The sequence below is a fragment of the Paenibacillus sp. BK720 genome (genome assembly GCF_011761545.1).
Lineage (GTDB): Bacteria > Bacillota > Bacilli > Paenibacillales > Paenibacillaceae > Pristimantibacillus.
Map to the genome: position 1 here is coordinate 1,405,284 of NZ_JAASRQ010000001.1, position 164,361 is coordinate 1,569,644.

Sequence of the window (164,361 nt, forward strand, 5' to 3'; positions counted from 1 at the left end):
CACGAGCTTTCGGGCGGCATGCGGCAGCGTGTCGCCTTGGCCCGCATGCTTGCGACGAATCCGGAAGTGATGCTGCTCGATGAACCTTTTTCCGCGCTCGATCTGCATATCAAGCTTCAGCTTGAGGATCTGGTAGACGAAACGCTGAAGCGTCTCGGCAAAACGGCCGTGCTCGTCACTCACGATCTGGCGGAAGCCGCTGCGATGAGCGACCGGGTTATCGTGCTGGCCGCGAATCCGGGCAGAATCGTGAAGGAGCTTGAGGTACCGGATGAAATCCGGCAGGCAACGCCGATGGAAGCGCGCAAGCTGCCGGGCTTCCAGGACGTATTCGATCAACTGTGGGCAGAGCTTAACCGGGCGGAAGGAGGCGGCGGGCATGCCTAAGGAAGAGAAGACGCGCGGGCAAGCATGGTTATCCGGCGTTGAGGAAGACCGCGAGAGCGGAATGAGAGAGCTGCACGCGTTATTCAAGCAAAAGGCGAGACGGGTAACCGCGGCAGTAGGAACCACTCAGATTGCTATCCTGCTGTTGTTTATCGCTCTGTGGGAAGCGGCAGGCAGGCAAAGATGGATCGACCCGCTGCTGTTCAGCTACCCGACCAAAATCATCAACCAGCTGTGGAGCTCGATGGCGGACGGCACGATCTGGCCGCACATCGGAATGACCGTGTCCGAGACGATTATCGGATTTCTGCTCGGTACCCTTGTCGGAACCGGCATTGCCGCGTTATTGTGGTGGTTTCCTTTTTTATCGAGGGTACTGGATCCTTATCTGGTCGTATTGAACAGTCTGCCGAAGGTTGCGCTAGGTCCGCTTTTTATCGTTACGCTTGGACCCGGCTTTACTTCGATTGTGGCGGTAACCTTGTCGGTAACGGTTATCATTACAACGATTAATATATACAACCGGTTCAGAGAGATCGAGGCGGGCTATATCAAGGTGGTCCGGCTATTTGGCGCGAGCAGGGCGCAGCTGTTCCGGCTTGTCATTCTTCCCGCCTCATTTCCGGTTATTATTTCGGCCCTCAAGGTCAATGTAGGTCTCGCCTGGATCGGGGTTATCGTCGGCGAATTCCTGGTCGCAAAGCTTGGACTCGGCTATCTGATGATCTACGGCTTCCAGGTGTTCAACTTCACCCTCGTGTTGTCCACGCTGATTGTCATCGCCGTTGTCGCAACCATTATGTATCAACTTGTGGCGATATTGGAACGGAAGTTGACGTCAGGCTGGCGAGAGCGTTAGGATAAGCGTATTAATCTATCCGAACGTGAGGGAAATTAGTGGGCATTCGCATCATCAAAACAGCATTAGCAGCCATTATCGCCATTTATTCGGCTGTATATCTGAACTTGGAGCCGCCGCTTGGCGCGGGTATTCTTGCTATTCTCGGTGTAGAAGTCAGCCGGATGAAAGGGCTGAAGAGCGCTATTCAGCGTTTCGTCGCTTCTTCGCTGGGACTTTTTTTTGCCTCTTTGGTCTTTACGATCTTTGGTTTTCATATTTGGGTAGTGGCTTTATTTATCTTGATGACGTTCCCCGTATTGGCGCGCTTCCAGCTGAAAGACGGGATTGTGACAAGCGCGGTTATCGTGTTCCAGCTGTTTAATCACGGGGAAGTCACCGTTGATGTATTGGAAAACGAAGTGCTGCTCATGATATGCGGCCTTGGCTGGGCAACCGTAATCAACTTCATCTATATGCCGAAGGATCAGCATCTGCTGGAAGGGCTCAAGGCGTCCGTCGAGAAGCTGCTCGGCGATATTTTCACCGAGATGGGCAGGACGCTCCGCGATCCCTCTCATATCTGGAACGGCAGCGAGCTGCTCGAGGTTCACCGGGTTATAGATGAAGGCGCGCGCCGGGCCGTGCTGAACAAGGAGAACCGGCTATTCGGGCAAGAGCATTATTGGTCCACTTACTTCGAAATGCGGCGTCTCCAGCTCGAATCGGTGCAGGCAATGCTGGAAGAGCTTGCGCTCGTCTACGAGAAGCTGCCGCAGAACGAACCGCTTGCGGAGCTGCTGGAGCTCCTGTCCGGGGAAGTGAAATCCGAAGTATACCGCGGGATAACGGAAAAACGCTTGTCCGAGCTGAGGCAGCTGTACAAGTCGATGGAGCTTCCGCGCACGCGGGATGAATTCGAGCTTCGGGCCGCGATTTTGAAGATGACGATGGAGCTTGAAAGGTATCTGGCAATCGCCAAGCGATTAAAGAAAAGAAATGTCATGTTAGACAAAGCGGAGCCATAAAATAAAGAGGGATAAAATTCGTGGCGGCGCGGGAAAGAATCAGTCACCCTAGACGAATGACCTGCATACACTTTAAATGAATGATTGTATGGAGGAGGTTAAATCGATGACATTTGCAGATAAACAGCTACAAGGTAGAGAGATTATAACGAAAGCTGTCTGCGGGAAAGGTCGTAAGTTTTCCACTGTCTCTCATACCGTAACACCGCCTCATCACCCGACCAGCATATTGGGTGCGTGGGTAATCAACCACCAATATGAAGCGGTTCGATCGGGCGACGGAATTGAGGTAATTGGTACTTACGATCTCAACATTTGGTATTCGTATAGCAAGAATTCGCAAACGGACGTAGCAAAAGAAACCGTGCATTACGTTGAGCATGTGCCTCTTTCTTATCTGGACCCTAAGCATCGGTCTTCCACGGAAGAAGTATCCGCCGATTGCATTCAGGAGCCGAATTGCATTGAGGCTAACATCTCGTCAAGCGGTTCCGGCGTTGTCGTTCGCGTTGAGCGCGAGTATGCGGTTGAAATGATCGCCGAGACAAAAGTTTGGGTAGCCTGCTTCCCGGGCGGCTACGACGACGGCAAAGAACTTGAGTTCGGTCTCGGCGACGGGGATTACGAGGATCTGGATCCAGACTTACTGGACGACGACCTGTAAGCCGGAAGCACTTATCCGCTTCTGTACTGTAAGATATGCCGCTATGTCGGCAAATTCGAGGGCGAAAGCCCTCTTTTTGTTGAATTCAATTAATTTGGGCATTCGCCGCATGCCTCTAAAATCATTATCGAATCCAATACAAAGTAGGTGGGCGGGTATGGCTGGCAACCGGCTGAACCGGCTTGGGAACGAACGGCAGGCCATAGCCTTGACGGAAGCCGAAATGCGGGAAAGATGGCTGAGGGCGGGACTTTACCGGAGTCCGCAGGAGGATGAACGCTTATACCGGATTCGGGTTTCCGAGCTTGCGCTGATTGAGATTAAGCGGATTAACCGGGCAGGCAGAACGTTAGGCGGCGGGGAACCGATTGCGGCCGCCGCTGCCGGCCGTCCGGCCGAATGGCCGGCGGATCCCGTGCTCCGCCGGGTAATACGAAGAGGGATTGCGGGACTTTATGCCGCGGGCATCGATGCCGGAGAAGCGGATGTTGCGCTGGGGACGGACGGCCGCGTGTCCATGAGGGCGGCCAGGTGCCGCAAAATAGCTCCGCTGCCGCTGAAAGAGGCGGAAGCGGAGCGCCGGGAACCGCCGCTTCTCATCGGGGCGGATCCGGAGTTTGTGCTTATCCGGCCGGACGGCAAGATCGCCCCGGCCTCCCGGTATTTGGGCGGCGTCTTCGGTGCAGCGGGCAGCGACGCCATGCTGATCGGGCGGCGGCTGATGTATCCCGTCGCCGAGCTGCGGCCCGAGCCTGCCGCAGACCCGGCAAGGCTCGCGGAGGGCATCCGGCGGCTGATGCTCCGAGCCGCCAAGCTTGTCCGCGACCCGAGTCTCCGCTGGGCCGCGGGTGCCATGCCCGTGCCGGGGCTTGCGCTCGGCGGGCATATCCATCTCAGCGGCGTGCGACTGACGCCGCGCCTGCTGCGCCTGCTCGACAGCTACGCCGCGTTCCCGCTGGCGCTGGTCGAGGATCCCGCCGGCCGCGGGCGGCGACCCCGCTACGGCGTTCTGGGCGATTATCGCCAGCAGCCGCATGGCGGCTTCGAATACCGGACGCTGCCGAGCTGGCTGGTGTCGCCGGCCGCGGCCAAAGCCGCCTTCGCGCTGGCGCTTCTCTGCGCGCGCGAGGCGGATGCCTTGCAGGACATACCGGCTCTTGACGAGCGGTATGTCGCAGCTTATTACGCTGGCGACCGCGCAGAGCTCGCCGGCTGTCTCGACGGCGTCGCCGCTTCTATGTCGGCGACAAACAGCTATGCCGCGCTGACGCCGTACATCGAGCCTCTGCTCGATGCGGCGAGGCGCGGCGCCACGTGGGATGAGCGGGCTGACATCCGCGTCAAATGGCGCATCCCGCGCCTATGATGGCTGCGCCGGTTGCCAACGTTCCTGGCGCCGGCTCGCTTGCGTCCGCTTTTTCGAATCCCTCGTCCAGTCTCGATTTCAAATCTGGTTGGCGGTCATTGCGTCCACCGCTAAGGGCGGGGTATCGTTTGGGCTGTCTCAGGCGATAACAGGCTTTTTTCTTCCGGCTGCCTGCCCGGCTTGGGCCATGCAGGTTGGCGCGCGGCAATAGGCTTGGTATAATAGCAGAATGATGTTTTTATTAAATATAAGAAAGTATAGGTTTTCACTATACCTCGCTTATATTTCACCCGCGAAACGCATGCTGCCCCTCCTGAGGACGGAGCAGCGGTTTACGCTTGAAATATAAGAAAGTATAGGTTTTCACTATACCGCTCTTATATTTCACTCGCGAAACGCATGCTTCTCCTTTTAAGGACGGAGCGCCGTTTACGCTTGAATGCTATGTACCTGGGAGGGGCAACGGTGGCCGGTTATACCCCGATGATTCAACAATATCTCGCAATTAAGGAGCAAGCGAAAGACGCGTTCCTTTTCTTCCGTCTCGGCGATTTCTACGAGATGTTTTTTGACGATGCTATCCATGCATCGCGCGAGCTTGAGATTACTTTAACAGGCAGAGAGGGCGGCGTCTCGGAGAAAATCCCGATGTGCGGGGTCCCTTATCACTCTGCGGAAAACTATATTGCAAGGCTGGTCGAAAAAGGCTTCAAGGTTGCGGTCTGCGAGCAGGTGGAGGACCCAAGCGCGGCCAAAGGCGTCGTGCGCCGGGAGATCGTTCGCGTCATTACGCCGGGAACGGTCATGGAATCGAAGTCTCTGGAGAGCAAATCAAATAACTTTATCGTTTCCGTCGGATCGGTCTCCACGGCGGCAATCGGAATGGCCGCCTGCGACCTGTCGACCGGCGAGCTTTATGCGACATCGCTGGCTTTCAATATCGATGCGTTAATTGATGAAATTAACGTCTATCAGCCTGCCGAGATCGTTGGCGACGAAAGCCTGCTGGCACAGCTCAAGGAGCAGGCGGTCTGGAACCGTCCCGTGCTGCTGACAAGCCGCGAGCCGATGGCCGAGGACAAGCTGCGCCAGCAGTTCGAAGCGTCGCAGCTGGAAGGACTTAACGATGCGCGTTACCGCGCGGTCAGCCTCTTGACCGGTTACCTCGAGGAGACGCAGAAGCGCTCCCTAGGCCATGTCCGTACAATCCGCTCTTACGAGCCGAATCAATACATGATTCTGGATCATTACACGCGCCGCAATCTCGAGTTGACCGAAACGGTGCGCGACCGGAGCAAAAAAGGCTCCCTTCTGTGGCTGCTCGACCGAACCCAGACGTCGATGGGGGCAAGGCTGCTCAGACGCTGGATCGACAAGCCGCTTCTCAACCGTTCGAAGATTGAAGAACGGTACGAAGCGGTGGATGCGCTCTACCGGAATTTGATTGCCCGCGACGAAATCCGTTCGGAGCTGAACCAGGTGTACGATCTCGAGCGGCTGGTTGGCCGGGTCGCTTTCGGCAGCGCGAACGGCAGGGACATGAACGCGCTGAAAAGCTCTATCCGCCGAACGCCGCAGCTCGTCGAGCTGGCGCGGCAAGCCGGCTCGGAGCGGCTTCGCCAGCTTGTGGACGGTCTGGACGACTGCTCCGATCTGGCCGATCTGATCGAGACGGTTATCGTGGACGAGCCTCCCGTATCGTTACGGGAAGGCGGGTTAATCCGCGCCGGTTACGACGATTACCTCGATCAGCTTCGGGAAGCCAGCACGAATGGCAAGAAATGGCTAGCCGAGCTGGAACGACGGGAACGCGAAGCGACCGGCATCAAAACGATAAAAATCGGTTTCAACAAAGTGTTCGGTTATTATCTCGAGGTATCCAAAGGCGCCTTGGGCATGCTGCCCGAAGGACGTTACGAGCGGAAGCAGACGCTGGCGAACGCGGAACGCTTCGTCACGCCGGAGCTGAAGGAGAAGGAACGGCTAATTCTCGAAGCCGAGGACAAAATGGTTGATCTGGAGTACGCCCGCTTCATCGAGCTGCGGGATCATCTTGCCCTGCAGCTTCATCGTCTGCAGAGGCTCGCCGAGGTCGTGGCGGAGCTTGACGTTTATCAGTCGCTCGCCACGGTCAGCGCGGAGAGAAGATTCGTCCGTCCGGTAATAACCGATCAATACGATCTCGTTATTGAAGAAGGACGCCATCCGGTTGTTGAGGCGGTAATGGACGGCGTGCCGTTTATTAACAACGCTACTGCGCTTCGCCAAGAGGAGCAGTCGATGCTGCTCATTACCGGTCCGAATATGGCGGGCAAGAGCACCTATATGCGCCAGGTAGCCCTGATTTGCATCATGGCGCAGATCGGCTGCTTTGTGCCGGCAAAGACGGCGGAAATCCCGATGATCGACCGCATCTTTACCCGGATTGGCGCGGCCGACGATCTTATCGGCGGTCAAAGCACGTTTATGGTCGAGATGAAGGATATTCAGCTCATGACGGAAAAGGCCACGGCAAGCAGCCTCGTTATCATTGACGAGCTTGGCCGCGGCACGTCGACAAGCGAAGGGATGTCTATCGCGCAGGCGGTCATCGAATTCGTCCATCACCATATCGGCTGCAAAGCGCTTGTCTCCACGCATTTCCATGAGCTGTCGCATCTGGAGGCTTCTCTTCCGAAGCTGGCGAACGCCTGCATGGCCGTACAAGAAAGCGGCGATCATGTGACCTTCCTGCGCAAGCTGATTCCCGGAGCGGCAAGCACAAGCTACGGGATTTATTGCGCAAGGCTGGCGGGGCTTCCGAATTCCATTATTGACCGGGCTTACGTCCTGCTTGAGCAATTGGAGGAAGGGGCTTCGGAGAAGCCGTCGGCAAGCCCTGCCATTACGGCCTCAAGCGTGGCGGCTGAAGCTCCGACAGCTTCGTCTTATACTGCGGTTCCCGATTCCGGGCTGGTATTCAAGGAAACGGCAGCCGCTGTCCAGCTCTCTATTTTTGACGAGCCGGAAGCGCCCGTTCAACCGCCGCAGGAGCAGGGACGCCGCAAAGCTTCGCCGAAGGCCGAGCAGCTCGCCGACCAGCTCCGGAAGCTGGACTTGTTCAATATGACGCCGATGCAAGCGATGCAATGGCTGAACGAAATGAAGCAGAAGCTGAACGATTAACCTGAAAGGCAGCATAAAAGGTTTAGAAGCGAGGAGGGGTTCGCATGGGGAAAATCCAGGTATTGGACGAGCAGCTTGCCAACCAGATTGCGGCGGGCGAGGTCGTGGAACGGCCTGCGTCCGTCATCAAGGAGCTGGTCGAGAACGCGATTGATGCCGGCAGCTCCGTTATCGATATCACGATCGAAGAAGGCGGATTGTCGTTTATTCGGGTTACCGATAACGGCGCGGGCATAGAGCCGGCGGATATGGAAACCGCGTTCCAACGGCACGCCACGAGCAAAATCTCGTCCAGCAGCGATTTGTTCAAGATCGCAAGCCTTGGCTTCCGCGGCGAGGCGCTGCCGAGTATCGCGGCCGTATCGCGGCTCGAATGCGTGTCGTCGACCGATTCGACGGGCCTAGCCCAGCGCCTTGTGATAGAAGGCGGAACGGTTACGGCGAGCGAGCCTGCCAACGCCCCTCAAGGCACCGATATGTCGGTGCGGGATTTATTTTACAATACGCCGGCAAGGCTGAAATATATGAAGGCCATCCAGACGGAGCTTGGACATATAACCGATTACGTCTACCGGATTGCCTTGGCGCATCCCGGTATCGCGATCACGCTGAAGCATAACGGTTCGGTGCTGCTTCGGACGCTTGGCACGGGGGACAGACTGCAAGTTATCGCGGCCGTGTATGGAACGAATACGGCTAAGGCGATGCTGAAGGTGGAAGGCGAGACGTCGGATTACGATTTGCGCGGTTACGTATCGAAGCCGGAGCTGACGCGGGCGAACCGCAACGGCATGACCGTGATCGTGAACGGCCGCTACATCCGCAGTCATGCGGTCAATCAGGCCATCCTGCAGGCTTATCATACGCTGCTGCCAATCAACCGCTTCCCGATCGTGGTATTGGAGATCGGCATGCATCCAAGCCTCCTTGACGTGAACGTGCATCCTTCCAAGATGGAAGTCCGTTTCAGCAAAGAAAATGAGCTGAGAACGCTGGTGGAGCAGGCGGTAAAAGGCGCCCTCGGACAGGTCAGGCATATTCCGGGACCGGCCGAAAAGCGAGAACGGGAAAAGCCGATGTTCGTACAGGATGCGATCTCCTTCCACCGGCCGGATCCGCTGTCGATGCCTTGGGGACAGGAACGGACGCCACCCAGTGCCGACGGTCCGTCGGGAGCTTCGGGCGGTTCCGCCCGTTCGTCAAGCGCCTATAATCCAAGCAGACCGGCCGGCTCATCATCGTTACCGTCAGCTGGGACGGGCTCAGCCTACAATCCGTCGTTCCCTCAGCTTCCGAAGCGCGATTACGTGCCAAAGGATGCGGCGGAGCGTTTGTACAAGCCCGCGGAGCAGCGCGACATATCCGTTCGCGAAGCAGCGGCTCCCTGGGAGCAAGCCGCGCCGGCGCTGCAGGCACCGGAAGAAACGGCAGCCCCATCCCAGGCCCCTGATTCGGAGCCGCCAGTCGGAGAGACGAAGGAGCGGCCGGACGGTACGCCGGCTTTCCCGGAGCTGTACTGGATCGGGCAGCTGCACGGCACGTATATCGTGGCGCAAGCTGAGGAAGGTCTGTATCTGATCGATCAGCATGCCGCGCATGAACGGATTAATTACGAATATTACTTCCGGAAATTCGGCAATCCGCAAGCGGCAAGCCAGCAGCTTCTCGTTCCGCTCACCTTGGAATTTACATCCGGCGAAGCGGAGCAGCTGCGAGGCATGACCGGTTTATTCCAGGAAGCCGGAGTTGAATTGGAGCCCTTTGGGGCGCAGACTTTTCTTATCCGCTCGTACCCGGAATGGTTCCCGCAGGGCGAGGAGCAGGCCATTATCGAGGAAATGGCAGAATTGCTGCTAAGCGAACGCAAGTCCATCAATATCGCGAAGCTCAGGGAAAAAGCGGCGATTATGTGCTCCTGCAAAGCGTCGATTAAAGCCAACGACCGGAAGACCCGTGAAGAGGGAGAAGCATTGCTGGCCCGACTCGCGGCCTGCAACCAGCCTTATACCTGTCCGCATGGCCGTCCGATTGTGGTTCATCTTTCGACTTATCAGCTTGAAAAAATGTTTAAACGGGTGATGTCATGATTGTAACTACCTCCGACAAGCCGTCTCAGCGGGCGTTATCGACAGCCAGAAGGCTTGCGGGAGAGCTGTCCGCTCAGTACGTACCGCGAGGCAAACAGACGCTTCGCCAGATGGCGGAAAGGATGGCTGTGATCCGGCTGATCGTCGTAACGGAGAAGGAAGTCCGCTATTACGACGGCCAGACGGAGTCGCCGCTCTATTTTCATCCCAGCATGGCATTCGTAAGGGTGAAGAGACTGCGGCGCGGAGAAAGCGATCCGCTGCTTGATCTGACGGGCTGTAAGCCGGGAGACATCGTCATAGATTGTACCGCCGGTCTTGCCGCGGATTCTCTCGTATTCTCGTACGCGGCAGGAGAGACGGGAGCGGTGACGGCCATAGAAAGCGAGCCGGTCTTGTGCGCGGTCGTGCGCGAAGGATTGGCCGGCTATCAGTCCGGCTTAACGGATGTGGATGCAGCCATGCGCAGAATCCGAATGATCAACGTTAATCATGCCGAATATTTGGCGGGACTTCCGGACAACAGCGTCGATATCGTATACTTCGATCCGATGTTCCGGCAGCCGATTCACGAATCCAGCGCCTTGGAGCCGCTGCGCAAGCTGGCCAACGGCAGTGCGCTGACGGTGGAAGCCGTGCGGGAGGCGATCAGGGTCGCGCGCAAGACCGTCGTCATGAAGGAGCACCGCGAGAGCGGGGAATTCGAACGGCTTGGATTCGAACGGCGGCATGTGAATACGTCGAAAATAGCTTATGGAGTGATAGAGGTTGCAGGAAGCAGCAAATAAGGAACGCAAGCAGCCGCTGCTTGTTCTGGTAGGACCGACGGCTGTAGGCAAGACACAGCTCAGCCTCGATCTCGCCAAAGCATGGAACGCCGAGATCATATCCGGCGATTCGATGCAGGTATACAAGGAAATGGATATCGGCACGGCCAAGCTGCCTCTAGCCGAGCGGCAAGGGATCGTCCATCATCTGATCGATATTTGCGAACCGGACGAGGCTTATTCGGTCGCGGACTTTCAGCAGCATTGCAGAGAAGCGATTGCCGATATTTCGGCAAGAGGAAAGCTTCCTTTTATCGTGGGAGGCACCGGACTTTACGTTGAATCCGTCTGCTACGGCTTTGAATTTAACGAAAACGGCTCGGATCCCGCATTCCGCGACGAGCAGCAGCGATATGCCGATGAGCACGGCGCGGAAGCGCTCCATGCCAGACTAGCCGCGGTAGACCCGAAATCCGCCGAACGGCTGCACCCGAATGATCAGCGCCGCATCATCCGCGCGCTTGAAATCTTTCATCTGTCCGGCGAGATGATGTCTGCGCAGCTGGAAAGACAGAAAAAAGAATCGCCCTACGAATTGTGTATACTAGGTCTCGCCATGGATAGAAAAGTGCTCTACTCGCGTATCGAACAGCGGGTTGATCAAATGCTGGAGGATGGACTCGTCGAGGAAGTAAGAGGACTGCTGGACCGCGGCGTGGCGGAGGACAGCCTTGCCATGCAAGGGCTTGGCTACAAGGAAATCGTCATGTACCTGCGCGGCGAATGCACGCTTGAGGCGGCGGTGGAGCTGCTGAAGCGGGATACGAGAAGGTTCGCCAAACGCCAGCTTTCCTGGTTCCGGCACATGAAGGATATCGAGTGGATCGACATGGGGGAAAATTTTCACAACAATTTGCGGCGGATTCATGGTATAATAGCAGGAAAGTTTCAAGTCAATCTTGAATATACTTCTAATCAATCTTTTTTAGACGGGGGTAACGTCCAATGAACAAATCGATCAATATTCAAGATACTTTCTTGAACCAACTGCGTAAAGACAACATTCCGGTTACGGTTTTCTTAATGAACGGCTTTCAGATCAGAGGCGTTATTAAAGCGTTCGATAACTTTACGATCATCATTGACAGCGAAGGCCGTCAGCAAATGGTGTACAAGCACGCGATCTCGACGTTTACTCCTCAGCGTAACGTATCCTTAATGCAAGACAACAGTGCTTCGGAAGCATAGAACGTAACGTTATTTGTGAAACCTTCTTCTTGCAGGTAACGTTTAACTTGATAGCGGAAGGCAAGAACAACCCGCTCCAGCAGGGTTGTTCTTTTCATTCCGGGGTATATTGAAGGGTAAAGAAACAGATTTTGGAACAACTGGAGGGAACCTTATGGCTGAACAACCAAGACGAAGCAAAGTGAAGGAGGCGAAGCGCGGGTCCGTTAAGAAAAAGAAGAAAATGACGCCCCGTAAATGGTTTTTCGCTCTTTTCTTCACCATCGTGTTTGCCATCGTCTGCGGAATCATCGGTTATTTGTTTATTACCTTGAACGGCGAACGGATCTTGACGGAAAATGCGGATAAGCTTGAGCTCGGCGAAGCGTCTATTATATATGATGCAAACGGCAACGAAGTGACCAAGCTGTACGACGCAAGCGCGAACAGGGAAATTGCCGAATATGACGAGATGCCGAAGCTGCTGCTGGACGCTTTCGTTGCAACGGAGGACCAAAGGTTCTACGAGCATTCCGGGATTGACTTCTTCTCCATCGGACGCGCCGTCGTGAAGGACGTTATCGCGAGAAGCAAAGTGGAGGGCGCGAGTACCATTACCCAGCAGCTCGCCAAAAATATATTTTTGACCGCGGACAAAACCTTCTTCCGCAAAGCGACGGAGGCTTCCATTGCGGTAGCGCTTGAGAATAAATATTCCAAGCAGGAGATTTTGACGATGTACCTGAACCGGATTCCGTTCGGCAAAGGGATCTACGGTATTAAGGGCGCGGCGGATTATTATTTCGATACGGATCTGAAGGATTTGAAGCTATGGCAGATTGCCACGCTTGCGGGAATGCCTAAAGCGCCAAACCGTTACAATCCGATTAATGACCCCGAATCCTCGATGACGCGGCGGGCTGTCATTTTAAAGCTGATGTACGATCAAAAATTGATTACGCAGCAGGAAATGGAGGAAGCGAAAGCGGTTGTTTACGAGCCGCCGGCTAACCTCGATCAAAAGAAAAGCGATCCTTACAAAGCTTATGTCGATTACGTCATCGAAGAAGCGGTTAAAGTCATGCCGGGAATGACCGAGGATGAGCTTCGTATCGGCGGCTACCGCATTTATACGTCTCTCAACCCGACGGCCCAGCAAGCCGTCGAGAAGGAATTCGCGGATGACAGCAACTTCGAGAAGAGTCCGGACGATCAGAAGGCGCAAGGCGCCATGATTATCATGGATCACCGGGACGGCACGATTCAGGCGATGGCCGGGGGACGGGATTACGTCCGCAAGGGCTTGAACCGCGTAGAAGTGAAGCGCCAGCCTGGTTCCGCCTTTAAGCCGATCGTCTCTTACGGCCCCGCGCTGGAAACCGGGGATTATTATCCTTGGACGGTCCTAAATCAGGATTCGCAAAAATGCTTCGGCAACTATTGTCCAAGGGATCCTCATGGAGCAAGTCCGGTAACCATGCAGGAAGCAATCAAGGAATCCCGCAACCTTGCGGCTGTATGGACCCTTAACCAGGTTGGAATAGGCAACGGTATTGCCTTTGCCAAGAAGCTGGGCATGGAGCTTGCTCCGGAGGACCGCAACCTTGCGATTGCGCTCGGGGGTCTGACGCAAGGGGTAACGCCGATGCAAATGGCGGAAGCTTACAGCGTATTCGCAAACGGCGGCAAATCGGTTGATCCGCATACGATCACGAAGATCGAGACCGCAGCGAACAAAAAAGTATTCACGTACCATGCGCCGGCGGCGAAGCAGCTGATGAAGCCGGAGACAGCCTGGTATATGACGCAAATGATGCAGACCGTTCTGGAGAAAGGCGGTACGGGTACGGGTGCCCGGATCGACCGTCCGGTTGCGGGCAAGACGGGCACGTCGCAGCACGGTATTCCTAACTTCAACTCCAGCGCCAACCGCGACGCCTGGTTCGTCGGTTACACACCGGAATGGACCGCTGCCGTCTGGATGGGTTACGATATTACAGACAAGCAGCACGTCATCAAGAAGAGCAGCTCGCAAGCCGCGGCGATGTTCGGCAAGGTTATGAAGCAAGCCATGAAAAATGTGCCGAAGTCCTCGTTCAAACAGCCTGAGGGCATCAAGCAGGAAGTGAAAGAACAAGCGCCGGTTACAAACTTCAACGCGGTGTTCCTGGAAGACCAGGCGAAGGTGCAGCTGTCCTGGACCGCGCCGGCGAACAGCGAAGGAGTTACTTACCGCGTATACCGCAAGGACTCGGAACAATCGGAGTACTCCGTATTCGTGGACGTAGCTAACAATACGGTAGACGATATGACCGTATTCCCGGGCATGAAGTATCAATACTATGTTGTGGCTTATAACGCGGAAGAAGATAAGGAAAGCAAACCTTCCGACACGATTACGATCGATGTGCCGGAGACCGAAGTGGATATTCCGGAGCAGCCTATGGAGCCGGATCAGCCGTCCGACGGCGAACTTCCGGGCGATGGAAACAACGGAGGGGAAGTATCGCCTCCGCCATCCGCGGATCCGAATCAGCCGGTGGAGTCGGAGACGCCCGGCGATGGCGGCACCGTCTCGCCAGGTCCAGGCAATAACGGGAACGGAAACGGCGGCGGGAATGGCAACGGAACTGTGAACCCTGACCAAGGTGCCGGGGGGCCGATCGAATCGGCCGATCCCGGATCCGGGAACGGAACGGTAACGGGGAAGGGAACCACTGACAAAAACGAAGCCGGAAGTGCAGGCGGCAAAGCGTAAGGAGCTGGACTTGGAATATGGGCAAGCTGGGGAAATTTACTTGGAGCATCATCATAATCGCAGCAGTAGCCGTATTATTAACCAGCTGCGGCTCATCCGGCGGCTCGCCCGGACTGAAATGGGATAAGATGCCGGAAATGTCGATCAGTTTGAATAAACAGTACACCGCCAAATTTTCGACCAGCAAAGGCGATTTCGCCGTAAAGCTCTATGCGGAGGAATCGCCGGTAACGGTCAACAATTTTGTGTTTCTCGCGCGTAACGGTTATTACGACGGCCTTACGTTTAACAGCATTATCGAATCGTTTATGATTCAAGGCGGGGATCCGAAGGGCGATGGAACAGGAAATCCGGGTTATTCGATACCGGATGAGTTTGATACCAGCCTGAAATTCGAGCCTGGAATAGTCGCTATGATGAACGGCGGGAAACCGAACTCGGGAGGCAGCCAGTTTTTTATCTGTACCGGTCCCGACTCCCTGAACTTGAACCAGACGCCGACTTATTCCATCTTCGGCAAGGTTGACAGCGGTATGGATACGGTGCTGGAGATTGCCAAAACACCGGTAAACGACAAACATGTACCACAGGATAAGGTCATTATTAATACGGTTACGATAGTGGAAACGTAAAGAATAAACCGGTGTTAAACGGGATAAAGCGGTTTGTCCGCTTTGTCCCGTTTTTTGTTTTTGGCCCGGCTGTCACCTAAATCCTGTGAAAAGCTTGGTTTATTTTTCATGCGTAGTGGAGATGAGCGTTAAGTTATGGTAAGCTTTTTACAACGCTATCCATCATCATCGAAAGCCAAGTATTACAGGCTTATCTCAAGCGGAAAGGTACGTTCCGTATGAAACGAAAATTTTCGGACCGGGCAAACTGGCGTCGCATTATACGCAAAAGCTATAATTGTCTGGCGCTCGACAATGATGAATTCAAAGGTCTTGTCACGTTTTACCGGATTCATGAGTTGCGTGAGCCGCTATGGAAGGAATATAACGGGCGGCGTTTATGTCTGGCGGACCGCGGTTATTTATGGATGCAGCATTTTCCTCGGGGCGAGCATTTTGTCGTGACAACGATGTTTGACGATAAAGGCCGAGTGGTGCAATGGTACATTGATATTTGCAAAACGCAAGGGCTGACGGATCAGCATGTGCCATGGTTTGACGACCTTTATCTGGATGTTGTCGTGCTGCCAAGCGGGGAAGTATTTCTTCTCGATGAGGATGAGCTGGAGGAAGCTCTCCGTGACGGAGAGGTAACGGGGAAAGAAGCGGCGCTTGCAAGAAAGACAGCAGGAAGATTGCTTTCCAGTATCCGGAACGGCCGGTTCCGGTATTTCACGCTCAGCTTGAAGCATCGTAAAAGCTTGACGGAGAGAGAGCTAAGAGAATCATGAAAAGTATCGTTCAGACGGGGAGCAAGTCACGCAAACGGCGCGGGCTGCTCCTGTTTCGTCTCTTTGTCGGATTATGTCTGCTCGGGGTATTGTGCTGCGGGTACCTGATATGGCTGATTAACAGCTACGACGAATCCAAGCCGGTCGAACAAGCGGATGCCGCTATCGTGCTGGGCGCTTCCCTGTGGTCGGACAAACCGAGTCCGGCTTTGAAAGAGCGTCTCGATTTTGCGGACAAGCTGTACAAGGACGGCAAGGTGAAAATGCTTATTTTGAGCGGAGGCCTTGACCGCAACGGATCAAAGCTGACCGAAGCGCAAGGGATGCGGGTCTATCTGCTTGCCAAGGGAATTCCGGAAGATAAGATGCTGCTTGATAATGCGGCGCGAAGTACATACGAGAATCTGCTGAACAGTAAAGTTATTGCCGCGGAGCATGGCTTGAATAAGCTATTGATCGTGACTCACGATTATCATGCGCCAAGAGCGATGGAAATGGCCCGTTATCTCGATTACGAGAATGTTCAGGCCGCAGCCTTTCATTCCGAAGTGCTGAGCCCGTTCAAGAACCAGTCGCGCGAAGTGCTGGCGTATGCCAAGTGGAAGGTGGATGCGGTCCTGCTGCATTTTGGTTACCGTTCTCCCGACTATCCTTAAATAAAATCTGTTAATATGACCGATTCCGATAGAATACACTTGTTAGAAGCGGGATATGCCGGGCTTATCTTACCGGCATGCCAAACGCTAGTGACGGTGCGAAGGATAGGTGATGCAATAGATGAGCGGACATGTCATGTCGGGATCGAATAACGGAGCAAGGCCGTCCCGTCAAATTAATGTGGTGTTAAGAAGCCAGGAACCGGTCCAGATGACGGCATCTGCGCCTGTAGTCGATAATGAACCGCTGCCAGCCGTCAAGCCGCTCCCGCCGGGAGACCATTTTGCCGATATTCAGAAAGAGCTTGAGCCGATGGTTGGCATGGACAATGTGAAAGCTCTTGTATATGAAGTCTACGCGCTTTTATATATAACCCGCATGCGTGCGGAAGCCGGCTTGTCAGGCGGATCCCATGTCTACCATATGATCTTTAAGGGGAATCCCGGAACAGGCAAGACTACCATAGCCAGAATCGTGGCGAAGCTGTTTCAGAAGATGGGAGTCCTATCGAAGGGGCATCTGATCGAAGTGGAGCGGGCTGACCTGGTTGGCGAATATATCGGGCATACGGCCCAGAAAACGCGGGATATGGTACGGAAAGCGATTGGCGGCGTTCTCTTCGTGGACGAAGCGTACAGCCTTGCGCGGGGCGGGGAGAAGGATTTCGGCAAAGAAGCCATCGATACGCTGGTAAAAGCAATGGAGGATCACCGCAATCAGTTTGTGTTAATCCTGGCGGGATATCCGGCGGAGATCGATCATTTTCTGCTGACGAATCCCGGTTTGCCTTCGCGGTTTCCGATCCAAATCGATTTTCCTGACTATTCGATTGACCAATTGATCCAAATTTCCGAGCTGATGGCGAAGGAAAGGGATTATAATTTGATGCCGCAGTCCATATTTAAGTTAAGGCAGCATTTGATTCAGGAGAAGATGAGCGACATATTCTCGTTTAGCAACGCCAGATACGTGCGGAATATTATCGAGAAATCAATCCGATATCAGGCTGTCAGGCTGCTGAATCAATATTCCAACAGCATTCCCCCAAAGCAGGAGCTGATGGCGATCAAGCCGGAGGACTTCAAATGGGAAACGAAATAACTCCACTCTAGAAGGAGCAATCATGCGAGAAAAAACATTCAATACGACGACTGCCATGCAGGAACGCGCTGTCTTGGTCAGTCTGGTTACCCCCGATATTAAACGGGGAATCAGCGATCCCGAGCATTCGCTCGAGGAGCTGGTGGCGCTTGCCGAGACGGCGGGAACCGAAGTGCTGACTACGATGGTGCAAAATAAAGAAGCTCCCGATACCAAGTGGTTCATCGGCAAGGGTAAGGTCGAAGAGCTAAGAGCGATCGCCGACGAATTGGGAGCAACAACGGCAATCTTTGACCAAGAGCTGTCGGGCGCGCAGGTTCGGAATCTGGAAGAAACGCTGGATCTGAAGATTGTGGACCGGACGCAGCTTATTTTGGATATTTTCGCCCAACGGGCGAAGACGCGCGAAGGGATCATTCAGGTAGAGCTGGCGCAGCTCAGCTACTTGCTTCCGCGTTTGTCTGGCCACGGCAAGAATCTGTCGCGGCTTGGAGGCGGGATCGGAACGAGAGGTCCCGGCGAATCCAAGCTTGAGACAGACAGGCGGCATATTAGAGGCAGGATTTCCGACTTGAAGGAACAGCTGGAGGAAGTGGTCCGCCACCGGAAGCTGCACCGGGAGAGAAGGAAGAAATCCGGCGTGATTCAGGTTGCGCTTGTAGGCTATACGAATGCCGGGAAATCCACGCTGCTCCGGGAATTGACGAGCGCTGACGTCTATGTGGAGAATCAGCTGTTCGCCACGCTTGATCCGACTTCCCGCACGCTGGAGCTGCCAAACGGCCGCGAAGTCGTTCTGACGGATACGGTTGGATTTATTCAGAACCTTCCCCATGACCTTGTGGCGGCATTCCGCGCGACGCTGGAGGAAGTACTGGAGGCTGATCTGGTACTGCATGTCGTGGACGGCAGCTCGCCGATGCGCGAGGAGCAGATGAGAGTCGTGGAACAAATCCTTGGCGATCTAGGAGCTGCGGGAACTGCCAGCTTGACGATCTTCAATAAAAAGGACCTGTGCGAAGAGAATCATGTGGAATTGCCGACGCCGGGCACGGATACGCTTGTTATCAGCGCTTATCAAAAAGATGATCTTGAGCTGGTTCGGAATAAAATTCAGGATAAACTGACCGGCGACACGGTTACTTTCGTCCTGCCGGCCGACCGCGGCGACTTGATTGCGCTTGCGTACCGGAGCGGGGAAGTCGTGGGCAATGAAGTGAGCGAGGATGGCGAAGCCTTGCGTCTCACCGTGCAGGTAAGCCGTCAGGCTTACGAGCAAAACGGCCACAAGCTTCAGCCCTATATTGAATAATAGAATTGGGTTACGTTAACTAAGGGAGAGACAGGCTTAAAATGAGTTACAACAATCAACAAGAAGACAATCCGTCCGTATGGGATGAACTTGAGAAATTAGCGGATGAAGCGGAGGAGCTGGCTGCCGGCCAGCTTCGCTCCATTGACCGCATCGCGGAAAAAAATCAGTGGAAGGTGATTCGCGCTTTTCAGCGGCATCAGGTCAGCGATTTTCATTTTACCGGCTCAACGGGGTATGGCTACAATGACCGGGGCCGCGAAGTGCTTGATCTGGTCTACGCGGATGTATTTGGGGCAGAGGCGGCGCTTGTGCGCCCGCATTTCGTATCCGGCACGCACACCATCGGGTGCGCGTTATTTGGCGTGCTCCGGCCAGGGGATGAACTGCTTTACATGACAGGCAAGCCGTATGATACGCTGCACAAGGTGATCGGCAAGCCGGCAGACGGGACAGGCTCCTTGCAGGATTGGGGCGTTCGTTATAACGAAGTGGCCCTGAACGAGGACGGAAGTCTGGATTGGGCTAATATTGAAGCCAGCATCAACGAGCGGACCAAGGTAATCGGCATACAACGTTCTAGAGGCTACAGCTGGAGAGCGTCATTTACCGTTGCCGAGATCGGAGATATGGTTCAGCGGGTGAAGCAGATCAAGCCGGATGTGCTCGTGTTCGTGGATAATTGCTACGGGGAATTTACCGAGCTTCTTGAACCAACCCAGGTTGGGGTTGATCTCATGGCAGGTTCGCTTATCAAAAACCCGGGAGGCGGACTTGCTTCCACAGGGGGATATATCGCGGGTACTGCCGCTGCGGTGGAGCAAGCCGCTTTTCGTCTTACTGCGCCCGGCATCGGTGGTGAAGTGGGCGCAATGCTGGACACGCTGCGAGGTATTTATCAGGGCTTGTTCCTGGCGCCGCATCTGGTTGGACAAGCGGTTAAAGGCAGCGTATTTGCTTCGGCGATGTTTGAGCAGCTTGGCTTCGAGACGAAACCTCATTGGTCCGAGCCGCGTACGGATCTCATACAGGCCGTCCGTTTTGGCGGTGCGGAGCAGCTGATCGCTTTTGTGCAAGGCATTCAGAAGGCTGCGGCGGTGGATTCGCACGTTGTGCCGGAGCCGTGGGACATGCCGGGATACGAGCATCCCGTCATTATGGCGGCAGGTACGTTTATTCAGGGCGGTAGTCTCGAATTGTCTGCGGATGCGCCAATCCGCGAGCCTTATATCGCTTATATGCAAGGCGGCTTGACGTTTGCCCATGCGAAGTTTGGTGTTCTTACAGCGTTACGTCGACTCATAAGCGACGGCCTTATCATAATTAAACGTAATTAAACCTAACACAACTTGACACGTTTTTGGTAGGGCGTTATGATAGGTGTATAAATGAGCGACTGGAAGGTTGATGCGACATGGGTGACGATATTCGTAGAAACATGGCCTTATTTCCGATCGGTATCGTAATGAAGCTGACGGATCTAACGGCGCGTCAAATTCGTTATTATGAGCAGCATGAATTGATTGTTCCCGCCAGAACGGCGGGCAACCAGCGACTGTTCTCTTTTAATGATGTAGAGCGGTTATTGGAGATTAAGGCATTGATCGAAAAAGGCGTTAACATCGCCGGCATTAAGCAAGTCATGAATCCGGTTTCAAAAGAATCGGACGATGCGACAATCGTAAGCGAGCAGTCCGAAGTGAAGCGCAAGGAGCTTTCCGACGCGCAGCTGCACCGCCTTCTCAAGCAGCAATTGCTGGAGAAACGCCCTGGCCAGGCTTCGCTTATTCAAGGGCAGCTGTCCCGTTTCTTGAACAAGCGGTAGCATGTCCTATTGTTAAACGAACAAGGTAAAGCGTATGCTTACGAAGCAAGAATTGCTTCACAATTCTTTTGAAGGAGATGAATGCTGTGAGCTACACAAAAGAGGATATTAAACGCATTGCGGAGGAACAGAACGTACGATTTATCCGCCTTCAATTTACCGATTTGCTTGGTACGATCAAAAACGTAGAAATTCCGGTCAGTCAGCTTGATAAAGCGTTGGACAATAAAATGATGTTCGACGGATCTTCCATCGAAGGTTACGTTCGTATCGAAGAATCTGACATGTACTTATACCCTGATCTGGATACTTGGGTCGTATTCCCATGGGTTGCGCAAGACCGAGTCGCCCGTCTGATCTGCGATATTTACATGCCTGACGGAACTCCGTTTGCAGGCGACCCGCGCGGCATTCTGAAGCGTGCGCTGCAGGAAGCGGAAGAAATGGGCTTTACGGCAATGAACGTTGGTCCTGAACCGGAATTCTTCCTGTTCAAGACGGATGAGCGCGGCGAGCCTACAACCGAGCTGAATGATCAAGGCGGATACTTCGACCTTGCTCCTATGGACATGGGCGAGAACTGCCGCCGCGAAATCGTGCTTACGCTGGAAGAAATGGGCTTCGAGATTGAAGCTTCCCACCATGAGGTGGCTCCCGGCCAGCACGAAATCGACTTCAAATATGCGGATGCGATTAAGGCAGCTGACCAAATTCAAACGTTTAAGCTTGTGGTTAAGACGATTGCAAGACAACACGGCCTTCATGCCACCTTCATGCCAAAACCGCTGTTTGGCGTAAACGGTTCCGGTATGCACTGCCACCAGTCGCTCTTCCAAGGCAGCACAAACGTATTCTATGACGAGAAGGATCGTCTGGGCCTTAGCCAAACGGCACGTTACTACATGGCGGGCATCCTGGAGCACGCTCGCGCAATGGCGGCTATTACGAACCCTACGATCAACTCGTACAAACGGATGGTTCCCGGTTATGAAGCGCCTTGCTACGTAGCTTGGTCGGCAAGCAACCGCTCGCCAATGATCCGTATCCCGGCGTCCCGCGGTCTTAGCACCCGTATCGAGGTTCGCAACCCGGATCCGGCGGCCAACCCTTATCTGGCTCTTGCCGTCATGCTGAAAGCCGGCCTAGACGGCATCAAGAACAAAACGGCGCTTCCGGCTCCCGTAGACCGCAACATCTACATCATGACGGAAGAAGAGCGCCTGGAATCCGGCGTGCCAAGCCTTCCTTCCGATCTGAAGGAAGCGCTCGACGAAATGCTGCGCAGCGACGTTATCTGCGATGCGCTTGGCGAACATGCTCTTGCCCATTTCTACGAACTGAAAGAAATCGAATGGGACATGTACAAAACGCAAGTCCATCAATGGGAACGCGATCAGTATCTGACGCTGTACTAGGAAGGAAATCCCTTGGCGCTCTAAGCGTCCGGGGATTTTTCTTTTGAGGGCATTTTTAATTTAATTCGTGGACAAAGGGGAGTGCCCACTATATGCCCACATTACCCCCCCTTATTTTCAACCTATCTCCTGTATAAAGTCGGGGAACTGGCGGGGATCACGTTAGCAAGAATGATGTAGACGATAAGATTGCAGGGGATAAAGAGGAGGAACAACAGTCTTACATATAAAGGGGAGAGGTTGCAGTATTCGGCAATTCCTCCGCAAACACCGGCTATGGATTTGTTGAGCAAAGACCTGGTTAATTTCTTCTTCACGCTTAACCCCCTCAATACCAAGCAGAATAAGTCATTTGATCATACCATAATCAGGAAAATAAAAAGAGGCTGTTCTCCCTAACCGAATGTGAATTCGGATTAGCGGGAACAGCCTCTTCTATATCAATAGGTCAGTGGAAGTCGCGGAACAAGCCAACCACTTTGCCGAGAATGGTGACGTTGTTCAGGCGAATCGGCTCCATGGTGGAGTTCTCCGGCTGGAGGCGGATATGATCCTTCTCTTTGTAGAAGGTCTTCACTGTCGCTTCGTCGTCTTCCGTCATGGCTACTACGATATCGCCGTTATTGGCGGTCTGCTGCTGGCGGACGATAACATAGTCGCCGTTATGTATACCGGCTTCAATCATGCTGTCGCCAATGACATTCAGGATGAATACTTCATCGTCGCCTACGAAGTGTGCAGACAATGGGAAGTATTCTTCAATATTCTCAGTGGCCGTAATCGGCACGCCTGCCGTTACCTTGCCGACAATCGGTACCTGAGCCACAGCGGGGAGGATAATGCCGTCAACACCGTCTTGATCCAAAATTTCGATCGCCCGAGGTTTCGTTGGATCTCGTCTGATCAGGCCTTTCTTCTCTAGCCGATCCAGATGGCCGTGAACGGTGGAGCTTGACGCCAGGCCAACCGCTTCGCCGATTTCGCGAACTGAAGGCGGGTATCCTTTGTCCCGAACCTCATTCTTAATAAATTCAAGAATCGACTGTTGGCGGTTCGAAATCTTAGACACGTGAATCACTCCAATATAATATTTGTAGAAAATTATAGCATAGAACCGGAGTTCGTACAAACATAAGTTCTCAAAAACAAAAGTTCGCATTTTTTATTGACTGCAAACATTTGTTCGTGTTATTCTAAGAACATAAGAAAACAGAACAAACGTTCGGGGAGCGATAATCATGATTATGAATCCGTCTTTTTATAAAAGTATCCATAAGGAAGAAACCGCTAAATCGTTCAAGTTACGGGCGCATCACGTTCAACGTCATGCATTTAAGATTATTGTGTGCGCTGCAGTGTTCGTCCTTCTTTTTACGAGCTTCCTCATGATGCGTACGAATGCATCATCCGATCACATTCAAGAGGCTGCAGCGAATGAGCAGACCGTTATCGTAACGGCGGGAGACACGTTGTGGGGGATTGCAGATCGTTTTTACGAGGGGTCCAAAGACATTAGACAATACATATACAAGATTAAGGAACGCAACCAATTAAGCTCGGTAGAGCTTCGGCCAGGACAGGTATTAATTATTCCTCGATAGGCGATATAGAAAAGGACAGGTAATTCGGACACAGGATGTTCGAAATTATCTGTCCTTTTCTCATTCTTCTATCATTGCCTTGACAATTACTCGGGATAAAAGTCAAAATAGGTAAGAAGGATGAGTAATAAGCAAATGAGGTGAAGGCAGTGGAAGAAGTCATCGCGCGTATTAACGAATTATCCCGTAAAAATAAAACGGTAGGTTTGACGGAAGAAGAAATTGCGGAACGTGCCGTGTTGCGTCAGAAATATTTGGAGAATTTCAAAAGGAATTTCCGCCAGCAGTTGGATTCCATCGAAATTGTAGACGGCGATCCTAACGATGTCGCGCATTAATTAGGACATATATCCATTTAGCTAGCGTTGGCGCCGTTCCATGAACGGCGCCTGCAATATACAATAGGAGGAATTGCTTTGTCACGCACGTGGGAGCGCAAAGTGCGCAAAAATACGAACCAAATTAACAAGGCGCGTAAAAAGCATGGCGCATCGCAAATCGGCACTTCGGCAGCACCCAAGGTAGACCGGTATACCGGCCGCAACTACATATTTCCGATTGTGCTTATTTTGTTGATCAGCATGTATACGGTATTCATTACGACGGATCCATCCTTTAAGCCTACAACCATGTTCTGGGTAACGATAGGCTGCTACATTTTCCTTGCGCTGATTTTCTTCTTGCGGCGTCCTTACGTTACAATCGGCAAAGACTATATTCAAACCCGCAAAATGACGGGGGACAAGCAGCTGCATGTATCCAACATTAAAGGGATCAGCGTGCAAAACGGTGCTGTCGTAATCATGCAGCAAAAAGGCGCGAACTGGGTATTCTCGCGGCTGCTCAACCGTTATCCGACGGATGAGATCGGCAGCAAACTGCAGGATTTCGCCAAAACACACCATTTGCCTTTCGAACAAAAATAGAAAAAGAGTAGGAGAGTTATGCGAATTATGGGGAAGCAAGCGGTACTATTTGATCTTGACGATACGCTGTTGTGGGATGATCGCAGCGTAAAAGAAGCATTTGAAGCAACATGCCAAGCCGGTGCGGAAGCTGCCGGCGTTGATCCGCAGCAGCTTGAGGAAGCCGTACGCAAAGAAGCGCGCGCTCTTTACGAGTCCTATGAGACGTTCCCGTTCACGAAGATGATCGGGATTAACCCGTTTGAAGGACTCTGGGCGAACTTCCGCGAAGGCGAGCAGGAGGAATTCCGCAAGCTGGAGCAGCTTGCGCCGGGCTACCGCAAGGAAGCTTGGACACGCGGCCTGCGCGCGTTAGGCGTTGACAACGAAGAGCTGGGCGCAAAGCTTGCGGACCAGTTCCCTGCGGAACGCCGCAAGCGTCCGCTGGTCTACGATGAAACGTTCCGCGTGCTTGATGCCCTGAAAGGAAAATACAAACTGCTTTTGCTCACAAACGGCTCGCCGGATCTGCAGCGCGAGAAGCTTGCCGGCGTTCCGGAGCTGATTCCATACTTTGACCATATCATTATTTCCGGTGAGTTCGGGGAAGGCAAGCCTGCCGCGTCGATCTTCCGTCATGCCCTGGAGCGTCTCGGAATCGAGCCGGATCATGGCATTATGGTTGGCGACAAGCTGACTACCGATATTCTTGGCGCCAATACGATTGGCATGACTTCAGTATGGGTGAACCGTCATGGCGCGGTACGCAATGACGAAATCATTCCTTCGCACGAGATTGCTCATTTGGAAGAGCTGCTGCTGCTTCTTGAGCAATAATGGACAAGACAAAGCCCCTCGCCATCGGAAGATGGAAAGAGGGGCTTTTTTTTGAAAACGTCTTATTTAACGAAAGCAGGGTCTTCGAACGGATGAGCAATCCAGCCTTCTGTCTCAATGAACAGACGTACGGCTACGATTTGGCGGTTATCCATCAATGTGAAGAAGTGAGGGATTCTCTCCGGAACGGAGATCACGTCGCCGGCTTCGAGTTCAACGTCGAAGTAACCAACTTCTTCGGTCCCTTTAATAACGAAGATGCCTTTGCCGGCCGTAATCGCGCGAACTTCATCTTCTGTATGTGTATGAACGGATTCGAATTTCTTCAGCAGTTCATCAAGGTTTGGAGTGGCATCGGATAATGTAATGATGTCCCAAGTTTTGTAACCGCGGCGAGCGGCAAGGTCCGTAATTTCAGCATTGAAAGTGGACAGAACTTCTGCCTTCTCTTCATCGGAGAGAACGAATTTCTCTTGAAGGTGCGCAGGCAATTTCGTTGCATCCCAATGTTCATAAAGAACTTCTTGCTTGTCTAAAAATTCACGAACGTTCTGTTCTCCAGAAATACGTTCATTAGTATTGCGAATGCGGATTTCAGCCATTCTCAATCCCTCTTTCCCTATAGAAATTAACTGATAAGTCCAATTATATAGCAAATGTAGTCAAATGTCGATGGACTGCCTTTTCAGAGTGCGGCTATTCTGTTACACTATTTGTTAATGATTTTCGGAGGAAGGGTGTACGAAATTTGTTGAAACCGACCATACAAGAATTGATGCAGCAACGGATACTCATCCTGGACGGAGCGATGGGAACGATGATTCAGCAGGCTAATCTGACTGCTGAGGATTTTGGCGGAGAAGAGCTTGACGGCTGTAACGAAATGCTCGTATTAACGCGTCCGGACGTTATTTCGACGATCCATGAGAAGTATCTGGAAGCCGGAGCCGATATTTTGGAAACCAACACGTTTGGCGCGACCAGCGTCGTATTGGCGGAATATGACATACCTGAAAAAGCCCGGGAAATTAACCTTGCTGCTGCCAAGCTGGCAAGAGACGCGGCGGATAAATTCTCGACACCTGACCGCCCCCGGTATGTAGTCGGCGCATTGGGGCCAACTACAAAAACGCTTTCCGTAACCGGCGGCGTTACGTTTGACGAGCTAGTAGACAGCTATTACGAACAAACCGTTGCTTTAATCGAAGGCAATGTTGACGCCATTCTCTTGGAGACGTCGCAGGATACCTTAAACGTAAAAGCGGGAAGCATCGGGATCCGCAAGGCGTTTGAGGCTACTAACCGCGAGCTTCCGATTATGATTTCGGGTACCATTGAGCCGATGGGCACTACGCTCGCCGGTCAATCCATTGAATCCTTCTATATTTCCTTGGAACATCTGAAACCGATTTCGATCGGACTGAACTGCGCAACCGGCCCCGAATTCATGCGCGACCATATCCGTTCGCTCAGCGAAATTGCCGATGCGGCTGTCAGCTGTTATCCAAACGCGGGCCTGCCGGACGAGAACGGACATTACCATGAGTCTCCTGAATCTCTTGCGCGAAAAATGTCGGCATTTGCCGAGCAGGGCTGGCTTAACATTGCGGGCGGCTGCTGCGGCACAACCCCGGCTCATATTAAAGCCTTGTACGAGACGATGGCGAATTATGCGCCGCGTACGCAGTACGGTACTCATCCGGCTGCCGTGTCCGGTATCGATACGGTATTTATCGAGGAAGACAACCGCCCGATTATGATCGGAGAACGGACCAACATTTCCGGTTCCCGAAAATTCAAACGCCTGATCAAAGAAGGCAAGTTCGACGAGGCTTCGGAGATCGCCCGTTCCCAGGTTAAGGGAGGCGCCCATATTATCGATATCAACCTGCAGGATACGGATATCGACGAGGCGTATGCGGTACATCAATTCCTGCCTCAGGTCGTGAAGAAAATCAAAGTGCCTTTAATGCTCGACTCGACGTACGATCATATCATCGAGCTGGGGCTGAAATATTCGCAAGGCAAGGCCATCATCAACTCGATTAACCTGGAGGACGGCGAATCGAAGTTCGAGAAGATCCTGCCGCTGATTCATCAATACGGTGCCGCGGTTGTCATGATCCTGATCGATGAGCGCGGACAGGCTGTTTCCCGCGAAGCGAAGATGGAAGTGGCCGAGCGTTCTTATAATCTACTGGTCAATAAATACGGCATGAATCCGGAAGATATCATTTTCGACCCGAACATGTTCCCGGTAGGATCCGGCGACCCGCAGTATATCGGATCCGCCGTTGAGACGATCGAAGGCATCCGGATGATTAAAGAGAAGTTCCCGAAAGCCAAGACGATTCTGGGTCTGAGCAACATCTCGTTTGGTCTGCCTGATGCGGGCCGCGAGGTGCTGAACTCGGTCTACCTGTACCACTGTACAAAGGCCGGACTTGACTATGCGATCGTAAATACGGAAAAACTGGAGCGGTATGCTTCCATTCCGGAGGAAGAGCGCAAGCTGGCGGAAGATCTGATCTATAATACTAATGACGATACGCTTGCTGCTTTCGTTGCGGCATTCCGCGAGAAGAAGGTCGTGAAGAAGGAGAAGGTATCGAATCTTTCCCTCGAGGAGCGTCTTGCCTCATACATCGTGGAAGGTACGAAGGAAGGACTTATACCTGACCTCGACGAGGCGCTCAAGAAATATACGGCGCTGGAAGTTATTAACGGACCGTTGATGCGCGGGATGGAAGAAGTAGGACGTCTGTTCAACAATAACGAGCTGATCGTGGCGGAGGTTCTGCAGAGCGCCGAGGTAATGAAGGCATCGGTCGCCCATCTGGAACAGTTCATGGAAAAAAATGAAACTTCCGTGAAGGGCAAAATCATCCTGGCAACGGTTAAAGGCGATGTGCATGATATCGGTAAAAACCTTGTCGAAATTATTTTGTCGAATAACGGTTACAAAATCATTAACCTCGGCATCAAAGTACCGCCTGAACAGCTGATTGAAGCGCAGCGCAAGGAAAATGCCGACATTATCGGCCTATCCGGTCTGCTTGTCAAATCCGCTCAACAGATGGTCGTAACCGCTCAGGATATGCGTAACGCGGGTATTTCCGCTCCAATCATGGTTGGCGGCGCAGCTCTTACGCGAAAATTCACGAAGACAAGAATCGGCCCCGAATATGACGGCTTGACGTTGTACGCAAAGGATGCGATGGACGGTCTGGATCTCGCCAACAAGCTGATGGATAAAGAGCATCGCGGCAAAATGGAAGAGGAATTGCGGATTTACAAAGAATCCGGCGGCGACGCGGAAGAGGAGAAAAAACCTCAGCCGCAGCTAACCCGGGTTGAGCGCTCGAAAATCTCCGTGGATGCGCCGGTCTATATCCCGCCGGATACGGACAGACATATTCTGCGCGATGTTCCGATTCCGCATATCATTCCGTATGTGAACATGCAGATGCTGCTTGGCCATCACCTGGGCCTGAAGGGCAACGTGGATAACCTTCTTCAGGAAGGCAACGAGAAGGCCGTGCAACTGAAAGAAACCGTTGACGGGATTTTGCAGGAGGGCACAACAAACGGTATTATTAAGGCACACGGCATGTACCGTTTCTTCCCGGCGCAATCGTCAGGCAATGATATCATCATCTATGACCCTCAGGATCATACGAAGGAGATCAAGCGGTTTACGTTCCCGCGCCAGCAGGTAGAGCCATTCCTTTGCTTGGCGGATTATTTGAAGCCGGTGGATAGCGGCATTATGGATTATGTCGGATTCCTTGTCGTTACAGCCGGTCAAGGCGTACGGGAGCTGGCAAACGAGTGGAAGGAAAAAGGCGATTATCTCCGCTCGCACGCCTTGCAATCGGTGGCCCTAGAGGTAGCCGAGGCGATGGCGGAACGCGTCCATCATATGATGCGCGATATTTGGGGGTACCCGGATCCGGCTACAATGACGATGAAGCAGCGCTTCGGCGCGCGATATCAAGGTATTCGCGTATCCTTCGGTTATCCGGCGTGTCCAAACCTGGAAGACCAGGGACCGCTCTTCGAGCTGATGAAGCCGGAGGATATCGGCGTGGAATTGACGGAGGGCTTCATGATGGAGCCGGAAGCATCCGTATCCGCGATGGTATTCGCCCATCCGGAAGCGCAATATTTCAATGTTGAAAAAGTAGAACGATAAATGCAAGCTAAGCCTCCGTAAGCTCCGGCTGGTCGACCAACCAGCCGGAGCAAGCGGGGGCTTTCATCCTATTTATTCATATGGTGATCTGGAGGTGGCAGCACAATGGAATTATGGTTTCTGGGAACAGGCGCAGGCCGCCCGATGAAGCATCGGAATGTAACATCCATCGCACTTAAGCTGCCGGATCCGGACTGCTCGCTTTGGATGTTTGACGCGGGTGAAGGAACCCAGCATCAATTAATGCGAACGCCGCTGAAGCTGAACAAGCTTGAAGCGTTGTTTGTTACCCATCTGCATGGCGATCATACATACGGGATTCCGGGGCTTCTCAGCACCCGGTCCTACGTTGGCGGCAACACTCCTCTTCAGCTGTTTGGTCCTCCGGGTATTCGCGAGATGATTGAGACAGCGCTTACGTTAAGCAGTTCCCGCCTTGATTACGAAATTACTTACCATGAAGTATCCGAAGGAATCGTCTATAAAACCGAGCGTTACACGGTTGAAGCTCTGCCGCTTGAGCATCGCGTTCCTTGCTTTGGCTACCGCATTACGGAATGCGAAAGCCCTGGCAAGCTGAATGTCGAGAGGCTTCAGCAGTTAGGCGTCCCGGCAGGTCCGTTGTTTGGGCGGATTAAAAAAGGGGAAGACGTTACACTGCCTGACGGTACGGTCGTCCGAGCGGCAGACGTTGCGGGAAAACCGCAATGCGGCCGAATTATTACGATTGCGGGCGATACCAAGCCCTGCGACAACGCCTTACGACTGGCTCAAAACGCGGATTTGCTCGTGCATGAAGCAACCTTCGCGGCGGGACAGGAAGAGAAAGCCCATCTGTACGGTCATTCTACGACTATCGAAGCGGCAACAACCGCGCGGGACGCCAACGCCAAGAGGCTGATCATGACACATTTCAGCACCAGGTTTGTCGATGAGGATCTCGCGGGCCTTGAAGAGGAAGCAAGAACGATTTTCCCGGAATCCTATGCCGCCCATGACCTGTATCATACGGAAATTCCGAGACCCAGAGGGTAGTTATCAAGCCTCCTTACAAAATCAACATGCTTCGAAAATAATCCCTTAACGGTACCGTATTATGCTGGCCTTAAATCTGCGGCTAAGGAGATGAGGTCAGGTGGATACGGGAAGTCATTTGCTGTTTGGCGCAACGCTTGGCGGTCTTGCCATGCTGGATCCGGTTATTACCGTGCATCCGGAGATCGGGTATGCGGTTCTGGCCGGAACGGTGCTTGGCAGCCACGCGCCGGATTTCGATGTCTTTGCAAGGTTAAAGGGCCAGGCTGCCTACATTCGGAACCACCGGGGGATTACGCATTCCGTGCCGGCTCCGCTTCTATGGTCCGCCGGAATCGGCGGGGCTTTCGCATGGCTGTTCGGCGTCCCGGATCATGTTCTTCTGGTTATGTTATGGACGCTTGCCGCGGTATGCTTTCATATTGTTCTGGATCTGTTCAATACGTATGGCGTTCAATGCCTCCGGCCGTTCTCCAGGAAATGGTGGCATTTGGATGCCCTTTGCCTGTTTGATCCTTATCTGTTCGGAGCCCATGCAATCGGATTGCTCTGCTGGATACTGGGCGTTTTCCCGCCGGGGCCGATGTTTGCCTCTATATACGCCGCAACCGTGCTCTATATCGCCATACGCCTGCGGCTGCGCTGGCGGATCAAAAGAAGACTGAAGCTCCAGCTCCGCGGGGTTGCGGCCATAACGCTTGTTCCCAGCATGTCGGGCAGGAGCTGGCAGTTTACGGCCGATTGCGGGGATTGCTATCGCACAGGCACCGTAACCGGCGTCGGGATCCGTCTGGAGTCAACCGTGCTCAAATATGAACCAGGCGAACATGCGCCGGCTGTAAAAGCCGCATTGGAGGCCGACGGGGTAAAAGCGTTCCTTGGATTTGCCGAGCAGGTGCATCTGCAGGTGGAGGAAAAACAGGACGGCTACGAGGTCTCCTGGAAAGACGTACGGTTCTGGCGGGACAATCAAATGGCTTTTGGCGTTGACGTCCAACTGGACCGGGACATGAAGGTGCTTGGCCATCATGTCGGCTGGAGCAAGCGCTCCTGGGAATCTCCTCATGTATAAACGGCTGCCCGCCCCTTTCCGGGGGCGGTTTTTTTAATTCTCACAATAGACATGGATTAGAATGTTCCGAAATAAAACGCGTTCGCCGAGGCCGCTATGCCTTGCGATCGCCAAAATATGTCTTCCTTGAACCCTCTAGCCAATCGAACAAATATTCGCTAAACTGTTGGTATCAAGGGGTGACGGACGTCTATGTTCAAGAAGAAAACTTTGCCTGAATTAATCGAGGAGCTACGCTCGAATGAAAATATAGTGAATTGGCATGAGATGGAGCCGCAGGAGGCCAAAACAACGCCGTTCGACGACAGCGTTGATCCGCGAATCCGGGAGGCGCTGCAGAAGCGCGGAATTTCCGAGCTGTACACCCATCAGGGAACGGCGTTCCGGCTTGCGTCCAAAGGAGAAAACATCGTTGCGGTAACGCCAACGGCATCCGGCAAGACGTTATGCTACAACCTGCCCGTGCTGCAGGCGATAGCCAAGGATGATACAAGCCGCGCGTTGTACTTGTTCCCGACCAAAGCGCTGGCGCAGGACCAGAAGAGCGAGCTTAACGAGATCATTAACGAGATGGGCATCGACATCAAGAGCTACACTTACGACGGAGACACTTCGCCGACGATCCGCCAGATCGTCCGCAAAGCCGGCCATATCGTTATAACGAATCCCGACATGCTTCATTCCGCCATCCTGCCTCATCATACGAAATGGGTAAGCCTGTTCGAGAATTTGAAATATATCGTCATTGACGAGCTGCATACATACCGGGGCGTATTTGGAAGCCATGTGGCCAATGTCATCCGCAGGCTGAAGCGCATCTGCAAGTTTTACGGAAGCAATCCGACCTTTATTTGCACATCCGCAACCATTGCGAACCCGAAGGAGCTGGCGGAGCAGCTGACCGGCAGCCCGATGCGGCTGATTGACGATAACGGCGCACCGAGGGGCCGGAAGCACTTTGTCTTCTACAACCCTCCGATCGTTAATGTGCCGCTGAACATCCGGAAAAGCGCGACCGTAGAAGTGAATCATCTGGCGAGGGAATTTCTGAAGAACAAGATTCAGACCATCGTATTTGCCCGCAGCCGCGTGAGGGTGGAGATCATTCTCAGTCACATTCAAGAGCTGGTCAAGAATGAAATCGGCACGAAGTCTATCCGGGGGTACCGGGGAGGATACCTGCCGAAGCAGCGGAGAGAAATCGAGAAGGGTCTCAGGGAAGGCGAAATTCTTGGCGTCGTAAGCACCAATGCCTTGGAGCTTGGCGTGGATATCGGCCAGCTCCAGGTCTGCGTGATGACGGGATATCCCGGCAGCGTTGCGAGCACCTGGCAGCAGGCGGGGCGGGCCGGCAGAAGGCACGGCGAAGCGCTAATTCTGATGGTAGCCAGCTCTACGCCTATTGATCAATATATCGTCCAGAATCCGGAATACTTCTTCGACCGCAACCCGGAGTCCGCGAGAATCAATCCCGAGAATCTGATTATCCTCGTCGATCATGTCCGCTGCGCGGCCTATGAGCTGCCGTTTAAGAATACGGAGGAATTCGGGCCGCTTGAGATCAGCGAGATTCTGGAGTACCTCCAGGAGGAACGAGTGCTGCATCGTAACGGAGATACGTTCTATTGGGCGAACCAGGCTTTCCCTGCAAGCGAGATCAGCCTGCGTTCCGCCTCGCAGGAAAATGTCGTCATCGTGGACCAGTCGAATGTGGCCGACGTCCGAATCATCGGCGAGATGGACCGGTTCAGCGCGATGACCCTCCTTCATGACGAAGCGATATATTTGCATGAAGGCGTGCAGTATCAGGTCGAGAAGCTGGACTGGGACCATAAGAAGGCCTACGTGCGCGAGGTGGACGTCGAGTACTATACGGACGCGAATCTCGCGGTGAATCTGAAGGTTCTGGAGATCGACAAGTCCAGAATCTCCGGCAGCGGCGCCGTTCATCAAGGGGATGTGGCGGTTACGATGATCCCGACGATTTTCAAGAAAATAAACCATAGTACAAAACCACGAAGGGCAGCGGAATTTAATCCAGCTGCCCTTTACGCTTTTCTTCTTTTTGTTTGGTCCAAACGTTATTTAAATGCGCGAACGGATCGGGCGCTACAGGTACTTCGACTTCGAAAGTAATCCCCGCGATATTCCCCTGCAGTACGTATCTATCTTCATAGAGAACCCCCGACGAGAACAGCCGGCCAACCATCTCCATTTTTTCATGTTCGTTTAATTCGACTTCGAAGCGTTCGGCTACGGCCAGGTATTGGTACACGACTTCGTAGTTAAACATATTAGCCGCCAGGGCTTCCTTCCTGTCTTCCAGCTGCCGCTTACGTGCTGTATGCGCGTCGCGTTCGGCTTCCAGGCTTGCCTGCTTCGTCTCTAGCGCGGCCTTAGAGAATCCCCCGCCGCCATCCAGCACCAGGTCCAGCAGATTATCGTACTTGGCCTGTACGTCGTTTAGCAGGCGGTTAGCAGCCGCTATATCGGCCGTAAGCTTGTCTATGTCTGCCTGGCTAAATTCGAACTGTATATAGCGCTTTGCCGTTTCTTCGCTGGCCAGGATCTCCTTCACGGCCTTAACCAGGTTAAATTCTATGCGGATCGTATTAATGGACATGCCGCAATTCGGCGAGTAGTTGTGCTTATATTCGGTTGAGTGCTGCAGGTAGTAGTGGAAGGCGTACGCAGCGCTACCGGATTGTTTTACAGCCAGTTTATGGCCGCAGTATCCACATGTCGTATGTACGTTACGCAATAGGTGAGGATGGACAGGGGCGCGACGCTGGTACTTCTGCTTCCGCTTCGCTTGGATCTTGTGCCAGGTTTCTTCACTACGCAGCAGCGGAAAAACGTTATCTACTACGATTGTTTCGCCATTGCCAAAACTCTTTTCCATAACGCCATGGTATGCTTTCGAATTCAGACGCTGCCGTATATGCTGGGAATCCCAGGCCTTACCGCTTGGTGTCTTCGTAACAGCCGTAAGCGCCAGGGCTATATTCGCGTCGCTTAATCCTTCGTTTAGGTATTTATCATCTATGTATTGGATAACCCAGGCCCACTTTTCGTTAATCGTATAGCTGCCGGTATTCTTGTCGTAATTGAATTCCCAGGGTGGTTTTCCCCAGCCCTTACCTTCTCGGGTACGTTGACGTTTACCGCGCATCATCTTTTTAACGATAGATCGCTTTTCCCGTTTGGCTATAAGGTTTTTAATATCGCTTATAAATTCGTCGTCTTCATTTGCCAGGTCTGTTATGTTCCCAGGTTCGGCTATCTTTACGTCATTTTCGCGCAGCTGGCTTTTCAAGTATTCCCAGGCTACTGTATCAAGGCGGGAAAGCCGGTCCTGCTCAATACATAAAACAACATCTATTTTGTCTTCGTCTACGTCGTCCAGCATAGTGCTTAAGCCTTTTTTATCAAGCTTACCGCCGCTATCGACGTCGCGATATATTGCGATAATATCCCAGCCCATTTGTTCGGCGTACCGGGTAAGCTCTTGTATTTGAGCCCGTAGTGAAAACTTATGTTCCTGGAGCTTCGTCGAAACTCTAATATAAATGGCTACACGGTTGTTTTTACTTCTCGCTGCCTTCTTGGAATAGTAGACGGTATGGCCCTGGTTAAAGTAATCAACAATTGGCTGTATGTCTAACATTGCTGCAGCCCCCTAGTAGCGTTTATTCGGATCGAAAACGACCTGGATAACCTTACCGCATATGCGCGCCGAATCAGATGCAATTATGATCGGTTCATACTTCGGGTTGTCTGACATAAGCAGATACTGCCCGTTGATCCGCTTAACGCGCTTCAAAGTAGCATGTTCACCGTCAACATTTACAACTGCTATTTGTCCGTCTTCCACTTCCGGTTGAACCTTAACGAGAACTTTATCCCCTTCATAAATGCGCGAACCTATCATGCTATCGCCTTTTACCATTAGAAAGAACAATTCGCCTTCTTTAACGCCGCCGGGATTAGGGATTACGTCATACTGCAGAACGTTATCCTGGGCCAGGATCGGCAAGCCTGCAGCAATAGATCCCAGGACAGGAACACGAATAAAGTCGTTTATGTGTTCTGCGCCGGCTTTTTCCAGAGCCAGCAAGGCGGCCAGTTCGGCTTCCGCTTCGGTCCGTTCGCGGTCTGCTTCGTTTACATTAGCTTGTGCCTGCTGTACTTGCTTGTCTGCTTCTAACATATCGGCGCGCAGCTGCCGTAAAGTCTCTAGCCGTTTAACTAATATATCTTCTGTAAAGTGTCCAGCTGCTTCCATGAAGTCTTCGTAAGTTACTTCGTTTTGTGCTGCTTCTGCCAGCTTTTTAATTGTTTCAGCTTCCGGAGCTTTCTCCAGCTTACAGCGCATAAGGCGAGATACGTGAGCATTGGATACCCCAGCTGCTTCCGCATATCTATTTAACGAACGATTCCCTATAGCTTGCTTAAGTAGTTCCGCGAATTTCTCTTTATTAAAGCCCGACAATATAGACACCTCATCATTTTTGTTATTTGTTGATAACGATTATACAGTTATTGTTACTTCTAGGCAACGGTAAAGGTTACAACTTTTTAAAATTGTTATTCCCAGGTAACAGAAAAATAAACTTTCCTGAAATTGTTGACTGCATGTAACAGTCTGTGATAAATTTCTAAGCACGGCAGACAAGTTGTTACACCGATGTAATGAAAATCAGCCGGGAAAGGAAGACTACACGATATGCAACTTAATAAAGAACGATTGTGGAAGGAAGTAGACGCCACGCTGGACGGCCTGGAGAAGCCCCGCAAGAACGCGCAGGGTTACAGAGAACTGGCCCGCAGGTTGGGCGTACCGGTACCGAATCTTCACAGGTTGTTGAACAAAGAGGAAGCGAAGGCCGGCCTGGTATTCATGGGCAAGCTTCGTAACTACTGTAAAGAAAAAGAGCTGGACTTTGACGAATTCATTCAGGCGGAGGAAACGGTATGCAAGGATTAACGCCTGAACTGCCGATAGATCGGGAGCTGGTTCGAAAACGAGCTTATCTACCGGTCAAACTCGCTGAGTTGTCGAAGGAAGAACCCGACGAAGCGCTGGACCTATTAAGAGCCTGGGGAGAAGGCACGAAGCCCATTACACAATTATGGGACGAAGCCAGCCGGGCGCTTGAAAGGAGGTGTAAACCACATGACAGCAGCGAAGGGAATTATGGAGAACGCCAGCCAGACCGCTACCGAACGGCCTAGCGGGTCGCCCGTTATAATCTATGCAAGCCGGTTAATGAAGGGCTGGGAAGCCTTACAGGCAGTCCAAAGCTTCAAGGCGCAAATAAGCAGCCAAGAAACCCGGCAACGCATAATGAGAGAAACGGAGGGATCCAGCCTATGCCTAAGATAGTAGACGTCAAAGTATGGGGCTTCGAATCTCACATAGCATCCGAATACACGCTGGACCCTGGCCTTACTGTTATTACGGGGGCGTCGGACAGCGGTAAGACTTCCGGAACGCTGCGGGCGATCCGCTGGCTGGCGGAAGGTCAACCTAGCGGCGAAGACTTCTTACACACAATCCGGAACGAAGCCGGGGAGATTATTCACCAGGCAGAGGAAGCCGGCGTAGAAGTAACGCTGGATAACGGCGTAGTAATTAAGAAGACCAGGCGGAAAGGTAAGACGAAATACTGGGTAACCGGTTATGACGAACCTTTCGAGAAAGCCGAAGTACCCGAAGCCGTTAAGGAAGCACTGGGAATTCGCAGCACCGTATACGGACGGGACGCACAAGGTAAGCCCGAATTAGAAGTGCATCTAAACTTCGCTTACCAGCTGGATACACCGTTTTTGTTAAGCCAGCCAGGAAGCGCTGGCGCGAAGGTGTTAGGAAAGCTTGCCGGTACGGAATCAATCGACCAGGCGCTTAAGTCGGTAGCGAAGGATACATACGCGGCGAGAAGTGAGAAGGCCGCGGCCGACAAAGAGTACGAGCGCAAGGTAATGCAGGCGTTGGACTACCAGGACCTGGACGACATAAAAGCGCAGATCGACGCGGCGGAGTGGTTGGCCGAACAGATCGACAAGGACCTGGCAAAACAAAGCGACTTACTTTCGCTACGCATGCAGCTGGACCGGGCGACAAATCAACTGGCTGAAGCAGCCGCAACCCTGGACAGGCTGACCGATGTACCAAGCCTGGAAGAAGATTTAAAAGAAATAGAAAAAGTCCAGCAACGTTACGACACGTTACTGGACCTGTATGGACAGCTGGCAAGGGCTACCGCCACAGTAGAAAACCTTACCAGACAGATGAAAGATTACGAAGGCATTGAGCCGGCCGAATGGTTACTACAGCAAGTAGAAGCCACAGCAGACAAGCAATCTTCAATAATTTTATTAGCAGAATCTTACCACAAGCACGAAGCGGCCGTAAAGACTTCGAATGAAGTTTTAATGAAAACGGCTGGGATCGACCAGGCGGCAGAGCTGCTTCCAGCCATAGAATTATCGCTGGAACGCTACAACAAGTTAGACGACATTAAGGTTACTTATGAAGTCGTAAGCGACTTACACACAGCTGCAGCTTCAAATATGGACTACTTGGCTGGCCTGGATCCAGCGGCCGACTCGCTTACGAACCTGGTATCCGATCACGAACGGTTGATACCTCTTAAAGAAATACGCGCGGCCTTCCTCATTAAGGAGCAGACGCGCGACAAGGCCCAGCAGGACTACAACAGAGCAGCCGACGAAATACGGCTAGCTGAACTAGAACTGGCTGCAGCCTGGGACGATGCCGGCGGCATATGTCCGCTATGTGAACAACCAACAGCAACACACGTACATTGACAACTAAAAAACCACAGCGAAGGGGCATTTTCAGATGGATATTAAATCCCGTATCGAGCAAGCCAAACAGCGTATTGAGCGCGCAAAAAGAGCGCAGGCGGTGGCAGAAACCCAACTGCAGGCAGCAGAGCAGCAGAAGCAGGAGGTAACGGCGAAAATGGCGGAACTGAACGTAACGCCTGAAACCGTTAACGACGAGATCGCCAAGCTGGAAGCCAAGATAACGGCCGACCTGAATAAGGTCGAAGCGTTGATACCGGCCGTATAAGGGGGCCGGTATCATGATCCGACTAAACACCGTAAAGGCTGACATTCGAGCCGCCCGTGAAAAGCTGGCGGCCCGGATCGGGCAGCGCGACCTTATCCTAAAAGAACGCGACCAGGCGCAGATCCGCAGCCTGGAAGCGTCCAAGCAGCTGGGCGTTAATGACCAGGTACAGATCCTTCTGCAGAAATCGAGCGAATACGCCCGCCAGCAAGTTAAGGGCCGCGTCGAACAGATCGTTACGCAAGCGCTGCAGGTCGTATTCCCCGAACGGGGCTACGCCTTCCATATTGTCCTAGACGTTAAGGGCCTGCAGCCTATCGCCGAATACTGGCTGTACAGCGAAGGCGTTATGCGGCAAATGGTAGGACCAGACTACGGACGCGGCGGCGGCGCGGTTGACGTTGTAACGTTAGCCCTGCGCTTGGCGCTGGCCGAGCTGGAGCAGATCGACGGCCCGCTGCTAATGGACGAAGTAGGGAAGCACGTAAGCGCAGAATTCGCGCCTAACGTTGCCTTCTTCCTCAAAGAGTACAGCAAGCAGCTGGGGCGCCAGATTATCCTTATCACGCATAACGAACACCTGGCGGCCGTCGGCGACCGCAGCCTGCGGGTAAGCCAGAAGCGCAACGGTGAAAGCGAGGTACGGGCAATATGAAATTTATTTTCGTAGGGGATCCGCACGTACGCGGTACGAATCCCCGAAACCGCAAGGACGAATACAAGCAGGCGCTATTTAATAAATTCCTGGAGATATACGACCTGGCCCACGAACACGACGTAGAAGCGCTAATATTGGCCGGCGATACTTTCGACTTGCCAAACGTCGCAAACAGCGTTCTGAATGACTTAGCCGACCTATTGAGCGAAAGCCCGGTACCGATCTACACGACAGCCGGTAACCACGATATTCCAGGCTACAACATTCAGGCCTATGCGAATACGTCGTTACGGCTGCTGGAGCGGATCGTACCTAAGCTTCACGTAATTAATGATCCAGCGGACGCAAGTTACTTCGGGGACCGTAACGAAGTAGTAATTACTTTTACGCCGTATAGCGGAAAGATCGACGTAGACGGCTACGGGTACAGCCCGGAAAACGAGCTACCGCCATTCCACGACCATTACCGTATCCATGTAGCCCATGGCATGCTGCTGGACCACGAACCGCCATTCGACCGTTTTACCCTTGTCCAGGAAGTAAATACTTCCGCAGATATGGTACTGACTGGCCACGACCACACCGGGTACGGCGTATACCGCAGGGCTGACGGAAAGATATTCTGCAACCCTGGAAGTCTTACCCGGTTATCGGCCAGCGTATCGGAAATCCAGCGTACGGTCCAGGTCGCGCTTATTACTATAGACCTTGAAAACTCCGAAAAGTACAACAGACCGGCCGGGGATATTCAGCTTATCCCACTGAAAAGCGCGAAGCCTGGGGAAGAAGTGCTGGACCGGTCGCGGATCGAAGCCGACCAGAAGCGCCAGTACGCTATGGAATCCTTCGCGGCCCTGGTACAGAATTCTAACGGCGAAAAGGTCCTGCTGGACATTCCGACTATTGTAGACACGATAGCCGAGCAGAACAATATTCCAGCTGGCGTTCGGGAACTGGCCCTGGCCAAGATCGAAGAAGCCCGCCTGGCTACCCTATGAGAGTTTTAAACTGCAATAACTGCGGGCACCCGATAGAAGCGGACGAGCTTCTACAGGTTATGCGCTTCGCCTGGCTGGATCCGGAACATACTGCCAGCCAGATAAGCTGCCCGGCCTGCATGACAACAACGCTACAGCGGGCGCATACCTTCGACGAAGAAGGGCGCCCCATAGCCGGTGAATTCCATGTCATTCGAACATTTAACAGGATTAGGAGAGTTAAACCATGAGCGAGAACGCAGCAAAAGTAAAAACAACCTTGGAGCAGTTGCAGGCGACCTACGGGGCCGAAACCCTGAAAGCAGTAGCCGAATCCATGCTTGGACAGCTTCAAACGACTCGGCAGCTGCCGGCAGAATTCTATCGCATGTTATCCCCGGAGCAGATCGAAGCGACGGCCTACGCGCTTGATTCCAGCCTGGACGACATTATAGCGAAGGGACAAGCCCGCGAGGACGTCTACAAGAACCGGGGCGAATTGGTCCGTAAGCGGATCGCCCTAGAAAACGAAATTAAGACGATCGAAGCCGAAGCGATTATTAACGGCAATAGCGACGGTAAGGTAATCACCTGGGAAGACCAAAAGTACCCGTTTAACAATGACCTGGCGCGTGACGCTTTCCGTCGTACCGTAAGCCGCGACAAGCGTAAGGAGCTGGCCGAAGTCGAAGGCGAGATAGCTGCCCTGGAATTCGAATCATTCAAGGCCCGCGACGGCTGGGAAACGGTTATCCAGGCCAGCGAAAGCGCTCGAATGAAAGCCCGTGTACAGGCCCACCTGCTGGAATGGCTTTCGAAGGGGCAGTAATGAACCAGGAACAGATCGCCCAACGAAATAAACAGCGCGAACGACAGCAACGCGGTACGGACTTCCAGGACGAAATGCGCCGTAGTTGGGCATACGTATCGAACTGCTGGCGGCTACGAATCAAGGACGGCGGTGGAGAGACGCGGCCGGGGGACGAATTAACTCTACTGCCTGGCGTAAACATTCTGGCCGAGCATAAACGAACGGCCGGCCAGCGTTTCCAGCTTTCCTTCCTGCGGGCCGATCAAGTCACCGGACTGCTGGACTTCGACCGGGTAATAGAAAAGAACCTGGGCCTGGTATTCGTATCGTTCCACAACCCGGAAAAGGGACTGGACGAAGCCTACGCCATCCGCCTGGTTACTGCACTGCGGTACATGCAGCGACAAGGCGTCGAGTATATCAACCGGCAAGACCTGGCGCGTAAGGCATTGCCCTGCGCCAGGCTTACCCGTCGGCAGGATACCGTTAACCCGGCATATGACCTACAGGAGCTGATTGAGTGCTACAAATCGTTATAAGTAATAACATTCGTATTCGCGGGGCAAGCGTACCGCTTCGCGCGGCTATCATGGACGCGCTGACGGTAGACAATCCGGAATACGTCGAAATGGTATTAAAGCGCAGGCAGCGAAACGTATACGGACTGGAAAAGAAGCTACACCTATATTCAAACGAAATGGGCGACATTATAGCGCCGAGAGGTTTCGCCGGCGAAATGCAGGACATTCTGCGCGCCCAGGGCGTAAGCCAGGAAAAGGTAATAAGCTGGCAGCAGACGGAAAGGCCGCCGGTAGACTTCGGCGGCTGGAACCAAGATTACCAGCCGCGCGATTACCAGGCGCCGGCGATCAAAGCGGCCACGGAGAAAGGCGGCGTACTCATAGCGCCGGCCGGTAGTGGTAAGACGCTTATGGCCTGCGCAGTCCTTCGGAATTGGGGACAGCCTGCGTTATGGCTGACCCATACTAAGGAACTGCTATACCAGTCTGCAGCAGCTGCAGAGAAGTTTTTGCTTGGCGTCGGTAAGGTCGGGGTTATCGGCGACAATAAATTGGAATGGGGCAGCGGTAAACTGATCGTAGCGACTATACAGACGCTGGACCGGAACCCTACCCTAGTAAACACGCTTAACGGAATCATAGGCGCGGTTGTGATTGACGAAGCCCACCACTTCCCGGCGGTCCAGTTCGTCGAAACGGCGGCTAAGTTTACGGCCGCTAAATTCCTGGGGGTAACGGCTACACCGAATAGGAAAGACTTCCTGGAATCCTACATGTACCGAGGTATAGGGCCAGCATGCTACGAAGTAAAGCGCGAAGCATTGCACGAAGCCGGTAGTTTAATCCTTCCAGAATTAAAATTCGTTTACACTGAATACCGGCGACCGGAAAACGAATTGGCCGAAGACAATATAGACGCCGGCGGTGAGGACGTAAGCTATACGCAAATGATCGCGGAGCTGATCGCCGACGACAAGCGGGCGCAGCTGGTAGCAGAAAAGGTTCTGGAATCTTGCATAGAAGCAGCGCCTCAGGGCGGCGCGGTAATTGTTCTGGCCGACAGCGTACGCTATCTATGGAAGCTGCAGGAACTGGTTCTAGACTTAGCCGCGCAGCGACTGGGCGGGCAGATCCCGCGTATGGCGGTTGTGCATGGCGGACTGCAGCGGCATATCTGGCGCAACGCCAAAAATGCACACAAGGCCCAGCAGGCGGTCGATTCGGGAAAGGCTGTAGAATGGCGTAATAAGAACGGCGTATTCCAGATGAAGATCGAGCAGTACACCGCTGCAGAATTCAACGCCTGGCAGGTCACAGCAGCCCAGCGTAAACACACGATGGAAGCCGCCTACGACCGGCAGATAGATATTCTATTTGCTACCGGCCAGCTGGTCCGCGAAGGTCTGGACATGCCGCATCTTAGCCGGGGACACCTGGCCACGCCGAGTAGGGGAGACGCCAGGGCAAGCGCGAACGGCGCAGGCGTCGAACAGGCTATAGGTCGTATCCAGCGCCCGGATCCTCAGAACCCGCACAAAAAGGCCGTCTGGTACGATTACGTAGACTTCGAAGTAGGCGTATTCCAGGACCAGTATTACAGCCGGCGCACCGTTTACAAGCGCCTGGGAATCACCTTACCGAAGAAACCAAAGAGCCAGCGCGACAAGGTAAACGACTTCCTGCGCGGTGACTTCCTAAACTTCGGTAGCCTGCCCTTGTAGGCAAAATTTTTTACCCCAACTGTTACATGTATGTAATGAACTAACCGGGTAATCGGCTTCGGCCTTTACTATATAAAAATCCATTATTCGAAGGAGCAATTCCAAATGACAACAGAAAACCAAGTAGTAGCAGCAGGTAACAACGTACCGGCAGTAGTGAACGCTTCGAACTATATCGCCCTGGCAATCCAGGCTAAAGTAGAAGGCTTCCTGGCAGCGAACGAAGGGCTGGATCTTGATTACGTACGTATGGGGTCTTATCTCAAAATCAGCAAGAAGGGCAACTTCGTCGAGTCTCACGACGACACGGTAAGCTACGGCGATAACATTGACGTTGTAGTCGCTAAGGCAGAAAAACGCTGGACGCTATGGGGCGCCGAGAAAAGCCCGGAGGAAGGCCAGCTAATCGTAGCAGACCGCGACGAAGCGGTAGCGAAGGCCAACCTGGAAAACTGGCTGGCTAATAACCCAGATGCTTACGAGCGTTACAGCATTGACGACCTGCAGCTTCGCCTATTGGCTTATATCGTACCGGTACGCGCTAACGGACAGGTTATGCTGCACCCGGACCAAGCTCCTACGATTTACCTTATGTCGTTCGCACAGGGCGATACGTTCGGCTTCGGACAGTACGCTATGTCTATCTTTGACGGCAAGTATAAAACGATCGGCGTAGCAGGCGGAACTGGCGCTAACAAAGTTGTAACGCGTCTGACAACCGAAGAACGCGACCGCAAGGGTAGCACAGATACTTTCCTGGGTATTAAATTCGAGTGCCTGGGCGTATTTAACCCGGCTGACTACGGTATCGAAATTCAAGGATAAGCATTACCCAAGTAATAACGGGGCCGGTAATTCCGGCCCTTTTTCATAGAAAGGAAGGCGGGCACAGCATGGCAAAGGAGCCGCAAATGCAGGATTTCAAATACGTAGACGCCTGGCATACAAACGAGAACGGCCAGGCAGTAGGATGGACGCGGGTCGAATATCCGGAAGGCGTCCTAAAATACCAGCAAGAAACAGCAAATAACTTTAACTGCTTCTGTACCGTGCAGCGCTTCGCATCTAAGACGAAGGGCGCGAAGGGCGAAGTATTCATAGCCCCGCTGTATTTCGATTTAGACTATAAAACGGACCCGGCGGTAAGCCAGGCAGACGCAGTAAAACTGATAGATTTTTTCATGGACGACCTGAAAGTAGCGGAAACAGATATTAGTCTTTACTTCTCCGGTAGCAAGGGCTTCCATATTCTGATTGACTACCACGCCCTGGGAATTAAGCCAGGCGCGGATCTCCATAAGATTTATAAGCATATCGCTGGTTACCTTATCCACCGCCTGGAGCTTCGGGCGCTGGACCTTGCTGTATATACCCACCATCGCATGCTGCGGCTGCCGAATAGCCAGCATAGCGGTACGAAAAAATTTAAGATCGAACTGACGCTAGAAGAACTACGGACCCTCACGCTGGAGGAAATCAAGAATAAGGCCAGCATGCCGCGTCTACAGCCGGTAATAGCACCAGAAGATCGAGTAAGGGCCCGCGGGCTTCGTACAGAAGCTGGCGACTTCTACCAAAGCAAGGCGGACGAATGGCGGGAAGCGCAGGCGACCAGTTCGGCCCGGTACGAGAAAGAAGAATTTAACTTTCGTAAAGATCGCCCGCCGGTATGCGTCCAGGACATTCTCGACGGCGGTTGGAAAAAAGAGGGCGACCGGAACCAGGCTACGGTACAGCTGGCCGCTTACTACAAAGAAGCTGGCCACCCGAAAGAAGAAGCCGTACGCAGCCTGGTTGACTGGGTTACGCGGCATACAAGCGCGGACAGCCGGTACGACATTGGCCAGCGCGTAGCGAATACGAAAAGCGTTGTAGAAGCGGTTTACGACAAGGACAATAATTACCGTTTCGGCTGCGCGTTTATTCGTTCTCTGCACGGTGAGAAGCGACCAGGAAGCACCGAATACGAGCGCGTAGCATGCGCCGGCAGCTTGTGCCCTTGCATCAAGAAGGGACACCAGGACGAAGAAACAGCAACCACGCTGCACCTATCACAGACGGGCGACGCAGAGTTAACCGGAAAGCTGGTTAAAACCCGCGTTATGGTCGCCGGCATGAAGCATACGCCTTACATTGTCCCAAGCAAGATTGAATACTATTGCTGGGGGCGCGAGGGCTGCAAGAAAACGCATTGCCCGCTGTACGACATTCCAAGCCATACGTACTTTAGAGACCTGGGCGTTATGGATCGCGAGTTAATCCAAATGACTGCAACGAATGACGACAACATAACCGGCATTCTGCGGACCCTTTCCGGGATCCCAAGCTGCACGAAATACAATACGGACGTAATCGAGACGACGAATGTAGACGAGCTGCTAGTCATTCCAATGGCCGAGCAAGGCGATGAGAGCGAAGAAAAGGCGAATGGCTACGTACTGCGGAAGGTTTACGCAGTAGGCGGCTTGCCTGTAACCGAAAACAAATATTATGAGCTTTCCGGGTATGTTTTCGCTCATCCCAAGACCATGGAAGCCACGATTATGATTAAGAACGCCAAACCGCTGCAGGACGTCGTAGACAGCTTTAAGCTGGACGAACCTGTTAAGGAGCAGCTGGCAGCCTTGCAGCCGGCAGACTACAGCGTAGAAGCAATCGAAGAAAAGCTGGCCGCGTTATGTAACGACCTGACCTACAACGTAACGAAGATCGTTGAGCGTGACGAAACGCTGTTAGCCGTCCTACTTACTTATCATTCCGTATTACGCTTTTCGGTCCCATGGGCTTCTGATCCGATCCGGGGCTGGCTTGAACTGAAAATACTTGGCGACACCGCTACAGGTAAAAGCGAGATTGTAAGCAAGGTTATGAACTACGTAGGCCTAGGGAATCGGGTAAATGCGGAAAGTACGAGCCGTACCGGTCTGACCTACAAAATGGAGCAGGCCGGGTCTGGCGGCGGCGCCTGGTATATCGTATGGGGAGCCTGGCCACGATCCGATAAAGAAATGCTATGGATTGACGAAGATACCGGCATAGAGAAGGACGCCTATGGAGAAATGACGCTGGCCAGATCGGACGGCCGCCTAGAGGTTAAGCGGGCTGTAACGGCTGAAACGCCTTGCAGGGTCCGCGCGATTCTATCGGGCAACCCGGTTAAAGGCCGCCGGCTTTCCGAGTACGGCCAGGGCGTTGCTGCGCTGCGTGACATTTTCAATAACGAGGATATTCGCCGCTTCGACTTCGCACTTTTTATGAAATCCAGCGACGTACCGACCGAGAAGTACAGCGGCCATATGCCGACCTTTCCGAAACTGATCAACAGCGAAACGCTTAAGAATTCCATTTTGTTTTCCTGGTCGCGGAAGCCTGAACACGTTTTGTTCACGGCCGAAGCTATCGACAAGATTCTGGAAGTATCTAAGGAGTTAAGCCGGGTATACGGTAACGCGACAGACGTACCGCTGGTATCGCCTTCCGATCAACGTAACAAGGTAGCCCGCCTGGCGGTAGCGCTGGCCAGTCTGACGCATAGCGTAGACGAATCGGGCGAACGGATCCAGGTCTGGCCTGGTCATGTCGAATTCATAGGCGCCTACCTGCGGGAGCTGTACAACGCCCCAGGCTGCGGCCTTAACTACTACGCCCGCCTGGCCGTTCGTGAAGACGACATTACCGACGAGCGCTACCACAAGATTACGGAAGTTTTGCGGAAGCTTGAAACGCTTAAGAGTGATACGAAGTTTTTTGCATTTGTGAAGCTATTCGCCCAGCAGAACTACGTTCGCCAGGCTTCAATCGAAAACATGATGGCCATTGAACGGGAAGAAGCGAAGTCGATAGCGGCCACGCTTACCAAGATGCAAATGATTCAGGAGACAAGCGGCGGCTACCGCAAAACGGCCAAGTTTAACGGCTATATCGGGAAACTTTTCGAGCATGGGGTATTCGATAGTCTGGAACATGAAGACGATGTAATTTAAAAATTTTTAGCATAACTGTTACATGTATGTAAAGGAGGGCGACGACATGAAGCTAGGGGGAATGTTTGGCCAGCAGAAGCAGCTAGCCCCCCGCGTTACGCCACAACCGGCAGCAGCGCCGGCAGTAACGAAGGAAGCACCAGTAGCAGCTGGCCAGAAGCTGGCGCAGCTGGTCGCGACGAAGCGTAAGCCGGGCGACTTCGGGATAGTTTGGCCCAAGGTTAAGCCCCAGCAGGTGAAAGATTATGCGCCTATCACGACGCAGGTAGAGCTGGAAGCCTGGCTGGATCGCTGCCTGGAAACCGGTACTTTCGGCTTTGACTGGGAGACAACGGCCAGCCGGGACACGAAGGAACGCTGGCAGGAATGGCTGGCCGGCTTCCGGTACCAAGAACGCAAAGACGAATACTTGGACCATGCAGAAGAAGATCGCGCAGACGGCCGTCGGCGGATCCGGGAGCTGGAACTACAGCAAATGACCAAGAAGCAGCGCGAAGCTGCTGCAAAGAAGATTGGGCGCGAAGCAGAAAACCGGGCGAAGGAATGGGAAGCGAAGGCCGCGGACCTGGACGCCGAGTACGAATTCCAGCGGGAAGTTTATCTTAAAACGCCATTCGACCCGCACCAGGGCGAAATCTGTACCGCGTCTATCTGTCCGGAGCCTCACCGCGTACGCGTCGTACCGATCGAACACAAGCGCGGGAAGGTATTCGAACCCATGTTAACGCGGGAAGCTGCCCGGAAGCTATTCATGGATACGCTGGACCGGAAAATTTTCCGCAGCAAGGACGTACGTAAGATCGCTTTTAACGGGCCTTTCGAAGTGAAGTACGCGGCCAAGTACGGGAAGTACCTGCAAAAGCCGTTCGCGGATCCGCAATTATCCAGCGTTCGCTGTATTCAGTTGGTGGATCCCGGTCGGATCCCGGACCCGAAGAAGCCGGCAAGCGGGCTAGGCTTGAAGCCGCAGACTTTGCAGACCTTCGGCGTACAACTGGGTAACTTCGAAGAAATCCTGCAGCGTAATGGCGTAGACTTTTTCGACGAACTGGACGCAAGCCAGGGCGAAGGCCTTGTATATTCAGCAGAGGACGCCGATTACGCGGTACAGCTTGATAACTATTGGATGGAAGTAGCGCGGCAGATTCCGAAGTACGAAGACTGGCTTGATAACATCGAAATGCCTTTCGGCCGGGTAATCGGGCTTATGGAATACTGGGGCATGCGCTGGGACGAAGACCTGGCCGAGCAGAAGCGCCAGGAAGCAATCGCCGCCCAGGAGCAGGCCAGCGAAGACATTAAGCAGCTGGTACGCGAAGCTGTACGGGACGAAGACGGTAACCCGTTAGAGGTTAACCCAGGCAAGGGTGGCAAGACCGGGGAAATGAAGGCTGTAATATTTGATTATATGAAACTACCGGTAGCCAAGCTGGGCGACCCAACGAAGAAGGGCGAACGCTTGCCGAGCTTAGACGAAGAAGCCCTTATAGATATGGAATTCATGCTGCAGCACAAGCTGCACGACTTGAAGGAAGAAAAGTACCTGGCGGTCCGACTGCCAGACGGCTGGGAGCAGATCGACCCGAATACGGACCCAAACCTGGATAAGGAACAGCGGGAAGCGATTCGGATACACCAGCGGCCAGACCACCCGCACAAGGAAGCCGGCATAAAGCTGCTGGGCCTTATGCGGAAGATTCAGAAATACGCTACGCTGCTTTCTTCTCATATCGAAGGCCGCGGCAAATGGCAGAACCCGGTTACAGGTCGCATTCATTGCAACTATACGCCATGGACAGAAACAAGCCGCCTGAACGCAAGTAAGCCGAACGGACAGAACGTACCACGCCTGGATAACGACGCTTTCGGTATTCGAAATCTGTATATCCCAGGTCCGGGAAAAATTCTTTTCTTTATCGACTTTTCGGGCTTTGAGCTTCGGATCCTGGCCTGGCGTGCAAATGACGGCGTAATGATCGAGATATTTAACACCGGCGGAGACATGCACAAAACAACTGCAGTAGAAATGACAGGTAAGCCGGCAGAAGAAATAACGAAGAAGGAACGGACTGACGCCAAGCCGGCAAACTTCGGTATAGCTTACGGTGGTACGGAACACGCGCTGCAGACTGTATTTAAAACAGACTACGGAATACGTAAAACGCTGGACGAATGCCTGGACATGGTTAACGCGGTAAAACGTGCTTATTCAGGCGTACCGCAGTATCAAGTTGACGTCGTTACGGAAGCCCGAGACACCGGCTATTCCGAAACGATTTACGGATATAAGCGACTGCTGCCTGGAATCAACAGCAGCAACAAATACGAGCGCAACACGGCCGGCCGCCAGGCTGGAAATACACCGATTCAGGGAAGCGCGGCCGACGTTATGAAGGCCGTACAGAACGACGTTTACGACATGATCGGAGCAGGCACAACCCTACGTTATGACATGGATGAGCTAGGTCCAGACCTTGGCGAAGCCGAACTGCTGCAGTACTTCCCGCTGCACCATGGCCATACCGATATGATCGCTCAAATTCACGACGAAATCATTTTCGAAGTAGACGACGATCCGGACACTGTAGACGCGGTGCATAAGTGGGTTAAGGACCGAATGGAGCAGCCACCTATTCCAGGCTTTCCGGTCAAAATCGAAGCCGAAGGCAGCGTAGGGTACGCCTGGGGCAAAAAGCAGGACGCCTTTCAATGGGCGAGAGAAAAGAGAGGGGCATAACGCCATGAGCATAAATCACGTAGGACTGGGGCGCTTGATGCACCATTCCCCTATGACAGCGAAAGGGAGCCAACAACGCCCGCCGGCACACTTCGCCGGCTGGATTAGCGAGAAATGGGGCGTAGCCTGGGTAGTGAGCGCCGAACGGCAGGACAAGCGGGTAGGGGTTTTATCCGTATCCAAGCCTAAAGAGTCTGAGAAGCCCGAAACCGCTTATATTCTCCAATACACGCATCGGGATGACTTAGACGGTAGGGAAACCGAGAGATTACACGGGATCGCGGCCGGTAACCACAAAGACGCCATTAAGAAGGCCCTGGCCTTTATGGAGGAAATCGCGCTACGGCGTGACCACCGACAGGAAGCGAAATTATTTTTCCAAGAAAGGGAAGTCACGATATGGACCGAGCCGTGCGAAAACGCCGCCAGCGCCAAATAGATGCCTGGGCAGACCGTAAAACGTTCGTCCAGGAAGAAATCATAGTGGCCAACTACCGCGCCTATGAAATGGGCGTAGGTCATGCCCTGGACGCAGTGGCCGAAATGTACGGCATGGGCGACGTACGCATAACACGCCTACAGGAAAAACTGCAGCTGGTTCAAATGGTCGAAGGCGTAGGCACCGAAGGCAAGACAAGGAAAACGCTGGAGAAGGCCGCCGCTTCCTTCGACAGTAAGTACAGCTTCGCCAAGGCGAAGGCCGCCGAAATGAACGTAGTGGGCTATCAAATAGCCATGGACCATGTACAGGACGCGGTTAGCATTGTATACAGCCTGGGAGAAAAGCGCATGGCTGCCTGGCTTAAGACGGTCGAGCGGATCCAGCAGGAAGACAACCTGCAGGCGTTCACATCGACGGGATCCCCTGAACATGGTAACCCGTTCGCGCTGGCCTTACGGCGGGCGCTGCGGTTAGAACAAACGGACAAACTGAGCGACCAGGCGAAGGCAGCAATAGGCAGCCTGGTACGCATATAGGAGGACAACATGAACGCAATTCTAAAACACTGGCATAGCTTTCTGGACGAAGCAACAGCGGTATTTGTAGCGAAGAACACCGACTACGACAGCCGTTTTATGAAAGCTCTTATAGATTACAAACGTTCGCGGGGGATTGAAGCATCCCGTACGATATGGTCCTGGGAAGTCGAAAAGAAGTTGGACCGTTGCCGTACTTGGATTACGCGGGGCGAATTGCTGGTAAAGGACGAAGGCGTACGAAATTCTGTTATCGACCTTTTTAACTACACAGTCCAATGGTCTATTTTTTCGAACAGCCTATTCCAGGACGTAGATCCGCTGCAGCAACTTACAGAAACGAATTTCTGGCGCGTAGCTGATAAATTTACACCGGTCGCCTGGCTGGCTTATCTAAAAACCGAAAAGCTGATTAAGCCCCAAGAAGACGACCTGCGCGCCTTACTGCTGGAGCAAATGACCGGGGTACCGTTTTAATGAGTTCAAACAAAGCAGCGGTGGCTATTTTTGCGGGGACCGTTACCGTACAAGTAGCAGCCCTACTTCTACTACTGGGGGCGGAACCACATGCCGAAGCCGAACATAGGCAAGGGATACGAGCAGCGACAGAAAGACAAGAAACGGACGCGGGCCAAGGACCGACAAGCAAAGCAACGCAGGAAGGAACGGGCAGCAATGTTTTACGAGAAGGATTATGGGCATTTGACGGAAAGCAGACTGGAAGAAAAGCTACAGCAACAGCAGGAGACTTCAAAGCGCTACAGGAATGCCTGGGAAGCCGAGAAGCTTCTAAACACAGCGAACAACCGGCAGATAAAAAGCCTGCGGGACCGCTTAAGCAAGGGGAACCGGTTCGCATTCAAGACCGGGCTACTGATCGGGGCGCTATCGGGGGCAGCGGTAGTAAACGTAGTCATAGCGATACTGTTATGGGCCGTTTCTTAATTACCGCGTATACCGCGGGCTATGAATCGACGCAGAAGCATAAGGGCGAACCAGGCTACGGCATTACGGCCAGCGGTACGACCGTTAAGCAGGGCCGAACAATATCGGCGGATCCGCGCGTACTGCCTATCGGTACCCGGGTCAAGATAGAAGGACTGCAGGCAACGTACACCGTCGAGGACACCGGCGGAGCCATTAAAGGAAATCATATTGACCTGTATTACGACGAGCTGGACGACGCCCTGGACTGGGGCCGGCAGCACTGCGAAGTAACGGTAATTGAATGGGGTACTAATGACAAAGGGAATAAGCCCGGGGCTAACTAGCCCCGGTATGCGTCACTATTAGAGAACATTACATTTCCAATCATGGCGCTGCATCATTTTAACATAATCAATAACTTTTTCTTGGTTTAAATTAGGAGGAAGAATTATAGGTTTGATATACACTGTGACGTAATTATCCCGGTAATTGAAAATTACTTTAGTGACCTCAAAATGATAGGGATCCTTGAATGCACTATCTTCATAAAAATCGCCTATACGAGGGATAAAATCAGTCTCAAATTCTTTGTGAACGTTCCTGACAGTGTTTAATTTACCTTCCACGTATACCTGTTGCTGAATGACTACTAGCATGTATGCACCTCTTATTCTATTAACTAGATTCGACATATTTTACCAATAAAAGCCTGTTAAATCAATTGTACGGTTCTAATACCAAATTACCTGGAGGTTATTACAAATGATTAAAGCACTCATTATTACACCTTACCGCCGCTACGAATTCGAAGTACCGGCCGAGCATGCCGGCACCCTTAACCTGGCTTACGACTGGCTGGAGAACCGCCTGCACAGCAACCACGAAGGACTGATAGAGCTACCAGGCCGCATGATCGCCATACAGGATCCGAGTGAAGTAAAAAGCATTGAATTGTGGGAAGAAGAAGTGCAAATGCCAGTTAACCTAGCAGGCGTACAGCAGCTGCCGATCGAAGAAGGGCCGGGTACGCTTAACGGTGACGTACAGTACCTGGGTAATCCGGTGCAGCTTCGCATGCTGACCCATTACCTGCGCGGATATTTCTACGTGCTCCCGTATGAGGTGAACGAAGCTCCGGCCCTGGAAGTGCTGGACCCTAACGCATTGGCCCAGGTTTCCGTCGAGCTGCTGCAGCGCGAAGGGATCCAGGGAACCGTAGTTATTCCGCCGGCGCAGATCGGGGACGAGCAACAGGCGCATATGTACGTAATCGACTACGCAGAGCAGGCCACACCGCCAGCACACTTTAGCCCTTCGGATAAGACAGCGCGTGCAGCTGGGGGTATCTGGAATGAGAAATAATTTTCTGAGCATGGAAGCCCTGGAAGACCGCCTGCGGTATTGGCAGTCCAAGCTTCGCCTAATGGACTGGCAGGTAGAAATTATGTTCGAACGGGGCTATAACCTGGGCGCGGACATTGGCCGTATTCATATTTTCGAAGACAAGCGCCGGGCGCTGATCCGCATGACCGAAGCGAACGACTGGGACCCAGCAAACCTGCTGCCGTACGACATGGAACAGGTTGTGGTCCACGAACTACTGCATATTCACTTCTACCCGCTGACCCGAGACGCCGGCAGCAACGTTACAGCGGAGGAACAGGCAATAGAAGCGATTAGCTGGGCGCTGGTGAGCCTGGATCGCAGAGCAGACGAGGTAGAAAATTATTATCTGCAGGAGTTGGAACGCAGGCCGTATGGCTTGCTTCCACGTCCGGCGGTAGTAAACTGCTACGCAGGCCGAGGTGAGGGCGGAACGCATGACAACACGTAAGGACACAGAGAATCATATCCAGCATCGCCGGGTTATTCTAGGTCGCTTGCAAGACCTGGGCGTACGCGTTAAAGCTCCGGACCGCTGGAAGCTTGAGCAGCTGCACTACCTGCATGAAGCGGTATCGCCGATCGTACAGCGCGCCAGGAAGGCGGAACAGGAACTAAAAGCCTTGCGGAGCCTGCAGGAAGCCCGTCGTATCGGATCCACTCAATGGCCGGCGCCTGGTACGCCGATAGACGACCAGGTAAAGATCGCGGAAAGGCTACTACACCTTGCCACAGTTACCGACGGGCCTATGGTAAGCCTGGTAGCCCTAGCCGGCAACTTGGCCCAAACTTACCGAATGGATAACCCTTACACCGTCCTGGAGGTTATCGAGAAATGGAACAACCCGGGGCAGTACGAAGTAGAGTATGCGAGCAATTACCCACCTGCAGATAATGGATAAATCCCGCATACTGAAAGGCTTGCTATGGATCGTAGGCGAATCGGGCGGCCTGGGACCGGGCCAGCTAGATAAATGGCTGGGCGAACTGGTACAGGCCGGGTACGTCGAATTCGAACCACGAGGACAGGAAGGGGAGCAATTCCCCTTTCTGCAGTTAACCGAGAAAGGAAGGACGCGAAATGGCAATTAGACCGAAAGAAGGCGCACGCGTAAGACTTAAAAGCTGGCAGGTAATTGACGGACAAAAGGCACCGGCTACACCTTGGCTGGCCACTGTTGAAAAGGTTAATTCTGGAAGTGGATGGCGTACCTACGATGTAAAAAGGGACCACGACGGCGAGGTAATTACAGTCTGGAGCTGCGACATGTCCTATGCAAATGAGATCAAATTATAAAAGTATTTACTTCTATTTTCACAGTCTTTACTTTTAGTAGTTTTTACTTCTTAATGTAGTCTTTACTTCTAATGGGGGGCATGAAATGAAGGTCATTGTTATGGCCCGCGCGGTAATTAATCCGCCGGCCGAATTTGTAGAAGAAGCTAGTAACTACGGGGCTATTACACGGGAGCAGTTAATTGAAAGCACGCAGGAAGTAATAAGTAAATACTTCTTGCGGGGCTTTACGTCTGGCGAAGTAGAAAGCCAGGAAGTGAAGGTAATTATACGTGATGCTAGCCCGGTATGCGACGGGAAATCAAAAGTAGACCTAGAGAAGTATGCCGCATTAACTTGCGACAATTGCCAAGGTAAGGACTTCGACACGCAGGGCGCGCAGATCGCCCGCGAATACGAAATGGGGGACTAAGGATATGGAACGCGGCGAATTTAAAATACGGCTGGAAGAAAGTCCTAGCGGCTATCACGTATTCGGGCGCTGGACACTATGCCCGCCAGACGATAGACCAGAGCATGCGACGGACATTTACCTGGGCAAGGGGCACGACAAGGAAGAAGCGCTGCGGATCGCCGGCCTGTTTGGTCTATCGACCGCGTTCGCCGTAGGGCAGTTGGCGAAGGACCAGGGTAAGCTGGTGCCTGGCGGATCCACATACACGGTAACCGGTACGGCTGAGTCCATACCATGCGACCCTTGGGCGCAGGCCGAACGTATGCTGCACGAAGCGACATACGCGCACCGGAACTTATGTGACGAGGATAAGGAAAGCGCGCCACGTTGCCCGTACTGCGGGAATGCAACAGGGCTGCACTATTGCCCCGGGCCGAGGCAAACGGCCGGCGACGTCTACCTGGAATAGCTACAGGGTTCGAAAGAATATATATAAATCCTTAAAAATAGGTGAGGGGTACTTAAGAGAAAAAATAAAAACGAAAACGAAAAAAGAAAAAGTACCCCTCACTCGATTTCGATAACTTATATATATTTATCTTTGTGAATCCCGGTTATTAAATGACTCCAGCAGTAAAGAAGAAAAGGAAGACGGTAAGTATTTATTAATTACTTAATATTATTATTATTATTAATATTTATTATATATATATATATACTATATATAGTTAATTTCTTAATTTAACAAATGGCATATTTTAGGAGGTTGCACATGCGGCCGAGGATTGAAGGTTTCATATCGAAAAAGAACATACGCCGGCTGCTTGATAATTACCAGGCGCTGGAACATGGCGACCAGCTGCCGAATCCGGACGCGGTCCCGATCAATACCGGGCAGAAGTCGCAGGACGGTGTTAGCGGCGGAAGAATTAATAAGATCATGCTGGACGACGCCATAGCCCAGCTATCGCCGTTTATGCAGGCGGTAGTTAAGTGCCGGTGGACCGGTAGGCTACCTGTAGGGGACGCGCTTAAGGTCCTCGGCGTTTCGAAGGCGGTTTACTACCAGCGCTGCAATCTGGCAGCCGAGTATATTTATATCAACATGAACGGAAAGGCAGCTGCTATAGACCGGCTATATGAACGAGTAATGCAGGGTTGACAAAATCGGTCTTAAAACGGTATATTTTATGTAATGTGCTGTACTTGTGCCCAGGCACAAGCTAATGTTTTTCAGGGGAAAAAAGTCGCGTTTTTACTTTCGCTGGTCCCCATTCACGAACCGAATTTTTTATAAGAAGTCTTTACTTCTACATTTAGCCGGCCCGCTGGGTCGGCTTTTCTATTTCCACGAAAAAGGGGGCGCCTTTATGGCCGATCTAAGAGGGACGCCGGCGCAGATCCCGGACCCTTACGACATGGAAGCAAAACTTAAATTGCACCCGAAGGCTGACGAGAAGAACCGCATAGAGCTACGCCAGGGAAACCCGGTATTATGCTGCGGCGGCAAGAAGACCGAAAAGAAGGGCGGCGGGTTCTGCCGATCGCTGGCCGGTATGGGTACTGAGCACCCAGGACGCGGGCGATGTAAATTCTGCGGCGGCAAGAATACCGGGCCGCGAACGGCCGAAGGTAAGGCTATATCAGCGCAGAACGGCCGCAAACATGGGTTGTACAGCCGGGTACTGAGCGTAGAAGAACGCGAGATATACGAAGACCAGATAGAAGCCGAAACCTACAACCTGCAGCATGAAATCTATTTGCTTAAGGCTAAGCTGGTAACCTACTTATCCGGTTGGCAGCGTAAATGGGATAGCTACTACAAGAAAAAACTTGCAGAAGAATTTATTAAATATAAATGCACGAACCCGGACTGCGGTACGATCTATGTACGCGGTGAGCTTGAAGGGAAGCCTGGATATTGCCAGGCGCTGAAATGCGGCGAAAGGAAACTGGAGGAAGTCGAACGCTGGGTAGCGGATCGGACGCACGAAGAAGCTACGCTATACGCCGACAGACAAACGAAAGTGTACTTTTCCGAAGGAGAAGGCAGCAGCCGTAGTTATTACCATGCGGGAACGCTGGAAGACCGAACGCTGGACCGCGCGCTTAACACGCTTGGCCGGCTTATTGAGAAACAAGCTAGGCTTTCTGCAGGTTCAGGCGACGATCTTATGAGCGCAATTAACAAAGAACTGCAGCAAGCAAGCCAGGGCAAAGTTTCGATAAGTTGGGGCGGAAAAGCACAAAATAGGGCCGAAAAGCCCGAAGAATAAAGCCTATTTTTACGTTGCATTTTTATGCAGCGTATTAATTGCATGTTTATTAGCATTAATAACCTACGACATTGGGGTTATTGGTACTTCGCCTACCTATTTCGTTGACTAGGTGTAACGATTGTTTTATTATCGTTATATACATGTAACGAAAGAAGGGGAAGCATGGGGCGCAAAATAACGAACCTTACCGGACAATTCGGAAGCCTGGAAGAATACATGGCCTGGCTGGAGCAGGATAAGGCCAAAACGCGTAAAGCAGCTGCACCCAAGGGCGAAAAGCACAGCAGGGCCAAGCTTACCGAAGCCCAGGTAATCGAAATACGGCGTATGTACTACGGCGGTCAGAAGACAGGAGCGCAGCTGCTAAAAGATTACGGTATATCGCGCAGCGCCCTGGGCTACCTTCTTACAGGACAGTCCTGGGGGCATATCCGGGAAGGCCTGGAAGAATACGACGCCGAAGCAGCACAGTACACGACGCCCGAAGAAATCAAAGCCTGGAAGCAGGAACGTAAGACGCGGCACATAGTAAGGGCAACCGCAGCTGGTACAAAGCTAACCGCTGACCAGGTGCTGGAGATCCGGAAGGAATACGCCCTGGGCGGTGTCATGATGAAGGAGCTAGCCGAAAGGTACGGCGTAAACGCTGTAACGATCGGTGACGCAATAAACAGAAGAACATGGAAAAACATATAGCCGCCTTCGGGCGGCTTTTTCTATTCCAGCGGAAAGGAGGAAGGGGCATTGGCCAGAAACACAAAAAAGGACTACAGTAAGGCGGTCGATTTTAACTACCTGGACGACGTAGACCCGATAAGCGGGGCGCCTACCATGACAGCCGTACCACAGACAGTAAGGGAAGCCTGGCAGGGGGCGCCATATAATGCGATAGCCGCCCTGGGGGAAATCTTCCTGCGGGAGAATCTACGCGAAGCCTGGCGCCTTATGCGGCGTAATGACCCCTTCGACTACCAGCTGGAGGTATGCGACGCGATTCTGTACAGCTGCTTGCAGGGGCTGGGCTGGCAATTTACTGTTATGCAGACCCGCCAAAGCGGCAAGAACGAAGAAAGCGCGTTTATCGAACAGTATCTGCTGCTGTACGGCTGGTACCATGGCGTAAAGGTATCGGGCGTTAAGTTTGCCCCGGTACATAAGCCGCAGGTACAGGCCAGCATGGACCGCCTGGAAGGGGCCGACGCCCCGGACGCTGGGGGCCTGGCAGGTAGCGTTCTGACAAAGAAGCTTTTCCGTAAGTCGGACGGCTATAAGTACCACATGGGAAAACCCCGCGATTCTAACAAATGGGCGTTCTTGTCGATCAACCCTACGGCTAACGTCGCATCACAGACGGCCTATACGCTTCTTGAAGGTGACGAAGCCCAGGACATAGATAGCGCCAAGTGGGAACGGGACGCGCAGCCTATGGGCAGTTTTAACAATGCGACTACCGTCTTTTGGGGCGTAGCCTGGACGAAGGAAAGCCACATATACAGGGCTATGCTGCAGTCTTACGAATTGGAAAAGCGCCTGGAACAGGAACTGGAATACCGGCCGAAGCTGGTATTTAAGATCGACGCGCACCGCGTTATAGCTTCGGGTAACGAGAATTACAAAAAAGCGTTCGATAACCAAGTAGCGCGGCTGGGGATTAACCATATCGCGATCCAGACCCAGTACCTGCTTAACTTCGTAGATAGCATAGGGCGTTTTTTCGATTCCGAGCAGATCAAGGCCATATTTAACGGCCAGCACAGCATGCGGCAAGGGCCAAGGCCAGGCGGGCGGTACATATTCGCCCTGGACGTCGCCGGCCAGGAGGAAAATCCGACAGACGTAGCGGAAGAGGTAGACGCCGGCATGCACAAGCGAGACGCTACGGACTTGGTAATAGGGGAGCTGCAAACAGACGGATCCATAGTACCGGTATGCTTCTATCAGTGGATCGGCCGGCCGCATAGCGAACAACGCATGCAGATAAAAACGATCCTGAATCACTGGAAGACGCTTGGCGGTGTATGTGACGCTACCGGTATCGGCGAACCGCTAGCCCATTGGCTAATTGAGCAGCTCCCCGAACAGATCATAGAAGCCTATAAGTTTAAGGCGGAAGGCGACGACAACAAAAGTAAATTAGGGTACTTGGCCTACAGTTACGTCCATGCAGGCCTTTTTCGCATGCCTAGCCGTCCGATGAATGACATACAGCAGGCTGACCAGTGGGAAGAAGCGAAGTGGCAGCTGGAAAACCTGGTACGCGAAGCGAAGAAAGCGCAAAAGATTAACTTCCACGTACCGCGAAACACCAAACCGCGTAAGCCTGGGCATGTACCGCATGACGATAAGGTTATGGCCATGTTCTTGCTGATCCGGGCCGCCCAGGGAATCAAAGACCCTGACAAATGGAAAGCAACAGCCTTCAATCGGGCAGCAATTGGTGGCTAAATTATACAAAAAGTACAAATCATCAGCCTAAGCGAAAAAACACCAAACGAAAAACCCCGTAATAACGCGGGTTTTCAGATATGTTGTACTTTACGACAAAATGCTGATTTTATGCAGAAGCAGAAAGGAGGGGTCATTATGGCAGTTGTAAACCGGATGCCTGAATTATTGGATAAGCAGGCCACCCTGGAAGGGGCGCGGGCAGCAGCGGCAGCATGGGTAACAGGGAATAGCGGCTGGCTTACCAAGCTAATGCAGGATCACCAGAAGCTAGTCAAGGACCAGCAGGTAGAACTGTACCAGGCTACTTACGACGGCGACCTGGAGGAAATCGACCAGCGGGACAAGAGCAGGGGAGACGACGTTAACCATAAACTTATGGCCAGTTACGCGCAGCTGCTGATAGATACGCCGGTAGATTATCTGTTAGGTAATCCTATTGTTTGGTCTATGAAGGATCCGAAGCAGATCGACGGCAACGTAAGCCAGGCGACCCTGGACGAGTACAGGAAAGAACTGCTGCAGCTTCTGGAAAACGAAGACGCGCAGCGCGTCCTGCGGGAAATGTTGACCCAGGGCAGCGTCACGGGCATGTCTTACGTTATCGGCTGGGTAGACGAGTCGGGGAATATCGACTACGAGGAATTCCCTTACCAGGAAATCGTACCGGTATACGATACGCGGGGCCGGTTGCGCCTGGTCGTACGTTTCTACCAAATCGACATAGCGGACCCGACGGCGGACCAGGAACACCTTGTTTATAAGGCTGAGATATACGATACCCGGTACGTTATTAGCGCTATTGGGGACGATCAAGGAGAAAACTTCACCCTAGATCCCGAAGACACACCGAATATTGTCGAGCATAAGGCAGGCCGTATACCGGTTGCCATCTTTAGGAATGGAACGCCGGCGAGGTACAGCGAGAGGAAGAAGAAAGCCGGCGTATCTGACCTGGCAGGCGGGTTGCTTTCGCTGATCGTAGAGTATGCGGAAAGTATGAGCGACAAGGCGAACGCTGTAGACCGCATGCAGGACCAGCTGCTTAAGCTAAAAGGCGTACAGCTGGGGGGCACAAAGGACGAAGCCCAGGGCGAGGTTATGGCCATGCGTAAAGCGCGGGCTATTGCCCTTAAAAGTGTAGAGTCTGATGCGGAGTACATTCAGCCAGCCCAGGAAGACGGCGCTGTAGAAAACTTCCTGGACCGTACAAAGGATACCATGTACGAACTAGGCGGCATTCCGAAGCTAGGGGACCTATCAGGAGCTACAGCAACGGAAATTAAGGTTAAATACGCGGGCCTGGACATTAAGGCCGGCAAGAAAGAAACCTACTTACGGGGTACGATTAAGCAGTTGCTTACGATCCTGACGGACTTTATTAACGCAAGAAAGCTAGCAGGTAACGGACAGCTACCCGAAGACTTTCAGGCGAAGCTGCAGAACCCGGTAGCGAACGACTTGTACAGCAGCGATTGGATAGACGTAACCATAAACCGAAATGTGCCGCAGAACTTTCTGGAGATTGCGCAAATTGTGGCCACGCTTTCCGATAAGGTACCGGATAGTTACCTGTACGAGCTGTTATGGTTTGTATCGGATCCGAAGGCAGCCCTGGACGAAATGAAAAAGCAGAAAGACGACACCGCGAAAAGGGCTAGCCAGGCAAACCTGGACGCCCTAGGGCTAGGCGGGGAATTCAGTCGAGTAAACAACGAGGGAACCAACCAGAAGGGACAAGGAGAAGAAACCGGGATGGAATAAATCTTACGAAACGTTAAAACAAGGGGGCGGCATAGATGCCGACAGGTAAACCTAAGCCGCTCACTAGGACGGCCGAGCAAAAACGAAGGCAGAAGGAAGTCCTGGAGCGTATGCAACGCGACATGGATGGCTACGTAGACAAGTACCAGGAAATCCTGGACAAGCGGGCCGCGCAATACGCCGGCAGCATAGAAGGAACCTGGCAGCGGATCGGCCGGCAGCTTTCGCAGGCTATACAGGACCTGTACGACCAGTACGCCGACAAAGACGGCCAGCTGGACGACACACGGCTGCGGGAGCGCCAACGGCTGCAATTCCTTCGCCAGCACGTAGCAAAGGTAATATACCAGCTGCGCGGCCAGGAAGACGTCCTACGTAACAATCTGGCGTATACGTACGCAGAAAGCGCAGTATGGCATAGTTGGGCGCTGGAGCAGGCCACACAATTGTCTATCATTACGCCGGCGCTTACTTACGGTCATGTTATGGGCGTCCTGGCTAATCCATGGTTACCGGACGGCGCAACCTACAGCGAACGGCTGCGGGCTAATACGGCCTTCCTGGCCGCCAAGATGCGGGACAGCATAACCGAAGCAGTAGGCCAAGGCTGGGACGTCCAACGGGCCGCCAGGCGTATACAGGAAGTCGCGGGCGAAGGCTACCACAACAGCGTAAGGCTGGCACGCACGGAAATGAACCGTGCGGCCAGCCAGGCCAGCAGCCATACCTTCATGCAGAATGCGGACCTACTGGACGGCAAGCGCTGGCGGGCAACGCTGGACGCCAGAACGGCACCGAAGGACGCCAGGAATGACGGCCAGGTATACGAACTGGACTACGATACACCAGAACGGCCTGGCCGAGCCGGCGAACGGATACCAAACCATCCGAACTGCCGCTGCAAATACAGCCCTGTAGTATCGGGCGTAAGCGAGAAGGTCAGGGACCGGATCGCCAGGGGCGACGGGGACGCTAAAGACGAATTCGGGGAACGGATCTACACGAAGGCGAAGGACTACAGGGAATACGCAAAGGAACGCGGCCTGCCTAACTTGGACGAAAGCCTGGCGAAGGATAACCCGAAGCGCTACCTACGCCCCGGAGAGGACGACGACGCCTACAATATCCCAAGCGGTCGGATAACGAAGCCTGCAGCTGCTAAGACGGCGAAGGACGACCTGGACAACGCTTCCAGCAAAAAACCTATGCCGAAGCCGGCCGAGGATCCGCCGCCGGTTAAAAGACCTGCAGACCTGCTTCGCCAGGACCTGACGGCCGACGACTTCGACAGCCCGGTAACGGCCAGCGAATTCTTTAAAGCTATGGACATAGCTCCGGAAACTTTTGTAGAATTTACCAGAAAGCTATACAAGCGATCTATTTACAAAATGGAGCCTACAACGGGTGGAAGCTATTACATGAGAAGCAGCCATACCGTAGCTATGTCACAGCGCTACCTAGATTCATTCAAGGCTGGAGAAAGTGACCCAGGTTACAAGCAAGCTATAACGACGCTGATTCACGAAGTAGGGCATGGCCTGGATTATGGACTATCAAAACACCTGACCGGACAAGACATACCGGACGGCTACAAGTATGCCAGCGGCGTAGGTAAGTTCGCCCAGGCGGTAGCAGCTGCTAAAGCATATTTTGTGGATCAGCTTAAGAAGTCGAAAAGCACCTGGTACATAAAAGCGAAGGCGAAGTACAAGACGCAGGCCAAGCAGGACGAGGTAAAAGCGGAGTACGAAGCGGCTGTATCTTTTATGCAGTTGGTCGTACAGAAGGTCCAGCACGAATACAAAGCCGTAAGCCGAGTAGACGGTAAAGTTATCATAGATGCCCGGTATTCTGGTCTTTCCGATATATTTGACGGCATAACGGAAAAGCTGATAAGCGGCGGTATGGGCCATGCGAAGGACTACTGGAAGCGTGACGGAACGACCGAAGCGGAAGTATTTACTAACCTATACGAAATGCACGTTAGCAATAACCAGGAATCAATAGGCGTTATGCGGGAGATATTCCCGGATATATTAAACGCCTTCCTGGGGCTAATCGAGGAAGGGGCGAAAGCATGACACATGAAGAAGCCTGGAACGCATACCTGGAAAAGTTCGGAGAAGAACCGCCGTTAATGGGGATTGGCGACAGCATGGACAACATTATGGCGAACGTAGAAAAGGCCGTCAAAACAGGAAAACCGCTATGGACCTTTTACTATGACAAGAACCCGGCGGATTCTGATATAAGCATTTAAACAAATACCAAGCAAGGGCCAGAGGGGCTTCACCTTCTGGCCCTTTTTCGTGCCCTGGACTGTACCGCTGGACACATATTACACGAAAAAGTAAGCCTGCATTGCCGGCGAATACGCCCCAGCGTATCAACTCAATCACCGGCAAGCCGCTGAAAAAGGATAAACACAGCCAGGCCAGACAGTCCAGGGCACTAAAAAGGGAAGCCAGATACAGCCGGCGCCCTTGCTTATTAAGCGTTTTACCCGTATCGCATGGAAGAACGGGGCGCAGGGGGTAGCAGCCCTTTAACTGCGGGAGAGGAAGGCCCTATGGATTGGCTTAAGAAACTGCAGGAGAAATACAAAGCCGGTAAGATCACGAAAGAGCAGTACGACGCGAAGGTTAAGGACCTGCTGGACGACGGCGACCTGGACCAGGCCGAATATGACGATGCCCTTAAGTACGATCCGAAGGCGGATACCGGCGACAAGTTGATTTATAGCCAGGCAGATATGGACCATATGGCTATTAACGTAGGGCGCCGTACGCTTCGCCAGGCGCTTAAGAAGGCTGGTATCGAATTGGACGTAGAAAATAGGGGCCTAGTTGACGAGGTAGTAAAACTGGTCAAGATCGGCAAGGAATCCGACGGTAAAGGCTCTACAGCGACTGAGCAAGAAATTGCCCAGCTGCGGAAGGACGCAGGCAAAACTAAAACGCTGGAAACCCAAGTAAAGGACCTTTCCCTGCAGAACGCGGTACTGCAAACAGCTGGCCGGTATCAGCCACACAACCCAGCGCATATTGTACGGGCTATGGGCGAATATGAGGACCAGCTCGACTTCGACGACGAAACCGGTCTACCTACGGCGCGCAGCGTCCAGGCTGTAATCTCCAAGCTGGCCAAACAAGAGCCTTACTTATTCAAAACGCCGAACGGCGACGGCGGCCCGGGCAACCAGGACGACGAACACCAGCAAGGCGGCGGCTTTTCCGGTAAAACACCAGGCGGCAGCGGAGGTACAGGCGGTAACGGCGGGGGCAATAAGGCCGGCGAAGCCACTGTAGCGGAAGCCCTGGCGCGGCTGGGCATTAAGAAACAATAAAACACGATTCGAAAGGGGAAACACAAAATGCCAGTAGGTAACTATGATGGACAGATTCACCGTACCCAGGTCCTGGGCGCACGCGAGATTAAAGCAAGCACAAGCTACAGCTACCTGGTTAACGGTATCACGCTGGACGGTAGCAAGTTTGCTGCAAACGAGCTTGTATTGGAGGGTACATGCCTGGTACGCAACGTTACGACCGGCAAGTACGAGAAGTACGCAGACAACGCTGGTGCCTTCCCGACGGGCTACGATAACCCGGTTATTATTGACCAGTCGGTTAAATTCGAATCCAAGGACAGCGGCGGCAATGCGGACCGCATCGTAGGCCAGGTTCTGCTTCGCGCAGACGTCTATAAGGGAATGCTGATCGGCTATACCGAAGCATTCGGCGCTAAGCTTGCCGGCGCAATTCGCGTAATTTAATAACCGCATGAACCATAGCAGCCTTCGGGCTGCTTTTTTAATGCCCAAAAACATACGAGCATCCGAAAGGGGACCCTAATAATGGCAGGATTAGAGCAGTACAGCCCGTTTTTCACTAACCCAGTTTTCACCGACACAATTAAGGAAATCCCAGTACCAAAAAATTATATTGCGCAACGCTTCTTGCCGCGCGTTGAAACGTTCGAAACTAAATTCTATGAAAGCCAAGTTATGCGCCAGGCTGATATGGCGAATATCGTTTCCGGATTGGCTGACGTTCCACTGACTGACCGCGACCCAATGAAAGCCGTAAGCGGCGAGATCGCGGACATTTCCCAGGGCTATATCGTTACGAAGGAAGAACTGGGCGCCCTTATGGACAAGGGTAACGCGGCACGTCGTAAAATCGCGGAAACGCAGCTGCTGGGTAAAGCTGCAGCAATTAGAAACAACGTTGACGCCCGTATCGAATGGATGGGCTGGCAGGCGCTTGGCGAAGGCCAGTTGGTCTACGCTAAAAACGGTATCTACCTTACGGTAGACTTCGGCCTGGATCCAGCGCAGAAGGTTACAGCAGGCACACGCTGGAACGATACCGGCGCTACGATCATGGAAGATTATGAGATGTGGAACCAACAGTACAGCGACCGTACCGGCGAAGGCGCGGACGTATTCGTTACGTCCATCGGCGCTATCCGCGTAGTTATGAACGACCCGAACGTACGAAAGGCAGTAACCGGCCTGGCTGACAAGCTTATTACGCTGGACGAACTGAACGCCTTCCTGGTAGGCCGCCAAATGGCCCGCATGGAAGCGTTCGACGCTACGGTTACCTACCGCGACGTAGACACAGGCGGCACACGTTCTACGCAGCGCCTGCTGGCCGCAAATAAGGGCGTATTCCTCAAAGAGGGTAGCGCGATCGGCGAACAGCTGCTGGGTCCAACAATTGAAAACGAAATGAACCCAGGTATCTACGCGCGGACGATCCACCAGGACCTTCCTATGCGTGACGTTATCCAGGTTGTAGCATCTTCCTTCCCTAAGATCACCGGCGCGCAATACATCCAGCCGGCTACGATCCTGGCATAAGGACTAATAAACAAGGAGGCCGCTGCCGAGCGTAGCGGCCTTAATTCGAAAGGGGTAAACGAAAAATGCCTTACGTACTTGTAACGGCTGCAGGGGTTACGCTTAAAGGCGCCTATATCGCTGTAGACCAAATCGTAGAATTGAGTGATAAAAGCGCTAGCGCATTAATCGCGGAAGGTAAAGCAATTGAAGCGACGCCGACAGGTGTATCTGCTGACGTGCTGGACGATAAGGTACCAGGTGAGGGTAATACACCGGGTAACCAGGAAGACGACACAGCGGCCGAAATTGAGCGCCAGAAGAAGGCGCTGGCTGACCAGTATAACCTGGACGGCGGCGGAACAAAGCCTGGCCTTAAAGACGCAGCATTAGCTGCAGGCGTTGACTTCCCTTACGACGTCACGAAGGGCGATCTAATCGACCTTATCGTAGCCCAAGGTAAAGCCGTAGACCTTGTTAAGTAAGGGGGCGCCGGTATGGTATTGCTGGAAGCTGACGAGCTAGTAACGTACTTACCCGACGCCGCAAATATGGAAGAAGGTGACAAGCAGGTATTCCTGGCCAGGGCTAACGCCTACTGCCTGGCGTATATCGGAGGTCTGCCACCTATCCAGGACTGGGATCCGAAGCAGGAAAACCTTAAAGGCATTGTAGCGCAGGCCGTCGAGATCATAGCCGAAGGTGAAACGGCACAGATTGACCCGACAAACGGCAACATAACGGAAGCTGCGCCGGCCAGGCCAGGCAGACCGGCGGACCCGTTACACCGCATCGATAAGATGCTGCTACCGTACAAGGGGGCTTTCGACCGGTTACATGCTTTTAATATTACGCAGGGCTTCGCGTTCCTGTAGGCGGTCCCTATGTCTATCGAATTTAAAATGGACGGCCTGGAGCGGTACCAGCGCTGGCTGGCCAAAATGGACAGTACAGAAGTCGCTAAGACGAAGGACCGCATACTGCGGAAGTCCGGGCTGCAGGCCCTTGTCCACTTGGACGACTTAACGCCGGCACGGACTGGTAACCTTCGCAATTCCTTTCAGTTCGGCGACGCTAATAACACCTTCCAGATCGAAGTAGGTAAGACTTCTTACCTTTTCGTCGGTACGGCCGTACATTACGCGCGGTACGTTAACGACGGATTCACACAGAAGGCCGGACAGTTCGTGCCAGGCTACTGGCAAAACGGGACGTTTCATTACGTACCGGCTGCAGCTGCAAGGGCACAGGGAATAGGCGGTATGGTTCTTACCGGTAAGATCGTACCGGGGGCGCATATGTTCGAAAAGACTATGGACCGCCTGCAGGAGGACGTACCGGAAATTACTGATTTTGAATTCAGACGGCTGTACGAGCTGCTATTCCAAAGCTGAAAGGGGGCAGCGTATGCTGCAGGAAATCGACGCATTACAACGCTGGATATACGCTACGGCCAAGCTGCCCAGCTATAGGCTAGGAGCAGCGCCGCCGAAACTGCCGCGCCCCGTTATCATATGGGAAGCGCCAAGCCGGCCGGCTTCAAAGAATATTAGCCGTTGGAAGTACCGGAAGAACGTAACCCAGTTCGGGAAATTTTACGCGGCCGACCTAGGCCAGCTGCTGAACTACCAGGACACCCTGGAAAAGGACCTGGAAGAAAAAATGGGACGTTTACCGGTATACGAGCAAGAAGGACCGGGGGCGAAGATCGTAGGCCAGCTGCAGAACGTCCAGATAATTATTGACAATACGGATCAGACGCTGGACGTTCAAATACGGGTAACGTACGAAGCTACCTACAGCCGTAACCGCGATACTGCGCCGCCACCTACAGAAGTCTTTACTACCGTTGTAACACCTGACGGGAAGTTTCACATAGGAGGGCTGCCTAATGTCTGACGCAGAAGAACAAGAAGAAACACCGGCCGCACCAAGACAGAAAGTGGCAATGGCCGAAGAAATATTTTACGACCCGGCGACGCTAATCGCGGCCGCCGAATCGTTCCGCACCAGACCCGAAGTAATGGCCGGCGCTTTATACGACGTTACGGTTATCATTACACGAGACGACGCCGAAAAGCGTCTGCGGGAATTTTTATCACGGGAGGTTAATAATTAATGGCTGGTACTTATCAAGTAGGACAAAGCAAAACGCTGTCGGGCGTTTATTCCTTGATTATGGCTCTGGTATCTGGCGTTACTGGCAGCCCGCGCGGCATTGTAGCCGTACCGTTTACAGCAGACTGGGGACCGGTTAACGAGCTGCGAGTACTGGGCCGCGCGACAGAATTTGACGTACTGTTTAACACGAAGGAAGGCCAGTCTGGTATCGGCACCGATACGACAGCGCAGAAGGTTCGTACGCTGGCTTATAAGGCGTTGCCGAACCAGGTACTGGGTTACCGTATGGCGACTTCTTCCGCTTCCAAAGCTTCGGCCACACTTGCGCAGGGGTGGACGCTGGAGACGGTCTACCCAACTAAGCGGCAGTTTAAGGCGGCGGTTAAGGCAGGCGTAGCCGTAAACGCTGTAACGGTGCAGATCGTAGAAAACGGGATTATCCTGGCAGCGGTAGAAGATACCGACCCGCTGGCTCTGGCAAATAAGCTGAACGCAACCGGCCTCGTTACTGTACAGGCTATGGGCGCGGCGCTGCCGGCAACTACTGCAGGGGTTGATTTTACCGGCGGTGACAATGGCGCGAACGTGACGACTACCGAATACAGCAACTTCCTTGCGGAAATCGAAGCGGATCACACGGCAAACGGCATTGCCCTGGACGGTGTGACAGACGTCCAGGTGAATGCTATGTTCGACGCCTGGCTGCGCCGGGTTCGGGACGAAGGCCTGTATATCACAGCAGCGCGCGGTGGCCTGGCTACCTGGGACAGCGACCTTACCCTGGCGAATGCGGCAAGTAAGGCGCTGAACTACCGCGGTGTAATCAACGTCGGCAACGGCTGCGACGGTTATACGTCGGCAGAAATGGCCATTTTTACAGCAGCATACGCGGCGTCCATTCCGCTAAATATGGGAATGACGGACCAGGTAGTACCGTTTACGTATGTTAACGTAAAAACGCCGCTTAACGTCGGCGGACGTACGACGGCTAAAAACAGCGGTACGCTTCTGTTTATGGTCGAAGGCGGCCAGGTCGTAATCGACGAGGACGTTAACACGCTTACGACAGCGGTAGGCCTGGAGTCTGCAGAAATGGGCAGTATCCGGATCAATAACACGCTGGACTATATCGTAGGCAGCCTGGAAGCGTTCGGTAACGAGTACAAAAAGTCCCGCAGCAATACGCAGGAAGCGCGCCGAACTTACGCTGCGCTGGTCGAAAGTACATTCTTCGCACCGCTGGCCCGCCAGGAAGTAATCCAGCCAGGCTTCACGTACCAGGAAGATCCGGACTACCACGGTAAGAACGCGGTATTCCCTACGAAGCTTAACCAGGCATTCTTTACGTCAACCTTTACGCCTGTTGATAGTATGGAGCAGATTTACCAAAAATTCGGTGTTCAATTCTAAGAAAGGGGGCCAATAGGATATGCCAAACGTTGATACAAATAAGATCATTAACGGCACGTACGGTTTCCTGTATGACGAAGACGGTCGCGAAATGGACACTACGCAAGAATTCGAAGTTAAGGCAGACCTGGACAAAAAAGACCTTAAGCTGCCAGGCGAATTTTTTACACGTACGAAAATTATGGGCGGTAAGCTTTCGGGTAAAATTACCTTCCTGAAAATCGACAGCCGCCTGCAGAAGAAGATCGCCGACAACCCAGCCGCTAAGTTTAACTACATTGCAAAGCTGGCGGATCCGAACAGCGACGGCCAGGAGTCCGTGCTTATTCGCGGTGTTTCGTTCGATAGTATTCCGATCTTGGCGTACAAGATGGGCGAGGAAGTTTCCGTCGATGTAAATTTTACAGCTGACGACTTCACGTACCAGGATACGATCGACGGTTAAAACAGAAGCAAAGACTATATAAAACGGGCCAGCTGCTGCAGCTGGCCTTTACTATTTTCCATTCGAAGGGAAGCGAAGACATGACAACTACTAAACAAAACTTTTTGAGCCTTGACGATATTTTGGGCCGCGATATTGCGGACCTGGAGAAATTGCCGAACGGCGAATTTAACGTAGCAAAACTGGGCGGGGCAATCCCCTGGACAGCTGTAACACAGGACGAATACAAAGTAGCGAAAAAAGGCTGCTTTAACCTTAAGCAAGGCAAGAAGGGCCAGAAGCCAGAAATGGACTTCGACGACGACAAGCTTAAAGTAAGGCTGATCGTAGAAGCCGTACACAAAGACACGCGAAGCGACTTTACATTTGCAAATAAGCAGCTGCTGGAAAAGCTGGGCGTTACTACAGCGGAACAGGTAGTAAATGCCCTGGTTTCGCCTGGCGAGATCCATAACTGGGCGGTAGAGATTCAGGACGCCAGCGGGTTTTCTGATACCGCCCAAGAAGAAGCGGCTGACGACATAAAAAACTAATCAAGTCAAACGGCGAAGCGGCCCTGCTTGCATATATCTTTTTGGAGACTGGCCGCCTGCCGGGCGACATTTATAACCTGCCGTATCTGGAACGTGAATTCTGTTACCAGGCGGCAATTATTCAGATAGAGAACAACCAGCAGAAGCAGTCGTAGAAAGGGGGTAGGGCATGGCTAAAGAGTTTGTAATGGGCGCGCGTCTGGTGCTGAATGACGATTTTACGTCGAAAATGTCAACGGCGCGTAATGAAGTTGGGCAAATGGCCAGAGGTATGACCGTTATGCACGACGCTACGCGGCGATTAACCGGTGATACGCTGCCGCTGGTCGGGGGCATGACACGCGCAGCCGAAGCCGTTATGGATATGCACCACGCCAACCAGGAAATAATCGACGACACGGCCGGCATAGCACGTACAACGCGGGCCATGTCTGACATGCACCGCGCTGGCCAGGAACTAATAGGCGATACGACAGCACTCGCTGGAGGTACGTCACATACTTCAACGGAAATAGCCCATATGCACAACACGACCCAGCAGCTACTGCATACAGCCTTGTCTCTAGCGGACGGCATGGCGCGAGCTTCGCGGGAAATGACGGACATGCACAACGCTACCCTGCGACTGACCGGCGACACTAACGCACTTGCTGGAAGATTGACGGAAACCGCGCGGGATATGGCCGAAATGCATACGGCCAGTCAGCGCTTAAAAACCGACGCTACCGCGCTTTCCAGCAGCATGTCAAAGACGGAACACGAAACAACCGGACTTAAGAACGCTAACGGTAAGCTTCGTACTGAAATGGGGCGTACAGCTACAGCGGCCCAGCGTATTAGGACGTCTTTTCGCAACATAGGCGACACAGCACAGACGACCCTAGACAAAGTTTTAAGCTTGAAGGGAGCTATGGTTGCGGTAGCGGCCGGGGAAGCAGTTAAGAACGGCTTCGATTGGCTGGTAGGCGGTAATGCCGATATGGAGCAATACCAAAATACCCTTTCCGTCGTTCTAAAAAGCCAGAAGAAGGCAGCCGACACGCTGCAATGGGCGCAAACATTCGCCGCGAATACGCCTTTCGAAATTCCAGAAGTTGTAGAAGCGACAACCAAACTAAGCGCCTACGGTCTTCAGGCGCAAAAGGTCCTAGGGATCACCGGTGACATGGCCGCGGTTATGGGGAAGAGTCTGGACCAGGCGGTAGAAGCAATCGCGGACGCACAAACTGGCGAAGTTGAACGGCTTAAAGAATTCGGTATAACAAAGAAAATGATAACCGACGAAGCGGCCAGAATGGGATCCGTTGTTGTAAACAATTCAGGCCAGATCACAGACCAGAAAGCATTTAACGCGGCTATATTTTCGGTTATGCAAGAACGCTTTAAGGGCGGCATGGAAATGCAAAGTAAAACCTTTAAGGGCATGCTTTCTAACGCTAGCGACTTTATAGGCACTATGGGCCGCCAGCTTGGTAAGCCTTTGTTCGACAAGCTAAAAAAGGGCCTGGGTAGCGCCTTGGAAATGGTTAATAAGCTTAAGGCAAACGGCACGATAGACGCCTGGATAGGCAAGGTACAGCACGCCGCGGGCATTGCATGGAATGTACTATCTGCGGTTGGTGGGGTTATCGGCGACGTATTCGTAACCGGCTGGAACATTGCCAGTACCGCTATTGATACGATTACCGGAAAGCTTACAGCTTTTTACACAGAGCACGAGCCGGCTATAATGAACATCGGCCAGGCATTTATGGACGCCTTCGCACAATTGCAAAGCGCGTACGATACCTACGCCGCGCCGATCATTAACTGGCTGCAGACTGTAGGCCTGCCGGCCGTCGTAGACGGAATAGCAGCTGTAGGTGGGGTCATTGTAGAAGTGGCCAGCTGGTTTGTAGATAACTGGTCATGGATTAAACCTTTCGTTGAAGGTCTGGCCATTGCCTGGGGCGGTTACTTCTTGGCTATCAAGATCGGGCAGGGCGTTATGAAGACCATTTCTATAGCGACAAAAGCCTGGGCAGCTGCACAGCGGATCCTTAACCTGGTCATGAGCATGAACCCTATGTTTATCTGGATTACGGTCATAGGCCTGGTTATCGGGGCAATTATCCTGCTTATCACACACTGGAAACAAGTACGGACCTTCCTTTCTGGTATTTGGGATTGGATGAAACGTACAGCCGTATCCGTATTTAACGGCATAGTAGACTTTTTCAAAAAGTGGGGCCTTACCATTCTGCAAGTACTTACGGGTCCTATTGGTGTCCTGGTTATTGAGGTGATAAAACACTGGGATTCTATCAAGCAAGGCGCTGTTAATATATGGAATTCGATTAAAAATACAGCGGTATCTGTTTTTAATTCCATCGTTAGCTGGTTCAAAATGTGGGGGACCCGGATCCATGACACGATTACCGGAGCAGTCGGCAAGGTTGTTTCTTCTGTAAAGACTCATTGGGTAACGATAAAGCAAGCGGGGATCGACGCCTGGAATGCTATTGATACGGGTATGACAACGGTTTGGACTAATATCAAATCTACCGTAATCGACGGCGCTCAGTTCATTATTGACAAGCTTAACGGAATTATTGATAAAGTTAGTGCTTTGTTTAGCGTCAAAACGCCAGACTGGATGGGCGGTAAAGAATTTAAAATCAACCTGCCGCATATTCCAGACCTGAAAGACGACGGCAGCCATGCTACCGGGCTTAAGAATGTACCATTCGACGGCTATCGGGCGGAGCTCCACGAAGGCGAACGCGTACTAACAAAGTCGGAGAACCGAAGCTATGACGCGGCCCTGGGATCCCAGCAGCGGCAGCCGGCACAACAGGCGCAGCCGGTACAGATTGACAAGCTGGTAGAAAAGGTCGAAATACACGCAGCCCCTGGAGTGGACGGTAAGGCGCTGTATTCCCAGTTTATCGACGAATTCTACCGCCAGGCGCGCGACGCTGCGGGTATTTTATCTTCTGCTGGAATGGGGGGCTTACTGAATGGCTGAGATTAAAACGGCCGACCGCGCTACGCTGGCTATTGTTCTAATTGACAACGATACGAAGAAGTCTTTACTACTTCCAGTTAGACCGATAGACGACCAGCTGACATACACCGACGGGGACCAGCAGCCGCAGACATTTACGATTCTGGACGTAGGCACCGTAGATATTCCAGGAACGGAAACGGACCTGGATAGTTTCAGCTGGAATAGCTTTTTCCCTGCAGATTACGACGAGGGCATATGCGACGTAAAGGAAGCGCAGCTGCTGACCCCTGAGCAGTACCGCAACCAGTTTAGCACCTGGAAGGATAACGGGACTTCGCTGCAGCTGGTTTGGCCCTGGGCTTATCTGAATAAGACGGTGTATGTCAAATCCTTTAGCTGGCAGGTACCAACGCCCACCGGGGACATGTTCTACAGCGTGACTTTTCGCGAATACAAGAAGATCGCCCCGAAGCAGGTAAGCACCAGCGCCGGTGAGGTAAGCACCAAACAGACGGCAGCGGACCGCCAGGCGGTACCGGATCCATCGAAGCCAAAGACGTACACCGTAAAGGCCGGGGACACCCTTACGGGGATTGCGACAAAGTACAACATAACGCCATGGCGTACGGCGTTATACAATCCGAATAAAAGCGTTATAGGACCGGATCCTAGTAAGCTTAAGATAGGGCTGGTTCTTAAGCTATGACGATACGGTTAATAATCAATAACCAGGACATAGCACCGGTCCTGGCTTCCCCGCCGGTTATTACCGACCAAATGGATAGCGTATGCCGTACGCTGGAATTCACACTTAATATTGCAGATGGCTTATCTAATTACATGGGTCAATCTATCGAACTGTACCTAGGCAGCCAGCGCTGGTATTACGGCTTCCTGGAGCTACGGGGCTGGGAATCTAACGGCCAGGTCACGTACAAAGCGTACGACCCACTGTACTTCTGGAAGAAGAACCCGGACGACTATTATTTTAAGGGCCTTACAGCGGACCAAGTAATAAAGCATGTCTGCGCGAATACCGGTGTAAAGGTCGGCAGCATGCAAAGTACAGGCTACGTACTGCCAGCGAAGCTATACCAGAAGACCAGCGGCGACCAGATCGCCGGCGACGTGCTTAACATTACACGCCAGGCAAACAACCGGGCTTTTTGGGTCCGTTTTAACCCGGATACCGCGAATTTCGGCACGATGGTATTCGAACGGAAGGTACCGGCGAATATGTGGGCCTTCCAGCGGGGCGTAAACCTGACTAGCGCCAGATACGAAGAAAGTTTGGAAGAACTGTACAACGTCGTAAAGCTCATTAACCGGGAGACGAAGAAGGCAGTAGTTAAAGCCAGTAAGGATTCCGTTCTGGCGTATGGGGCACGTACTTACTTCGAAGAAGTGGACAAGGACCACGAAAAGACGATGGAGACGGACGCCGCGCAGCTTCTTAAGCAGCAGAACATAGTAAAGACTACTATAAGCCTGGTAGGGATTAACGCAGAGCTAGCTATGCCGCAGTTTTTCAGCGGCGACGTTATTTACGTTGAGGAAGATTATACCGGGGAATTCGGTCCGTACTTCATAAAGAACGTTACGCAGACCATCCTGGACAGCCAGAACGTACAGCTGGCTTTCGACGTCGAAACGGATCCAAGTACGGCGCGCGTTAAGATCACGAAACCGAAAGAACCGAAAGAACCGAAAGAACCGAAAGTAAAGACTACTAAGAAAGCCAAGGACACCAGCGCCGATACGCCGGGTAATTACAGCCCTGAAATGCAGGCGCTGATTAAACAATATGGATTATAGGGGGCGCAGTCATGGCAGACGCATGCCGTACGGACAAAACGCTTGACTTACTGACTATCTTTCGAAACCTGGGCGGCAATTCGTCTGCTGACGGCCTGCGCGTTGTCACGATACAGACAGCTGATCCTTATGAAGTAACCCTGGTTATGGCCGGCACAAATGCGGCCCTGGATCTTGACATATTCGAAGTGCCCATAGACTTCTACCCGCTGCGGGTCGGGGACCAGTTCCTGGCTTATCCGATCGTAGCGGCAAGCAGCGGACGCTGGGGACTCATTACGAAGCTGAATGGCGGCCTTGTTATGGCTACGATGAAAAGCGTCACGACCTGCCAGCCAGACGGCAGCGAAGCGACCTACAACGTAACGGCGCCGGCCTTCTTCGCTGTATCGAACGTATCCAGTAACGGAAGCCTGCAGACGGCGGCTATCGCCCCGCTGAAAGCTGGGGACCGGGTAAGTATCGGGCCGACTTGGGACGGCAAGCAGATTAAATACGTTGTACTAAACCGCTATTAGGGGGCAGAGATCATGGCAGACCTTAAAACGCCGGTATTCGATTGGGACGCTGGAGACTTCGCCCTGGACCTACAGCGGGGCGTAAGAGCAGCGATACAAGGCGAAGCCGTCGCACAAATCATACTAAAAGCCACGCAGACTATACGCGGGGCTTTTTTAATATACGCAAACCGGGAGCAGCCGCAGCTTAACCACAAATTCGGCAGCGACGCGCGCTATACCGCAGTAATGGACATAACGGAAGCGGCCAGGGTAAGCGAGATTTCCCGGAATATTCAGGACGCGCTTATATACGACCCCTGGATAATTGGCGTTCGGGACATTGTTATTACAAGAGAGCCGCAGACGGACAAGGACACCGGCGCCCGGAAATGGGTTTACGTCGCCAGCTGCACCGTAGACCATATCTACGGTACGACGGAAATAGAGGGGGTTATTGTTTAATGGCTGACCGGAAAACATTTATACCGGTTTATGAAGAAACCGAAGACGCCATACTGGCCCGCATTATAGGGCATAGCGCCATGGCTACCTGGCGTAAAGAACCTGGTGACTTTATTTACGACGCGGTAGCCCCGGACGCCCGGGAGATCTTACAGCTACAGATCGGCATGGACGCCGTGCTGCAGAGTGCCCACGCACAGTACGCAGAAGGCGACGCCCTGGACGAGATATTAAGTGACGCCGGTTTAACGCGTCTGCCGGCAACGCCTAACCAGCGCGCCCTGCAAATCACGGCCGACGCTGGCGTAGTAATTCCCCTGGGCCAGACCTTTACGGCGCTAATTCTGGACGTAAACGGTAACCCGCTGCAGTACACGCTGGATAAAGCGTTAAGCTTTTCAACGGCCGGGCTTACGCTTACCGCGAACCTGACCTGCACGACGGCCGGCGCTATAGGTAACCTGGCAACAGGAAGCCAGTTTATCCTTACGCCTACTATTCCAGGTGTACGGGTTATCGTAGACGCCGGTACGACTATCGCCGGCGGGGATCGGGAAACAGACGACGAAGCTTTTAAGCGTTACGATTTCAAGGTTAACAATCCAGACACCGGCGGAAATAAAAGCGACTTGAAGCGCTGGGCCGAAGAAGTGACCGGCGTAGGCGCTGCCCGAGTTATTCCGCGCTGGAACGGCAACCTTACAACGAAGATCGTAATAGCCGGCGCAGATTTTACGCCAGGTTCGACGCAGCTGGTCGCTGACGTACAGAACCATATGGACCCAGGAATAACGGGCCTGGGCGAAGGCAAAGCGCCTGCAGGTAATCGGGTAACCGTCGTGTCTGCTACTGCCTTGTCGATAACAGTTACCGCGACAGTATCCTATTTTGCTGGGGTAAGCGCGGCGGACGTTAAAGTGGCCTTTACGGTAGCCCTTAAAGATTACCTGGAGAAGATCGTATTTTCTGATATGCCGGTAAGTATTGCTAAGATCGGCAGCCTGCTAATCAGTACCGAAGGCGTCGCGAACTACAGCAACCTTAAATTAAATAACGGTACGGCAGATATTCCGGTAGGTACGGAACAGATCGCGGTCGTAGGGGCGGTAACGATATGACCGAAACCTTAAACCGCATCATGGGCAGCGTACCGGACTATTACGGGACCAGTACCGTCTATACCGGGATCCAGACGACGAAGGCCGCAGAATGGGATAGGCTGCGGGCACAAGCGGATGACCTGGCGCTGCAGCTCCACCCTTCGACCGCGACCTGGGGCCTTCGATACTATGAAGAAGCCCTGGACATACCGCTTAACGCGACGGACAGCTACGAAATACGACGCAGCCGCGTTATAGCAAAACGTCGAAGCCCTGGTAACTTTTCCGCAAAGCTTATTAAAAGCGTTGTCCAAGCCTTCGCCGGCGAAGTAGACGTAGCGATAGACTTTACGACCGGCGACGTGATCGTAACGTTTATCGGTACGTACGGGATCCCTACGAACCTGGACGACCTAAAGAAAGCTGTAGACGGCGTAGTACACGCTCATTTAGGCGTTATCTATAAATTCCGCTACGCGACATATAGCCAAATCGCGAATTCTGGAAAGACCTACGGACAAATCGCAGCAACGAATATAACGTACGAACAAGTTTACGAAGGAGGGGTGCTTTAATGGCAACTACGCCTAAAAAAGGTTTACCGCTTATTGATTCGTCCATGACGGCCGACATACCGCGCGACTATAACGCCTTGGCGAACGGCGTCGATACGGCGATAGGTAACCACGAATCTGCCGCTGTATTACCGCACCCGGACGGATCCGTTACGGATGCAAAGATAGGTACCCGAACGATTGACGACACGGTAGCAGCTGCAGCAGGCGCCGATACGCCTACGCGGTTATGGAGCAAGCTGGCGAATATGATTAAGGCTATTACTGGAAAAGGGAACTGGTATACTCCGCCTTCTACAACAATCGAAGCGCTAAATACCGGTAAAGCCCCGATAGCAAACCCGACATTTACGGGCAACGTAACGGCTGGCGGGGACGTTATTGTTACGAATGATAACACCGGCGTTACGTTATTCGGAGGGGCCAAGGTTTATAAAAAAATGGGTGCCGGCCTAGCATTCCGCAGGCATTCGGCAGACGTTGACCCAGTTGTAGAGAATAACGCAGGCACAAGTAGCTGGAAAATCTGGCATGCGGGCAACGGCGGCGCCGGCAGCGGCATGGACGCCGATAAGGTAGACGGCTTCGACTTCGACCAGGCGCTTAAAACGACGTCTAGCGCAACGTTTGCTGGCATGACGGTTAACGGATCGATTAACAAGAGGGGCGCCGGCGACCTTGTAATTTACGACCAGGCAGGCGGTTCTGGCTTACTGGGATCGCTGTACCACCAAAGCGGAGCCCTTACGATCCGGGCCGACACTTCTACGGGCCAGGCTACCGGTCCCATTGACTTCAAGGGTAGCGCCTTACGGTACAACAGTAAGCAGCTGGCCGTGCTGGATTCCCCAGCCTTCACCGGCACGCCTACGGTACCTACTGCTGCGGCAGGTACGAATACTACGCAGGCAGCCAGTACAGCCTTCGTGAGAGCTGCCGTTGCTGGGATCCCCGCGCCCGACCTATCGGGCTATGCGCCGCTGGATAACCCGATATTTACGGGCGTGGTTAAAGTCGGTGATGGAACGGGACGCCTGGAAGTGACGAACTATAACGGCGGTTTACGGTTTGCTGCATTCGGCGGTACTGGGAATGGGGCGGCGTTTATCCATGGACCAGCAGGCGCTGGAGACGATATTCTACAAATTATCAGAAACGACACCTCAAACAGCAACTACACTCTGCAGGCGCGGGCGTTTCAAGCAGCTCAATTTAAGTCAACTATGCCGCAGGGTACGGCACCGTTTACGGTCGTTTCCACGACAACGGTAACCAACCTTAACGCGGACCTGCTGGACGGCCAGCACGGCGCATATTACGCGCCGATCGCAAACCCTAACTTTACGGGGACGGTTAATGCTCCTTCCGTTACAGCGGGGGCACTGACCGTAACAGGTAACGCGTCTATCGCGGGTAATCTGATCGCTAAGACGATTCCGACTAAGGGCTATAAGACAACTGACAGTTCGAATATCTACCAAAACCAGTGGACCAAAATCGCAACGGTAACAGTAACTTCGCAATATTCGGATTATGCGAGTAAAGCCAGCATTATAGGCTTAGGTGCCGGCGCTGCAATTACCGCACATTGTGATTTATTTTTCCGGGTTAAACAGCAGAATGCCCTGGGTAGTGACCCGTTTGTAGAGCTTATCGTTTCGGATTCCTCACACGCGAACGGCTTTACGGGCGACTCCTTCGCTGGCATTGTCTCCACAATGAACGCCACAACGACGGTTGTAGACTTGTATATCAGAAACCCGCTCACTTACAACGGCTTTTTTATTAGCCCATACCAAGAACAAACAAGCGGAGGAACTACCTGCACATGGCTAGAGAATCAGTCGTACATTACAACGCTTCCAGCCAGCGTAGGTTCTACGTTCCGGTCTTCATACAATCCTTACTTATACACGGAAAACAATACCCTGGACGACGGCGCGGGTAATGCGTCCTTTAGAACGGTAGCTTCTACGGTAGCAACGGGTACGGCGCCTTTTGTGGTTGCTTCTACGACAGTGGTACCGAACCTTAACGCGGACCTGCTGGACGGATACCAGGCGGGCGTTAATTCAGCGCCTACGACCGTAGTCGTACGGGATTCTTCGGAAACAGTAATTTCAAAACGTTTCACGGCCAACGTAGCACAGGGGACGGCGCCTCTTATTGTTACATCTACAACAGTTGTACCAAACCTTAACGTAGATATGGTAGACGGCTTCCATATGGACCAGGACGTAAGAAAAGCGGCCAGCCCTACGTTCGCTGCTATTACAACAAGCGGCGCAACAGTTAACGGTAATCTTACTGTATCGCAAGCTAGCGCCCCTATTATCGGGTTAATAGAAGGGGACCAAGCGACTGACGAAAAACGTTGGATGATGGTAGCAGACGGTAAGAGCTTCGAAGTTAGAACAGCAACAGACGCTGGAGGGTCGGGGGTTACGGGATTAAGAATTACGCGCGGAACTGGTACAGCCGTAGCTTCTGCTTCGTTTACTACAGCCGTGCTAGCGCCTACTTTCCAATCCACCGCGGCAACCGGTACAGCGCCTTTTACGGTCGCTTCTTCGACGCTGATACCTAACCTTAACGCTGACATGGTAGACGGTATGCAGCCTACGACCGCCAGCACAGCCAACAGCCTGGCAGCCCGAAACGCTTCCGGGGACCTGGGGGCAAACGTCCTTGTTTCTACAGTAGCTACAGGTAAAGCGCCGCTTACTGTAGCGTCTACTACGCTGGTACCAAATCTTAATGCAGATATGGTAGGGGGCGTTCGACCGGCCGACTTGAAAGCTAAGTCTGTAGTCATTCTTAGCACAAACGCAGACACTTCGTTATCGGGCGTATTTTCTAACAGCCTACTAGACAGCGCTGGAGTTGCTAGCATTGTGCTAGGGGATGCGGACTTATGGGATGCAACGAATAAAGAGCTTGTATTCCCTAGAGTGGGACGGTATTTAATATCTGGATTTGTTTCGGTAACGACTGATTCCGCATGGATAGCCGGTGACAACATTGAGATTTATTTCAATGCAAGCAGTAATAAATTCGATGCAGGAACTAATAAAATCCGTTACCTAACAACCTTTATGGTACCTATCAGCGGCGCTAGAACCTATAGAATCCCATTTTCAAGGATACTGCATGTACCGGTAGCCGGTAACAAGGCTTCACTTCAAATTAGCCCGCAAAGGTCCTGTATATTACCAGCAGGGACAGATGGCACAACGTTACACATTGAAATAGCCGAAATGATTTAAAGCCCTGCGCATAGTGGGGCTTTATTATTTTCCAGAAGGGTAGGAGACAACTTGAACAACGCGACGCGGATACCAGCGCCAGAAGAATATGGGGAACATATCGCCAGGCTAAACCAGGAAAGTGTACAGACGAAGCAGCAGCTGGAATGGCAGGGGAAACAGATCGAGGAATTAAAGACGCATTACCAGGCTTTAACCCTGCAGCAAACAGAAACGAAAACCCTGGTTATGGGGCTGCATACCCGCATGGAAGGCCTGGACAGCCGACTATTCGGTATGGTTACTCAAATGACCAAGGATAACGCGGCGCTGCTGCAGCAGATCACGAAGGGTCAAGCGAAGGAACTGCAGCAAGGTACAAAGGAAAGGAACCAGCAGCAAAAAGCCTGGATAAGCTTCGGTAAGTATGTGGTCGCCCTAACAATCGGGGCGGCTATCGTTTACTGGTTTAAGAATGGGGGCTAATAAATGCGAATAACGGCCGCGCAGCTGCAGTCCTTCGGCTGGTATGGAGTAACCGACGCCATGCTGCAGGACCTGAACGAAACGCTACAGAGATTCGGAATCAATACCTGGGCGCGTATCGCCCACTTTATGAGCCAGACGGGCCTTGAATCCGGACTGGGCAAGTATACCCGGGAGCTGGCCAGCGGCCAGGCTTACGAGAACCGCCGCGACCTGGGGAATATTCAGCCAGGGGACGGACCGAGGTTTAAGGGCGCCGGCTTTATTCAAATGACCGGCCGCAACAATTACCAACGCTTCGCTACCTATATCGGGGATCCGAACGTTATGCAGGGCGTCGAATACGTCGCGGCCAGGTACCCATGGTCCAGCGCTGGTTTCTGGTGGATGAATGCCGGCATGAATAAGCTTATCGACGGCGGCGCGTCGGTCCAGGTCGTAACCCGGCGCGTGAACGGCGGATACAACGGCCTGGAACGCCGGGTAGAGTTATTCGACCTATGGACCAAACAAAACCCGTTGATAAAGGAGAATGAACCCATGACACCTGCAGAACAAAAAGAATTCAACGACCTTCAAGCGACGGTAAAAGCCCAGGCTGCGAAGATCGAACAGCTGGAAGCCCAGGTAAAGATTATCCCGGCCCCAAGCTGGGCGAAGGATGCCGCGGCCTATTATGCCGGCTACTATGACGCTAGCGGAGGTACAGAAGATTTTTGGCGCCAGCTGACAATTCAGTATCGGATCGCTAAAGGAATAAAAGCAAAAAAATAAAGGAGTGCTGAAAAATGAACTGGAATGATATTACGCATACTATGCAGCCTGTAATTACGTACGCGGTGGAAGCCCTGATCGGGGCGCTGGCGCTTTATGTGCTGCAAGCGGTCGGAAGAGTGCTACCCAAGGTAAAAGCGGCGTACGAAGCCCGTACGACGGCCAGCCAACGCGAAGCCCTGCACAAGATTGCCCTGGAAGCTTTCGCGTTTGCTGAAACGACCTGGAAGGACACCGGCGGCCCCAGCAAGCTATCCGCAGCCATGGGCTACGTAAGCAAGCGGCTGCGGGAAGTGGGCATAGCGATTACGCCCGAAGAAATTGAAGCAGCTGTACACCACGCCTGGTTAACGTTCAACCCGGATAAAAAGGATCCAAAATAAAAACGGCCCCTATCATGGGGCCGTTCGTGTTACCCTGGCGGCAGGCGTTGCCCTAATGCCAGGCGTTTACCTTCGAATTACCCGCCGGGCTATCGCAGCCTGGCGGGCCTTTTTTTTCGTCTATTGGAATCTTACGTGGATTTTGAATTGAATAATCGTCAGCTATTAAAAAATAAGTTTTAGACTGATCATTAAAAATGAGACAATGGCAGACCAAGACTTGAAAATATAGTCTTAGACTGTATTCATTGAACTAACGTTCGCCGTTAGCTTCATACTTCATTGAATTGTAATTTCCGAATTCTCTACTACATGCCATTGGTAGCCTAATAATACAGGCGGAATAAATGTAGGCATAATCCAAGAATACACACAGTCTTCTGTAAGGTCACCAAGCCAGAAGTTCCCTTTTGAATCTAATTGCATCTTCCACTTTCCACTGGCAAAGGCCAATCCCTGATTGACCAGTTCTCTAGCTATGCGATAAGCTATTTCATCGCCTTTATTTTGTTCAATATCAGCAAGGACTGCAGTATACTTTAAATGTTTTTCTCGATCCTTTTCTTCAGTTAGTTCAGAATTCCATACCTGATTAAAAACAAAACCTGTTAAATTGGCCTGTTTAACAAGATTAATAAATTTTTCAGTGACATAAATGCTTGTTCTTATTTCAGGAACTTTAAAGATCAGAGTATCAACAGGTATTTTTTCTCTGATAAAATGTACCCTTTCTGAAGACTTAATTAGTCCTGATTCTGTTCTCTCTGTCAGATCAAAATCAATACAATCAATTCTTTTTAAGACATGCAAGAAATGGATAGGGCGATCCAATATGAAAAGAAACTCAGCCTCATCTCCAATTTGCGCAGTTAAAGCTTGTTTTGCATATTCTGAAATAATTGTGGCACCTGGTAAATAGCCGATATAATCCTTTTCTTTCCCTTTTCTAAGGAGATTTAAATATATACCGTTCCAGTCCTTTAAAGGATGTTCGTCATTCTTAATTGACCTAATCAAGTCATCTGCTTCTGGATTATCAGCCAATACATAGCTATCGTGATCAGAGTTCATTTCCCAAATTTTCATCGCTACACTCCTAGCTTAATTATCTAGATACTTAATTAAAGCCGACTGTCTTTATCACTTTCAATGCTGGTTATTCAACTATAGTTCCCAGTTAGTTGAATCATTTTTTGATTTTACAAATGAAGAAAGGGTATTCAGGAAATGCTTCGTACAAATTCTTTTTTACTAACTGATAACTCGATCGTTTTAAATAACCTTCTAACATCTCCAACGATGAGTACTTTAAGTTAGCCATGAACATAAGATATCCACCGATATTCAGTAAATTAAAACACGAATCTAAACACCTTTCAAAACCTCCAGTCTCTTTGACTGCAGATCCGATTAAGGTTACAATATCAAATTTTTCATTAGTTATTTCATTATCAAAAATACTTTTACATATCACCTTAGAAGGATTAGGATGACCTTCTCGAAACTGTCTGTAAGCGAAGATTTCACAGATATCTTTGTTAATATCAATACTTGTTAAGTGCCCTTTGCCTTTTAGCCAAAAGCCAAGGTAATCGTCCCAATCCCCTGTTCCAATCCCTACATTACATACCTTAATCCCATCAGTGACTGTAAATTCTTTTCTTACGTAATCCCTTGTAATCAGTTCTGTGTGTATGCATTGTGGTGATGTGTTCCATTCACCAGCTTCGGGGTTTTTAAGCTCCAGGTAATAGTTAAATAATTTATCATCCATATTCATTGAGAAATGCCCCCACATATATCCGATATACATATTCATTCAATACATTCCCTGATAAATCCTCCAGTTTATTCAATTAAACTGCCCGTTAGCTTAACTTCACCGCGCCAGTCTAGAATTTTATTTTCTCAGTCTACAACTTTATTTTCATCATACAAAAGGATGAAATTTGTATATCTTTTCAAGAAACAGATTATTTTCCGACCCATACAGGCGGCTGTAAACAATCTACTATAAAAAATCCTTCTATAATTCTAGCTCCATTCTCTGTGGTGTGTTATGCCTTGCAATAAGTAATGAATGTGCTGGCAGATAGTATGATTAGTGAATGTTTATATGAAGGTGACAGGGGGATAGTTTGGAGTATAGAAGATATTGTAAAAAGAAACTACTTAATATAAAATCCGTATATCACTAGAACAGCTATTAGGAGGAATACATATTATGGGTATCTGGCAACAGTTTAAAGACGATTATAAAAAGAAAGTAAACGAAGGCCTTATGAAAACTATTAAATTAGACTATATCGGCGGAATGCCTGACGTTAAAGGGAAAGAAATCGTAATAGCCCAGCACCCGGACACGAAGTATACGACAGTCAATAAGAAGGAAGGGCAGCTGCTGGGGATCGATTGGCAGGAGTCGGGCAAGCGCAGCGCAGGCAAAGCTGCAGCCGGGGCTATCATAGGCAGCCTGGCCGGTCCGATCGGTACCGTAGCAGGTGCAGCGATAGGTGGCCGCCGTAAAGATTCGTCTACAGCAATCCTTTCGGTAGAAGTAGACGGCCAGCAATATAGCGTATACGTGCGTTGTAGTGAGGATGAATTCAAAACAATCTCTAACTTTATGTAATAATTTTTCATTTTAAAATAGAAAAAGATAATACATATATAATAATATATATATAATATATATAATAATATATATTATATATATTATTTAATTAATAATAATTAACTAGCAGCCAGAGAGAACAATATATAAGAGTACCCCGAATTTAAGGAGGGGTACTTTTTCTTTTTTTTGTTCTTCTGAAAAATTTTTACTCAAAGGTACCCCCTATCTAATTCGGACGAATTTTATATATTTTTCGTTCTGGCAAAGTCTTTACTTCTATGTAACGTTCGCCTATACTGTTACCTGTAGTTAATATTACATACAGATAACGAATCGAAGGGAACGAAAAACACATGGGAAAAGGTACACGCCTGGCGGTCGGGGAAAAGTCCGAAGTATACAGCACAAAAATTCTACCTTCGCTTAAGCAGTTGCTTGCAGCGCAAGCCCATATCATGGGGCCAGGATCTAGCCAGCGCCAACTGTTGGAGGAAATGCACAAGGCATACGCTGAGAAATACCCAGAGCGCGCCAGCCAGGCAATCGAAATACTGGCGAAGGATTACCCGAACGCTTTAGAAATGGTAAGCAGTTACCTGGGAGAGATCCACGCGGCGGACGCTACGCTACCGGCGGAAGTTGAACTGCCACGGAATCTGGTACAGACGGTCCGCTATATCGGCCGGCCACAGATCCACCTGTACGAACATGACAGCAAGAACGGCACCGGCTGCAGCTTGGCCGGTACGATTGACCAGGAATCCATCACATGGCAAAGCGTGGACGCGGTAGACTGCAAGAAATGCCGTTACTGTAGAAAGGCGGTATTCGAGGTAGGACCCCAATAGTCAATCATTAAATAAAAATGTAAAGTTGACGAGATATTACTCATGGGATAATCTTGCTCTATATCGTAATGTAAAAAAGTGGAGGAATGGGTTGTGGAGAAGAAAGGGTTTATGGACAGTATCACAAAAAGAGAGCTTATTTATTGGTTTATCATTTTTGATTTAATATTACTGATAACCGGAGCATTAACCTGGAAGTTTAAGAATTCACAAGATGTGATTAATCAAATTTCACTTGTATCAAGTATTTCGTCGATTCTATTAGCTTTAGTTGCGATAGTTTACGCATTTTTTCAATCTCAGGATTCTTCCAAACAGTCAGGACAATTACAGAATACTCTCATGAAAATTAACGATAAAATAGAAGAACTTACTGAGATTAAAGACGAATTGCGCTCGATTAAGGACGAGTTTTATTCATTCAGAGCAGATTCTAAATCAGATATTGCACAAATCCACACCCTTCTCGAAGAGCAAAAAGATATATTAACAAATGATGTTATTAATAAGTTGAAGGAAAAACAAGTTGATATACCTGAGGAGATTGAGAATGATGTTAAAAATGAAGTAACTACAAAAGAGTATTTATCTCTATATGAAGCTCCAGAAATGGCATCGACCCTAGAATACCAGAGAGTTCTTTTAGCAGTAAAAGACTATATTCAAGATCACTGCAAATCAGGTGATAGTATAAGCATAATCAACATAACTGCTGCTATTGTAAAGAGAAATGAAGAAATAAGGTATATGAATCATAGAAGAATTAAGAGTCATGTAATCAAGGCATTAGGAGAATTGTCTAAAAATAGTAATTTGATTAAATTTGTAAGAGTTGGTAATGCTTTTGGATATCATGTTAATTAATGAATTTGATTATAAGTCACTGCCCTTTAGTATGGTTCTATAGGTGGATATCTTAGCAATTTTGACATCCTGACCATATTACCTTAGTAAATGTCAGTACTTGATTAGGAACATTTGTTCGCTGTATAATCACCTATGAGGTGGTTAAATTGGACGGACAAAAACCGGCGGTACCGACCAAAGAAGAACTAGAACTAATTCGAGAATTTTGCATGCTACCGCTACTCATGGACCTAGTAGCTAAGAATAGGCAGGACCTGGAGTATATGGATTCCACGTTAAAGCCGTTTTATACATTGATCGTAGACGTTCTGCTAGATCGGATCCATGCGGACCTAACACATATTAGGAAGGAACTAAACCGAATTAAATGCAAAGTGAACCAGTTAGACCGCCACGACGCTGCAACATTCCACTTCGAATTCCGGTTACGTGGCTACTGCGAAGAATTCGGACTGTGGAAAACACTTGTCAGATCGGAAATGGGTATTCGATTAGGAAAGCATAAAGCCGAAATAGCAGAACTACTTAAAACGAAAAGCCCATAAACTGGGCTTTTTTCTTTTGCGTTTGGGCTGTATAATTACGAGAACGCTAGTTCTATACGGGAGAGAACCCAAAATGAGAAGAAGAAAGCAACTTACTGAACTGATACAAGACTTAAGAAGCAGCGAAAACGTGATTAACTGGCACGAAGTCGAACCTATAGAAGCAAAAAGTAAACCTATGCCCGAAAGCGTAGACCCCAGGATAAAAGGGGCATTGACAAAGCGAGGCATTGAACAGCTGTACAGTCACCAGCATACCGCTTACGAGACGATCCGCCGGGGCGAAAACGTCGTAGCTGTAACTCCGACGGCTTCAGGGAAAACGCTGTGCTATAATTTGCCAGTCCTGCAGGCGATAGCAGAAGACGATGCCAGCCGAGCACTGTACTTATTCCCCACGAAGGCCCTGGCCCAGGATCAAAAAAGCGAGTTAAACGAGATCATAGCCGAAATGGGCGTAGACATTAAAAGTTTTACCTACGACGGCGATACTTCCCCAGCTATTCGGCAGATCGTAAAGAACGTCGGACATATCGTAATCACGAACCCCGATATGCTGCATTCGGCAATCCTACCGCACCACACGAAATGGGTTAGCTTGTTTAGCAATCTTAAGTTTATAGTCATTGACGAGCTGCATACTTACCGCGGCGTTTTCGGCAGCCACGTTGCGAACGTTATTCGCCGGCTGCAACGTATCTGCAGATTCTACGGAAGCGACCCACTATTTATCTGTACGTCGGCAACCATAGCCAACCCCAGGGAACTGGCCGAACAGTTGACCGGAAAACCTATGCGACTGATCGACGACAACGGCGCGCCCAGGGGAAGGAAACACTTCGTATTCTATAACCCGCCTATCGTTAATAAGCCGCTGAACCTACGGAAAAGCGCGACGGTAGAGGTAAACCACCTGGCGAAGGAATTTCTTTCGAATAAAGTCCAGACGATTGTTTTTGCCCGCAGCCGGGTTAGGGTGGAATTAATCTTAAGCCGCCTGCAGGAGATCGTAAAAAATGAGCTGGGCACAAAATCCATAAGGGGATACCGGGGCGGATACCTGCCGAACCAGCGACGGGAGATCGAACGGGGGCTACGTAACGGGGATATTCTGGGCGTCGTAAGCACCAACGCCCTGGAATTAGGCGTAGACATTGGCCAGCTGCAGGTCTGTATCATGTCCGGTTATCCGGGAAGCGTAGCCAGCACCTGGCAGCAAGCCGGCCGGGCAGGTCGCCGGCATGGCGAAGCCCTGGTTATCATGGTCGCAAGTAATACGCCGATCGACCAGTACGTAGTCCAGAACCCGGAATATTTCTTCGAACGTTCCCCGGAGTCTGCGCGTATTAACCCGGAAAACTTGCTTATCCTGGTAGACCATATGCGCTGCGCAGCCTATGAGCTGCCATTTAAAAAAGGCGAAGAATTCGGGCCGCTGGATATACACGACATACTGGAATACCTGGTAGAGGAAAGGGTACTTACTCACGCTGGGGACACGTTCTACTGGGCGAATCAATCCTTCCCAGCTCACGAAGTCAGCCTACGTTCTGCAGCCCAGGAAAACGTCGTAATAATCGACCAGTCGGACGTAGCGAACGTAAGAATAATCGGGGAAATGGACCGATTTAGTGCTATGACCCTGTTACACGACGAAGCCATTTACCTGCATGAGGGCGTTCAATTCCAGGTGGAAAAGCTGGATTGGGATCATAAGAAGGCTTACGTAAGAGAAGTGGACGTAGAATACTACACGGACGCAAACCTGGCCGTTAAGCTTAAAGTCCTTTCGAAAGATCGGACCGAACACAAGCGGACAACGACGCTTAACTATGGAGACGTCGCCGTAAATGTTATGGCAACAATGTTTAAAAAAATTCGTCTAACGAGTTTCGAAAACATAGGATACGGCCCCATAAAACTACCCGAAGAAGAACTGCATACCAGTGCTACCTGGATCGAAATAAAGGAGGCGGATCCGGAGCTGGAGACAAAAACCCTGGAACAGTTGCTAATGGGTATATCCAATGTCATACGGCATATTGTCCCTATTCATGTTATGTGCGACCGTAACGACATTCACGTCGTTTCACAAATACGGGCCGAGCATTCGCAACTGCCGACGATCTTTATATACGACCATTACCCTGGAGGAATCGGCCTTGCGGAAAGCGTCTATAAGCGATTCGACGAAATAAAAGAAGCCGCTATGAATTTAATTCGACGCTGCCCATGCGAGGACGGATGCCCTTCGTGTATCGGTACTGAAATTGAAGGAATGGACGCAAAGAAAAAATCCCTTCATCTAATAGAGGGATTATAAATGCAAGTTTCTGTATCTGTTCATTAAAATAATGGTGACTTACACCATAGTCGAAGGGATTGGAATTCAAAAAATGGCTACTTACGTAGAAGATGCATTGGAAATTATTAGAGACAATTTTTTCATTGATATGAAAAACGAAATTAGAACTTTTGGAATTACGGTCAGGCTCTTTGAAGTTAGTAATAATTACATGACAGTGATTTTTAACAAACACAAATCTGAACCGTTTCTTCAAGTGGGTGACGATGAACCAATTACTTATGAGGGCTTAATTCAAATTTTAGGAGATACGGAAAGCAATGACTCAATCTATAATTTAAGCAGCACAAATACTTTGAAAAATTGTATTAGCATTTTCGAACATTATATAAAGGAGATATTGGAGTATCTTCTTAACATGTATCCGCACCATTTATTTGAAAAGAAGGAGAAAATAGAACTGAGTAGGCTCCTTAAAGTTGATTCACTTGAAGAACTCAAAGAGCAAATTATTAGAGAGAAGATTATTAATTTGTCTTACGGAAACCTCACAGAGATGATTGATTATATAAAAAAGGAGTTTAATGTGGACTTCGAATTTAAACCCGGAATGATTGAAGGGCTTTTGGAACTAACATTAATTCGTAATTTATTTGTACATAACAAAGGAATAGTAAATGAAAAGTTTATTGAAAAAATCAATAATGAAGAGCCCATGCTTGGAGATGAACCATACGTTGTTGGCCAAAGATTAATTATCACTGCCGATAGTATGCAGGATATCTTCGATATTCTGTTGCATATAGGAGATCACATTTCTAAAAAATTAATAATGAAGTTCCCTATCAGACATTAAGTATGTATGTGCTTGAAATTTCTAAATAAAGTACAATGAAGTTCATTAATGTATCCATGTGAAGAATGGAGAGGGAAAAGTGGGTAGTCTAAGCCAGCTAGGTCGATTAAAGGTCGAAATAAATGAAAGCCTTAAACAGCTTTTAAATTATAGAAATGTTCAAGAAGAAGAAATTAAGAAATTAATTATTGATTCTAGGTACGTTTTTGAGCATGAAGGTGAAGAGTATGATGACTACAGTATGTCTACAGAAATGAGTTGGTTTCCTGTTACATTTAGGAATTCTTTATTTTTATCCACATTCGCATTTTTTGAACACACGCTGACAAAACTCTGTAAGCTTTTGAAGGAAAGAGATAACTTGACACTCAACTTGAGAGATATTCAAGGTGGAAGCACAATGGAAAGGATGCAAAAGTATTTAAAGTATGTTGCGAAATTAAACTTCCCAGATAACTCAACTAATTGGTCGTTTCTTAAAAGTTGCAATACATTAAGAAATTCACTAATTCACAGTTATGGGGAAATAGATGAAAAAGTTTCAAAGTTACTTCCGACTTTAAATATTACAAATGACATAACAAAGCTAACTAATGAATTGTTAGGTTATACACGTACACTGAGTCGAAGTGACATTATTTTTACAGAAGAGCGTTTTTACTTACTATTTGATTTTTGTAAAGAAACCATATATGCAATTGGTTATTTCTTTAAAGAGATCTTTGATTGTAATCCTAACTTGTTAGATGATAAGTGGGATACTGTATTTGTTCCGGGAGATATAGGGTTACCATAAGGTGAGTTCATGGTTCTATACTATGGTTCATTAAAATCAAGCTTACCACGTTCGAAAACATCGGATCCGGGCCCATCCATCTGCCCGAGCAGGAGCTCCATACCCGCGCAACCTGGCTTGAGCTGAAGGATACCGATCCGGAGCTGGGGACCAAGGTTCTGGAACAGCTGCTGTTAGGCATCGCCAACGTCATTCAGCACATCGTGCCTGTGATGGTGATGTGCGACCGGAGCGACGTACATGTTACTTCTCAGATCAAGGCTGCTCATACGGGTCTGCCGACGATCTTTATTTATGATCATTACCCTGGCGGAATCGGACTTGCCGACGACGTGTACAAACGGTTTGACGATGTCAAGCAGGCTGCCGCCAATCTCATCAAAAAATGCTCATGCAAGGATGGATGTCCATCATGTATCGGAAACGAAATCGAAGGGATCAACGGGAAGCAGAAAAGCGTACAGCTCTTATCGCTGTTATAAATCTGCATGCTGATTCAAGGAAAGGAGGGAGGGCGAACTTTGAGCAGTCTGCGTGATAAAATGAACCGGCTTCGCGGAAGCGGCGGCTCGGCGCCTCCTTCCAATGATACGGCCGCAGCCGTTCAAGCGACAGAGCCGCCGCAGCCTGCCGCAGCTGTCGATCATCTCGAGACCTTGTCGGAAGAATGGTCGTCCATGGGCGTCAAGCTGCTCCATAATGAAGCGGGCAGCTTTCTTATCCGAAGGCTTGTTTACCCTGCAGATCACCAGCATGGCATTCATTGCCTTGGAGAGCTGCCTGAGGCGTCGACCGGGTTGAAGGCATTTCATGAGGCGCCGATTGAAGCCGAGCAGCTGCTCTATCTCGATCTGGAGACTACGGGACTAGGCGTCGGAACCGGCAATGTACCGTTTATGGTGGGTCTGGCCTATTGGGCGGGCACGGAGCTGATCGTGGAGCAGGCGGTTATCCGCCATCCCGCCGAAGAGCGCGCGATGCTGTACTATCTGAACAATAAACTTGGCAGCTTTCGTTATCTCGTCAGTTATAACGGCAAAACCTTTGACTGGCCGGTTATGCAGACTCGGTTCATTTTGAACGGGTATAACCGGAAGCTGTGGGAGCCGCTTCATCTTGATTTTCTGCATCCCTCCCGCAGCATATGGAAAAACACGCTGGCGTCGCTGCGACTCAGCCATGTCGAAGAGGAACGGCTCGGAATAGAGCGGATCGACGACGTTCCGGGCTCTCTGGCGCCGCAGCTGTACTTTCAGTTTCTGGCCGACGGCAATCCGGAGCCGTTAAGAGGGGTATACCAGCATAACGAGATCGATATGCTGTCGCTTGTTTGCCTATCGATACGGTTTGGCCATCTCCTTAACGGGTCTATTGAAGGCGGCTGCCGGCTTCCGATGCCCGAGGAGGCGGAGGAGCTCATTCGAACGGGCTTATGGTTGGAGAAAATGGGGCATGGCGCTAGGGCGGAGCAAATGTTTGAGGCTGCGCTTGGAGCTGAACGTACTGCCGCCTCCACGCTGAACATGCTGGCCGCAAGAGACAAGAAAGCTGGAAATTGGCAGCGAGCTGTGTTATTGTGGCAGAAGGCTGTGAAGCAGTCGGTTCAGAACGGATCGGCTGGCATGAATGCAAGCGTTGAGCTTGCCATGTATTACGAACATAAGCTGAAGGAATATGAATCAGCTTTATCATATGTGACAGAAGCATTGGAATTGGCGCTTAGCGATCCTCTCGGCAGGAGAGACGCGAAGCGCCGCGCCGAAATCGATGGCCTTCGCAAGCGGAGGGAGCGGCTTCTGCGCAAGACGGGAAGGAAGCTTGCAGAATGAATGAACAACCAGCGCCTATGAAGGGCCTGCTCCTTGATCTGGACGGCACCTTATATCATGGCACCCATCGAATTGACGGAGCGGATATTCTTATCCGCCGGCTCCGGGAATGGAAGCTGCCGTACCGCTTCGTGACTAATAATTCGACCGTTTCCCCGGAAGCGGTTGCCGAGCGGCTTCTGAAGATGGGAATTGAGGCCGAGCCCCGCGAGGTATGCACCTCCGCACAGGCTGCGGCGCAGTACATAGCAAATCGTAAGCCCGGCGCCTCCGTACTCGTCATTGGCGAGAGCGGGCTGATCGAAGCCGTAGAAGCAGCGGGTTTAAGAATAGCGGAAGAGCAGCCGGATTTTGTCCTTCAGGGACTGGACCGGCAGCTTTCTTACGACCAGCTGACAAGAGCCGTCCGTTCGATTCATCAGGGAGCCGAATTCGTGTTAACCAATCCGGATTTGCTGCTGCCCGGTGAAGGCGGCTTATACCCCGGCGCCGGTTCGATTGGCGCTATGCTGACTGCAGCCGGCGGCAAGGAGCCTATCTTGATCGGTAAACCGTCGAAAATTTTGATGGATTATTCGCTTAGCCAGATTGGTCTGCCTGCTGCCGAGACCTGGGTAATCGGCGACAATATGGCAACGGATATTGCGGCCGGGCATGCCTCGGGCTGCGGAACCATCCTTGTGTTAACCGGATTGACGACAAAGGATAACCTGGACTACTATGCAGAGCGCGCAGGCTGCAGGCCTGATGTGGTTTGTGACGATTTACATAAGCTGATCTCGTATATTTCCTCCTCAATCGGGATATAAGTGAAAGCAATAGAGCGGACAGGAAGGAAGCGAACTGGAATGCCGGAACTACCGGAAATGGAGCATTACCGATTACGATTGTCGGAGCTGATTATCGGCTCCCCGATTACGGGCACGGAAGTTACCCGCGATAAATCGATCAACATTAATGCCGAGCAATTTCAAGCCGAATTGGTTGGCCGGACCGTATGGTTTGTGGAACGCAGAGGCAAACATCTGTTATTCCACCTCGACAACGGCAAGCGTCTCGTGCTTCATCTGATGCTTGGAGGCACGTTGTTTTTCGGCAGCGATGAAGAGCGTCCTGACCGGACGGTACAGGTAACGATTCGCTTTGCGAAGGGCAATTTGTATTTTATCGGCCTGCGGCTGGGCTATTTGCATTTTATGTCCGTGAAGGAAGCGGATGCGAAGCTCTCCGAGCTGGGACCGGATCCGTTCGATAAAAGATTGACGCTTGAACGTTTTAAAGCACGCTTCGCTAAGAAGAGAGGCGCGCTCAAAACCGCCCTTGTGGACCAGCATGTATTGTCCGGCATCGGCAACTGCTATGCGGACGAGATTGCTTTCGCGGCAAAAATCCGTCCCGACGCAAAAATTCCTTCCTTGACAGACGATACATGGGAACGAGTCTATGAATCGATGCATAGTGTGTTAAAGGAAGCGATTTCAAAGGGTGGCTACATGGAGCAGCCTTTGACGGCAGGCGATACCGTTACCGGTGGTTTCAACGATCACTGTCAGGTCTATGACCGCGGCGGCGAACCATGCTATGCATGCGGCACGGCGATCGAGCAGTTCGAGATTTCGTCGCGCAAAGCTTTCGCGTGCCCGGTCTGCCAGAAGGAACAGTAGAGCAATGTACATCGGCCGTCATCTCAGCATAAAAGAAGGTTACGCCTCCGCCGCCAAAGCCGCCTATTCGGGCGGCATCAATGCTTTTCAGTATTTTCCGAAAAACCCCCGCAGCCTTGGACTTAAAGCCTTCGACGGGAGAGAGGCCGAGCGCTGCGCGGAGCTGTGCAGGCAGCACGATATATTGACCGTCGCACATTCCCCCTATCCGACAAATCTTGCTTCGGAACGGGAGGACGTCCGCCAACGCACCGTAGATTCGCTGCTTAATGACCTGGATATTGCTAACAGCTGCGGCTCGATTGGCGTTGTCGTTCATTTTGGCGTGTATAAGGGGAAAGAGCCGCTTGCCGGCTACCAATCCATTATTCAATCGCTGAATGAAGTGACGAGCCGGTGGAACGGAAATGCCAAGCTGCTGATCGAGATTCAATCGGGGGAGCATACGTTTATGGGGACAACGATCGAGGAGCTGGCCCAAATCCGGGGATTATGCGCGGAGCCGGCGAAGCTGGCTTTTTGTCTGGACACCTGCCATATGTTCGCGAGCGGCTTGTGGCATGGGGAGACGGATGCGGAATGGCTGAAGAAAGCCGTCTCATTAGGAGTACTGGAGCATGTGGCGGTTGTGCACTTCAATGACTCGATGTTTGCGGCCGGTGCGCGGAGGGACCGGCATGCGGCGCTTGGGAGCGGGCATATCGGCGAAGAAGGGCTGAAGTGGCTGATGTCCGTGCCAGCGCTTGCGGGCGTTCCTTTTATACTGGAAACGCCTTCAGATGAAGACGGTACTTACGAAAGGCAATTAAACCTGATGCGCGAATGGGGGACATGAACAATGATACATGTATATCTGGATGACTACCGCCCTTGTCCAAAAGGTTTCGTGCTCGCCCGGAATGCGGAGGAATGCAAGCTTTTGATCGATTCCGAAGCCATAGATATCTTGTCGCTGGACTATGATCTCGGCTGGAACGAGCCGACGGGTTACGAGGTTGTCCGCCATATGGTGGAATCCGCCCGTTATCCGAAAGCAGTCTATCTGCATACCTCCAGCACGGCGGGAAGAATGCACATGTACCATATGCTGTCGTCCCATGCGCCGATTGAAATGAAGATCATGAACGGACCCATGCCGGACTCGCTGCTTGACGAAATTGCGGCCGGCAGCTGATAATAGATATTTTTTTGGGTTGGTGCAACAACGGAGGTGTTGAAGTGAGCCGATGGATTGGTACGGCTAATCAGGGGTATTCTCCCTATGCAATTGAAGAGCTTCGGCGGCTGCTAGACGGCGTAAAAGTGACGCAGCTGGCCGCCGGGGAAACTTTTTTATTCGACAGTGAGAGGTCTGCGGAAGACGTTGCCTCCGCTGTTAAGGCGGACAAGCCGATATTTCTGCGGCATCTGCAGCCAGTTGACCGTACGGCAGAGATCAAAGGCAATGCGGATGATCTGCAGGAGCTGTCGGAGACGATAAGACGTTCGCGTCTGCTGTTTGAGGACAAGCAGGTGGCCATTCATGTGCGCCGCTCGAGCAAGACGGCCTTTCCGTATTCCGCTTCGGACACAAAAGCCGTGCTGGATGCCGTATTGGAGGAACTGGAGGCGGAGCCCGTCGTCCAGCAACCGGATATTATCATTGCTATTTACGCTGCGGCAAGCGAGCTGTATATCGGCTTTGGCAAGCCGGAGGACATGCTGTCCGACTGGCCCGGAGGCGCGATCCGATTCCAGCGGGAGGAAGGACAAATCTCGCGCGCCAAATTCAAGCTGCTTGAAGCGGAACGGGAGTTTGGGCTTGATTATTCCGCGTTCAGCAATGCCATCGACATTGGAGCGGCTCCCGGCGGCTGGACCTCCCTGCTGCTTGAACGGGGTTTGCGGGTAACGGCGATCGATCCGGGAGACATGCATCCGTCGCTGGCCGGACATCCGGCATTGACGTACTTGAAACGGAACGCCTCGGAGGTCAAGTTCAAGCCGGGCTCCTTCGATCTGCTTGTCTGCGATATGAGCTGGAGCCCTATGCAGATGTGCCGTCTGGTGCTTGATTTGGAAGAATCGCTGGCATCTCATGCCTCGGCTATTATTACGATAAAACTGATGCACAAAAAGCCGCTTCAGACCATTCGCGAGGTGAAGGAGCGCTTCTCTACCGCATTTATCATTAAACGCGCCAAGCAGTTATTCCATAACCGCGAGGAGATTACGTTATACCTGGAAAAGAAGCGGTAGGCGTGATATAACGGAATACAACAGGGAAAGCATCCCGGTTTGAACAGGAGTCCAAGGGGACTCTTGTTTCAAGCCGGGATTTTTTTTAACGAATCATAAGGGGGTTGCTAGGATGCAAAATGAAGCAAGGTTGATTCATCTCGAGTCCGGAATGGTGATCGGCGAGCGATACACGCTGGTCGGGAAGCTTGGCAGCGGGGGGATGGGGGATGTGTACGCTGCCGAGGATTCCAAGCTTCAAGGGAAGCTGCGCGCGATTAAAGTGACGGATTCGGAAAGGGCTTCCGAAGAAGCTAGAGTGCTGATGCGTCTTAATCATCCGAATCTGCCTCATATTATGGACAGCTTCACATTAACCGATTACGGAGCGGAAGCCATCGTGATGGACTATATTCACGGGGTGACGCTGGGAGAGCTGTTCAGCCGGCATAACCGGGAGCTTTCATTTGGAGAAGTTTTACGGCTGGCCCTGCCGATTTGCTCGGCGCTTGTCTATTTGCACAGCCAGTTTCCTCCGATCGTTCATCGGGATCTTAAGCCGTCTAATATAATGGTTGAACATAACGGGCATGTTCGGCTGATCGATTTTGGCATCGCCAAATCCAGAACAGTCCTGCAGACGCTGACGACAATGAAGCTGGGAACGCCGGGCTTTGCGGCTCCGGAGCAGCATCTGGGACGAAGCGAGGTTCGGACCGACATATACGGATTTGGCGCGCTGCTCTATTACTTGCTTAGCGGAGGAAGCTATTTGAACCCTGCGGAGAGGATGAATCAGAGCGTAGGCTTTATGCGGAGACTGCGCGCAGATGTACCTACCCGGTTCGCCGATTTGCTGTGGAGAATGGTTCAGCCTCGTATCGAGGACCGGTACAATACAATGGCCGAGGTGGAGAGGGAGCTGCATGCTTTTGCCGGCATGGGAGCTAATAGAGACGTTCATGTCCGTTATCCGGGAATTCAAGGCGGCAATCCGGAAGGCGCCCGAGCGATGAGGATCGCCGTCGTTCCCGTCTCTTCAGGAGCAGGAGCTACGTTTGTGGCCATTACCCTGGCAAAGCTGCTTGCCGCTGGCGGAATCCCTTGCGCTGCCGCTGAATTTCCTTCCGAACGGCCTGAATGGGCAGCATTGCTTCGAAGTAATATGAGAGGACGAGATCAGCTGGAAGAAAGGTATTATAGCTGGAACGAGCAGGGGGTATGGTGGCATGCCCAGAAGCATCCGGTTACCGAGGATTATAGAGATGAGCTGGATAAGCTCTGGCTAAAATTGAGAATGAAGAATATCGCCGTGTCCGTTACCGATGTTTCCTCCGGCGCGTTCACTCATCACAAGGATTGGCTGCTTGAATCCGACCTTGTGCTTGTCGTAGCCGATCCCTATCCTTCGAGGTGGAAGGCGAATCAGATTCTGGAGCTGGAGCAATTAAGCGGGAAGCTTGAAGCCCGCGGCGCCTCTCTGAAGTGGATCGCCAACAAGGATGCCCCATTTTCGGGCAGGAGCGAATGGCTCGGCATGATGCCCAAACGCCCGGCTGCCGCTGTTCCGCTGCTTCCCGCAACCGAGTGGCTGGATGTTATTTGGCGCGGAAAATGGGCGACGGATACAAAAGGGCTCGGTAAACCTCTGGAGAAGGCTTTTAAGCCAATCCTTGATTTTATTGGGCAAGAAACGCAAAGGAATGCAGCTTATGTCAGGTTTGGAGGCTGACCTTGCTTGCAATTGAAATAAACCTTCTTTATGATGAATACGAGTCCATAGCATATTTAGAAGCAGGTGAAATCCCAAATGAACGAACGAGTTCTGGTAGTGGAAGACGAAGCGGGCATTTCCCGCATTTTACAGCTTGAATTAGAGCATGAAGGATATACGGTCGGTACAGCTGCCGACGGACGGACAGGTTACGAAATGGCGTCAACGGGAGAATGGGAGCTCGTATTGCTAGATGTGATGCTTCCCGAATTAAACGGCATCGAAGTGCTGCGGCGTCTGCGTCAGGCCGGCAACCCGGTTCCCGTTATATTGCTGACGGCAAGAGATACGGTGCCCGATAAGGTCAGCGGCTTTGAGCATGGCGCCAACGACTATATTACGAAGCCGTTTGCGATGGAGGAGCTGCTTGCCCGCGTCCGCAACATTTTGCGTATCTTCCAGCAGTATCCGAAAGAATCCGAAGGCTCCGACCTGATCAAGGTTGGGGACTTGACGATTGAACTGCGTACCCGCAAGGTATACCGCAAGGAAATCGTAATCGAGCTGACGCCGCGCGAGTTCGAGCTTCTCGTCTATCTGGTCGAGAACAAGAACGAAGAGAAGTCGCGGGAAGATATTTTATCGGAAGTATGGGGCTATGACTTTATCGGGGAAACGAACCTGGTGGACGTCTATATCCGGTACTTGCGCCAAAAGCTGGACAAGGGCTACCGTCATAAGCTGATTCATACCGTCAGGGGCGTCGGCTATATGATAAAGGAGCCTGACGCATGACGCTTCGCAAACGATTCACGCTTTTTACGATATTCTGGCTCATTTTTATTCTTATTCTCTTTAATATCTTTGTCTACTTCTATGTCATCAAGATTACGACGGAGAGCGAAGAGCGCGTAATTGGGAATAAAGTGAATCTGATGCTGGAAAATCCGAAAATACAGGACGGCAAAGGCATTTACGACGCCGATTTGCTCAGTGAATATTACAATGTCAACGAAATGATACGCATTATTAGGCCGGATAACAAAATCGTCAATATTACCGGGTCAGATCCCGTGCTTCTCAATCTTCCGGCGTCCTTCCAGGGCCATCATGATACCGGAATGATCAAAAAAGGCAGCGAGCGCATCATGTACATGCGCGTGCCGATTTATGACGGGCCGAACGTGGTTGCGATGCTGGAAATCAACCGCGTGCTGAATGAATTGGACGATTACCTGCAAATTCTGGTTGCGGCCTTGTCGGTAACCAGTGCGGGAGCCATTCTGTTCGCCATCTTCGGGACATATTGGTTCACCTCGCGGCTCACTTCGCCTATGCAGCAGATGATTAATACGATGCGCGAGATCGACAGAAGCGGCAAGCTGCGGAAAATCGAGCCTTCCAGTCACGAGGAGTCGGCAGAGCTGCAGCAGCTGGTTCGCGCTTTTAACCAAATGATCGACCGGCTTGACCGAACGTTCGCGCGGCAAAAGCAATTTGTTGCAGATGCCTCCCACGAGCTCAAAACCCCTCTCACGGTTATTAGCAGTTATGCGGGTATGCTGAAGCGCTGGGGACGCGATGATGCGAGCATTCGCGACGAGGCTATTGAAGCCATCGATAAAGAAGCAAGCAGGCTGCAAACCTTAACGAAGTCGATGCTGATGCTGGCGGAAGCCGAGCAGGAGGATTGGCTGAATCAAGAGATGTTCGATGTGGTGCTGGTCGTCGAGGAGCTTGCGGTTATGCTCCAGACAACCTTCCAGCGTCCCATAAGAGTGAAGGCTTTGTCGCGGTCTGTCCGAATGTTTGGGGATAAGGACAAAATCCAGCAGCTGCTTGTCATCTTGCTGGACAATGCGATCAAATACAGCAAGGAGCCGATCGATGTCTCCGTCAGCGTGGCGAAAAATATCGTGAAGATTGAAGTGAAGGATAAAGGGATCGGCATTCCGGAAAATGAAATTCCGCACATGTTCGAGCGTTTCTACCGCGTAGACGGGGCAAGGAGCCGCGCGACCGGCGGAGCTGGTCTTGGGCTGTCGATTGCCAAGCGTATCGTGGATCTGCACGAAGGCAAGATTGACGTGTTCAGCTTGCCTGATCTCGGTACAACGATCACGCTTCAATTCAAACAAAGAAAGTAAGGGGAGAGGTTCATTGAAATACCGGGTTGCCTCCGTGCAATATAAGCTTGAAGACATTGGATCGTTTGAGGATTTTGCCGCGCAGGTCACGCATTACGTCCGTAACGCGTCCGAATACGGAACCGAAATGATATTGTTTCCGGAGTTTCTGACTACCCAGCTGTTATCGATAGGCGACGGTACGGGCAAAGCCTTGCCGATCGACCGTCTGCCTGAATTTACGGAGCGGTATGAAAGCCTGTTCCGTTCTCTTGCCGCCGAATATAACATGCATATCGTTGGCGGAACGCATGTGGTGGACGCCGGTAACGGCAAGCGTCAGAATACGGCTCATCTGTTCCATCCGGGCGGGAAGATTGACCGTCAGGCCAAGATTCATCTTACGCCGACCGAAGTCAGCGAGTGGAATATGTCGCCGGGGGACGGTCTGCAGGTGTTCGAGACGCCGTTTGGCACCATCGCCATGCTGACCTGCTATGATATCGAATTCCCGGAGATCGTCCGGATGGCGCGCGCCAAAGGCGCGGACGTTATTTTCTGCCCGTCCTGCACGGATGACCGTCATGGCTTCTACCGCGTCCGGTACTGCTGCCATGCAAGAGCGGTGGAAAATCAGGTGTACATTGTAACGACTGGTACGGTAGGGGCATTGCGCAAGGTTGACTTTATGCGCGCAAACTACGGTCAGGCTGCGGTGATCACGCCTAACGACATACCGTTCCCGCCTGCCGGGATTCTGAGCGAAGGCGTCATTAACGACGACATGCTGATCGTCGCGGATCTCGACCTGAAGCTGCTGGAGGATGTCCGTGCTGCCGGTTCGGTAACGACTTGGAGAGACCGCCGAACGGACCTGTACACGGACTGGGCATAAGCTGCGGCAGCGGAAGGAGGGCGTGAAATGCGCAAGCAATTATACGTTATTCATGACGGAGTGCCAACGGAAGCTATAATACGTACGTATACGAAGGAAGATTTTCAAGGCTTGATTGCGGTCCAGAGCGAATGCTTTCCGCCTCCTTATCCGGAGGAGCTGTGGTGGAGCGAAGACCAGCTGAACGAGCATATTGCCCGGTTCCCTGAAGGCGCGCTATGCTGCGAGATTGGCGGCAAAGTGATCGGCTCCATGACCGGGCTTATCGTAGATATGAATCACTATCATGAATCGCATAGCTGGGAGCAGATTACGGACGGCGGTTATATACGCAACCACAATCCCAATGGGGATACGCTATACGTTGCCGACATTTGCGTCATTCCGGCGTACCGGAAAGCGGGTATCGGCAAATGGCTGCTGCAGTCCATGTACGAAACGGTTGTGCACCTGCGGCTAAATCGCCTGCTCGGAGCGGGCAGAATGCCGGGCTACCATAAGTGCGCGGCGGAGGAAACTCCGGAGCAATACCTGGACAAGGTGATGAAGGGGATTTATAAGGATCCGGTCATCACCTTCCTTCTCCGCTGCGGCCGGACGCCGGTCGGAATCGCGTCCGATTATCTGGACGACGAAGAGTCCAGCAATTACGCGGCTCTGATGGAATGGCGCAATCCTTTTCTCTAGAATTACATGGTTAAAACATAATTTCTGAGCCATGGCACGGCGAAAAAGCTTGGAGCTTTCGGAGCGGTAGCGTCCGCCTTTGTTTTTGAAAGTCTACCTCTAGAAATTTAATTAAGAGACCATTCAAAAACAACAGCGGCCGAAAGCCCAAGCTTTTTCATAGTGCGATTAGCTCAGTAGGAGGTTTATTGATGTCATTAGTTTACCACCGCATTACGTCGATCAACGATCTTTATTTCGCATCGCTTCACGCGCTGCTCAAACGCATTTTTCCTCCCGAAGAGGTATTGGCCTACGAGCTTTGGAAAGAACCGCTCGAAGATCCTAGCATTCATGTCTATGTCGCAATAGACAATGGCGAAGTTGTGGGATCGACCGAATACCGCTATTATCCGGCGCTTCGCGTTGCGATGACCGACTTTACGATTATCGGCGTGGCGAACAAAGGAATTGGCCGGTTTCTCATGCGGAGCCGCGAGAAGGACCTGGCACGACTAGCCCGTGAATCCGGCACGGCGCCAATCGGCATGTTTGCCGAAATCTACAACCCATACGAGAGCGGCGAGCATGAATTCGGCGGAGTAACGCCAATGAATCCGTTCGTACGTCGCGAAGTACTGTCTCATATCGGCTACAAAATGATTAACTTCCCTTACGTTCATCCATCCTGGGAGCATAACGGCGAAGCGGTTGAAGGGCTTAATTTGTGTTTCCTGCCGGCGGACGAAGACATGGCTGCGATACCTGCGGCTCTGGTTGTTCAATTCCTGGAGATCTATTACTCGGCATTGCCTAACAAGCCGCAGCAATGGCTCGACATGGTGGAAGGGCTTCGCGGACGCGACCAACTCGAGCTGCTGCCGATATGATCGCCATTACGTTCCGGGGAACAGGGGATGCGATGGGAGTCCCCCGCGTGTACTGCGACTGCGAGGTGTGCGGCGAGGCACGAACAGGCGGCGTCAACCGCCGCTACCGTTCCCTTGTCCAGCTGGATTCGCCAGACTTTGGTACAATGATGATCGATTGCGGACCGGATTGGAGCAAACAAATGGAAGCTTCGGGGCTCCGGTTCGTGAACCGCATTCTTGTCACGCATGCCCATTTCGATCATATTGGCGGGGTGCCGGAATGGGCGGACGCCTGCCGATGGTTGGGAGTCAAAGGAGAAGCGTACGCTCCTGCCGAAGTCATCGCCGAGATCCTTCAGCGTTTTCCTTGGCTGGGGCGGAATATATCTTTTATCCCCATTGATCGGCCTTGTTCCTTCGGAAGCTGGGAGGTATCGGCTTGGAAAGTGAATCACGGAAAGAACGGTTATGCTTATGCTTTTCGGTTTGACCAGAAGGAGTCGGGCATCGCATGGGCTTATTGCTCCGATTCTATCGGGCTGACGGACGAACAGCAGAAGCCGCTGCACGGGCTTGACCTTCTCGTGCTCGGAACAAGCTTTTACAAGGAGAACTTCCGTTACGAAACAAGATCCGTCTACGATGTGACGGAGGCGCTGGAGCTCCTTCCCGTATGGGGACCGAAGAAGACTCTGTTTACTCATCTGTCGCATGACATTGATTTGAGAAAAAAGTATCCGCTGCCTTCCCATGCGGATTTTGCGCTAACCGGTATGGAAATATCTGTAGGCATATAGATTGACAAACGGCAATCCGTTAGCGTACATTATTTGTATAGCTAACGGATTTAGCTATTTCATAGCTTTTTTGCTTAGTCCGAAAGGGGAAATTTTAATGTTTGCTGGTGTTCTTAACTCTTAATTGGATAGATCGGTCTTGTTAGACGAGCTTGAACGGCGCGCATGTGCAAAATTTGCATCGTATGCATGCTTCTATTGCGACGTCTTTAGACAAGGACCGATGCCATGAGTTAAGGACATGAGGATTTCCGCCTGAATGCTATTCGGCAGCGGCCAATCACCCGTGCTCTTGCAGCACGGTTTTTTTGTGCGCTGCGGAGCCTATGATGGGATAGGTCTAGCCAATTACAGGGACGGAACGCTTCTGCGTTCTATTCCTGTTTTTTTTATGCCCAAAACCTTTAAAGGAGCATCCAAACATGAACGAAGCCGTATTTCAAAGACTGGAATATGACAAATTGAAGGAAAAGATGATCGGTTACACCGTATCCCCGGCAGGACGGCTATTGGCAGAGCGTCACAAGCCGAGCACTAATGCGAAACAAATCCGGGCATGGCTGAACGAGACGGAGGAAGCGGCGGCCTTGCTCGCGAGCGGAGCAAGCGTTCCGCTTTCCGCCATGGAAGGGATCGATCCATTCCTGGCCTTGCTGGGCAAAGGTAGGATCTATACGGAAGCAGAGCTTGACCAGCTGCTGGCATGGCTTGTTTCCATCGGACAGATGAAGCGTTACATGAACAATAAACGGATGATCGCCCCTACGATAGCGGCTTACGCCGATTCGATGAACGACTGCCCGAATCTAAGGCAGGAGCTCGACCGCTGCATCCGGTACGGCCGACTGACCGATCAAGCGAGTCCCGATCTCGGGACGATCCGGCGTCATCTCATCGTAATCGAAGACCGCATTCACAAGAAGCTGGACGCTTCGCTCTCCAAATACAAGTCGGCGCTTCAGGATCCGATAATCAGCAGGCGGAGAGGAAGATCCGTCATTTCGGTTAAACGGGAGCACCGCAAGCTGGTCCCCGGTACCGTATGGGATGAATCGGCGAGCGGCCAGACCTTGTTTATTGAGCCGATTGACGTTGCGGAGCTGCAGCAGGAGTGGCAGGAATGGTCGGCGGAGGAGGAGCGGGAACGGACGATTATTTTATCCAGGTTATCGGACGAGGCGGAGCAGTATAAATACGAGCTGCTGCAAAACCGGGAAGCGATGGCGTCGTTTGACTTCATGCTGGCTAGAGGCAAACTCTCGCTTTCCTACGACGGCCAACCCGTAACGCTAAGCCAGGAGCCGGTCATCAAGCTGGTAGAAGCCCGTCATCCGCTGCTTGGCGGTCATGCCGAACCCCTTAACGTGGAGCTGGGCATCGGGTGGAAGCAGCTTATTATTACGGGGCCGAACACGGGGGGCAAAACGGTAGCGCTGAAGACCATTGGGCTGCTGGCCTTGCTTGTGCAATCCGGCCTCCTAGTGCCGGCGTCCCCGCAAAGCCGGTTTGGCGTTTTTAATCATATTATGGCGGATGTGGGGGACGGACAAAGTCTGGAGCAGTCGCTCAGCACCTTTTCCTCGCATATCGCCGTACTGAAGGAGATGCTTCATTCTGCGGATGAACGCACGATTATTCTGCTGGATGAGCTGGCTGCGGGCACCGATCCCGGCGAAGGAATCGCTTTATCCATTGCGGTGCTGGAAGAACTGCTGAAACGCGGAGCTTTGACGGGCGCGACGACGCATTTTAACGAGATTAAGAAATTTGCTTCCAGAACAACCGGATGCATGAATGCCAGAATGGCCTTTGATTCGGAGACGCTTCGTCCTTTGTACCGATTGGAGGTTGGAGAAGCTGGAGAGAGTCATGCGTTCGCTATTGCGAGAAGGTTCGGCCTTCCCGAGCATGTGATGCAGCGGGCCGAGAAGCTAGCGGAGGGAAGAGTGGAGATCCGACTGGATGAAGCGGTCGAAGAAGTTAGGGCGGATGAGACAGCGGTTGTCGAACGACAGGCTCTGCCTGAGCGAGCAGAGCTGCCGGAAGAAACGAACAACTCGAAGGAGAAAAACGCTGCCCCAGCCTATTCCAAAGGAGATGCCGTATGGATCTACCCGCTGAAGCGTGCCGGGATTGTGTTTCAACCCGCGGATGAACGGGGACAAGTAATCGTTCAGGTCCAGGGGAAGAAGATGGCCTTTAACCGGAAACGGATCAAGCCTTATATCAGCAGGGAGAAATTGTATCCCGGCGCTGACTATGATATGGATATCGTCTTTAATACGAAGGAGAACCGGAAAAAGCGGAAGCTGATGGGCCGCAAGTATGTAGAGGGCTTAACGATCGAGACGAAGCCGGATGCAACCGAGGAATAAGTTGCTTCGCTCCGTTAATCTTTACTCTGAATAACTAATAAGGTGCCCGTGCGTACGGTCAAGGTGCCAACGGGATCAGCTAGAATATTGCTTATGCCGAGGGATTGGCCGATCCGCAGCGTTGCTTCATGCAGCGGATAAACAAAACCGCGCAGCGTAATTCCGGTTACCTCTTCGGACAGCGGAAGGAGCGAAATATGGCTGTACTCGCTTTGATGCAGCTCGATAGTTCCTTCCTCCGCAAGGGAAATCGTATTATGCTCATCGGTAATCGATGCCGAAATGCCTTGCTCGATTGCAAGCTTCAATAAGTGGACATTGGCGAGGGAATGGTCGAACCGGCTCCCCAGTGCTCCGAGCATTCGGATCTCGGAAGGGGATTGCTCAAGCGCATAACGAAAGGCAAGCTCGGTATCCGTGTAGTCCTTGTCTATCGGATCGTAAGTGACCGTTTCCCGGCTGACGGAACGGATAAGCTCAAGTTCCTCGGTAGTTACGGAATCAAAATCGCCAAGCGCGAGATCCGGCGCGTATCCATGTTGAACGAGGAACAAAGCTCCGCGGTCGGCTCCTATTAACCGATCATCCGGACGGATATAGGGACGCACCCATTCGCCCAAACTGCCGCCCGTACAAATAATAATCCGGTTGTTCATGGTTCATCTTCCTTTCTGCCTGCATAGTGCTGAAGCCAGTATAATGCGAATCCGGGGCATAAAACTAGGTATTTGAGAAAAAAGAAAGAAGAAGTGGCAAAAGTAGCAATTGTCAAACCGGATATCCGCGGCTAAAATGATGAAGGACATACCGACAGGAGTGGCGGAGCATGCGCGAATGGACGGTCATCATGGAAGCGGAGGAGTTTGGAGTTGGACATCTTTGGCGTTTTCAGTATTATCGGTACGGTTGCTTTTGCGGTCAGCGGCGCGATCGTTGCCATGGAAGAAGAGTATGATATTCTAGGCGTGTTCGTGCTGGGGCTTGTAACCGCGTTTGGGGGCGGGGTCATAAGAAACCTGCTGATCGGCCGGCCGGTTACGACGTTATGGAACCAAGGAAGTCTTCTGGAAATCGCGGTTATTGCCATGACGATTGCTTTTCTGCTGCCGGTATCCTGGATTAACAAGTGGAAAAAAAGCGAAGCGTTTTTTGATGCCATCGGCTTATCCGCATTTGCTATTCAAGGTGCGTTGTATGCAACGGAAATGAACCATCCGATCAGCGCCGTGCTGGTCGCCGCGATGTTGACCGGGATCGGGGGAGGCATTATCCGCGACGTTCTGGCAGGCAGAAAGCCGCTCGTGCTGAAGGATGAAATCTATGCGGTATGGGCGATGCTCGCAGGCCTGGCAGTAGGTGAAGGCTGGTTCCATACGACCGTGCAGCTTTTGTTCCTGTTTGTTATTATTATCGTGTTCCGCATGCTGTCGGTTTATTATAAGTGGAGACTGCCCCGCAGATCGCTTAAACAGAAGGAGGGTGGCATTATATGAATAAAGCGCGCGTATTGTTTGTTTGCCTCGGCAATATTTGCCGCTCGCCAATGGCGGAAGCCGTGTTTCGCAGTCAGGTAGAGAAAAGAAAGCTGACGGATGTCATCGAGATTGATTCCGCGGGAACCGGGGATTGGCACATCGGCAAGCCGCCTCATGAAGGGACGCGCAAACAGCTGGATCTTCACGGCATTCCGTATGCCGGGATGAAGGCAAGACAGTTTACGGCCCAGGACAAAGCGTTCGATTATATCGTCTGCATGGATACGAAGAATGAAGCCGATGTACGACGCATCATTGGAGACGCTGCCCACTCGGCACGGATTTTCAAGTTCATGGACATGCTGCCGCAGGCCGCGGAAGACGATGTGCCGGATCCCTATTACACAGGCAATTTCGATTACGTGTACGAGCTTGTAACCGAAGGCTGCGAGCGGCTGCTCGATCAGATCGTTAACGACCTTAAATAAGTTCGCGGCAAATAAAGAAGGCCTTCCCTAGATGACTATAGGGAAGGCCTTTTTGTTGAACGCTAAGAACTCGCTTCGCCAAGGATGGCGAAAGTCGTTCGCCTTGCTTACTTCCACTCTATTCCACTTCGATAAAATGCATGAGGCCTGCAGGCAGCTCCTGCTGCCAGAAGCCCCACTGATGGCCGCCGTCTTTCTCTGCATAGATTACCTTCGCGCCGCGCTCCTCTAGCAGCAAACGGGCCGTCCGGTTGATGTCGAGGAAATCAAAGACGCCGTGACCGGTATCGTAAGCAGTCTCTTGGAAGCCTGCAATCATGAAGATCTCCAGCCAAGATAGGTCCTTTTGAGCTTCCATAATTTCTCGGGAACGGTCATAATAAGCACCGGATAGCGACAAAATGCGCGTGAACAGTTCAGGATACGTCAAAGCGAGGTGGAAGGAAATCGTTCCTCCCAAGGAGTCGCCGGCAAGAAGGCGTTGCTCGGGAGAGGTGCGTATAGGATATTTACCTTCAATAAAAGGAATCAGCTCTTGCCCAAAGAACCGTACGTAAGCCTCGTGACGGTCGCCGTCAGGCGAGTACTCCGCTGTTCGGTGCTTTTTGTCGACATCCACGCCTACAATGATAAACGGTTCGACGCCTTCGTCGAGAATGATGCGGTTTGCCGTTGTGGCAATTCTTCCGAAATTAAAGAACTCTTCGCCGTCCTGGCAGTACACTACAGGGTAGCTGAGTACCTCGTTATAACCCGGCGGCAAATAGACTCGCAAGCTGCGTTCGCCTTCCGGAAGATAGCTGCTTTTTACAATTTCTTTAACTACGGTACGCTTTAAATATCGTTCATCAGTCATATGTGAATCCCCCTGAATGGAATGGTTGGCATGTGGGTAAACAATAGTAAGGTAATGAGAATCTGCCCGTTCTCCTGTCATGGTCTGGTATTGAACCTTGATTGTATTATGCTGTTATACAGAAAAAACGAATCTGTTACATATACAATTCATCAGTAAAATCGGCCAGATTAGCGAAAAACAACGGTTTTTTAGTTTTTTTCTTTGACCATATTCGGCAAACAGGTGTATTATGATTCTATAACAGAGAGCTCCGATTTTCAAATATTAATGATCGAGGTGAGCGTTTAAGATGAGCAAAGTGCTTAGCAAACTGCCTTATGAAGTTCAAACGGAACCTGTAAAACCATTATCCGTGTTGTCGCTCGACGGCGACGTGGTTAACCCGGAATATATGCCGGACCTGACTGACGAACAATTGAAAGAATTAATGTACCGTATGGTATTTACGCGCACATGGGATGAGCGTGCCGTTAACCTTGGCCGTCAAGGCCGCCTTGGCTTCTATGCTCCGGTATCCGGACAAGAGGCTTCGATGGTCGGCAGCGAATACGCGCTGAATAAAGATGATTTCATTTGCCCAGGCTACCGCGATATGCCGCAGCTTGTATGGCATGGTCTGCCTCTGTACCAAGCTTTCCTGTATTCCCGCGGTCATCAACACGGAGGTCAAATTCCGGAAGACGTGCATGTGCTTATGCCGCAAATTATTATCGGCGCGCAAGTCCTTCACGCTGCCGGCGTTGCAATGGCATTCAAGAAACGCGGCGAGAAGCGCGTAGCGATCACTTACACGGGTGACGGCGGTTCCTCCGAAGGCGATTTCTACGAGTCTATGAACTTCGCTGGAGCATTCAAACTTCCGGTTATCTATGTTGTGCAAAACAACCGTTATGCCATCACTACTCCGTATGAGAAACAAACAGCCGCTTTGTCGGTTGCTCACAAATCGGTTGCTGCCGGAATCAAAGGCGTGCAAGTAGACGGCATGGACGTTCTGGCTGTGATTAAAGCGGTATCCGAAGCAGCGGAACGCGGCCGCAACGGAGAAGGCGCAACTCTGATCGAGATGCTGACTTACCGTTACCGTCCGCACTCGTTGTCCGACGATGCGACGAAATACCGTACGAAAGACGAAGAAGCGGAATGGGGCCTTAAGGATCCTCTTATTCGTTTCGGCAAGTTCCTGGAGAAGAAAGGCCTCTGGACGGAAGAAGATACAAACCGTGTGAAAGAGGAAGCGAAAGCGGCTGTTAACGAGAACATCAAGAAAGCGGAAGCAACTGAGAAAATGACGGTTGGCGGCTTGATTGATTCCATGTTCGAAACAACGCCTAAGCACCTGGAAGAGCAAAAGGCTGATTTTCAATAATACCCTTGCCTGACGATGGGATTTTGCACGAGCAAAAATGAAGGAGGATCTGACGATCATGGCTCAAATGAATATGTTGGAAGCAATCCGCGATGCTATGCGCGTGGAGCTTAAACGTGATGAGAACGTACTTATCTTCGGTGAGGACGTTGGTAAAGTTGGCGGTGTATTCCGCGTAACAGAAGGTTTACAGGAAGAATTCGGCGAGGAGCGCGTATTCGATACGCCTCTTGCCGAGTCCGCAATCGGCGGTCTGGCGGTTGGCATGGGGGTTCAAGGCTTCCGTCCGATCGCAGAAATTCAGTTCGTTGGCTTTATCTTCGAAGCAATGGACCAAATGTTCATTCAAGCAGCTCGCATGCGTTACCGTTCCGGCGGCCGGTACAATTCGCCAATCGTATTCCGTACGCCGTTTGGCGGCGGCGTTAAAGCTGCGGAACTTCATACCGACTCCCTGGAAGGTCTGGCTGTTCAGACTCCGGGTATTAAAGTTGTTATACCATCCAATCCTTATGATGCTAAAGGCCTCATGATTGCCGCAATCCGCGACAATGACCCTGTATTCTTCATGGAGCACCTCAACCTGTACCGTGCATTCCGCGCTGAAGTGCCGGAAGGCGAATACACGGTTGAGATCGGTAAAGCAAACGTTGTACGCGAAGGCACCGACGTAACGATCATCGCTTACGGCATGATGGTTCACACAGCCGTAAAGGCGGCGGACGAGCTCGCAAAGAACGGCGTAAACGCTGAAGTTATCGACCTGCGTTCCCTGGTGCCGCTTGATATCGACACCATCGTGGCTTCGATTCAAAAAACAAACCGTGCAATCGTTGTTCAAGAAGCGCAAAAAACGTCCGGCGTTGCCGCGGAAGTTATTGCTCAAATCAACGAAAAAGCGATCCTGCACCTGGAAGCTCCAGTGCTTCGCGTTGCCGGTCCGGATACGGTGTATCCGTTCGCGCAAATCGAAGATACTTGGCTGCCAACTCCGGCTCGTATCGTAGATGCGGTTAATAAAGTACTGAACTTCTAATGCGATTCATCCTAACGGATGATGGATATCCTTGCCCGCTTAACAGCGGGCAAAGCCGTCATTAAGCGGCAAACGAACGAAGTGAAAGCTTACGACGTAAGAATTACCGCAAAGTGAGCGCTAATTCTTTAAGCGAATGCTTACGACGTAAGAGTTACCGCAAAATTCAGCGCTAATTCTTTTAAGGAGGATACTACAGTGGCGAAATTTGAATACAAATTTCCTGAGCTTGGCGAAGGCTTGCACGAAGGCGAAATCGTAAAAGTGCACATTAAAGTCGGCGACAAAGTAACGGACGACGATATCATCATGGAAGTACAAAACGATAAGGCAGTCGTAGAAGTGCCTTGTCCGGTAAACGGTACTGTACTCGAAGTCCGCATGAAGGACGGCCAGGTTTGCCATGTCGGCGAAGTTGTGGCGATCATTGATGCGGAAGGTGACCTTCCAGAGCAAGATACTCCTGCAGCCGAAGCTCCAGCGGCGGCGGCACCTGCTCCGGCAGCAGCACCTGCAGCAGCACCTGCAGCGGCACCAGCGGCAGCTCCTGCCGCACCGGCAGAAGCTCCAAAAGCAACTGGCGGTCTTGTACTGGCTACACCTAGCGTTCGCAAATTTGCCCGTGAGCAAGGCGTTGACCTGACCACGGTTAGCGGCACTGGCAAAAACGGCCGCATTACCCGCGAAGACGTAACGAGCGGCGGCGCACCGGCAGCAGCGGCTCCGGCTGCCGAAGCGGCAGCAACGGCCCCTGCAGCAGCAGAAGCTCCAGCAGCTAAACCGGCAGCGGCAGTTGACGCTTACCGTCCGGAAGAGCGCGTACCGTTCAAAGGCATCCGCAAAGCAATCGCTAACGCGATGGTTAAATCGGTATATACGGCTCCTCACGTTACCATCATGGATGAAGTGGACGTAACGGAACTGGTTGCTCTGCGCGCGAAATATAAACCATACGCAGAGAAAAAAGGTTCCAAGCTGACTTACCTGCCATTCATCGTGAAGGCACTCGTTGCGGCTTGCCGCCAATTCCCGATCATGAACGCTATGCTGGATGAAGCTAGCCAAGAGATCGTCTACAAAAAGTACTACAACATCGGTATCGCGACGGATACAGACAACGGCTTGATCGTTCCTGTTATCGAAGACGCAGACCGTAAAAATATTTTCATGGTTGCCGACAAAATCCGTGACCTGGCTGCAAAAGGCCGTGAGGGCAAACTTACTGCCGCTGAACTTAAAGGCAGCACCATTTCAATTTCCAACATTGGTTCCGCTGGCGGCATGTTCTTTACTCCGGTAATCAACTTCCCTGAAGTTGCGATCCTGGGTACCGGCCGTATCTCCGAGAAGCCGGTTGTTCGCAACGGCGAAATCGTGGCAGCACCGGTAATGGCACTGTCGCTGAGCTTTGACCACCGTCTCATCGACGGCGCAACAGCTCAAAACTTTATGAACTACATTAAACAGCTTCTGGGTCAACCAGAACTATTCATCATGGAGGTGTAACTACAATGGTAGTAGGAGATCCGTCTTTAGATATTGATACTCTAGTCATCGGTGCAGGTCCTGGCGGTTATGTCGCGGCAATCCGCGCAGCACAACTTGGTCAAAACGTTCTTGTTGTTGAGAAAGAGAATGTGGGCGGCGTTTGTTTAAACGTTGGCTGTATTCCTTCCAAAGCTCTTATCTCGGCATCGCATCAATACGAATCCATCAGCCATGCATCGGCGTTCGGCATTACAGCCGGCGACGTGAAAGTGGAATGGAACAAAGTACAGGAGTTCAAGAACGGTATCGTTAAAAAACTGACCGGCGGCGTTGCATCGCTTCTGAAAGCGAACAAAGTACAATATTTCAACGGCGAAGTGATGTTCATCAACGAGAACGAAGCACGCGTCTTCAACGATCAGGAAGCACCGCGTTACCGTTTCAAAAATTGCATTATCGCAACTGGTTCCCGTCCAATCGAGCTGAAAGCATTCCCGTTCAGCGGCCGTATCGTTTCGTCGACCGGTGCATTGTCCTTGCCTGAAATTCCGAAAAGCATCATCGTGATCGGCGGCGGCTACATCGGCATCGAGCTTGGCCAAATGTACTCCAAATTCGGTACGAAAGTTACAATCATCGAAGGCGGCGATGCGATTCTGCCAGGCTTCGATAAAGATATGGGTTCGATCGTTGCTAAGAAACTTAAAGGCACAAACGTTGATATCGTAACCGGCGCTATGGCTCAAGGCGCCGAGCAAACGGATAAAGACGTTACACTGACTTACAAAGTTGGCGACAAAGAAGAAAAAGTTACTGCGGACTACCTGCTTGTAACGGTTGGACGCCGTCCTAACACAGACGGAGACCTTGGACTTGAACTGGCCGGCGTTAAAGTCGGCGAGCGCGGTCTGGTTGAAGTTGACGCGCAATGCCGCACAAGCAACCCGCATATCTATGCAATCGGCGATATCATCGCTGGTCCTGCCCTTGCGCATAAAGCGATGTACGAAGGCCGTATCGCCGCAGAAGCAATCTCCGGTCTGCCAAGCGTTATCGATTACAAATGCGTGCCTGCCGTATGCTTCTCCGATCCGGAATGCGCAGCAGTCGGTCTTTCCGAGAAAGAAGCAAAAGACAAAGGCTACAAAACAAAAGTGGGCAAATTCCCGTTCGCGATCAATGGCCGCGCAATGTCGCTTAACGCGACTGATGGCTTCGTGAAGCTCGTTTCCGATGCTGACACCGGTCTTGTGCTGGGCGCGCAAATCATCGGTCTGGAAGCTTCCAACATGATTGCCGAGCTTGCTCTGGCTATCGAGATGGGTGCTACTCTTGAAGATATTGCCCTGACTATCCATGCGCATCCAACACTGGGCGAGATCGTTCTGGACGCTGCTGAAGTAGCGCTCGGACATCCAATCCATACGGTTGCCAAGTAATATCCGTTTGACGTTATTTGAGATTTAGTGAGAGAGGTTCCGCTGCTTTAACAGCATGCGGGCCTCTTTTTGCATATTATAACTGTACATAACACGAGGAGCGAAAGCTTATGGAAAAGCCGGCTAGTGCATCCAGAACGGTCATGACGCAGATCATTTTTCCGCTGGATACGAATCACCACGATACGATGTTTGGCGGCAAGGTTATGGAGTACATGGACAAGGCGGCCGCCATTGCCGCAATGCGGCATGCCCGGATGCAGGTGGTGACCGCATCGACGGACAGCCTTGATTTCGTAGCGCCCATCAGGGTCGGGGAAGTGATTGAGGTGGAAGCCTATGTGAGCTGGACGAACAACTCCTCCATGGAAGTGTGCGTGACCGTTCAATCGGAGAATCTGTATACGGCTGAGCGAACGACAACGGTTACGGCGTTTTTTACCTTTGTGGCGTTAAACGATAAAGGCAAGCCCGCAACGGTGCCCAAAGTATATCCGGAGACCGACGAGGAAATTCGTATGTTCGCAACCGCTCCAGAGCGGCATGAGCTGCGTATGAAACGAAAACGGGAAAGACAGCATCCAGCGAAAACGTGAAGACAAACCTATGCGAAAAATGTTAAACTAATGAGAAACCCTCTATCGAGGCAATTGGAAGATAAACGCCTCGGTTAATAGTTTTTAGATAAACCTTGTACCGGCGTTGCGTGCGGGAGAAGCATGCTGTGCCGGTCAATGACAAGGAGTTGATAGATTAGTGACTGTTCAAACGAGTGAAACGGAATATTTGCAATTGCTTCGGCATGTGCTTGATAACGGCGTGAAGAAGGAGGACCGGACAGGCACAGGAACGATCTCGGTTTTCGGTTACCAGATGCGCTTTGACCTTACCAAGGGCTTTCCGATTCTGACCACGAAAAGAGTACCGTTCAAGCTGATTGTCAGCGAATTGCTATGGTTTATTAAAGGCGACAGCAATATCCGTTATTTGCTTCAGCATAATAACCATATTTGGGATGAATGGGCGTTTAAGAGATGGGTGGAGAGCCCGGATTATACCGGCCCGGACATGACGGACTTTGGCCTTCGCTCGCAGACGGATGAAGCCTTTAACGCTTTGTATCAGGAGCAGATGGACAAATTCACGAATCTGGTGCTGAACGATGACGCTTTTGCCGAGAAGTACGGCGAGCTTGGCAACGTCTACGGCAAGCAATGGCGTGAATGGCGTACGACGCAAGGAGAGACGATTGACCAGCTCAAGGGAATCATTCAGACGATCAAGAGAAACCCGGATTCCAGGCGTTTGATCGTATCGGCCTGGAACCCCGAAGACGTACCGTCGATGGCGCTTCCTCCTTGCCACACAATGTTCCAGTTTTATGTGATTAACGGCAAGCTGAGCTGTCAGCTGTATCAGCGGAGCGGCGATATTTTTCTGGGGATCCCGTTTAACATCGCAAGCTACGCGCTGCTTACGCATCTGATTGCGCAGGAGTGCGGGCTTGAGGTTGGCGAGTTTATTCATACGCTTGGCGATGCGCACATTTATTTGAACCACCTGGAGCAAATTGATTTACAGCTGCAGCGGGACATGCGGGAGCTGCCCGTCCTTGCGATTAATCCGGATGTGAACTCGATCTTCGACGCGGAGGTTGAAGATATCAAGCTGGAGAATTATCAGCCGCATCCTACAATTAAGGCTCCTGTAGCCGTATAAGAAAGCAGGAACAATACGATGTCGATTACGATGATCGCAGCAATGGACCGTGGCCGCACGATCGGAATCGGGAACAGGCTGCCGTGGCGGCTTCCGGCGGAGATGGCTTACTTTACGCGCCATACGACGGGCAAAACCGTTGTCATGGGACGCAAGACGTTCGAATCGTTGCCCAAGCCGCTGAAGGACCGGAGGAATGTCGTGATAACCAGACAGCCGCATTATGCCAAAGAAGGCTGTGAAGTTGTCCATTCGGTGAGTGAAGCGATTGAACGGTACGGTGACGGGGAGTTAATGGTAATCGGCGGAGCGGATATTTATGCACAATTCCTTCCATTAGCGGATAAAATCCGGCTGACCGAGGTGGACGCCGACATTGAGGGAGGAGACGCTTTTTTCCCTGCGTTGAACGAAGACGAATGGGAACGCGTCGAGGCAGAAATGGTGGAAAGCGACGAGCGTAATGCATTCTCCTTCACTTTCCAAACATTTGCCCGCCGAAAAGCATAATATAAAGAATATCGCACGAATGACGAACGTTGTGTCAATAAGTGCAAAAGATTGTGCGGATAATCCATTAACGACAGAAAATAAGAATGATAGGCTTTTTTATACGATAATCGCGTAGGCAATGAAGTTTTTTGTTGAAATATTTAAAGATTCCCGATATAGTTTTAAGAGAATAATTATACAGGCTTTTCGGGAATATTGGATGGAGGAAATTCGCACATGTCTACACCTACAGGATTTATGCAGTATCAACGTGAATTGCCGGCTGATCGAGATCCTATCGAACGGATCAAGGATTGGAATGAATTTCATAAGCATTTGTCGGATGAACAGCTGCGTACGCAAGGCGCTCGCTGTATGGATTGCGGAACTCCATATTGCCATACAGGCATGGAACTTGCAGGTTCGGCATCCGGCTGCCCGGTAAACAACTTGATTCCGGAATGGAATAACCTGATTTACCGTGGATTGTGGCGTGAAGCGCTGGACCGCTTGCACAAAACGAACAACTTCCCTGAATTTACAGGTCGCGTATGCCCGGCTCCATGCGAAGGCTCTTGCACCGTTGGCCTGATCGGCGAACCGGTTACGATTAAGACTATTGAACATGCTATTATCGAGCGCGGCTTCGAAGAAGGATGGGTGGTTGCGCAACCTCCTAAAGTACGCACCGGTAAAAAAGTAGCCGTTGTAGGTTCCGGCCCGGCCGGCCTCGCGGCAGCTGCCCAATTGAATAAAGCAGGCCATAAGGTTACCGTATACGAGCGTGCCGACCGTCTTGGCGGTCTTCTCACTTACGGCATCCCTACAATGAAGCTCGAGAAGCATGTTGTAGACCGCCGCATCAACCTGATGAGAGAAGAAGGCATTGAGTTCGTAACGAATACGGAAATCGGCAAAGATATTTCCAGAGACGAGCTTTTGAAAGAGTTCGACGCGGTTATTATGTGCGGCGGCGCAACGAAAGCACGCGATGTTGAAATGGAAGGCCGCGACCTGAACGGCATCCACATGGCGATGGATTACCTGAACGGTACCATCAAGAGCTACCTGGATTCGAACCTGGAGGACGGCAACTACATCTCCGCTAAAGATAAAGACGTAATCGTTATCGGCGGCGGCGACACAGGTACGGACTGCGTGGCGACCGCTCTGCGCCATGGCTGTAAATCGGTTACGCAATTCGGTACGGTAGCGAAAGCTCCGCTGGAACGCGACATCGTAAACAACCCTTGGCCTCAATTCCCGAACGTGTACACGCTTGATTACGCTCAAGAGGAAGCAAAAGCCCTCTACGGCGAAGATCCGCGCGCGTTCTCCGTACTGACGAAGAAATTCGTAGGCGATGACAACGGCAATCTGAAAGAGCTGCACACAGTGCAAATCGAACGTACGGTTGATCCGGAAACAGGCCGCAGAATTTATAAAGATATTCCAGGCACGGAAAAAGTATGGCCGGCTGATCTCGTGTTTATCGCGGTAGGCTTTGAAGGTCCGGAGAGAACGCTGATCGATTCGTTCGGTCTTGAGCAAGACCGCCGTTCGAACGTTAAAGCAGCTTACGGCAAATACAAAACCAACGTTGAAAAAGTATTCGCTGCAGGCGATATGCGCCGCGGGCAAAGCCTTGTCGTGTGGGCGATCAACGAAGGCCGCGAGGCAGCTCGCGAAGTGGATAAATATTTAATGGGATCGTCGATGCTGCCTTAAGATATAAGGAATCAGCGATAACCCTTAGTAACAGAAAGCGCCTACGGGCGCTTTTCTTGTCGAATAGGGATTAATGCCTATTTGCATTCGGAATAAATCTTACATCTAAAGTTAGAATATGACTGTTTGTACGACCGTAATGGAGGCTGCGGAATGATTAAATACGGATTGGACAAAGTGACGGAGCTGCGATTCAAATCGATTAAGGCAGCAATAGAGCGCAGAGACAACCAATGGGTGGATATCGTGCTGCGGTTTGACGTGGCGGAGGAGACCCCCGTGCCGGATGACCTGATTGATTTCAGCGGCCTCGTAATTTGCACATCAGGCGGTGCCATCGCGCAAATCGTCCCGCAGGACGAGGATATCGACTGCGAGTATCAATTTACGGCGTTCGAGAAAGAGCAGATCAAGGCCTTTATCGAAGGCGAAGAAATTCAGCGGCGCATTGCAAATCTGTCCTCCCCAATATAAAGAAAATTGTGGTAAAATCGGTTAGAGATGACGTAAAGGGGAGAGTTCGTCATGCCGGCCGATGAAGCATTTGTATTAACCCCGATTGATGTTCGCAAGATCAGACAGTACGTTCAACATAAGTACGAAGCGATGCCGCAGGAGAAGAGGGCGGAGATTGTAGCCGACGCGGTAAGCCGCATTATTCAAAAACAACTTCCGCCTTTTGAAGACAGGCTGAAACGGGAAGTGACGGCAAGGCTGATCCGGACAACCGTGCTGGAGAGGCAAATGCCGGTCCGCTCGGACGATATTTTCGAAGCGTGCCTCGGATTGGACCTGGCGGATGCCAATGTCGTTACTCCGCTTCATAAGTGGGTGGAGGAGCAAAGCGGCACGCAGCTGGAATGGAGCTTGTTCCGTATCCAGTTGGACAAGCTGGCGAAAAAAGCGGAGTCCGGGACTGCCGACTTATGGGAGCAGCTAAAGGAATGGCTCGCGTCCGAGTACCGAATTGAAGGGAAAAGCAAAGCGGCGCCCGAGCTGGCCGAGGTCATCCCGCTGCCGGTACAGCCGTCCCTTATTCCGGCTCTGAAGCCTTACCGGCGAAGACAAACGCTGGTTTATTCTCTTTTATCCATTATGCTGGTGGGAGCCTCGCTCCTGTACGGCTGGTCGCTGCTCAGGCCTTCTCCTAACAAGCTGCAGCCGCCAGTTACGCTTCAGTCCTTCGAGAAAGCGATGCCGGCCGTTGCGGGCAACGAACTCCCGGACGAGCTTCGTTACACCGATGTGGATAAAGAAAGCCTGGTCGACTTTTTGAACAGCAAAGATTCCCTTCTGGCGGAGCAGCCTTACTTGGATGCCATTATCGACGCAGCGAGAACATTTGATATCCATCCCCTCTTTTTATTCGCGATTACCGGTCAGGAGCAGGCTTTTGTACCGAGGTCGAATAAACAGGCGATGAAGATCGCCAACAATCCGTTCAATGTTTTTTATAGCTGGAAAGACTACAATACGACCATTCACGATTCGGCGCGAATTGCCTCCCAAACCGTATTGAAGTGGAGCAAAGACCGCCCGGAGGGCAAGGACCCGATTGCCTGGATCAACCGCAAATACGCGGAGGACCAGAATTGGGCAAATGGCGTGAGTAAAATTTTTGCATCGATGAAAAGCAAAGTGGAACGAACAAGCTAGATATGAGAGGCGATTAGTTGAAGACATTAATTATTGCGGAGAAGCCCGACATGGGGCGGACGATCGCTGCGGTTGTAGAGCCAAAGGCGGCGAATAAGCGGACGTACCTGGAAGGCGACCGTTATATTATTACTTGGGCGATTGGTCATCTGGTAACGCTGGCGGAGCCAGACCAGTATGATGCGCGCTATAAAAGATGGAACGATCAGGATTTGCCGATTATTCCGGATAAGTTCAAGCTGTGGCCAAATGCCCGGACAAAGGATCAGCTCAAGACGATCGGAGAGCTTGCGAAGCGATGCGGCCGTCTCGTGAATGCTTGTGACGCCGGGCGCGAGGGACAGCTTATTTTTCATCTGATCCGTCAATATTTGAAGCTCCCCCAGCCGACAGACCGTCTGTGGATCTCGGATTTGACGCCTGAGACGATCAGAAAGGGCTTTGACTCCCTTCGAAGCGACGAGGACTATGCCCCGCTTACAAGGGCAGCCAGGGCGCGCAGCGAAGCGGACTGGCTGATCGGAATGAATGCCTCCCGCGCATTCACGATCCGTCATAAAGCTTTACTCTCGGTTGGCAGGGTGCAGACGCCGGTCCTCGCGCTGCTGTATGACCGGCACAAAGAAATTACGGCGTTCAAGTCGGATATGTATTATGTCGTAAAAGCGCTATTTAATCAGAACGGCTTTCAATATTCAGGCATATGGCAGGGGGACCGAATTACGGACAAAGCAAAGGCGGAAGCGTTGGCCGCCAAGACGCAGGGCAAGCCCGGCATCATTAAGGACTATCAGACGGCGGAGAGCAAGGAATATCCGTTCCGGCTGCATGACCTGACGCTTCTGCAGCGGGAAGCAAACGGCCGTTACGGCTATTCGGCGAAGAAGACGCTGGATATTGCGCAGGCTTTGTACGAGAAGCACAAAGCCATTACCTATCCGCGAACGAACTCCAATTACGTAACCGAAGAGAATCTGCCCGTCATGCAGAAGGTGCTGACGATGCTGCAGGGGTCCGATTCTTACCGAGAGCTGGCAAACGGCGCGGACCGGGGCAGGGTGCACAAGGGGAATAAGGCGGTTTGCAACCCGGCGAAGGTTGAGGACCACCATGCCATTATGCCAACGCCCAAGCGTCCTTCGGGCTTAAGCCCGGAGGAACACAATATTTATGATATGATCGTCCGGCGGTTCCTGTCGCAGTATTATCCGCCCGCGGTATACAAGAACCACACGGTTATGACCGAGGTGGAAAGCGAGATCTTTCGAACGAAGGCGAAGGAGCTGTTGGAGCTTGGCTGGAAGGTAGTTCTGCAGGATCAGGGGCAAGCCGCGAAGAAGACCACCAAGAAAAAAGCCAGCGAGAAGGATGAGGCTGAGGGCGATGAGGAAGAGCTGCTCACCGATAAACCGTTTGCCATTGAACCCCAGCAGGGCGTCAAATGCGTAAAATCCGAATCGCTTGAGAAAACGACCCAACCGCCAAAGCCTTATACCGAGGGCACTTTGCTGAAAGCGATGGAAAGCGCCGGCAAGTCGATGGAGGATGACGAGCTGCGCGAGGCGATGAAGGATACCGGGCTTGGCACTCCGGCTACCCGGGCTGCCACCATCGAACGGCTGAAACAGGTTGGTTATGTGGATCTGACCGGCAAAAAGCTGGAGATCTCTTCCAAAGGCTGTGCCGCGATCGAGTTGATTCGCGGGGCTGGCGTGGATTTGCTGGCATCGCCCGAAATGACCGGACGATGGGAGCAGCGCTTGCACCAGATTTCGCGCGGTGAAGCATCCGACGACCAGTTTATATTGAAGGTGAAGCAATTCGCCGCAATGATCGTCGATAAGGTTCGCCAGCAGCGCCCTGCCGCGCCGGGAACGTTCGAAGAACGCGAGAACGGCGGCAAGCGAGGGGCAACGGGTACCGGTTCCAAGCGGGGCAGCCGAGCTTCGAAGGCTTCCGGCGGAAGCCGGACCTCTTCATCGAGGTCAACATCCACCGCCTCAGCAACCGCTACCGCGGCACCTAAGGCAGCATCCCGTACGGCGGCTGCAAATCCTTCTCCCCGTGAGCCAATCGCGGCTTGCCCTAGAACGGGCTGCAGCGGACATATTATTGAAGGGAAACGCGGCTTCGGCTGCAGCGCCTTCCGGGATGGCTGTACGTTCGTTATCTGGAAGGAGCAGCAGGGAAAGACGATCTCGATCCCAATGGTTCGTTCCCTGCTCGAAAAAGGAGCAACGAGCCAGCTTACCTTCAAGCGTCAGGACGGCAGCAGCAGCAAAGCCAAGCTGGTGTTGACGGATCGTGACAAAGGCACGGTTTCCGTTCAAGGCGTGCAATCTTAAGTATAATCATTCAACAGAAAAAGGAGTAAAGCGCCATATGCCGCTTTACTCCTTTTGTTTATGCCATTAAGGTTAGGGTTGCTTGCGATTCACATAGTCGTGAATCGCCGGCGGCACTTCAAGCAGGTTATTCAAGGTGAAGAAGGCCCCCTTCGGTTCTACCTCGATATTAATGACATTGTACTGCCATTCGGATTCCGTTCTCATATGGATCGCATGAATGCCTGCCGTGAGAGCAGGCACAACATCCGTCCGGATCGAGTTGCCGATCATCCACGTCAAGTGGCGGTCATGACCGCCCTCCGCCAAGATCTGCTCAAGCGCTTCGCTGTTCTTATGCCGACGGATATAAATTCTCGTATCGAAATACCGCTCCAGCTTCATTTGTTCAATCTTGCGGCGCTGAATCGTAATTTCCCCTCCGGTGTATAGATGAAGGGTGTGACCTTCTCCGGCCAGCTTATCGAGTGTAGCCTCCATATTAGGATACGGCTCGGTCTCATGCTCGTATACGCTTAAGCCAAGCTTCCACAGAAAATCCTGCTCCGTCTTGGATTTCTTGCGGCCCGTAAGGTCGCAGTAATAGTGGTATGTATCAATAAAGGACTGCGGGAAATGCTCGCTCTTGAATCCGAGCACCGCTACGCCCGCAATATCGATCTCCGTCTGTTTATTGCGCACCGCATCTGCGCTTACCCCTTCATAACCCGCAAACCACGTCGTCATCGCGTCGACAAACTGTTCGATCACAAAGTAGAAATATTTGTTGCAGTGAATGAGGGTGTCGTCTAGGTCAAAGAAAAGGTTTTGCTTCATTTAAAAGCACGGCTCCTTTGGTGAAGTTCATCGTATGAACAATCTACCTTATTCGAAGCCTTACGTCAACGAAGCCCCAAGCGATGTTTAATTCAGGCGATTTATGCTAATCATTCTCATAAGGCAGGAGGTGAAGAGCATGCCATTCAATAAAGCCGACAAAACGCAAAACCGTCAAAACCAATCCAGTTTTAAATCGGAAGCCATTGGCCTTAAGTTGAACAAACTCGCAAACCGTCCTCCAAGCATGAATGGAATTAATAAACAGCTGCCGTAAAACAGCTCAGGCGGAATCCAGGGACGATATTCTTCCAGCGCCCTTGGATTCCGCCTGTCTTAAAGTATTTAGAGCCGTTAAGCATATTTCTGCTGAGCGGCCATCAGTTTATTCTTAATAAAGGCGATACGCCTGCGTACATAGAAGTCCATGCTGTCACCCTTCAAATCATTTGGCGAGATCACCTCCTCTGCCCGATTATCGATAATCGTTAATGTTCCGTCCGTGTAAAACTTAAACGTAAGGTCCCGGCGCGGCCATCCTTTCTCTAAATAACGAAAGTTTTCGCAGCTTTTATTCATGGTGATTCAGCCTCCTCCAAAATGATTATGGGATGCAAAACAGGGAACGTTTGTTCTGTTTTTATTATAGCAAACATTTGTTCGTGTGGAAACTGTTTTTTGTTTCTCGTAAACTAGATTCATAGAATGGCGAAGCGTTTACAAAAAAGGGGCATGGACTTATGTTGAGAATATCGAATCTTAGAGTACAAATTCCCGGTGGGCCGACGATCTTGAAGAATATCAGCTTTGAAGTCCAGCCAGGCCAATTTATCGCAATAAAGGGAGCCAGCGGCAGCGGCAAGTCGATGCTGCTCAAAAGCTTGGCGCTGCAGAACAAGTGGAGCGGCGGCAGCTATTTCTTCGAAGGCGAAGACATTTTCAAGCAGGGGCTCGCGGGCAGATTGAAAATCAAGCGCGCGGTAGCTTATCTGGAGGAGAAGCCCGTTCTGTACCAGAACAAGACCGGGCTTAAAAATGTCAGCATCGGTGCCGTTGCGCAGACGCCTGCGTGGCGCAGATGGACGGGCATGCTGCGCAACGACGATTACATGGGCGCGATGGATACGATTGAAAAGCTGGGACTGCTCGATAAAGCCCATCAAAAAGCCAGCACGATGAGCGGCGGCGAACGCCAGCGTATCGCGATTGCCCGGGCACTGGTGCACGGAGCGAAGGTGATCGCCGCGGATGAGCCGGTGGCAGGGCTTGATCCCCATACGGCGGACCGCGTGTTGTCCGATCTGAAGAGGCTGACTACGGAGCAGGGCGTTACGGTTATCGCGGTGCTTGATCAAGGGGACTGGGCGGAAAGGTTCGCGGACCGGATTATCGGTCTAAACAACGGCGAGCTTGTGCTGGACGTGAAAGGCAGAAGATTAACCGAGCGGGAGAAAATGATGCTGTGATCGAGCTTCGATTAATCAAAGAAAACGAATTGGAAGGGGCACTCCGGCTGGAGCAGCAATGCTACGTTCCGGAAGCGGCCGCTACCCGGGAAGGGTTCCGGTACCGGCTTGCGCATTACCCGGGTTATTTCTGGTCGGCCTGGTCCGGGGACAAGCTTCTTGGCATAACGAACGGCATCCGGACCTCTGCCTGGTCTTGCGGGGACGAGATGAAGGGCGTCCAGCGGGATGAAGAGGAAGGCGATAACTTCTGCATCCTGACCGTTGCCGTAGCGGAGGAGGCAAGACGACAGGGAGTTGGAGCCATGCTGCTCGAGCGCCTTGTGTCAACCTGCGACAGGGCCGGGCATAAAGCGATTATTCTGATGTGCGAACGGCATCTGATCTCCTTTTACGAGAGAGCCGGGTTTGCTTACGTTGGGAAAGCGGCATCTTCGCACGGCGGCGTCGAATGGCATGAAATGAGGCGTACCCCGCATATAATGGAGCATCTGACCAAATAGGTAGGTGTCTTCGAATATGGCTTTTCAGTCTCCAGTCATTGTCCAATCTGCAAGAGCGGCATTCCCGAAAGCGGAGCTTTGGATCCCTTACGTTAGCGGAGGATCAAACGAGAATGCAATCAAGCGAATCAATGAATCCATCCGGAAAGCGGCACAGCAGCTGGTAGACGAGCAGGGCTCGCTTGATGATCCGCGGGCTGAAATGAGCGGGTATTACGAGGTCAAGAATAACGAAAGGGATATTCTCAGCCTGTCGTTATTCAATTACGCCTATTCGGGGGGCAGTCATGGCCTTACGCTGCAGGTCTCGCTGACGTTTCGCGTGTCAACCGGACACGCCTACAGCCTTCCCCAGCTGTTCAAGCCCGGAAGCGCGTATGTTCAGCGCATTTCCGAAATGGTCAGCGAACAGATCAAGGAACGCGACATCAGCACGCTGGAGCCATTCGCAACCATCCGGCCGGATCAGGATTACTATATCGCCGACCGGTCGATCGTCATCTATTTTGCTTTATACGAGCTGACGCCGTATGCTTACGGTTTTCCGTATTTTCCGATCTCGGCCTACGATCTTCAGGATATCGTGAACGAGAATGGTCCGCTAGGCGCCATGGTGCCGAATAATTAGGACAGCACTTGACAATGCCGGGCGGTGAAGACCAAAGGAGCTGATCGGTGGATGGACAGGAGAAAATGGCTTGGGACAATTGCCCATCTGCTGCTCGGCATTCTGTTTCCTTATGTACTCATCGGCGGTATCGTTCTTGTGTACGGATTCATGGCGCCGTCAACAGCCTCCCAGAAGGCTTACGGCGCTGCCATCATTCTGGTCTATGCTCTGTTAATCCTTGGAGTAAACCTATGGACCTTGAGGCGGATGGACTTCCGTTCGAAATGGCGCTGGATCGTTATTCATACGTTGTGCTGGGCGGCTGCAGCCATTGCATCGTTTGCCATGCTGCGGTTCTCGGAATAATAAATTCAAGCTACAAGCCGGCTGACACCGGAACGCCAAGAGGCTGCCCTGCGCGGGCAGCCTCTTGGCGTCTGACATGACCAAACGCCATCCCTCATACATTATCGTAGGGAGGGGTTCAATGATGCTGGCGGTATGGATCGGATTGCTGCTGTTTGCGGCGGTTTGCGGCTGCGCTTTGCTGCTGACTGCAAGAGCGCAGCGCAATATTAGGGCTTCGAAGCATATTAGCATGACGGCTTACGGCACATACGCTCAAGCGCAGCAGGATAAGCATGACCTGAATTTGTTCGGGCTTGCCCAGCAGCTCCGGAGGCGCTTAGGAGCAGCAGCGTCATTTGGGCTGTCGTTTCAATCTCTCGGCCTGACCGGAGCTGCGTTTCTGCTTGCGGGACCGGCCTTGCAGAAGGGAGGACCCTCCGTTGTCAGTATCGGACTGCCTGTAATCGCGTTGTTCGGCATTCTGGTCAGCGCTTCGCTTGCGGAATTGTCCTCGGCCGTGCCAACGGCGGGCGGCGTCTATCACTGGGCATCCGCTATCGGCACCAGGAGACGGGGCTGGTATGCAGCCTGGTTTCAACTCGCCGGCCATCTCGCCATGATGGCGCTCATGAATGGCGCCTGCGCTTTTATTCTCGATAAACTATTTTCCGTATGGCTGAACTATAGCTCCTCCTGGTGGTCGACGGGAATCGCGCTGTGTTTCGTTACCGCCGTTCAGGCTATGATTAATCATTGGGGAACGGGACGTGCGGGAGCTTTGCAGGAAGCCGGAATCATGCTTCACGCTGTCGTTCTGGCTGCCGTAATCGGCGGAATCTTTATTGCGTTCGGGCGAAGCGTATACTCGCCGAAGCTTTTATATACGTTTCAAAACGCAAGTCTGGATGGTCATGTTACGCCGTGGGCATTTGTCGTTGGAATGCTTGTGCTGCAGAAGCTGTTTCTCGGGATGGATGGAGCCGCTCAAGGCTCGGAGGAAACAAGCGATCCCCGCATCCGCGTGCCTTGGGCCATCTATTTGTCTTCGGTTTATGCGATGATCGGAGGCTTCGTCCTGTTGATGTGTCTGACCCTTGTTCTGCCCGCGATAGTCGGAACAGCCCTGTTCAGCAGCGGCGACAGCCTGCTGGCTGCAGCGGCGCTTGACGGCTGGCAGGGGAATACGCTCGTTTTGCTTGTGATAGCGGCGGCTATCTGGGGGAGCGGGAACAGCGAGCTGCTGATCTGCTCCCGTGCAATCTTTTGTCTGGCGAGGGATCAAGCGGTCCCCTTCAGCAGATTGCTCTCCAGGGTATCGCGCGAGCAGCAATCGCCGCTTCCGGCGATCGGAACGGCTGCGCTTCTGTCGGTTCTTCTATTTGGGGCGGGCAGGCTGGTCGATGGGGGAGAGGCTGGGGGGATCCCGAGCTTGCTTGGCTTTACGGTGTTATGCCTGCAGCTGTCGTATATGATTCCGATCTGGATTAAGATTAAGCTGCATGGCAGGCACCGGCTGCTGGACGATGCGCCATGGCGACTTGGATCATACGGTTTAATCGTAGACCGCGCCGCTTTCATATGGCTGCTTCTGTCCGGAGCGGTCTCTGTCTTCGCCTTAGGATTATGGGGAGCGGTTGGCACGGGATTATGGTTTATCCTGGTGATGGCCTTGGACAGAAGATACCGCAAGCAGCATCTCGCAAAGCTTCAGAGTCGCTTGAAACGACCCAAAGGGGAAATCATCCGAATTGAGCGAAAATTCCATCTTCATTAGTTGCAGGAGACGGATTCCCGGGAAATGAGGAAATAACGACCGCTTTTATTTCCCGGGGAAGCGCATAATCTTACACAAAGAAAACGTTTTCGACACCGCGGGCTCGAATGTTACAAAAGGTGTCGAAGAGTAGTCTTGGAAGACTACTCATAAACGGCTGAAAAGCCCGTATTTATACCTGTTTCCGGCTTATTAACGCTATTAATAATAGAGAGCCAAAAGATGTTTTTGCCATCTTCTCCCTTATCGGATTATAATAGTGGAAGGATAGAAATGGACAGGAGGCCATCAGAAGCAAATGTCACGGGAAATAGTAAACAGCCGCATTGTCTCTCTGAATGTAGGAACGCCGGTAGTGGCGATGCACGGAAGCAAGCCCATTCAAACAGGGATATACAAGACAGCTTCCGAGAGCAGGCTTTTTTTAAGCAAAACAGGGTTAAACGGCGACGGTCAGGCGGATCTGGTTAATCACGGCGGACCGGATAAAGCGGTGTGCGTTTATTTCGAGCGTCATTTCCCGCACTGGGAAGAGTGGCTGGGCAATAAGCTGAGCTACGGCGCTTTCGGCGAGAATTGGACGGTGTCCGGTTGGACGGAGCATGATTTGTGCATCGGAGACGTTGTTCAAGCCGGCGAAGCGGTTGTTCAAGTAAGCCAGCCAAGACAGCCTTGCTTCAAGCTTGGCATCCGCCATCAGCGCCCGGAGCTTGCCGCGCAGGTGCAGCAAACCGGATACACCGGTTTTTATTTCCGCGTGCTGAAGGAAGGCGAAGTTGAGGCAGGCGAGGAATTGAAGGTTCTGGAACGGCATCCGGCAGCCATCTCCCTGGCCGAGGCCAATCGCGTTATGTACAAGGGCAAGACAGACTTGGAAGGAATGTCGGCACTGCTTGCGGTCGAGGAGTTATCCGAGAGTTGGAAGCAGACCCTGTCCGGCCGCATGGAAAGGCTTCGGCAAGAGACGCGGGGAGGCCACGCGGATTGAAGGATATCGAGCTCGCCGCGCTAATTGAGCAGTACCGGTTGGATGGGCAATGGAAGGTTGTACCGGGAGACAGCGGGATGAATAACACGACACGGATGATCAAGGCGGGCGACGAGCGGTACGTTCTTCGTGTGTATAACAATCACCGGGACAGAAATATTGTTGCGCTTGAACATCAAGTGCTCTTTGCGCTTGACCGGCAGCAGCCGGGCTTCAGCGTTCCCGTACCCGTGGAGAACCGTTCAAGAGATACGGTTTCCGTTCTGCAGGACGGTGCGCTTGCCGCATTATACCGGTATATTCCGGGGGAACGGCCAACCGTTCAGCATAAGGAGCATATCCGCTCTCTTGGCGAGTCGGCCGCCAGGGTCTCAAAGGCGCTGCGCGGCATGACGATTTCGCATAAGCCGATCTATGATCCGTACTACTTGCTGGAAGAAACCTATTCCTCCCTAATCCGTCATGAGCTTCCCGTCATTTTGCAGTCTTCCGAACAATTTATTGCCAGGGCAGACAAAGCCGCGGCAATCGTAAACCAGGTAAAAGACTTGTCCAGGAGATTACCGGCCGTAAAAGAGCTGCCCCATCAATGGATTCATGGCGATCTTAACTTTAGCAACACGGTGGCGGACGGCGAAACGATCATTGGCGTGCTGGATTTCGAGTTTTGTACCGTTGATGTCAGGGCGATGGAGCTTGTTGTAGCGCAAATTGATTTCTTCAAAGGCGAGGAATCGGAAATATGGGAAAGGCTGCGGCTATTCTGCGAAGGTTACGGAAGCATCGACAAGCTTACGCCTGCTGAGGTTGAGGTGATGCCCCTTCTTATTAAGCTGAGAATGCTTGATGTGTTTCTTCACTTCGCGGGCCGCTATAAAGAAGGTCTGGATGATGCCGCGTTAGTTGCAGGCTTTATCGACCAGACGTACCAGATTTGCGAATGGGTGGACCGGAACGAAGAGCAGCTGCTGACATTGTTCCGGCATGAGCTTTTGCAAGAGGTATAACCCCATTCCTGCATGTTGCCAATTTGAGAGAGGATGTGCCGGTATGAACGTTGCAGCATCGCTTGGATACGACAGCCAGGAACGATTGTTGATCATTAACGCTGACGATTACGGACTGTGTCAGTCAACCAATAAAGGAATACAGCAGCTGCTTCAAGAACAGGCGGTAAGCTCGGCAACCCTTATGATGCCGTGCAAGTCCTCTCGCGAAGCGGCTCTTTGGAGTGCCAAACATCCGCAATACGATGTGGGCATTCATTTTACGTTTACAAGCGAATGGGATTCTTACCGTTGGGGGCCGGTTCTCAAGGGCAGCGATACGCAGTCGCTGGTAACCGCCGAAGGGTATTTCCCGAAGGATTGCAGAAGCTTCGAGCTTCAGGCTGAACCTCGGCAGGTAAAGAAGGAAATGATTGCACAGATCGAAGCCGCGCTTGAATTGGGAATGAATCCAACTCATGCCGATAACCACATGGGAAGCTTGTACGGTCTGGAGACGGGCAAAAACTTTCTGAAAGAAATATTCGAAGTATGCTCAGCATACGGGCTGCCGTTCCGGATGCCCCGCAAGGTGGCGGCGGCAAACGGGCAGATGGTTCCGCCCGAGCTGGAGGAGCAGGCGCGCCAGCTTGGTTTGCTGGCCCATGCAATGGGAGTCGTCGTTCTTGATTATTTGGTTGGCCTTCCGTTCCCGCTTAAGCCGGGAGATACCTACGATACGGTTAAGGCCGACCTGAAGCAGCAATTGAAGCAGCTGCAGCCGGGCGTTACCGAATTGTTATTCCATCCTTCTCTCGTGACGGATGAGCTGCTGGCTTTCCACGGTCAGCCGGAGAAGCGCGGCATGGAGTTCCAATTGTTCCGCGATCCGGACGTCCAGCAAACCTTGCGGTCGGAAGGGATCCGCCTGATCCGCTGGAGAGATTTGCAGCAGCTTCAAAGCACCGTATACGGAAGGCCGTAAAATTGAAACCGAAACAGGAACTGGGATTATCGGGGGAGAATTTTTGGAAACCATACGCTTTCATTATGGCCAGCATGTCGCTAGAGCGATGAAGAGTTTATATTTTCAAACCTTGCGAATTCGACTAACGTGGGTTTTCGAGATCTTATTGGTTATAACCTGTTTCGTGATTGCCGCCGCTACGAATTCCAGGCTGCTGGCGGTCATTGCGGCTGCGGTCGTTATATTAGCGCTATTAAACTATGTAACCCAATGTATTGTTCATCCAAGGAGAATCGTTAAAGACAGAAAGCTTAACGGAGAGTTCGAATACAGCTTTAATTCCGATAATCTTAAATTAACGATGGCGGATGGAACATCCAATGTGAATTGGAGTTATTTCGCGAAGGTCTGGGAGAACCAGCACTATTATTTTTTGTTCCATAATAAGAGGCAGTATTGGATCGTCCCGAAAGAATCGTTCCGTAATAGCGAGCAGGAACAATTATTCCGTCAGATCGTTCAAAGCCATCTTTCCATAACTACGGGAGTCATCCGATAACCGGACAAAGGAGACGCACTTATGTCATTTCAATCGATTAACCAATTAGCGGAGAGACTGAAGACCAATATCGGCCAGGTTATTGTTGGAAAAGAAAGCGTTACCGAATTGTTGTTTATCGCCTTAATTACTTCGGGCCATGTTCTGCTGGAGGATGTGCCCGGCACGGGGAAAACGCTGCTCGCCAAATCGCTGGCGCAGTCGTTGAAGCTCCAGTTCCGCCGGGTACAGTTCACGCCGGACCTGTTGCCTTCCGATCTGAGCGGGATCCAGTACTACAATCAGAAAGAGGGCGGCTTCGAGTTTCGTCCGGGGCCGCTCTTTACGAATCTGCTGCTTGCCGACGAGATAAACCGAGCTACTCCGCGGACGCAATCCAGCCTGCTCGAATGCATGGAAGAGCGTCAGATTAGCGTCGACGGAGAGACGAAACGTCTGGACAAGCCGTTTATGGTCATTGCAACTCAAAATCCGGTGGAGCATCAAGGTACGTTCCCGCTGCCGGAAGCGCAGCTTGACCGGTTCTTATTCAAGATCCAGATGGGCTATCCCACAACGGAGGAAGCGCTTCAAATCCTGAAACGCTTTAATAATGCCGACCCGTTATCGCAATTGGATGCGGTTGCAACAGCTGCCGATATCGCGGAAGCCCAGCATCATTATGCGGAAGTCCGCATAGAAGACGAAGTGCTGCATTATCTGCTTCAGCTGATCGAACGGACCCGCACGCGCGACGATATTCTTGTTGGCGTAAGTCCGCGCGGCAGCCAGGCGCTCCTTAGAGCTTCGCAGGTCCATGCGATTCTGCGCGGCCGGGATTACGTCACGCCGGATGACGTGAAAGCGATGGCGAAGCCGGTGCTGGCGCACCGCTTGTCTCTAAGGGGAATGCAGAGGTCTCATAAGCATGCGGAAGACATTATCGATGATATTATCCGGCAAACCGCGGTGCCTGCGGAAGCTGGAATCGGCTCCCGATAGGGGGTCAATCGATGATTATATTTTGGGTAGCGTTTGCCGCAATCATTGTCTTTTTCCTGCAGGCCAAAATCTTTCATAAGTATGCTTTGCGTCAAATCGGGTATGAACGGCAATTTCAAAAAAGGGTTAGCTTTCGCGGCGAAACGATCGAGCTGGTCGAGCGGTTGACCAATGCCAAATGGCTGCCCGTTCCCTGGATGCGGGTCGAGTCCCAGTTATCTTCGGACTTAAGGTTTCACCGGCAGGATAATCTCGAAGTGAGCAGCGGCAAGCTGCTGCAAAATCATAAAAGCTTTTTCACCCTTATGCCTTATACGAAAATCACGAGAAGACACCGCATCGAATGCAAGAAGCGGGGCTGGTATAAGCTGCAGTCGGTGACCATGACGGCAGGCGATCTGCTAGGCTTTCTGCATCAGACGAAGCAGATTGCATTAAATGGCGAATTAATCGTCTACCCGACGCCTGCAGAGGTACCCGTGCATCAACTGCCTTCGCATAGCTGGCAAGGGGAGATGTCCGTAAGACGCTGGATTGTCGAGGATCCGTTTGTCGTGATGGGGACTCGCGAGTACCGTTCCGGGGACACCTACAAAATGGTCAATTGGAAAGCAACGGCAAGGACCGGCAATCTTCAGGTTCATCAATACGACTATACGGCGGACCGCAGGCTGATGGTTTACCTGAACGCGGAAGACAACGAAAGCATGTGGCGTTCCATTAATGACGAAGAGCTTATCGAGCACGGAATCGAATGGGCGGCAGGTGCAGCCCAGGCCGTTATACAAGGCGGCATGGAAGCGGGCTTCTGCACGAACATGCCGATTATCGGGGAGTCCGGCAGCACGTTCATTGAACCGCGCAGCGGCGGAGGGCATTTGACGGATATATTCGAGGCCATGGCAAAGCTTGAGCTTGTGCGGACAGAGCCCTTTGCGGATCTGTTAGCCCGGGAAGCGGACAGCGGCTACTCCCAGCGTGACGTGCTTGTGATCTCCAGCTTTTGGAACGATCAACTCGAGCTCCAAGCGGACAGGCTTCGCCGCAACGGGAATGCGGTTGTTCATTGGAAGCTGACGCCGAATCCGGTTCAAGAGCAGGCAGGTGAAGTAGGATGAACCAATTGAAAAAGCGGCATTCACTGCTGCATTTGCTTTATGGGAGCATAGAAACGTTATTCGCTTTGCCGATATGGTTTATCGCCCTTTTCTATACGTCAACCGATGCGTTTACGGCGGTATGGCTTCTGACCGTCCCGTTCATTTATATGACGGGGGCAGTGTGGATCCGAAAGTTGAAAAATAACCGCAGGATATACCGGCTGCTGCTGGGTATTCTGCTTGGAGCGCTTCATGCCGGCTTGATCTATGCCGTATTAATGGCCGTTCAGGCGGATCTTCCGGGAGCGGCGGTTGCCCTGCCGATACTGCTTGGAGCCTTTACGGCCGTTAGAGGAATGGGAGCAGGCACCAAAGGCTGGTATGCCTCCTTTCCGAACACGTTTATGTTCGTTAGTGTCATTCTGTATACGATATTAACGATCGTTGCCCATCTTCAGGAGCAGCTGCAGCCGTATTTTACGTTCCTGACCATTTGCGGCATAGTTGCTCTTGTTCTAATGCTTTACATCGTTAATGAACGTTTATTGTCCTATGAGACGCAATCCGGCGGAGCTATTCAATCGTCGACGACAAGAACATTCAAACGGCAAAACCGTTTCATGTTGACGATTGTAGCCGTTCTTCTTCTCCTAGCAGGTTTGTTCCGCCAGCTTCAGTCTTCCATTGAATCGTTTTTCCATGCGGTTATGAACAAAATTTTGGGCTGGATGGACGGTTCAGGCAAACCGATCGAGGAGCAACCTTCCGACACGCAGCCTCCCCCAAGCGGACTGCCACCCGTAGAGGCGCATAATCCGCCGGCTTGGCTGGAAAGATTGGAACTGGTAGCGAAATATATTGGCATCGCGCTTCTGATCATTGGTGTCGCGGTACTCTTGTTCTTTATTGGCCGCAAGCTGTACGGTCTCTTAAACAAGATGCTGGGCAGAATCTGGGAACGGGCTGCTGACAGCAAGGATGCCGCCGTCGGTTATACGGATGAGGTTGAAAGTTTGGTTGACCGAACCAAATGGAGCGTAAGACTTGGCAAATCAAGCAGGAAGAAGGAAGCACGCTGGGAGGAGCTGTCTACAACCGGAGAGAAAATCCGTTATCTGTACCGGAGATATGTTGCGGCTGCCGTAGGCCGGGGGTATGATTATAAGCCTCATTACACGGTTAGAGAAACCGCGTCGGATATTACGGCCTGGAGCAGCAAATCCGTCTCGCAGGCAGATGCCGATAGTCTTGCCCGTCTGTATGACGAAGCTCGTTACGGTGGACGGGAGCCAAAAGAAGAACTCGTCCAATCCCTTAAGAAGAAATTGGACGAGTTGCGCAAATAATTAACGAAGCGAAACAATATGCTCGGCAATCTTGTTGCCGTGAAAACGGCCGGATTCGATAAAAATTTCATTCGCTTCATGCTTGGAGGCAACGACACCTGCCAGATACAGGCCGGGTACGTTTGTCTCCATTGTTGTTTCGTCAAAGCACGGGAAGCCTTCTTCCTCGATGCGCACGCCGGAGTTCGTGAGAAAATCGCGGTCGGGATGGAAGCCGGTAAGGGCGAGCACGAAATCATTGGCGATGGGATGGCGTCCTTCGGGATTTTCGACGACGACATGACGTTTATCAATCTCAACAACGCGGGATTCAAATAACATGCGAATGATGCCGTTATTAACTTTGGCTTCAAAGCCGGGCCGCACCCATGGCTTAATGCTCGAGGAGTAGTCCGCTCCGCGGTATATGACCGTAACCTTTGCACCGACTCGTTCCAGCTCAAGCGCTGCGTCGATTGCCGAGTTGCTGCCGCCGATAATCGCGACCTCCATGCCGGTATAGGGATGGGCCTCCCGGAAGAAGTGAGTGACTTTGTCCATCTCTTCACCGGGGATTCCGAGATAATTCGGATGATCGAAGTAGCCGGTGGCGACAACCACGTAACGGGCCTCGTATTGTTTTTCTTCGCCGTAGCGGTCAGCGCTGGTTAAACGGAAAAGCCCGCTTTCCTGCCGTTCGACCCGGAGGACGGTCTCATACGCATTCACGCGCAGGTTGTTGCGAAGCGCGGCAGTCCGGTAGTAATTGATCGCTTCAAGGCGGGATGGCTTATCATTGGGCGTCGTAAACGGAATCTCTCCGATCTCCAGCCGTTCCGGCGTACTGAAGAAATGCATGTATGTAGGATACATGGAAATGGAATGGGCAATGTTGCTTTTTTCGATAATGACGGGATGAAGTCCAATCCTCTCAAGCTCAATGGCGGCGGCAAGGCCGCAGGGACCGGCTCCGATAATAATGGCTTCTTCTTTGATCATTTGTCGTGGAACCTCCTTAAACGAAAAAAAGAGTAATACTGATCATTCATACCTGCAAACATTAACCTTCATTGTACAGCTACCCGCGGATTTTATGCAAATTTGGCGAATGGCTATCTTGTACAGGGGAGGTATTATTGTATAATAATGTGGAACCGTGGTTAGAGAAGGAGGGGCAAACATGCGACGGCGATTTGTTATAGAAGCGGTTATGGTGGCAACGTATGGACATCTCCTTATTCCGAGCCGTCCGATTGATTACGTCGTGCCTTATTCATCCATTCTTGAATTGTACGATATGAGAGACGGGGCAGAGCCGGTAATGGATGATCCGGAGGATGACGCGCATGTAAAGAGCAAAATCGGCGAGCTCATTACATTTTTCGAGGATCCGCTCAACCGGAAAAAGATCGAACGCGCCATGCAGGTGCCTTGGCGGGAAAGCTCTCCGCTAATCTTAAACGACAGGATACAGTTCACGGTTGTACATGCCGTAGATAACGCGCATTATGGCGAATATTTCGACCCGATCGAGACAGAGCTGCTTCTGACCAGCTCGAAGCTGCAAATTCCGCTGTTGTCCGATCAATTCGAATTTCAAGATAAGCTGCTCGAAGCAAGGGTGCCTGTCCAGGTATACGATATCGAAGATTTCGAGTTTGCGGTGGAAGAGGGCATCTCCATTAAGGATGCGAGCCAGTTCGGGGATTCCTAATAAATTAATAGCGGTTCGACAAAATCAGCTATTGCAAGAGAGAGAGTCCGTCTGTTACGATACGAACAGATTACACGAAATACAATTCCGAAGGGAAAGGGGTGTCCGGTATGCGGAATCAACAACAGGCAATGATTGTTCTGGTTCGTTTTTTCCATGCATGCCGTGCAGGCCGCCTTCGCGATGTGACGTCTTTAAGCGGATAGCTATCCGCTTCATGGCGTTTGCGTCTTTGCAAGGATCCCGAGCCTAATTGCGGCTTGGGGTCTTTTTTTGTTTCTTTTTAACCAGTGAGGGGAGGCATACAAGAGAGTGAAGGTATTATTGCGGGTATTAGCGTACGTAAGACCAAGCGCGAAATGGGCGGCAGCGGCAATCGTCGTCATGCTGTTCGCTACGATCTTCGACCTCGTGGCGCCATGGATATTGCGAGAGATCTTTGACGAAGGCATCAAGAAGGAAAATGTATCGCTTATTTTATGGCTAACCTTGCTCTTGATCGGAGTTCAGGCGTTAAAAAGCGCGGGGATGTTCGTGCAGGGCTACTCCCAGGAGCTTGTCGGGCAAAACGTTGTGTTTAAGCTAAGAGAGCAGCTTTACGCGCAACTGCAGCGATTATCCTTCTCGTATTACGACAAGGCGCAGACCGGACAGCTCATGTCCCGGATGACGGGCGATATCGAAGCCGTCAAAAACTTTGTCGGCTTTGGCGCAATGGGCTTGCTGACCGGCTTGTTGACCTTTGTGGGTACGATGATCTTTATGCTGTGGATGAATTGGAAGGTCACCTTGATTAGTACGGTTACGATCCCGCTCATTCTCCTTATTTTATGGTGGTTCAGCAACAAGGTTGGTCCTGCCTGGTCCAGTATACGGGAGCAGACCGGACGGCTGACGACCACCCTACAGGAAAACATTGCGGGCATCCGAGTTGTGAAATCGTTTGCGACGGAAGAGGTTGAACAGCAAAAGTTCGCCGAGCGGAACAAACAAAACTTCGATACCAATATGGACCGCGCCAAATTGGAAGCGAAGGCATTCCCGTTGATGGGCTTGTTCGGGGGATTAACCTTTGTTTTGATGATCTGGCTGGGAGCGGTATACGTGGCTCGGGATGAAATGACGCTGGGGACGTTTATGGCTTTCCAATGGTATACATGGGGAATTATTTGGCCGCTCAACATGCTGGGCTGGCAGATTAACATTATGCAGCAGGCAATCAAGGCGGCTCCGCGCGTATTCGAGGTTCTCGATACGCCTTGCGATATTGTATCGCCGGAGAACGGAGTCCAAACCGATCACATGCGAGGTAAGGTCTCCTTCCGCAATGTCAGCTTCTTCTTTAACGACCAGGATCAAGCGAAGGATCAGCCGATTATTGACGATATTTCCTTCGAAGTTGAACAGGGTGAAGTTATTGCCGTATTAGGCGCAACCGGTTCGGGAAAAAGCAGCCTGATCGCGCTTCTGTCCAGATTTTACGATGCATCTTCCGGTACGGTGCAGATTGACGGCATTAATGTCCGCGACTACGACTTGGATGGCCTGCGCCGAAATGTAGGGATCGTACCGCAGGAGACGTTTCTGTTCTCCGCTTCTATCCGGGACAATATTGCTTACGGCTACCCGGATGCGACAATGGAGCAAATCGAGCATGCCGCTCAAAAAGCGCAAATCCATGATTTTATCACGACCATGCCTCACGGCTACGACACCTTGATTGGCGAGCGTGGAGTCGGGCTTTCCGGCGGACAAAGACAACGGGTGGCGCTTGCGAGAGCGATTCTGATGAATCCTCCGATTCTGGTCCTCGACGAAGCAACCGCCAGCGTGGATACGGCAACGGAGTCGGCCATCCACGAGGCGCTGCTTGAAGTCATGAAAGGCAGAACCACCTTCATCATTGCGCAGCGCTTGTCCTCGATTCAGCATGCCGACCGCATTCTCGTATTGGAGCAAGGTCGTCTGATCGAGCAGGGTACCCATAAACAATTAAGCGAGCGGAACGGATTCTTCCGTCAGCTGTTTGAACGTCAGAAGCTCGCGGCAGGACGCTAACGGACAGGAGGGGAATACATGAGTCAAGTGGAATGGGACGACGACAGCGAGATTGAGGAGAAACCCTTTAATCCCGCCTATATGAAGAGGCTACTCGGTTATTTGAAGCCTTATCGCAAGACGCTTACTCTTATTATAGGCGTTGTCCTTGTCAATATGATTTTAAGCCTGGCAGAGCCCTTGCTGCTTGGATATTTGATTGACGAAGGCATTACCAAAGGGAATTTTACCGCTATTCATCTGTTCGGTATTACTTTGCTCGGCATCAAGCTGATCGGCTGGGGCTGCGGCTGGGTACATACCAAATACATTAACTTTACCGGCCAGCGCATCTTGTACGATCTTCGCCAGCAGCTGTTCAATCATCTGCAGAAGCTGTCCTTCCGCTTCTTCGACGGACGACCGGCAGGGAAAATCATGTCCCGTATTACGAACGATACAAACGCGATTGGCGAACTGATTAACGGCGGTCTGATTACAACCGTCATGGAAGTCACGCACCTGGTCGGAATTGTGGCGATTCTGCTCTGGATGGATTGGAAGCTGGCGCTTCTGTCCTTCATTATGATGCCGCTTTTGTATCTCATCGTAAACCGACTGCGCCCGAGAATTGAAGGGGCATGGACCCGTTCGCGCAAGACGATGTCGGCCATTAACGGACATTTGAACGAAACGATTCAAGGCATCCGCGTTGTTCAGGCATTCTCGCGCCAGCACAAGAACAGCGCAAGGTTCGAAGGGATTAACTTCCGGAACAAGCAGGCTTTCATGCGCGCCATTATGCTGGAGTCAACGGTTTATCCGCTGGTCGAGCTGGTGGGGATGATCGGTACTTGCATCGTCGTTTGGTTCGGAGCCAAACAGGTAATGGACGGTGCGCTTACGATCGGTTTCGTCATGGCCTTCATCAATTACTTGTGGCGTTTCTGGGGACCGCTCAGCGCCTTGTCCAAGGTATACAGCCAAGTGCTGTCGGCGATGGCTTCCGCTGAACGGATCTTCGAAATTCTGGATACGGATGCCGAGGTAACGGATGCGGCCGACGCTCGCCGCATGCCGGCGATCCGCGGGGAAGTGGCGTTCGAGAACGTATCGTTCCGTTATGAAGAATCGAAGCCCGATGTGCTTCATGGCGTCAGCTTTAAGGTTCGTCCCGGGCAGCGGGTTGCGCTTGTCGGACCAACGGGTGCGGGGAAAAGCACAATCGTTAACCTGTTGATGCGATTTTACGATGCAACCGGGGGAAAAGTTACGATCGACGGATTGGATATCAAAGACGTCACGCTGGAGTCTCTGCGCAGGCAGATGGGAATCGTTCTCCAGGATTCGTTTATTTTCTCGGGTACCATCGAACAGAACCTGCGGTATGGCAATGAAGGGGCATCAAGGGAGCAAATGATTCAAGCCTCGGAAAGCGTACGGCTGGACCGTGTCGTTGCGTCCATGAATGAGGGCTATGATACGGAAGTAGAGGAACGGGGCTCGAAGCTGTCGGTTGGCCAGCGGCAATTGCTTGCGTTCGGAAGGGTGCTGTTGTCCGATCCGCGGATTCTCATTCTGGATGAAGCAACCTCTAGCGTGGATACCGAGACGGAGCAGCATATCCAGGAAGCGCTGGAGACGTTGCTGAACGGACGAACCGCCTTTATCATCGCGCACCGTCTCTCGACGGTACGCGACGCGGATCTTATACTTGTTGTCCAGGACGGACGAATCGCGGAGCAGGGCTCGCACAACGAGTTGATGATGCACGGCGGTCTGTACGCGAAGCTGGTAAATACGCAGCTTAACATGCAAGAGGCTGTGTTGACGCAAGTTCAAGCTTAATTCGCGGCTTCGCTTGCCTGCTTAATCCGGTCGATCGCTTCGGCCATCGTTTTATCCGTAAGATGGGCGTAGATTTGGGTCGTCTCGGGAGAGGCGTGCCCAAGCTGCTCCTGAGTCATATAAATATCGTTACGCAGATAGTAATCGGTTGCGAACGAATGGCGGAGCTTATGTACGCTTAAATAAGGCTTGCCGAAGCGTTTCGCATACTTGATTACCATTTCCTGAATGGCGCGTTTGGTCATTCGGGAGCCTTCTTTTTTGCCGTTAGCAATGGCAAGAAAGAGGGCTTTTTCGCGTTTTGGCGCTTTGTAATGGGAGTCTCTCATTTGCAAATAAGCCGTTAGATCTTCCACCGCTTCCTGACGGAAATAGACGGGAGTCTTGAAGGTATCGTCGTTCTTGCCTTTTCGGTAGACATAGGCGAGCTTCTTCTTCACGTCTATATCGTCGGTATTCAGGTTTACGATTTCGGAGACGCGAAGGCCGGAATGAAGAATCAGACTGATAATGCAGCTGTCTCTGGTTCGATTAAGCTGGTAAGAATATAACGCCTGCTTGTTCTCCGCAACATCCTTCTCGTAATCGGCATGAATATAGGCCAGAAATTCGTGAATTTCTTCTTCCTGCAGCAGCTTGCCTTCCAGCTTGGCCGCCGTATCTTTTGGCTTATGCGTCCGTTTGATCGAGACCTTGGCCATCACGTTCCGCTTCAATAGCGGATAGAACTCTTCATCCTCCGCAATCTGGCTCAAGTAATGAAAGAGGGACCGGAGAGAAGACAGCTTGCGCGTAATGGTCGTTCTGGTATTGCTATGGTTCGGATTGGTCGCAAGGAACATCCGGAAGGTATCAATGCTGTCCATATGCAGCCGTTCAAGCTCGATAAGCTGGACGTCCTTCACCTTCTCCGCGCTCGATAAGCCTTCGGCGATCAGCCATCCCATAAACGTCTCGTAATCTCTGACATACTCCAGCAATGAAGAGGGAGAGAGGTCGGGAAGCTTGTAGTTGATAAATTTCTCCACATACCAGGGCATCATCGGAACACGCCGGTCGAGCTCCTGCCGATCCTTGATTTTGATCACATTCAATGCTGTTCACCTCGCTTCAAATCTTCCTATATTGTACCAATTCAAGCGATAGGGAACAATCAGAAGGATTCCGAAGCTAGGAAAAAGTTAGCTTAGCAAATAAATGTAATTAATGTATTTGGGTTACTATATTATTTTCTGTATGTTAAACTCGTGTAAAACCTGCCGTTACTAAACAAAATATTTCCAATTAATGATTTATACAATTATTAATTAAATGAGAGGAGTATTAATGTTGATTAATAATCAAATTTATAAATATAGTATTGCCATTATTCTAGCATTCATGATGACGGTTGCCATGCCGCTTCAGGCTGCAACAGCAGCGGCGCCGGCTACACTCAGCTATGGCGACTCTGGTCCGGATGTTCCGGATTTGCAGTTCCGACTGAAGACGCTGGGTTATTTCGATAATACGGCGATCACAACGTTTTACGGCAAAATGACGGAAGAGGCCGTTCGCAAATTCCAAGCGGATTACGGACTGAAGTCGGATGGCGTAGCGGAGGAGAAAACCTGGACCCAGCTGAAAAAGGTGTCCGCCAATCAGGAAGAGCTTGATCTCCTGGCACGCATCGTGTATGCGGAAGCTCGCGGTGAGTCGTACAAAGGCCAGGTGGCCGTTGCGGCGGTTGTGTTAAACCGTCTTGATGCTGACGGCTTCCCTAAAACCATTAAAGGCGTTATCGAACAATCCGGCGCGTTCACCGCGGTAGATGACGGCCAATATTATTTGAAGCCGGATTCTACAGCTTACAAAGCCGCGCTTGATGCGCTTGGCGGCAAAGATCCGTCGAATGGCGCGTTGTACTATTTCAATCCAAAGACGGCGACATCGAAGTGGATCTGGTCCCGCAAGCAAACCGTTCAAATCGGTAATCACATCTTTGCGGTGTAAAAGGTAAAGGAAGGGCTATGCAAAAAGCTTGCCCGATATCGGCATGGTTTATTTAAAGAAATAATGGACGAAGGCGCATTCCTGCTCGGATCGAGCGGAAATGCGCCTTTTATTTTATCCATAAATAAAACTGCCCTATATTTCCTAACATTCATACCTTTGTTATACTAAAAATTAAATCCTTTGTACAAATTCTAAATAAAATAAGGTGATCTCATGGAATCGAAACGTATTGCAGCAGAAAAAGCAGTTGAACTGGTTAAAGACGGGATGAAAGTAGGACTTGGAACCGGCTCTACCGCTTATTGGGCGATTCAAGCGATTGGCCGACGGGTGAAGGAAGAAGGGCTAACCGTTCAAGCGGTCGCAACCTCGGTTCAATCCGAGCAGCTGGCGAACGAACTTGGCATTCCGATGATGCCGTTTGCCGATGTGGACATGCTTGATTTGACGATTGACGGAGCGGATGAGGTTGATCCTGCCCTGCACTTGATCAAAGGCGGCGGCGGCGCGCTGCTCCGCGAGAAGATTGTTGCGGCTGCAAGCAAGCAGCTGATTATTATCGTGGACGAGAGCAAGGATGTGAAGCAGCTGGGCAAGTTCCCTCTGCCGGTCGAGATTGTTCCGTTCGCGTTCGAGCTGACGGTAAAGAAACTTCGCAAGCTGGGCTGCGAACCGAAGCTGCGCAAGAACGGAGAAGCTCTGTATGTCACCGATAACGGCAACTATATTGCGGATTGCGAATTTGGCGCCATTGCCGATCCGGAAGCGCTTCACGATGACCTGAACCGCATTCCCGGCGTTGTGGACAACGGATTGTTTATCCATATGGCAAGTCTTGTTATTGTGGGCTCCGCTGACGGTTCGATCAGGAGCGTTACAAAGGAATAAGCCGACCAAACTGCAGGAAGGGTGGAGAAGCATGAGCAAGAGGTTTGCGTTGATAACGGATATCCATGGCAATATGCCAGCGTTAAAAGCAGCCCTTCATGAGATCGACACTTTGCACGAAATTGACTCCATCTATTGCTTAGGGGATATAATCGGTATCGGGCCGGACACGAATGAAGTTCTTCATGCGCTTTTCGCAAGGGAGGATGTATCCTTCGTATCCGGCAATCATGATGAGGCCGTGCTCGCGATTATCAAAGGCGAATCTTATCCACAGAGCCATTTCCATTCGGAACGTCACCATAAGTGGATAGCGGAAAGAATGGACAAGTCCTTTGTACCGCTGCTAGAACGCATGCCCCGCGTGATCCGAACCGTAGAGTGCGGCAAAAGCATGCTTTTCACCCATTATCATATTGCCCGTGATAAATGTAAGGATCCGATCAGCAAAGATCCGTTTAGTCCGATCGTTGAACCAAGCCTGCGCAATCTGGAAAAGCTGTTTAGCGGATATGAAGACGCATTGATCGCTTTTGGCCATCATCATCCGGTTCATTATTTCCGGAACGACAGACAAATGTATGTTAATCCGGGTTCCCTTGGCTGCAACAATAACTCTACCGCAAGGTACGCGATTGTAGAGGTGAGCGATCAGGGCTTGGAGGTGCAGCTGAAGGAAGCGGAGTATGATAATTCGGCATTCCTTGCTTCTTATGCAAAGCTGGATGTGCCCGACCGGGAATTTATTTTGCGGGTCTTTCACGGGGATCAGCTCAGAGTCTAAGCCTGAGGACCATGGACAACATAGCAAATTGTTTTGTTTCGGTAAGGCTGCCTCGAGTAACTAATATAAACAACACGAAGCAGGGGCATCCGAATGCCCTTGCTTCTTTACTTATCCGAGAAGAAAGAAAGAATGCTATAATAGGAATGCTTTGGGATTATTAGAGGAGGTATTGTCTTGCTTACGTTTCGCGACAGCGCACGAGAAGACTTCAATAGAATAGCCGCTTTTCCCGCCAAGGCCTCGGAAGCCTTTTACATGTTTCCGAAAGGAACGTTTCCGGTCTAGCCGCAGCTTCTATATGAGCTGTCATTAACCAGGAGGGTACCTACAATAATCGAGTACAACGGTGAGCCGGTCGGGTACTCCAATCTATACGATGGTTTAAACCATACGACTTAAAGCGTTAATGAATGAGGAAGGCATCGAGATTGCAGGAATACTAATGAGGATAATCCTGTAAAGCGGGAGTGAAACAGTCAGCATGAGTATGTGGAGCGGGGTTCTTGTAGGATTGTCAATTGCAGCCCCGGTTGGACCGATTGGCGTGTTATGCATGAAAAGAACCATCAACCAGGGCCGATGGTATGGCGTTTTATCCGGTCTGGGAGCGGCTTCCGCGGATGCCGTATACGGGCTCATTGCCGCGGTCGGATTTACGGCGTTAACGAATGTACTGGTTGACCAGCGTATTTGGATTCAATTTATTGGAGGATTGTTTCTATGTTACTTAGGTTATCAATCGGTCCGGGCTTTACCGCAAAGCGGGAAAGAGTTTCAATTAAATAACGGATTGGCGAGAGCCTATTTGACCACTTTTTTTCTCACTGTGACCAACCCAATGACGATCTTGTCGTTTACGGCTATTTTTGCGGGCATACCCCACTCGGCGAAAGCGACGGCAGAGGATTCGTTTCTGCTTGTGTTGGGAATCTTCCTTGGCTCCATGCTGTGGTGGCTTATTCTCGCTGAATTGGTTGGGATCATCCGGACGGCTCTGAATGCCAAGGCTATGCGATGGATTAACGTATTATCAGGTGTCGTATTGCTTGCTTTCGGAGTGTGGTCTTTGGTAAATGGGTTATTTTTTCAATAACATCGTTACTATTTGTATTTTATTAACTTGATATAAATTAGTAGGTTAATAATGATGACTCGGTTGGGAACTTTGGAACAATGACGAAGAATATGTAGTAATTACGGCAAATTTTTAATGAATAATTTACCTCGTCGCGGGGTGAATTTTTCTTTCGAAAAAACGGCTCAGCCCCTTTGACTTAGGAGCTATGGAAGTGATATATTAATCGAAGTTTGTTTTTACGCGTTAAGGAAAGGATGCAAAAAAAGTGGCTACAAGCGAAGACATCACGAAACCGAAACTAATACCGACCAAAATTTTGAAATGCAAAAATCCAGATTGCAAAGCATGGATTCGGGATGAAATGGCTGCCGAAGAACAATTGTGTCCAATGTGCAAGGGACCGATGGGACGGAGCATGAAGCACTTGCCGGCTCTTCAGAAGAAAGCGAAGCCAAAGCCGCGCAAGCCAAAGTCGGAATTTGATTTTTAGTATTTAACTTATGGGGGAATTAGCCAAACGGCTGCGTCTGGAAACGCAGCCGTTTGTGCTTTGCGGAGGAAGGGAAATAAGTGAGCAATCATTATCCATTTGAGTTTGATCCCAAGCTTCCGTTTATTCAGCAGGCAAGCGACTGGATAGCGGATGTCTTTTATGAACAGCTGCCTGAAGCGGGCTTTGAAGTTCGCGACGAACAGATTTATATGGCTTTTCAGCTTGAAAGAGCGTATGCCGAGAAACAGACGATTTTTGCGGAAGCGGGTGTTGGCACGGGTAAAACCCTTGCTTATTTGCTCTATGCCATCAGCTACGCCCGTTACACGAGAAAGCCGGCCATCATTGCCTGCGCCGACGAATCCCTTATCGAGCAGCTTGTAAAGCCGGAGGGGGATATCGCTAAGCTGGCCCGCTATTTGGAATTTACGATCGATGCGAGACTCGGCAAATCGCCCGATCAATACCTTTGCTTGAACAAGCTTGACGATGCTAGAGCGGCATTTGATGAGGACGCGGAAGCTTTTGACGAGATTTTCCGCGGATTGCCTTCCTTTGTTCACAAGCCGGAAACGATGCAAAGCTTTCAACCTTACGGCAACCGAAAAGACTACCCGTCATTAAACGACGAACAATGGTCCAAGCTAGGTTGGGATGTATTCCAGGATTGTCTGGTTTGCGACAGAAGGCACCGCTGCGGTCAGACCTTATCCCGCGATCACTATCGGAAAGCTGCCGATCTGATCATATGCTCGCATGACTTCTACATGGAGCATGTATGGACTTACGAGGCACGCAAGCGCGAGGGTCAGCTTCCGCTCCTTCCACAGCATAGCTCGGTCGTCTTTGACGAAGGGCATCTGCTCGAGACCGCGGCGCAGAAGGCATTAACGTACAAGCTGAACCACGCGGTATTCGAGGGCATCATAACGCGCCTTCTGCAGGATGAGATTCGGGAATCGCTGGCGCTCGCGGTAGAGGATGCCATTGTGCAAAGCGAACATTTATTCGCGCTTATCGCCTCCCATAGCAAGGCTGTGACCGCATCCAGCCGCAAAGAAGTGCTATGGAGCCCTGAACTGGTCCGCGAGGTGAACCGCCTGCAGGATATGCTAGCTTCCATCGAGGAAGAGCTTGTGTTCGAAAGCGGTTTGTTTACGATCGATGATTACCAGCTCAAAATTGTGGAAGAGCATATCGAAATGATTCAATTTGCCTTGTCTTTGTTCAAGCGGGAAGAGAAGCCGATCAGTTGGGCATCGGAAGAAAAAGACGGTCTTACGCTTGTGATCATGCCAAGATGGGTGAAGGAAGTGCTCAAGGAGCAGGTATTCTCGAAAAAAATGCCTATCGTGTTCTCGTCGGCAACCCTGTCTGTCGGAGGAGAATTCAATTATATCCAAGACAGTCTCGGAATCGAGCAGTCTTTATCCTTCTCGGTGCCATCTCCATACGAATATGGGGAACAGATGCAGGTGCTTATGCCTGGCGAATCGGCAGCCCAGCTGAGCTGGGCGGATAAGATGAAAGCTGCCGGGAATCTCTTGGAGCGAAAAGGCGGACGTACATTGTTCCTGTTCCCTTCCATGGAGGAGCTTGAGCGTTTCCGCAAGGAAGCAGATGAAAGCGGCCTTACGGAAAGCTATCGCTTCTTGTTCGAGGGTTCGGCTGAGATTAGCCATCTCATCGCCGAGTTTCAAAGGGATGAGACAAGCGTACTCTGCGCGGTCACTTTATGGGAAGGACTGGACATACCGGGTCCATCCTTGTCGCAGGTTATCCTGTGGTCGCTTCCGTTCCCTCCAAATGATCCTGTCTTTGAAGCGCGTCGCGGCGATTCCGCAAATCCGTTTGCGGAGATAGACATGCCTTATATGCTGCTCCGGTTAAGACAGGGCATCGGCCGCCTCATCCGCGCCCGCGATGACCGCGGTACGGTTGTCATTTTCGGCACGGAGCTTCATGACAATGCTGTCCGCAATCAGGTTCTAAACGTATTGCCTGAGGGTGTCTCGGTAGAGACTCTAACTCAAAAATAAACACGAAAAGCCAAGAAGAGCAGGATGCTTTTCTTGGCTTTTCTATACTACAATAGAACTTATAAGTTTGAGCCGGGAAAGGAAAAGGACAATGATTCAATTATTAAGAGTGTCTGCGGAGCATGCCGATTTTCGCGCGTTGATTAAGCTGTTGGACAAGGATCTATGGAATCGATACCCCGACACGCAGCAATTTTTTGATGCGCATAATCAAGTCAAGCTGGATGCGAATGCCGTAGTTGCTTACCTCGATGATAGGCCGGTTGGCTGCGGCTGCTACAGGGAGATGAGTGACGAATATACCGTTGAGATCAAGCGCATGTTTGTCAAAGAGGAAGCAAGGGGCAGAGGAATAGCTAAGCGAATTGTGAAAGAGCTGGAGCAATGGGCAGCCGAGGAAGGAAAGCGGGAAGCGCTCCTCGAGACGGGGACGGGACAACCGGAAGCGATTTCGTTGTACAAGAAATTAGGTTATGTCCGGGTTGCAAACTACGGGCCTTATATCGGCAGCGAAGAAAGCGTTTGTATGGGGAAAAAGCTCGTTTAATGCAGCAATCAGAGCCAAGAACAATACGTTCTTGGCTCTTTTTTATTTACTTGATCTGCTCGATAAATCGCTTGGCTGCGCTGGACAACGGCATATTCCGCATGTTCATCATGCCGATGTGCGAAGGAGGGAGCGGGATGTCGAGCTGGATCTCGAACAAGGAACCCTCCGCAAGCTCCTTCGCAACAAACTCGCGGGTAACATACGAAATCCCGAGCCCTCTGCGGGCGAACTCGATCAACAGATCGACGCTGCCGACTTCAATCTCCGGCTTGATCATGTAACCGTAGCTATGGAATATTTCCGTGATAGTCATACGGGCCCGGCTGTTGCGGGAGAATAGGATGATGGGGTACTGCAGCAGCGTGTTTAGAGACAGGACTCGGTTTTTCAAATCGTTATAGACCGCCCCGGCCACAAAGCAATCCTGAAGCTGAAAGCTTTCCTTTACTTCAAGCTGGGGATCAACGATGGGCATGCGGACAACTCCAAGATCTATTTTGCCCTCTTTCAGGAAAGTAATGACTTCGGGCGTGGTGCCATGGTTCAAATGCAGCTTGATGCCGGGATATTTCTTGATGAAATCCTCCAGGTAAGGGAGCAGATAATGTTTAAACAAGGAATCGCTGCCGCCGATCCGCAGCTCGCCGTTGTCCAAATTTTTAAGCGCAATCATTTTCTCTTCGGCGGTGTTGATCAGAATTTGGGACTGCTCGATATAAGAGTACAAAATCGTGCCTTCCTGGGTTAGGGCAACGCCCTTGGAATTGCGGTAAAACAGCGTCAGGCCAAAGCTTTCCTCGAGCTGCTTGATGGCATGGCTGACGCTTGGTTGAGTGAGGTAGAGGACCTTTGCGGCCTGGGTCAAACTTCCTGTTTTGGCCGCCCAATAGAACACCTTGTATAGTTCATAGTTATTAGTCATAGACGTGGTCGATAGCTCCTGTAAAATATATTAATTACTTGTATGGCTCCTAATCGTATTATAGTGGAATTACAGAAAAATAAAACAGAAGCTTTTCAAAAGTTCTGTTGGAGGGAGAGTAACCATGGAACCCGTAACATTTGTATTATTTGGTGCTACCGGCGATTTAGCCAAAAGAAAAATATATCCTGCCCTATACAATTTATTCGTTGATGGAAAGCTTCCGGAGGCCTTTTCTCTTATTGGTCTCGGGAGACGGGATTGGACCGACGAGTTCTTCCAATCGAATATCGAACAGTCTCTCCGCCAATTCTCCAGACGCGAGATTCAAGACACGGCTTTGATGCAATCGTTCATTCGAAAATTCCGTTATACGGTGCTCGACATCGGCCGTACGGATGATTATAAGAAATTGCTGGGCATTATCGAGGAGCGTGAGAATGCTCTGCAGCTTCCGCCTAACCGGATGTTCTATTTATCGGTAGGTCCGGAGTACTTCGCAACGATCGCTTCGAATATTGCGGAGAGCGGTCTTGGCTCCGCTGCAGGCTGGAAACGCCTGGTCATCGAAAAGCCGTTTGGCCATGATCTGCAATCGGCCCGCGATTTGAATGAACAGCTGAGCAAATCTTTTGCCGAAGAAGAAATTTTCCGGATTGATCATTATCTTGGCAAACCCATGGTTCAGAACCTTGAGGTTCTGGAATCAGCGAACCCGATCATACAAGCTCTGTGGAGCAACCGATATATAGCAAACGTACAGATTACCGCAAGCGAAACGGTTGGCGTCGAAGAGCGCGCGGGGTATTACGACCATGTTGGCGCCATAAGGGACATGTTCCAGAACCATATGCTTCAAATGCTGATGATGCTGGCCATTCATCTTCCGCACAACAGCTCGCCGGAGGATGTAAGGAAACACAAGAAACAAGTCATGGAATCCCTGATTCCTCTATCGAAATCGGAAATAAGCGCCAATGTTATACGCGGACAATATGCTTCCGGTTCGATCGGGGGTAATCCGGTAAAAGGCTACCGTTCCGAGCCGGGCATTGCCGCCAGCTCCATGAACGACACTTACATTGCGGCGAAGCTGCAAGTGGATGATTATTTCTGGCGAGGAGTACCGTTCTATATCCGGACCGGTAAAAGGCTTCAGGAGAAATCAACCCGCATTGTGGTGGAGTTCAAGGAAGCTCTGCATCAAACTTCAACGGCGTCGCTTGGCGGAGCGCCGAATCTCCTTCTCATTGAGATCAACCCGAACGAAGGCATTATGCTGCAGCTCAACACGAAGGAGAACGGCGAGCTGAAGCCGGTTCAAATCCAGCTGCATGAGAGCAGCAAGGATATACCCGAGGCTTATGAGAACCTGATCTTCGATGCGCTGGTCGGCAATCCAACCTTTTTCGCGCATTGGGATGAGGTGGAGCTTGCCTGGGCTTGGGTACAGCCGATTCTAGACGCATTCCAGGAAAATCTCGTTCCACTCGCTTCTTACGAAGCAGGCTCCAATGGACCGGCGGAGGCTGACGCTATGTTAGCCGCAGACGGCTTCCATTGGTGGTTTGATTCGAAGGAAAATACAGTAACGAAACGGAAGGATGAAGAGTATGCTTACTAAACTGGACATTGATCAATTATCCATCGATACGATCCGAACGTTGTCGATCGATGCAATCAACGCCGCGAATTCCGGTCATCCGGGGCTGCCGATGGGGGCGGCTCCGATGGCATACGCGCTGTGGGGCAAGCATTTGTCCCATAACCCTGCAAATTCCAAATGGTTCAATCGCGACCGCTTTGTTTTATCGGCCGGTCATGGATCCGCGTTGCTGTACAGTCTTCTGCACTTGACGGGGTACCAGGTTTCCATCGAGGATCTGAAGCAGTTCCGCAAGCTGAACAGCAGGACGCCGGGACATCCTGAATACGGTCATACGGACGGCGTAGACGCTACTACGGGCCCGCTTGGTCAAGGGATTGCGAACGCGGTTGGCATGGCGATGGCCGAAGCGCATTTGGCCGCCAAATACAACCAGGAAGGCTTCCCGGTTGTGGATCATTATACGTACGCTCTTGTTGGAGACGGCTGCTTGATGGAAGGTATTTCCTATGAGGCGATGTCGATGGCTGGACACATGAAGCTGGGTAAACTAATTGTACTGTACGATTCGAACGATATTTCGCTCGACGGCGAGCTTAATCTGTCGTTTGGGGAAAATGTTCGCAAGAGAGCAGAATCCGCGCAGTGGGAATACTTGCGTGTAGAGGACGGCAATGATCTTGCCGCTATTACCGAAGCGATTGAAAAAGCGAAGCAAAACGTTTCTCAACCAACCATCATCGAGATCCGTACAATCATTGGTTACGGCAGCAAGGCTGCGGGTACTAACAAAGTACACGGAAATCCGCTTGGCAAGGAAGAAGCGGTCGCAACAAAAGCGGTTTACGGCTGGCAGTATGAAGAAGAATTCACGGTGCCGGAAGAAGTTAAAGCTCATTTTGCCGCACTGAAAGGGCAGGGTGCTGCGAAAGAAGCCGCTTGGAACGAGCTGGTTGCATCATACACGGCGCAATTCCCGGAGCAAGGCAGCGAGTTTGAGCAAGTGCTGAACGGCACGTTCAAGCTGGACGCTGCCGACATTCTGACCTTCGACACCTCGAAATCCATCTCGACTCGCGTGGCGAGAGGCGAAGCGATTAATCATTTCGTGAAAATCGTACCTTCGATTTTCGGCGGCAGCGCCGATCTGTCCCACTCGACGATGACGGATATTCGCGGTGAAGGCAAGTTTGCCGTTGATTCCTACGCGGGCCGCAACGTTTACTTCGGCGTACGCGAGCATGCGATGGGGGCGGCCGGCAACGGTATGGCGCTGCATGGCGGCGTAAAACCTTTCGTAAGCACCTTCTTCGTCTTCAGCGACTATCTGCGTCCGTCCATTCGCCTTGCAGCGCTGCAGAAGCTGCCTGTCACATACGTGTTCACGCATGACTCCATCGCGGTTGGGGAAGACGGCCCTACTCATGAACCCGTCGAGCAGCTGGCCGCACTCCGTACAATCCCCGGTCTGACGGTTATCCGTCCTTCCGATGCGAATGAGACGGCAAGCGCATGGGCTTACGCCTTGCAGCAGCAGGAAGGTCCGGTAGCGTTGATCCTGAGCAGACAGAACCTGCCGATTTACGAAGAAACAAAAGCTAATGTGGATGACGTTGCAAAAGGCGCCTACATCCTGACGGAGACAAATAGTCAGCCGGATGTCATTCTGATTGGTACAGGCTCCGAGGTATCCCTTGCGGTTAACGCGAAGAAAGAGCTCGAGCAAGAGAACATTTCGGTTCGCGTTGTGGCTATGCCTAGCCGTGAGCTGTTCGACCGCCAGTCCGAAGACTACAAGCAAAGCGTTCTTCCCGATTCGGTAACGAAGCGGATTGCGATTGAAGCAGGCATCTCGCTTGGCTGGGAACGTTATGCCGGCAAAGAGGGCAAAGTATTGTCCATCGATACGTTTGGCGCATCCGGTCCGGGCACAGCGGTTATGGAACACTTTGGATTCAGCACGCAAAATGTAGTAAAATTAGCTAAAGAATTTAACTAATAATATTATTCGGAGGTTGTTCATAATGAAATTATTCATCGATACAGCAAACTTGGAAGATATTAAGAAAGCCTACAAAATCGGCGTATTGTCCGGCGTAACGACAAACCCGTCGCTGGTTGCCAAAGAAGGCGTTAAGTTCGAAGATCGTATTGCCGAAATTTTGCGCGAAGTACCGGAAGTAGAATCGGTATCCGCCGAAGTTACGCCTGATGCGCTCACAGCGGAAGAAATGATTGCGCAAGCTGACGAACTCATTAAAATTAACAACTACGATAAAAATATTACAATCAAGCTGCCTATGACTTTGGCAGGGCTTGAAGCTTGCCGTTACCTGACGAAAAAAGGGGTTAAAACAAACGTAACCCTGATCTTCACGGTTAACCAAGCGCTTCTTGCTGCGCGCGCGGGCGCGACTTACGTATCTCCGTTCCTTGGCCGTCTGGACGATATCTCGGAAGATGGCGTTCAATTGGTCGCGAAAGTTGCCGAGCTGTTCCGCGTTCACAACCTGGATGCTCAAATTATCGCGGCGTCTGTCCGTCACCCAGACCATGTTACCCGCGTAGCGATGGCTGGCGCGCACATTGCAACGGTTCCGTTCTCGGTAATCGAGCAAATCTCGAAGCATCCATTGACGGATCAAGGCATGGAAAAATTTGCGGCAGACTGGAAGAAAACGACTCAACAATAATCCATATAGAAGGAAACACGCCAATCCCGGGATTGGCGTGTTTTTTTCATTTCATGAGCAAGGAAACGGTTAATCGATGATAACTTCTTTATTCGGATTGTGGAGATACTCGAACATCAGCTGGACTTGTTCAAGCGTATTTCGTTCGATGGAAAGCTCGGGCAGCTCGTCGATGCCGAAGAAACCGACATCGCTTGTTTCCACGCCTGCTGTTGCTTCTCCGCCAATGATCTCGCACAGAATAAACATTTTATAGACATGATAAGGGCTAGGCGGGTGGTTATGGAATTTCTTGTCGAGTACAGCCAAGAGACGTACGGCAGCGGTATCGAACCCGGCTTCTTCTTGCGTTTCCTTGACGGCGATTTCCTTTGGGGAATACCCCATATCGCTCCATCCGCCAGGCAGGGACCAACCGCCGTCTATTTTTTCCTTAACTAATAAGAGCTTGTTATCTTGGAAAACTACCGCGCGGATATCGGTTTTCGGTGTGGCGTAACCCTTGTCGCTGGCGAAGGCGAGGGCGATTTGCTCATGGCTAACGGAGGTGTATTCAGCCAAAATTTCGATACTCATCCGACGCAGCGCTTCATAACGCTCGATATCGTAAACATCCTTTGCGTAAGTTAACCCGGTTTGCGCGATAGCTTGCATTTGTTTAGCCCACTCTAACCATTTTGGTTCCATTTACGGAAATACCTTCTTTCTGTTTTTGGTCTATGCGTTAAGAAACTGTAAATGAGATTAACGGCTTGCCTTTATCCTTATATAATAAGGGAAAAACCTGGAGAGGAACAATCGACTTGAAGCCTTTATTCGAAGTATTGGCCGTATCATTCAAACTTGGCTGCACATCGTTTGGCGGTCCTACCGCGCATCTTGGTTATTTCCACAATGAATATGTGAAGCGCCGCCGTTGGATGGATGAACGCAGTTATGCCGATCTTGTCGCCTTAGCGCAGTTTCTCCCCGGCCCTGCGAGCAGTCAGGTTGGCATTGGCATCGGTATTTTGCGAGCTGGATGGCTTGGAGGAGTCGCGGCATGGATCGGGTTTACGATGCCTTCGGTTATCCTTCTTGTCCTGTTTGCTCTACTCATGCAAGGATTCGATATCGGCAATTCCGGCTGGATCCACGGTTTGAAAATTGTAGCGGTTGCGATTGTTGCCCAAGCGGTATTAAGCATGGGACAAAAGCTTGCGTCGGACCGGAACAGGGCGACTCTGGCGATCTTGGCTGCGGCTGTCACTTTATTGTGGCAGACTGCCGTAAGTCAGATTCTGATCCTCCTGGCAGCAGGAGGAATCGGCTATCTGTTGTACAGACAAGCTGAAGGAACGGAAACGAGCCTTACAGTGCCGGTACCTATCAGCAGACGTGCGGGAATGCTTTGTCTGGGGCTTTTTCTGGCCCTGCTAATCGGTCTGCCGGTTGTAAGGCAGCTCGTCGGAGGAGAGGGCTTGCTGGCCTTGTTCGAAAGCTTCTATCGCTCAGGCTCGTTAGTCTTTGGCGGCGGTCATGTGGTGCTGCCGCTGCTGGAGCGGGAAGTCGTGCCTACGGGTTGGATGAGCAAAGCGGATTTCTTGGCCGGTTACGGTGCCACGCAAGCTGTTCCCGGACCGTTATTTACGATAGCCGCTTACCTTGGCGCGATGATAAGCGGCGTGAAGGGGGCGCTAGTGGCAACGGTAGCGATTTTCCTGCCGGCTTTTCTGCTTATGGCCGGGGCGCTGCCGTTCTGGAGCACGCTTCGTCACAATGCTAAGGTGCAAGGCGCACTGGCAGGCGTTAACGCGGGGGTAGTAGGCATCTTGCTTGCCGCTCTGTATAATCCGTTATGGGTTACGGCCGTAAGGGAACCTCAGGATTTTGTGCTGGCCTTGCTGCTGTTCGGCATGCTTGTTTATTGGAAGCTGCCGCCATGGGTCGTTGTGCTCGCGGGGCTGACGGGAGGTTGGCTGCTGGGGTATATTTGAGAATTATTGCTTTAATTGTGTAACTCCATTCGGCAAGTTGAGTGGGGTTACATATTTTTTTTATTACAAATAAAGGATATCCCTAAGCGTTTAACGAACATACATTCTGATCAGAGTGACTGAAGGGATGAGGGAAATCATGACCGATATTACGATTTCATTTGGCAAAGAAGAAGAAAGCACCTACATTCGGAACAAACTAATCGAGTTTAACGCAAAGCACGTTCCGGAACATTTAAGTTCACGCTATGAAGAGATCAACTTAACGTTGAAGGACGAGAACGGCAGCATTATCGGAGGGATGTTGTCCACCCTTTGCTGGAACTGGATCGAAGTCGAAATCTTGTGGATTGACGATTCAAAGAGAGGTAATGGACTAGGGACGCAACTGTTGAGTCGGATCGAGCAGATTGCAAGAGAGAAGGGCTGCACGTTTATTAAGCTAAACACGTTCAGTTTTCAAGCTCCTCTTTTTTATCTCAAGCATGGTTATGTCCAGGTGGCCGTGTTCGAAGAGGCGCCAATCGGAAGCAATCATTATTACTTTAAGAAAACCATTGCATAGAGCAGGAGGCGTCATATGAGCGTTCAGCGCGTACCTGAAAAATGGGACAAGGAACAGCTTCTTCATTTGTCTAATATCTGTACTGGTTTTGAGTTTGGAGAGATTACCGAATGGTCCTGCAAATCGATTGGCCAGGAAAACAAAAACTTCGTAACGGACGGAGTCTATCGCATAGCGGGAACAAGCGAAAACAATGACGGTGAGCGTCGCTCATGGTCCTTTATTCTAAAAATCGTTATTCCAGATCCGATACGGGATGACCCCGCACATTATAATTATTGGCGGCGAGAAAGCTTAGTTTATGGTTCAGGTTTACTTGAGCATGTACCTTCGAATCTATTAACTCCCAAGTGTTACGCCATTGACAATAAAGATGACGGCTCCATTTGGTTGTGGATGGAAGATATGGGGCAGGAAGAGAGGCCATGGAAGCGTGAGGATTACGGCTATGTAACGGAAAAGCTAGGCGAGATACAAGCCGAGTATCTGCTTGGAAAGCCCCTTCCGGAATTCAAATGGTTAAACCGGCATTGGATGCGATCGTGGCTGCATGAATGCGAAAAATACCGCTATGAACCTGATGCTGACAATACGCGGATATTGCTATCGGATAAAAGAGCGGCAGCAATATTGGACCAATTTCGTCATTTTAAACCTTGGATCAATGATTGGCTGACTGCACTTGAACGGCTTCCTCAAACATTTTCCCATCAGGATTTTTATGAACAGAATATCATCCGGAATGATGCACGCCGGCGTGAAGGAAAGCTAACTTTGATCGATTGGCAGTTCGCAAGTATTTCAGGGGCGGGTGAAGATATAGGACGGTTCTTGGGTTTAGGTCTAAGTCGCGGCCATATACCGGTTGATCGGTTTATGGAGTATCGAGAGTTATTTATTTCTTCTTATATTAGCGGGCTAAGAAAAGTCGGATGGCAGGGGGACGCAGAGCTTGCCCGTTTTGGTTATTTTGCTGCGTTTTCATTACGCTCGGTGTGGGAAGTTCCGAAGATGCTCAAGAAGCTGGTGCAAAATCCAGACTCAACGGAAACCAAAAAATGGATGACCATTACGGAAATGCAGATGAAAACCGCCGTTGAAGCCGAAGGAATACGGGGCAGATTAGTAATTTGCTAAATTGGAAATTTAGAACGATCTGGCTGCTAAGTGTAAGCAATTAAATAAGCTGTTTGATGATGAATCTAACATTCAAAGGAGCTTCCAGCGATGGAGGCTTTTTTTTGCGTTCTCAAATATGGAAGAATCGCACTCGTTAATAAAAAAATCAAGATTTTGATGTCGGATTCGTTAGGATTGCGTAGGTATTCCATATAGTTGTCTACACAGCATGTTATCTAACCTAACACCTTGTCCATCAAAGAGGTGCATCGTAAGGGGGGGATTGCGTTGATTGATTTTCAGCAAGTGGAGAAGCATTTTGGCGATTTTCATGTGCTTAAAGGCATCGATCTTCGTATCGCTCAGGGAGAAGTCGTCGTTGTGATCGGACCTTCCGGATCGGGGAAGAGTACGCTCCTGCGCTGCATCAACCGGTTGGAGTCGATCACGAGTGGCCGTCTGATTGTGAGCGGAGTTGACGTCACCGACAAGAAAGCCGACATTAACAAGCTTCGGCGGGAAATCGGCATGGTGTTCCAGCACTTCAATCTCTATCCTCATAGGAAAGTGATCGACAATATTACGCTCGCTCCAATGAAGGCGCTAGGCGTGCCGAAGCAGCAAGCGATGGAAACGGCCAGAATGTATTTGGAGAAAGTTGGCATCGCCGACAAGGCGGGAGCGTTTCCATCGCAGCTGTCAGGGGGACAACAGCAGCGTGTAGCAATCGCAAGGGCGTTAGCTATGACGCCCAAGATTATGCTCTTTGACGAGCCAACCTCCGCGCTCGACCCGGAAATGGTCGGAGAAGTGCTGGACGTCATGAAGACCTTGGCGCACGAAGGGATGACGATGGTCGTCGTTACGCACGAGATGGGTTTCGCAAGGGAAGTGGCGGACCGCGTCGTCTTTATGGACAAAGGGCAAATCGTCGAAATTTCTCCGCCGGAGGAATTTTTCGAACAGCCCCGTGAAGAAAGGGCGCGTTTGTTTCTCAATCGCGTGCTGCACCATTAACGGCCTGCGCGCGAGCAAACCATATGCCCATGTTATCCCAATTGGAGAGGGGAATTAAGCGATGAAGAGAAAAAGTTGGATGGCGTTTGGCTTCGTACTGATGTTTCTTTTTACAGTCTTATTAACCGGTTGCGGCAATAAAGAAGGAGGGGGCGGCAACGGCGCAGACGGGAATTCGCCGTCGGAAGCATCGTCGGCGCTGGGCGATATCAAGAGCCGAGGGAAGCTCGTTGTTGGCGTCAAGTACGATACGAAGCTATTCGGTCTGAAGGATCCGGCGAGCGGCAACGTCGAGGGGTTCGACGTCGATATCGCGAAAGCGCTCGCCAAGGAAATTCTCGGCGACGAGAACAAAATCGAGCTGAAGGAAGTCACTTCCAAGACACGCATTCCGATGTTGAACAACAAGGAGATCGATTTGATCGTCGCCACGATGACGATTACGGAGGAACGCAAGAAAGAAGTCGATTTCTCCGATGTGTACTTCAAGGCAGGCCAGTCTCTTCTGGTGAAGAAAGGAAGTCCGATCAAGAGCATCGACGACATAAAGAAAGGTACGAAAGTATTGGCCGTGAAGGGATCAACCTCGGTCGACAACATCAAAGCAAAAGTGCCGGACGCGACCATCCTCGAGTTCGATAACTACCAGGACGCGTTCAGCGCGCTCAAAGCGGGTCAGGGCGATACGTTGACGACCGATAATGCGATTCTGTATGGCATGGCCGTTCAGGATCCCAACTATGAGGTAGTCGGAGAGCCGTTCACCGACGAGCCTTACGGCATCGCGATCAAGAAGGGCGCAACCGATCTTCTGAACAGCGTCAATGAAGGATTGAAGAGGCTGCACGACAATGGCGAATACGACAAGATTTACGAGAAATGGATCGGCAAAGCCCCATCCGGGGAATAGAGGTTTGCAAACAACAGGATGGGTGGCCAAGCGCCACCCATCTTCTGCATATCGGGAATAGCGGGAGGGGATAGCATGCCGGACTTATCGATTTTTACTGACAATTTCGATATCTATATGAAAGGGTTTGGCAACACGATTTGGGCGAGCATCATCGCTTTACTCGGCAGCTTCGCTCTTGGAACGATCATTGCCGTATTCCGTATTTCATTCGTCAAGCCGCTCGTATGGATCGGGACGGCTTACGTCGAGTTCGTTAGGAATATACCGCTGCTGCTGGTCGTTTTCGTGTTTTATTACGGTTTGCCATCATTAGGCGTGACGTTAAGCGGATTCATCTGCGGCACGGTCGGACTTATGGTATATACCGCCTCCTTCGTTGCCGAAGCAATTCGGGCGGGCATCATGAGCATTCCGGCCGGACAGACCGAGGCGGCCAGAGCATCGGGATTGACGTACTTGCAGACGATGCGGAATGTCGTGCTACCGCAGGCGATTAAAATCGTCATTCCGCCGCTCAGCAACCAATTCATTAACCTCGTGAAAAACTCATCGATTCTAGGCGTCTTCGCCGGATTCGACCTGATGTATTATGGCGATCAAGTCGCCAGCAAAACGTACGCAACCTTCGACACCTATATCTTCGTCGCGGCTTTGTATCTCGTTTTGACCCTTCCTTTAAGCTTCGCTGCGCTGCGTCTCGAGCGAAAATTGGCCAAGAACGAATAGATTGCGCAAGCAGGAATGCCGCGAAACTTGCGAATAACTTTTAGGAGGAACGGTGGATGGACATTGCTGGCGCTTTCTCTTACCATAATCTCATCTTTATACTGAAAGGCTTCGGCATCACGCTTTGGGTTGCATTCATCGCGATCGTGCTGAGCTTTGTACTTGGCAGCATCGCCGGAACGCTGCGGTATATGAATATTCCCGTTATATCACGCATCATCGGGGTGCTCGTCGAGTTTATCCGTAATTTGCCTCTTTTGTTGATATTGTTTTTCACTTATTTCGCAATGCCGGACGTTGGTCTCAAGCTGGGGGTCATGAGCTCGGCCATCGTCGGATTGACGGTATTCGAAGCCGCGATGATCTCGGAAATCGTGCGCAGCGGACTTAGCTCGATCCCGAAAGGTCAGGTGGAAGCCGCCCGTTCGTCGGGTCTCACTTATACGCAGACGGTCTGGCATATTGTTCTCCCGCAGGGATTGAGGAGAATGGTGCCGCCGATCGTAAGCCAGTTCATCTCTTTGCTCAAGGATACGTCGCTAGCTATCGTCATTTCCCTGCCTGAGCTGATGCACAATTCAAAAATCGTCATCGCGCAAAATTTCAATTATACCCTGCCTATTCTCGCATTGGTGGCCGTTATGTATTTTGTGGTCAATTACGCGCTGTCGCTTGCGGCTAGACGCCTTGAAAATAAATGGGGCTAACAGAGTTCAGATCCCGATGGGAGTCATTCCTATAGCCATTCAAAATTGGTCGAAATCCGAAAGCATGCAAATAACCGTCGTCGCCATCGTCGTAGCGGTTGCCGGCGAATTCAAGATCAACCCGTTCATCGGCGAGGTCTTTCGCATCGGTCTTGGCAGCAGTGCCTTTCTGTTCCTGCTACTTTTGATGAGCCATCTGCCTTATTGGCGGACGGGAATCGCAGCAGGGGCAACGGTGCTGCTGTTCCGGGTAACGTTCGACGGTGCCGCCTCTTCTGGAGCCTTCTTTCTTCTCCACAGCATTAAAACGCACTTCTCCGCCATGCTCTATTACATGGTCTTCGGGGCCGGAATGGTTATCATTCGACGCAGATTGCAACAATTGAATCCGCTTATTTTAGGGGCGTGCGTGTCGTTGATCGACGTTGTTTCCAATGAAGCGGAGCTGCTTATGCGCAGCTTTGTCTTTGGACTGCCGCATTTACAATCCAATCAGTGGATGTTGATTTCGGTTATTGCGGTGGTGCGCAGCTACTTTACGACAGGCATTTACAGCAGTATCGCCGTGCATCAAATGCGAATCATTCACGCTGAACAACAGAAACGGATGGAACAAATGATCAATGTAGGCAGCGGACTCTACGGCGAGGTCTTCTATTTGCGCAAATCAATGGATGTACTCGAAAAGATTACCGCTAAGAGCCATGATCTTTACGGTCGACTGAACAAGGAAGGATTGAACGATTACGGCCGGACCGTGCTCGGAATTACCCAACAGATTCACGAGGTGAAGAAGGATTCGCAGCGTATCCTGGCAGGACTGATGAAGCTGTTCGACCTGGAAAACGCCCAGGAGATGACCTTGTCAGAGGTTGTTGAGCTTGTGGCAAAGTCGAACGGAGAATACAGCCGGATGTTGAAGAAAGAGGTGCGGATCGAGATAGATGTCGGTATCGATTACCTAACCGCCCATTACATCCCGCTTATTACCGTTCTTAACAATTTGGCGGCCAACTCGGTCGAAGCGATTGATCGGCATGGATCGATTGGCATTCGTGTATGTGAACGCGAAGAAGACACTTTGTTTATCGTGAGCGATACGGGGACGGGGATCACCGAACAAGATAAGGATATGGTATTCGAGCCTGGGTTTACGACCAAATTCAATCAGGAAGGAGTCGCGGCAACCGGAATTGGCCTCTCGCATGTTCGCGATATCGTCAGCTCATTCACGGGAAGACTATTCCTGACGGGGCGGGACACTGAGACCACATTCACCGCGGTTATTCCAACCGATCAGTTGAAGAAGGGAGTGTAGGCGCATGTTATCGTTCTGTATTGTCGACGACGATGCGGTAAGCAGGCGGATGCTGCAGACGATTATCGAGAAGGGCGGCGTCGGCGATGTGGTCGGAATGGCGGCGGGCGGCGTTGAAGGGAAACGGCTTGTGCTCAACGAGAATCCCGATGTCGTCCTCATCGACCTATTGATGCCGGACCAGGATGGAATCGAAACGATCGAACGCCTGAAACAGGAAGGGTACGAAGGGAAGTACGTTATGATTTCCCAGATCGAGAATAAAGAAATGATCAGTAAAGCGTACCAAGCGGGAATTGAATTTTATATTCAGAAACCGATTAACCGGGTGGAAGTCAAAGCCGTGCTTGGCAAAGTAAGCGAGCAATGGCGAATGGCCCGTTATCTGAAGGAAATAAAACAATCGATCGCGAAGCTGGATGACCTGAATCCGGATCATTCGGGCATGCGGAAGAAGCACGATGCCAAAGAAATCATTCGGATGATTTTAATGGACATGGGCATTTTCGGGGAGAGCGGAAGCCAAGACATCATCGAGATGATGTCTTGGTTGATCGGACGGCATCAAGACGCGGGTTTACCCCCACTGAAAGTGTTATACGAAATCGGAGCCCGGTCGAGCAGGCCGGAAGGCGGCGATATGGAGAAGGAAGGAAAGGCGGTCGAGCAGCGCATTCGCAGGACCGTCATAGCTGCTTTATCCAACTTAGCGAGTATTGGACTCACGGATTACAGCCACCCGAAGTTCGAGCATTACGCACCGCTTTATTTCGATTTCGAGGACGTGCGAATCAAAATGCGAGAAATCGACGAAAAATGCCCACAGGAGAAACGTAAAGTCAATATCAAGAAATTTCTTCAAGTGTTATACCTTGAAACGCTTGATAAAATGAAAAATCAGTAAACAAGTCTGTGCAATGAGTTAACGTAATATTCCCCGATTAAGCTTCGCTCCGAATACGAAGAACATTAGAAGAAATAGCAAACGTTAAACGAGCAGTAAATTATTACCGGTTGAAATCTAAAATCTATTAATGCTATATTATTACTCCAGCCGCAAGAAACAAAAGGCTTGGAACAATAGTAACATCATTAACTATAGTAGAATTACAAAGATGAAAGAAATGCTTGACGCAAAAAACAATAACGTGATAAGATATGAAACGTTGTTGCGAAAAACAAATTGTTCTTTGAAAACTGAACAACGAGCGAAACTGCCCCGTTAGAAATAACGGAAAAGCGATTTTTTAAATGAATGAGCAAGTCAAACACTTTAATGGAGAGTTTGATCCTGGCTCAGGACGAACGCTGGCGGCGTGCCTAATACATGCAAGTCGAGCGGACTTTACCTTCGGGTAAAGTTAGCGGCGGACGGGTGAGTAACACGTGGGTAACCTGCCCATAAGACTGGGATAACATTCGGAAACGAATGCTAATACCGGATACGCGAAACGGTCGCATGACCGGATCGGGAAAGGCGGAGCAATCTGCCACTTATGGATGGACCCGCGGCGCATTAGCTAGTTGGTGGGGTAACGGCTCACCAAGGCGACGATGCGTAG

General features: G+C 51.4%; 164 protein-coding genes, 1 rRNA gene and 2 pseudogenes (1 of these 167 cut by a window edge). 150 read left to right on the forward strand and 17 right to left on the reverse strand.

All coding sequences use genetic code 11. The annotated features are described in order from the left end of the window. The 5 genes from FHT67_RS06300 to FHT67_RS06320 form a co-directional block, all read left to right on the forward strand. Positions 1-387: the 3' end of an ABC transporter ATP-binding protein gene (locus FHT67_RS06300; protein ID WP_132304968.1), read on the forward strand. It extends 408 nt beyond the left edge of the window; only the last 387 of its 795 coding nucleotides appear in the window; the start codon falls outside the window, past its left edge; it ends in the stop codon at positions 385-387. Then, entirely contained in the window at positions 380-1,246 is an 867-nt protein-coding gene (locus FHT67_RS06305) for an ABC transporter permease (RefSeq protein WP_167196452.1), read from the forward strand. Before FHT67_RS06300 ends, FHT67_RS06305 begins: the two co-directional genes overlap by 8 nt. 38 nt (positions 1,247-1,284) lie before the next feature. Beyond that, positions 1,285-2,253 carry an aromatic acid exporter family protein gene (locus FHT67_RS30490; protein ID WP_132304972.1) on the forward strand — a complete coding sequence of 323 codons (969 nt, stop codon included), beginning with the start codon at positions 1,285-1,287 and terminating at the stop codon, positions 2,251-2,253. Between the two features lie 106 nt (positions 2,254-2,359). Next, entirely contained in the window at positions 2,360-2,917 is a 558-nt protein-coding gene (locus tag FHT67_RS06315; protein WP_127491414.1) for an outer spore coat protein CotE, read from the forward strand. 76 nt (positions 2,918-2,993) lie between these two features. Next, positions 2,994-4,283, forward strand: coding sequence for a putative amidoligase domain-containing protein (locus FHT67_RS06320; RefSeq protein ID WP_167196455.1), 1,290 nt, complete (start codon positions 2,994-2,996; stop codon positions 4,281-4,283). Here the strand turns inward: FHT67_RS06320 and FHT67_RS29665 are convergent. Beyond that, entirely contained in the window at positions 4,258-4,491 is a 234-nt protein-coding gene (locus tag FHT67_RS29665; RefSeq protein ID WP_208403121.1) for a hypothetical protein, read from the reverse strand. The two genes, FHT67_RS06320 and FHT67_RS29665, sit on opposite strands and share 26 nt — an antisense overlap. Positions 4,492-4,748: 257 nt before the next feature. Here FHT67_RS29665 and mutS point away from each other — a divergent pair, with 257 nt between their 5' ends. From mutS to glnA, 14 genes are all read left to right on the forward strand, one after another. Beyond that, the gene (gene mutS, locus FHT67_RS06325; RefSeq protein WP_167196458.1) at positions 4,749-7,448 is read left to right on the forward strand and encodes a DNA mismatch repair protein MutS; all 2,700 of its coding nucleotides are present in this window, start codon (positions 4,749-4,751) and stop codon (positions 7,446-7,448) included. Positions 7,449-7,492: 44 nt separating this feature from the next. Next, on the forward strand, positions 7,493-9,535 hold the full coding sequence (gene mutL / locus FHT67_RS06330) for a DNA mismatch repair endonuclease MutL (RefSeq protein WP_167196461.1): 2,043 nt from the start codon (positions 7,493-7,495) through the stop codon (positions 9,533-9,535). After that, on the forward strand, positions 9,532-10,323 hold the full coding sequence (locus tag FHT67_RS06335) for a class I SAM-dependent methyltransferase (protein ID WP_167196464.1): 792 nt from the start codon (positions 9,532-9,534) through the stop codon (positions 10,321-10,323). Before mutL ends, FHT67_RS06335 begins: the two co-directional genes overlap by 4 nt. Further along, a complete protein-coding gene (gene miaA, locus FHT67_RS06340; RefSeq protein ID WP_167196467.1) occupies positions 10,304-11,311 on the forward strand; it encodes a tRNA (adenosine(37)-N6)-dimethylallyltransferase MiaA in 1,008 nt (335 codons plus the stop codon). Before FHT67_RS06335 ends, miaA begins: the two co-directional genes overlap by 20 nt. Next, entirely contained in the window at positions 11,308-11,550 is a 243-nt protein-coding gene (gene hfq / locus FHT67_RS06345) for an RNA chaperone Hfq (protein WP_015844208.1), read from the forward strand. The genes miaA and hfq overlap by 4 nt, the downstream gene beginning before the upstream one ends. Before the next feature lie 154 nt (positions 11,551-11,704). Then, positions 11,705-14,287: a penicillin-binding protein 1A gene (locus FHT67_RS06350; protein ID WP_167196470.1), complete on the forward strand. Its 2,583-nt coding sequence runs from the start codon at positions 11,705-11,707 to the stop codon at positions 14,285-14,287. Between the two features lie 17 nt (positions 14,288-14,304). Continuing rightward, positions 14,305-14,919, forward strand: a complete 615-nt coding sequence (locus FHT67_RS06355) for a peptidylprolyl isomerase (RefSeq protein ID WP_132304986.1) — start codon at positions 14,305-14,307, stop codon at positions 14,917-14,919. A 218-nt stretch (positions 14,920-15,137) separates the two neighbouring features. Further along, positions 15,138-15,689 (forward strand): ribonuclease FAU-1 family protein, encoded by a 552-nt coding sequence (locus FHT67_RS06360; RefSeq protein WP_015844211.1) that lies wholly within the window; start codon positions 15,138-15,140, stop codon positions 15,687-15,689. Beyond that, positions 15,686-16,345 carry a SanA/YdcF family protein gene (locus FHT67_RS06365; protein WP_167196473.1) on the forward strand — a complete coding sequence of 220 codons (660 nt, stop codon included), beginning with the start codon at positions 15,686-15,688 and terminating at the stop codon, positions 16,343-16,345. Before FHT67_RS06360 ends, FHT67_RS06365 begins: the two co-directional genes overlap by 4 nt. A gap of 121 nt (positions 16,346-16,466) precedes the next feature. Continuing rightward, complete coding sequence (locus FHT67_RS06370; RefSeq protein WP_132304990.1) at positions 16,467-17,447, forward strand: AAA family ATPase; 981 nt, start codon at positions 16,467-16,469, stop codon at positions 17,445-17,447. A gap of 22 nt (positions 17,448-17,469) precedes the next feature. After that, positions 17,470-18,759: a GTPase HflX gene (gene hflX, locus FHT67_RS06375; protein WP_132304992.1), complete on the forward strand. Its 1,290-nt coding sequence runs from the start codon at positions 17,470-17,472 to the stop codon at positions 18,757-18,759. A gap of 41 nt (positions 18,760-18,800) precedes the next feature. Then, entirely contained in the window at positions 18,801-20,096 is a 1,296-nt protein-coding gene (locus FHT67_RS06380; RefSeq protein ID WP_132304994.1) for a methionine gamma-lyase family protein, read from the forward strand. A 77-nt stretch (positions 20,097-20,173) separates the two neighbouring features. Next, positions 20,174-20,584 carry a MerR family transcriptional regulator gene (locus tag FHT67_RS06385; RefSeq protein WP_015844216.1) on the forward strand — a complete coding sequence of 137 codons (411 nt, stop codon included), beginning with the start codon at positions 20,174-20,176 and terminating at the stop codon, positions 20,582-20,584. A gap of 86 nt (positions 20,585-20,670) precedes the next feature. Then, positions 20,671-21,999 carry a type I glutamate--ammonia ligase gene (gene glnA / locus FHT67_RS06390; RefSeq protein ID WP_132304996.1) on the forward strand — a complete coding sequence of 443 codons (1,329 nt, stop codon included), beginning with the start codon at positions 20,671-20,673 and terminating at the stop codon, positions 21,997-21,999. 122 nt (positions 22,000-22,121) lie between these two features. On the opposite strand, the gene FHT67_RS06395 is transcribed toward glnA, so the two are convergent. Both FHT67_RS06395 and lexA read right to left on the reverse strand, forming a co-directional pair. Then, the gene (locus FHT67_RS06395) at positions 22,122-22,316 is read right to left on the reverse strand and encodes a PspC domain-containing protein (protein WP_132304998.1); all 195 of its coding nucleotides are present in this window, start codon (positions 22,314-22,316) and stop codon (positions 22,122-22,124) included. Positions 22,317-22,447: 131 nt separating this feature from the next. Then, complete coding sequence (gene lexA / locus FHT67_RS06400) at positions 22,448-23,068, reverse strand: transcriptional repressor LexA (RefSeq protein WP_127491293.1); 621 nt, start codon at positions 23,066-23,068, stop codon at positions 22,448-22,450. Between the two features lie 316 nt (positions 23,069-23,384). Here lexA and FHT67_RS06405 point away from each other — a divergent pair, with 316 nt between their 5' ends. The 4 genes from FHT67_RS06405 to FHT67_RS06420 all read left to right on the forward strand — a co-directional run bounded on the left by FHT67_RS06405 (position 23,385) and on the right by FHT67_RS06420 (position 25,342). Continuing rightward, complete coding sequence (locus FHT67_RS06405; protein ID WP_165930593.1) at positions 23,385-23,600, forward strand: LysM peptidoglycan-binding domain-containing protein; 216 nt, start codon at positions 23,385-23,387, stop codon at positions 23,598-23,600. A gap of 149 nt (positions 23,601-23,749) precedes the next feature. Further along, on the forward strand, positions 23,750-23,938 hold the full coding sequence (locus tag FHT67_RS06410) for a DUF896 domain-containing protein (RefSeq protein ID WP_015844221.1): 189 nt from the start codon (positions 23,750-23,752) through the stop codon (positions 23,936-23,938). Positions 23,939-24,016: 78 nt separating this feature from the next. After that, positions 24,017-24,526, forward strand: a complete 510-nt coding sequence (locus FHT67_RS06415) for a hypothetical protein (RefSeq protein WP_132305001.1) — start codon at positions 24,017-24,019, stop codon at positions 24,524-24,526. A 27-nt stretch (positions 24,527-24,553) separates the two neighbouring features. Continuing rightward, entirely contained in the window at positions 24,554-25,342 is a 789-nt protein-coding gene (locus tag FHT67_RS06420; protein WP_167196476.1) for an HAD family hydrolase, read from the forward strand. A 62-nt stretch (positions 25,343-25,404) separates the two neighbouring features. On the opposite strand, the gene FHT67_RS06425 is transcribed toward FHT67_RS06420, so the two are convergent. Continuing rightward, positions 25,405-25,944 carry a 1,2-dihydroxy-3-keto-5-methylthiopentene dioxygenase gene (locus FHT67_RS06425; RefSeq protein WP_132305005.1) on the reverse strand — a complete coding sequence of 180 codons (540 nt, stop codon included), beginning with the start codon at positions 25,942-25,944 and terminating at the stop codon, positions 25,405-25,407. 146 nt (positions 25,945-26,090) lie between these two features. Here FHT67_RS06425 and metH point away from each other — a divergent pair, with 146 nt between their 5' ends. From metH to FHT67_RS06445, 4 genes and pseudogenes are all read left to right on the forward strand, one after another. After that, positions 26,091-29,537 carry a methionine synthase gene (metH, locus tag FHT67_RS06430; protein ID WP_167196479.1) on the forward strand — a complete coding sequence of 1,149 codons (3,447 nt, stop codon included), beginning with the start codon at positions 26,091-26,093 and terminating at the stop codon, positions 29,535-29,537. Positions 29,538-29,642: 105 nt separating this feature from the next. Further along, on the forward strand, positions 29,643-30,572 hold the full coding sequence (rnz, locus tag FHT67_RS06435) for a ribonuclease Z (RefSeq protein WP_167196482.1): 930 nt from the start codon (positions 29,643-29,645) through the stop codon (positions 30,570-30,572). A 100-nt stretch (positions 30,573-30,672) separates the two neighbouring features. Continuing rightward, entirely contained in the window at positions 30,673-31,644 is a 972-nt protein-coding gene (locus FHT67_RS06440; protein WP_167196485.1) for a metal-dependent hydrolase, read from the forward strand. A gap of 192 nt (positions 31,645-31,836) precedes the next feature. After that, positions 31,837-33,654 (forward strand): annotated as a pseudogene (locus FHT67_RS06445) (DEAD/DEAH box helicase); the annotation flags it as partial. A 22-nt stretch (positions 33,655-33,676) separates the two neighbouring features. Here the strand turns inward: FHT67_RS06445 and FHT67_RS06450 are convergent. Beyond that, complete coding sequence (locus FHT67_RS06450) at positions 33,677-35,311, reverse strand: recombinase family protein (RefSeq protein ID WP_167196488.1); 1,635 nt, start codon at positions 35,309-35,311, stop codon at positions 33,677-33,679. Positions 35,312-35,323: 12 nt separating this feature from the next. After that, complete coding sequence (locus tag FHT67_RS06455) at positions 35,324-36,136, reverse strand: S24 family peptidase (protein ID WP_167196491.1); 813 nt, start codon at positions 36,134-36,136, stop codon at positions 35,324-35,326. 234 nt (positions 36,137-36,370) lie between these two features. On the opposite strand from FHT67_RS06455, the gene FHT67_RS06460 reads away from it, so the two are divergent. The 17 genes from FHT67_RS06460 (at position 36,371) to FHT67_RS29910 (ending at position 52,400) form a co-directional block, all read left to right on the forward strand. Next, positions 36,371-36,631: a hypothetical protein gene (locus FHT67_RS06460; RefSeq protein ID WP_167196494.1), complete on the forward strand. Its 261-nt coding sequence runs from the start codon at positions 36,371-36,373 to the stop codon at positions 36,629-36,631. Further along, entirely contained in the window at positions 36,619-36,879 is a 261-nt protein-coding gene (locus tag FHT67_RS06465) for a hypothetical protein (protein WP_167196497.1), read from the forward strand. The genes FHT67_RS06460 and FHT67_RS06465 overlap by 13 nt, the downstream gene beginning before the upstream one ends. Before the next feature lie 138 nt (positions 36,880-37,017). Continuing rightward, on the forward strand, positions 37,018-38,475 hold the full coding sequence (locus FHT67_RS06470; protein WP_167196499.1) for an AAA family ATPase: 1,458 nt from the start codon (positions 37,018-37,020) through the stop codon (positions 38,473-38,475). Positions 38,476-38,509: 34 nt separating this feature from the next. Further along, positions 38,510-38,743 (forward strand): hypothetical protein, encoded by a 234-nt coding sequence (locus FHT67_RS06475; protein WP_167196501.1) that lies wholly within the window; start codon positions 38,510-38,512, stop codon positions 38,741-38,743. A gap of 13 nt (positions 38,744-38,756) precedes the next feature. Then, complete coding sequence (locus tag FHT67_RS06480) at positions 38,757-39,398, forward strand: P-loop NTPase family protein (RefSeq protein ID WP_167196503.1); 642 nt, start codon at positions 38,757-38,759, stop codon at positions 39,396-39,398. Next, positions 39,395-40,399 (forward strand): metallophosphoesterase family protein, encoded by a 1,005-nt coding sequence (locus FHT67_RS06485; RefSeq protein ID WP_167196506.1) that lies wholly within the window; start codon positions 39,395-39,397, stop codon positions 40,397-40,399. Before FHT67_RS06480 ends, FHT67_RS06485 begins: the two co-directional genes overlap by 4 nt. A gap of 226 nt (positions 40,400-40,625) precedes the next feature. Beyond that, positions 40,626-41,207 carry a hypothetical protein gene (locus FHT67_RS06490; RefSeq protein ID WP_167196509.1) on the forward strand — a complete coding sequence of 194 codons (582 nt, stop codon included), beginning with the start codon at positions 40,626-40,628 and terminating at the stop codon, positions 41,205-41,207. Next, positions 41,207-41,728: a hypothetical protein gene (locus FHT67_RS06495; protein WP_167196512.1), complete on the forward strand. Its 522-nt coding sequence runs from the start codon at positions 41,207-41,209 to the stop codon at positions 41,726-41,728. The genes FHT67_RS06490 and FHT67_RS06495 overlap by 1 nt, the downstream gene beginning before the upstream one ends. Then, positions 41,710-43,431 carry a DEAD/DEAH box helicase gene (locus tag FHT67_RS06500; RefSeq protein WP_347880075.1) on the forward strand — a complete coding sequence of 574 codons (1,722 nt, stop codon included), beginning with the start codon at positions 41,710-41,712 and terminating at the stop codon, positions 43,429-43,431. Before FHT67_RS06495 ends, FHT67_RS06500 begins: the two co-directional genes overlap by 19 nt. A 105-nt stretch (positions 43,432-43,536) precedes the next feature. Further along, complete coding sequence (locus FHT67_RS06505) at positions 43,537-44,256, forward strand: hypothetical protein (protein ID WP_167196514.1); 720 nt, start codon at positions 43,537-43,539, stop codon at positions 44,254-44,256. 68 nt (positions 44,257-44,324) lie between these two features. Continuing rightward, the gene (locus tag FHT67_RS06510; RefSeq protein WP_167196517.1) at positions 44,325-47,414 is read left to right on the forward strand and encodes a DNA primase small subunit domain-containing protein; all 3,090 of its coding nucleotides are present in this window, start codon (positions 44,325-44,327) and stop codon (positions 47,412-47,414) included. A 46-nt stretch (positions 47,415-47,460) separates the two neighbouring features. Then, on the forward strand, positions 47,461-50,151 hold the full coding sequence (locus tag FHT67_RS06515; protein ID WP_167196521.1) for a DNA polymerase: 2,691 nt from the start codon (positions 47,461-47,463) through the stop codon (positions 50,149-50,151). A 52-nt stretch (positions 50,152-50,203) separates the two neighbouring features. Next, positions 50,204-50,590, forward strand: a complete 387-nt coding sequence (locus FHT67_RS06520) for a hypothetical protein (RefSeq protein ID WP_208403125.1) — start codon at positions 50,204-50,206, stop codon at positions 50,588-50,590. Continuing rightward, complete coding sequence (locus tag FHT67_RS06525; protein ID WP_167196527.1) at positions 50,551-51,129, forward strand: hypothetical protein; 579 nt, start codon at positions 50,551-50,553, stop codon at positions 51,127-51,129. Before FHT67_RS06520 ends, FHT67_RS06525 begins: the two co-directional genes overlap by 40 nt. A 9-nt stretch (positions 51,130-51,138) precedes the next feature. Further along, positions 51,139-51,606: a hypothetical protein gene (locus tag FHT67_RS06530; protein ID WP_167196530.1), complete on the forward strand. Its 468-nt coding sequence runs from the start codon at positions 51,139-51,141 to the stop codon at positions 51,604-51,606. A gap of 90 nt (positions 51,607-51,696) precedes the next feature. Beyond that, on the forward strand, positions 51,697-52,074 hold the full coding sequence (locus tag FHT67_RS29905; protein WP_243866910.1) for a hypothetical protein: 378 nt from the start codon (positions 51,697-51,699) through the stop codon (positions 52,072-52,074). After that, complete coding sequence (locus tag FHT67_RS29910) at positions 52,059-52,400, forward strand: 3D domain-containing protein (RefSeq protein ID WP_243866912.1); 342 nt, start codon at positions 52,059-52,061, stop codon at positions 52,398-52,400. The genes FHT67_RS29905 and FHT67_RS29910 overlap by 16 nt, the downstream gene beginning before the upstream one ends. Positions 52,401-52,418: 18 nt before the next feature. On the opposite strand, the gene FHT67_RS06540 is transcribed toward FHT67_RS29910, so the two are convergent. Next, the gene (locus tag FHT67_RS06540) at positions 52,419-52,712 is read right to left on the reverse strand and encodes a hypothetical protein (RefSeq protein ID WP_167196535.1); all 294 of its coding nucleotides are present in this window, start codon (positions 52,710-52,712) and stop codon (positions 52,419-52,421) included. A 106-nt stretch (positions 52,713-52,818) separates the two neighbouring features. On the opposite strand from FHT67_RS06540, the gene FHT67_RS06545 reads away from it, so the two are divergent. The 36 genes from FHT67_RS06545 (at position 52,819) to FHT67_RS06715 (ending at position 83,302) form a co-directional block, all read left to right on the forward strand. After that, positions 52,819-53,418: a hypothetical protein gene (locus tag FHT67_RS06545; protein WP_167196538.1), complete on the forward strand. Its 600-nt coding sequence runs from the start codon at positions 52,819-52,821 to the stop codon at positions 53,416-53,418. Then, positions 53,408-53,890: a hypothetical protein gene (locus tag FHT67_RS06550; protein ID WP_167196541.1), complete on the forward strand. Its 483-nt coding sequence runs from the start codon at positions 53,408-53,410 to the stop codon at positions 53,888-53,890. Before FHT67_RS06545 ends, FHT67_RS06550 begins: the two co-directional genes overlap by 11 nt. Continuing rightward, positions 53,877-54,341 carry a hypothetical protein gene (locus FHT67_RS06555; protein ID WP_167196542.1) on the forward strand — a complete coding sequence of 155 codons (465 nt, stop codon included), beginning with the start codon at positions 53,877-53,879 and terminating at the stop codon, positions 54,339-54,341. The genes FHT67_RS06550 and FHT67_RS06555 overlap by 14 nt, the downstream gene beginning before the upstream one ends. Continuing rightward, positions 54,334-54,531 (forward strand): hypothetical protein, encoded by a 198-nt coding sequence (locus tag FHT67_RS29670; protein ID WP_208403126.1) that lies wholly within the window; start codon positions 54,334-54,336, stop codon positions 54,529-54,531. Before FHT67_RS06555 ends, FHT67_RS29670 begins: the two co-directional genes overlap by 8 nt. After that, positions 54,521-54,736 carry a hypothetical protein gene (locus tag FHT67_RS06560; protein ID WP_167196545.1) on the forward strand — a complete coding sequence of 72 codons (216 nt, stop codon included), beginning with the start codon at positions 54,521-54,523 and terminating at the stop codon, positions 54,734-54,736. The genes FHT67_RS29670 and FHT67_RS06560 overlap by 11 nt, the downstream gene beginning before the upstream one ends. Before the next feature lie 85 nt (positions 54,737-54,821). Then, complete coding sequence (locus FHT67_RS06565) at positions 54,822-55,148, forward strand: hypothetical protein (RefSeq protein WP_167196548.1); 327 nt, start codon at positions 54,822-54,824, stop codon at positions 55,146-55,148. 4 nt (positions 55,149-55,152) lie between these two features. Then, complete coding sequence (locus tag FHT67_RS06570) at positions 55,153-55,599, forward strand: hypothetical protein (protein WP_167196550.1); 447 nt, start codon at positions 55,153-55,155, stop codon at positions 55,597-55,599. A gap of 303 nt (positions 55,600-55,902) precedes the next feature. Further along, positions 55,903-56,292, forward strand: coding sequence for a hypothetical protein (locus FHT67_RS06575; protein WP_167196552.1), 390 nt, complete (start codon positions 55,903-55,905; stop codon positions 56,290-56,292). A gap of 208 nt (positions 56,293-56,500) precedes the next feature. After that, on the forward strand, positions 56,501-57,406 hold the full coding sequence (locus FHT67_RS06580) for a hypothetical protein (RefSeq protein WP_167194556.1): 906 nt from the start codon (positions 56,501-56,503) through the stop codon (positions 57,404-57,406). 165 nt (positions 57,407-57,571) lie between these two features. Further along, on the forward strand, positions 57,572-58,105 hold the full coding sequence (locus FHT67_RS06585) for a helix-turn-helix domain-containing protein (protein ID WP_167196555.1): 534 nt from the start codon (positions 57,572-57,574) through the stop codon (positions 58,103-58,105). A gap of 48 nt (positions 58,106-58,153) precedes the next feature. Beyond that, entirely contained in the window at positions 58,154-59,854 is a 1,701-nt protein-coding gene (locus FHT67_RS06590) for a terminase (RefSeq protein ID WP_167196558.1), read from the forward strand. A gap of 138 nt (positions 59,855-59,992) precedes the next feature. Then, positions 59,993-61,618 carry a phage portal protein gene (locus tag FHT67_RS06595; protein WP_167196561.1) on the forward strand — a complete coding sequence of 542 codons (1,626 nt, stop codon included), beginning with the start codon at positions 59,993-59,995 and terminating at the stop codon, positions 61,616-61,618. Positions 61,619-61,653: 35 nt separating this feature from the next. Further along, the gene (locus FHT67_RS06600) at positions 61,654-63,699 is read left to right on the forward strand and encodes a minor capsid protein (RefSeq protein WP_167196565.1); all 2,046 of its coding nucleotides are present in this window, start codon (positions 61,654-61,656) and stop codon (positions 63,697-63,699) included. Continuing rightward, positions 63,696-63,878: a hypothetical protein gene (locus FHT67_RS06605; RefSeq protein ID WP_167196567.1), complete on the forward strand. Its 183-nt coding sequence runs from the start codon at positions 63,696-63,698 to the stop codon at positions 63,876-63,878. The genes FHT67_RS06600 and FHT67_RS06605 overlap by 4 nt, the downstream gene beginning before the upstream one ends. A gap of 309 nt (positions 63,879-64,187) precedes the next feature. Continuing rightward, the gene (locus FHT67_RS06610) at positions 64,188-64,964 is read left to right on the forward strand and encodes an SHOCT domain-containing protein (protein ID WP_167196570.1); all 777 of its coding nucleotides are present in this window, start codon (positions 64,188-64,190) and stop codon (positions 64,962-64,964) included. A 27-nt stretch (positions 64,965-64,991) separates the two neighbouring features. Further along, on the forward strand, positions 64,992-65,393 hold the full coding sequence (locus tag FHT67_RS06615) for a hypothetical protein (RefSeq protein WP_167196573.1): 402 nt from the start codon (positions 64,992-64,994) through the stop codon (positions 65,391-65,393). Between the two features lie 81 nt (positions 65,394-65,474). Further along, the gene (locus tag FHT67_RS06620; RefSeq protein WP_167196576.1) at positions 65,475-66,485 is read left to right on the forward strand and encodes a major capsid protein; all 1,011 of its coding nucleotides are present in this window, start codon (positions 65,475-65,477) and stop codon (positions 66,483-66,485) included. Between the two features lie 65 nt (positions 66,486-66,550). Beyond that, complete coding sequence (locus tag FHT67_RS06625; protein WP_167196579.1) at positions 66,551-66,949, forward strand: hypothetical protein; 399 nt, start codon at positions 66,551-66,553, stop codon at positions 66,947-66,949. A 12-nt stretch (positions 66,950-66,961) separates the two neighbouring features. Next, positions 66,962-67,339, forward strand: coding sequence for a hypothetical protein (locus FHT67_RS06630; protein WP_167196583.1), 378 nt, complete (start codon positions 66,962-66,964; stop codon positions 67,337-67,339). A 9-nt stretch (positions 67,340-67,348) separates the two neighbouring features. Continuing rightward, positions 67,349-67,858, forward strand: a complete 510-nt coding sequence (locus tag FHT67_RS06635; RefSeq protein WP_167196585.1) for an HK97 gp10 family phage protein — start codon at positions 67,349-67,351, stop codon at positions 67,856-67,858. A gap of 13 nt (positions 67,859-67,871) precedes the next feature. Next, the gene (locus FHT67_RS06640) at positions 67,872-68,363 is read left to right on the forward strand and encodes a hypothetical protein (protein ID WP_167196589.1); all 492 of its coding nucleotides are present in this window, start codon (positions 67,872-67,874) and stop codon (positions 68,361-68,363) included. Then, a complete protein-coding gene (locus FHT67_RS06645) occupies positions 68,356-68,583 on the forward strand; it encodes a YqzN/YkzM domain-containing protein (RefSeq protein ID WP_167196592.1) in 228 nt (75 codons plus the stop codon). Before FHT67_RS06640 ends, FHT67_RS06645 begins: the two co-directional genes overlap by 8 nt. Further along, positions 68,583-69,995, forward strand: a complete 1,413-nt coding sequence (locus FHT67_RS06650; RefSeq protein ID WP_167196595.1) for a phage tail sheath protein — start codon at positions 68,583-68,585, stop codon at positions 69,993-69,995. Before FHT67_RS06645 ends, FHT67_RS06650 begins: the two co-directional genes overlap by 1 nt. Before the next feature lie 19 nt (positions 69,996-70,014). After that, positions 70,015-70,440: a phage tail tube protein gene (locus FHT67_RS06655; protein ID WP_167196598.1), complete on the forward strand. Its 426-nt coding sequence runs from the start codon at positions 70,015-70,017 to the stop codon at positions 70,438-70,440. A gap of 80 nt (positions 70,441-70,520) precedes the next feature. Then, on the forward strand, positions 70,521-70,973 hold the full coding sequence (locus FHT67_RS06660; protein ID WP_167196600.1) for a phage tail assembly chaperone: 453 nt from the start codon (positions 70,521-70,523) through the stop codon (positions 70,971-70,973). 169 nt (positions 70,974-71,142) lie between these two features. Further along, complete coding sequence (locus FHT67_RS06665; protein ID WP_167196602.1) at positions 71,143-73,980, forward strand: tape measure protein; 2,838 nt, start codon at positions 71,143-71,145, stop codon at positions 73,978-73,980. Continuing rightward, complete coding sequence (locus FHT67_RS06670) at positions 73,973-74,668, forward strand: LysM peptidoglycan-binding domain-containing protein (RefSeq protein ID WP_167196605.1); 696 nt, start codon at positions 73,973-73,975, stop codon at positions 74,666-74,668. The genes FHT67_RS06665 and FHT67_RS06670 overlap by 8 nt, the downstream gene beginning before the upstream one ends. Beyond that, on the forward strand, positions 74,665-75,777 hold the full coding sequence (locus FHT67_RS06675; protein WP_167196608.1) for an XkdQ/YqbQ family protein: 1,113 nt from the start codon (positions 74,665-74,667) through the stop codon (positions 75,775-75,777). Before FHT67_RS06670 ends, FHT67_RS06675 begins: the two co-directional genes overlap by 4 nt. A gap of 11 nt (positions 75,778-75,788) precedes the next feature. Beyond that, entirely contained in the window at positions 75,789-76,295 is a 507-nt protein-coding gene (locus tag FHT67_RS06680) for a hypothetical protein (protein WP_167196611.1), read from the forward strand. Between the two features lie 12 nt (positions 76,296-76,307). Further along, complete coding sequence (locus FHT67_RS06685; RefSeq protein WP_167196614.1) at positions 76,308-76,739, forward strand: DUF2634 domain-containing protein; 432 nt, start codon at positions 76,308-76,310, stop codon at positions 76,737-76,739. Beyond that, on the forward strand, positions 76,739-77,857 hold the full coding sequence (locus tag FHT67_RS06690) for a baseplate J/gp47 family protein (protein WP_167196617.1): 1,119 nt from the start codon (positions 76,739-76,741) through the stop codon (positions 77,855-77,857). The genes FHT67_RS06685 and FHT67_RS06690 overlap by 1 nt, the downstream gene beginning before the upstream one ends. Further along, a complete protein-coding gene (locus FHT67_RS06695) occupies positions 77,854-78,414 on the forward strand; it encodes a putative phage tail protein (RefSeq protein WP_167196620.1) in 561 nt (186 codons plus the stop codon). The genes FHT67_RS06690 and FHT67_RS06695 overlap by 4 nt, the downstream gene beginning before the upstream one ends. After that, complete coding sequence (locus FHT67_RS06700; protein WP_167196623.1) at positions 78,414-81,680, forward strand: hypothetical protein; 3,267 nt, start codon at positions 78,414-78,416, stop codon at positions 81,678-81,680. The genes FHT67_RS06695 and FHT67_RS06700 overlap by 1 nt, the downstream gene beginning before the upstream one ends. A gap of 51 nt (positions 81,681-81,731) precedes the next feature. Further along, the gene (locus FHT67_RS06705; RefSeq protein WP_167196625.1) at positions 81,732-82,145 is read left to right on the forward strand and encodes a hypothetical protein; all 414 of its coding nucleotides are present in this window, start codon (positions 81,732-81,734) and stop codon (positions 82,143-82,145) included. 3 nt (positions 82,146-82,148) lie between these two features. After that, the gene (locus FHT67_RS06710; protein ID WP_167196628.1) at positions 82,149-82,919 is read left to right on the forward strand and encodes a glycoside hydrolase family 19 protein; all 771 of its coding nucleotides are present in this window, start codon (positions 82,149-82,151) and stop codon (positions 82,917-82,919) included. 14 nt (positions 82,920-82,933) lie between these two features. Further along, entirely contained in the window at positions 82,934-83,302 is a 369-nt protein-coding gene (locus FHT67_RS06715) for a phage holin, LLH family (RefSeq protein ID WP_167196631.1), read from the forward strand. Positions 83,303-83,581: 279 nt separating this feature from the next. Here the strand turns inward: FHT67_RS06715 and FHT67_RS06720 are convergent, their stop codons facing one another. Together FHT67_RS06720 and FHT67_RS06725 are read right to left on the reverse strand one after the other, a co-directional pair. Further along, positions 83,582-84,388: an imm11 family protein gene (locus FHT67_RS06720; protein ID WP_167196634.1), complete on the reverse strand. Its 807-nt coding sequence runs from the start codon at positions 84,386-84,388 to the stop codon at positions 83,582-83,584. 100 nt (positions 84,389-84,488) lie between these two features. Next, on the reverse strand, positions 84,489-85,082 hold the full coding sequence (locus FHT67_RS06725; RefSeq protein ID WP_167196636.1) for a class I SAM-dependent methyltransferase: 594 nt from the start codon (positions 85,080-85,082) through the stop codon (positions 84,489-84,491). Positions 85,083-85,526: 444 nt separating this feature from the next. Between FHT67_RS06725 and FHT67_RS06730 the strand changes: the two genes are divergently transcribed. From FHT67_RS06730 to FHT67_RS06830, 22 genes and pseudogenes are all read left to right on the forward strand, one after another. Continuing rightward, a complete protein-coding gene (locus tag FHT67_RS06730) occupies positions 85,527-85,934 on the forward strand; it encodes a hypothetical protein (protein WP_167196638.1) in 408 nt (135 codons plus the stop codon). Positions 85,935-86,374: 440 nt separating this feature from the next. Continuing rightward, complete coding sequence (locus FHT67_RS06735) at positions 86,375-86,767, forward strand: hypothetical protein (RefSeq protein WP_208403127.1); 393 nt, start codon at positions 86,375-86,377, stop codon at positions 86,765-86,767. A 93-nt stretch (positions 86,768-86,860) separates the two neighbouring features. Then, entirely contained in the window at positions 86,861-87,631 is a 771-nt protein-coding gene (locus FHT67_RS06740) for a hypothetical protein (RefSeq protein WP_167196645.1), read from the forward strand. A gap of 140 nt (positions 87,632-87,771) precedes the next feature. After that, positions 87,772-88,179, forward strand: coding sequence for a YhjD family protein (locus FHT67_RS30640; RefSeq protein WP_481856677.1), 408 nt, complete (start codon positions 87,772-87,774; stop codon positions 88,177-88,179). Between the two features lie 73 nt (positions 88,180-88,252). Continuing rightward, the gene (locus FHT67_RS06745; RefSeq protein ID WP_167196648.1) at positions 88,253-90,502 is read left to right on the forward strand and encodes a DEAD/DEAH box helicase; all 2,250 of its coding nucleotides are present in this window, start codon (positions 88,253-88,255) and stop codon (positions 90,500-90,502) included. A 31-nt stretch (positions 90,503-90,533) separates the two neighbouring features. Continuing rightward, positions 90,534-91,340 (forward strand): hypothetical protein, encoded by an 807-nt coding sequence (locus tag FHT67_RS06750; RefSeq protein ID WP_208403128.1) that lies wholly within the window; start codon positions 90,534-90,536, stop codon positions 91,338-91,340. A gap of 58 nt (positions 91,341-91,398) precedes the next feature. Beyond that, positions 91,399-92,136, forward strand: coding sequence for a hypothetical protein (locus FHT67_RS06755; protein ID WP_208403129.1), 738 nt, complete (start codon positions 91,399-91,401; stop codon positions 92,134-92,136). Positions 92,137-92,162: 26 nt separating this feature from the next. Beyond that, positions 92,163-92,618: pseudogene (locus FHT67_RS06760) on the forward strand (Zn-binding domain-containing protein); the annotation flags it as partial. Positions 92,619-92,657: 39 nt separating this feature from the next. After that, positions 92,658-93,965: a ribonuclease H-like domain-containing protein gene (locus FHT67_RS06765; RefSeq protein WP_167196657.1), complete on the forward strand. Its 1,308-nt coding sequence runs from the start codon at positions 92,658-92,660 to the stop codon at positions 93,963-93,965. Beyond that, entirely contained in the window at positions 93,962-94,774 is an 813-nt protein-coding gene (locus FHT67_RS06770) for a TIGR01457 family HAD-type hydrolase (RefSeq protein WP_167196660.1), read from the forward strand. The genes FHT67_RS06765 and FHT67_RS06770 overlap by 4 nt, the downstream gene beginning before the upstream one ends. A 39-nt stretch (positions 94,775-94,813) precedes the next feature. Beyond that, positions 94,814-95,629, forward strand: coding sequence for a DNA-formamidopyrimidine glycosylase (gene mutM, locus FHT67_RS06775; RefSeq protein ID WP_167196663.1), 816 nt, complete (start codon positions 94,814-94,816; stop codon positions 95,627-95,629). A gap of 4 nt (positions 95,630-95,633) precedes the next feature. Then, positions 95,634-96,464, forward strand: coding sequence for a deoxyribonuclease IV (locus tag FHT67_RS06780; RefSeq protein ID WP_132305021.1), 831 nt, complete (start codon positions 95,634-95,636; stop codon positions 96,462-96,464). Positions 96,465-96,467: 3 nt separating this feature from the next. Next, positions 96,468-96,803, forward strand: a complete 336-nt coding sequence (locus FHT67_RS06785) for a cyclic-phosphate processing receiver domain-containing protein (protein WP_132305023.1) — start codon at positions 96,468-96,470, stop codon at positions 96,801-96,803. A gap of 44 nt (positions 96,804-96,847) precedes the next feature. After that, the gene (locus tag FHT67_RS06790; protein WP_167196666.1) at positions 96,848-97,867 is read left to right on the forward strand and encodes an SAM-dependent methyltransferase; all 1,020 of its coding nucleotides are present in this window, start codon (positions 96,848-96,850) and stop codon (positions 97,865-97,867) included. A gap of 112 nt (positions 97,868-97,979) precedes the next feature. Continuing rightward, a complete protein-coding gene (locus FHT67_RS06795) occupies positions 97,980-99,578 on the forward strand; it encodes a serine/threonine-protein kinase (protein WP_167196669.1) in 1,599 nt (532 codons plus the stop codon). Positions 99,579-99,656: 78 nt separating this feature from the next. Further along, positions 99,657-100,355, forward strand: a complete 699-nt coding sequence (locus tag FHT67_RS06800) for a response regulator transcription factor (RefSeq protein WP_015844236.1) — start codon at positions 99,657-99,659, stop codon at positions 100,353-100,355. Then, positions 100,352-101,707, forward strand: coding sequence for a HAMP domain-containing sensor histidine kinase (locus FHT67_RS06805; RefSeq protein WP_132305029.1), 1,356 nt, complete (start codon positions 100,352-100,354; stop codon positions 101,705-101,707). The genes FHT67_RS06800 and FHT67_RS06805 overlap by 4 nt, the downstream gene beginning before the upstream one ends. A 13-nt stretch (positions 101,708-101,720) precedes the next feature. Continuing rightward, the gene (locus FHT67_RS06810; RefSeq protein WP_132305031.1) at positions 101,721-102,581 is read left to right on the forward strand and encodes a carbon-nitrogen hydrolase family protein; all 861 of its coding nucleotides are present in this window, start codon (positions 101,721-101,723) and stop codon (positions 102,579-102,581) included. A gap of 27 nt (positions 102,582-102,608) precedes the next feature. Beyond that, on the forward strand, positions 102,609-103,268 hold the full coding sequence (locus tag FHT67_RS06815; RefSeq protein WP_132305033.1) for a GNAT family N-acetyltransferase: 660 nt from the start codon (positions 102,609-102,611) through the stop codon (positions 103,266-103,268). A gap of 191 nt (positions 103,269-103,459) precedes the next feature. Next, a complete protein-coding gene (locus FHT67_RS06820) occupies positions 103,460-104,137 on the forward strand; it encodes a GNAT family N-acetyltransferase (RefSeq protein WP_132305035.1) in 678 nt (225 codons plus the stop codon). Further along, positions 104,134-104,916, forward strand: a complete 783-nt coding sequence (locus FHT67_RS06825) for an MBL fold metallo-hydrolase (protein ID WP_132305037.1) — start codon at positions 104,134-104,136, stop codon at positions 104,914-104,916. The genes FHT67_RS06820 and FHT67_RS06825 overlap by 4 nt, the downstream gene beginning before the upstream one ends. A 422-nt stretch (positions 104,917-105,338) precedes the next feature. Next, a complete protein-coding gene (locus FHT67_RS06830) occupies positions 105,339-107,291 on the forward strand; it encodes an endonuclease MutS2 (protein ID WP_167196672.1) in 1,953 nt (650 codons plus the stop codon). A gap of 14 nt (positions 107,292-107,305) precedes the next feature. Here the strand turns inward: FHT67_RS06830 and FHT67_RS06835 are convergent, their stop codons facing one another. Continuing rightward, positions 107,306-107,947 carry a thiamine diphosphokinase gene (locus tag FHT67_RS06835; RefSeq protein ID WP_167196675.1) on the reverse strand — a complete coding sequence of 214 codons (642 nt, stop codon included), beginning with the start codon at positions 107,945-107,947 and terminating at the stop codon, positions 107,306-107,308. A gap of 213 nt (positions 107,948-108,160) precedes the next feature. Between FHT67_RS06835 and FHT67_RS06840 the strand changes: the two genes are divergently transcribed. Continuing rightward, on the forward strand, positions 108,161-108,784 hold the full coding sequence (locus tag FHT67_RS06840) for a trimeric intracellular cation channel family protein (RefSeq protein ID WP_132305043.1): 624 nt from the start codon (positions 108,161-108,163) through the stop codon (positions 108,782-108,784). After that, complete coding sequence (locus FHT67_RS06845; RefSeq protein ID WP_132305045.1) at positions 108,781-109,254, forward strand: low molecular weight protein-tyrosine-phosphatase; 474 nt, start codon at positions 108,781-108,783, stop codon at positions 109,252-109,254. Before FHT67_RS06840 ends, FHT67_RS06845 begins: the two co-directional genes overlap by 4 nt. A gap of 118 nt (positions 109,255-109,372) precedes the next feature. Here the strand turns inward: FHT67_RS06845 and FHT67_RS06850 are convergent, their stop codons facing one another. Further along, the gene (locus FHT67_RS06850; RefSeq protein ID WP_167196678.1) at positions 109,373-110,110 is read right to left on the reverse strand and encodes an alpha/beta hydrolase; all 738 of its coding nucleotides are present in this window, start codon (positions 110,108-110,110) and stop codon (positions 109,373-109,375) included. Between the two features lie 292 nt (positions 110,111-110,402). Between FHT67_RS06850 and pdhA the strand changes: the two genes are divergently transcribed. The 11 genes from pdhA to FHT67_RS06905 all read left to right on the forward strand — a co-directional run bounded on the left by pdhA (position 110,403) and on the right by FHT67_RS06905 (position 123,385). Next, positions 110,403-111,482, forward strand: coding sequence for a pyruvate dehydrogenase (acetyl-transferring) E1 component subunit alpha (gene pdhA, locus FHT67_RS06855; protein ID WP_132305049.1), 1,080 nt, complete (start codon positions 110,403-110,405; stop codon positions 111,480-111,482). Between the two features lie 58 nt (positions 111,483-111,540). Beyond that, on the forward strand, positions 111,541-112,518 hold the full coding sequence (locus FHT67_RS06860) for an alpha-ketoacid dehydrogenase subunit beta (RefSeq protein ID WP_132305051.1): 978 nt from the start codon (positions 111,541-111,543) through the stop codon (positions 112,516-112,518). Positions 112,519-112,716: 198 nt separating this feature from the next. Next, positions 112,717-114,024, forward strand: coding sequence for a 2-oxo acid dehydrogenase subunit E2 (locus tag FHT67_RS06865; protein ID WP_167196680.1), 1,308 nt, complete (start codon positions 112,717-112,719; stop codon positions 114,022-114,024). A gap of 5 nt (positions 114,025-114,029) precedes the next feature. Then, positions 114,030-115,445: a dihydrolipoyl dehydrogenase gene (gene lpdA, locus FHT67_RS06870; RefSeq protein ID WP_167196683.1), complete on the forward strand. Its 1,416-nt coding sequence runs from the start codon at positions 114,030-114,032 to the stop codon at positions 115,443-115,445. 110 nt (positions 115,446-115,555) lie between these two features. Next, positions 115,556-116,041 carry an acyl-CoA thioesterase gene (locus FHT67_RS06875; protein WP_132305057.1) on the forward strand — a complete coding sequence of 162 codons (486 nt, stop codon included), beginning with the start codon at positions 115,556-115,558 and terminating at the stop codon, positions 116,039-116,041. A 160-nt stretch (positions 116,042-116,201) separates the two neighbouring features. Beyond that, positions 116,202-117,164: a thymidylate synthase gene (locus FHT67_RS06880; protein ID WP_167196686.1), complete on the forward strand. Its 963-nt coding sequence runs from the start codon at positions 116,202-116,204 to the stop codon at positions 117,162-117,164. 18 nt (positions 117,165-117,182) lie between these two features. Then, complete coding sequence (locus tag FHT67_RS06885; protein WP_167196689.1) at positions 117,183-117,674, forward strand: dihydrofolate reductase; 492 nt, start codon at positions 117,183-117,185, stop codon at positions 117,672-117,674. Positions 117,675-117,893: 219 nt separating this feature from the next. Further along, a complete protein-coding gene (locus FHT67_RS06890) occupies positions 117,894-119,384 on the forward strand; it encodes a glutamate synthase subunit beta (RefSeq protein ID WP_167196692.1) in 1,491 nt (496 codons plus the stop codon). Between the two features lie 153 nt (positions 119,385-119,537). Beyond that, positions 119,538-119,858, forward strand: coding sequence for a hypothetical protein (locus FHT67_RS06895; protein ID WP_132305065.1), 321 nt, complete (start codon positions 119,538-119,540; stop codon positions 119,856-119,858). A 51-nt stretch (positions 119,859-119,909) separates the two neighbouring features. Then, positions 119,910-121,040 carry a glucosaminidase domain-containing protein gene (locus FHT67_RS06900; protein ID WP_167196695.1) on the forward strand — a complete coding sequence of 377 codons (1,131 nt, stop codon included), beginning with the start codon at positions 119,910-119,912 and terminating at the stop codon, positions 121,038-121,040. A 17-nt stretch (positions 121,041-121,057) separates the two neighbouring features. Then, the gene (locus FHT67_RS06905) at positions 121,058-123,385 is read left to right on the forward strand and encodes a type IA DNA topoisomerase (RefSeq protein WP_167196698.1); all 2,328 of its coding nucleotides are present in this window, start codon (positions 121,058-121,060) and stop codon (positions 123,383-123,385) included. 72 nt (positions 123,386-123,457) lie between these two features. Here the strand turns inward: FHT67_RS06905 and FHT67_RS06910 are convergent, their stop codons facing one another. After that, positions 123,458-124,201, reverse strand: coding sequence for an HAD family hydrolase (locus FHT67_RS06910; protein ID WP_167196701.1), 744 nt, complete (start codon positions 124,199-124,201; stop codon positions 123,458-123,460). 139 nt (positions 124,202-124,340) lie between these two features. Between FHT67_RS06910 and FHT67_RS06915 the strand changes: the two genes are divergently transcribed. Next, a complete protein-coding gene (locus FHT67_RS06915) occupies positions 124,341-124,478 on the forward strand; it encodes a hypothetical protein (RefSeq protein WP_015844260.1) in 138 nt (45 codons plus the stop codon). A gap of 77 nt (positions 124,479-124,555) precedes the next feature. Here the strand turns inward: FHT67_RS06915 and FHT67_RS06920 are convergent, their stop codons facing one another. Then, positions 124,556-124,780, reverse strand: coding sequence for a hypothetical protein (locus tag FHT67_RS06920; protein ID WP_132305073.1), 225 nt, complete (start codon positions 124,778-124,780; stop codon positions 124,556-124,558). Positions 124,781-124,941: 161 nt separating this feature from the next. On the opposite strand from FHT67_RS06920, the gene FHT67_RS06925 reads away from it, so the two are divergent. The 12 genes from FHT67_RS06925 (at position 124,942) to FHT67_RS06980 (ending at position 135,829) form a co-directional block, all read left to right on the forward strand. Beyond that, positions 124,942-125,667 carry a phosphonate ABC transporter ATP-binding protein gene (locus FHT67_RS06925; RefSeq protein ID WP_167196703.1) on the forward strand — a complete coding sequence of 242 codons (726 nt, stop codon included), beginning with the start codon at positions 124,942-124,944 and terminating at the stop codon, positions 125,665-125,667. Beyond that, on the forward strand, positions 125,664-126,170 hold the full coding sequence (locus tag FHT67_RS06930; protein WP_167196706.1) for a GNAT family N-acetyltransferase: 507 nt from the start codon (positions 125,664-125,666) through the stop codon (positions 126,168-126,170). The genes FHT67_RS06925 and FHT67_RS06930 overlap by 4 nt, the downstream gene beginning before the upstream one ends. Before the next feature lie 16 nt (positions 126,171-126,186). Continuing rightward, positions 126,187-126,798, forward strand: coding sequence for a DUF3298 and DUF4163 domain-containing protein (locus FHT67_RS06935; protein WP_167196709.1), 612 nt, complete (start codon positions 126,187-126,189; stop codon positions 126,796-126,798). A gap of 51 nt (positions 126,799-126,849) precedes the next feature. Continuing rightward, positions 126,850-127,146, forward strand: coding sequence for a hypothetical protein (locus FHT67_RS06940; RefSeq protein ID WP_167196713.1), 297 nt, complete (start codon positions 126,850-126,852; stop codon positions 127,144-127,146). A 121-nt stretch (positions 127,147-127,267) separates the two neighbouring features. Then, positions 127,268-128,902: an amino acid permease gene (locus FHT67_RS06945; RefSeq protein WP_167196715.1), complete on the forward strand. Its 1,635-nt coding sequence runs from the start codon at positions 127,268-127,270 to the stop codon at positions 128,900-128,902. A 298-nt stretch (positions 128,903-129,200) separates the two neighbouring features. Beyond that, the gene (locus FHT67_RS06950) at positions 129,201-129,890 is read left to right on the forward strand and encodes an MOSC domain-containing protein (RefSeq protein WP_167196718.1); all 690 of its coding nucleotides are present in this window, start codon (positions 129,201-129,203) and stop codon (positions 129,888-129,890) included. Further along, complete coding sequence (locus tag FHT67_RS06955) at positions 129,887-130,897, forward strand: phosphotransferase (protein WP_167196721.1); 1,011 nt, start codon at positions 129,887-129,889, stop codon at positions 130,895-130,897. The genes FHT67_RS06950 and FHT67_RS06955 overlap by 4 nt, the downstream gene beginning before the upstream one ends. A 43-nt stretch (positions 130,898-130,940) precedes the next feature. Then, positions 130,941-131,861: a polysaccharide deacetylase family protein gene (locus tag FHT67_RS06960; RefSeq protein ID WP_167196724.1), complete on the forward strand. Its 921-nt coding sequence runs from the start codon at positions 130,941-130,943 to the stop codon at positions 131,859-131,861. Positions 131,862-132,027: 166 nt separating this feature from the next. Further along, on the forward strand, positions 132,028-132,402 hold the full coding sequence (locus FHT67_RS30315; protein ID WP_208403131.1) for a YcxB family protein: 375 nt from the start codon (positions 132,028-132,030) through the stop codon (positions 132,400-132,402). 21 nt (positions 132,403-132,423) lie between these two features. Then, entirely contained in the window at positions 132,424-133,383 is a 960-nt protein-coding gene (locus FHT67_RS06970) for an AAA family ATPase (RefSeq protein ID WP_167196731.1), read from the forward strand. Between the two features lie 11 nt (positions 133,384-133,394). Next, positions 133,395-134,501 carry a DUF58 domain-containing protein gene (locus tag FHT67_RS06975; RefSeq protein WP_167196734.1) on the forward strand — a complete coding sequence of 369 codons (1,107 nt, stop codon included), beginning with the start codon at positions 133,395-133,397 and terminating at the stop codon, positions 134,499-134,501. Beyond that, on the forward strand, positions 134,498-135,829 hold the full coding sequence (locus FHT67_RS06980; RefSeq protein WP_167196737.1) for a DUF4129 domain-containing protein: 1,332 nt from the start codon (positions 134,498-134,500) through the stop codon (positions 135,827-135,829). Before FHT67_RS06975 ends, FHT67_RS06980 begins: the two co-directional genes overlap by 4 nt. On the opposite strand, the gene FHT67_RS06985 is transcribed toward FHT67_RS06980, so the two are convergent. Beyond that, positions 135,830-136,807, reverse strand: coding sequence for a YpdA family putative bacillithiol disulfide reductase (locus FHT67_RS06985; RefSeq protein ID WP_132305097.1), 978 nt, complete (start codon positions 136,805-136,807; stop codon positions 135,830-135,832). Between the two features lie 181 nt (positions 136,808-136,988). On the opposite strand from FHT67_RS06985, the gene FHT67_RS06990 reads away from it, so the two are divergent. The 3 genes from FHT67_RS06990 to FHT67_RS07000 all read left to right on the forward strand — a co-directional run bounded on the left by FHT67_RS06990 (position 136,989) and on the right by FHT67_RS07000 (position 141,407). Further along, positions 136,989-137,522: an ADP-heptose synthase gene (locus FHT67_RS06990; RefSeq protein ID WP_132305099.1), complete on the forward strand. Its 534-nt coding sequence runs from the start codon at positions 136,989-136,991 to the stop codon at positions 137,520-137,522. A 312-nt stretch (positions 137,523-137,834) separates the two neighbouring features. Next, a complete protein-coding gene (locus FHT67_RS06995) occupies positions 137,835-139,580 on the forward strand; it encodes an ABC transporter ATP-binding protein (RefSeq protein ID WP_132305101.1) in 1,746 nt (581 codons plus the stop codon). An 18-nt stretch (positions 139,581-139,598) separates the two neighbouring features. Next, on the forward strand, positions 139,599-141,407 hold the full coding sequence (locus tag FHT67_RS07000) for an ABC transporter ATP-binding protein (RefSeq protein WP_167196740.1): 1,809 nt from the start codon (positions 139,599-139,601) through the stop codon (positions 141,405-141,407). Here FHT67_RS07000 and xerS read toward each other — a convergent pair. Next, positions 141,404-142,501 carry a tyrosine recombinase XerS gene (gene xerS / locus FHT67_RS07005; RefSeq protein WP_132305105.1) on the reverse strand — a complete coding sequence of 366 codons (1,098 nt, stop codon included), beginning with the start codon at positions 142,499-142,501 and terminating at the stop codon, positions 141,404-141,406. The two genes, FHT67_RS07000 and xerS, sit on opposite strands and share 4 nt — an antisense overlap. Positions 142,502-142,733: 232 nt before the next feature. Between xerS and FHT67_RS07010 the strand changes: the two genes are divergently transcribed. The 6 genes from FHT67_RS07010 to FHT67_RS07040 all read left to right on the forward strand — a co-directional run bounded on the left by FHT67_RS07010 (position 142,734) and on the right by FHT67_RS07040 (position 149,234). After that, entirely contained in the window at positions 142,734-143,399 is a 666-nt protein-coding gene (locus FHT67_RS07010) for a cell wall hydrolase (RefSeq protein WP_132305107.1), read from the forward strand. A gap of 216 nt (positions 143,400-143,615) precedes the next feature. Then, entirely contained in the window at positions 143,616-144,290 is a 675-nt protein-coding gene (rpiA, locus tag FHT67_RS07015) for a ribose-5-phosphate isomerase RpiA (RefSeq protein WP_132305109.1), read from the forward strand. Positions 144,291-144,321: 31 nt separating this feature from the next. Continuing rightward, positions 144,322-145,074, forward strand: coding sequence for a metallophosphoesterase family protein (locus tag FHT67_RS07020; RefSeq protein WP_167196742.1), 753 nt, complete (start codon positions 144,322-144,324; stop codon positions 145,072-145,074). Between the two features lie 484 nt (positions 145,075-145,558). After that, on the forward strand, positions 145,559-146,170 hold the full coding sequence (locus FHT67_RS07025; RefSeq protein ID WP_132305115.1) for a LysE family translocator: 612 nt from the start codon (positions 145,559-145,561) through the stop codon (positions 146,168-146,170). A gap of 555 nt (positions 146,171-146,725) precedes the next feature. Continuing rightward, positions 146,726-148,687, forward strand: a complete 1,962-nt coding sequence (locus tag FHT67_RS07035; protein ID WP_167196745.1) for a helicase C-terminal domain-containing protein — start codon at positions 146,726-146,728, stop codon at positions 148,685-148,687. A gap of 91 nt (positions 148,688-148,778) precedes the next feature. Then, on the forward strand, positions 148,779-149,234 hold the full coding sequence (locus FHT67_RS07040; RefSeq protein ID WP_167196748.1) for a GNAT family N-acetyltransferase: 456 nt from the start codon (positions 148,779-148,781) through the stop codon (positions 149,232-149,234). A gap of 46 nt (positions 149,235-149,280) precedes the next feature. On the opposite strand, the gene FHT67_RS07045 is transcribed toward FHT67_RS07040, so the two are convergent. Next, positions 149,281-150,159 (reverse strand): LysR family transcriptional regulator, encoded by an 879-nt coding sequence (locus FHT67_RS07045; RefSeq protein ID WP_132305123.1) that lies wholly within the window; start codon positions 150,157-150,159, stop codon positions 149,281-149,283. Positions 150,160-150,283: 124 nt separating this feature from the next. Between FHT67_RS07045 and zwf the strand changes: the two genes are divergently transcribed. Genes zwf through fsa form a run of 3 tightly spaced genes read left to right on the forward strand, consistent with a single transcriptional unit; the run spans position 150,284 to position 154,458 of the window. Continuing rightward, positions 150,284-151,783, forward strand: coding sequence for a glucose-6-phosphate dehydrogenase (gene zwf, locus FHT67_RS07050; RefSeq protein ID WP_167196751.1), 1,500 nt, complete (start codon positions 150,284-150,286; stop codon positions 151,781-151,783). Continuing rightward, on the forward strand, positions 151,773-153,764 hold the full coding sequence (gene tkt / locus FHT67_RS07055) for a transketolase (protein WP_167196753.1): 1,992 nt from the start codon (positions 151,773-151,775) through the stop codon (positions 153,762-153,764). Before zwf ends, tkt begins: the two co-directional genes overlap by 11 nt. A gap of 25 nt (positions 153,765-153,789) precedes the next feature. Further along, positions 153,790-154,458, forward strand: coding sequence for a fructose-6-phosphate aldolase (fsa, locus tag FHT67_RS07060; protein ID WP_132305129.1), 669 nt, complete (start codon positions 153,790-153,792; stop codon positions 154,456-154,458). Between the two features lie 69 nt (positions 154,459-154,527). Here fsa and FHT67_RS07065 read toward each other — a convergent pair whose 3' ends face one another. After that, on the reverse strand, positions 154,528-155,145 hold the full coding sequence (locus FHT67_RS07065) for an NUDIX hydrolase (RefSeq protein WP_167196756.1): 618 nt from the start codon (positions 155,143-155,145) through the stop codon (positions 154,528-154,530). 116 nt (positions 155,146-155,261) lie between these two features. Here FHT67_RS07065 and FHT67_RS07070 point away from each other — a divergent pair, with 116 nt between their 5' ends. The 10 genes from FHT67_RS07070 to FHT67_RS07115 form a co-directional block, all read left to right on the forward strand. Then, a complete protein-coding gene (locus FHT67_RS07070; RefSeq protein WP_167196759.1) occupies positions 155,262-156,434 on the forward strand; it encodes a chromate transporter in 1,173 nt (390 codons plus the stop codon). Between the two features lie 139 nt (positions 156,435-156,573). Further along, entirely contained in the window at positions 156,574-156,999 is a 426-nt protein-coding gene (locus FHT67_RS07075) for a GNAT family N-acetyltransferase (protein WP_132305135.1), read from the forward strand. Positions 157,000-157,014: 15 nt separating this feature from the next. Next, complete coding sequence (locus FHT67_RS07080; RefSeq protein ID WP_132305137.1) at positions 157,015-158,136, forward strand: phosphotransferase; 1,122 nt, start codon at positions 157,015-157,017, stop codon at positions 158,134-158,136. Positions 158,137-158,406: 270 nt separating this feature from the next. Next, the gene (locus FHT67_RS07085; RefSeq protein WP_132305139.1) at positions 158,407-159,135 is read left to right on the forward strand and encodes an amino acid ABC transporter ATP-binding protein; all 729 of its coding nucleotides are present in this window, start codon (positions 158,407-158,409) and stop codon (positions 159,133-159,135) included. A 61-nt stretch (positions 159,136-159,196) separates the two neighbouring features. Further along, the gene (locus FHT67_RS07090) at positions 159,197-160,045 is read left to right on the forward strand and encodes a glutamate ABC transporter substrate-binding protein (RefSeq protein ID WP_243866915.1); all 849 of its coding nucleotides are present in this window, start codon (positions 159,197-159,199) and stop codon (positions 160,043-160,045) included. Between the two features lie 75 nt (positions 160,046-160,120). Then, entirely contained in the window at positions 160,121-160,774 is a 654-nt protein-coding gene (locus tag FHT67_RS07095; RefSeq protein ID WP_132305141.1) for an amino acid ABC transporter permease, read from the forward strand. Between the two features lie 56 nt (positions 160,775-160,830). After that, on the forward strand, positions 160,831-161,481 hold the full coding sequence (locus FHT67_RS07100) for an amino acid ABC transporter permease (protein ID WP_132305143.1): 651 nt from the start codon (positions 160,831-160,833) through the stop codon (positions 161,479-161,481). A gap of 16 nt (positions 161,482-161,497) precedes the next feature. Next, positions 161,498-162,799 carry a sensor histidine kinase gene (locus FHT67_RS07105; protein ID WP_132305145.1) on the forward strand — a complete coding sequence of 434 codons (1,302 nt, stop codon included), beginning with the start codon at positions 161,498-161,500 and terminating at the stop codon, positions 162,797-162,799. Between the two features lie 4 nt (positions 162,800-162,803). Further along, positions 162,804-163,703 (forward strand): response regulator, encoded by a 900-nt coding sequence (locus FHT67_RS07110; protein WP_167196762.1) that lies wholly within the window; start codon positions 162,804-162,806, stop codon positions 163,701-163,703. 369 nt (positions 163,704-164,072) lie between these two features. Beyond that, positions 164,073-164,361: ribosomal RNA gene (locus FHT67_RS07115) — 16S ribosomal RNA — on the forward strand; the annotation flags it as partial.

What these genes read in the sequence shown, in the direction of transcription:
- FHT67_RS06885 (WP_167196689.1), top strand. Translation starts at nt 117,183, where the DNA reads ATGTCGATTACGATGATCGCAGCAATGGACCGTGGCCGCACGATCGGA.
- FHT67_RS06780 (WP_132305021.1), top strand. Translation starts at nt 95,634, where the DNA reads ATGTACATCGGCCGTCATCTCAGCATAAAAGAAGGTTACGCCTCCGCC.
- FHT67_RS07020 (WP_167196742.1), top strand. Translation starts at nt 144,322, where the DNA reads ATGAGCAAGAGGTTTGCGTTGATAACGGATATCCATGGCAATATGCCA.
- tkt (WP_167196753.1), top strand. Translation starts at nt 151,773, where the DNA reads ATGCTTACTAAACTGGACATTGATCAATTATCCATCGATACGATCCGA.
- FHT67_RS06730 (WP_167196638.1), top strand. Translation starts at nt 85,527, where the DNA reads ATGGGTATCTGGCAACAGTTTAAAGACGATTATAAAAAGAAAGTAAAC.
- FHT67_RS06525 (WP_167196527.1), top strand. Translation starts at nt 50,551, where the DNA reads ATGGACCGAGCCGTGCGAAAACGCCGCCAGCGCCAAATAGATGCCTGG.
- FHT67_RS07095 (WP_132305141.1), top strand. Translation starts at nt 160,121, where the DNA reads ATGCCGGACTTATCGATTTTTACTGACAATTTCGATATCTATATGAAA.
- FHT67_RS06635 (WP_167196585.1), top strand. Translation starts at nt 67,349, where the DNA reads ATGTCTATCGAATTTAAAATGGACGGCCTGGAGCGGTACCAGCGCTGG.
- FHT67_RS06990 (WP_132305099.1), top strand. Translation starts at nt 136,989, where the DNA reads ATGCGACGGCGATTTGTTATAGAAGCGGTTATGGTGGCAACGTATGGA.
- FHT67_RS06585 (WP_167196555.1), top strand. Translation starts at nt 57,572, where the DNA reads ATGGGGCGCAAAATAACGAACCTTACCGGACAATTCGGAAGCCTGGAA.
- FHT67_RS06555 (WP_167196542.1), top strand. Translation starts at nt 53,877, where the DNA reads ATGACAACACGTAAGGACACAGAGAATCATATCCAGCATCGCCGGGTT.
- FHT67_RS06380 (WP_132304994.1), top strand. Translation starts at nt 18,801, where the DNA reads ATGAGTTACAACAATCAACAAGAAGACAATCCGTCCGTATGGGATGAA.
- FHT67_RS06495 (WP_167196512.1), top strand. Translation starts at nt 41,207, where the DNA reads ATGAACCAGGAACAGATCGCCCAACGAAATAAACAGCGCGAACGACAG.
- FHT67_RS06670 (WP_167196605.1), top strand. Translation starts at nt 73,973, where the DNA reads ATGGCTGAGATTAAAACGGCCGACCGCGCTACGCTGGCTATTGTTCTA.
- FHT67_RS06710 (WP_167196628.1), top strand. Translation starts at nt 82,149, where the DNA reads ATGCGAATAACGGCCGCGCAGCTGCAGTCCTTCGGCTGGTATGGAGTA.
- FHT67_RS06895 (WP_132305065.1), top strand. Translation starts at nt 119,538, where the DNA reads ATGATTAAATACGGATTGGACAAAGTGACGGAGCTGCGATTCAAATCG.
- FHT67_RS06675 (WP_167196608.1), top strand. Translation starts at nt 74,665, where the DNA reads ATGACGATACGGTTAATAATCAATAACCAGGACATAGCACCGGTCCTG.
- FHT67_RS06540 (WP_167196535.1), bottom strand. Translation starts at nt 52,712, where the DNA reads ATGCTAGTAGTCATTCAGCAACAGGTATACGTGGAAGGTAAATTAAAC.
- FHT67_RS07110 (WP_167196762.1), top strand. Translation starts at nt 162,804, where the DNA reads ATGTTATCGTTCTGTATTGTCGACGACGATGCGGTAAGCAGGCGGATG.
- FHT67_RS06450 (WP_167196488.1), bottom strand. Translation starts at nt 35,311, where the DNA reads ATGTTAGACATACAGCCAATTGTTGATTACTTTAACCAGGGCCATACC.
- FHT67_RS06315 (WP_127491414.1), top strand. Translation starts at nt 2,360, where the DNA reads ATGACATTTGCAGATAAACAGCTACAAGGTAGAGAGATTATAACGAAA.
- FHT67_RS29910 (WP_243866912.1), top strand. Translation starts at nt 52,059, where the DNA reads ATGGGCCGTTTCTTAATTACCGCGTATACCGCGGGCTATGAATCGACG.
- FHT67_RS07040 (WP_167196748.1), top strand. Translation starts at nt 148,779, where the DNA reads ATGATTCAATTATTAAGAGTGTCTGCGGAGCATGCCGATTTTCGCGCG.
- FHT67_RS07010 (WP_132305107.1), top strand. Translation starts at nt 142,734, where the DNA reads ATGTTGATTAATAATCAAATTTATAAATATAGTATTGCCATTATTCTA.
- FHT67_RS06945 (WP_167196715.1), top strand. Translation starts at nt 127,268, where the DNA reads ATGATGCTGGCGGTATGGATCGGATTGCTGCTGTTTGCGGCGGTTTGC.
- FHT67_RS06680 (WP_167196611.1), top strand. Translation starts at nt 75,789, where the DNA reads ATGGCAGACGCATGCCGTACGGACAAAACGCTTGACTTACTGACTATC.
- FHT67_RS06565 (WP_167196548.1), top strand. Translation starts at nt 54,822, where the DNA reads ATGAAGGTCATTGTTATGGCCCGCGCGGTAATTAATCCGCCGGCCGAA.
- mutM (WP_167196663.1), top strand. Translation starts at nt 94,814, where the DNA reads ATGCCGGAACTACCGGAAATGGAGCATTACCGATTACGATTGTCGGAG.
- FHT67_RS06820 (WP_132305035.1), top strand. Translation starts at nt 103,460, where the DNA reads ATGTCATTAGTTTACCACCGCATTACGTCGATCAACGATCTTTATTTC.
- FHT67_RS07000 (WP_167196740.1), top strand. Translation starts at nt 139,599, where the DNA reads ATGAGTCAAGTGGAATGGGACGACGACAGCGAGATTGAGGAGAAACCC.
- FHT67_RS07065 (WP_167196756.1), bottom strand. Translation starts at nt 155,145, where the DNA reads ATGGAACCAAAATGGTTAGAGTGGGCTAAACAAATGCAAGCTATCGCG.
- FHT67_RS06490 (WP_167196509.1), top strand. Translation starts at nt 40,626, where the DNA reads ATGAGCGAGAACGCAGCAAAAGTAAAAACAACCTTGGAGCAGTTGCAG.
- FHT67_RS06685 (WP_167196614.1), top strand. Translation starts at nt 76,308, where the DNA reads ATGGCAGACCTTAAAACGCCGGTATTCGATTGGGACGCTGGAGACTTC.
- FHT67_RS06640 (WP_167196589.1), top strand. Translation starts at nt 67,872, where the DNA reads ATGCTGCAGGAAATCGACGCATTACAACGCTGGATATACGCTACGGCC.
- FHT67_RS06770 (WP_167196660.1), top strand. Translation starts at nt 93,962, where the DNA reads ATGAATGAACAACCAGCGCCTATGAAGGGCCTGCTCCTTGATCTGGAC.
- FHT67_RS06950 (WP_167196718.1), top strand. Translation starts at nt 129,201, where the DNA reads ATGTCACGGGAAATAGTAAACAGCCGCATTGTCTCTCTGAATGTAGGA.
- FHT67_RS06875 (WP_132305057.1), top strand. Translation starts at nt 115,556, where the DNA reads ATGGAAAAGCCGGCTAGTGCATCCAGAACGGTCATGACGCAGATCATT.
- FHT67_RS06795 (WP_167196669.1), top strand. Translation starts at nt 97,980, where the DNA reads ATGCAAAATGAAGCAAGGTTGATTCATCTCGAGTCCGGAATGGTGATC.
- FHT67_RS06520 (WP_208403125.1), top strand. Translation starts at nt 50,204, where the DNA reads ATGACAGCGAAAGGGAGCCAACAACGCCCGCCGGCACACTTCGCCGGC.
- FHT67_RS06830 (WP_167196672.1), top strand. Translation starts at nt 105,339, where the DNA reads ATGAACGAAGCCGTATTTCAAAGACTGGAATATGACAAATTGAAGGAA.
- FHT67_RS07080 (WP_132305137.1), top strand. Translation starts at nt 157,015, where the DNA reads ATGAGCGTTCAGCGCGTACCTGAAAAATGGGACAAGGAACAGCTTCTT.
- FHT67_RS06845 (WP_132305045.1), top strand. Translation starts at nt 108,781, where the DNA reads ATGAATAAAGCGCGCGTATTGTTTGTTTGCCTCGGCAATATTTGCCGC.
- FHT67_RS07075 (WP_132305135.1), top strand. Translation starts at nt 156,574, where the DNA reads ATGACCGATATTACGATTTCATTTGGCAAAGAAGAAGAAAGCACCTAC.
- FHT67_RS06645 (WP_167196592.1), top strand. Translation starts at nt 68,356, where the DNA reads ATGTCTGACGCAGAAGAACAAGAAGAAACACCGGCCGCACCAAGACAG.
- FHT67_RS06980 (WP_167196737.1), top strand. Translation starts at nt 134,498, where the DNA reads ATGAACCAATTGAAAAAGCGGCATTCACTGCTGCATTTGCTTTATGGG.
- FHT67_RS06475 (WP_167196501.1), top strand. Translation starts at nt 38,510, where the DNA reads ATGGATATTAAATCCCGTATCGAGCAAGCCAAACAGCGTATTGAGCGC.
- FHT67_RS07045 (WP_132305123.1), bottom strand. Translation starts at nt 150,159, where the DNA reads ATGACTAATAACTATGAACTATACAAGGTGTTCTATTGGGCGGCCAAA.
- FHT67_RS06460 (WP_167196494.1), top strand. Translation starts at nt 36,371, where the DNA reads ATGCAACTTAATAAAGAACGATTGTGGAAGGAAGTAGACGCCACGCTG.
- FHT67_RS06695 (WP_167196620.1), top strand. Translation starts at nt 77,854, where the DNA reads ATGACCGAAACCTTAAACCGCATCATGGGCAGCGTACCGGACTATTAC.
- FHT67_RS06935 (WP_167196709.1), top strand. Translation starts at nt 126,187, where the DNA reads ATGGCTTTTCAGTCTCCAGTCATTGTCCAATCTGCAAGAGCGGCATTC.
- FHT67_RS06975 (WP_167196734.1), top strand. Translation starts at nt 133,395, where the DNA reads ATGATTATATTTTGGGTAGCGTTTGCCGCAATCATTGTCTTTTTCCTG.
- rnz (WP_167196482.1), top strand. Translation starts at nt 29,643, where the DNA reads ATGGAATTATGGTTTCTGGGAACAGGCGCAGGCCGCCCGATGAAGCAT.
- FHT67_RS06480 (WP_167196503.1), top strand. Translation starts at nt 38,757, where the DNA reads ATGATCCGACTAAACACCGTAAAGGCTGACATTCGAGCCGCCCGTGAA.
- FHT67_RS06920 (WP_132305073.1), bottom strand. Translation starts at nt 124,780, where the DNA reads ATGAATAAAAGCTGCGAAAACTTTCGTTATTTAGAGAAAGGATGGCCG.
- FHT67_RS06615 (WP_167196573.1), top strand. Translation starts at nt 64,992, where the DNA reads ATGCCAGTAGGTAACTATGATGGACAGATTCACCGTACCCAGGTCCTG.
- FHT67_RS06465 (WP_167196497.1), top strand. Translation starts at nt 36,619, where the DNA reads ATGCAAGGATTAACGCCTGAACTGCCGATAGATCGGGAGCTGGTTCGA.
- FHT67_RS06405 (WP_165930593.1), top strand. Translation starts at nt 23,385, where the DNA reads ATGATGCGTACGAATGCATCATCCGATCACATTCAAGAGGCTGCAGCG.
- FHT67_RS06485 (WP_167196506.1), top strand. Translation starts at nt 39,395, where the DNA reads ATGAAATTTATTTTCGTAGGGGATCCGCACGTACGCGGTACGAATCCC.
- FHT67_RS06630 (WP_167196583.1), top strand. Translation starts at nt 66,962, where the DNA reads ATGGTATTGCTGGAAGCTGACGAGCTAGTAACGTACTTACCCGACGCC.
- FHT67_RS06575 (WP_167196552.1), top strand. Translation starts at nt 55,903, where the DNA reads ATGCGGCCGAGGATTGAAGGTTTCATATCGAAAAAGAACATACGCCGG.
- FHT67_RS06720 (WP_167196634.1), bottom strand. Translation starts at nt 84,388, where the DNA reads ATGAAAATTTGGGAAATGAACTCTGATCACGATAGCTATGTATTGGCT.
- FHT67_RS06665 (WP_167196602.1), top strand. Translation starts at nt 71,143, where the DNA reads ATGGCTAAAGAGTTTGTAATGGGCGCGCGTCTGGTGCTGAATGACGAT.
- FHT67_RS06850 (WP_167196678.1), bottom strand. Translation starts at nt 110,110, where the DNA reads ATGACTGATGAACGATATTTAAAGCGTACCGTAGTTAAAGAAATTGTA.
- FHT67_RS06510 (WP_167196517.1), top strand. Translation starts at nt 44,325, where the DNA reads ATGGCAAAGGAGCCGCAAATGCAGGATTTCAAATACGTAGACGCCTGG.
- rpiA (WP_132305109.1), top strand. Translation starts at nt 143,616, where the DNA reads ATGGAATCGAAACGTATTGCAGCAGAAAAAGCAGTTGAACTGGTTAAA.
- FHT67_RS07090 (WP_243866915.1), top strand. Translation starts at nt 159,197, where the DNA reads ATGAAGAGAAAAAGTTGGATGGCGTTTGGCTTCGTACTGATGTTTCTT.
- FHT67_RS06580 (WP_167194556.1), top strand. Translation starts at nt 56,501, where the DNA reads ATGGCCGATCTAAGAGGGACGCCGGCGCAGATCCCGGACCCTTACGAC.
- FHT67_RS06425 (WP_132305005.1), bottom strand. Translation starts at nt 25,944, where the DNA reads ATGGCTGAAATCCGCATTCGCAATACTAATGAACGTATTTCTGGAGAA.
- FHT67_RS06700 (WP_167196623.1), top strand. Translation starts at nt 78,414, where the DNA reads ATGGCAACTACGCCTAAAAAAGGTTTACCGCTTATTGATTCGTCCATG.
- FHT67_RS06360 (WP_015844211.1), top strand. Translation starts at nt 15,138, where the DNA reads ATGAAACGAAAATTTTCGGACCGGGCAAACTGGCGTCGCATTATACGC.
- FHT67_RS06365 (WP_167196473.1), top strand. Translation starts at nt 15,686, where the DNA reads ATGAAAAGTATCGTTCAGACGGGGAGCAAGTCACGCAAACGGCGCGGG.
- mutL (WP_167196461.1), top strand. Translation starts at nt 7,493, where the DNA reads ATGGGGAAAATCCAGGTATTGGACGAGCAGCTTGCCAACCAGATTGCG.
- FHT67_RS06595 (WP_167196561.1), top strand. Translation starts at nt 59,993, where the DNA reads ATGGCAGTTGTAAACCGGATGCCTGAATTATTGGATAAGCAGGCCACC.
- FHT67_RS07105 (WP_132305145.1), top strand. Translation starts at nt 161,498, where the DNA reads ATGGGAGTCATTCCTATAGCCATTCAAAATTGGTCGAAATCCGAAAGC.
- FHT67_RS07100 (WP_132305143.1), top strand. Translation starts at nt 160,831, where the DNA reads ATGGACATTGCTGGCGCTTTCTCTTACCATAATCTCATCTTTATACTG.
- FHT67_RS06940 (WP_167196713.1), top strand. Translation starts at nt 126,850, where the DNA reads ATGGACAGGAGAAAATGGCTTGGGACAATTGCCCATCTGCTGCTCGGC.
- FHT67_RS06800 (WP_015844236.1), top strand. Translation starts at nt 99,657, where the DNA reads ATGAACGAACGAGTTCTGGTAGTGGAAGACGAAGCGGGCATTTCCCGC.
- FHT67_RS06925 (WP_167196703.1), top strand. Translation starts at nt 124,942, where the DNA reads ATGTTGAGAATATCGAATCTTAGAGTACAAATTCCCGGTGGGCCGACG.
- FHT67_RS06690 (WP_167196617.1), top strand. Translation starts at nt 76,739, where the DNA reads ATGGCTGACCGGAAAACATTTATACCGGTTTATGAAGAAACCGAAGAC.
- FHT67_RS06915 (WP_015844260.1), top strand. Translation starts at nt 124,341, where the DNA reads ATGCCATTCAATAAAGCCGACAAAACGCAAAACCGTCAAAACCAATCC.
- zwf (WP_167196751.1), top strand. Translation starts at nt 150,284, where the DNA reads ATGGAACCCGTAACATTTGTATTATTTGGTGCTACCGGCGATTTAGCC.
- pdhA (WP_132305049.1), top strand. Translation starts at nt 110,403, where the DNA reads ATGAGCAAAGTGCTTAGCAAACTGCCTTATGAAGTTCAAACGGAACCT.
- FHT67_RS06610 (WP_167196570.1), top strand. Translation starts at nt 64,188, where the DNA reads ATGGATTGGCTTAAGAAACTGCAGGAGAAATACAAAGCCGGTAAGATC.
- FHT67_RS06860 (WP_132305051.1), top strand. Translation starts at nt 111,541, where the DNA reads ATGGCTCAAATGAATATGTTGGAAGCAATCCGCGATGCTATGCGCGTG.
- FHT67_RS06570 (WP_167196550.1), top strand. Translation starts at nt 55,153, where the DNA reads ATGGAACGCGGCGAATTTAAAATACGGCTGGAAGAAAGTCCTAGCGGC.
- FHT67_RS06505 (WP_167196514.1), top strand. Translation starts at nt 43,537, where the DNA reads ATGACAACAGAAAACCAAGTAGTAGCAGCAGGTAACAACGTACCGGCA.
- FHT67_RS06900 (WP_167196695.1), top strand. Translation starts at nt 119,910, where the DNA reads ATGCCGGCCGATGAAGCATTTGTATTAACCCCGATTGATGTTCGCAAG.
- hfq (WP_015844208.1), top strand. Translation starts at nt 11,308, where the DNA reads ATGAACAAATCGATCAATATTCAAGATACTTTCTTGAACCAACTGCGT.
- FHT67_RS06750 (WP_208403128.1), top strand. Translation starts at nt 90,534, where the DNA reads ATGGTGACTTACACCATAGTCGAAGGGATTGGAATTCAAAAAATGGCT.
- FHT67_RS06650 (WP_167196595.1), top strand. Translation starts at nt 68,583, where the DNA reads ATGGCTGGTACTTATCAAGTAGGACAAAGCAAAACGCTGTCGGGCGTT.
- FHT67_RS06515 (WP_167196521.1), top strand. Translation starts at nt 47,461, where the DNA reads ATGAAGCTAGGGGGAATGTTTGGCCAGCAGAAGCAGCTAGCCCCCCGC.
- FHT67_RS06420 (WP_167196476.1), top strand. Translation starts at nt 24,554, where the DNA reads ATGGGGAAGCAAGCGGTACTATTTGATCTTGACGATACGCTGTTGTGG.
- FHT67_RS06960 (WP_167196724.1), top strand. Translation starts at nt 130,941, where the DNA reads ATGAACGTTGCAGCATCGCTTGGATACGACAGCCAGGAACGATTGTTG.
- FHT67_RS06970 (WP_167196731.1), top strand. Translation starts at nt 132,424, where the DNA reads ATGTCATTTCAATCGATTAACCAATTAGCGGAGAGACTGAAGACCAAT.
- lpdA (WP_167196683.1), top strand. Translation starts at nt 114,030, where the DNA reads ATGGTAGTAGGAGATCCGTCTTTAGATATTGATACTCTAGTCATCGGT.
- FHT67_RS29905 (WP_243866910.1), top strand. Translation starts at nt 51,697, where the DNA reads ATGCCGAAGCCGAACATAGGCAAGGGATACGAGCAGCGACAGAAAGAC.
- FHT67_RS06550 (WP_167196541.1), top strand. Translation starts at nt 53,408, where the DNA reads ATGAGAAATAATTTTCTGAGCATGGAAGCCCTGGAAGACCGCCTGCGG.
- FHT67_RS06655 (WP_167196598.1), top strand. Translation starts at nt 70,015, where the DNA reads ATGCCAAACGTTGATACAAATAAGATCATTAACGGCACGTACGGTTTC.
- FHT67_RS06385 (WP_015844216.1), top strand. Translation starts at nt 20,174, where the DNA reads ATGGGTGACGATATTCGTAGAAACATGGCCTTATTTCCGATCGGTATC.
- FHT67_RS06545 (WP_167196538.1), top strand. Translation starts at nt 52,819, where the DNA reads ATGATTAAAGCACTCATTATTACACCTTACCGCCGCTACGAATTCGAA.
- FHT67_RS06370 (WP_132304990.1), top strand. Translation starts at nt 16,467, where the DNA reads ATGAGCGGACATGTCATGTCGGGATCGAATAACGGAGCAAGGCCGTCC.
- FHT67_RS06305 (WP_167196452.1), top strand. Translation starts at nt 380, where the DNA reads ATGCCTAAGGAAGAGAAGACGCGCGGGCAAGCATGGTTATCCGGCGTT.
- FHT67_RS06785 (WP_132305023.1), top strand. Translation starts at nt 96,468, where the DNA reads ATGATACATGTATATCTGGATGACTACCGCCCTTGTCCAAAAGGTTTC.
- FHT67_RS06985 (WP_132305097.1), bottom strand. Translation starts at nt 136,807, where the DNA reads ATGATCAAAGAAGAAGCCATTATTATCGGAGCCGGTCCCTGCGGCCTT.
- FHT67_RS06715 (WP_167196631.1), top strand. Translation starts at nt 82,934, where the DNA reads ATGAACTGGAATGATATTACGCATACTATGCAGCCTGTAATTACGTAC.
- FHT67_RS06605 (WP_167196567.1), top strand. Translation starts at nt 63,696, where the DNA reads ATGACACATGAAGAAGCCTGGAACGCATACCTGGAAAAGTTCGGAGAA.
- FHT67_RS06560 (WP_167196545.1), top strand. Translation starts at nt 54,521, where the DNA reads ATGGCAATTAGACCGAAAGAAGGCGCACGCGTAAGACTTAAAAGCTGG.
- FHT67_RS06890 (WP_167196692.1), top strand. Translation starts at nt 117,894, where the DNA reads ATGTCTACACCTACAGGATTTATGCAGTATCAACGTGAATTGCCGGCT.
- FHT67_RS06725 (WP_167196636.1), bottom strand. Translation starts at nt 85,082, where the DNA reads ATGAATATGGATGATAAATTATTTAACTATTACCTGGAGCTTAAAAAC.
- FHT67_RS06470 (WP_167196499.1), top strand. Translation starts at nt 37,018, where the DNA reads ATGCCTAAGATAGTAGACGTCAAAGTATGGGGCTTCGAATCTCACATA.
- FHT67_RS06355 (WP_132304986.1), top strand. Translation starts at nt 14,305, where the DNA reads ATGGGCAAGCTGGGGAAATTTACTTGGAGCATCATCATAATCGCAGCA.
- FHT67_RS06805 (WP_132305029.1), top strand. Translation starts at nt 100,352, where the DNA reads ATGACGCTTCGCAAACGATTCACGCTTTTTACGATATTCTGGCTCATT.
- FHT67_RS06835 (WP_167196675.1), bottom strand. Translation starts at nt 107,947, where the DNA reads ATGAACAACCGGATTATTATTTGTACGGGCGGCAGTTTGGGCGAATGG.
- FHT67_RS06625 (WP_167196579.1), top strand. Translation starts at nt 66,551, where the DNA reads ATGCCTTACGTACTTGTAACGGCTGCAGGGGTTACGCTTAAAGGCGCC.
- FHT67_RS06745 (WP_167196648.1), top strand. Translation starts at nt 88,253, where the DNA reads ATGAGAAGAAGAAAGCAACTTACTGAACTGATACAAGACTTAAGAAGC.
- FHT67_RS06735 (WP_208403127.1), top strand. Translation starts at nt 86,375, where the DNA reads ATGGGGCCAGGATCTAGCCAGCGCCAACTGTTGGAGGAAATGCACAAG.
- FHT67_RS06825 (WP_132305037.1), top strand. Translation starts at nt 104,134, where the DNA reads ATGATCGCCATTACGTTCCGGGGAACAGGGGATGCGATGGGAGTCCCC.
- FHT67_RS06530 (WP_167196530.1), top strand. Translation starts at nt 51,139, where the DNA reads ATGAACGCAATTCTAAAACACTGGCATAGCTTTCTGGACGAAGCAACA.
- FHT67_RS06815 (WP_132305033.1), top strand. Translation starts at nt 102,609, where the DNA reads ATGCGCAAGCAATTATACGTTATTCATGACGGAGTGCCAACGGAAGCT.
- FHT67_RS06660 (WP_167196600.1), top strand. Translation starts at nt 70,521, where the DNA reads ATGACAACTACTAAACAAAACTTTTTGAGCCTTGACGATATTTTGGGC.
- FHT67_RS29670 (WP_208403126.1), top strand. Translation starts at nt 54,334, where the DNA reads ATGGATAAATCCCGCATACTGAAAGGCTTGCTATGGATCGTAGGCGAA.
- FHT67_RS07025 (WP_132305115.1), top strand. Translation starts at nt 145,559, where the DNA reads ATGAGTATGTGGAGCGGGGTTCTTGTAGGATTGTCAATTGCAGCCCCG.
- FHT67_RS06910 (WP_167196701.1), bottom strand. Translation starts at nt 124,201, where the DNA reads ATGAAGCAAAACCTTTTCTTTGACCTAGACGACACCCTCATTCACTGC.
- FHT67_RS06600 (WP_167196565.1), top strand. Translation starts at nt 61,654, where the DNA reads ATGCCGACAGGTAAACCTAAGCCGCTCACTAGGACGGCCGAGCAAAAA.
- fsa (WP_132305129.1), top strand. Translation starts at nt 153,790, where the DNA reads ATGAAATTATTCATCGATACAGCAAACTTGGAAGATATTAAGAAAGCC.
- FHT67_RS06335 (WP_167196464.1), top strand. Translation starts at nt 9,532, where the DNA reads ATGATTGTAACTACCTCCGACAAGCCGTCTCAGCGGGCGTTATCGACA.
- FHT67_RS06350 (WP_167196470.1), top strand. Translation starts at nt 11,705, where the DNA reads ATGGCTGAACAACCAAGACGAAGCAAAGTGAAGGAGGCGAAGCGCGGG.
- hflX (WP_132304992.1), top strand. Translation starts at nt 17,470, where the DNA reads ATGCGAGAAAAAACATTCAATACGACGACTGCCATGCAGGAACGCGCT.
- FHT67_RS06620 (WP_167196576.1), top strand. Translation starts at nt 65,475, where the DNA reads ATGGCAGGATTAGAGCAGTACAGCCCGTTTTTCACTAACCCAGTTTTC.